Here is a 171,830-nt window from a genome sequence, read left to right on the forward strand (position 1 = left end):
GTCTCAGGAACGGACGGGGCGTACGCCTACCGCATGGGGCCGCCGCCCTCGAACGCGAAGGACGTTTTCCGCACAGCGATCCGGACGCCGCTCGCGGCCGACGCTCACGCAGTCGACGCCTCCACGGTCGAGCCCGAACGTCCTCGCTGACCCACACCGGCATGGCGCCATGGAGGCGCCATGCCGGACGGCCTTATGTCGACCGTCTCGCGCAGCAGGAGCGGGCGCGGGCGGCCCGATCTGCGCCTTCGTGCAAGGCTCCCTTAAGGTCGCGCGGTCCATGTTACCGAAACGAAACTTGCCCCAACTCGGAGCGTGGCCTAGGTCTGTCGTGTCATGTGGAACCTGATCCGCTGTCTTGTCGCTGCGCTCGCCCTGGTCGGCTTTGTCGGCCAGACGACGGCGCGCGCCATGCCGATGGCGATGGCCGACACCGCGCCGGCAGCCACCCAGACGGCGCCCGCGATGATGAACTGCGCGGACATGCCCGGCATGTCGGACATGACCAATGCCGCCCCGCCACAGTCCCCGGTCAAAGGCCCGTGCATGGGCATGACGGCCGACTGCATCGGCAAGATGGGCTGCGCGACGGTGGCGATTCCTCTGCCAGCTTCGTTCGGAGTATCGGGGTCCGTGGCCTATGAGAGCGTGACCTTCGCCGACAGCAACCAGATGCGCGAGGGCGTGACCACGCCCCGTCTCTACCACCCTCCCAGACCGCTGGCCTGACCGCAGGCGCCAGCGTTGGCGCGGGCTCTCCTTGAGCGCTCGCCGACGTGCGAACGACGCCGTCAGCCCAGAATTGCCCGTCCGGACGCCGTCCGACGGACGCTCAATCGGTATGGAGGATGGTCCCATGACCTCCCGCAATCTCATTGCGATCGGCGCCGCGGCGCTGACGCTCGGCCTTTCGGCCGCAACCCTGGCCGTCGCGGCTCCCGCTGAGTCCCCAAGCGAAATCACCTATCGCGCCTCCCCGCGGTCTTCGAACCCGCACGACGTGTTCCGCGCCGTGATCAAGGTCCCGCGCGCGGGCTCCGAGCACGCGCGGATGGCCAACTGCGACTGCCCGATGATGACGGGCGACGCCGCCACGCGTGACATGTGCATGACCACGATGGGCGACCATCACGGCGCGGCCACGTCGCCCAAGGCCTAGCCGGCTCCAAACCCCGCGCCCGATTTATCCCCTGGCGCGGGGCGGAGGGGCGTCGGCGGCTCACGACGCCGCCGACGCTTCCGGCTCGCACCTGAGTCGCGACATGCACCCCAGCGGGAAACCATCATGCGTCTTGTCTTGACACTTGCCTGGGCGACCCTGTTCACCGGCGCCGCCCAGGCCGCGCCGTTGACTTTCGAGGCGGCGCTCAAGCTCGCCGACCACACCGCCCCCAGCCTCCAGGCCACGGGCGCCGATATCACGGCGGCCAGATCGTCGGCGATCGCCGCGGGCCGGCTTCCCGACCCAAGGCTCGCCGTCGGCCTCGGCAACTTCCCGATCTCGGGTCCACCAGCCGGAACCTTCAACGGCGACAGCATGACCATGGCGACCGTTGGCGTGACACAAGACGTCCCCAACGCCGCCAAGCGCCGCGCCGACCGCGAGCGTGCGGCGGCAGACATCGGCGCCGCGGAAAACGCGCAGGCCGTGGAGTCCCGCAACGTCCGCCTGAACACGGCGTTGGCCTGGATCGATCTCTACTATGCGAAGAAACGGCTCGCCGCCTTGGATGAGGTCGACAAGGCGCTGGCGCCGCTTAGATCCAGCGCCCCGTCGCAACTGGCCTCGGGCTCGGCGCGTCCGAGCCAGACCCTGGAGCCGGAGCAACTGACCGCCGCGCTGGGCGACCGGCGCGCCGACATGGTCGCCGCCGTCGGCAAGGCTCGAGCCGAGCTGGTCCGCTGGACCGGCGAGGCCACCGCAGACGTCACCGGCGACCTGCCCAGCTACAGCATCGATCCCGCTCGCCTGCGCGCCAACCTCGACGCCCATCCCTCGCTCCAGACCTATGAGGCCATGGGCCGCCAGGCCGACGCCGATGTAGCGCTGGCCAAGGCCGACAAGCGTCCCGATTGGAGCTGGGACCTGACCTACCAGCGTCGAGATCCGATGTACGGCGACATGGTCTCGGTCGGCGCGGCGGTCAGCCTACCGCTGTTCGGCCGCACCCGGCAGGATCCGGTGATCGCCGCCCGAGCCTCGACCGCCACCCGCGTGCGCTACGAGCGCGAGGCGGCGCGGCGCGGCTTGGCCGCCTCGCTTGAGGCCGACCTCGCCGACCACGCCATGCATCATGACCGGTTGATCCGCGCCCGGACCACGCTGGAGCCGCTGGCCGCGCGGCGCGCCGACCTGGAGACCGCGAGCTACGCCGCCGGGACCGCCGGCCTGTCCGAGGTGCTGGGCGCATTCCTGGCGCTGGCCGAAACCAAGATCGACCTCCTCGACCGCGAAGCCGACGTCCAGCGCGACGTCGTACGCATCGTCCTGACCTACGAAAGCGACGCCCCATGACCCGCGCCCAACTCGTCCTGTCGGCCGCCGCCATCGCCGTCCTCGCCGCCGCCGGCGGCTATGGCCTGGCCCAACTCGACAGGCCGTCGCCGCAGACCGCCGCGCCCGCCGCGTCGAGCGAGCGCAAGGTGCTCTACTGGTACGACCCGATGGTCCCGGCCCAACACTTCGACAAGCCGGGCAAGTCGCCGTTCATGGATATGCAGATGATCCCCCGCTACGCCGACGAAGGTCCGGCGGGTGGGGGCGGTGTGCGGATCGATCCCGCCGCCGTCCAGAACCTCGGTGTGCGGCTGGCCAGTGTCCAGCGCGGTGACTTCGCCCAGGGCCTCGCCGCCGTTGGCGTCCTCGACTTCAACCAGCGCGACGTCGCCGTCATCCAGGCAAGGGCCGCCGGCTTCGTGCAGCGGGTCTATGCCCGGGCGCCCGGCGACGTGGTCGCCGCCGGCGCACCGATCGCCGATCTGCTGATCCCCTCCTGGGGCGGGGCCCAGGCGGAATACCTGGCGGTGCGCCGATCCGGCGATGCAGCCCTGGAGGCGGCGGCCCGGCAGCGGCTGATGCTGCTCGGCATGCCCGCGGGCCTAATCGACCAAGTCGCGCGGACGGGGCGGACCCGCAACGTCATCACCGTCACGACGCCGGTGGGCGGCGCCATCCAGACCCTGGACGTGCGCCAGGGCATGACCGTGGGCATGGGCCAGACCCTGGCTCAGGTCGCCGGCCTGTCGACCGTTTGGCTCAACGCCGCCGTGCCCGAGGTGCAGGGCGGCCAGGTCCGTGTCGGCCAGCCTGTTCGCGCTGAACTCGCCGCCTTTCCGGGCGAGAGCTTCAACGGCCGGGTGACCGCGATCCTGCCGACCACCCAGGCCGACAGCCGCACGCTCACCGTGCGTGTGGAGCTTGCCAATTCCGGCGGCCGGCTCAAGCCCGGCATGTTCGCCACGGTTCATCTCGGCGGCCCGGCGCGGACGGCTCTGTTCGTGCCGTCGGAGGCGGTGATCCGCACCGGCAAGCGGGCCCTGGTCATGGTCGCCGCCGAGGGCGGCCGCTACCAGCCGGTCGAGGTCCAGCCAGGGCGCGACGATGCCGGACGGACTGAGATCCTCGCGGGCCTGAGCGAAGGCCAGAAGATCGTCGCCTCCGGGCAGTTCCTGATCGACTCGGAAGCCAGCCTCGCCGGCGTCCAGGCCAGGCCGCTCGCCGCCGGCGCGTCCGCATCGACGGCCGGGGCCGCGCCAGCCCTCTACGAGACGCGAGGCCGGATCGAGGCGCTGTCGGCCGGCTCGATCACCCTCTCCCACGAGCCCGTACCCGCCATCGGCTGGCCCGCCATGACCATGACCTTCAAGCTTGGCTCCCCGTCCCTGGCCGAGGGGCTGAAGGTCGGCGACCGGATCGCCTTCGGTTTCGAGCAGCGGCCGGGCGGGCCGGTCGTGCGTCGAGTCAGCCCGGCGGGATCGGCCCGATGATCGCCAAACTGATCCGCGGGTCGGTCAAGAACCGCTTCTTCGTCATCATCGCCGCCTTGGCCCTGCTGGCCGCTGGCCTGGTCGCCCTGCGCTCCACGCCGGTCGACGCCCTGCCGGACCTCTCCGACGTCCAGGTGATCATCCGCACGCCTTATCCGGGCCAGGCGCCGCAGATCGTCGAGAACCAGGTCACCTATCCGCTGACCACCACCATGCTGTCAGTGCCGGGCGCCAAGACGGTGCGCGGCTACTCGTTCTTCGGCGATAGCTTCGTCTATGTGATCTTCGAGGACGGGACCGACCTCTACTGGGCCCGCTCGCGGGTCCTGGAATATCTGAACCAGGTTCAGAGCCGCCTGCCGGACACCGCCAAGCCGGCGCTCGGGCCGGACGCCACGGGCGTCGGCTGGATCTATGAGTACGCCCTGGTCGACAGGACCGGCCGCCACGACCTGTCGGAGCTCCGATCCCTGCAGGACTGGTTCCTGCGCTACGAACTGAAGAGCCTGCCGGGGGTGGCCGAGGTCGCCTCGATCGGCGGGATGGTCAAGCAGTACCAGGTGGTGCTCGATCCGGTGAAGCTCGCCGCCTACGGCGTCACGCACCGACAAGTCGTGGACGCGATCCAGCAGGCCAATTCGGAGACCGGAGGCTCGGTGCTGGAGCTGGCCGAGGCGGAGTACATGGTCCGCGCCTCGGGCTATCTAAAGAGCCTCGACGAATTCCGCGCCATCCCGTTGAAGACGGCGCCCGGCGGCGTTCCGGTGCGGTTGGGAGATGTGGCGACCCTCCAGCTCGGCCCGGAGATGCGCCGCGGCGTCGCCGAACTGGACGGCCAGGGCGAGGTCGCCGGCGGCGTGGTCATCCTGCGTTCCGGCAAGAACGCGCGCGAGACCATCGCCGCGGTGAAGGACAAGCTCGTTGAACTGAAGAAGAGCCTGCCGCCCGGCGTCGAGGTGGTGACGACCTATGACCGCTCCCAACTCATCGACCGGGCCATCGGCAACCTGCGCCAAAAGCTCATCGAGGAGTTCATCGTCGTCGCCCTGGTCTGCGCGCTGTTCCTCTGGCACGTGCGCTCGGCCCTGGTGGCGATCCTCACCCTGCCGCTGGGGGTGCTGTTCGCGCTGATCGTGATGCGCATCCAGGGGGTCAACGCCAACGTCATGTCGCTGGGCGGCATAGCCATCGCCATCGGCGCCATGGTCGACGCCGCCGTGGTGATGATCGAGAACGCCCACAAGAAGATCGAGCGCTGGGAACAGGATCATCCGGGCCAGCGATTGGAGGGCGAGACCCGCTGGCGGGTCATCACCGACGCCGCCGCCGAGGTCGGGCCGGCCCTGTTCTTCAGCCTGGTGATCATCACCCTGTCGTTCGTACCGGTCTTGACCCTGCAGGCCCAGGAGGGCCGGCTGTTCGCCCCTCTGGCCTTCACCAAGACCTACGCGATGGCCGGGGCGGCGATCCTGTCTGTGACCCTGGTCCCGGTGTTGATGGGCTACCTCATTCGCGGACGCATCCCACGCGAGGACAGCAACATCCTGAACCGCTGGCTGACCGCGGCCTACAAGCCAGTGCTGGACTGGGTGATGCGCAAGCCGAGGGCGACCCTGCTCATCGCCGTCCTGGCCTTCGCCACCACCGCCTGGCCGCTTAGCCAACTCGGCGGCGAGTTCATCCCGAGCATGGACGAGGGCGACCTACTCTACATGCCCTCGGCCCTACCTGGCTTGTCGGTGCAAAAGGCCGGCGAACTGCTGCAGCAGACCGACCGGCTGATCAAGACGGTGCCGGAGGTAAAGAGCGTGTTCGGCAAGGCCGGCCGGGCCGAAAGCGCCACCGACCCGGCGCCGCTGGAGATGTTCGAGACCACCATCCAGTTCAAGCCGCGAGCTGAGTGGCGGCCCGGCATGACGCCCGACAAGCTGGTGGAGGAGCTGGACCGGACGGTGAAGGTCCCGGGCCTCGCCAATGTCTGGGCGCCGCCGATCCGCAACCGCATCGACATGCTGGCGACCGGCGTCAAGAGCCCGATCGGGGTGAAGGTGTCGGGCGCCGATCTCGCCCAGCTCGACCGCATCGCCCGTGATGTGGAAACCGTCGCGAAGACCGTGCCAGGCGTCAGCTCGGCGCTCGCGGAACGCCTGACGGGCGGGCGCTATGTCGACATCGACATCGACCGCGCCGCCGCCGCCCGCTTTGGGCTCAACATCGCCGACGTGCAGCAGGTCGTCTCCGGCGCGATCGGCGGCGAGACGGTGAGCCAGACCGTCGAGGGGCTGGCCCGTTATCCGATCAATGTGCGCTATCCGCGCGAGATCCGCGACAGCCTGGAAGGCCTGCGAAGCCTGCCGGTGCTGACGCCCGCGGGCCAGCAGATCACGCTGGGCACGGTGGCGAAGATCGAGATCGCCGATGGCCCGCCAATGCTGAAGACCGAGAACGCCCGGCCCTCGACCTGGGTCTATATCGACGTGCGCGGGCGCGACCTGAGCGCCGTCGTCAACGACCTGCGGCGCGTCGTCGCCAAGGACGTGAAGCTCTCGCCGGGCGTTTCGATCGCCTATTCGGGCCAGTTCGAATATCTGCAGCGCGCCGTCGAACGCCTGAAGATCGTCGTCCCGGCGACGCTGCTGATCATCTTCGTCCTGCTCTACGTGATCTTCCGCCGCCTGGACGAGGCGGTCCTGGTCATGGCGACGCTACCCTTCGCGCTGACCGGCGGGATCTGGGCGCTCTACCTCCTGGGCTACCACCAGTCCGTCGCCACCGGCGTCGGCTTCATCGCCCTGGCCGGGGTCTCGGCCGAGTTCGGGGTGGTGATGCTGATCTACCTGAAGCACGCCCTAGTGGATCGCGGGCCTGGTCCTTCGGGCGATCAGGTCGAGGACGCCGTTCGTGAAGGCGCCCTGCTGCGCGTGCGCCCCAAGGCCATGACCGTGGCGGTGATCCTCGCGGGCCTGGCGCCTATCCTGATCGGACACGGCGCGGGCTCCGAGGTGATGAGCCGCATCGCCGCGCCGATGATCGGCGGCATGCTGACGGCGCCCCTGCTCTCGATGTTGGTCATCCCGGCCGCCTTCTTCCTCATGCGCCGCCCGAGACGGGTCGGCACCGACTTCGCCCCACCCTCTCAAACCCAAAGGAGATCATCATGAGAGCTCTTCCCTACGCCACGGTCGGCGCGCTCGCCCTGACCCTGGCCCTCGCCGCTTGCGGACCAAAGCAGGAGGTGGCGACGGCTCCCGCCGAAGCCACGCCGGCGTCCGCAGCCCCGCCCTCGGGTGACGCCATGTCGGCCGACGCGGCGAAGTCGGGCGACATGTCGAAGATGGACATGTCCGCCGACGCTAAGATGGCCACGGGGACCGGTACGGTCACCGCCGTCGATCCCAAGGCCGGCACGATCACGCTGGATCACGGGCCGATCCCAGAGGCCAACTGGCCGGCCATGACCATGGCGTTCAAGGCGACACCGCCCACCCTGCTCGACACCGTCAAGGTCGGCGACAAGGTCGCGTTCGATCTCAAGCTCGGCGGCGGCGGCAGCGGCGGCGAAGTGACGGCGGTGCGGCCTCAGTAAGCCTGTTGTCCCTGGGACGATTGTTGTTCGTCTCAGGGATGCGGCTCTACGCCGCGAGGTGTCCGCTTCCAACTGAGCGGACCCCTTTGCCCGCATTCACCCCGATGGCGGACCCACTTTTTGTGTGGACCTCGGTCTCATCGCGTTGACGGGTGCAGATCAGCGCTGAAGCCGGGTACGGCGACGACCACACGTGGGATCGACAGCCGCCTTTGGACAATCACGGCAGCTTTCCTATCATCGTTTCGGCTGCTCCACCTGCCGCGGGGTATAGGTGTTCCCGGTGATCGCTTGGCCCACAGAGACACGCGCCGTAGCGTCTTGGACCCTAGCGGCGATCATGGTCGTGATCGTCGTCGCCGTAATCGCGTTGGGCGTCGTGGCCATCCTCATGGGCGGCGTGCATCACGTCGTGCAGGCGCTGCAGCCGACGGTCCAGATCCTGTCGCTCCCAGCCATTGAGGCGGCCGTCCCGCTGGTAGTAAGCGAGCCGGCGGCGCAGTTCCCGGACGTGCTCAAAGAAGCCTCGGGCTTCCCAGCGGGTGAATGACCCGTCCTCCAACCCGTGCTGGATGCCTTGATAGGCGTGGTCGAACTGTTGGGAGAGGCGATAGCTCGAGCCCCGCTCCCAATCGCTTTGTCCACGACCATAGTCGCGCTGATCGCGGCCATCGTAGTTTTGCGAACTGGCCGGAACCGCGGCGGACAGCGCGGTCGTGGCCACCAAAGCCGCCAGTAGCACTTTCATCGGAAGTCTCCTTCATGGGCCTGCATCGGCTTAGGAGAAGTAGAGCAGCCTTGCCCTGATTGTTGGCTGAGGCTTGACGTCATCTGCCGTTCACGTCCGCAGGCTGGGGCCTGGCATACTTGCGATCACAAGATCGCTTCAACGCGACGCGGTGTCGGGCCACCTCCGAAGTTAAGGCGGCGAATCCGCGGAGCGCTGGTAGCGCCTTCTCTTCTTAGGCGGAATTGTTGCGCACCGCTCCAGGGCGACAGCACTATCCAAGTTCGTCCCGGAAGACCGCGCCCAACTCGGATGCGGAAGCGCACTTCACGATGCATCCAAGAAGTGGGCCCAGAGCAAGACGCCAGCTCGGGAGGGAGCGCAACTCGTCGTCGGAAGGACGCGACTTACAGCGCGACGATGTGAGCTATCTGGTGCTCGCCCGTCGGCGGGGGGGTCTCAACCAGCCGGCTGATTTCCCGCAGTAGCCTCGCGGGCGATATTGGCTTTCCGACGACACCGTCCATACCGGCGGCGAGGTAGCTTTCGCACTGGTGCGCCAGCACATTGGCCGTCAGCGCGATGATCGGTGTGGAGGCCGCGGAACTGGCGGACGCACGGATGCGTCTCGTCGCTTCCATTCCGTCGAGCCGCGGCATCTGGATGTCCATCAGAATGAGATCGAAGTCGCCGCCCAGGGCGGCTTCGACGCCCTGCTCGCCGTCCTCCGCCATGGAGGCAATCGCGCCGAAGCTCTCCAGCATCTTGGTGGCGATCATGCGATTGGTGGGATTGTCTTCGACCACCAGCACCCGACAGCCATCGAGCACGGCGGCTTCGGCCGCCTCTTCCGGGACGGGCGGCTCGATCTCCTCAACTGGAAGCTCGAACCAGAACGTCGCGCCCTGTCCGCTCGCGGAAATGACGCCGACTTCCCCGCCCATCATTTCCACCAGCTTGCGGGTGATAGCCAGCCCGAGACCCGAGCCGCCGAACCGGCGGGTGGTCGAGGTGTCAGCCTGCTGGAAGCGCTCGAAGAGGACGGCCTGGACCTCGGCGGAAATGCCGATGCCGGTATCCTCGACCTCAAAGCGCAGGCGCGTCCCGTCCAGGGCGGTCCGCGTCATGGTCCGAACCGCCACCGACCCCTCGCGCGTGAATTTCACGGCGTTGCCGATCAGGTTGAACAGGCACTGGCGCAGCCGGAGCGCATCGCCTGCGATCCACGGGGGCAAGGCGCCCATCTCCAAAGTTAGCGCCAAGCCCTTCTCCTCGGCCTTCTGGCGCAGCATCGCTGCGACGCCTCCCAGCACCGCGTGAGCATCGACCGGTTCGCTTGTCAACGCCAGACGGCCGGCTTCCAGTCGTGAGAAGTCGACGATGTCGTCGAGCAACGCCTGGAGCATGCCGCCGCAGGACAACGCCTCATCGATCATGGATCGGGCCTGGGACGGAAGCGCCTGGCCCTTGAGAAGATGCAGGACGCCGAGGACGCCATTCATCGGCGTTCGAAGCTCGTGGCTCATATTGGCCAGGAACTGGGACTTGGCCTCGGTCGCCGCCTGGGCGGCCTTCTCGGCTTCGACCAACGCCAGCTCCTGGCGTTTACGTTGATCGACGTCTTTGATGAGGTGGATGCTGCGCCGCCAGCGGCCGGTGACATCCTTCTGGATCTCGCTGAAGATCCGCACCCAACGCTCGGATCCGTCGGGCAGCAGAACGCGTGCATCCAGGGGTTCGACCGGGCCGCCGTCGAGCCACGATCCGACCGCCGTTCTGACCGTCGTGGTGTCGTCGGGATGGACGAAGGGCCACACCGTCGCGCGTGCTTGTGCGTAGGTCATCGACTGGCCGACTAGGTCGTCGAAGCCTGACGAAGTCCACAAGAACGGCTCGTCGTAGCCGATCTCGACCACGGCGGCGTTGGCGGCTTGCAGGGCGATCTTCAACCGCTGGAACTGGGCCTCGGCATCGCCCCGCGCCTCGGCGAGCTCCGTCACATCCTGCGAGATTCCATGCACCACGTGCACGCCCTCAGCCGCGGACTCGGCGTGGACGTGGGCCCGAACCCAAATCCAGCGGCCGTCGGCGGCGCGCATGCGGTGGTTGAAGGCGCCAGCATGGCCCTGCTCCACCGCCGCGGTGATCGTGGCCAACACGTGCTCGTAGTCGTCGGGATGACAGACTTGAACAAACTCCTCCGGCGTCTTCATGCTGATCCCGGCGGCGGCGAGCATCGCGGTCCACTCCGCCGACCACAGGATTTCTTCCGTCCGGGGATCGTAGCGCCAGAGACCGACGCCCGCAGTTTGGGAGAGTAGCTTCTCCACTTGGCTCGCATGCTGCAGCGCTTCGGCGCGCCGGTATTCCTCCGTCACATCGCGCAGCATGCCCATCATCTCGCCCTGGGGACCGCGGCGAGCACTACCCTCAAGCCAGACCCAGCGGTCGTCCGCGCAACGCATCTGCATGCGCGACGGGACGTCGCCGTCGCGGGTCAATTTTCGCCCCATCTCGACGACGGGGCCGCGGCTGTCGGTGTGTAAAAGCGACAGAAGGTTACGCCCAAGCAGCTCTTCGGGCATCCAGCCGGTGAGCGCCGTCCAGGCTGGGTTGATCTCAAGGATGAGCCCCTCGGGCGAGACCACGCCGAACAGCTCACGTGCGTTTTCGAAGAACCAACTAGCGGTCAGGCGGCTAGAGGCATCATAGACGTCCGACACTCATGCGCTCCCGACCATGCAGGATTGATCCACGGAGCCAAACTTACGCGCCGCTGGTTAACGCCCTATGGTTGAGCACCGGGCGCTGACAATTTGCCGCATGGGTTTGGGGCCGGCGTCGCTCACTGCGGCCACGCAGTGTCAAGGCGTCTGTCGGCGGCTACTGAGCCTACGCAACTCCTTGGGGACTTCGTCGGTGTCAGCGACCAGGCCAGCCCGCGGCTGCGTTGCCATCTATCGCGCATAGGTCGTGAAGCTCGACGGACGAGCCGAGGAATTTCTGTGCCCCGACGCCGACAAGGCGGGCGCACGCTTCGGCTTCCTGGTCGAGGGCGCTGCGAAGGGAGAGCTCCGGCAGAGCGGACGATTGAATGAACTGATTGACCGAGAGAGATCGTGGGGAGCCTGCCGACGAATGTGCCGCGATCTCCGGCAAACCACTTGCCTCCAGCGCCAAACCGCGATGCGTGGGGCGAAGGACGTCGGTGGCCACGATCTTCTGGGGGTTGTACCGCCGCAGTCCAGACGTCACACATAGGCCTCTAATCTCGTAGCCGCGCCGTGACTTCGGCGCGCGGGGTGGTCGCCTATGTCACCGCAATCGATCAAATCTCGTCGCTACTACGTGACGGCGCTAATGTTTGTGCTCGCCGTCTTCGTGATTAGGCTCGCGATGGCTTCGAGTGTCGGCTCGGCCTATGCGTATTCCAGCTTCTATCCGGCCATCGTTCTGTCAGCCTTCTTGCTAGGTCTCGGGCCGGCGGTGTTCGCGACTAGCTTGTCGGCGTTGATCGCCTTCTGGTGCTTTGCCTATGCGACGCCGGACGTCGACCTTCGCACCGCGACGCTGCCCGCCGGGATGTTTTTGCTAGTTTCACTTGCCCTAAGCGTCCTTCTCTCAGGTTCGTATTGGAGGAGGTCGCAGTCTCGGTTAGGGCCGGGCACTTGTCGGCCTGACCTTAGTCACGTCGCACAAACTCAGCGAGGACACCCACCACTTCAAGGCGATGCGATTCGCCCTAGCAAGATTGGAACGAGCGAACAGCAAACGGTTCATCGCGCCCTACGGCGTTCCGCATAGCGCCCGAATGCGGGACTCTAGATTCGCCAATTCCGGAGGCGGGCATCGTTCGCAACGCGCGAATCGGTCACTCGATATGCAGCTAAGGAGCTCCGATGCCACCAAGAGCGTTTGGGGCAAGGGGACGGCTTTGCCTTCCTTCCCGGGAGGCGCATGGTCATTCGGGTCACGCGAGCCCGCGCTGGCAGGTTAGCGGGTCCATATCGGCAAGTGGGGTGTGGGCCCGCTAACCACTTCTGGCCCGCCACCGCGCCTAGCGCACCTGACATTCCGGGGCAGAGCGGCTGCCGGTAAGTCGCCTGCGAACCGTGCCGATCCGTCACGAACGAAGACGCGCCCGTTGCTCGTCAAACTCGCCTCCACCCTATCGAGACAGCTCGACGCGGGGCTCGTGGCCGAGCGCAGCCACCGGTCCCAATGGCTCGGGCTCGCCCGCGACACGTAGATTCGTCAATCGGCCGACATAGCCGAGCGGCGTCTCCGTCTCCGGGCAATAGACCGCGGCCGTCACCGCGAAACTGCCGGGCGCGAGCCAGTTCTCGAAACGGGCCGTCAATTCGACGGCTTGGCCGGCGGCAAATGGCCCCAAACCAAGCTGGGTGAGGCTGGCATGCAGGACGCTCACGGCGACGCCCCTGCCGTCGACAATTCCAATCCTGAGTTGGAGGTCGCCGACCGGCCGGCGAGCCGCAAGTTTGAGCCGAATCCGGCACGCCTCGCCCCTTCGACGCAGGACCTTGGGGGTCGCTTCCAAAAGCGTGATGGTCACCTCATCGACGCTGTCGTCAGCCGGCTCGCCTAGATCGCTATCGGAGCGGACGCGCAGCTCCTTATAGGCGATGACGGCGTCCTGCGGCTTGCCGTCGAAGAGCTTGCGTCCGCTGTCCAACACGATGATGCGGTCGCTAAACGAGGCCAGGGTGTCCGGACTGTGACTGACGATCAGGAAGCTCTGCCCGCTGGCCCGCATGTCCCGAATCCGGCCGTAGCACTTCATCCGGAAGGACAGGTCGCCCACGGACAAGGTTTCGTCGAGTATGATCAGATCACCGGGGCAATGAATGGCGCTGGCGAAGGCAAGCCGGCTGCGCATACCCGACGAATAGGTGCGCATGGCCTGGTCGTAAGCGCCTTCCAGTTCGGAAAAGCCGAGGATCGGCCCCATCTCGGCGTCCGCCTCGCGCGCCTTCAGCCCCATCGAACGCAGGATCAAGTGGGCGTTCTGGCGGCCCGTGAGGTTCGGATTGAGGCCTCCACCCACCGATAGGACCGGAACGATCCGGCCGTACCGACGCACCTCGCCCTCGTCCGGCGAGATCACGCCGGCCAGGATCTTCATGAGCGTCGTTTTGCCGGCGCCGTTTCGCCCGAGCACCCCCACGCTCTCGCCGCGCGCGACGGTGAGGTCCACGCGATCAAGCGCAGTCATCCAGGGCTCGGCGCTCCGCCGACCGCGAACTGCCGCGACCAACCGCGCCCATTTGGCGCGCGGATTGGCGAAGGTCTTCGTGACGCCCGTTGCGCGCACGAGCGGGAGGTCGTTGCAAGGGCGCACGGGCTCCGGCGTCAAATCCGCCCCGCTTCCCGTTCTCGCCGCGCCCAGTCCGCCAAGGCCCTCATCCCGTCATCGAGCGAAACCTCCGGCCGCCATCCCAGCACGTCGTCGGCCAGCCTGATGTCGGCCACGGCGTGCCGGATGTCGCCGGCCCGGAACTGCCCCGTGATCACATAGTCGTCCGCAGGGCGGCCAAGAGCCTGGAGCAGGATCGACGCGACGCGGGGCATGAATGCCGTCTTTCCGCTGCCGATGTTGATGGGAAGATCGCCCGCAACTTCCGCAACGCCGGCGCGAACCAGGGCGCGAACCACGTCGTCGACAAAGACGAAATCGCGCGCGATGTCTCCGTCCTCATAGATCTGCAAGGTGCGCCCATCGAGAACCTGCCGCGCGAAGATCGACAACACGCCGGTATAGGGGTTGCGCAGGCTTTGGCCGGGCCCATAGACGTTTTGAAGGCGTAAGACGCAGACGGTCGTCGGCGAGTCCACGAGGCCCTGCCGCAAAACGTACTCTTGCATCAGCTTGGTCGAGGCATAGATCGAGACGGGGGTCGGCGGCAGCCGCTCGTCCGTCGCCATCGGGGTCAGCGGTAGGCCCGCAGCGTCCAGCGGCGCGAACTGGCCGCGCGCCATGTCCTCCGCCCGCCGGGGATCGGGCGTCACCAGCGCGCCGGTTGTCGAGCGATATGCCCCTTCGCCATAGACGGCGCGTGAACCGGCGAGGACCACCCGCCGCGGGCGCGTCGAAAGCGCCCGGAGGCCCTCCACCAGCAGGGCAGTCCCGTTCACATTCACCTCGCAATACCGCATCGGCAGCTCATGCGACTGCCCTGTGCCGGTCTCCGAGGCCAAGTGGAAGACCGTGTCGGGATCGAACTGCCGGATTGTGTCCTCAAGCCTGCTGCGGTCCCGGATGTCGCCCTGAATGAATCGGCAATCGGCCAATGCAGGCGCCAGCGTCGGCGCGGGTCCATGCACTTGGTCGAGCAGGCTGTCATAGACCACGACCTCATCGCCCGCCGACACAAGGGTCTGCACCAAGCGGCTACCGATGAAGCCCGCGCCGCCGGTGATGAGAACCCGGGCCATCGGCGTTAGCGCACGGCCCGGCGGCCAAGCATCCGATCAAGCGGAGACTGCGCTAGCTGCCGCTCGAAGGCCCGAATCTCCTCCTTGAAGAGCTGGCGCCTGCGCATCAGTTCCGCGTGCTTCACGAACCCCGCCTGCCTGTCCACCTCCGCCAGCTCCCGCTTGAAGAGGCTCGTCGTCGAGTCGTCGACTCGACGAAGCTCCACCAGGAAGGAAGGACGCATAAAACCGAGGCCCACCTCCTCCTCCAACTCTTCGTAAGACAGGGTTCCGTCCGACAGCATCCGGCGAACCTCGCTCGTCCAGAGATGTCCATTGGGGTTGTCCACACAGACCCAGGGCTGGGTTGGCATGTCGGTATAGTGGATGAGGCAGGTCGTCTTGTCGTAGTGCTCGAGGCTGTTCCAGCGCAGCGGAAGGCTGTAGCTGATCCGGTCTTCGGGAACGATGCAAAGTTGCTGCATGAGTTGGGCGTAGTCGTATTCGCCGTCCAAGCCGCGCACGACGGCGTCCAGGTCCCAGTCGAGAGCCCCGCAGTCCAGCAGCATGACCGAACACTGCTTCGTGCGCGTCTGTGGAGCCGCCAACTTGGCGCTGCGGGCCACATGGGTCGGCAGCTCCTCCTGACATACGATGTGGGCCCCGTTCGCCGGCAGCGTCCAAAGCTCGCGGATGTCCCGGAACACCTGCATGTCGGCGTCCATATAGATCGCGCGGCCCGAGTAGCCGGCAAGCTTCGGAATGGCGAAGCGCGAAAAGGAAAAACCGGTCCTTTGTCGGTTGCGCGGATCGCGGGGGACCCGAGCCTGGACCTCCTCGAGGGATCGGACCTCCACATCGAGATCGGTGAAGCGCCGTATCGAATACTCCAGAACCCGCAGTCCGATCCGTTGCGAGCGGTCGGTGCCCACATAGATGCGAACCGTCTCGTCGCTTCCGCCCATAACCGAATTCTCCCCGCCAAAGACGTCCCCGACCTAGGTCGAGGGCGCGACACCCCGAACCAAGCTGACGCCCAGCCGCCGGGCGTCCACGAGCCTGGCGCGGCCCTTGCGCCAAAGGCGCGCGCCCTGCATGAGCCAGCGCGGGCCGCGCTCGGCAAATTCGGGAATGGCCTTGAGCTTCACCACGTCCAGGTCGATGTCCGCATAGTCGGCGAGGTCGACATGCCGCTCGCAGAAGCGCACCAGGAGGGCCGCCGTCTTCTCCTTGGTGCGGGCCTCGCTCTGGCCCGGTTCATGCCGACAGGAAACCGACCCGACATAGATATTGCTGAATCCAAGCCGCAGCCCACGCAGCCAGAAGTCCGCGTCGTTATACTGCGACTTGAAGACCTGCTCGTCGAACGGCCCGATCCGCTCGAAGGTCGCCTTGGCGACGGCCGCGCAGCAGAAGCTGACGCCGGCGCTCAGCCGTATCGTCTCCTGCAGCGGTTTGGCCTCATTTTCGCGAATGAGCGGCGTTGCGCCCCCAACCGCGCGCCGGATGAAGACACCGTTGGAGACAAGGCGGTCGCCGTCGCCCAGAACGCGGGGACCGGCGGCCAGGGCGTCCGGCTCGAGCGCCCAATCGCTGATTGTCTGCAGGCAGCCGACGTCCAGCATCTCGGCATCATTGTTGAGGAAGACGATCACCTCGCCCGACGCTTCGCGCGCGCCGAGATTGTCCTGAGCGCTCTTGTTGAAGGGCTCCGCGTAGGTGAAATGACGCACGCTTGCGCGGCCCTTCAACGACTTGCAGGCCGCGCGGACGGCCGCGACGCTTTCGGCGGTCGACTGGTTGTCGATCAGAAGAACCTCGAGTTCGGACCGCAGGGCCTGTCGCATGAGGCCGCGAATGCACTCCTGCATCAGGTCGGGGCGATCACGATAGTTGATCACGACACTGATCCTGGTCGCCGTCCTTGAAGGCGTCGGAGCCGCGCCCGTGCGGCGATAGGCCGGCGATCCCTCGGCCCAGGTCAGGCGGAGGATTTCGGGAACTTGGCGAATGCGATCGGGCATCCTGTCGGCCAAGATCCGCAGCGCGCCCGCCGTATCGGTCGCGCTGGCGATCCTCCCCTCCTGATGGAGTCCCTGCAGCACGCTTTTCGCGATGGCGCATCGCCCTCGGCAATCCACCTGCGCCAACAGGAGAGGATGAGGCCGCGGCCAAGCCAAACGAAAGGGATCCAGCCGCAAGCCGCGCGTTCGGCGCAGGAAAGCGTCGTCCCAGGTGAAGGCGACGGCGGCCTCGTCCTTTCCGGCGGCCTCCCGCAGGCGCCGGTCCCACTTCGCCGTCAAGGGATATTTCGGGTTCCATTCGACGACGACAGGCTCGCCACCCGGGAGTTGGACCTCGATGATGTTCATAGGCGGCGGACCGAAGACTGCGGAGTCAGGGACGTCATCCCCGACCTCTCACTGAGCATAGTAGGCGATACGAACCCGGCTGACCTCGACGCCGCGCCCCTTGCCTTCGGGATCGCCCCACACGGCGATGAAGTCGCGCGGCGCGGTGGTCGATGGTTCGGCGGGGACGTCGTAGGTGAAGCTATAGTCGGCGAACTCAGGCTTCAGCGCCACCTCCTGCCAGCCGCTTGAGGCGACGCCCGCGCGGGAATAGGCCATCCTCATGCTGGGCGAACCGTTTTCGGCGGCGCTGCGCGCCGTGACGACGACGGTGGCGGTCTTGCCGGAAATCGCCGGCATATCTTCCGGCGTCATCCGCACGATGGCCGTGTTGGTGTCGCCTTCCGGCGACGTCTGGGCCACCGTCGACCGGATCAGGTTCGCCACCACCGAGCCGCTCGGGTCGGTGACGATGTCCACGGTGTTGGCCGGCGGATTCACGGGCTGAAAATCGTTTCCGACCAAACCGGCTTGGAATATCACCACGGACTTCGGGGGAGCCGGAGCCGTCGCGCCCTGCCCCTTGTCGGCCTTATCCCCGCAGCCAGCGAGCGTCCCCATCACCAGGGCCAATGCGGTGACGAACGCGTATCTGGAGCTTTTCATTGGTCTCTTCATGATTGGAGTTGCCATGAGGCGTTGCGGAGCCGTCGATCTTAGCGTCTGCACACATAGAGGACGCGGAACGCGCCCGCCGGATCGCCAAACGGATTGGGATGGATTTGCCGGGCGACGTAGCTGAAGCCGGCGTCCCTCAGCCCGTCCACCAGGCTTCGCTCGCGCGCCCAGAAGCCGAAGTCGTTGTTCAGGGAGTTGCGAACGCGCCGCTCCTTCTGGGCGTCCGAAATGCCCTCGGGATGCTCTATATATAAGCGCCCCCGCCGGTTGGTTGCCGTCTCGATCTCCTCGCTCAGCCGATCTCCGAACTTTACCTCGCAGCCGGTCTCCGAGGTGTGCGTATAGATGACGCAGGTGTCGGCCGTAAGGTCGTAGAGCCGCCGCAGCATGGGATCGAAGTCCTCGGCCGCCAGGTGATGCAGTATTCCGAGGAACAGGACAAGGTCAAACTGGCCCACCTCGGCGACATCGACCGTGCGAACGTCGCCCTGCCGGAATTCGGCCGTGTCGAGGGACAGGCATTCCTTCACGAACTGGCAGCGATCGACATAGAGCTTTCGGCCCTCTATCCCCAGGACTCGCCGCGCCCCGGCCTGGGCTGCGGCCACGGCGTGGGCGCCCTCGCCGCACGCCAGATCGAGAACGGAGAGTTCGCCGATGTCGCGCTTGGAGGTGATGAACGGCACGGACTCGATGATCTGACGGCCGATCTTCTTCAGGCCGAGCGCCTTCTCGTAGTACATCTTGTGGTCGATGGTGACGGTCTCGACGCCATGGCCGAGGTCGAAGTGATGACACCAGACAATGCGCGGCTGAAGCGCTCTGAGGCCCTCTTGGAGTCGTGTTCTGGGCGAGGCCTCCCCCTGCTCGATCGCGATTGTCACCGTATGCCTCAGACCTCTCCCGCGCGCCTGCGTTGTGGGCAAGGTACAGCGGAACGCAGGCTTGAATTCAAGCGAAATTTCAGCCACTCGACGGCGCTCAAACGCGCACCGCGAGGATGAGCGCCGCGACCTTCGGAACAGGTCATTCATGAGTTCGCGGCGCTTAGGCGTCGGGGAGGGGGTGCGCCTATGCTCTTCAATTCGCCCGAGTTCTTGGTGCTGCTCGGGACGGCGCTTGCGCTCTATTGGTCTGTCGGCGACCAGCGGGTCCGTTTTGGAACCTTACTTGTCGCAAGCCTCGTCTTCTATGCGTTCTGGTACCCGCCCTACCTGATCATACTGTTCGTTCTTTGCGCCGCAGCCTATCCGGCCGCGCTCTACATAGAGCGAGCGGATGACAGGCGGGCGAATCTGGCCACCGCGGGATTTGTAAGCTTCATCATCGCGGTGCTCGCCTATTTCAAGTACACGGGTTATTTCGCGAGTCTTGCCGAACCGGTCTTCCGCAGGCTTGGAATCCAGATTCAGCCGGACGCGATGGCCATCGCCCTGCCGCTCGGCATCTCCTTCTTCACCTTCCAGCTCATCGCCTATGTCGTCGACGTGCGGATGAAACGCGCGCCGGCCGAGCGCAACCCGCTCATGGTGCTGTTGTTCATCTGCTTCTTCCCCCACCTGATCGCCGGACCGATCTGCCGCCCCAATCAGCTCATCCCGCAATTGGCCGCGCGGGCGCGCTTCGACGCCAGGGGGTTCTTCTGCGGCGGCGCGGTGCTCGCCGCCGGTCTGTTCCTGAAGGCCGGGTTCGCCGACAATCTCGCCCCCTTCGTGGGCGGCGTCTTCCGCACTGCGGGGGAGGCGACGGGGGGGCAGGCCGTCTCGGCGACGATCAGCTTCGGAATCCAGATCCTGGCCGATTTCTGGGGCTATTCAACCATGGCGCTGGGCATGGCGATGATGTTCGGCGTCTATCTGCCCATAAACTTCAACCTGCCCTATCTGGCCACCAGCCTGCGGGATTTCTGGCGCCGCTGGCACATGACGCTGTCGTTCTGGCTGCGGGACTATCTGTATATCCCGCTCGGCGGCTCCAGGGAGGGTCGGTTCCGCACCAACCTCAATCTCTTCATCACCATGGCCCTCGGCGGCCTGTGGCATGGGGCGGCGAACACCTTCATCATCTGGGGCCTGATCCATGGTGCCTATCTGGTGTTTGAGCGCGGTGTGACCTGGGCGCTGGGCAAGGTCCTTCCCGCGTCCGGCCTTCCGCCCGTCGTCCAGGGCTGGTTCGCGCGGCCCGCCGGCTGGCTGGCGACGATGGGCGTGGTCTTCGTCGCCTGGGTGTTCTTTCGGGCATCCTCGGTCAGCGAGGCGTTTCAGATCCTCGATGCGGCGAGCACGCCGCTCACCGGATGGGATCAGGTCCCACGCCGCACGATCGCGCTCATCCTGGCGTTCGCCGTGCTGATGGTTCCGGTCCATCGCCTTATCACCGCCGGACTTAATCGGCAGCTCGCCATCCCGTGGGCCCTGGCGGCGACCTTTTGGCTTTGCGTGTTGGCGGTGGTGCTTCAGGCTCCCGAGCCGATCCCGTTCATCTACTTCCAGTTCTGAGGGAACCCGGAGATGCGTATGCACTGGGCGCTGGCGATCCTCATCATCCTCGCGCCGTCCGTGACGCTGGAGTGGTTCGCGCGCACCCACCTCTTCGATTTCGCCAGCTATACGCAGAGCGAGAAATTCGACGTGTCCTGGAAGCGCCTGGCCGAGACGCCGGGCGTCAATGTCGCGATCTTTGGCAGCTCCGAGGCGCTCTATGGGCTCGACCCGGCCGTCATCGAGCGATCCACGCGGACGCTCGGCTGCGATGCCAAGGTCTTCAACCTTGGCATCGAGGGGTTTTCCACCGGCCACTATGAGCTGTTGCTCAACCACCTGGAAATCCGCGACGTCATGCCCGAGCTCAAGGTCGCGCTGATCGTCGTGAACATGATCGAACCTCAGGAGAGTCTTCCGCGCACCCGGCAGACGGGATTCGATTGCAAAACCATGGTGGGAGACCTCCAGCGAAGCGTGTTCGGCTCCGCCTTCGGGGCGGACCACGGCATGGGAGATCTATGCAAGGACGACACGGCGGACCAGGCCTGGCGGCGCCCGGTCGACACCGCCCTCGGCCGCGTCAGCGCCGCCTATCGGCATCGCGCGGTCCTGCGCACCCTACTCCTCGACCAATCGGCCGGCCGGCGCGAGGAGGCTGACAGGCGCATGGCCAAGGTGACCGACCGCGGCTTCTACCAGGCCGGCGACATGACCGGCGGCAATTACGGATTCACCGTCAACCGTTGGAAAACGCAGATCAGACCGGACTGGGGGACGCCTCCGCCCATGGACTTGTGGAACGGCTATATGCAGGTCGGCGGCATTCTCGACCGCCTGGCGGCCTATTTCCGCGTACGTGGCGTCGTGCCGATATTCGTCTCGGCGCCGACAAACCCGATCATGATCAACGACACCGGGCGGCGGCCATTCTACAACAACAACGCCAAGCTGTTGTCCGACTGGGCGCAGCGCCAGGGGATCGGCTATGTCGACACGGGGCCTCTCGACGGCTTTGATCCAAAAGCCGACTTCGAGGATCACCGCCACACGAGCGCGCAGGGCGCCCGCAAATTCTCGGCGATCGTGGCCCAGTCCCTGGCCAACGGCTCCGAACTCTATCGCGGCGCGGTCTGTCGTGGAGCCTAGACCTTGGCCGAGACGGGCGGGCGCGTGATGCGACCGCCCAAGATCCACCCCACCGCCGAGATCGTCGGCAAGGAGCGCCTGCTGCTCGGATCAGCGGCTCAGGTCCGACGCCACGCGACCATCGACTGTTCACGGGGCGGCCAGGTGACCCTCGGCCCGCGGACCGTCCTGTTCCCCTTCGCCATGCTGCTTACCCATGGCGGAAACATCAGCATCGGCCGCGACTGCACGATAAATCCCTTCAGCGTGCTCTACGGCCACGGCGGCCTCGAGATCGGCGACTATGTGCGGATCGCGACCCATGTGGTGATCATTCCGGCGAACCATGTGTTCGACGACCCGGATGTTCCGATCACGAGACAGGGCCTTACGATGCAAGGGATTCGGATCGAGGACGATGTATGGATCGGCGCCGGGGCCCGGATCCTAGACGGCGTCACCATCGGGGCGGGCGCTGTCATCGCCGCGGGGGCCGTGGTGACGGCCAGCGTGGCGCCGCGACAGATCGTCGGCGGCGTCCCGGCCGTGGTCATCGGAGAGCGCTCGAAGACCTCCCCAGAAGCCGGCTAGGCCCCAAACGGGGGCGAAGACGTCACCGAGCGAGGCTCCGGCTGGATCATCGCCGCATCGGCCTCGACCCTGTGGGCTACGGCGGCCGGTCGCGCGACCGCCAGTTCACCCGTCCCGCCCGCCAGATCATCGGCCACCGCCCGCAACTCGGGACGGCCGGCGTGGAGCACCTCCAGGACGATGCGATGGGCCGCGTCCCCTTCAAGGCAAACCCGCCTCGTGAATATCTCGCCCGCCGATAGGTCGGGCGCAGACTTGGCGCAGTCGTCGCAGAAGGCGAGCCAATCCGTCAGCTTTTCGAGGATCGGCAACGGCTCGTAGGCGCTGAGCTCGGCGACGTCGTAGCCCGCGACCGCGACGGGCCTATTGGCCTCGGCCGCATCGAGCGCGACCGTTGAAGGCGTCGTAATGACGCCGGCAAGATGCGGGGCGAGCGCCGGTGCGTGCCAAGGCTCCCACTGAGGATCCCAAGGCTCCGCCATAAGCAGGTTTTCGGGGCGATCCGGCAGGGCGGCGGGATTCTTCGCGAGCCACTGTCCGGCCGGGTGCGGCCGGACGAGGAACACCATGGATGGGCGCGCTCGTGCCGCTGCGGCCAGGTCGGCGAGAAACCGCTGCCGAAACCCGTTGGAATATCGATCCCAGTGGAGGTTCTCGAAGACGCCGATCACCGGCCGCCCGTCGAAGAGGCTGGGGAGCTGCGCGCGGTGAGGCGTTCGCCGCGACTGCACCCGGCCGACGCCCACCGTCCGTACAAGGATTTCCGGCGCGACCCATTCAGGCAGCCGGTCGGGTGGACCCCAGGTGAAGATGGACTGGGAGGCGATGGTGAGGTCCGGATAGGCCGGATCGCGATAGGTCAGGCCGAGGTTCTCCAAGCCGTGCTGCAGGGTGTAGGTGCGGACGCCTGCCGCATTCGCCAGTTCGGTGAGGCCCCGTGCGATCTTCTGGGGCCCAGCGCTCGTCTCGGAGGCGGTGATGAGGGCCTCGGCGCCCCGCAGCCAACGGGCGTCGAGGTTTGGGACATCCCTTCCGGTGATCATCGTCGGCGAGATGCGCCGTTCGATCAGGGCTTCGACCACCCGCGGAGAGGTCCGAGCGGCGCGCTCGCTCACCGTGACGGCGGCGTAGACGCCGGCCCTGCGGGCCTCATCAATCAGCGGCAGAATCAAGTCCAGGTCCTGCACCAGGTCAATGAGGAACAGGATACGGCGGGAATCGGAAGCCAGGAGTTCCCGCGACGGGCCCGCATCGGCGCAGACATCGCCCAGCAGCTGTTCCCACTGCGCGCCTAGCGCCTCGATCGAATACTTTCTGGCGATCACCCCTCGGGCTTTCAACACGTGAGCGCGCCGAGCGGCAGGGTCCTTCAGATAGCGCGCCAGACCTGCGCCAAGTTCGCCGACTTCGACGCAATCCTTGAAGTCATCAAGCGACTCGATGGCCTCGGCGACCACGGGCACGCCGCAGGAGAGCGCCATGAGGGCTCGATTCGCGGACTTTGATCTGGAAAACGGATCGTCGCCGGCCGGCATGACAAAAGCGCTGGCGCTGTCCAGGAGGTCGTAGGTCCGCTCCTGCGTCCATTCCACGTACTGGGTCGGTACGCCCAAATGGCGAAGAAACGCCTTGTACTTGCGTTCGCTGTTGCTGACGACCACCAGGGTGTACGGGTGCTCCTGGTAAGCTCTGCGGAGCTCGGCGGCGATCGAGAGCAGGGTCAGCATTCCAAAATCGCTATGGGGTCCGCCGTGATTGCCGAACCACACTACCGTCGGGCCCTTGACCCCGGACGGGTCTGCGCTTGAGCTGGCCGCGCGGGCGCGGCTGACCTTCTTCGCCGATTCCGCCGCGTAGCGGTATTCCCGCCAGATGGCGTGCGCGACCTTGGCGCTATGGACCGGTCGTCCGATGGCGCGTACGGCCCGGCGCAGCAGGGATCCCGCGCCCGGCGCGGCCGGGGCCATGTTCGCTCCGGCGGAGCCTGTCGCCTCCGCCCCCTCGGCCTCCCGACGTCGGGCGTCTTGCTTCCGCACGAATGTCTGAGCTGCGGCGTAGATCTTGCGGCTCTCCGCGCAGTCCGGGATCACGAAGGGGGCATGCCCGCTCGTCCCATAGGCCTGCAACCTGCGCGCAAGATAGGGCCCGGTTGTCGTAATGGCGGCGAGGCGGGGCTCCATTGCGGCGAAGACGGACCTGTGGAGCGTCTTGAGCCGAGGCCGGTAGTCCAGTTCCAGGATATCGTCGCAGAGGTCGAGGACGACGGGCACCGCCGCATCGTCGGCTGCGGCCAACAGGCTTACCATGCCTGCATCCAGGCGTTTTACAATGACCAAGGCGTCGAGCCGCCCAAGCGACTCCATGGCCTCGTCGGCCGATTCAAACATCTCGTTGACGTGGCCCAGCCGACCCAGGGCCAGGGCCGGATAGATGACGCGATGCCGTACGCTGGCGATATCGAGCCGGAGTTTCGGGATACACCACCCGATTCGCATGACCACTGGCCACCCTTTTCGTTGTAATACGCGGCCGACCCGACACGTTAAGCAGTCGTCGGGCACCTTGTTAGCGGCCGCGGTCGGCTGCTATTCGGATCATCCCGCCCAGCTCGCCCACGACATTACTCGTCCTTAGCTCTAGGCGAGCTCGTCAACTCCCCGATCGAACCTGTGTCCGCAATCCCGGGTTTGCCGTCAAGACCGATCGCCCTGTGGCGACCCTCCTCCTGCACAACCTGGGCGGACGGCGACAAGTTTCCTGGCGACCGCGACCATGAGGGGGGTTCTTCCGGCCCGCTGGGACGTCTCGCGTCGATCCTCCACCGGCGCCGGGCGGCGGGCCTAGCCGGTCGCCTTGACAATGAACCCCTTGCGTAGAGCATGAGGCGCCTCGCCATAGCGCAACGAGAACACCAGTTCTGGCTTGTCGATCATAAACGCGTCGACGGCGGACTTCGCCATGGGATATTCTTTGGAGAAATAGTCATCCAGAAATATGATCCCACCCTGCAGCATCCTTGGATAGAAATATTCCAAGGTCTCTATGTGCCCGTCGTATAGATCGCAGTCTATATTTACAAAGACGTATCGTTGATCATTCAGCGAGGCCAGGGTATCCTTGAAGAACCCCTTGATGAGCGTAACGTTATTGTTCGCGTCGGCGTCCGACAGGTAGGCGAGGACCTCGCGCTCAGTGGTGTCTGAAAACAGGTGCTCGCGGACGTATTTGGCGTTCGGGGTCGCCTGCTCGAGATCCTGTTCGCCGAGGCGGGGGAAGCCTTCGAAGCTGTCGAGGCCAAGAAATTTGACCTTCGCCTTTAGGGCCGCAGCAGTCTGAACCAAGGCGCGGAGGGAGCGGCCCCGGTAGACGCCGGCTTCGGCGACGTGCCAGACCCCCTCGGCCTCGAACACGTCGCGATGGAACGCCATCGCATTCGCCATGGCGTGCCTGAAGGTCTGCAGCAGGGGCACGCGTTCGGCGAATTCGGGATCGTAGGGCAATCCAGCCGGGATCTCGGTGCTGGCGGTCAGTCTTGGGCGCGTGGCCTGGGCGACGACGCTCGACTTTCCCGTCGGGCGTGTCGCCTGGTGCCTGTCCGGCTGAGCCCTGGGCGGCGGCGGATCCTCCAGGACAGGCGCGTCTTCGAGGGGCTCGCTGAGTTCAGGTATGTCGGACAAGTTACTCTCCAAGCGCTTACTCGAATTCGGTATTGGCCGGGCTCTGTTCGCGAGGCGCAAGGCGTGCAGTCATCGCGGCGGCGACCTTCTACGATCTGTGTCTTCAATCAGTGGTTGGACGTCAAGGCCGAGGTCGATCATACCCTTCGCGGAGCTTCCGGTCGCCACGTCTATTCGAATCCCGCCCGAAACGCGCGCCGAGGCATGGCCGGAGGCGATCAGAAGCTCAGCGCTGTAGGCCCCGTCGACGAGGCGGTTCGCCAGCCGAAAGACCAGCTCGGCGCGCCCGTCGGATCGCATCTCGCCGACGGCGTGGACGCGGGTCACCAGCACGCCCCGGGCGTGGCTGACGTTCAGGACGGCCTCGATGCGATCAGCGGCGCGGCCGCCGGCGACGGTCACCGCGATCTCCATCGCCCCGGCGGCGCCGGTCCCCACCGTGCCGTGATCGACCTGCTCTATATGAAGCCCGTCGGCCGACGGTGTCCGCGCGGGCCCGAGCGCCATGGCGCCATGACGTCGTCCGGCCTCCCATTGCGCCCGAATTTGCGCATAGGCTTCCGCCGCGCCGATCATATCGCCGTCATAGGCGAGGCGCCCCTTGTCGAGCACCATGCCACGGCCACAGGACCGCAAGAGGCTGGCTGGATTTTGGCTCACCAGGAGGAATGATCGGCCCTGCTCGCGGAGTCGCTGGAAGGCCTGCGCGGACTTGCGTCGAAAGGCCAGGTCACCGACCGACAGCACCTCGTCGATGATCATGAGATCGGAATGAAGGCTGATCGCGCCCGCGAAGGCGGCGCGCGCCAGCATGCCGGACGAATAGCTGAACACCGGCATGTCGAAATATTTCCCGATCTCGGCGAACGCCTCGGCCTCATCGAGCGCGGCCCTGGCTTGGCGGCCCCAGAGGCCGGACGCGGCGAAGTAGACGCTCAGGTTCTCGCGCGCGCTCAGATCGCTGCGGAAGGTCCCGCTCAATTGCAGGACCGCCGCGACGGTTCCGTTGACATGCACTCTGCCCGCCGTCGGCCTGTACGCCCCCGACAGGCAACCCAGCAGGGTCGACTTGCCGGCGCCGTTTCGGCCGAGCACCCCCACCGACTCCCCGCGGCTTACGGCGAGGCTGATGTCGCGCAGCGCCCATTCGCCCAGGGGTTCGGGTCGCCCCAATACGCCGCGAACCAGGGCGTCCCACGGTTGCGACGGTCGCGCATAGCGCTTCCCGACGCCTTCGGCCCGCAGAAGGACGTCAGACGACATCGGGAATGGCGCGTGCGGCGGCTCGAAGCAGCCAGGCGCCCATACCAGACAGCACCGCGGCGCAAGCCACCGCGATTCCGAGCTCGGGCAGGTGCGCCCCCGAGTTGAACACCATGGCCTCCCGCATCGCCACGACGAACGGCGTAAGCGGGTTGAGCCACAGGAAGGGCCGGACGATTTCGGGGGCGAGGGTCAGCGGATAGGCGATCGGCGCGGCGTAGAACAGGGCGCGCAGCAGGATCTGAACAATATTGGCCGCGTCGCCGAAGAAGGGTCCGATGCTGGCCAGGATCAAGGAAACCGCCGCGGCGAACCAGAGCGCGCCCAGGCCGGCGACCACCCCCAGGAGCAGACCGTAGGGCCGCGCGAAGCCGAGGGCGAGGCAGATCACCGTCAGCAAGGCGAACGAGACGCCAAAATAGTACGCCGCCCTAAGCAGGTTGGACAGCCAGATAGCCTCCAGGGAGATGGCGCTCCTTTGAACGAGCGTCCTCTGCGCTATGAACAGATTCAAGGACGAGGGAATCACGTCCGCAGCCAAGAGATAGACGATGAGGCCGGCGAAGAACGGTGCGACATAGCCGACCGGGCGCTCGGCCGGCCCGGTCCAACTGACGCCGAAGCCCTGACCGAACACCATCCAGTACAGCAGCAACATAAGGACCGGCGTGGCGACCATCCAGAAGGCGCCGAGGTAAGATCGGGCGTACCGCTGCCTGAGTTCGCGCACCGCCAGGACGTGGGCCAGCGGCGCCGCCTGGCCCAGGGCGCGGAGGAACGATACGGTTCGCCCTTCGCTGGCGGCCTCCGTCACGGCCGTGCTCCAGGAGATTGCATTTGGCGAAGGACCTGAGGAAGACACCGACATCGCTGCGATAGCGGCAGACCGCCAGCGGCGCAATGGCGGCGAGGCAAAGGCCGAGACCTGCGCTGTCCGCAGGAAGCCAGGACTCTCCCGGAGAGTCCTGCGGCGCATTGACTTGCCCGGCCGTACGACAATCTTAGCCCATTGATGTCAGCAAGCTGATCCGCGATGCCCCGACGCCTCCTAGGCACATCCCTACCCAAGTCCGGCACTCACCTCCTCGCCGGCATCTTCGCGCAACTGGGTTTCACCACCAGGGCGGTCCGCAAGGCGGGCTTAAGCGAAGTCGTCGATGTCAGCGTCTTCAACGTGGACACGCCCGCTGACCTTTACCTTTACGGCCACCTTCGCGAGCGACAGGCCGACGTGTTGGAGGCCGTGCAGCGCCAGGGCTATCAGGTGATCGTCATGGTGCGGGACCCGAGGGACGTGTGCCTGTCGATGGTTGATTTCCTGGCCTCGGGCCGACCATCCCACGTTCATCGTAGCGAGCCCGCCCTCATCAGACTTTCGCGTCACGACCTATTGCAGGGCGTGATCTGCGGCTTCGATTTGCCGGACTACAAAACGCCGCCGATCCGCGATCTCGTCATGGGATGGCTGGAATGGCGAAGGCACGGCGGGATCGTCATAAGGTTCGAAGAGATCGTCGAGGCGGTCCTCGCCGGTATTTCGCCCCCAGGCCTCAGACACATCGATGTCGATTGCGAGGCCTTTGTCGCAGCGGCGGCCGCAACCTTTGGGGACCAGGCTGGCAAGACCTTCAACCGCGGCCTGATACGCCGCTGGGAGACGGAGTTCGAGCCGCGAACGATGGACCTATGGCAAGCTCATGCGCTGGGGGTAGCTTCCTACCTGGGCTATGCCGAAGTCGGCGAGCCGGTGCGTCATGGATCGAAAGCGCAGGCCTCGGCCGCCTTGTCGACTGACGTTGGACCGTGAGCTCGGACCCGGCGCCAGTCGACAAGCCCTGCACCAAGTATCACGACCAGCTAGGTGGACGGCTCTGGCACTGCGGATGTGACGCAATAGGCGAAGGCACGTCGGGATGTGCTGGCGCGCATCGTGGCAAAGTCCCTTGACCGGCAGGGCGACTAGCCGGCCGTGTGAGACGCCTGGCCGCGCCGATCAGGTGCCGCTCGAATTCTGAAAGATCGAGAACGCCACGGACCTCTCCGAAGAGACAAAGTCGTTGATGCCATCAGTCGGGCGATCAGGCTCCTAGACGTCGTATCTCGGAAGGAATCAAGTTGCGGATTTTGACGACGATACGCCGACGACAGTACCCGTACATTTACGGACTTACCTGCCTACGCTGCCTACGTCGTATGAGCGTGATTGTTCGGACAGACGTTATCGCCGGTCCGCCGCCAACTCCCGCAGGATCATGATGAGCAGATCGGGGTCGAATGGCTTGGCCACGTGGGCTGCGCCGGGGACGCCGAACTTCTCGACCGAGTCATGATGAGCGTTGGAGAGGAAGATCACCGGGACTGCCGGGTTCAGTCGCCTCGCATAGCGGGCGACTTCGAAACCGGTGATTCCGCCGCCGTCGCTGTCGACGATGAGAGCGCCGAGCGTCGGAGCCTCGTGATCCAAGGCTTCATAGGCCGCCACACTGGAGAGGCACAGCACGTCGAATCCTCGATCGCCAAGGATTTCAATCAACAGAATGCGCGTCACATGGTCGGCATCCACGACATGCACCCGAAACTCGGACACCGCACCACCGACCTGCGACATTTCCCACCCCCGCTGCACCCACCCGAGCGCAGGGTTTTGTGTCGGATACCCGCCATTGCCCACGGCATTCTCCCGTCAGTTGTGTCCGGCGTGCCGACCGGGCGAACGAGCGCGCCCGTCGTGAGGCGCGGATCCCAATGCACCTCTCGCGACACGAGCTGGTGACGCCCGACGAGCTCATGCGCTCGGAGACCTCGCCGGAGATTCCGCTACGCCAAGGTCAGGAGCCGGTGATCACCGCAACGGTTGGCCATTTCGCCGACAGGGAGTTCCTGTACCTCTTCAACGCCGGTTGAATTATCCCATGCTCATATCAATCCTGCGCGGCCCGTGCTGGCCGGGCTGGACGCGCCGGAAGCGTCTCAATCGCGCCGCGGAGCTGTTCAACCCCGCCATGAGCGCCAAGGCCTGTCCCGATCGACAACGCCTGCAGCAGGTCGCGCAGGCCATCGAGGACCTCTTCCGGCGACAGCCCCGCGAGTCGCTCGGCGCTGAAACAATAGTTCCAAAAGCTGACCACCTGCTCCATCTGTCCGATTCGGGCGCCGATCTCCATGAACAGGCCCGAGCCGCGCACCAGGAAGGACCGGAAACCGTCCGGGTGTTCCTGGTCGGTCAGGGACGCAAACGCCTGATCATACAGTCTCAGCCGCTGTCCGACCTCGCGCCATGCGGCGGTGACGGTCTGTTGCACTTGTTCGCTGGCGCTGACGACGAACGCCGACTCAGTCCGCCCATAGCGCCCGGCCCGGATCGCCAAGAGCGACCTCAAGGTGGACCTGAGCATCGGCGCCAACGTTCGGCTCCGCCAGCGGTAGTAGAGGAAGCCCTTCCAGGAGAACATCGCCTCGGCGAACTCGGACGCATCCATCCTGAAGATGTCGCGCAGCGGCTGGAGTTCCGCATTGTCCTGCTCGGCCAACAACAGCTGCGATAGCCGCCGCGTGCGCCGGTCGTTCGACTTCGCTTCGCCGAAGCACTGCCGGATCAGGGCCTCGACCTCGCCGGCCACAAAGGCGAGCATTTCGGCCTGGTCGGCGCTGTTGAGCCGGGAATAGCATCGGCCGACGTCGATCCGCAGCTGGTTCAGGGTCTCGCGGACCAGGAACGGGTCGAGCGTCGGCAGCCTGTCCAAGGTCCGCAGCACCCTCACGTCCCGCCCGAGCGGCAGGTCGGTGTAGTCCAAGACTCGGGCGAGCACGTTGGGGAAATCGACCTGGTCGACAAACAGCCCCTGACCACCAAGGTCCAGATCGTCCTGGTCGAAGGGAAAGACGATCTTGGTCGAGTTGAAGCGCCGCGGCGCGAGGTTGTCCTCCTCCCCCGAAGGTACATTGTATTTCATGATGATCGACCGGTTCAGCACCGGATGGATGAACAGCGGTCGCTGGCTGTAGTCTGGATCGTCTAAGGCCTCGGCGGCCAGCGCGTGCAGGTTCAACACCCGCGCGGCGCCGGCCGTCGCGACGATACCTTTCAGGCTGCGCACGCCGCCGCCAGCCTTGGGCGCCTGCATGTGGCGTACTCCGACGCATTGGTAGGAGACTGATATAGGGATAGGCTTGCCATAAGCTTTATGGGTACGGCCAACCTGCATTGACCGTGGCGGGCGGCGCTACGGTGAGGATATAGGAAACCGGACCGTCGGCGCTCCGGCGTCCTTGGAGCGCGACGAGCTGACCAGCACCCAAGCCTGACGGTTGCCTCGAGCTTGCGTCGGCGCGCTCCCCCAACTGGGGCGGGACCTGTTGTGCAGAGATCGTCATCCCGCAAGGCGTGGCCTACGGAGCCTTCTTCGGTCGATGGTCCCGCGTATCGAAGCAGGCGTCGCAGGTCGCGTGATCGATCTTGATCCAATCGGTTTTGTCGATTGCGCGAACATGCTCCCCGGCGGGGCTATAGGGATAGGCTGACGCCATCCTGATGCAGCACCCCTTGTCCGCAGCGATCTGGCGCAATTCCGTTGCGCCTTCGGTCAGATGCGGGTCGCGGCAAAGACGAGGGCCGCGTCGAAATCATCGCTCCGCGCCCGCCGGATGATGTCGAGCGCAAGGCCCAGGTCGATGGGGACTGCGCCGCCTCAGGCTCTGCTAGCCTCTGTCGCCGTCAGGCTTCGCATCAGGTCGAGCAGGGAGGCGCGGGCCTCCTTCGGTAGGCGTTCAAAGGCGTCGAGCAACTCCAGGGCCCCCGCCGTGCGCGTCTGACGAAGCACGTCATTATAGCTCGCGGCCTCGACGCCCGATGTGTCGAGCACGTCTATCAGGTCCGCGACCCGGCAGCCCAACGCGCGTGCGATCTGCACCAACCGCGAGAACGAGATACGATTGAGTCCGTTTTCGTACTTTTGAATCTGCTGAAAACTGATGCCGCACTGTTCGGCCAGGCTTTCCTGGGACATGCCGATGGCCCGACGACGTACTCGCACCGTAGCGCCAAGCGCCAGATCCAACCGATCAGGGCTCTTACGCGAAACCTCAACGCTCATCGTCATGTCCTCAATGATACAAGCGGCAGCATGGGCCAGGCCGCCAAAGGCACATAGGGGGCAATCGGACGCAGCCGTGGCAGCCTTGCGATGTCGCCCCAACATTTGATGCAAACCGTCAAGCCGGAGCTCCCATCAACGTCAATATGCCCCGCCCGGCTGGTCCCGCCCTCCGGCGAATAAATCCCCATCGTCTCCATCTCGCCGCCGCCGCCTGGGGCAATCGCCCAACCACTCCCTGAACCGACCAGTCTAGCTCAGGTGACGTGGGCCTGGGATCGATGTCATTGATTTAAGCCGCCTCGATGAGCGAAGCGCGGGTCGCCCAGCGGTCGCCGCCGGCGAATTGGCGGTTCCTTCGGGGCTGCGCCAGAGGCAGAGTGGAGCGCCCGACGATGTTGTTGTCGATCGCGATGCGGCCGTCCTCCAGCAAGTGGGTGAGCCCGGCCCATCGGAGTTCGCAGGTGGGCGGGCCCCCTGATCGGGTAGTGAGCCCGAATCGTGGACATATCGTTTACCGGTCGGGTCGTAGGCTCCGTGGACCTCAACCGTGGAAACTTCCACCGTTCCAGCCTGTTAGGCATGAATGGGCCGCCCACCGCAATTCCTGGTCTTGCTCGTCGATGATGAACCGGTTGTGCGGATGGTCACAACCGCCGGGGCCGAGGAGGCTGGCTGCGAGTTCGTGGGCGCGGCAAGCGTGGACGATGCGCTCGATGTCCTCCACCGGCGTTCCGATATAGGCGATGCGGCCGTACCGAGCCGGTTCGGGAAGGCGGACCTCGCGCGCCTTGTGCGTGAGTGGTGGCTTGAGGTTCGCCTTGCCGTAACCTCAGGACTACCGATCTCGAGCGACCAAGTTCCCACCGAAAGTCGCTCAATGCGCAAGATACACCGCGTCGGTCCGGTCACTCAGGCGATCAACAGGCTTTGCGGATGGGTCGGCTCACTCGGGCCGCGGTTTCCCTGATAAGCTCCCCGGAGATTTAGGACTTGGGCCACCGGCGGCTGGCGAGCTTGACCGTGCCGACGCCCCTCTTGAACGACAACCGACGCCGATCGCCGACCTCCGCTCCAGGCAAAAACCGTGCTGGTCTATCGCGTCTATATCGTAAGGCCTGATGGGCGAGCCGAACTCCCCGAGGAATTCATGTGCCCTGAAGATGACGCGGCGCGACAACGCTTCGCGGTGCTGGCCGAGGGCGTCGGCGAGGCTGAGCTTTGGCAAGACGGCCGGCCGGTCGAGCTCAGTGACAGGAAGATGTGAGCTGGTCGTCGTGACTCGGCGCGTTCGGCGTCGGTCACCCGAATACCATGCGACAGACCTGCCGGCAGACATCGATCCACGACCCGATAGCAGGCCTACGGACGAATGCCCGTTTCAGGCGGCTGAGGTCTGCCGGCTGGGTTCCGCCGCGGCGGCGTCGGCCTGCACCAGAGCCTGCTCCATCACCTTGAACAGGTTGGCGATCTCGAGGGGCTTGGCCACCACCCCATCCATTCCGGCCGCCTCGTACTCCGCCACCTGGTGGGTCATGGCGTTGGCGGTCACGGCAACGATAGGCGTGCGGGTTCGACCGGTTTCCAGCTCGCGCAACCGGATGGCCCGCGTGGCGTCGACGCCGTTCATCTCGGGCATCTGGATATCCATCAGGACGATGTCCCAGGCCTGGTCCTCCCAGGCGGCGAGGGCCTCGCGGCCATTGACCACCATGGTCGGCGCAATGCCCGCCGGCGCAAGGAGGGTCTTGAGGACCAGCTGATTGGTGGCGTTGTCCTCGGCCGCCAGGACCCGAAGCTCCGCTGGCCGTCCCGCTTGGGCTGGAAGCGCCTCGGTAGCTTTCGATTCCACCGAGGCCGCGGCCGGCGGCAGCGGTAGCATGAGGGTGAATGCGGACCCCCGGCCGAGCTCGCTAGAGGCTTCGATAACGCCCCCCATCAGTCTGGTGAGGTCGCCGCAGATCGCGAGCCCGATGCCCGCGCCGCCATATCGGCGCGTGAGCGTCGAGTCGGCCTGGAAAAAACCTTCGAAGAGATGCGCGAGGTCCTTGTCGGCGATACCGATGCCCGTGTCGATCACGCGGAAGACAACCTGCTCGGCGTCGCGATCAACCCGGAGCGTCACGCCGCCGGTCTGGGTGAACTTCACCGCATTTTCGGAGAGGCTGTAGAGGATCCGCCGGATGCGCGCCGAGTCGCCTCGATAGCGCCCGCAGGCCAGCTCGGCGATCTCGAACTCGAACGCCAGCCCCTTCTTCGCGGCCAGTGGCCCATAGGCGGCGACCACACCGCGCACCAGGTGCTCCAAGTCGAACTCGACCACCTCAAGCTCCAGGGCGCTGGCTTCGATCTTGGAGAGATCCAGCAGGTCGTTGAGCACCGCGAGCAGGCTCTGGCTCGAGCGGCGGATGACATTGACGCGCTCGTGCTGCACCCGGGTGAGCCGGTCGGCGGACAGCGCCTGGGCCATGCCGAGCACCCCGTTCAAGGGCGTCCGCAGCTCATGGCTCATATTGGTGAGGAACTCCGACTTCGCCCGATTTGCGGCCTCCGCGGCGCGCTCCCGCTCCTCGGCCTCCTGGCGCGCGGTCATGAGTTCGGTCCAGGCGCCCGCGAGCTGCGCGCGCGCCGACCAAAACTGGACTGCGAACATCGCGATCGTGAAGCTGGGCGCGAGGGCGCCGAGCGTGTGGCCTTGCTGCAGCGCCGTGCGCGTCAGCCCGAATCCGACCAACCCCAGGATGACGAGGTAGGGCGAGAGACTCGCTGCGAGGATCAAGGGCGATCGGTAGTGGCGCATGAGCACGTGGACCATCGAGGCGCTCATCAGGGCGAAGGCGAACATGCGCAAGCCCGGTCCGCCTTTCACGATCAGGGCCAAGGCCGCGAAGGCGTAGACCGTGGTTGCGAAAACCCGAAGCGCCGGCGCCCAGGCGCCAGCAGCCCGTGCGGAGCGGCCTCCCCTGCCTATAAGTCGCAGGCACTGGGCCTCCGCGGCGACGACAGAGATTGCGACCAGCGTCCAGGCCAGGACGGCGGGCCACGGGAGGATGGTCAGACCCATCAGGCAGACCATGCCCATGCCGAGCCCCTGCACGACCAGATTTCGCTGGCGCTGGATGGAGAAGGCGACCGAGTGCGGATTTGCGATGTTGGTCGCTGGCTGGCGAGGTGTTCGGGGTGACGTCGGCATCTTGCGCTCCATCAGGCCAGAGCTTGAGGTCGATACGCCTGACGCACCATTAACAACCGCAGATTGGCGCTCGCTGTGTGAAATTCGCACCTTTCCCGCCATGCGAGACGACTGCACGGAGCCATACCCGTGATCTTCATCACCAGCGCCCGTCATGCTTCGATTGAGACGCTCGGCGTCCCGGGCGCGGCCCATGTGGCCAGGCCGTTCGCCCCCCACCTCCTGATCATGATCCGGCGCGCGCTTGCAGCGGAGCGGGCGTGGCGGTTGCCCGACAATCAGGCGGGCGCTTCGCAGGCGGTCTGCCGGCGAGGCGTCAATCAAGCAATCGTCGCCGGGCGCCCAGTCGCGTTGACCGCAGGGAGGGCCGATCCAGGGTGACATAGCTGACCGCCCCGACGGCCTACACCTTCGCTCACCTTGGTGTTATGGTAGTTCGCCTTGAAGTCACGACCTTCAGGCGCCGCGGCCGGCTCGCATCCCCCTACCCCCCGCCCGAGCCGGCCGCGCCCCAGGAGGCCGCGCCGTGCTGGCCACCCGGTATGACGCGACCGCGCCTTATCGCCGCAGCGCGCCCCTAGCACCACCTCCGGTTGGCATAGGTCCAGTCGGGGTGTCGTGAGGTGGGCCTGGGCTCGCAACGCCGTTCGAAGGCGACGATGAAATGCTGACGAATTGCGCCGCAGAAGGTCACGACCTGATCGGGTCAGCGGCTCCGTCCGTGCTGCGGATGCTCATTGTGGAGGATCACGAGGTGCGCCGGCGGCTCATGCGCTCGATCTTCGCGGCGATCGGTTGCGAGGTTCGCCTCGCCGCCAATGGCGTCGAGGCCATCGAGTTGCAACCGCGACAGCGTTCGACCTGGTGGTGATGGATCGCCACATGCCGCGATACGATGGCGACGTCCGTGTCGGCTTCATCCGGCGGTCGCCTGGCAACAGGAGCAGAGCCCCTGAACCGATAGCGGGCTACAAGTCCCAAGCGCTCCCGTCCCCCCAGGGGTCATGCGGCGACGGGCAGGTGGTCCATCGGGCGGACACGACCGCCGACCGGCTGGAGCCCCAGGGGACAGACGGCGGGGCCGGTCACGATCTGCACCTGCAAGGCCGCGCAGGCCTCCAGCTCCATACGGGTGCGGACATTCGTGATGGAGGCCCAAATCTGCTTACGCCTGTAGAAATCCCGTCGCTCGACGAACCGACGAAGCGCTTTCAGACGGAAGCGCGTGTCACCTTCGGGCAGCACATAGTTGACGCCGCTCACGATTCCCGGCGGCAACTTCTCCACCTGGAATTCCGGGTCGGTGACGCCAAGCTGGATCGACCCGAAATAGGCCGACAGCGTGCGTTTGAGCTGGGTCATGGCGCTGAATCCCGGGTCGCGGGGCACGTCATAAACCGCGGCGGCCAGTTGCCTTCTCCGGTCGGCCGGAAGCTTCGCGAACATGCCCTCATAGAGCGCGCGCGTGCTGGGCCGCGCCATACTAGAATACGATACCGGGAAGTAGAGAACGCCCTTGAACTCCGCGATCGAGAGCATCGCCAGGCCGCCTTCCAGGCAGTCTGAGTCGAACGCGACATGATCGATCGGCAGGTGGGCTGGCCCATCGAGCAGGCTCAGACCCATACGCGACGAAGCTGGCGTCGCTGAGATCACGTCGCCGACGAACACCTGGTTAGAGATCAGGTAGACCCCCTGGAAACGGATCAAAGGGGGTTCCGAAACCGCCGCGCTTGGCGCTGCGGCCTCGACCGGCCTGGCGGAGACGATCAACTCCCAGTCGCTGGTCCTGATCTGCGTCAGCCGCCCGCCGGCCGGGAGCAGCGAAATGTCGTCCAAGGCGCGGGCCACGGCGCTCGCATCGAGCGCCGCGAAGGCCGTGACCGCCTCCAGCGGGCCTTCAAACAACAGTAGCGTGACTTCCCCAAAGCCCCGCTCGCCGAAAAGTTTGATCTGCAATTCATCGGAGAGGCGGGCAAGCTCCGCCGGGTCCATTTCGTCGGCGCCCGGATCGGTCAGGAGGAACGAATACGAGGTCAATGGTTCGAAGCGCCGCGGCCAGGTCCACCGGGTCTCCAGGTAGGCGCTCGAGAATTTCGCCACCAGCCGGCTGACGGTGTCGGCGTCGAGCCCGGTTCGATCGTCATCCAATGCGACCCTCAGGCATGCGACCGCCGGCAAGATTTAGTCCTTTCTCGACACTCTTGTTCCCAACCTGGTCGCACATTGCGGTAAACAGGCCGTGCTCATGACGATAAATTGCTGCAGCGCAGCACTGGGTCCCGGCACCCTGTCAACGCGCCCGCCGCACGCTGGTTCACCAACAAGTTGGCGGACCTGCCGCCGAAACCGTTTCCAAACAAGCGTTTAAGGGGCTCAGTCTAACCCGTGCGGCGACAAGCCAGGCAATGCATCGCGCGCCAACCGTCTATGAAGTCGGCGGATGCGCTCTATTGTCGCATCAGTCCATGCTGAAACGGGGCGGTGGCGTTTCTCATCGACGGCTCGGAAGTCTTCGAGTTTCCGCACAAATCGGCGCGCCCAGCCTCGCCGGTTGCGGCGAATTCTTTTTGCGCATTAACCCCTCTGCTTAAAGCGCGATTCAATACGATGGTCCCACAGTGTTTTAGGACTTTTCGTCCTGGGGGTGGGCGACGATGATGCGGTTCCGGTCGTTCGCGGCTGAGCAGGGCGGAAACGTCGCGGTGCTGTTTGCCCTCGCGCTGCCGCTGGTGATCGGCGGTGGGGCCTTGGGGGTCGAAACCACCCTCTGGTACGCCAAGCGCACGGAGATGCAGGCTGCGGCGGACGCGGCCGCCTTCGCCGCGGCGATCGAAGACCGCTCCGGCTCCACGGAAGAGGAGGTCGTCGCGGTCGCCAAGCTCACGGCTGAGGACAACGGCTTCAACGCGACGAGAGGTTCGATCGAGGTCCTTCCGCAAGACATCGCGGGCGGCGGACAGGTTGAAGTGATCCTGCGCGCTGAAGCGCCGCGGCTCTTCAGCGCCTTTTTCCTCAAGGAGAACGTCAAATTCTCAACACGGGCTGTGGCGACGTTCAACTCCGCCGCCGACGCCTGCATTCTCGCGCTCGATCCGACCGCGGGCAGTGCGGCCCGGTTTTCCGGGAGCTCACAACTGACCCTGGACGGCTGCAGCGTCATGGCGAATTCCGTCGCCGCAGACGCTGTCAACGTCCAGGGCGCGGCCAAGCTCAAGGCCGATTGCGTCATCTCCGCGGGCGGCGTCACGGCCACGGCCGGGCTGACCCTGTCGAAATGCGAGGCGCCGACGACCCGGGCTCCTCCGGTCGCCGACCCGTTCAAGGCCCTGCCGGCCCCCTCCCCCACCGGCGGATGCCGGTCCGTCCCGGCGAACGGAAGCCTGAGCCCTGGGCGCTACTGCAGCGGGATGACCCTCAAGGGCGAAATAACCCTGCAGCCGGGTGTCTACTACGTGGCGGGCGACCTGACGGTGAACGCGACGGCGAGCGTCACCGGCTCGGGGGTCACGATCTACATAACCGACGGCGGCCACGTGAAGATGAACGGCTCCGCCCATATCGACCTCACCGCGCCGACGAGCGGCATCTACTCCGGCGTCCTCTTCTTCGGCGACCGCAGCAACATTGGCGGCACGAACAAGTTCCTTGGCGACGCCGGCTCGCGAATGACAGGCGCCATCTATTTCGCGTCGCAGGAAGTCGACTACCAGGGCAATTTTTCGGGCGTCAACGGGTGTTTGCAGGTCGTTGCGCGGACAATTCAGTGGACGGGGAACACCACCGTCGCCGCCGATTGCTCGGCCCAAGGCATGACGGCCATCCCCCTGCCAAACCTGGTGAGGCTCACCGCATGATCAAGCAAATCCTCCTTCGCGGATTACGGGACGAGCGCGGCGTGGCGGCCGTGGAATTCGCGATCATCACGCCGGTAATCGCGCTGCTCGCGGCGACCTCGTTCATGGTCTGGGAGTTCGCCGACCGTCATCAGGACATGCGAAGCGCCCTGAAGGTCGGCGCCGAGTATTATCAGAACGGGGGAACGGACGACGCGGTCGCCGCGTCGCTCGTTCAGAACGGCTGGCGAAATCGGCCGGCGACCAGCGCTATGACCGTCTCGCGCGCGTGCCGCTGCGGGACGACTGCGATCGCCTGCACCGACCTCTGTCCGGCCAGCCGGCCGCCCGCCGTCTATGTAACGCTCACCGCGAGCGCGCCGGGATTGGATGTCAATTCCGCGGATGTCATGCTCGACACGACCACCGTCCGTGTTCGGTAGCTCCCGCAAAGCCCCCAGGCTCGCGGGCGACGAACGCGGCGCGACCGTCGTGGAGTTCGCGGTCGTCGCCCCGGTCATGCTGATGATGCTGTTTGGTATCTTCCAGTTTGGCTGGACGCAGCACAGCCTGTCTAACGTGCGTCACGCTGTGGATCGCGCTTCCCGCGCCCTGGTGATCGACCCCGAGTTGACGCAACCCGCCCTCCAGGCGATCGTGACCTCGAATCTGGCCGGCTCGGCAAACCCCGATGTTACCGTGACCCTGACAAAGGCCGAGGTCGATGGGGGTGAAATCGCTAATCTGAGCACGGCCTATGTCGTCGAGTTTGGTGTGCCAGGGCTTGCGACATTCAGCGTCCCCTACAAGGTCAACGTCACCACGGTGCTGCGCGTCGCCCCGTAGAACACCGGGTGTCAGGCTTGGCGCCCGATCCGCCGGGCGTCGGTTAAAATCGAGCGAAGCGGCAACCACCCTCTCACATTGTCTGCCCTATTTCGCGTAAGCGCCCGCGCAACCAGGCGAGCGGCTCATTGGGGGTCGGTGCGCTCTATCGCGCGTAGGAGCGCCGAGCCGACGACCGGCTTGGACAAGACAAGAGCATGCGGAATGGTGGATTGGATGCGATCGAGGACCTCGCCGCTCCCGTAGGCGGTCACGAAGACGATCCGCGCGTCGATGGTTTCGCGAATCTGTCGCGCCGCCTCGACGCCGTCCATGTCGCCGATCAGGTTCACGTCCATGAGAATGAGGTCCGGACGGAGCGCCCGGGCGAGGGTAACGGCCTCGGGCCCCGTCGCAGCCATGGCGCAGACCTCGAAGCCGAAGTCTTCGACCAGGGATTCCAGGCTCATGGCGACGATCATTTCGTCCTCCACGATCAGGACACGCAGGCGTCCGGTCTTCACGACCGGGGAAAGGGCGCCTTTTGGCGCAGCCGCCCTTGGCGAGACGCCAGCGCACGAGAGGTGAGCGGTCGCGGGCTCGAGTAGAGCCGCCGTGAATTCGGATCTGTGGAAGTGTCTCATGCTGCAGCTTGAGTATCAGGTTCTGGGAAATTGAAGCGATAGCGCACCCCCTCTGGGGCGAACTCGGTTGTAACGTCTCCGCCGAGTTCTCGACTTGCGGTGGCCTCAATGAGCTTCGCGCCGAACCCGCGCCGCGTGGGACGCCGCAGCCCGCTCATGCCGGTCTCCCGCCACTCCAATTCGACCCTGCGCCGGGCGCCCGCCAGGACCGCCCACCTGAGGTTTATCCGCCCCGTCGGCTTGGAGAGCGCCCCGTACTTCGTGGCGTTGGAGACCAGTTCGTGCAGGATCATGGTCACCGCCAGGGCTGCCTTCGGCGACAGGACCACGGCGTCACCGCTCATCTCCATCTGCGCCTGACCCTCGGCGACATAGGGCTCGACGATCTCGCGAACGATCGCCTCAAGCGAGGTCGTCCGCCAGCGGCTGGCGGTGATCAGGGTGTAGCCCCGAGCCAGGGCGCCCACGCGCGCCGAGAATGTCTCGCGAAAGCTCTCCAGCGAGTCCGACCGCCGGGCGGTCTGATCGGCCATGCCCATCACGACCGCCAGCATGTTCTTGGCGCGATGGTCGAGTTCGGCCAGCAGGAGCGCTTGGCGCTCCTGCACGACACGGCGCTCCAACACTCGGCCGACCTGCTGGCCAAGCACGCGGACGATATGCAGAAGGCGAAGATCGAGCTCCGCCGCCTCATGACTGAAAAACTCGAGGATCGCGGTCACTTCGCCGCCGCTCATGATGGGAAAACCAAAGGCGGAGCGCACGCCCACCCCCCCGGCAGGCCATGCGCGGTGAAAGGGGTCGCTATGGTCGACATCCAAGATCCAGAAAGGCTCCCGCGTGCTCCAGATGCGGCCAGGCAAGCCTTCGCCCGGGCGGAAGATGGTGGCCTCGGTGATCGCCTTGAGCGCACCGAATCGACTGGGATCGCCATGCCAAACCATGCTCGAGGCTAGCCGCGGCGAGGCGCCCATCTGTGGTAGATAGGCATGGCCCGCTGGCCACCCGGTCAGTTCGCAGACCGAGGCTAGGCAAAGACGCAGGATGTCATCGAGCGACTCGGTTTCAGCGGCGAGCGTGGTGACATGGTTCAACACCTCGGCTTCGCGCGCCTGCCGCATAAGCAATTCCTCATGGCGACGGCGCTCGGAGATGTCCCGGACAAAGCCCAGGAAGAAGATCGAACCGTCCCTGTTCACGGGCGAGATGGATAGCTCGATGGGGAATTCCGCACCCGACTTGCGGATAGCGGAGACCTCGATGCGGCGGCCGAGGAGCGGCCCTTCACCGGTGTTGAGGAACCGTTCGAGACCTTCCCGATGCGCCTGGCGAAGCGGTTCTGGGATGATGAGTTCGGCCAGGGGCCGACCGACGGCCTCGTACCGCGACCACCCGAAGATGGCTTCGGCTTGCCGGTTCCAGTCCCGCACGACCCCGTCGACGCCCATGACGACGACACCGTCCAAGGCCGTCTCAAGCACGAGCGGCAGCACCGCGAGGCTTTCGGTAGTCGGAGGGGTGCGCAACGACGGTGACGTCATGAGGTCGGCCTTTCCGACGCGCCTGTGCCCCAGGTTGTAGCACCAACAGTGGTTTCGAAGGATTGAATTCACTGAGCGCGGCCGACTGACGAGCGTGCAAGAACTCGGCGGCCAAGATCACCGATCTCTTCCTCCGAAGACGCCCTGGTCGCGGTGACGCCAAGGAAAGCGCCTATCCCGGCGACGGTGACGCCGATTGGCTCCCGTTCGCGAGCTCTCGATGCCAATCGAAATCGCGGCGACCTCAGTTAGGTTGACCGTATCGGGACATAGGAGGCGGAGGCCGCTCCCTTGTCGCACATCCTGGGTCATTTCGCCCCCAGGTTGGGTGACAAGGAACGGCGTTGCGAATAGTCGGGTAGCCGACCACTCGAGAAGAATTGAGACCCGCATGATCGACGCGCTTCTGGTCGAATCCTATCGTCGAAAGGCTGACGAGCTATTGGGCCAGGCGCGGGCGGCGAACATGACCGAGCGCGGACGCCTGATCGATGAAGCGGCAAGTTGGCATCTGAAGGCTGTGGCCGTTGCGGGCGGCGGCGGCCGGCCCGAAGCCGCACCGATAGCTCCTGATCTGGGCGATGAACCGGAGGCGGCCTGGGCTTAGAGGCGACCTTCTTGCGGGCCCCGTAAAGCCCGCCTCAAGCTTTCAACTCCATCCTGATCTCATGGTCGAGCGTCCGCCCCCTCCTTCCCAAGCCGTCGGCGCGGAACGCCGTGAGGAACTCCGGCGAAGGGTTCTCTTGACCGGCATCTTGATTCACGGCCCCGCCGACCTGACCGTCGACTGCACGATCCGTGACCTGACCGATTCTGGCGCGCGTGTTCGGCTAGGCGCGCCGGATGATCTTTCGCAGCCATTGATGTTGCTGGTCTGTCGTTCGGGCGATGCCTTCGAGGGCGAAATCGCGTGGCGACGGGGCAGTGAGATCGGCCTTTCATTCTCGCGCCAATGCGATCTGGGCGCACCTCTGACGGGCCGAGAGAAGACCGCGCGCCGGCTTTGGATCGAACGAAGCGCGCGCTAGACAGCAAGGAAGCCGATATTCTGGCGTGGAACACCACCGCGCCGTGAGTTCGCCCTGTGCATCTCATCGTGAACCAACGGCAACGAAGCGCAGACTTGACCCATTGACACGCTTCGCCGCCATCCAGTCGGCGGACTTAGACTGAGGCTCGGGTCTTCAGCCTCGCGTCACGTACGCCTCCTGCGGCGACCGCCCGGCCGCCATGGATCGCACCGCGCGTTCGAGAGCCGATAGGTCATAGGGCTTTGGAACCACCGCAATGCCTTGGCGTTGCGCCTCCGCGGCCGTGTCGCTGTAGCCGGACACCAGCAGCACCGGCAGGGATGGCCAACGCCGCAGAATGACCCGCGCCAGGGCCGCGCCGTCCATGCTCCCGGGCATCACGATGTCCGAGACGACGGCGTCGAACGGCTCCTGCTGAAGCACCTCCAGCGCCTCGGCGGCGTCGCGGGCCTCGCGCACGGTCAGGCCGGACTCCCTGAGATAGGCGCCGGTGGTCGCCCGCACCTCCTCGTCGTCCTCGACGACGAGGACCCGGGCCTGGGGATTTTCGTCTGGGTCCGGGACAGCGACGTCTTGAGCCTCGACCGGCGCCGCCTGCGCTCTTGGCAACCTCAAGGTCACGACGCCGCCTCCCCCCGCGGCATTCGAGACCGCCACGCGCCCGCCGAGCGCATTGGCGAAGCCGTAGACCTGTGTAAGGCCCAGCCCCGTGCCTTTTCCGTGCGCCTTGGTGGTGAAAAACGGCTCGAAGACCCGGGGCGCGATGTTGCGCGCGAAACCCGGACCCGTGTCCCGTACCTCCAGTTCAATGTCCGCGCCCGCCGCGCGGGTCGATATCTCGACGCGCCCGCCGTCCGGCATGGCGTCGCGGGCGTTGGCGCAGAGATTGAGCAGCGCCGCCTCGAGCTGTAGCTCATCGATCTCTACGGGTAACGGTCCTTGCCCCAATCGAAGCGTCAGGATCACCGACGGCCCGAGGAGTTGCTGCATGGCCATGGTCGTCGCCTTCACCGCCTGGCTCAGGTCCACTACCCGTGCGTCGCTCGGCCCGCCGCGCGCGAAGCTCAGGAGTTGGCGGGTGAGCCGGGTCGCCCGCTCGGTCGCCGTGCGCATGGCGCTCAGCGGACGCTGCGCGCCCTCGTGGTCCGCCAGCCGCCGGGTCAGGGTGTCGACATTGCCCTGGATGATCATGAGCAGGTTGTTGAAGTCGTGCGCGACCCCGCCCGTCAGCCGACCGAGGGCGTCCATGCGGGTGGCTTGTTCGACCACCGCCGCCTGCGCCGACCTGGCCGCCAGATCGCGCAGCAACAGCCAGACGAACAGCATGGTGAGGCCAAGGCCCAGTCCAAGGCCCGCGGCCATCAGCTGGAAGGTGCGGCGTAGCGGGGCGTCGAAGGCCGCGCGCGGGACGCCGATGTGAACCGACCATCCCGTCGCCGGCGAGCGCCAGTAGGCCGACATGGTAGGCGTGTTCTCCAGGGTTCGTCCTTCATAGGTCCCGCCGACGGCGGCGCGGGCTCGCGACCGCAAGGCCGCGGGGCTGGCCGGCCGGCCGACGAACTCCGCCTGGCTCCTTGATCGGGCGACGACCTGCCCGTTCTGATTGACGACGGTGATGATCCAGCCGGGGGGCGACTGCAGGGCGGCGATCAGGCCGTGAAAATTGTCCGGCCGGCTGACGATGGTCGCGACGGAAGTCAGTTTCCCGTCGCGAATCACCGGCGCGCGCACGGGCATACCCCAGGTCCCGCGGGCTCCCCGGGCCATTTCCCCGACCGCCGGGGAGTGCGACCTGAGCACCTTGTCGAGGCTCGCCGAATCCACCGCCCGCCGGCCGGTGGGATCCATCTCCGTATGGGCGATCCATTCGCCGCTGGGGTCGAGAAGGATCACCGCCACCCATAGGGGATGCCGGCGCCGCTCGCGTCGCGCGATCTCGCTGAAAAGGGCCAGGTCGGCCGGGGAATCCAGGGCGGGAGAGGCCGCCAGCGCCTCCGCCTGGTCTAACTGGCTCTCGATCTCCCGATCGATGCTGCGAGACAGGATCTGCGCATTGGCCACGGCCTTGTTCTGGAGCTCGGAGCGCTGCGCCGACAGGGCGAAATAGCCGCCTGCGACGGCGAGCAACAGGGATGGAACAAGCGCGGCGATCGCCAACAACAGAGCGGAGCGCGTAACGCCCGAAGGTCTCCAGTGAAACACGAGCCGGCAGCCTGCGTCTGGCGTGCTGCATTAAGCAACCACACCACAGGTTGCGCTGCTCCGCGGCGCCATGGCAAGACCCCGCCGCTATTGGCCGAAACTGCGGCTCGCCGCGACAAAGAGTTCGCGCGGCCGGGCGAGGACGCCATAGGCCGATCCCGCCGCCGGTGAGAGCGCCTTGGCCGTGAAATACCGCGCATCAAGGATGTTGCGGGCGCCGAGCGAGAAATCCCAACCGTCGGGCGCGACAAGGGTCAGGCTCGCATCGGCCACGGCATAGGGCTCGCGGACGCTGATCGGGTAGTTGGCGACGGCGCCGGCGTCCTCCGACTCATACCGGACATCCAGCCGTGACCTCAGCCGTCCGCCATTGGCCAACGGCCGCTCATATCCAAGGGCGGCGCTGGCCTGCCAATCGGGGCCCGGAAGCCGGCTGCGGCTTGTGATCGGGACGGCCACGTTCGTGCCTCCGCCGGAGGTGGTTCCCGGCGCGACCTCGGTGAGCTGCTTGGCCGTGCGGCCCACCGAGACCTCAAGCTTCAGCCGTTCCGATAGCTGCAGCCGCGCCTCTGCCTCGAAGCCGGTGATTTCCGCGCTGGCCAGGTTGAGCGTGAAGCCCGGCAGGTTCGGGACGGCCGCGCTCACCTGGATGTCGTCATAGTCGCTCCTGAACGCCGCCAGGTTGAGCACGAGACGACGGCCGAACCAGGCCGATTTCAACCCCAGCTCATAGGCCGCGACGAACTCGGGATCGTAGGTCGGCAACGGCGTCGGAAGGCCGCCCGGGAACCTCGAGGCGAACCCGCCCGCCCGATAGCCCTCGGCGTAGCTGACGTAGACGAGGCTGTCGGGCGTCAGTTCGTAGGCGAGATTGACGGACGGGGTCCAGATGCGGGACCTCTGCGATCCTGCGGCGCGTTGCGGCGGGCCGGCGGCCCGAACCTGCTCCACGCGATAGTCCTTGGCCTCGTCCGTCCAGCGTAGGCCGCCCGTGAGATGAAGGCGCGCCGTCGGGTTGAGGGTGAGTTGGCCGAAGATCGCCGTGGACCGGTTGTCGATGATCCGGCCGGTGGTCTGAAAATAGGGAAGCGCCGGGGCCAGGGCGTTCGCCAGCGCGACCGGCACGTCGCCTGGCGTAAGCTGGTCGACGTACTCCGCCCCGCGCTCTTCGAAGAGATAGCCGCCGATCACATAGTCGACCGCGCCGTTCCAGCCGCCGCCGACCAGTTGGATTTCATGGGACCACTGCTCCTGCTTGTAGGGCGCGTTGTTGTTGTGGAAGACCACATGCGGCGTGAAGTCGAAGTCGTTGTAGAAGGTGCTGCTGAACTGCCGATGCGAGGAGATCAGCTTGAGTCGCCCGACCGGAGACTCCCACCGGCCGGTCAGGCTTTGGCCGGACGTCCGCAGGGTGTTGCTGGGCGTGATCGGCGCGCCCGCCCGGTCGGTCCAGACCGAATGGCTGCCCCGGCCGTCGGTCAGCCAGGCGTCGCCGTAGCAGGTCCGGCTGGCGGCCCTGAACTGGACGTCGAGCGCGCAGCGCGGCGCGTCGGGTGAGATGAATGGGACTCTGGCGATCCCGACCGGCCCCCGGCCTGAGTTGAAGAAGGTCGCATTGGCTCCGGTGGGCGCGGGGCTCGAGTCCGATAGCCCGCCCAGCCGCAGCGCGACCACAGGCGCCGGCGGGTCGCGGCGTTCGGTGAGGTCCGCCGTCAGGTCGAACCTCGCGTTCCGCGCGGGTTCGAACCTGAGGGCCGCGCGCAGGCCCCAGACCTCCTCGCCGCCCAGCTTCAGGTCGCGGTACTGTAGGGCGTCCACATAGCCGTCCCGGCGCCGGTGGAAGGCCGATAGGCGCAGAGCCGCACGGTCGGCGAGCGGAAGGTTTACGCTCGCCTGGGCCTTGGCGAACGCGCGCTCGCCCACCGCCAGCGAAAGCCGCCCTGAGGGCCGTTCTCCGAACGCAGGCGCGCGCGCGATCACGCTCACCGCACCGCCGATGGTGTTGCGGCCGAACAGCGTACCCTGCGGACCGCGCAGCACCTCCACCCGCTCGATATCGACCAAGTCCAGGGCGGCGCCCAGGGACCGGCCCAGATAGACCTCGTCCAGATAGACGCCGACCGCCGGATCGGTGTTGATCGTGAAGTCCACCTGGCCGATGCCGCGGATGGCGATCGCCGGCGTGAATCCCGCGCCCGACGCGCCGCCGCCGGCGCGGAGCGCCAGGTTGGGAACAGTGGCGCTCAGGTCGGCCAGGTCGCTTACGGCCCGCTGTTCGAGCGCTTCGCCTCCCAGGGCGGTCACCGCCACCGGAGTCTGTTGGAGCCGCTCCTCGCGCTTGCGCGCCGTCACGACGATCTCGTCCACAGCACTCCGCGGCCAGGATTGCGCACGAGCTTCGCCCGCCAAACCCGCGGCCACGAGCAACAGACCCGCCAAGGTCTGGCTCTGTCCTCTGCCTCCGCCAAGGACCGGCCAGTCTATCTGAAATAGGGTCATGCGCGCGCGGCTCCAAAGGCGCGACCGGCGAATGCTAGCACGCCAACTACCGCTATGGTAGAATCAGACCTGACGTTTCCATCGCCATCGAATTCACGGCCATGGCGAGCGCCTACGCCTTTGCGCGGGTGCTCGCGGTCACCGACGCCGGCGTTCTTGGCGCGCCAATTGGCGCCGGCGATCTAACCGAACCTGCTACGGCGACATCGTCGTCCATCAAGGCGGTCTCCAAGGCGCGGAACAGTGCGGCGGCCTCTATGGGCTTGGCGACGACATCGTCCATGCCGGCCGCGCGGTAGGCGGAAATCTGGTGGGCCATCACATTGGCGGTAAGCGCGATGATCGGCGTTCGCCTGCGCCCGGTTTCCGCTTCACGCTGACGAATCGCGCACGTCGCCGCTGGGCCGTCCATCACCGGCATCTGGATATCCATGATCACCAAATCCCAGTCTTGCGCCTCCCAGGCGGCCACGGCCTCTTGGCCGTTGCCGACGACGACCGGCTGGACGCCGACCTGCTGCAGCAGGGTCGTGAGCACCATTTGATTGACCAGGTTGTCCTCGGCCGCCAGCACGCGAAGGTCGTTCAACTGACCTTCGGATGGACGCCGATCGTCCTCGTCCGGCCTCTCGTTGTCGACCTTCGCCCGGAGCAATCGCAACGGCAGTCTCACCGTAAAGGTGGAGCCACGGCCCGGCGCGGTCTGCACGTCTATGGCGCCGCCCATTCGTCTGGCGAGTTCCTCGGTGATCGCAAGGCCAAGCCCGGTTCCGCCATAGCGGCGCGTCGTCGACCGATCGGCCTGGACGAACTTTTCGAACAGGGCGGCCTTTTGGGCGGCGTCCATGCCGATGCCCGTATCGACGACCGCGATCGCGAGCAGATCGTCCGCCCGGGCCACGCTCATCTCGACGGCGCCCTGCTCGGTGAACTTCACCGCGTTCGACAGGAGATTGAAGAGGATCTGCTTCACGCGAGTCGGGTCGCCCCGATAGATTCCGCGCGCCTCGGGCGCGAGATCGAACCTGAGCGCCAGGTCCTTTCCGCTGGACAACGCCGAGAAGGTGGTCTGCGCCTCGCGCACGATCTCGACGATGTCGACCTCGCCGTCCTCCAGGTCGAGCTTGCCGGCCTCGATCTTGGCCAGGTCGAGCAGATCGTTCAGCAGCGTGAGCAAGGTCTCTCCGGACTTGCGTATGACCATCAGGCGTTCGCGTTGCGGGGCGGCGAGTTCGCCGGCGGCCATCACCTGCGCCATGCCGAGCACGCCGTTGAGGGGCGTGCGGATCTCGTGGCTCATGGTGGCGAGGAAATCGCTCTTGGCGCGGCTGGCCGCCTCCGCCGCATCGCGCGCATGGATCAGGTCGAGTTCTGTCCGCTTCCTTTGGGTGATGTCCTGCAAGGCGCCGACAAGATTGAGCGGGCGGCCATCCTCGTCGCGCGTCATCTCGCCGACGGCGAAGGCCCAGACTTCCTCGCCGTCGGAACGGCATACACGGTATTCGGTGCGGTACGGTTCAACTCCCGCCTCGTAGCGCGACCAGGCCTCCATCGCCTTCGCGCGATCCTCCGGATGCACGCCGTGATAGGCGTCACGCCACATCTGCTCGTAGGTGAGCGGCTGCTCGAAGAATGTCGATTCCCGGCCTTGGCTCACCAGGGTGCGTCGCGAGAAGTCGACTTCGTAGACATGGAGGTCGGCGTTTTCGACCGCGACGCGCAGGCGCCGTTCGGCGGCCTCGGATCGGTCCAGCGCATCCTTCAGGTCATCGATCAGGCGCGTGGTCCGAACGGCGGCCTGGCTCCATTCCCGGACCGCCTGACCGGTGCCCAGGGCGATCAGGGTCAGGATCACGCTGAGCGAGCCTAGCCCGACGAACACGCCGATCCGCGGCGGGCCTTCCAGGAGGCTCGCGGCCTCCAGCGCCACGGCGATTGGAGCCGGCGCCACCATCGCAGCGTAAACGGTTCGGGATATCCAGCCGGACGACACACCGGCGGCCACCAGGACGATCCCCACGACGCCTGTGTAGAGCAGGCCCGCTTGGCTATGCGTCATCAGGGTGAACGCCACCGGCGCGGAGAACAGCAAGACCGACCGCGCTGCGCTGATCATCGCCAAGCGTCTCAAGCCGGTGTCGGTATCGGTGTCCGAAGCCGTCGATCGCCATTGGATGAAGCGGCGCTGTGTAGTCCAATCGAAGACGCAGCAGGCCAGAGCCCACACCACGCCCAGGATCGGAGCGCCCATGAGCGCGAGCGACAGGGCGGCCACGGCGTGAAAGGCGCAATGGGCGGGGACCGGGAACAGCAGCGCCGAGAGCGTGAGCTGATAGGGCGTCTGAGACGAATCCATGCTGCTCCGTCGATCGACGGGCGATTTGGCTTTGTCGACCTGTCCCATGCGCACCCTTTCACAGGTCTGCTTTGCTTCTAAAGCGCCCGTGTTGTTTTCCCACGGGTGGATTAAATTTCCGCCAAGTCCGAGGTCGCCGACGAGCTGCCAAACAGGCGGCCCGGCTCGCGGACGAGGCGGCGCGATTCGCGGCAGCCCGGTTATGGAACTCGCGGCCGGACACGGTCTGAAGCTAGCCGGACGCTCCAACTCGCCATGGTAGGATGACCATGCGGCGCTCTCGCCGGCTCATTGGCTCGATCGTCGCTGTGATCGCGGTTCCAGTCGCCCAGGCCGGGTGCCGGGCGCAGTGGCGCCGGATGCTCTGAGCGCGCGCGCGACATCGATTTCAGGAGCAGGCCAGGGCTTAGGTCGGAGCAGCGTTCCGAGTCCGCCCAACGCCAGGTCACGGAACGCCTGGTCGATCTCTTCCGGCGTTTCCCGGGCGTCGCGGTCGAGCCACCATGTCACCACCGACATATAGGCGCCGACCACGAACCGCACGTCGATCTCAGGGGGCGCGGCCTGGGCAGCGGACCCGCTTTCCGGCGACGCCAACTCGGTCCGCACGAGCTCGGAGAGCAGCTCCTTCATTTTGTCGATGATGATCGGCCCGGCCCGGCCCGGCCCGGTCCGGCCGTGGCGTGAGTGCGCCAGCTTCGACAACGGGCGCAATTCCGCAAAAAAACGCCGAGCTCGGCGGCTGGTCGGGGTTCGCCGAGAGCGACCGGCCCGACTCCGCGACGCGTTGTCTCGTCCCGGCTTCCGACCTAAACATGGTGGTTCGGGCGCCGACCATAGGAGCCGACCTGGAGCCGGGGGGCGATGGCTCGCCATCGCGCGGCAGCGGTCGGACCTCCGAAATCACGGGCCTCATCTGCCGAGGATTCCAACGCCCGACCCCATCTTCCGCGATGACTTGCGCGGTTTCTCCGAATGATTCAGTCTTCCCCTGCCGCCGCGAGAGCGACGGTAGGGGCTTGGAATCCCCTGTGCAGCGTTCACGTGATGGTCCGGCATGCTTGGCCGGCATCTGCCTTGCGACGTCGAGAGGCGGCGCGGGCGTTTGCGTGGAATTGTCTGGTCGCCGCAGGATGTTCCAGTGACGGCGCGCCGCTCGCCCCTCCACAGTGACGAGGGAGTGGGCGATGACACCTCCGGACCGACCGGACGCGGAGCCCCCGCAGGACGAACGCCCGACGCTGGACGAGCTTTACCGCCGCTACTCCGGTTGGCTGACCGCGGTGTTGCGCAGGCGCTTCGATCCGAACCAGGCCGAGGATCTCATGCACGAGGCCTATGTGCGGCTTGGCCCCTACCAGGCGAAGGGCGAGCTTCGTCATCCACAAGGCCTCTTGCTTCGGATCGCCGAAAACCTAGCCTATAATCAAGCAAGAGGCGCCCGCCGGGACCGACGCCGGATGGGACGCCTCGCCGAGGTGAGCCGCTGTCATGAGCCTTGCACGCAAGCCGAGCAACTTCAGGCCCTGCTGTTCAAGCAGGTCGTCGAAGGCTTGCCGCAGCCTCTGCGGGACACCTTCATGCTGAGCCGATACGCTGGAATGACCTATGCCGAGATCGCCGAGCATTGCGGCTTGCCGGTCAAGACGGTGGAATGGCGGATGTCCAAGGCGCTGGCCCTGATCGCCGCGCGGATGCGGGACTGAAGGCCCCATGGCGACCTTGCCAGCAGAGGACGAGCGCGCCGAACGCGAAGCGGCCGACTGGTTCGCGCAGCTCAACACCCTGTCGATCACCTCCCGCGCCCTCGAAGACTTCCAGGCCTGGCGCCGGGTGCCGGCCAATGACGCCGCCTATGAGCGCATGGAGGCCTTATGGGAGGTCGGCGGACGGTTGCGGGGCGATCCTGACATCGCCCGCGGCGTCGCCAAGGCCCTCAACCGCGGCGCCTGGATCAGCCGGCTCACAGGGCTTTGGCGCGATGCGCCCGGCTTTCGGCGCGCGGCGACCGCCCTGGCGGCCGGCGCGATCCTGATCCTGACCTTCACCGTGTTGCAAGGCGAACAGTACGGCACAGGCGTCGGCGAGCAGCGCCTGGTCAGCCTGGACGATGGGACCCGGTTGCGGCTCGACACCGACACCCAGGTCAAGGTCAGCTTCAGCCGTGACGGACGTGATGTCCGGCTGATCAAGGGCCAGGCGTTCTTCGACGTCGCCCATGATGCTGCCCGTCCGTTCGTAGTGCATGCGGACGGCGCCCAGGTTCGCGCGCTCGGCACGCGCTTCGATGTGCGGTTGGCGGGCGAGGCGGTGAAGGTGACCTTGGTCGAAGGCTCGGTGGAAGTCACCGATGGCAAGGCGTCGAAGGCCTGGCGCCTGGCGCCGGGCGAGACCCTGATCACCAACGAGGTCAAGCCGCGGCCGCGCCGGGTCGATGTGGCCGCCGCCACCAGCTGGACCTCCGGCCGGTTGATCTTCCGCGAGACGCCCTTGGCCCAGGCCGTGGCCGAGGTGAACCGCTATAGCCGCCACAAGGTGGTGGTGGACGTGGCGCGGCTCCAGAGCGTGCCGGTCAGCGGCGTCTTCGAGGTGGGCGACACCCAGGCCTTTGTCGCCGCGGTCAGCGACCTCTTCGAACTCGAACCGGAAGAAGCCGACGGCGAAGTGCGGCTGACGCCCAGAACCTGACGCTACTCGCTTGCCGCGTGATCGCTTTCCCAGAGACACGCCAAGGATGTTTTTGTTAGCCTCGTCAGGGTGCCCCCTCCCCCTGCGGTGCTTCTTCCTCAATCGCGGCCGTTCGAGCGCCTGGAGCGCCGGCCGCATGGTTGAGGGGGAAGACGCGATGAGATCCAACCACAGTCGGCGACGGGCGACCTGGGGCACGGCGAGCCTTCTGGCGATGCTGGCCGCAGCACCCGCCGCCATCGCCGCCCCGGCCGAGCCGGTGCTGAGCTTCGCCATCGCCGGCGGCACGCTGGAAAGCGTGCTGACCGCCTATGCCGCGCGGGCCAGCGTCCAGATCCTCTATACGCCGGAGGTGGTGCGGGGCCGGCGCAGCGGCGGCCTCTCCGGCGACTTCACCGCCAAGGCGGCGCTTGAGCGGCTGATCGCCGGGACCGGGATCGTCGCCCAGCAGAGCCGCCCCGGCGTGATCGTCCTGCGCATCGGCGTCGTCGCCGGCGCCGAGCAGACCATCGCGAGCGAGGTCGCCCAGGCGCCGCCCTCGATCCTCGACGAGGTCATTGTCACCGGCTCCCACATCCGCGGCGTCGGCGCCGGCCCCTCGCCCATTGTCAGTTTCGACCGCGACGAGATCGACCGCCAGGGCTACGCCACCGTGGCCGACGCGCTGACCGCCCTACCGCAGAACTTCTCGGGCGTGGCCACGCCCGACGTGGTCTCCACCGCCGCCGACACCAGCTCGCAGAACAACGGCCGCGCCACGACCATCAACCTGCGGGGCCTGGGCCCGGACGCGACCCTGGTGCTGATCAACGGCCGGCGGATGGCGGGCAGCGGCGGCAAGGGCGATCTCGCCGATGTCTCGGCGATCCCCACCGCGGCGGTGGCGCGGATCGACGTGCTGCTCGACGGCGCCTCGGCGCTCTATGGCGCCGACGCGGTCGGCGGCGTGGTCAATATCGTCCTCAGGCGCGACTTCGACGGCGCCGAGACCCGCGCGCGGTACGGCGTGGCCGACGGTGGGGCCGAGGAGGTCCAGTTCGCCCAGACGCTGGGCGCGACCTGGGCGAGCGGCCGGGTGCTGGCCAGTTACGAGTATTACGACCGCGCCGCCCTGCCCTTCGCCGCGCGACCCTATACAGCCAGCGCCGACCTGCGGCCCTTCGGCGGAACCGACCGGCGGGCCTTCAACGCCAGCCCCGGCAATATCCTGTTGGCCAATCCGGCGACCGGCGTGCTGGTCCCCACCTGGGCGATCCCGGCCGGGGCGACCACCTTTCCGCTCCGGCCCGGCGACTTCCAATTTGGCGTCGTCAACCGCGACAGCCCGCGCGAGGGGATGGACCTTCTTCCGCATCAACGCCGCCACAGCATCTATGCGGCCCTTGGGCAGTCGCTGGGCGAGCGGATCGAGGCGAGCGCCGACCTCCGCTTCAGCCGCAGGATCTCCTACAGCGCCTCGCTTGCGCCCACCGCCACGGTGGTCATCGCCGACAACAATCCGTTCTTCGCCTCGCCGAACGGATCGCGCAGCCACCAGATCGCCTATTCGTTCATCGACGCCCTGGGGAACTCGCAGGCCTTCAGCACCTCGGAAAGCCTTGGTGTCTCGCTGGGGGCGGAAGTCCGTCTGTGGGGCGACTGGCGGCTCGACGCCTATGGCGCCCATGCGCGGGAAGACATTCGGTCCGGCACCAACGGAAACCTGCACGCGCTCTTCCTGCGCGAGGCGGTTGGCTCCACGGCCGACAATCCGGCGACGAGCTTTCGCGCCGCCGTGGACGGCTACTTCAATCCCTATGGGCCGAGCAGCCGCGCGGTGCTGGACTTCATCGGCGCAGGCTATGGCCGCCAGCACTTCGAAAGCCAGGTCACCTCGTTCAATCTGCAGGCCGACGGCAAGCTCTGGACGCTTCCCGGCGGCGACCTGCGCCTGGCGGTGGGCGCACACGGGCGACGCGAGGCGTTCGAGCAAGCGACCGAGAGCTTCGCCGCGGCGGCGACCCCAATCTTCACCGCGCCGCCGGCCAATCGGCGCGAGGTGCTGGCGGGCTTCGCCGAGCTGCGCGCGCCGCTGGTGGGTCCGGAGAACGCGGTCCCCGGCGTGCGGCGGCTGGAACTGTCGCTGGCGGCGCGGATCGAGCGCTATGACGATGTGGGGACCACCACCAATCCGAAGATCGGCCTCACCTGGGAGCCTGCGGAGGGACTTCGGGTGCGGGGCACCTACGGCACCTCGTTCCGCGCCCCGGTGCTCAGCGAGATCTATCTGACGCCGGCCACCACGGCGATCTTCTTCACCCAGGGCGGCGGGCGGGTCCTGGCGCTCAACCTCACCGGCGGCAACCGCGACCTGGAGCCGGAGACGGCGACCTCCTGGACGGTGGGTCTCGACTATTCGCCGGCGGCCCTGCCCGGCCTGAAGCTCGGGGCCACCCTGTTCGACACCGATTTCGAGAACCAGATCGATCGTCCGGTGAGCCGCTTCATCCAGACCGGGATCGGCCATCCGGCCATCGCGCCCTTCGTGCGCTTCGTCGACCCGCGCAGCCCGGCGGACCTGGCGCTGGTCCAGTCGCTCCTGGACAGCCCGGCCTACGCCACGCCGGGCCTGCATCCGGCCACCGCCTTCGGGGTGATCGTCGACGCGCGCTATGTGAACACCGGCCGGGTCCATGTGCGCGGCGTCGATCTTTCGGGAAGCTACGGCTTCGACAGGGGCCGCGACCGCTTCGACGTCTCGGCCAACGCCTCCTACCTGATCGACTACGCGCTGCAGGTGACCCCGACCGCGCCCACCACCAACTATGTCGGGATCGCCGGCCAGCCTGTCGATCTGCGGGCCCGGGTCGCGTTCGCCTGGCGGCGCGAGGCCTTGGGCGCCACCCTCGGCCTCAACTATGTGGACGCCTACCGTTCCGAGGCCGGCGCGCGGATCGACGCCTGGACCACGGCCGATCTGCAATTGCGCTGGACGCCTGAGAGTCCGCCGCTAGAGGGCCTGAGCGTGGCGGTCTCGGTGCAGAACCTGTTCGACACCGACCCGCCCTTCTACGACGCGGCGACCGGCGTCGGCTACGACGCCACCAACGCCGAGCCGCTCGGCCGCTACGCCGCGATCCAGCTCACCAAGCGCTGGTAGCGCCGCCCGCGCACCCACCAAGACACCGAGGCTTCCATGCGTCCGATCCTGGCGCTCTGCGCCCTGCTGCTTGTCGTCTGGCCGATGACGGCGGGCGCACGGCCCTACACCGTCGAAGACCTGCTGGCGACCGAGGCGCTGGGCCAGGTGAGCATCGACCCGACCGGGCGCTGGTTGGTGATCGAGCATCAGCGGCCTTGGAACCAGGCCGCTCGCTACGACTACAACTACCACACCTCCACCCTGCTCACCGAGCTTCAGGCGGTCGATCTCGAAGCGCCCGGCAAGGCCAAGCCGCTTTTCGAGCAGGGCCCGGACGCCGGCTACATGGCCGGCCCGATAGCCCCCGACGGGGCGCGGATGCTGGTCTATCGGCTGCGAGACCATAGCTTCGAGGCTGGGATTGTCACCCTGGCAAGCGGCCAGGTCCGCTGGCTCGGGATCACCCCGGAGCTGCCGGTCTATGGCCGCGCCGCGCAATGGCGCTCGGCGCGGCAGCTCCTGCTCATCGCCCGCCCCGACGGCGACCTGCCGCGGCAGCTTTCCATCGGCTGGCAGGCGGGGCAACGGCTCGTCGACTATTGGGCCGACACGGCGGCCGGCAAGGTCGCCGCGCGCACGCGGTTCGGCAGCGGCGCCTTCCTGGATGTGCGCGTCCGGGGCGAGACGCCGCGCCTGCTCACCATCGACGCGGTGACCGGCGCAGCCAGCACGCTCGCCGTTGGAGAGTTCGTCGATCTGGAGGTGTCGAGGACCGGGCGCCATGTGGCGCTGATCACCCAGCTGGCGGATGTCCAGCCAAACGCCGAAGACCGCGTCTATTCGGCCTATCCCACCCGCCGCAGGGGCCTGACGATCGTCGACCTCAAGACGGCCAAGGTCTCCCGACCCAGCCTCGACGGCGACCTGGCACTCGGCTTGCTGGCCTGGTCGCCTAAGGCGGACGAGCTGCTGGTGGCCCGCCGGCGGCCGGACCTCGCCTGGGACGCCCGCGAGCTGGTCCGGATCGACGCCGGCAGGGGAAAGGTGACCCGCCCGGCGATGACCGGCTTGATGCCTAGGCTCAGCTACAATGGCGAAGGGGCGCATTTCCCACGCGCCGACTGGCTGGGCGGCGATCCGATCGTCTACGCCGAACCTGAGGCCGGCGGCCGGGCCGACTGGTATCGCCTCGCCGCCAAAGGGCCCGTCAAACTGACCGCCGCGCTCAGGACGCCATCGCGCTGGCCCTCGGCGATTGGCCAGCACGACCTGCAGATGGTCGACGACGGCGGGCTCTGGCGGATCGACACCCTCGGCCGGGCCAGCCGGCTTGGCGACGCCCGCGACCCCGCCCCATCGGGCAAGGTCCGCGGGACGCGCCTGCGCGAGAACCCCGATCTGCCGGGCGATCCGGCGCCCAACACGTCTCCAGGAAACAGAGCCAAGCCGCCTCTCCCGGACCGTGCACAGGTGGTCGCGATGAGCGCTCAGCGCACCGTCATCTTGACGCGCGACCCCAACGGCGTGCGTCGCCTCTCGATCGACGCGCCGGACGGAGCCTGGCGCCCGGTCCTCGAAATCAACGCCGGCCTCGCCGAGGTGACGCCGGCCGATGTCGTGGCGGTCAAGCACCTCGGAGCGGACGGAAGGGCCCTGACCAGCTGGCTCTACCTGCCGCCGGACCGGGCGAAGGATGCGCGTCTGCCCCTAGTCGTCGTCCCCTATCGTGGTTTCGTCTACCCGGCGCCGGCGCCCCGCTTCGAGGTCGGCGAGTTCAACGCCTATATGAACATCCAGGTCCTGGTCGGCGCCGGCTACGGCGTGCTGACGCCGAGCCTCCCCTATGACGAGGCCTCGGGCGAGCCCGCGCCCGGCGTGGCCGCCGAGATCCTGCCCATTGTCGATGCGGCCCTGGCGCAAGGCGGCCTCGACCCGGACCGGATCGGCCTGTTCGGCCATAGCTTCGGCGCGCTGGGCGTGGTCGCCGCCGCGGCGCAGACGACACGGTTCAAGACGGTGATCGGCCATGCCGGGGTGCATGACCAGTTCACCAACTGGGGGATCTTTCCCTTCCACCAGTGGCTCGTGCCCGAGGACGGCTACGCCCCGGTCCTGACCGCGGGCCATACCGAACAGGCCCAGTCCAACATGCTGGCGCCGCCCTGGAATGATCCGCAGCGCTACCTGCGCAACAGCAACATCCTGGCCGCTGACAGGATCACCGCGCCGGTGCTGTTGCTGCATGGGGAACTCGACGAAATCCGCGTCTTCCAATCCCAGGAGCTGTTCTCGGCGCTCTATCGGCAAGGCAAGGACGCGATGCTGGTGACCTATTGGGGCGAGGGCCATGCGTTCGCGAGCCCCGCCAATATTCGCGACATGTACCAGACCATGCTGGGCTGGCTGGCGAGGACCCTGCCTAGCCCTGGGACCGCCGGCCCGCCGCGACCGCCTCCCAGTGACGGACCCAGGCCTCGATCGTCGCCGCGGTGATGATCGCCGCATAGTCGCCGCGCCAGATCAGCTGTTCGCGGGTCAGCATGACCGCGAACCGCTCGCGGTCCAGGAGTCCTTCGCCAGCCAGGCGGCCCTCCAGCAGGTAGGGGCGCAGGAAGGCGAGGCTGGCGGCGACCATGCGGCCATAATAGGCGGTGAGCTCGCCCTTGGCGCGGCGCTCGCGGATCGAGGCCGGCAGGCGCTCGGCGAAGGCCGTCCGCGCCAGGCCCCGGTCGCGGCCTCCGACGGTGAGGTCGGCCGCGCTGACCGCCAGGCAGTGCTCGACGACGGGCTGGGCGAGCAACGGATGGAGGATCTCGGCCTGACGGGCCCGCAGGTTTTCGATGTTGAGGGTCAGCTTCTGCGCCAGGACGGCGATCTGGGAGCGCTTGCCGGGCGGCAGATCGCCGGCGTCGGCCATCCACGGGTGATCGGCCACGGTGCGCTCCCCCGGCCAGGCCGCCTTCGAATCCAGCGCCGTCGCCATCGTGCGCCAGACCGACTGGCGGGTCCAGCGCGACACCTCCAGCAAATAGGACGAGGCCAGGCCGCGCAGGCCGGCCCGCCGCAGATGGTCGACGGCCACCACCGGCGTCGGGGTCTGGAAGAACACCATGTCGCCGCCCTGGCCCGTGACCACCCGGTCGACCCCGAGCTCGGCGACGCGATTTGCCACGTCGCGGTCGCGCAGGAGGTCGAGCGCGCTGAAGCCCGGCCGAAACCCGCCTGCCGCCGCCTCCAACAGGTCAGCGTCGAGCGCGAAGGGGGGTTTGATCGCTTCGGTCAGGGGAAAATCCCAAAGCGTCGCGACATCTTGCGCGAACGCACGCTCGTCCCCCTGCCCCTCCGCGGCCCGGTAGTTGAGCCATTGGCGGACCTTGCCGTGGGAGGTCCTGGCCAGGCTCGCGGCGACGATCGCGGAATCCAGGCCACCCGAGACCTCCGCCAGGATGGCGCCGGCCTCGCCGGCGAAGGCGCCCACGCAGGCGTCGACCAAGGGCGGCAAGGAGGCGGCGGCCTCAGCCGCCGGGCGGGCGGTGCGACCGGCCGCCGCGGCGGGCGTCCAGACCTGGCGTTCCGGGCCGCCGCATCGCCGCCAGGCGCCCGGGGTGACCGACGCCAGGCCGATCAGTCCGGAGGCCAGGGCCACCGCGCTCGGGGAGATCGTCCATCGGCGGACCTGGTCCCAATCGATGGCGAGGTCTGGCCAGGCGACGTCTGGAAGCCAGTCGGGCAGGTGCGAGCCGACCACGGTCAGGCCCCCCGCTGCCCAGGTCATCGCCTCGACCGCGCCGGAAGGGTCGCGGAACACCGAGAGGCCATAGGGATCGAGGTCCTCGATGATCGCCACATAGCGCCCCCAGTAGTGGTCGCTGAGCTCGCGGGCGGTCGCCTCGGCGCTGAACCGCCGCGACATCACCGCGCTCTCGATCTCGTCGCCGATCCCGCCGCGGAAACTTCGGCGGAACAGGTCGCCGATCACCCAGCCGCGGCCGCAGGGCAGACGGCGCACCCGTGGGACCACCGGTCCGCGCACCGCGAGCAGCCGGCCCGCCTCCTCCAGCGCGACCTTCCAATCGCCGGCCTCCGCCAGCGCCGTGCGCGCGGCCACGACCGCCGCCGGCGGCTCACCGTTCCAGGTCAGGGCGACATAGGCGACCACGCGCGTCAGACCACCAGGATCGGGCGATAGGCCGAGACCCGCTCGACGCTGTCGTTGAGCACCAGCGGCCCGGCCTGCAGCCAGCAGTGGGCGGAGAACGGCCAGGTCCTGACCCCGAACACCCAGTCGGCGGCCAGTCCCGCCTGCCCGAGGAATTCCAGGAGCAGGAAGGCCTGGAAGAGGCAGGCGCCTTGGACCGGCGACCAGGGCAGCAGGGCGCGATACGCCAGCGCCCGGCGCTCCAGGATCGCCGAAGCCGGCGCATCGCGGGCCCCAAGCCGGCCGCGCCTAGCCAAGGCCGAGGCCAGCAGCCGGGCGAACGGCCTGCGATAGTAGGTCCAGGTCATGGCGGCGAGCGCCCCGGCGAAGTCGGCGGCCTCGGTCCAATCCGTCTTGGGAAGGGAGCCTGACATCAGGTCCAGGATCGGCGCCGCGACGCTGAGTGGCGCCCGGGTCGGCGCCTCGCCTGCGCGAAGCAGATCCATCGCCGCCAGCTCGGCGATCAGGTCGGGATCGAGGCCCTCCAGGGCATGGCCGGCAAATTCTAGACGGAGACCCGCGCCAGCGTCTGGAAGGCAGAAATAGGCGTCGCGGGCGGTGTCGAGCAGCACGAGATCGTCGCCGTAGACGGCGGCGTAGACCGCCGGCGGCAACTGCCAGTTCGGATGGGACATGGGATGACGCTCGCGGCCGACGCGGAAGGAGGCGTGCCGGCGCCGGCCATGAAGCCGACGCCGGCCAGACGGTCGCGCCTTACGGATAGGGCGTGAACTCGTCCTCGGCGGGCTGGCCGACCTCGCCGCCTTGGGTCAGGCGCCGGGCTTGGCCCAGGCAGATCAGCCGGGAGAGACGGGTCTTCAACATGGTAGCCTCCATCAGGTGGTTCACCGCAACCTTGCGGCGACCCTCAGGAGGCGCCCACGCCCAAGTGCATTCAATCTATATTTAGTCTATAGATTCAACATATTATATAGATATTTCAACAGGCTAGCCACCGCTCCGGACCATCGCCGCCACGAGCGGCTCAGCCTCGGCGAGGCGACGGCGATGATAGGTCCGCACCGCCTGGGCCAGCAGCACGCCGCCCGCCTCCAAGGCGGCGAGCCCGTGGAGCTCCTCGGCGAGATGATCCAAGACGGCGGGCTCGCGCAGACGCGCCAGATGCAGGCGATCGGCGACGGCCCTATGAGCGCGGCGCGCCACGCCATTGCCGCCGGCCAGCAGCAGGGCGTCGAAGAGCCCCTCGGCGGCGCGGGCCAGGGCGCCGGCGTCCGAGCCCCGGTCGAGAACGCCGTCCAGGGCGTCCCGCAGACCGAGCCTGGCGCCCCGCCGTCCGGCCTCGGCGAGCGCGAACAGCACATTGCTCGAATGGAGCCGGTAGAGATCGGCCAGGTCGGCGGCGCTCAGTCGCCAGGTCGCATAGCCGCGAACCCGTCCCCGCCGCCCGTCGATCAGTCCCTCGCCCGCCAGATAGGCCAGGCCCTCGCGCACGGGCGTGGCGCTGATGCCGAGGGCGCGGGCCAGGTCCATGACGATGAGCGGCTCGCCAGGCGGTAACTGGCCGCCTCGAATCTGGCCGCGCAGCGCCTCGAGAACTGCGCCAAAGGGGTCCCGGCTTCGCAACGCCACCACCTGCACTCAAAGACGACATGGCAGTCTGGTCGCTCGCGCGGAACGTTGTCCAGGCCAGATCACAACCATTCCGATGAATAGTTACGACCATCCGATGGTCATGACGCAGATATGCGACCAACTGCGAAGTCGTACGCCACTCTATTGCAGATAAGACGCAACTTTCTTGCGCCCGACCATAAGAACACTTCTCGCCCAGGCTCCCGCTCCGCGTCAAATTGGACGCAGACGCTTGGTTTTCTCTTCAGGCCTTGCCTTGAATCATTGATCCGGCGGCGCGAGCGGACAAGACTGTCACGCCCTTGAGTTGTTCGAACCGAGCTTGCGTTCCCATGTCCGCGTCGCGCGCACCTTCCGCTGAAAGCGCGATCCTCTCGGAGGCCTTGCGCATGATCCGCCGCCACCGGGGTCTCAGACAGATCGACGTCGCCGCGACCATGGGCCTGCCGCTGCGCACCTATCAGCACTTCGAAGCCGGCCGGACCTATCTCGACTTCGAAAGGATCAAGGCCTTCGCCGTGGCCACCGACAGCGACCCCCATGCGATCCTCGCCGCCGTGATGATCGGCTCGCCCGCCTTCGCCCTGCGCAGCACCGACAACAAGCTGACCAGCGTGCTGATGACCGCGCTGCGCCGCTTCGACGAACGGCTGGGCGACGGCGTCGCACGCTTCGAGGTCGGCCGGCTGATCGCCGCCTTCCGGCGCACCTTCGCCGACCTGGAAGCCGATCTCGCCGCCCGGGACGCCCAGGCGCAAGTCTGGTTCGGCGACGATGACACCTGAGCGCTCTCGCCCTTCCCTGGCGCGACCGAGGCTTTGCAACCGCCCGCCAATCACCGATCATGGCGCCAGATGAGAACCGACCTGAAACACCTTCCCGGCGGCAAGCAGCGCGAGCTGGCCTATCTGGTCGAGATCCTGCTGGAGGAGTTCGGCAAGATCATCGCCACGCGCAAGGCGCCGCGCCTGAAGGGCGGCCAGGTGCTGAAGATCGTCTTGTTCGGATCCTACGCCCGCGGCGACTGGGTGGAGGACCCGATCGGCCGTTATTTCTCCGACTATGACCTGCTGATCGTCGTCGACCACGAGGACCTGGCCGACACGGTGGAGTTCTGGGAGACCGCCGAGGCCCGCATCCTGAAGGAACTCTCCGCCGGACAGCACCTGCGCACCCCGGTGAACTTCATCGTCCACAGCCTGCAGGACGTGAACCACCAACTCGAGCGCGGGCGCTACTTCTTCGTCGACATCGTCCGCGACGGCATCCTGCTCCACAACCTGCGTGGCCATGCGCTGGCGAACCCCGCGGCGCTTGCGCCGGAGACAGCGCTGGATGAAGCGCGGGGCTATTTCGAGGACGGTAAAGGCAGCGCCGAGCGTCGGCTCGAGTTGGCCGGTTTCGCGATGGATAAGGAGTACAACAAAGAAGCCGCCTTCGAACTGCATCAGGCGGCCGAGTGGCTCTACAACACGCTCCTGCTGACGCTTACTCTCTACACGCCGAAGTCCCACAACCTTGTGCGACTGCGCAATCTCACCGAACCGCTTGACCCCCGGCTCGCTTCGATCTGGCCGACAGAGACCAAGTTCGAGAAGCGCTGCTTCGAATTGCTTCGGGCCGCCTACATCAAGGCTCGGTACTCACGGCACTACAAAGTCAGTCAAGAAGAACTGGCGTGGCTCCGCGAGCGCGTCATCCTCCTCCAGACCCGCGTCGGCGAAATTTGCGAAGAGCGGATCGCCACGCTGGAAGCGGCAGTCCTAGCCGCGGAGTGAGACGCCTGCGTCGCGAGTGACACTCAGCCTATGAGGGTGGACTCGGGGACATGACGCCGCGACGCTATCAGGCTGATTCCCCAAGGAGCCAAGAATGAACACCTCCGACCTCGCCGACCGCCTTGCCGCCGGCGATGACAAGCTCACCAAGGCCCAGGCCAAGCAATTGGTCGACGCCGTCCTCGACGCCATGCGCGACGCGCTGACCGCGGGCGACGAAGTGAACCTGCCGGGGTTCGGCAAGTTCAAGGTTCAGGACAAGCCCGCCCGGACCGGCCGCAATCCCTCGACCGGGGCAACCATCCAGATCGCCGCGAGCAAGAAGATCGCGTTCTCCGCCGCCAAGGCCCTCAAGGACGCCGTCGCCAAGTAGATCGCGACCACGTCCCTAGCGTTGGTCGTCGGCGGGGCTCGAGCTTTCCGGCGTCAGGAGCCGCAGATAACCGCCGTCCATCAGCCTGCGCCCGGCTCGCACCAGGCGGATGGCGGCGTCCCTGACCGTCGACGTTTTCCAGGCCTCGCGACCGACTCTCGCCGGCCCGAACACCTGGTTGGCGATGTCGCGGTAGCTCTTCTGCGAGGCCGCTCCGTCGAGGGCGGTCAACATGCGCTCGAGGCGAAGCTGTTGTTGCGGCGTCAGGTCATCGATCGGCGCCGGCGCGCCGGCCATGGCGCGATGCAGGCTCCGGGCGGCGCGCAGGCTTGCGGAGAACTGGCCGGAGATGGGCAACACGACGGCCAGCGGCGTTGAGAGATCGCCTTCTCGGACCACCGCCTGGATGCCTGAACGCAATTTCAAGTGCAGGCCATCGGAGCCCCGTCGCTGAAGGGCGACATTGCCGCCAAATCTCAGCGGCGCGGCCGCGGGCGAAAGCGACGGCTCCAGGGTCACGACTAGGGCCGGCGCGACCTCCGGACGCCAGAAGACGTCGGCGATCTGGGCCGGCAGACTTGGGTCGGCGATGAACTGGAGACCCCAGGGCCGGGCGACCTCCTCGCCATGCACGTCATCAAACGCGCGCGTGGATGATCGAGCCCTGGCGGCCGCCCGATAGCGGGGATTACGCCTCAGGAACTCCCACGCGAAGTCAGAGCGACTGAGCTGTGATTGCGGCGGCGCCATCATGGCGACCATCACGGCGCGGAACGAGGTCAGCGGCCAGGAAAACTGGCCCGAATCCCAGCCCCACACCCGACCACCGCCGCGATGCGCGCGGCCAGCGGCGGAATCCGGCGGACTATCGGCGGTTTCTGGCGGGCCCCCAGTCAACCCTCGCCTTGAAGGCGGCCGCGGACATCCCGGGCGCTGCTCTGGTGCTTCACATGTTGATCGACGCCCTCTCCGTTCCTACAACCGCTGCTGGCGGGCGCCGCGAACAAGGCCCGGTCCATGAGCCAGGGGGTGTGTCGGAGACGGCGCATCGGCGGCGGGCCGCGCTCAATAAGCGGGCCTTTGCACAAGGTTTCCAACGCCCGCCCCCTTGCACCTCCGGAGCGGGTAGCCAGATGCAAGACACAACCTTAAAACGTGTACGGACGTGCCGCGACTTCGGAGACGCGCTCAAACTCCGGGAGGCGCAGCGTCGCTGGTCGGCTCCGGAGTTCGATGTCGAGTCACGAGGAAAGCGGAGATGCGGGCCAGGCAGAGCTGCTTTCCATTGCTCTGAGGTCGATCCGGAAGGCGCGTCGACTTACGGCCAGCGAGGTCGCCGCCGCCATGGGTCTGGCGCTGCGGACCTATGAGCGCTTTGAGGCCGGCCAGGACCGGATCGATCTCGAACGGGTCATGCGGTTCGCCGAGGCCACCGACAGCGACCCGTTCGCGATCATAGCCAGCGTCTGGCTGAAGACCCCGGAGTTCGCGGTTCAGACAGCTGACAACAAGCCCATGGTGGTGATGATGCTGGCGCTGCGAAACTTCCACGACGACATAGGCGACGACATCACCCTGATCGAGCCGCGGGTGTTCTGGGGCGGCTTTCGCCGCTTGTTCCAGGATCTGACCGAGCACGTCCGCAAGCGCGACCTCTCGGCGGAGACCTGGCTGGACGACCAAGCCCGTCGCATGGGCCTCGACGTGTCGTTCTCGCCGCGGCGGCGACGACCGCGGGATTCGGGAAAGTAGAGGCTGCGGCCAGGGCGCGCGAAGTCCGCGCCCAAAAGCACCAGACCCTCAAGTTCGTCGAGGCAGCTCGGACGCTACGCCGCTTGGGCGCAAGCCCAGTCACACGCGGTTGCCAGCGCCCGTGCGGTGATGGGCTTCTCGACAAGCACGAACGGGTCTTGGTTCATCAGCTCATCGACGTTGCCCATGACGAAGACGACGGGAACGGGCCCGAGCGTGGCGCGGATCGCCCTGACCGCCTCCACGCCGGTCCCGCCGATGATCCGGACGTCGGCGGTGATCAGGTCAGGACGATGGGCCACCGCCGAGGCCAAGGCGCTTGCAGGGTTGTCGGCGATGTCGAAGGTTTCGAACCCCAGGTCCCCGAGCAGGCTCTCGATTTCGAGCGCAATGAGCATCTCATCTTCGATGATGAGAACGTGTCCTCGTATTCCGCTCACGCTTGTCACTCCACCAGCACCTCTCCGGACTGAAGCCTCAATTCGTCCCCCGCGCTAGCCGCTTCAACCAGCTGGGGTGCGCCGACTGCCCGTAGCTAGTTCAGCCCGTGACGGGCCTTGAGCGCATGCTCGCGCAGCGACGCCACGATTAGCAGCGCGACCGCTGCGGCTTCCATGTCGTGGTGGATTTGCGCCCGGTCTTGGAACACGTCGGCCGCGGCATCGATGCGGTCGGCGTCGGTGCGGTCGACCTCGTCGAGAATTTCCTCGACCGTGATTTCAAGCTTGGCCCGCCCGTCCTCATCCAGGCCGTCGAGCAGGAGTGCGTAGCGTGGGTCGTATGCTGTCATACGCCTCAGCCTCACCGCCAAAGGCGCAACGGGCAATACCGTAAATCTACGGTAGTACGCGGAACGCGGGTGCGATCACGTCGGGCTCGCGTCATTTGCGGCCGTTGGCACGCTTCCGCGAAGCAAATCTTCAATACAGTATACTGCGTTTCGGTATCGATTTCAGGGCGTCGCGTCCGCCACATTCGGCGGCCGACGCGACCGACGTCTACCCTGGGGCCCACGATGATCAGTTTGGAACGATCCGAAGACATTGAAGCAGTAGCTCCACCACGTTCGACGGTCGTCTATCTGGATCAAAACAAGTGGATCGACCTCATGCGCGCGGCTCAAACTCCCGCTGATCATGCGCGCGACCACCAAGTTTTGGAGCGGTTGTGCGCAGCGGTCGAGGCCGGTCGGGTCCGCCTTCCGCTTACTTCGTCGAACCTATACGAGACTCACAAGGTCAACGACGCGCCGCTGCGCGCGGCCATCGCTTACACCCAGGTTACTCTGAGCCGCGCCCAAGTCTTCCGGGGCCGAAAACGCCGTCTGGAAGTCGAGGTCGGCCGCATCCTGGCGGACATCTACGGCGTGCCGTGGACTGAACCGAACCCTGACTGGGTGTTCTCAAGACTGTTCATCGAGGCCCAGGCCGAAGTTGATGATCCACGGCTGAGTTTGGACATTTCCGAGAGAGTGCTTCGTCTCTTCCGCGAGGATCCGGAAGCCGCACTTTTCGATTACCTCGCGGACAGCGATGATGATGTTCGACGGCAGGCCGTCGCAACCTTCGAGCAGGGAGCGGAACGGCTAAGGGCCGATATCGAGGTACGGCGAGCCAAGCATCGCAATGAGTCCCTCTCGATGCGGCGCAGGATCTACAGCGTGCTTCTAGCGCTCGGCGACCAGGAGTTCATGATCGACACGGCCGTCAAGCTTGGACTGCCGTGGCGCTGCTTCATGGACAACAAAGGAGCCACGATGCGGCGCGTCGTCAAGGACACGCCGACCTTCCTGATCGAGCGCGAGGTAAGCTTGAAGCTGGAAGGACAGCGCGGGAATATTCATATCAACGACATGCGCGACATGCAGAATTTTACGACCGTGCTGCCCTACTCCAACATCGTGGTAGCGGAAAACAAGTTCATCAACTTGGCGCGCCAAGCAGGCCTCGCGGAGTGCTTCGACGTCCGGCTTGAGACCGATCTGGGCGTCCTGCTCGAATCGATCTGACGAGTGTGGCCAGCGTGAAGACGCGCCCCACGCTGTTTGCAACGCGCTGAAGCGCCTCGGGCAAGCCCCCGCCACCTTCGGCTACCATCGGTTGTCCAAAGGGGACCTCTATGCCAAATGGTAGAGCTTGTGGGCGGACGTCCTACTTCGGGAGGGGAGTAGATGAGGCTGGCCAAGGTTACCGTTGAGACCTTCCGGTTGCTTGCCGATGTCGCCGTGACGCTGGAGGGCGACAAGGCGACCACTGTGCTGGTCGGGCCGAATAACAGTGGCAAAACGTCGATGGCAGAGGCGCTTGCTGTGTTCGTCGCCGGCTCCGGCAAGGACTTTTCGATCAGCGACTTTTCGGTTGTCGCCCACACGGCGTTTAGTGCCTTCGGAGATTGGGCGCTGAAGGAGAAGGACGAGGAGGCCGCCGAAGCCGGCGAAGCTGATCCCGCCCCGGCGCTGCCGGTCATCGCGATGAGCCTGGACTTCACCTACCAGGAGACGCCCGAAGACCTGGCTGTGGTCGGTGAGCTGCTCATGGACCTGGATGATCAGGCTTTCGCCATCGCCCTCCGGATCGATTTCGGCGCAAAGGACCCGGTTCAGCTTGCCGCAGACTATCGTGAGCAGCACGCCAAGGATCCCGTCGCCTTTCTCGACTTCCTGGCCCCGCGCCTCGGCCAAGCTTACAGCCTCGCCTACTACAAGATTCATCCCGAGACGCGGGTGCGGGAGCTACTGCCTGACGGCGGCCTGCTGAAACGTCTTCTCAAGATCGACTTCCTGCCGGCCCAACGCCACATGGAAGATCAGGAGGGCGCACAGGCGACCCGCTTGTCCCGATTGCTGAACGTCCACTACGAGCGCCGCTATAAGGTGGCGGAGCCGGCGGGATACGAGGAGCTAGAGAAAGCGGTGAAGGCGCAGTCCGTCGATCTGACGGGCAAGTACGGCGCCGCCTTTAAGGACCTGAAGGACAGCCTCGGCCAGTTTGGCTATCCGCGCACGCCCAAGCTCACCATCAAGGCCGAGCTGTCGGCGAGCGCCATCTTCAAGGACAACACTCGCGTCTACTACGAGGCGGAGATCGAGGCCGTCGCGGCCGGCGAACTGCCGCTCCCGGCCTATGAGTTGCCCGAGCGGTACAATGGGCTCGGTTTCAAGAACCTGATCTATATGGTTCTGCAGTTGAAGGCCTATCGCGACGAGGTCGAGAGCGGTGACGGCCCGCGCCCGCGTGTTCATCTCATCATCGTCGAGGAGCCAGAGGCGCATCTGCATCCGCAGATGCAGGCGGTCTTCATCGACAAGGCTGACAAGTTCATTAATCCCGGCGGCAACGGCGGCGCGCAGCTCATCCTGACCACCCACTCGCCGCACATCGTAGCGAACTGCGGCTTCTCGCCCGTGCGCTATTTCCGGCGCCGCGGACCGAAGGTGGTCGTGAAGGATCTGCTGGCCTTTCAGGCGACGCAGACGGCGCCGGAGCAGCGGGCCGCCTTGGAGTTCCTGGGGCAGTACCTGACGCTGACTCGGTGCGATCTGTTCTTCTGCGACAAGGCCATTTTGATCGAGGGCGCTGTCGAACGCCTGCTCCTGCCCAAGATGATCGCCAAGGCGGCGATGGATGGGATCGGCGATCTGACCAGCACCTATCTCGCCACTATCGAGGTCGGCGGCGCCTACGCCCACACTTTCAGGGACCTCATGCGGTTCATCGAGGTGCCGACGCTGATTGTCACTGACCTGGACGCCGTTGACGGCGATCGTAAGAAATGCCCGGTGGCCGGTGGCGTATCGACCAGCAACGCCACGCTCAAGAAGTGGCTGCCGGGCAAGTCGGTGCTTGGCGACCTGCTCGGAGCCACGGCGGCGGACAAGACCGAGGATCGAATCCAGGTCGCCTATCAGGTCGCGGAGGCCCGCCATCTGCCTTGCGCCCGAAGCTTCGAGGAGTCGTTCATCTACGCCAACGCCGATTGGCTCCTCGCTGAGAAGGCGAGCCTGATTGGCACGGGCGAACTGCTGCCGGGCGCCGACGCGGACGAGCTGCGCGCGGCGGCTTTCACCACCAACTTGCCGAAGGTGGATTTCGCGCTCGACCTTCTTGTCCACGGCGGATGGTCGACGCCCAAATACATTGCCGATGGCTTGGCTTGGCTGGCGGCCCAACCATCATGACAAAGGCCGACGAAGAGATCACCGAGTGCCTAAAAGCCCGAACGAGCTTCTTGCTCGACGCGGGGGCCGGGGCGGGCAAGACCTACTCCTTGGTGCAGGCTCTTCGCGTCGTGCTCAAGGACCATCGACGCCAGCTCGCCGCCGACGGCCAGACGATTGCCTGCATCACCTTCACCAACGTCGCGAAGGACCAGATCCTCGAGCGGATCGGTCATGACCCGGTGGTGAGGGTCTCGACGATCCACGATTTCCTCTGGGAGGTGATCGCGCCGCACCAGAAGGCGCTCAAGGCCGCGCTAGTGAAGTTGAACGCCGGCCTGCCGGATCGAAGCAATCGCAAGAAGGACGGTGGCGAGCTTGCAGCGGCGTTGGCCGAGGTTGCGGTGACCTACTCGGACACGGGCTCGAATTTCATCAAGGGGCGTCTTTTCCACGACGACCTCCTAGGCGTGGCGCGCATCATGTTCGCGGATAGCCCGCTGCTTTGCCGCCTGACGACGGCGCGCCATCCGTTCCTTTTCGTGGACGAGTATCAGGACACCAGCCCGGCGGTGATCGACATCGTGCTGGGCTACATGCTGCCGGGCGCGACCGCCGGCTTCGTGGTCGGCCTGTTCGGCGACAAGCTGCAAAACATCTATCACGGCGGGGAGCACCCCGGCGTGGGCGAGATTTCCGCCGCGCTGGCTGGCCAGCTTAGGCCCATCGTGAAGGCCGAAAACCGACGCTGCTCAGAAGCCGTCATCCGGGTCCTCAACCGGATACGGACCGACATCGAGCAGTTCCCCGCCGCAGACAATGCGCCAGGCGCCGCAGTCTACATCCACCCTGGTCAAGACGGTGACACCGGTTTGGCCGCGGCGCACGCATTCGTTGACGGCACGCTCGCCTGGTCCCGAACGGCGCCGGCCTGCCGCGAACTGTTCCTCACGCACCGCCTCATTGCGGGCAAGGCGGGGTATCGCGACCTACTGGCGCTGTACGCCGAGCGGGGCAGCTTCGCGCGTGACCGGCTAATGGACGGCGAGGACGAGACCATCGCGTACTTCCTCAAACGTGTGGAACCACTCGCCGCGGCGTGGATGCGCGGTGATCAGGGGCGGACGTTGTCCCTGTTGCGCGCCAACGGCCACAAGCTGGCGAGCAACGCCGACAAGCGCAGAGCACGCCAGGCGCTTGACGAGCTTGTCCGACTGTCCGGCGACGGGACGGTCGGCGAGCTGACAGGCCACATCGGCGCCAGCGGCCTCTTCCCGTTGCTCGACGACCTGGCCTTTCGCTTAGGTGGCGGTAAGCGCGAGGTTGCTGGTGAGGACGCGCCGGCCGCCGAACGGGAGGCGCGCGAGCAGGCCTTCTACGCTGGACTGTTCGCGCTGCCGTATCGGCAGGTTCGGGCGTTTGCGGACTTCTTCGCGGCGCACACGCCGTTCGCCACCAAGCATGGGGTAAAGGGCGACGAGTTCGATACGGTGCTCGTCGTGCTCGATGATGGCGGGGCCAACTGGAACCTCTACTCCTTCTCGAAGTATCTCAGCGGCGAGGACGCCGCCGCCAACGAGAAGCGTTGGAACCGCAGCCGCAATGTCTTCTATGTCTGCTGCTCCCGCGCGAAGACCAACTTGGCTGTCATCGATCTGACGGCCAGGTCTGGGGCCAAGGATCAAAGGGTGCGCGAGCTGTTTGGCGCTGACAACGCGCACTTCCTCGGCTGATCGCAGATGGCTTCCTTCAAGCTGGCGCCGTTGTCGACCTATCCAACCTCCCAGGCATGGTTGGCGCAATTCGACCAAAGCGAGGCTGACAGGACGGCGGCCGAAGCGATGCTCGACACGATGCTTCTGCTCAACGAGGAGCAGGTCAGCGCAGCCATCCGCAGTCAGCTTTACAGGTTCGCCGATGGACGGAGGGGCCGGCACCGGCGCGTGGCGCTCTATGCGGAGCGCGAGTTTCCCCAGAAGGAGTTCTTCCAGAGCGAGACGATCATTGACCCGCGTGGTCGCGCCCATCGCCGCGCTGTTGGACGTGTGGGGCCGCCCGCCGTCAAACCTGTCCGCGGCGGGATGCGCGTGGGCAGCGAAGGCCTGGTCGCTCTGGCCGTTTCCACCGTCGTCGAGACCCAACCGGAAATCTTCCTGAACCACCCGGGACCGGACCGAATCCGGGGCAAGACGGCGCCGGTTGGGGCGATTGTCATCGTCACAGACTTCATCGGTTCCGGTCAGCGAGTGCGCGACATACTTGACGCCATGTGGGCCGTGCCGACCGTGAAAGCCTGGCGGTCCCGACGCCTCGTCACTTTTCATGTCGTCGCGGCGGCCGGAACCGCTGCGGGCATGACCCGTGTCCGACGCCACAGGCTCCAGCCGAACGTGATGGCCGAACACATCGCGCCCAGCCTGGGTGGGACGGGGTGGCGGCAGGAGTGGGACTGGCACGACCTGGTGTCGAAATACGGTCCGGAATCTGGACGAGGCGCAAGCCGATGGGGCTTCGGAAATTCCGGGGCGCTGATCGCTTTCAGCTATCGCCTCCCCAACAACACCCCCGCGCTGTTGCACAAATCGGAAGGCGGCTGGCGCGCGCTCTACATCGGCGCGGCGCCGAACGATCTTCGGCCCGCCTTCGGGCTGCGCTCGGATGAAGAGGCCGTCGCCGCCGCCGCGTCGGCGACTGGCGTCGCGCTCTCCCCGGCGCTCTCGCCCGCCGACGCCACGACGGTCCTACTGCTGTCGATCCTGCGTGGTCGCTGGCGTCCGGGGAAGGAAGTGGCATTGGCGGAGAGAACGGGTCTTCCGGTGCCAACTGTCATGGAGGTGCTGAGGCGAGCGCTGAGGAATGGCTTGTTGCGCGGGGATGGCCGCCTAACCGACGCAGGGTACGCCATGGTTGAGGCGGGCCGGCGATCCGAGCGCGAACGACCCACCATTCCCACCGCAGCGGAACCGTACTATCCAATGCAACTGAGGGCTCCACGGCTCTTGTTTAGCGCCCGCCGCTCCTCGGAGCGGCCGTGATGGTCGGTACGAACCGTCTGTCGTGGGTGATCGGGTTTCCGGTCGCCGTTGTTAGAGCTGCCGATCGCAGGTCCACGTCGCTTCCTCCTTCGTTCCTTTCAGGAACCTCCTCGTGAGGCTCGGTTCGAAGGACGAAGCGACGCCGCCGGGCCTGGGTTCAAGTAGATGAGACACCCGTGGAGCTCTCAGCAGTTTCGCTTGGGCGCCTTGGAAGCCGGTCGCTCCGAAGCGGTCATCGCCGCGGCGGAATCTATCGCGCGGGACATCAAGCGGCGAAACGAGAACGTGCCGGTCGTCCTGACGCTGCACCATCTCGCCCACTTGGCTGACGTTCCAGTCGAGCCGCTGCAGAAGATCATCTACCGGCAGGTCGATCCGTATCGCGTCTATCGGATCAAGAAGCGCGGCACGCCGAACGGCGCTTCCGCCCCACCTCGTAAATATCGAACGATCTGTGTCCCAAACCCGCAGCTAATGCGGTTGCAGCGGTGGATTGCGCAGAACATCCTCAACGAGGTCACGCCTCACGCGGCCAGCTTCGCTTTCACGCCCAAACGCGACCTCGTCGGCGCAGCTTGGCGACACACGGAAGCCAAGTGGCTTCTCAAGATGGATGTCCGCCACTTCTTCGAGTCGATCTCGGAACGACAGACCTATTGGGTGTTCAGGACGCTCGGCTACACGGCGCTGGTCAGCTTCCAGTTGGCCCGGCTGTGCACGCGATTGACGCAACACGGCGCTGCCGATCCGAGGCGCCCCGCCGGCCGTGGCCGCGCTGGCCTGCCTTACTGGCAACATCCGCAAGGCCACCTGCCGCAGGGCGCTCCTACCAGCCCCATGCTCGCCAACCTGGTGATGAGGCCCTTCGATCGTCGCGTCGAGGCATTGGCCCAAACCGGGGGGTGGGGGTACTCCCGCTATGCGGACGACCTGGCGTTCTCGCGCCGCGACAGCTCGAACCGCGGCGCTGCGATGGACCTGGCCAAGGCGGTCGAGCATGAGCTGGCCCAGTTCGGCCTGGTGAGCCATAGAGCCAAGACGTCGGTGGTCCCGCCAGGCGCCCGGAAGGTCTTATTGGGGGTGTTGATCGACAGCGCTCGACCTGCGCTCACCCGAGCTTTCCGCAACAACGTCGAGACGCATCTCTATGCGCTGACCTCGCCCAAGATCGGCGCGACGGCGCACCGAGCGAAACGAGGGTTCGCTTCGAGCATCGGCATGAGGCGGCATATTGAGGGACTGATCGCGTTTGCGCATCAGGTCGACCGCGACTACGGGGCGAAGCTCTATGCGCAGTTCAACGAGATAGACTGGACGAGATAGGCGCGGTGGAGAAGATCGATGATGGACGCCGTCGAGCCAAGGCCGGACCATGATGTGTGGCGCGATGCTTTCGATCGCTACGTCGAGGCCTTCCGCGCGGCCGACCCGCGAACGGTTGCGGTCCTGGCGGTCCATTTCGCCGTGGAGCAGGAGCTGGACGTTTGCCTGAGCCACTTCCTTGCCCGCCCCGATAAACTTGGCGCGCTCAAGTTTGGCCACAAGGTCCAGGTGCTTCAGGCTGCCTGTCCTGATGCGTACGTGGACTACTTCGCGTCGTCCTGCATCGCGCTAGACCATCTGCGAAACTCGCTCGCCCACAACAACCGGCCAGAGATCGAGGGCTGTATGCGGCGGTTTCTAACGACAACGGGATCGGCCGACTTCAAACCTGAGCCGACAGCAGCCGGGATCGAGGCGGCAGGAAAGTCGCTGGTGACTGGTCTGACCTTCATTCGGGTTGAGAACTTCACCTACCTGGAACTCAAGAAGCCGATCAGTGACAGCATCGATCAACGGGGCGATGGCTAGCTAGTCCGCAGTCGTCGGCGCAGGCCACACCAGTCGCATGTGCGACAAGAGGGAAGTAAGATGGTCAGCGGCTTCGTTTTCGTAGGCGTCGAGCATCGCGCCGAGATCCACCTGCGGGAAGGTGGTGCGATCCGCCGCTGCGTCCCACAGCTCATACGTCAGTTCACGGTAGGACTTCTGTTGCCGCCCCATGAAGGCTCGGAGTGGAGTCTTGTTAGGCGACCGCTTGTTGATTGGATGGCCGGCTAGCAGATTCCTGAAATCGCGGATCGTCTCCCAGGCCGTGCCGGTTACAGGCTTCGGCGCGCCGAGGGCTGCGGCTAACTCCAGGAGCGAGTCCTGCTGAATGAACACCGCCTGCATGACACCCCAAACCTCGATGTAGCCCACCATCGAGGTCGAGAAGTCGCGACGCCGATGCTCGCGCAGAGCGGCGCCGGTGTCCTGCATCAGCAGCATGGCGGTCTCGTACTGCGCAAAGCGGTCACGGTTGCCGGGGACGAGGAACAGGTCTTCCCGGATCGTCGAGGCGTGGAAGTGGTCGTGAACCTCACGGCGGAGACTTAGTAGCTGGTCCATGGTGGTGAAGGTATGACCTAACTCCCTTACGGGGCGCGAGACGTGTTCGCGGCTTCGGGTGGGTGAGCGTGGTGTGACAGGCCTACCGCCAATCAACCCAGCTCGCTTCCTTTCGCTATCGCTTCGTGCAGCTCCGCTCCGTTCGGGCGCGCTGCGTGCCGGGCATGACCGCCGGCTCATGGCCTGTTGCCAGGGCTCCCATGAAGTCGCGGGATAGTCCCGCAGCCAACATGAAGCAAGTCGATGATGCCAGCACCAGCCCCAGACCTCCGAAGAATCAGACGGGAAGCCGACGTACCGCCTCCATCGGGTGGTGGCGGAAGGAAGGGTCGCGACCTAGACCCCATCGGCGCGGCTTGGCCGAACCGGGATGGCGAGGGCTTCAGCCTCCGGTGCGAATCCGACTGCAAGGACGGCTGGTGTCGCCGCTCATGACAGAGCGGGAGGAGCAGGCCGAGGCGTCTTGAGGCGGACCGCCGGCCGCGTATGCGCCGGCGGCTAAGCTCCCCCTTGGCACCCAGTCGTCATGCCTCCGGCGTCAGGCCTGCTTCGGCGCGAATGCGGGCTGCGATGTTGGTGGCGCTGTGCGCGTAGTTCTGGGCGGCGATGAACGAGAAGCCCTCCGCCTTGCCGTGGACGACGGCGTTCCTGAGTCGCCGGGCCTCCTCAATGAGGCCCGCCGTCTCTTCCGTGAGCGCTTCGGCCTGTTGAAGCGCGAACAGAAGCTCCAGTGGTTTAGAAGACGGCCCGATGTCGTGCTCGGTGGCCGCTTCCCGCAGTGCGGCTTCGATCATCAGCCAACCGGCCACGACCTTGCCTTCTGACGAACCCATGCCCGCGGTGACTTGTGCGCCGCGAGATTTTGGGCGTCGGGGTGGCTTGGCATCCGCACCCGCCGTTGTGTCAGGAACTGGCACGGGCGGTGTCGTTGGCTCACTTGAAGCCACCGACAATTCTGCGGCGCGCTCGGCAAAGTTCACCTTCACGCCGAAGCCTTCGAAGGATGCGATCTTGCCCGCAAGGGCGGTCAACTGGCGGCGGAAGACCCAAAGCACCGCCAGGCCAGTGATAGGCCCGGCCAACGAGCCGGTCATCGAAGCAATGAATTCCAGTACTGACATCTGAGTTCCAGCGTCTGCCGCTGGCGGTGCGATTGCTGCGGCCGAGACCGGAAGTGCGGTGTTCATGCGGCGCTCCCGTCAGTCCTGCTCCAACCTTCGCTGATTTTGCCACCCAAGCCTACTGCCCAGCTTGGTCCTCTCCGGCGCCTGACCTAGCTAGTCGCCGAACATCTCGGGGTGGAGCTTGGTGGTGACCGTGCCGTAGAGGTCGCGGCTGTAGTAATCGGGCGCGCGTGGATCGGCTGGTCGTCCGGCCCATGCTAGCCTTCTGCAGCGTTTAGCAATGCCTCCAACGGGTCACTCTTTCGCGGCTAATGACGGCCGAGATCTTCCAGCACGGCGAGGAAGTCGCCGAGATCACCGGCCGCCAGCGCTCGTTCCGCTTCGATGACCAAACGCAGTTTTCGCGCCAGGGTGCGCAATTCGACCTCCTCGGCCTCGGCACGGGTCTTCGCAGCATTAGCCTTGGATGCTTCCGCCTCCGCCAACAGCTTCGCCGCCCGGGCTGCGATCTCGTCATTCTCCAAACCGGGCCGGTTCAATCGGTCCTTCAGGTGCCGGATCGAGCTGGCGAGTATCTCCTGGGCTTCTTCCCGCAGGGTCGCTTGGCTGCGGTGATCGATGACGCTGTCGAGCAATCCCTCCAACGCTTGTTGTAGACGCGGAATGAGCGCTTGGTTGGCGGCGATCAGTAGGGGCTTATCGCCCGAGGCCGGTAGCGCGGATCCTGCCCGGTCGGCCGAGATGGCGAGTTGCGACCCTGTCCGACGCTCCTGAACAAACACCTCCACCACGAGCCTCATCGCCGCAATCGCCGGATCGGAGTTGAGAACCGTCGCGGCCATGACCACTCCGTGTTCGGTGAAGACCCAGGGCGGACGTCGTCGGCCGCCGTGTCCGAGTCTTGAGGTCGCAATTTGCGACCTCAAGACGGCGAACTCCTCAGGACCCAGTTGCATGGCATAGCCGTCGAACCGACTGCTGTTGCGCCGAACCTGCTCGTTCAACCTTTTGGTCTCGACGCCGAAGAGGGCCGCGAGATCCTCGTCCAAGACGACCCGCGCCCCTCGCACCATGTGGGTTTTGACGACCATGCACACCGGGAAATCAAGGGCTGGAGGTAAGGTCGGAAGCTACGGCGTCACCCGCCGCCACATCCAATCGACGTTTCGTCGCCACACCGCGAATTCCTACGATGCTTGGGCGCGCCCCTCCCCTGATCGAGCTTCCGCGGCGCTAGATCCGCCTCGGCATGGGTTCGTCCGATCTCCACGCCATGAGCCGCGATCGCGCTACGCCGGGGCGGAAGGCCTTCCCATCGCGACGCTGATGAAAGTCCAATCCAAGCGAGCCGCTGATCGGAGCCGAAAGACCATGACCCACCTGTCCAGCGACGACCGCCATGCCGAACCTCCACGCGATGGGGGTGGATCGAGCGTCAACCGCACAACGACCCTGCAGCGCACGATCCGGCGAACGGAGCTGCGCCGCATCGTTCCCCTGGCGGACACGACGATTTACGAACTCGAACAGCGCGGCGAGTTTCCCCGCCGATTTCATCTGACCCCGCGGTGCGTGGTCTGGAGCCTGGCGGAGGTCGAGGCCTGGCTCGTGGAGCGGCGTCAGGCCTCCGACGCCGCGCTCATCAAGCGCGCGCCTGGCCCCGACGTGCGGCTGCGCAAGACCCGCCCGGTCAGACGCTAGGGTCTGGCCCGATCACCGCGGTCTGCGGCGGCGACAAGGACGGCGTGTACTTGCGACCAGCGATCCAGGCGTCGACGGTGTCGGCCCACTCCTGCATCATGTGCCGGCGCTGATGCTCATACTCGGCCTTGTTGTAGACCCCGCGCGACGAACGGCCGTCTTCGTGAGCCAGGCACTTCTCGATCCAGTCGCTGTTGAACCCGAGCTCGTTGAGCAGCGTCGATCCCGTCCGGCGGAGATCGTGGACGGTGAACGGCTCGAGCGGCAGCCCCTGTTCCTTCGCGCGGTCGGCGACGGCGCTGGTGATGCGATTGAAGGTAGCCCGCGACATGGGAGCGTCCGCCTCGTAGCGAGACGGCAGCACGTAGGGGGAATTCCCCGCGCAGGTCTTCAGCGCGATGAAGATGTCGAGCGTCTGCTGAGCCAGATAGACGTTGTGCGCCTTGGACCGCTTCATGCGCTCCTTCGGGATCGTCCAGACGGCGTTTTCGAAATCGACCTCGTCCCAGGTCGCGTCCTGCAGCTCGCTCTTTCGAACCATCGTCAGCAAGATCAGCTTCAGCCCTAGCCGGATGGTCGGCAGGGTCGCCACGTGTTCGAGCAGACCGAACATGATCCTGATTTCGGTAGGCGAGAGGGACCGGTCGCGAGGCACAAAGGTCGCGATCGACGCGGGTCCCACCTCCTCGGCCGGATTGGGAACCTTCTCCCCGTGCAGGATCGCAAAGGCGTAGATGAGCTTGATGATGTCGCGCACGTGGATGGCCGTCGCCGGCGCCCCGCGGTCCTTCACCTTCGCGCAAAGCGCTCTGATGTCGTTCGGTGTGATCTCCTTCAGAAGTCGCGACTTGAATGTCGGCAGGACGTCCCGTTCGAAGATGGCGCGGCGCATGGCGCGGGTGCTGTCGGCCATGCGGGCCTCCTTCATCCACTTTTCGCCGAAGGCGCCGAAGCTCTTGGCTTCCTGAAGCCGGCGCTTCTCGCGCTGCTTCTCCTGCGCGGGCGAATGCCCGTCAGCGATCGCGCGCCGAGCCTCCAGGCACTTCTCCCGCGCCCTGGCGAGCGAGAGGCCGGCTAGGCCATAGCGCCCGATGGTCAGGGTCTCTCGACGCCCGTTCAGCCGGTAGTCGTAGCGGAAGGTCAGGGCGCCCGAGGTCGAGACCACGACGTACATACCGTCACGGTCGCTCACCTTGTACGAATTCTTCTTTGATTTCAGATTCTTAAGCGCAGTGTCCGTCAGCACGAGCCGCCTCCGACAGCCGGAAAAATGCGCCCCTTCTGCTTGGAAATACCGTCAGGCGAAAATCGACTTTTCGACGCGGCACTTTCCTTATATTTTTCCGAGAGATGACTGTCGCAAAAATACCGTCAGAGCGCTCTATTCATCTGACGGTATCGACACACGCGGCTCAGGACAAGACGACGGCGCACCGTCAAATCTACCGACACGGGCTCTCGACGCCCAGCGATAGAGGGCGATAGCAAAAAACCATAATATTGTTATTTATCTGGCGCTTAAGTCCATTTCGCGATAGCCTGAGAAGGACCCTGAAAGCACCGGAATCATTCCCACTCAATCGTCCCAGGCGGCTTGCTCGTCACGTCGTAGACCACGCGGTTGACCCCCCTCACCTCGTTGATGATCCGGGTGGCGCAGCGGCCGAGGACCTCCCAGGGGAACTCGAAGAAGTCGGCGGTCATGCCGTCGGTGGAGGTGACGGCACGGAGTGCGAGCACGTCCTCGTAGGTGCGGGCGTCGCCCATGACGCCCACCGTCTTCACAGGAAGCAGCACGGCGAAGGCCTGCCAGATGCTGTCATAGAGGCCGGCCTTGCGGATCTCGTCCAGGTAGATGGCGTCGGCCTGCTGCAGGACGGCGACCTTTTCGCGGGTGATCTCGCCGGGGATGCGGATGGCCAGGCCCGGGCCCGGGAACGGGTGGCGGCCGACGAAGGCCGGCGGCAGGCCCAACTCCACGCCCAGCAGGCGCACCTCGTCCTTGAACAGCTCGCGCAGGGGCTCGACCAGCTTGAGCTTCATATAGTCCGGCAGGCCGCCGACATTGTGGTGGCTCTTGATCACCGCCGAGGGGCCGCCGCTGGCCGAAACGCTCTCGATGACGTCCGGATAGAGGGTGCCCTGGGCCAGGAAGGCCGCGCCCTCGATCTTGGCTGACTCCCTGTCGAAGACCTCGATGAACAGGCGCCCGATGGTCTTGCGCTTGGTTTCGGGGTCCGAGACCCCGGCCAGCTCGCCCAGGAACAGGTCGCCGGCGTCCACATGGACCAGGGGGATGTTGTAGTGGTCGCGGAACATGGTCACGACCTGCTCAGCCTCGTTGTGGCGCAGCAGGCCGGTGTCGACGAAGACGCAGGTGAGCTGGTCGCCGATCGCCTCGTGGATCAGCACCGCCGCCACCGAGGAATCCACCCCGCCGGACAGGCCGCAGATCACCTTGCCGTCGCCCACCTGGTCGCGGATCTTCTGCACCATCTCACCGCGGAAGGCGGCCATGGTCCAGTCGCCCTTCAGGCCCGCGATGCCGTGGACGAAGTTGCGCAGCATGAGCGCGCCGCGCGGGGTGTGCGCCACCTCCGGATGGAACTGGATGCCATAGAAGCGACGGGCCTCGTCGGCGATCACGGCATAGGGCGAACCCTCGGACGAGGCCACCACGTGGAAGCCCTGAGGGATGGCGGTGATCTTGTCGCCGTGGCTCATCCAGACGGTCTCTTTCGAGCCGACCTCGCCCAGGCCCGCCAGCAGCGGGCTCTCCTGGTGGATCAGGATTTCGGCGCGGCCGAACTCGCGGGTGTGGCCGCCCTCGACCCTGCCGCCCAGCTGGTCGCACATGGTCATCTCGCCGTAGCAGATGCCCAGCACCGGGACGTCCAGCCCGAAGACCCGCGGGGTGACCGCCGGGCTCGCGTCCTCGTGGACGCTGGCCGGCCCGCCGGAGAGGATCACCGCCTTCGGCGCGAAGCCGTCCAGCATCGCCTCGACCTTGTCGAAGGGATGGATCTCGCAATAGACCCCGCTCTCGCGCAGGCGCCGGGCGATGAGCTGGGTGACCTGGCTGCCGAAATCGACGATCAGGACGCGTTCGTGGGTGGGGGTCATTGGGCTGTCACCGAGAAGAGGTCGTGGCGATCGTTCCCTTCTCCCCTTGCGGGAGAAGGTGTCGGGCGAGGAGCCCGACGGATGAGGGGTCGCGCCACCCCATCCGTCGAGACCCGCGCCGGGCTAGTCGGAGAGTTCTGAGAGACCCCTCATCCGCCCCCGCTCTCGCGGGGCCACCTCCTCCCGCAAGGGGAGAAGGAACGATGGATCGTCCGCTCATTTGGTTTTCTCCAACACCGCGACGAAGAAGCCGTCGGTGCCGGAGGCGCGGGGCGAGAGGCGCAGATAGCCCTCGTCCGTCAGGTGTCGGGTCAGGTCGGGGTGGTCGGTGGCGGGGCGCACGACGAAGCCCTTCGTACGGGCCAGGAACGCGGCGACGCGATCCTCGTCCTCCTCGGGCAGGACCGAGCAGGTCACATAGACCATGCGGCCGCCGGGCTTCACGAAGCCTGTCCCCAGATCGAGCACGGCGTCCTGGTCGCTCATGCGTTGGCTAAGCGCCTCGGGCTTTAGCCGCCACTTGGTGTCGGGGTGGCGGCGCCAGGCGCCCGAGCCCGAGCAGGGCGCGTCGATGAAGACCACGTCCATCCTGCCGTCCAGGCCCTTCAGCGGGTCGGGATAGACCGGCGAGCGGATCTGCAGGTTGCGGATGCCGGCGCGCTCGGAGCGGCGCACGGTGTCGGCCAGCCGGCGAGCCTCGCTGTCATAGGCGTAGATCTGGCCCGTATTGCCCATGGCGGCGGCGAGCGCGAGGGTCTTGCCCCCGCCCCCGGCGCAGAGGTCGAGCACCTGGGCGCCCTTGATGTCGCCGGCCGCCTGGGCCGCGATCTGCGAGGCCAGGTCCTGCACCTCGAACCAGCCCCGGGAGAAGGCCGGTATGGTCTCCAGCGAACCGCCGCGCTGGGACGGGTCGGGGGCCGCCATCCGCACGGCGTTGGGCAGGACGCCGGTCGGCTCGGCGTTCAGCGGGGCGAGCGCCTTCAGGGCCTGCTCGGGATCGGTCTTCAGCGTGTTGATACGCAGGTCGACCGGCGCCCTCTCGGAAAGCATAACGCCTTCCAGCGGCGCCTCGTCGCCGAAGGCGCGGGCGAGCGAGGGTTCCAGCCAGTCCGGATAGTCGCCGCGCACGGCGGGCGGGGCGTTGGCCAGGTCCCGGGGCTGGACGAGTGCGGCGCGCTCGGCCTCCGTCAGGGGGCCGGGGCCGTGCGGCTCGTCGCCGGCGGCTTCGGCGATGCGCTCGACTGGCCAATTCCAGAACACATGCAGGGCGGCCAGGGCCGCGGCGCGGGGGCTGTCGTCGCCCATGCGCCAGCCTAGCGAGCGGCGGCGGCGCAGCATGTCCAGAACCAGGCCCGAGACCCAGGCGCGGTCCTTCGACCCCGCATAGCGCGAGGCGTCCCCCCACGTCTTGAGCGCCAGCCTCACAGGCCGGTGGCGCGTCTCGACGTCGGTGAGGATCTCGATGGCCGCGGAAAGGCGTCCGCCGTCACGCAAGGGCTTGGCTCACAGAAAGATCGCCGTCGTCACCATCACCGTGCCCGCGAAGGCCACGAACCAGGCGAACGTCCGCAGATAGGGGATGGCGACCAGATAGAAGATCGGATGGAAGGCCCGGCCGACCACATAGAGCGCGCCGCCCCAAAGGGTCAGGTCGCTCAGCTTGGCCGCCAGATAGGCGACGATCACCACCGCGGCGTGCAGCGGGAAGGTCTCCATGAAGTTGCGGAACGACCGTTCCAGCCGAGCGGCCCCGCCGGTGACGGGCATCGGCTCGTCGCGCGGACCGGCCGCCCATTTCATGCCTCCCTGCGCCCGCGCGGCCACCGTGGCCCAGACCAACTGGACCACGCCGACGACCACCGCCGCGGCGAGCAGCCGAAGTTCGGGCGCGGGACCGTGCATCAGACGGGGCTCGTATAGTTCGGGGCCTCACGGGTCATCATCACGTCGTGGACGTGGCTTTCGCGCAGGCCGGCCCCGGTGATGCGGATGAACCGGGCTTTCTGGCGGAAGTCCTCGAGGGTCGCCGCGCCCGTATAGCCCATGGCCGCCCGCAGGCCGCCGACCATCTGGTGCAGGATGGCGTTGATCGGGCCCTTATAGGCGACCTGGCCCTCGATACCCTCTGGCACCAGCTTCAGCGCCGAGACCTCCTTCTGGAAGTAGCGGTCGGCCGAGCCGTTGGCCGTGGACATGGCGCCCAGGGAGCCCATGCCGCGATAGGCCTTGTAGGACCGGCCCTGGTACAGGAACACCTCGCCCGGCGCCTCGTCGGTGCCGGCGAAGGCCGAACCCATCATGGCCACCTGAGCGCCCATGGCGAGCGCCTTGGCCAGGTCGCCGGAATACTTGATGCCGCCGTCGGCGATCACCGGGACGTCGGTGCCGGTCGCGGCGCGGACGGCGTCGGCGATGGCGGTGAGCTGGGGCACGCCCACCCCCGCCACGATGCGGGTGGTGCAGATGGAGCCCGGACCGATGCCCACCTTCACTGCGTCGGCGCCGGCGTCGATCAGGGCGCGGGCGCCTTCATAGGTGGCGACATTGCCGGCGACGATCTGGACGCGGTTGGTCTCGCGCTTTAGTCGGCCCACAGCCTTGGACACGTCGGCGTTGTGGCCGTGGGCGGTGTCGATCACCACCACATCGACCCCGGCGTCCACCAGCGCCATCGAGCGCTCGTAGCCCGCGTCGCCGACGGTGGAAGCCGCACCGACCAGCAGGCGGCCCTGGGCGTCCTTGGCGGCGATGGGGTGGGCCTGGGCCTTCTCCATGTCCTTGACGGTGATCAGGCCCACGGCGCGAAAGGCCTCGTCGACGACGATCAGTCGCTCGATCTTGTGCTGGCGCAGCAGGGCCCTGGCCTCGTCCTGGGTGCAGCCCTCGCGGACGGTGATCAGGTTGTCCTTGGTCATCAGGACCTTGGCCGGGACCTCGCTGGAGCCCTCGAACCGCATGTCGCGGTTGGTCAGGATGCCCACCAGCTTGCCGGTGCCGGGCTCGACCACCGGGAAGCCCGAGATCTTGCGCCGCGCCTTGATCTCGAGAACTTCCCGCAGGGGCGTGTCCGGATTGATGGTCAGCGGGTTGATGACCATGCCGCTCTCGTAGCGCTTCACCTCGCGCACCTGATCGGCCTGCTCCTCCGCCGTCATGTTGCGGTGAAGCACGCCCAGGCCGCCGGCCTGGGCCATGGCGATAGCCAGACGGCTCTCGGTCACGGTGTCCATGGCCGAGGACACGAGCGGGATGTTCAGACTGATTTCGCGCGTAAACTTGGTGGTCGTGTCCACCTGGGTGGGCATCACATCGGACGCACCCGGTTCGAGCAAAACGTCGTCGAAGGTAAGACCTTCGCGAATCTCCATTGGAGTCTCCATTTTGCGAGCCGCGTATAGCGGTACGGCCCCTGCGGCGGCAAGCGGAGTCTGGAGGGTCATGCGGTCGCGGGCTCCTGAATCGGGGTTTGGGCGGCGGCCGCCGCGAGGATCAGCGCCAGTAGCGCGACGAGGCAGCTGGCCAGGGCGCGGACCAGCAGGGCGACGCTCATCAGCTGAAGGAGGAGGACGGCCACCAAGCCTGTCACCTGGGCCAAGGCCCCGCCGGAGCGGCCGAGCGCTTCGACGGTGGCGACCAAGACAGCGGCCCATCCCAGGTTCAGGGCCAGCGAGATCGCCGGTCGCCTGAGTTTCGGGACATTGGGATGATCCGCCATGGCGAGCTTGTGCGCCGATTGCGGAATGGAGGAAATCGACATATTGGATGCGAGATGTTCGAAAATCTCACATCAGCCCCCCTGCCCTCGCTGAACGCCCTGCGCGCCTTCGAGGCCATGGCGCGGACCGGCCGGGCAACCCTGGCCGCCGAGGAGCTGAACGTCACCCACAGCGCGGTCAGCCGGCAGGTGAAGGCCCTGGAGGAGACCCTGGGCGTGCGCCTCTTCACCGGGCCCAAACACCGCCTGGAGCTGACCGAAGCCGGGCGCAGCCTGCTGCCGGCCCTGACCGCCGCCTTCGACCAGATCGCCACGGCGGTGCGCCAGACCCGAGGTGGGGGCGAGGACCTGCATATCGCGGTCAACGCCAGCGTCTCGGTGAAATGGCTGATCCCACGGATGAGCGGCTTCGCCGCGGCCCATCCCAAGGTCCGGCTGCACCTGGCCGAACTGCCGTCCCACGCCACGTCGTACCGGGGCGCCCACGCGGTGGTGCGGATGGTGCCGACCAGCCGCCTGGCCGATCCCGACGCCACAGCCTTCATGCCCAGCCACCTTGGGCCGGTGATGTCTCCAGCCCTGGCGGAACGCTTCGCCGGCGACCTGCTGAAGGCGCCGCGCCTGGCGGCCCAGACCCATCCGCAGGGCTGGGCGATCTGGGCGGCCCTGGTGGGGATGGAGCTGCCACCCGGCCCCGAGCAACCCTTCGCCCACCTGCACTTCGCCGTGGATGCGGCCATCGCCGGCCTGGGCGTTGCGGTCATGCCGTGGCCGCTGGTGGCCGACTATGTGGCCAGTGGACGCCTGGTCGCCCCGTTCGGCTTCCGCAAGGCCGAGAGCGCCTTCGCCCTGCTGGCCGCGCCGGGCGCCTCGAGCCGGGCCCTGGATCAGTTCCGGAAATGGCTGGTGGCGGAGGGGGCGAAAACGCCTGAACCATCCAACGGTCGTCATCCTCCGGTCGTCTGAAAGACGATCCGGGGGACCCAAGCCGTGTTGCAGAACTGGCGAAGCCGCTTGGGTCCCCCGGATCAGCCTGCGGCTGACCGGAGGATGACGAGGTTGGGAGTCAGCGCCCCTTGAACCCCGTCGCCACCAGATAGACCTCGGAGCTGCCCGCGCGGCTGGCCTTGGGCTTGATGTGCTTCACCTCGGCGAAGTGGCGCTTCAGGCGATTGACCACTTCCCAGCTCTCACCGCCCTGGAAGGCCTTGGAGATGAAGGCGCCGCCGGGCTTCAGAACGCTGATGGCGAAATCGGCGGCGGCCTCGATCAGGCCGACGATCCGCAGGTGGTCGGTCTGCTTGTGGCCGACAGTGTTGGGGGCCATGTCCGAAAGCACCGCGTCGGGCGGCCCGCCCAGCAGGTCGATCAGCATCGGGCCGCAGGCCGGGTCGGTGAAGTCCATCTCCAGGATATGGGCCGGAGAGATCGGATCGACCGGCAGCAGGTCGACGCCGACGATGTTGGTCACCCCGCGCTCGACCGCCACCTGGGTCCAGCCGCCTGGCGCCAGGCCCAGGTCGATGATCCGGGCGCCGGGCTTCAAGAGCTTCAGCTTGTCGTCGAGCTCGGTCAGCTTGTAGGCCGCCCGCGAACGATAGCCGTGGGCGCGGGCCTTGGCGGCGAAGGGGTCGTTGATCTGGCGCGACAGCCAGGCCTGGGACGAGGGCGTGCGATCCCGGGCGGTCTTCAGGCGCTCGGGCGTGGCCCGGCCTTCCTCGGTTCCGCCCGTCGGGCGTTTCACCATCCGCTTGCGGGGGGGCTCGTCGGTCATTCCGGAGCGTTTACAGGGGAAGCCCCGGCCGATCTACGGCCGCGACGCCGACGGCGGCGCTTGCGGCCGGTCCCGGCGTCCGACATCAGCGACATCAGGATGCCCTCGCGCAGGCCGCGGTCGGCCACCCGCACCCGCGTGCAGGGCCAGAGCTCTTGCACGGCCTGCAGGATCGCCGCCCCCGCCAGCACCAGATCGGCGCGGTCGGGCCCTATGCAGGGCTGCTCGGCCCGCTCCCGGGCGTTGAGGCCCAGCAGCAGGTTCGCCGCGGCGTCGCACTGGTCGCGGGTCATCCAGATGCCGTCCACCTGGCTGCGGTCATATCGACGCAGGCCAAGATGCATACCGGCCAGGCTGGTGATCGCCCCGGAGGTTCCCACCAGATGGGCGCGGTCAGCGTCGAACACCTCGCGCATGGAATCGGCGTTGCGGAAGGCGGCCAACTCGGCCTTCACCGTCTCGACCATCTCGCGGAACCAGCCCTGGGTGACCGTCTCCCCCTCGGGAAAGCGTTCGGCCAGGGTCACCACCCCGATGGGGATGGAGAGCCAGGCCTTGATCGGCAGGCGCCCGGCCGCAAACTTGGAGATCTCGGTCTCCAGGCCGCCGACCTGCAGGTCGACCCAGGAGAGCTCGGTCGAGCCGCCGCCCACATCCACCACCAGGGCCGCGTCGGCCCGGCGATCCAGCAGGTTGAGGCAGCCGGCCACGGAGAGCTGGGCCTCCTCTCGCGGGCTGATGATCTGCAGCTGCAGGCCCGTCTCGGCCACCACCCGCGCCACGAACTCCGGACCGTTGATCGCCGAGCGGCAGGCCTGGGTGGCTATGGCTTTCAGCTTCACCACCTTGCGGCGGCGGACCTTCTCGGCGCTGACCCGCAGGGCGGCGAGCGCGCGCTCCATGGCCGCGTCGGAAAGCCGTCCCGACTGGCCGAGCCCCTCGCCCAGCCGAACGATGCGGGAATAGGCCTCGACCACCCGGAAGCCGCGGCCGGCGGGCGTGGCGATCAGCAGCCGGCAATTGTTGGTGCCAAGGTCGAGCGCGCCATAGCAGGGCGTCTCGGCGCCGTTGCGCGGCGCGGCGGACTCCGGTTCGGATGTCACCGGCCAGTCGCCTCGGACGCGTATAGATATAGGGTCTGGAATCCGTTCAAAGCGAACGGACTCGAGGGCGCCTGAGGCATGGACCGCCACCCGTCCTTGTGCAGGCGCTAAGATCGGCGCCTCGTTTCAGGAGAGACTGTAGCAACATGGCTCGCCTCTCGGAAGGCGCAGCCTTGCACACGGGGCCGTGAGCGTTACGTTCACCTTCCGGTTAGGTGACGTGGTTTAGATTCTCCTTCATGGACGCTCGAATCGAAAAAGTTGGCAGCGACCTTGTCACCCGGCCCCGGGTCCTGGCGGAGCCACGCCTGGCCAAGTACGCCATCGGGCAGGTCGTGCGGCACCGTCACTTCCCGTTCCGCGGGGTGATCTTCGACGTCGATCCCACCTTCTCGAACACCGAGCAGTGGTGGCAGTCGATCCCCGAGGACATCCGGCCGCGCAAGGACCAGCCGTTCTACCACCTGCTGGCCGAGAACGAGGAAAACGCCTACGTCGCCTACGTCTCCGAGCAGAACCTGCTGCCGGACGAGAGCGGCGAGCCGATCGGCCACCCGCAGGCTTCGTTGATCTTCGAGAGCTTCAGCGAAGGCCACTACAATCTTCGGCCGCGCATCAGCCACTAAAACCTCGGGCACGGGCGTTCGACGCCGGGCCGGTCTCACGCAATCTTTCTCCGCGACCTGGCGGTTTTGACGCGCAGTTCGAACGGAACTTTCGCGGATTCGCGGTCATTCTCTCGCCATGAGCGCAGATGGCAACCCTCCCCCCGACGCACGCGCCGACTGGACCATCGACCAGGACTGGGCCGCCTATACACCGGCCGAGCACGCGGTCTGGACAACCCTCTACGAGCGCCAGACGAAGCTGCTGCCCGGCCGGGCCTGCGACGCCTTCCTGAACGGTCTGCACGCGCTGGACCTGCATCGCGGCGGCATCCCGGATTTCTCGCGGATCAACGAGGAACTGACCAGGCTCACCGGCTGGAGCGTGGTGGCCGTGCCAGGCTTGGTGCCGGACGAGGTCTTCTTCGAGCACCTGGCCAATCGCCGTTTCCCGGCCGGCCAGTTCATCCGCAAGCCGGACGAGCTGGATTATCTGGAAGAACCCGACGTCTTCCATGACGTTTTCGGCCACGTGCCGATGCTCACCGACCCCACGTTCGCCGACTATATGCAGGCCTATGGCGAGGGCGGCCTGCGCGCGCTCGGCCGCGGACAGCTGCACAATCTGGCACGGCTCTATTGGTACACGGTGGAATTCGGCCTGCTGCAGACCCCGGAGGGCCTGCGGATCTACGGCGCCGGCATCGTCTCCAGCCGGGCGGAATCGATTTTCGCCCTGGACGACCCCTCCCCCAACCGCCTGGGCTTCGACCTGGAACGGGTGATGCGCGCGCCCTACCGGATCGATGACTTCCAGCAGGTCTATTTCGTGATCCCGTCGCTACAGGCCCTGCTGGACGCGACCCTGCAGGACTTCGGCGCGCTCTATGAACGCCTGACCCGCCTGCCCGACATCCCCATCGAGGCGATTGAGCCTGGAGATGAAGTCTTCACCGTCGGAACCCAGGCCTATGCAAGGAACGGTGGACGCTTAGCGCAGTATTAGGGATTGTTAGAGAATATATCGGCTAACATCTCATAACCATCAATTCAACTTAACTTCGTTGTTTTCGCGTTTGTTCATGCGGAAATCGGGACTCTCGATCCATCGTCAGATCCGAGAAGGACCCCCCCATGGCTCCCAGAATCAAACCCACGCAGAGTGAGACCGTCACGTTCGGCCAGCGCGGCGAACACCTGCCGCTCAACGGCGGCGGCAATGGAGGCTGGCGGGTGGACCCGCCGGGCCAGACCGACAATGTGCACAGCCATCGCCCCGACCTGCCGCCGGGCCTGGCCAAACGACTCGATCCTCCCGGCGAGGAGACCGTTCCCGGCGGGGCCGGGAGCGAAAGCCTGAGCGGCGACGACGGAAACAACACCCTCGTGGGCGGCGGCGGGGCCGACAGCCTGGCCGGCGGCGCGGGCGCCGATGATTTCGTCGTCGAAGGGATCTCCGACACGACCGATGGCCTCGACCAGATCTTCGACTTCACCTCCGGAGAAGACCGGCTCGTGATGGGCGCGGGGCCGGGCGCGGAGGACACCGTCGGCTTCGGGATCGCCGACGACTTCGCCTCGGCGATGGATGCGGCCCTGCAAGCCGTGGCCGGCGGCGCGGACTATGTCGCCATGCAGATCGGCTCGGACCTGGTGGTCTTCGCCAACACCGACGACGATCCGGCGACCCTGGACGTGGCCGTCGTGCTGGTCGGCAGAAGCCTTTCGGACATCGCCATCGGCGACTTCGCCTAGCCGGGAACGCGAGCGCCCGGCCGCGAGGCCAAGGCGCTCGCCTACCCCGCGTCGATCAGGGTCTGCAGACCATGCCGGATCTTGGCGAGCTGGTCGGGCGTGAAGAGCCGATAGCGTTGGGCCTTCGGCCCACTGGCCGCGGTGACCTCCCGGTCCGACGCGTAGATATAGCGCCCCTGGAAACCGCCGGTCATGGGCCCGCCGTTGCGCATGCGTATTCCGTCGAGGCGGACAGCGCAGGCCTCCAGGCTCGGCACCTCGGGCGCGATCGGACGAAACTCGGGCTTGCCGTTGGGACCGTTCTCGGCCAGCCGCCAGCAGACACCCGGCGCGTCCGGAACGGTCAGGGGCTTGTCGCAGGCCGCCAGGCTCCCGGCGGCGGCCAGTCCGATCAGGAACCCACGCATTCGACCCTCAATAGTCCCGCCGCCAGCGGACGGCGAGCTTGCCGTCCCCCTGGCTGGCCAGCTTGGAGATGATGGACAGGTTTCGGCCGATCCGCCACTCGACCTGGGCCGAGGAGCCCTCGCGTCCGCCGCCGGTCAGCTCGAGATAGACGTCCTCGGTGAGGTACTTGCCGCCGGACACGCTGACCCCCGTCTCGTCGCCGCCGGCCAGGGCCAGGCGATCGAGGCCCGCGAAGGTGCGCAGGTTGCCGATCACGTCGAAGCCGCCGCCGCCCGCCAGGGACGACAGCGCCGAGGCCAGCTGCGCGGCCTCCAGCGGCGAGAGCTGCGAGGCCGAGCGGCCGAACAGCACCTGGGACAGCACCTCGTCATTGGGCAGGACCGGCGACGAGGTCAGGGTGATCTCGGGCTTGGCCGCCGTGCCGCGGATGCGCACCACCGCCGTCAGCGACGGGTCATCCCGAGTGGCCGAGAGATCGAGGCGGATGGCCTGCGGCGAGGTCGCCAGATAGACCACCCCACGCTCGTCGAACTCGAACCGCTTGCCGGCGAAATCGTACTCCCCGCGCACGACGCGCGCCGTGCCGGACAGGGCCGGCCGCGCCGTCGAGCCGCCCACATGAGCGTCCAGCGACAGCTCCACATCCAGGCCTCGGCCGCGCAAGAAGATGCGCCGCGGGGCCTTCAGGCTCACATCGAGGGCCACCGCCAGGCCTTTTCGCGCCGGCGACGCCAGGACGCTGGCGAGATCGGCGGGCTTGTTGCGCTCAACGACGTCCATGGCCACCACCCCCGAGGGGGTGGAGAGCTTGGCCGCCACGTCGGCCCGATCGATGGTCAGAGCGCCGCTCAGCCTGACCTTGCCGTCGGCGGCGCGGTCGATGGTGGCCTGGCCTGTGGCCGAAGCCTGGGCCTGGTCGTTGTCGATCAGCCGGAAACCTTTGAGATCCAGCCGCAGGGTCGAGGTCCCCTCGCGGAACAGGCTGATCCGGCCCGACCCCGCCACCGTGCCGCCATGGCCGTCGGCGCCGGTGGCCTCCGTCACATTGACCGCATTGTCGGCGAATGTGGTCCGCAGGGTCACGTCGCGCAGGGCCAGGCCCGTGGCGCCGTCGGAGAACTGGCCCTTGACCATCTGGCCGGAGCCCACGGCGTTCGGGTCAGCGAGCGTGCCGCCCAGCGTTCCCTCCAGCCGCACCTGGCCGGCCAACTCGCGCTCGCCGCTCATCAGCAGATCCCACAGGGGCTTGACCTCGCCCTCGGCGAAGAACCGGCCGCGTATCGGCCGGGTGCGCACGATGGCCACCCGGAAGGGACTGGCGCTCGCCGCGGCAGGCAGGACCACATTGGCCTCGGCGCGCAGGCCCTGGGCGTTGGAGCTCTTCAGGTCGAGGGTCATGACGTCACCCTCCAGGCGGCCCTTCAGCGTTCCATCGACCCCCTGGTCGGCGGGTGATCCCCGCCCGCGCGCACCGTCCAGCTTGGCGTCAAGGGTTCCATCCAGCCGTCCGCCGCGGCCGGTCAGGACGATCATGGCGTCGGTCTTGCCGATTAGATCCTCGTTCAGCAGGCCCAGGCCCAGGCGCTGGACCTGAGCGCGGATGTCGGCGCTGTCTCGGCCGAGCTTGGCGTCGAGATCGATCCGGCCGCCGTCGGAGGCGGCCAACCGCAGGCGCGCCGTGCGGTCCGGACCGCCGAAGCCGATCAGGGCGGTCTCGGTGGTCTTCAGGTCGCGACGGCCGACCCGTCCCATGCCGTCGAAGGCTAGTTGGTAGCCCGGATCGACGTCGGAGAGGACGCCGCCGCCGTCCAGGGTCCAACGGCCGGCGTTGGCGACCCCGCGGAGCTGGGCCTTATAGGGCAACCTCGCCATGGGGCCGTCAGCGGTGACCGATCCGTCGCGCACGGCGAACCTGCCGCCCGGCAGGACAGCGTTCTTGGCGGTCAGGTCGAGGCTCGCGCGCGGACCGCCGGCGGCGTCGACGATCCGCACCGCGCCGGTGACCTGGCCGCTCTCGAGGAAGGCGCCCTTGGCGACGGCCACCCGCAGATCGGCCGCCGAGGGCGCCCGGCGGCGCAGGGTCAGCGATCCCTGGGCGGTCAGACCCGCTGCGTTGACCGAGAGATCGGTGAGGTCGACTCCGCCCGGCGGAAAGCGGAAGGCCGAGCGCGCCGCGGCCGGTCCGTAGTCGCTGGCGGCGTTGAGAGTCACCACCCCGCTGGCTCCATCGGCCCGGCGCATGAAGCTCAGCGTGACCTTCGCGTCCTTCAGCGGCAGGCGAGGCACGTCGATGGCGTCGAAATCGGCGATCAGGTCGGCGCGCGGATCGCTGAGTGATCCGGTGACGGCGCCCGAGCCCTTGGCCTTGCCGGTGATCTCCACGGGGCCGGCGCGGAACGGGCCGGCGGCCGACCAGTCGAGCTTGAAGCGCAGGGCCCCGTCGGCATCCAGCACGCCGGCCGCCCCGGCCTTCAGCATGGCGCCCTCCAGGTCGGCCTGAGAGATCGACACCTTGCGGCCCTCGATATTTGCGGCGGCCGACAGGCGCGGCGCGGCGCCCAGCAGACGGTCCAGTTCACCGAATCCGCTGGCGAACTTCGAGCCCTTGGCGTCGAGCGACACGGTCCAGGGCTTGCCCGCCCCACCCTGGGTCGCGCTCCAGTCGGCGGCCAGCGCGCCCGAGGCGCCGGCTCGCGCCGCCGCCAGGTTGGAGAACTGGGCCTGGCCCTTGAAATTGAGGCCGCCGATCAAGCCCCGCCCACCGCTGGCCTGGACCTTCAACCCGACACCGGTCGCGTCCAGGCTGCGCAGCAGCAGCCGGCCGTCCGACAGCCGCGCACCGTCGAAGGCCGCTGTCGGCCTGGCGCCCAGCAGGGCCGCGGCCAGGCCGCTACCGCGTCCCCCCGCCCCCGCGATCCGGCCCTTCGCCGCCAGGACGCCGGCGCGGCGGGTCAGTTCGATAGGTCCGGATATCCGGTCCAGGCCGTACGCGCCCAGCTTCAGCCGCGCCACGTCGGCGACGCCGACGAAGCGAAGGTCGTCCAGGCGGCCCGTCAGCCGGCCGGAGACTCGCGTCGCCCCCATGGCCGGACCGCCGGTGATCTTGGAGAGCTCGCCGGCCGTGGCGACAACGGCCAGGCCCTGCGGCCCCAGCCGGCGTTCGCCCAGATTGCCGAGGCCGCGTGCGTTGAGCGTCAGATTGGCCGAGGTCGCGCGCGCGGTAAGGTCGTAGAGCGAGCCTGGAGCCCTGGCGCCGGTGATCGAGAAAGCTGCTTCCGGCCCGAGGCGCGCCACAAGGGGCTGGGTCAGGCGCGAAGCGTCCAGCCGCACCCGGCCCTGGGCCGAGCCGCCCTGGGCGTTCCAGGCGCCTTGGGTTTCCAGGGGCTTGGCGTCGCCCGAGGTGGCGACAGCGGAGAACCTGCCCGCCGCGCCCTTGCCGTCAGCCCGGGCCTTCAGGGCGAACGGGCGGTCGGCGGGCAGGCCCAGGCTGCCCGCCAGGGCGCCGCCGCGGGCCTCCTCGGCGTCGGCGAGCAGCAGCAACGGCCTGCCGCCACCGAAATCGAACTGGGCGTTCAGGTGGTCGCCCGCGTGCAGAAGGCTGGCGGCGGCGATCTCGCCCTTCTGGCCGCCGTTGCGGCGTTGGACGTCCAGGCTCATGACCACGTCGTAGACGCCGCGCCGATAGCTGAAGGCCGGCGTCATCTCGACCCGGGTCCGCACCTCGTCCAGCACGATGGAGACCGGCAGGCCGCGGGACTTCGACTTGGGCTCCAAGGTGGGGCGGCGCAGGAGGGTCAACTTCTCGGCGACGACCCGATCTGCGTCCAGCCTGCGCATGAGCAGTTGGCTGTAACGCCACTTGATGGAGACGTTTTTCGCCTCCAGCCAGACGCCCTTCTCGTCGCTGACGGTCAGCCGCCGGATGGTGAAGTCGCGCCAGACGTCGCCGCCCAGGCCCTCGATCTTCAGCTTGCCGAACCGCCCCAGCTTCAGCCCGCTGGCGCGGGCCTCGATCAGCAGCCGGCCCTGGGGCAGCAGCACGCCGAAGCGCGTGGTCAACGCCGCGGCGGTCACCAGCAGGAAGATCGCCGCGCAGATCCCGATAATGATCTTGGGCAGCAGTGAGGTCTTGGCCGCCTTGACCACCTCGTCCGCCACCTCGTGGGCGATCGCCTCGACCACTTCGCCCGGCGTTTCCGGAGGTTTTTCGGACGGCGGGCTCAAAAGCTTTGTCCGATGCTGAGATAGATCTGGAAGGCCGCGTCGCCCTCACGCTTGTCCAGCGGAATGGCGATATCGGCGCGGATCGGGCCGAAGCCCAGGTCGTAACGCACGCCCAAGCCGACGCCGGCGCTGAAATCGTCCCCGGCCGGGAACTGGCGGTCGCCCACCGCCCCGCCGTCGATGAAGGCCACCACCCCCCAGCGCTGCCCGATCCGCTGGCGCACTTCGAACGAGGCCTCCAGCACCGAAGCGCCGCCTTGGGGGGTATTGTCGGCCAGGCGCGGGCCGATGGCCTGATAGGCGTAGCCGCGCACCGATCCCCCGCCGCCGGCATAGAAGCGCCGCGAGGCCGGGACCTCGGGAACCGATCCGCCGATCATCGCCCCGACCTTGCCCCGGGCGGCCAGCACCGTGCGAGCGCGGGGGCCGAAGGGCATGTAGATCGAGCCCTGGGTCTGGACCTTCAGATAGGCCAGGCTGTCGTCGCCGGTGATGTAGGTGGGCTCGGCCCGCACCTCCAGCCGCCAGCCGCGCTTGGGATCCAGCGGATCGTCGGAGCGGTCCAGGGAGGCCGCGGCCAGCACCGCGGCGGTCCACAGGTCGCGGCCGAGCGGGGTCAGCAATTTGGTCTGTTTCTCAGCGGTCTCGCTGTAATCCAGCGACCCGCCGAGCGTGATGTAGGAGGTCTTGAAAAACCGCCGCTGGACGTCGGCGCGGACGCCGAAGCCCGTCTCGTCATAGGCGTCGGTCTTGACGTCGTAGATCGCCGCGGCGGACTTCAGGGTCTGTTGGGCGCGCCGCCAGTGCGGCAGGGTCGCCTCCGCCACCAGGCGGCTGTCGATGTCCGAGGCCCGGACGGCGAACGAGAGCGTGTCTGCCCGTCCGAAGGTGTTGTAGCGCGTCCAGCGGGCGTCGGCGCCCACGCCTTCGCTGGTCGAGTAGCTGGCCCCCAGCTCGATGGTGCGCGGCGCGCGGTCCACCAGGCTGACCACCACCGGCCGCAGGCCTTCCGGCGTGGTCCGCTCCGGGGGCGCCAGGGACACGGTCACCGAGTCATAGACCCCCGTGTCCAGCAGCCGCCGTTCCAGCTCGCCGACATCCTCGGGATCGTAGACCTCGCCGGGGCGCCATGGCGCCATCTGGTTCAGCCAGGGCCGCTTGGTCCGCTCGCCGCCGATCACCTCCATGCCGTTCAGCCGCACCAGCGGGCCTGAATCGATCCGGAAGGTCGGCCGCACCGTCTTGTCGGCATGGTCGACGATCACCTGGCGGGGAACCGGCGCCACGTCGGCATAGCCGCGCTTCTGGGCGGCGGCGACGATCCGGCCCTCGGCGCCGATCACGTCGGCCGCCCGGCCCGGCTGGCCGGTGGCCAGGCCCATGACCGCCTCACCCGAGGCCTGGACCTCCGGCGAGGGTGGGGTCGCCACCCATTCGATCGTCGGTTCGGCGATGGTGAACCTCGGACCCGGGGTCACCTTGACCACCGCGGCCGGCGGCTCGGCCTCCCCCACGTCGGGCTCGACCTCGTAGGCGTAGTAGCCCTCGGACCGCAGGACCGCGATGGCGTTCTCCGCCGCCTCGCGGGCGCGACGCCTAGCCTCGAAACGGCTGCTGATCGGTTTGTCGGACTCGCCGACGGCGCGCGCGATCGCCGCGCGCAGATCACCCGTCAGTTCCCCCTCGACGGCCGCGCGAGGCGTCTCGGCGCGAGCCGCGCCGTGCGCACACAGGGCCGCCGAGGCGGCGAATGCGACGACCAATCGCGCCACGCCAAAACTTTCCTCTCGCGCCCCTCCCGCCGATCTACCTCGCGTCGCAGGCAGATGTCACCCACGCCGGACGCTCAAGGCGCTTTCCTGCACGGCCGAAACTTGCCCAAATGCTGAGCAGCCGCGCCGCTGAGGTTCGCCGATTCCGAAAAGCCGCCCCAAATCCGGGCGCGCTTCCTAAGGTCGGAGAGGGACGCGGAGGACCAGGTGGTGGAGTACGGCGTGGCGACGGCCCACAGTTCTGAAGACACGGCGGCGGGGCCGAACGTGGGGCCACAGGCTTCATTGAACGTCCCGTACGACGAGATGCTGACCTCCCGCGGTCTGGTGCGGCCGCACTACGCGGCCCTCGACGCCCGGATCGCGACCCTGGCGGCGGCCGACATGGCCGAGCGCCAGCGGGTGCTGGAACGCTACTTCCTGCTGCAGGGCATCACCTTCACCGTCTATGGCGGCGAGAGCTCCACCGAGCGGATCATCCCCACCGACCTGCTGCCGCGGATCATCCCGGCCGAGGAATGGTCGAAGATCGAGGCCGGCCTCACCCAGCGCCTGAAGGCGCTGAACATGTTCCTGGCCGATATCTATGGCGAGCAGCAAATCCTGATGGACGGGGTGGTGCCGCGCGAGCTGGTGCTGAGCGCGCCGTCCTATCGCCGGGAGATGCAGAACCTGTTCGTGCCGCACCAGGCCTACGCCAATGTCTGCGGCTCGGACCTGATCCGCCAGACCGACGGCGCCTTTGCGGTGTTGGAGGACAATCTGCGGGTGCCGTCCGGGGTCTCGTACATGCTGGCAAACCGGGAGGCTTCGCGGCGGACCTTCCCGGGCACGTTCCGGGCGGCCAACGTGCGGGCCATCGACCGCTATCCCGACCTGCTGCTGGCGACCCTCAAGAGCATGGCCGCCGACTGGCGACCCAATCCCCAGGTCGCGGTCCTGACCCCCGGGGTCTACAACTCCGCTTACTACGAGCACGCCTATCTGGCCCGGTTGATGGGCTGCCCGCTGGTCGAGGGCCGCGATCTCGTGGTCCACGACAACATGGTCTACATGCGGACCACCACCGGCCTGCGTCGGATCGATGTGATCTATCGTCGGGTCGACGACGACTTCATCGACCCCCTCACCTTCCGCCGGGACTCAGGCCTCGGCGTCGCGGGCCTGTTCAACGCCTACCGGGCCGGCAATGTGGTGATCTGCAACGCGCCCGGCACCGGCGTGGCCGACGACAAGGCCGTCTACGCCTATGTCCCGGAGATCATCCGCTACTATCTGGGCGAAGAAGCCATCCTGCCCAATATCGAGACCTATCTCTGCCGCGAGCCGGCCCAGCTCAGCCACGTCCTGGCCAATCTGGACAAGCTGGTGGTCAAGGCGGTCGGCGCCTCGGGCGGCTACGGCATGCTGATCGGCCCGCACGCCAGCAAGCAGGAGCGCGCCGACTTCGCCCAGGCGATCAAGGCCGACCCAGACAACTACATCGCCCAGCCGACCATCCAGCTCTCCACCGCCCCCTGCCTGGTCGATGGGGCCATCGAACCGCGCCACGTGGACCTTCGGCCCTTCATCCTGTCGGGCGAGAAGATCGTGGTGACCCCGGGCGCCCTGACCCGCGTGGCCCTGCGCAAGGGCTCCCTGGTGGTCAATTCCAGCCAGGGCGGCGGCTCCAAGGACACCTGGGTGCTCACCGAGGGCAAGGAGACCCTGCCATGATGCTCGCCAATCTTCGTCGCAAAGGATCGCGAGCATGATGCTCGCGAGGGTCGCCGACAGTCTCTACTGGATCGGCCGCTATGTGGAACGGGCCGAGCATATGTGCCGGCTCTCGGACGTGATGCTGAACGCCACCCTCGACCGGACCGAGGGGGCGGCCCAGGTGGCTCGCATCGCGCTGGCGGCCGTCGGCGACTCCGACCGCGCCCACCTGACCAATCCCTATGAGGCGACGCTGGCCATGGCGCTGGACCGCGAGGACCAGGGCTCGATCGTCTCCTCCCTGGCGCTTGCCCGCGAGAACGCCCGCCAGGTGCGAGACCAGATCACCACCGAGACCTGGGAACGGCTCAACCTCATCTACCTGAAGATGACCGGACCAGACGCCGCCAAGTCCTTCGCCGACGGATCCTCGGCCTTCCTGCATGACGTGATCGCCGACCTGCACCTGTTCCGCGGCGCGGCCGACGCCACCATGAGCCACGGCGAGGGCTGGCGGTTCTTGCTGCTGGGCATGTACCTGGAGCGCGCCCAGCTCATCGGCCGGCTGCTGGAGGTCTGTTTCGGCGACCGGCGCCGGGGCGCCTTCGACGAGCACTTCGCCCTGGTCAGCGTCCTGCGGATGAGCTGCGCGCTGGAGCCCTATCTGCGGCGCTACACCGCCGACATCCAGCCGCGGAAGGTGTTGGAGTTCCTACTGCTGGACGAGGACTTCCCACGCTCCATCCGCTTCGCCACCGCCCGGATCGAGGAACACACCACCGCGGCCAGCCGCTATGTGGAAGCCGGCCACGCAGGGCCCGAGCGCCTGGCCGGCCGGCTGAAGGCGCGCCTGCAATATGCCGACATGGACGAGCTGCAGGTGGCCGGGGCCAGCGCGCTCATCTCCACCGTGCTGGACGAGTGCGTGGCGATCCACCAGTCGATCTACGAGACCTTCGTCCACTATTCCCTTGAAATGCGACTGCCCGCCTGAGGCGCTGACCGATGCTCTTGGAAGTCCGCCACGTCACCCAGTACCACTACGCCGAGCCGGTGCGCGAAAGCGTCATGGAGCTCTGGATGCAGCCGCAAAAGAGCGTGCGCCAGCGGCTGGTCAGCTTCGACCTGGACCTGGATCCGGCCGCGCAGCTGTTCTCCTACGCCGATCCGTTCGGCAATGCGGTCTATCACTTCGACGTGCCCCAACCGCACGACCGCCTTAACATCGTCGCGCGCTCGGCGGTGGAGACCCAGCCGCCGACCGCCCTGCCCGAGGCGCTGGACATGGGCGAATGGGACCGGCTGCGCAGCGACTTCGTCCGCGGAGAGAACTTCGATTTCCTGCGTCATCACGGCTTCGCGGTGGAAACCGAGGGGCTGAAGGCCTTCGTCGCCGAGCACAAGATCGACGAACTGAAGGCCCTCGACCCCCTGCGCGCCGTGCGCGAGCTGTCGAAGATCATCTACGAGTCGTTCGACTACGAGGCCGGCGTCACCCATGCCGACAGCCCCATCGACCTGGCCCTGAAGGCTCGCCGGGGGGTCTGCCAGGACTTCAGCCACATCATGCTGGCCATCTGCCGGTCCTGGGGCGTGCCGGCGCGCTACGTCTCGGGCTATCTGTTCACCGACCGCAAGGCCGGCGACCGCTCCGATCCGGACGCCACCCACGCCTGGGTGGAAATCTTCCTGCCCTCGACCCGCTGGATCGGCCTGGATCCCACCAACAATGTCGTCGCCGGCGAGCGCCACATCGCCGCCGCCTTGGGCCGCGACTACAACGACGTCCCGCCTTCGCGCGGAGTCTACAAGGGCGAGGCGGAGAGCCAGCTCGCGGTGGGCGTCTCGGTCCGCCGAGCGCGCGCGGCGATCACCGAGCCGGAGTTCATCCGCGTGGCCCAGCCTGCCTTCGCCCAAGGCGGCCGCAGGCGCGGACCGGCCGGCGGCCTCGCCTACGACCAGCAGCAGCAACAGCAGCAGCAATAGGGCTTAGCGGCCCATCCGGAAGAAGGCGACGCCCAGCAGCAAACCGCCAAGGACGATGAGACCGACCTCAAGCGCGACAGCGCGGTGGGGAGACGTCCGGAGACTCGCCAGAAACCGAAAGATCCAAGTCATCACCGCCCCATTTTTCGCGGGGCAACCTAGCGACGGCGCCTTACGGTTGCAAGATATCGACTACGCGCTGAAGATGTACGACCGTTGCGCGGCGAGCCCAAAGCGGACGCCGGATTGGAACCGGCCGGCGAGTTCGCGCGAGAAGGCCGCCTCGATCCGCTGACCGCCGGGGGTCAGGCCGTCCACGCGCACCACCGGACCGCTAGGCGCCACGCGCTCGGTGATCAGGAACAGCTGCTCCTGGCCGGCCGGGGCCAGGGTGAACTCGTGAGGACGCACGAAGGCCACCGCGGCGCCGTCGGCCACGCCCTGGGCCGGCAACTCAATCTCCGCGGCGCGGAATCGGCCGCCCTTCACCGCCCCCTCGAACCGGTTGACCTCGCCGACGAAGCCACAGACGAAGGCGCCAGCGGGCTGGTCGTGGACCTCGTGTGGCATGCCGACCTGCTCGATGGCGCCATTGTTGAGGATCGCCACCCGGTCGGCCAGCTCCAGGGCTTCCTCCTGGTCATGGGTGACGAAGATGGTGGTGACGCCGGTGGCGTCATGGATGCGGCGCAGCTCCTTGCGCAGCGACTTGCGCACCGTGGCGTCCAGGGCGCCGAACGGCTCGTCCAGCAGTAGGACGCTGGGATTGACCGCCAGGGCGCGGGCGAGCGCTACGCGCTGGCGCTGGCCGCCGGAGAGCTGGGCCGGATAGCGCTTGCCCAGGTCGCCCAGTTCCACGAGCTCCAGCAGTTCGCCGACGCGGGCGGCGATCTCGCTCTTGGAGGGCTTGTCCGCGCCCCTGCGCACCTCCAGGCCGAAGGCGACGTTGCGGGCCACGGTCATGTGACGGAAGAGGGCGTACTGCTGGAACACGAAGCCCACCCGCCGCGCCGCGGCGCTGGCATAGGTCATGTCCTGCTCGCCATAGAGCACCTGACCCTTCTCGGGGAACTCCAGGCCGGCGATGACCCGCAGCAGGGTGGTCTTGCCCGAGCCCGACGGGCCGAGCAGGGCGAGCAGTTCGCCGTCGGCGATCTCCAGGCTCACCCCGTTCAGCGCCGGATAGCGCCCGAAGGTCTTCTCCACCGATCGGATGGAAATGGTCATGCGGCGGGTCTCACGATCAATGACGGCCGGGCCGCGACTGCGGCTGGATGAGTTCGAGACCGGCCTTCAGCACCAGGGTGACGATGGCCAGGAAGCACAACAGGGCGGCGACGGCGAAGGCGCCGACGAAATCGTACTCGTTGTAGAGTATCTCCACATGCAGCGGCATGGTGTTGGTCAGGCCGCGGATGTGGCCCGAGACCACCGAGACAGCGCCGAACTCCCCCATCGCCCGGGCGTTGCACAGCAGGACGCCGTAGAGCAGCCCCCAGCGGATATTGGGCGCGGTCACGCTCCAGAAGGTGCGCAGGCCCGAGGCCCCCATGGAGACCGCGGCCTCCTCCTCGTCGGCCCCCTGCTCCTGCATCAGCGGGATCAGCTCGCGGGCGATGAAGGGGAAGGTGACGAAGATGGTCGCCAGCACGATGCCCGGAATGGCGAAGATCACCTTGATGTCGTGCTCGATCAGCCAGGGCCCGAACCAGCCCTGGGCCCCGAACACCAGCACATAGATCAGTCCCGCCACCACCGGCGACACCGAGAACGGCAGGTCGATCAAGGTGATCAGGAAGGGCTTGAAGGGGAAATTGTGCTTGGCGATCGCCCAGGCGGCGCAGACGCCGAACACGGCGTTGAACGGCACGGTGATCGCCGCGGTGATCAGGGTCAGCTTGATCGCGGCGCGGGCGTCCTCCTGCCCGATCGCTTCCAGCGCCGGTCCCAGGCCCTTGCGCAGGGCCTCGAAGAACACCGTGACCATCGGCAAAATCAGGACGCTGACCAGGAACACCGCCACCAGGGCCAGGACGAGCGCCTTGGCCCAGGCGGGATCCTCGGTGGGGTGGCGCGGGCGGCGGCTCATGAGAAACGCCTCGCCCAGGCCTGGATGGCGTTGATGAAGAACAGCATCAGGAACGAGACGCCCAGCATCACCACGGCCACGGTGGCCGCTCCGGCATAGTCGTACTGCTCCAACTCGATGACGATCAGCAGCGGCGCGATCTCGGACTTGTAGGGCATGTTGCCGGCGATGAAGATCACCGAGCCGTATTCCCCCACGCCGCGGGCGAAGGCGAGCGCGAAGCCGGTCAACCATGCGGGGCCAAGCGCCGGCAGGATCACGCGCAGGACGGTGTCCAGCCGGCTGGCGCCCAGGCTGGCGGCGGCCTCCTCAACGTCGTGGGCTAGGTCGCGCATCACCGGCTCCAGGGTCCGCACCACGAACGGCAGGCCGATGAAGGTGAGCGCGATGACCACGCCCAGCGGCGTATAGGCGATCTTGATCCCGGATGGCGCGAACAGGGCTCCGACCCAGCCGTTGGGCGCGTAGAGGGTGGCGAGCGCGATGCCGGCCACCGCGGTCGGCAGGGCGAAGGGCAGGTCGATGATGCCGTTGACCAGGCTCTTTAGAGGAAACTCATAACGGACCAGGGCCCAGCAGGTCAGGACCCCGAACACCCCATTGACCAGGGCCGCGACCAGCGCCGCCCCAAAGGACAGCCGGTAGGCGGTGAGCGCCCGCGCGTTGAAGGCGGCCTCCAGCAGCTCCGGGAAGGTCTGCTGCGAGGCCTTCAGCGCCACGGCGACCAGCGGAACCAGGACGACGAGCGACAGGATCGACAGCGTCACGCCCATGGTCAGCGAGAATCCAGGGATCGCCGAGCGACGCCGGAACATCGGTCTGCGCGCCGCGGCGGCCGGGGCGGTCTCTGGCGGATGGGTCGCCGTCATGCGGTGGTGCTTCGCCCCGGTTGAAACGCCTAAACGCCGACAAACGCGGTTTCGCTGCGTCTCGGTGCGCAGCCTGGCTAATTCCTACTCATCCCATGGACAATATAGATTTTCTGGGAGCACGGCGGGAAACCCTCACGCCGTGGCCTACCAGACGCCTGGAACCAGACGATAACGCACCCGCGCGGCGTAGTCCTCATAGCCCGCGAGCTCGCGCCGCAGCACCTGCTCCTCGCCCACCGCGCGGACCGCGACCAGCAGGGTCAGCAACAGGCCGCCGGCCAGGCCCCACCAGGATCCGAGCATCAAGGCGGTGCCGGCGAAGAACAGCATGACGCCGAAATAGAGCGGGTGGCGCACCAGGCGGTAGGGACCAGTGTCGATCACCGTCTGGCCGGCCTGGACCTTCACCACCGCGGCGGCATAGCCATTCTCGCGGAAGGTCGCCCAGGCCACGGCGAAGGCCGCCGCGAGGCCCGCGGCGCCCGCAACCTGAGCCCAGGTTGGGACCCGCGACCACTGGAACCGCGCGTCCAGGCCCATCAAGACCAGCCAGCCGACGAAGCCTAAACCCACGCAGATGATGAACAGTCGGTCCCAGGCTTTCTGATTCGCCTGAATCGGCGAGCTCAGCCGCTCGGCCAGCAGGGCCGGATCATAACGGGCCATCCAGGCGGCCACCGCCAGGCTGAGAACCGCGAACTCTCCGAGGAACAACCACGCGGCCGGCCAGTCGAACGTCCCGGCCGACGCGAACAGGGCCGCGGCCATGACGACCATCAGAACGGTTTCCTCGAAGACGAGCTTCGTGATCATTCCACCATCTCCGAGCCAGTGTCGGGACGGGGAATGGTAGGCCGGGTGAGGTTCGAACTCACGACCATTCGATTAAAAGTCGAATGCTCTACCACTGAGCTACCGGCCCTTGGCGCGGCGCGTTTAGGGCGCCGGGCGAAGCGGCGCGGACCTTAGGCGGGCGTCCGCGCCGGGGCAAGGCCGGGCGGGACCTTTCCATCCGCGGAGGGCTGGGGCTAGACTTTCGCCATGCGCGCCGCGTTCCGAATCCTGCCCCTCCTCGTCCTGCTGGGCGGCTGCATGACCACGCGCGCCGACGGTTCGCCGGAGGTCCAGACGACCTCGGAGGCCAAGCGCGAAAGCATGGGCGCCGCGGTCGCGGCCCCGCTGCGAGACGTCAACCTGCTGCGGACCAAGATCCCGCCGGTGCTGCTGGAGGCCCTGGCCGATCCCTATCAGCGGCCGGTTCCGCCGACCTGCGCGCGGCTCGCAGAGCTGATCCGCCCCCTGAACGCCGCCATGGGGGACGACCTGGACGAGCCCGATATCGACAACCAGAGCGTCCAGGTCCGCGGCAAGGACGCCGCCCTGGGCGCGGTGGCGAGCGTCGCCTCCGACATCATCCCGTTCCGTGGCTGGGTGCGGAAACTCACCGGGGCCGAACGGCACGACACCCTGGTGGCCGCGGCGATCACCGCCGGCGGCGTGCGGCGGGCCTATCTGAAGGGCCTGGGCGAGGCGCGTGGCTGCCCGCCGCCGGCGACGCCTTCGCACATCCTGACCGGGACCACCGAGGTCCGCACCCAGGAGCTGAAGCCCCGCTATCCGATCCGCTGACGGGCCTTGAACTCGCGGCGGAAGGCCTCGAACCGGCCTTCGGCGATAGCGCTGCGCATGGCGGCGGTCAGGGCCTGGAAGTGGGCGATGTTGTGCCAGGAGAGCAGCACCTGACCCAGGATCTCCTGCGACTTCACCAGGTGGTGCAGATAGGCCTTGGAATAGTGGCTGGAGGCCGGGCAATCGCTGGTCTCATCCAGGGGGCTGTCGTCCTCCGCGAACCGGGCGTTCTTCAGGTTGACCGAGCCCTCCCAGGTCCAGGCCTGGCCGTGGCGCCCCGAGCGGGTGGGCAGGACGCAGTCGAACATGTCGATCCCGCGCGCCACGGCCTCAACCAGGTCGATGGGCTTGCCGACCCCCATCAGGTAGCGCGGCCGGTCGGCGGGCAGCATGGCCGGCGCATAGTCCAGCACCTCGCACATGGCCTCGTGCCCCTCGCCCACCGCCAGGCCGCCCAGGGCGTAGCCATCGTAGCCGGTCTCGACGAGGCGGTCGGCCGACTCCTTGCGCAGGTGCTCGAAGGTCGAGCCCTGCTGGATGCCGAACAGGGCCTGGCCCTCACGCTCACCGAAGGCCACCTTGGACCGCGCCCCCCAGCGGGCCGAGAGGCGCATCGCGTCGGCGGCGCGCGTCTCCTCGGCCGGCCAGGCGACGCACTCGTCCAGCTGCATGACGATGTCGGAACCCAGCAGGTCGGCCTGAATCTCGATGGAGCGTTCGGGGGTGAGGACGTGGCGCGAGCCGTCGATATGGCTCTGGAAGGCCACCGACTCCTCGGTGACCTTGGCGATCTTGGAGAGGCTCATCACCTGGAAGCCGCCGGAATCCGTCAGGATCGGCCGCTCCCAGCGCATGAAGCGATGCAGCCCGCCCAGCCGCGCCACCCGCTCGGCGGTTGGCCGCAGCATCAGGTGATAGGTGTTGCCCAGGATGATGTCGGCGCCGGTTTGGGCGACCTGGTCGACGGTCATGGCCTTGACCGTGGCCGCCGTGCCCACCGGCATGAAGGCCGGGGTGCGGATGTCGCCGCGCGGGGTCTTTAGGGTCCCGGTCCGGGCCGCGCCTTCGGTGGCGGCGATCTCGAAGGGAAAGGCGGCCATCAGGCGGCGCTCCAGAGCAGGCTCGCATCGCCATAGGAGTAGAAACGATAGCCGTCCGCGATGGCGTGGGCGTAGGCGCGTTTCATGGCCTCCTGGCCGGCGAAGGCGCTGACCAGCATGAACAGGGTCGACTTGGGCAGGTGGAAGTTGGTCATCAGCCCGTCGACGGCTCGGAACCGGTAGCCCGGCGTGATGAAGATGGCGGTCTCCGCGGCGAAGGGCCGAACCATCCCGTCCTCCCCCGTGGCGCTCTCGATCAGCCGCAGGGAGGTGGTGCCGACGCAGACGATGCGGCCGCCCGCGGCCTTGGCGGCGTTGAGCGCGTCGGCGGTGCCGGCGTCGACCTCGCCATATTCGGCATGCATCCGGTGGTCGGCCAGGTTCTCGGTCTTCACCGGCAGGAAGGTGCCCGCCCCCACGTGCAGGGTCACGAACCGCAGGCCCACGCCCATCTCGGCCAGCCGCGCCATCAGCTCCGGCGTGAAATGCAGGCCGGCCGTGGGGGCGGCGACCGACCCTTCCTCGTCGGCGTAGACGGTCTGGTAGTCGGCGCGGTCGCGGTCGTCCTCGCCCCGCTTGGCGGCGATATAGGGCGGCAGCGGCATAGACCCGCGCTCGGCGATGACGGCGTCCAGGTCGGGGCCCATGAGGTCGAAGCTGAGCGTCACCTCGCCGCCCTCGCCTTTCTCCGTGAGGGTGGCGTCCAGGGCTCCGAGATAGCAGGCGCGATCATGCATGGCGCCGAAATGCACCCGGTCGCCGGGCGAAAGTCGTTTGCCGGGCCGCATGAAGGCCGTCCAGCGCGACGGCGACAACCGCCGGTGCAGGGTGGCCTCCACGGCGATATCCGAACCCTCGCGGGTGCGCCGACCCTTGAGGCGCGCGGGGATCACCTTGGTGTCGTTGAACACCAGGACATCGCCTGCGCGCAGCTCGCCCGGCAGGTCGCTGACCTTGAGGTCCTGCATCGGCGCGCCGGGCGCCACCAGCAGCAGACGAGCGGAATCGCGCGGGTTCGCCGGCCGCAGGGCGATGCGGTCCTCGGGCAGGTCGAAATCGAAATCAGCAAGCTGCATGGGCCGGCCTCAAGGCCATGGGCCGGCTCACGCGTCAAGCGCGGCTCTATGCTAGGTGGGCGCATGGGCTTCCTTCGAATCGTCGCGACCGGCCTCGGCGCCCTTTGCGCCCTGGCCGCGGTCCTGGCCCAGGGCGGGCGCTGGAGCGGCGTACTGGACGCCCTCACCCACCTGGCCCCGCTCTATCTGGCCGGCGGCGTCCTGGTGCTGGGCGTCGCCCTCTTCACGCCGCAACGGCTGGGCGGAACGCGGCTGGCGGTCCTGGGCGGGATCGCCGCCATCGCCTCGTTGGTCCTCGTGGTCCCGGAACTTGCGGCGGCGGTTCCGGCCAGAGCGCCGTCCGACGCGCCCAGGCAGCTAAAGCTCATCCAGTTCAACGCCGAGCGAGATCCGGCCCGCTACGCAAGCCAGGTCCGGTGGCTGGTTGAGCAGGACCCCGACGTCCTGGTGCTGGAGGGCTCCGGCCCCCAGCTTCGCGCGGCGATCCTGCGGCGCATGCCTCGCCACCTGACCTGCTCGCCGACCTGCGACGTCGCCATCTACAGCCGCGCCCGCCCGGCCTCGGTCGGGCGTTTCGGTGGCGGCAGCTACGGCCTGGGCCCTGAGATGGCGGTGGTGGGATTCTCGCCCGGCGACGGCGGCCACGCCATCGTGGGCCTGCATTATGCGCGCCCGGGCGGCGTGGCCAAGAAATCCAAGACGGCCAAGGCCGTCGTCCAGTCCGAAAACAGCCGCCGGATGCTGAAGGTCGTCGCCCCCCTAGCCAAGCCCCGCTTGATCGTCGCCGGGGACTTCAACTCCGCCCCCTGGTCATTCGTGCGCCGCCGCGAGGACGCGGCCCTGGGGATCGAGCGTCGCACACGGGCGCTGTTCTCATGGCCGGCCCAGGGCCCGACCCCACCGTTCCTGCCCATCGACCATGTCTATGCCGGCCCCGACTGGAGGACGGTGAGCGTCCAGCGCGGCCCACGCATCGGGTCGGACCACTATCCGGTGGTGGCGGTCCTGGCCCGAGTCCCGTAGCGCCATGGAGTTCCTCCGCGCCTTCTTCAACGCCCAGATGCTTGTCGTCGGGCTGGTCTGCGCCAGCGCGGCCCTGGCGGCCCAGGGCGGTCGCTGGAGTCCGCAGCTCGACGTCCTCAGCCACTTCGCCCCGTTCTGGTTGGTCGGCGCCCTGGCGGCGGGCCTCTACGGCCTGACGCTTGGCGAACCCGGCTCGCGGCGCGGCCTGGTCGCCCTGGGCGTCGCCGGCGTGGCGCTGGCCGCCCTGCTGATCGCCCCGGAATATCTGCGCCCGGCCACGCCCAAGGCGGCGGCTGACGCGCCCGACCAGATCAAGCTGATCCAGTTCAACGCCTGGCGCGGCAACCGCGACATAGGTCCGGCCCTCGACTGGCTGGCCGCCCAGGACGCCGACATCATCGTGCTGGAGGAAGGCGAACGCCTGCGCGGACCCCTGGCGCGCCGCACCGGCTACCACCTGACCGAGGGCTCCGAGAGTCTGGCCATCCTCAGCAAGGCCAAGCCGATCGCGGAGGGGGTGCGGCTGCCGCCGGGACGCTGGGCGCAGCCTCCGTTGGCGCGCGCCACCTTCGCCGGGCCCCACGGCGCCTTCACGCTGATCGGCGCCCACTATGTCTGGCCGGTCTATGGCGGGTTCCAGCTCGCCCAGGGTCGGATCGTCGGCGAGCTGTTGGAGCAATTCCCAAAGGAGCGCGTGATCCTGGCCGGCGATTTCAACTCCACGCCCTGGTCATTCGCCCGCCGCGGGGAGGATCGCCGTTTCGGCCTGGAGCGGCGTACCCGGGGCCTGTTCACCTGGCCCGCCACGGCGCCCATTCCGTTGCTGCCCATCGACCAAGTCTATGCCGGTTCAGGGTGGCGCACGGTGAGCATCGCCCGCGGGCCACGCCTGGGCTCAGACCACTATCCGGTGGTGGTGATCCTGGCCCCGATCCGTTCGCCGAACAGATCGGGGACTTGACCGACGGAAACGCGAAGCGTTGCGTCAGGCGTCGGCGGCGACCTTCATCGAAACGATCTTGCCGGGGCTGCGCGGCGGCTCGCCCTTGGGCAGGCCGTCGACCAGGTCCATGCCCTCGGTCACCTCGCCCCAGACGGTGTACTGGCCGTCCAGGAAGGTGGCGTCGTCGAAGCAGATGAAGAACTGGCTGTTGGCGGAGTTCGGCTGGTTGGTCCGCGCCATCGAGCAGACGCCGCGCACGTGCGGTTCGCGGGAGAACTCGGCCTGCAGGTTCGGCTTGTCCGAGCCGGAGGTCCCGGTCCCGGTCGGATCGCCACCCTGGGCCATGAAGCCCGGGATCACCCGGTGGAAAACCACGCCGTCATAGAAGCCCTCGCGGGCCAGTTCCTTGATGCGGGCCACGTGGCCGGGCGCCAGGTCGGGACGAAGCTTGATCGTCACCGGACCGCTTTCCAGCGCCATGATTATCGTGTTTTCCGGGTCCATCACTTCACCTCCGAGGGAATTCTGATCGCGCACGCCGTGAAATCGGCTCCCTTTGCGGCGCGGACGCTCTCGATCTCGGCCTTGAACCAGGCGCTGTTGGGATCGATCACACGCACCGAGGGGCGCTCGGCGGCCGGGATATCGGCCAGGACGCGCACCTTGTCCATGGTGTCTTGCGGTTGGGCCACCGGTTCGCCCACCTTGATGGCGCGAACGGCCTCGAGGCCGGCGATCACCCGACCAAAGGCCGTGTACCGCTTTTCCAGCGACGGATAGGCCTGGCGCATCAGGAAGAACTGGCTGTTGGCGCTGTCGGTCTCTTCGCCGCGCGCCATGCCGGCCACGCCCGGGCAATAGAGCGCCCAGGCCGAGATCTTGCCGTCGGCCGTCATCGCCATGAGCATCGCGCTCTGGCTCATGATCGGCAGGGATTTCAGGAATCCGACCTGGCTGACCGTCTGGTCGGCGGCGAGCACGAACGGCGTCTCGGGTCCGCGCCGGAACAGGAATTCCTGGGCGATGTCGGGCTTGTCCGAGCCTCCCGAGCCGGTGTCCAGCGGGTCGCCGGTCTGGGCCATGAAGGCGTCGATCACCCGGAAGAACTTGCGCCCGTCATAGAGCCCCGCGCGGGTCAGCTCGCGGATGCGGACCACATGGTTGGGCGCGACCTCGGGGATCAGCTCGACGAAGACACGGCCCTTGTTGGTATCGATGACCAGCACGTCCTCGGGATTGGGCGTGCGCCAGTCCGAGGCCTTGGGATCGCCGGGAGCGGCTGGGGCGGCGGGGACCGGGGCGCCCTTGGCGGGCGCGGCGGCGGCGGGCGCGGCCATCGCAAGGACGGCGGCGGCGAGAAGAGCGGTTCGGATCATGATTTCACTCGTAATGGGCGGCGGCCTCGACCGCCAGCCCGACAACACTCAGCCGGCCGCGACCTTGGCCATGAGCGCGTCCTTGACCCGCGGGCTGGTGAAGCGCGTGACGTCGCCGCCAAGCTGGGCGATCTCCTTGACCAGCTTGGACGAGATCGCCTGGTGGCGGGGATCGGCCATCAGGAACACGGTCTCGATCTCACGCTCGAGTTGCTGGTTCATGGCGGTCATCTGGAATTCGTATTCGAAATCGGCCACGGCGCGCAGGCCGCGCACGATGACCGCGGCGCCGATCTCGCGAGCGAAGTGGATCAGCAAGCCCTCGAAGGGCTGGACGATGATCTCGGCGCGGTCGCCGAGGTGCTCGGTCTCGCTGCGAAGGATCGCGACGCGCTCCTCTAGGGTGAACAGCGGGCCCTTACCGGCGTTGATCGCCACGCCGATGACCAGCTTGTCCACCAGCTTCACGGCCCGCCCGATGATGTCGGTGTGGCCATTGTGGATCGGGTCGAAGGTCCCCGGATAAAGCCCCACACGCGTCATTCGACGTCCCCCCTTTTTTGCGGTGCAGCAGGGATTTCACCGGCGGGAGGAATGAAAGCAAGCCATAACTTGGAGGAGGGGCGTCTAGGACAGGACGAGACAGGCCGCCTGATGCGGCGGCGGGGTGTCCGCCGCAGATTCTAAGCGTGACCTCAGGTTGTCGGTGCGAACCCGACCGCCGATGGCGACTTGCGACCCTTGGTAGGCCAATTGCAGCGAAGCCTGCGCTACTGCATCTCGACTGGATGAAGACCCCCGCCCCCTTCGTGGCGAGCCTTATGTTCGCTGGCGCTGCGGCGGCCCATTGCAGCGGTCAGGGACCAACACGCCAGGCGGCGCGCGCCATAGATAGTCCTTGGCGAGCGCGTTCTCCGTCCGGTCTCCAATGTGGCGTGTAAGCACGGCTTCGTGTTACGCTTGGACTTCGATCTTTAGAGTGGCGGCCTGTAGCAGACGCTGGCTCAACTGGCGGACATCCTGCGCAAACCGCACCCCTAGAAGGCGGGAGGTAAGCGATGGCGAGCCGCGAGCATGTTGTAAATCCGTTTGAGTATCTGCTGAAGGGGCTGAGCCGGCCCTTTACCGAGGCGCATTGGCGCAGCGATCCCGCCGCCCGCGCGGCCGCCCGGGTGGCGCCGCAGGTCCGCCGCATCGAGGCGGCCGACCTTTGGGACTCGTTGCGTAGAGGGTTCGACGACTTCGCCGCCGCGCGCGACGACGTGATCTTCATCGTCATCCTCTATCCGCTGGCTGGGCTGCTGCTGGCGGTCGCGGCCGCCCGCTATGACCTGCTGCCGATGATCTTCCCGCTGCTCTCGGGCTTCGCATTGATCGGACCGGTCGCGGCGGTCGGCCTCTACGAGGTCAGCCGCCGCCGCGAGCGCGGCGACACGGTGAGCTGGCTGGATGCGGTCGGCGTGTTCCGCTCACCTGCCATCGGGTCGATCATGGGGATGGGCCTGGTCCTGGTCACCCTCTTCGTCCTGTGGCTGCTCACGGCCTACGAGATCAGCCTGCTGGCGTTCGCCGACGGTGCGCCCGCGACGGTGGAGGGCTTCCTCAAGGAGGTGTTCGCCACCAGCGCGGGATTGTGGATGGCCGCCGTGGGGATCGGCGTGGGCTTCCTCTACGCGGCGGTGGCGCTCGCCATCAGCGCGGTTTCCTTTCCGCTGCTCCTCGACAAGCACGTGGATATGGACGTGGCGATCAGGACCTCGCTGAAGGTCGTGGCCCGCAACCCGGTGACGATGGCGCTGTGGGGCCTGGTCGTCGCCGCCGCCCTGGCGATCGGCTCGCTCCCGGCGCTGATGGGGCTCATCGTGGTCCTGCCGGTGCTGGGCCACGCCACCTGGCATCTCTACCGCAAGGCCGTGGAGCCCTGAACCTAAGCGGCCGCGCCCTATTCCGCGGCGGTATCGTCGCCTTCGGGCTCTGAGTCGTCGCCGCCCTGGTCCGCCAGCCGCTCGACCGACACCACGTGCTCGTCCGCCGCGGTGCGGAAGATGGTGACGCCCGAGGTGTTGCGTCCGACCATGCGGACCTGGCTGACCGGGGTGCGGATCAGTTGACCCTGGTCGGTGACCAGCAGGATCTCGTCGAATTCTTCCACCGGGAAGGAGGCCGCGAGCCGGCCGCCCTTCTTGGTCAGGTCCTGGGCCAGGAGCCCCTGCCCGCCCCGTCCGGTGCGGCGGAACTCGTAGGCCGAGGTGCGCTTGCCGAAGCCCTCGGTGGAGACGGTGAGGATCACCTCCTCCGCCGCGCCCAGGGCGGCGATGCGGTCGGGGCTCAGCGCCGCCAGATCGCCGTCCGCCTCGTCGTCGTCCGGCGTGGGCGCCTCCTCGACCTCGACCCCGTCCTCGCCCGCGGCCCGGCGCATGGCGTTGGCGTGCTTCACATAGGCGGCCCGTTCGGCCGGGGTGGCGTCCACCGAGCGCAGGATGGCCATGGAGATGACGCTGTCGCCCTCCGCCAGGCGGATGCCGCGCACGCCGGTGGAATCACGGCCAGCGAAGACGCGGACCTCCTCGGTGGCGAAGCGGATGCAGCGGCCGAGCGCCGTGGTCAGCAGGATGTCATTCTGGGTGGCGTTGCACAGGCCGACCCCGATGATGGAGTCCCCGTCGTCCAGTTTCATGGCGATCTTGCCGTTGCGCCGGATGCCCTGGAAATCGCTGAGCTTGTTGCGCCGCACGCCACCCGACTTGGTGGAGAACATGACGTCGTACTGATCCCAGGTCGCTTCGTCCTCGGGCAGGGGCAGGATCGAGGTGATGCTCTCGCCGGGCTCGATGGGCAGCAGGTTGACGAAGGCCTTGCCGCGCGAGGTCGGAGTCCCGACCGGCAAGCGCCAGACCTTGAGCTGATAGACCTTGCCGCCGGAGGAGAAGAACAACATCGGCGTATGGGTCGAGGCGGAGAACACGCGGGTGACCGCGTCCTCGTCCTTGGTCGACATGCCCGAGCGGCCCTTGCCGCCGCGATGCTGGGTCCGGTAGGTGGTCAGCGGCGTGCGCTTCACATAGCCGCCGTGGGTGACGGTGATCACCATCTCCTCGCGGACGATCAGGTCCTCGTCCTCGACGTCGGCGTCGCCGTCGACGATCTCGGTGCGGCGCGGCACGGCGAAGGCGTCGCGCACGGCGACCAGCTCCTCGCGGACGATGGCCATGACGTTCTCGCGCGACGACAGGGTGGTCAGGTGGCCCTGGATGGCGTCGGCCAGTTCACGGGCCTCGCCGAAGATCTCGTCGCGGCCGAGTCCGGTCAGGCGCGACAGGGTGAGCGCCAGGATGGCGCGGGCCTGCTCTTCGGTCAGCCGGATCTTGTTGGCGTCGATGACCAGGGTGCGCGGATCGGCGATCAGTTCGACCAGGGGCAGCATATCGCCCGCCGGCCAGTCCTTGGCCACCAGGCGCTCGCGCGCCTCGGCCGGGTCCTTGGACGAGCGGATGATGTGGATGAACTCGTCGATATTGGCCACGGCGATGGCCAGGCCCACCAAGACGTGACCGCGATCACGGGCCTTGGAGAGTTCGAACTTCACACGCCGGACGACCACTTCCTCGCGGAAGTCGACGAAGGCCACGACCAGGTCGCGCAGGTGCATCTCGCGCGGGCGCCCGCGATCAAGCGCCAGCATGTTGACGGCGAAGGAGCTCTGCAGCGGGGTGTAGCGATAGAGCTGGTTCAGCACCACGTCCGGTGAGGCGTCGCGCTTCATCTCGATGACCACGCGCATGCCGTCGCGATCACTCTCGTCGCGCAGGTCGGCCACGCCCTCGATGCGCTTCTCGCGCACCAGCTCGGCGATCCGCTCGACCATGGCGGCCTTGTTCACCTGATACGGGATCTGGGTGATGACGATGGCTTCGCGATCCTTGCGGACAGTCTCGATGGCCGCCTTGCCGCGCATGATCACCGAGCCACGGCCGGTGGCCAGCGCGGTGCGCGCGCCCGTGCGCCCGATGATCTCGCCGCCGGTAGGGAAATCGGGGCCCGGCACGATGTCCAGCAGCGCGTCGAGGGTGACGGCCGGATCGTCCACATAGGCCAGGCAGGCGTCGACGACCTCGCCCAGGTTATGCGGCGGGATGTTGGTGGCCATGCCGACGGCGATGCCGCCCGCGCCGTTGACCAGCAGGTTGGGGATGCGCGACGGCAAGACCACGGGCTCGCTTTCCGAGCCGTCGTAGTTCTCCTTGAAGTCGACCGTGTCCTTGTCCAGGTCGGCCACGATCATCATCGCGGCCTTGGTCATGCGGCTTTCTGTATAGCGCATGGCCGCCGGCGGATCGTTGTCCACCGAGCCGAAATTGCCCTGGCCGTCGATCAGCAGCAGTCCCATGGAGAACGGCTGGGCCATCCGCACCATGGTGAAGTAGATCGAGGCGTCGCCGTGCGGGTGATACTTACCCATCACGTCCCCGACCACGCGCGCGGATTTCACATAGGCCCGGTCGGGCGTATGTCCCTGCTCGTTCATCGAGAACAGGATGCGACGGTGGACAGGCTTCAAACCGTCGCGCGCGTCTGGCAGGGCGCGGCTGACGATCACGCTCATGGCGTAGTCGAGGTACGAGCGCTTCAGCTCATCTTCGATGGCGATAGGGGCGATGCCCCCGCGCCGCCCGTCATCCGGCGGGGTTTGGGTTTCGTCGGTCAAGGAGAGGATTTAGCCGGTTAGAATCGGACACAAAACAGGGTTCAGTAGTTACCATCCGCAGGCCTTGAAGGCCAACTTCCGTCAACGCCCCAACCCAGGTCGAACGCCCCATGAGATATGCCCTCGCCGCCACGATTGCCACCCTTTTCGCAACTGCGGCATGGGCGGACGACGCTCCGGCCAACCTGCGGATCGAATTGAAGAATTCCGCCGGCGCCGCGGTCGGGACCGCCAGCCTGACCCAGGCCCCCAACGGTCTGCTGGCGCGGATCGAGCTCAAGGGCGTCGCGCCCGGCTGGCACGGTCTGCATTTCCACGAGAAAGGCGACTGTTCGAAGGCCGACTTCACCTCGGCTGGCGGCCACGTGCACGGCAAGCCGACCATGGTCCACGGCCTGCTGAACCCCGACGCCAACGAGGCCGGCGACCTGCCCAACATCTTCGTCGCCGCCGACGGGACCGGCCAGGCCGAGGTCTTCTCGACCTATGTGTCGTTGGGGTCGACGGCGGCCCGGGAGGCCCTGGCCGACAAGGATGGCTCGGCCCTGGTGATCCACGCCAATCCCGACGACCACAAGGCCCAGCCGATCGGCGGCGCCGGACCGCGCATCGCCTGCGCGGTCATCCCGGCCGGGTGAGGTCACCTGAGGCTGAGAACGTAGTCCGCGACAGCTTCGGCTTCCTTCGTGTCCTCAAGGCCCGGATAGAGCATGCGCGTTCCCGGAAGGGTCTTGTGCGGGTCGTGAAGGAACGCAGCCAGACGCTGGCGGTCCCAGGTGAAACCTGCGCCGCTCAAGGCTGGCGAGAAGCTGTAACCCAGCGCTGAGCCGGCCCTACGCGCGGACAGGCCCCATAGACTCGGGCCGACGTCGTGGACGCCCGGCTCGACCTGATGGCAGCGCGCGCAGTCCGCGAAGGCCGTAGGTTGCGGCAGGGGCTTCGTCGCGGCCCCGTCACCCCCCGATTTCGAGCACCCGGTGGTCAAGCCAAGCGCGACGACGACCGCCACCTTTGCTGCGATGAAACGGGTCGGTGATCGCCTAGGCATTGGTGTCCATGGGTTGGTTATAGTGGACGGCGGCATAGACGAGCGCCTCGCTACGCGCGAGCTGCCATCCATCGACCGAGGTTATCGCCCCTTGGGCGAAGTCGTCGGCGATCCGGGCATTCAGCGCCGCTTGGCCGACCGCTTGGATTTGAGCCCATTCGGCCGCCACCAACGACTCGCTGAAGTCCGGATTGCACGCGACGCAGGCGCGACCGAGACGCGCCAGGCCAACCTGTTGATACTCTCGGGTCTGGCCGCTGCAAACGAGTTCACGGGCCGCCGGAGTGTTGAGCGCGAGCCCCCCGACGACCAGGGCGCCGCCGCCAAGCACCCAGGCTCGTCGGTTCATCCTCATGCGAATTGCCCATCGATATGATCGGCCAGCCGTAGGGCCAGCGCCGTGATCATCATGGTCGTCGAGCCGCCGCCCACCGTGGGAAACACCGAACTGCCGGCGACATAGAGGTTGGACACCCCATGTACACGGCAGTTCCGGTCGACCACGCCCGTCTTGGGATCGTCGCTCATCCGTGTGGTGCCGGTGTGGTGGTTGCCGCAGACAAAGCCCTGCGCTTCCGACCACGGCTTCTTTGGATCGAAGGTCAGGCGCACACGACCGGTGTTGGTGCGCCCCGCCTCCTGAGCGAAAAGTTGCAGCGCGCGGTGCAGCGAATGCTTCGCGGTGTCCGGCAGCACCCAGTGAAGGTTCAGGATCGGCATGCCCAGGGCGTCGAGCTCAGGCGTCAAGGTTACGCGGCTCTCGGCCACCGGGGGCGGGTCGACAGTGGCGGAGAGCAAGTACCTTATCGGCTTGGACCGGCAGTAGTAGCGATCCACGCCGCGCTCCGCCACGTCGCCGAAGTTCTGCATCGCCAATGCAAGGTCGTCCGCGCTGACCTGCGACAGGTCGCGAGCCCCCAAGGCGTCCGTCAGCCGACCTGCGGCGGCGGTTCCAGGCGTTGACTCATAGACCGGGCGGAACCGGAACAGGATGCTGTCCAGACGCTCGCTATCCAGGATGTGGTCTGACAGGAGGTAGTGGTTGAAGACGAAGATATCTCCCGGCGCCTCGGTGAAGACCACCCGGTCGTCGGGTTCGCGATCCGGGTTCCTCACGAAATCCTGGAGAATTCGGGCATGGTCGGCGAAATAACGGCCAACCTGATCGTGATTGTTCCCCACCCCGTGAGGACTGGATCGCCGAGACGCCAGCATGAGGCGGGGGTTCTCGAGGCCTCCGGTCGCCAGGATGAAGATGCGAGCCCGGACCCTGAACTCGGCGCCGGCCAGGGTCTTGACGACGACTTCCTCGATCTTGGTGCGATCGGGGCCCTCGATCAGTTCGGTCGCGTTGGCATACTGGATGACACGGATATTCTTCGCCGAATCCAACGGCCGCCTATAGGCCGCGTAGGTCCGATTGCCGGTATCGGCGTGTGGGCGTGCGAAGATTTCGGTACGAACCGGGAAGATCGCTTCATCGATGGGCCAGGCGGGGGAACCGAACCTATTGCGCCAATAGTCCGTTGACCAGTTGACGTCCTGCGTCTGGAACATCGCGATCCGTTGGGCCTGCTGGTAGTAGGGCGCGACATCCTTCAAGGAGATCGGCCAACCAACGACTTTCGGTCCTCCGACCGACAGGAAATCGTGATCCCGGAACAGGAAGCACCGGCCTGACCAATGATTGGTCGTGCCGCCGAAGAAGCGAAGACGGCTCGACTCGATTGTATAGGGATCACCCGTCACCGTGGCGTTGGTGTTGAGCTTCTCCGTTTCCCGATCCATCGAGTCGCCGCCGCTCTCGAGCAGGACGATCTTCAATTTAGAGTCGACGAATTTATTGGCGAGCGTAATTCCAGCGGCTCCACCGCCAATTATGCACAGGTCTGCGGCGACAATCTTTTCCGCGATCTTGTTTGCATCGACAAACATCGCGGACCCCGAATCAAAAACTCGCCTTCGAGATTTGACCTAGCCAAACGCCGTTATTCAAGGTCATTGATAGCTTGTCTGCGCCGGACGCTCAGCCGGCGCACCGCCCGCCCCTAGAACGGGATCTCGTCGTCCAGGTCGGCCGAGAAGTCCTCGCGCGGGCCCGAGGCCGGACGGCGCTGGCCGCCGCCGCTGAACCCGCCGCCGCCACTGCTCGCCCCGCCGTAGTCTCCGCCGCCGGAGCTCGCGCCCTCGCTGTCGCCGCGGCCGTCCAGCATGGTCAGCTCGCCGCGGAACTTCTGCAGCACGACCTCGGTGGAGAACTTCTCCACGCCCGACTGGTCGGTCCATTTGCGGGTCTGGATCGAGCCCTCGAGATAGACCTTCGAACCCTTGCGCAGGTACTGCTCAGCCACCTTCACGAGGTTGTCGTTGAAGATCACCACCCGGTGCCATTCGGTCTTTTCCTTGCGCTCGCCCGAAGACTTGTCGCGCCAGGTTTCCGACGTGGCGACGCGTAGGTTGGCGACGCGATCCCCCGAGGTGAGACTGCGGATTTCGGGATCGGCGCCCAGATTGCCGACCAGAATGACCTTGTTGACGCTGCCCGCCATGTGAGTGTCCCTTGCTTTCCGTGCTTGCGCGCTCGCGCTCAGCCCCGACGCTAGCGGACGGCGATCAGCGGATCAAGTTAATGTTCCGCCTTTGTTCCCGCCTTGCAGAGCTTCGTCCACAGATGTCTGCTGCGCTGGACCGCCGCGCCTACTGGCCCGGGGCCTGCTGGGGCATGGCGCCGGGAATGACCAGGCGGCCGTCGCCCGTGCGCACCAGCGCCAGATAGCGGTGCGATTCCATCGTCGGCGCGGTGAAGATCCCGTTCCGTTCGACGAAGATGAAATTGCCCTTGAAGGCGCCGGCGACCTCGCGGTTCGAGCCGCCCATGCGCAGGAATTTCAGCCGCATGGTCTCCAGAGCCGCGGCGCAGTGCTCGAGGTCGGCCACGCCGGTCGCCAGCTTGTTGTATTTGAGCTCGCCGTCCTTCCCCTGGCCCACATGCCAGCAGACGCCTTCTCCGCCGGGCGGCAAGGTTTTCTTGGCGCAGGCGGCGAGGGCCAGGACGGAGAGGCCGGCGATCAGGGCGGTGCGAAGCATGGTGAAGCCTATGGCGGCGATTGCGGCGACCCGAAGGCGTCAGCCCACGGGGGAGATCGAACAGTTCTCGGCCTGGCTGGCCAGGGCCCGGAAGCTGCGGTTGTCGCCCGACACCTCCACCCGTCCGGGGACCAGGCGCAGGGTCTGCTGCATCCAGCGGCCGTAGATGGCGCCGCCCGAACGCTCGCAGCGTCCAGCGAACAGGGACTGCACGCAGGCGTTCAGGGTCATGTCGGCCGGTTGCTTGCGCCAGCCGCCGTCGGCATAGCGCCAGCAGGCGCCGGCCGGGGCTGGCGCGGCGGGCGTCGCGGCGGGGGCCGGCGCGGCGGGAGTCGCGGTCGGGGCCTCGACCTGCGCCTCCTCCACCGGCGGCAGCGGCGTCAGCATGGTGCCGGCCTGGTCGGCGGCCGCCAGGTTGCCGGCCTCGTCGACACCCACGTCCAGGGCCCCTGTGGCCACGCCATTGCGCTTGGCGCAGTCGGCCAGGGTCACCTCGCCCACATACTGGCCGGCGACGTAGCAGCGCAGCGGCCGGGCGGGATCGAGACGTCCGTCGTCGGCCGCGCCCGTCTCCACCACCAAGCCGCCTTGCGAGGCCGGCGGCGGCGGGGCGTTCTCGCCCTTGCCGCCGGAGATCAGGGCCGCGGCGATGCCGATGCCGGCCACGAGGGCGAGAGCGCCGCCCGCCAGGACGAGTCGACTCCGCCGGTCGTTCAGGAATTCCATGGACCTTCGCTAGACCGCGCCTGCGAAGGATTCAAGGCGCCTAACCACCGCTCAGGCGGTTCAGGGCGGCCTGGTAGTTGGCGATCTGGTTGGTCAGATAGGTCGGGACCTTGCCGCCCGACGCCGCGGCGGCGGCCTTCTGGGCGTCGAGCACGGCCTGCGGCGTCGAGGCGGTCTGCAGGTGCTTATAGGCCGCGCGAACCTGGTTCATGGCCGCGGTCAGCTCGGCCAGGGTGTGGTTGACCTGTTCCGAGTCCTTGAGATTGAGGTCCGTGGGCAGGCCCAGGCCGAACATCATCGCCTTGCCGTCGGACGGGACGGTCTTGCCGTCCTCGGTGATGGTGTTGCGGATGATGCCCTCGGTCAGGCCCAGCAGGCTGAGCGCGTCCTTGCCGGTCTTGCCTTCGAACAGCTCGATGGTGGACCGGTCGTTCATCGGCTTGATCTGCAGGCGGCGCACGCCCTCGACCGTCACGGTCTCGACCTTGGCCTGGAAGCCCAGCGCGCGCTTCAGCTTGGTGGCCAGCGTCGTGAAAGTCTCGCCGGTCTCGATGGTGATGGTCTTCTTGGCGCCACTGCCGGACAGGACCTGGAACTGGTCGCCCGTGCGCACCGAGCTGAAGGCGCTGACCTGGGCGGAATCGGTGAAGTCCAGCGTGCCCTTCGGCAGGCCCAGCCGGTCCAGGACCGTTGAGCCCTGGGTGTCGATGGCGATGGCGCTGGGGGCGGCATAGCCCTCCTTGCCGGTGAACCGCCGCGACCAGTCGATGGCGCCGGTGTCGAGGTCGAGCCGGGTGAGAAAGCCGTCCTTCTTGCCGACCGCCGGCTGGCCCGGCAGGTCGGTCCCAGCCGAGCCCGCGATCCAGACCTGGCCGCCGGCCACGGCCACGGAGGTCGCCTTGTCGTCGCCGGTCCCGCCGTAATAGGCCAGCCGATCGGCGCCGCTGGCGCCGAGGCCGGCGTCCAGCCGCGCGGCGAAGGCGTCCGTGCCGCCCGCCAGGGCCCGCGTGATGGTTCCGGCCGAGAGCGCGCCGTTCTTGGTGGTGCCGGCCACGACGACCTGGCCGCCGTCGATGCCGAGCCCCGTCAGCTCCCCGCCCTGCAGATCGCCCAGATCGCGGGTGGCGGTGAGCGACGGCGTGGCCGTCGAGACGTCGAAGCGGCGCAGCACGGCGCGGCCGTTCTCGTTGGAAGCCACCACCAGCGACGTACCGTCGACCACCAGGCCCGCGGGCTTGTCGGCGCCGGTGGAGCCGAAGGCCTGGGTGAACACGGTCGAGACCTTGCCGGCGGCGTCGGCCTTGAAGGCTTCGACATACCCGTCCCAGTCGCCGATCGCCGTCGTCCCCGGCATGGTCGACTTGGACCGCCCGGCGACATAGACCGTGCCGTCGGCGGCGAAGGCGAGATTGGTCGCCTCGTCCGCCTGACGAGCGCCGCGACGCTGGGTCCACACCTCCTGGCCGTCGGCGTCGAACAGGGTGACGAAGCTGTCGGAATTGGTGGCGAAACTGCCGGTGGCGCCGGAATTGAGCGGGCCGTCGGTCGCCCCCTCCAGGCCGCCGGTCACCGAGCCGGCGATGGCGATCTTGCCGTCCGCCGAGACGGCCAGCGCCATGCCAGTGGCCTGGTCGGCCGCGCCGAGGGTGCGAGTGTAGAGCAGCTTGCCCGCCGAATCGTACTTCATCAGGGCGACGTCCTTGGCGCCCTTGATCTCCTGACCCGAGACCGCGGCGTCGACATCGGCCAGGACATAGACCGCGCCGTCAGGCCCGACCGTCGTGGCGCGCACGTTCTGCACCGACTTGGCGAGATCCTCCGCCCAGGCTCGGCCGTCGACCCAATTGGCCCCGTCGTCCTGCGGCGGGGTCGGGACGGAGGTGGTGTCGGTCTGGAATTTCAGCAGCTGGCGGTTGGTGACGCCGTCATTGGTGGTGGTCTTGCCGTCGGGATTGGGGTCGCCGACGCTCTGGGCCACATAGACCGAACCCGCGGTGCTCGGCGCGCCGAAGGTGACGGTTTCGCCGGAGTCGACCTTGACCTTCAGCGCCCAGGAATCCTGGGTGGCCGGAAGGGTGACGGGCTTGCCGCCCACGGTGATGGTGCGCGGCTCGCCGGGGACCCGCTGGCTGGCGAAGCGGGTCTCGAGGCCGTCAGCGGCCAGCTTGCCGTTGATGTGCGCCAGGACGTTGGTCAGGGTCCGTGGCGTCGCGCCCATGTCGTTGAGGTCGATCGCCACATTATGAGTCACGTTCACGCGCTTGATAGACATCGTGAATTTGACATCGCCAGCGAAGGCCGGAACGACGGTGGAGCTGTCGCCCTTCAGCAGAGCCACGCCGCCGAGATACTCTTCCTTGGCGACCGGGGCGCCGATCTTGGTCTTCGCCACCGTCATCAGCTCGCCGCGGTTCAAGCGGATCTGGTCGAACTCCGCGCTGTCGGCATAGGCGGTGATCTCGGCCAGACCCTTGGTGAAGATCTGCTGGATGCGGTTCTTCTCGGTCGAGGTCAGGTTCTTGCCGTTCATCCGCTCGGCCACGCCGTTCAGAGTGCTTAGTCCCTGATAGAGCGCGAAGAGCTTGCGGTAGTCGGCGCTCGCGCCCGGCAGGTCGAGCTTGGCGGCGCTCTCGTCCACCAGCTTCTTGCCGAGCATGGCGCTCTTCACCGCCTCGGAGACCTGCTCGTCGATCTTGGTGTTGGTGATCGACCAGGGGGCGGTCGGCGCATACTTCTTGCCCAGCAGCGCGGACGTGCTCGAGGCCCCCGTCCCGCCGTAGCGCGACTGGTAGTAGCTGGTCAGCAGATTGGTGTCGAAGCTGATCGCCATGGTTCGCCGTCCGCGGGCGCAGTCCCGCCACCCGACCTTGGCCTCGGAAGCCCTGCCAAGGCGTTAAGACCTAAGGTGAATCCCTTGAATCAAAAGGCCTGGGCGATCCGCCCAGGCCCTTCGACGCCCCAACGAAACGGGTCTTAGCCCTTGAAGAGCTGCAGCACGATCTGCGGGGCCTGATTGGCGATGGAGAGCGCCTGGGCGCCCAGCTGCTGCTGCACCTGCAGCGCCTGGAGCCGCGCGCTTTCCTTGGCCAGATCGGCGTCCACCAGGTTGCCGACCCCGGCCTGCAGCACGTCCTGCAGCTTGCCGACGAACTTGTTGTGCGCCTCGATCTGCTTGGCCTGGGCGCCCAGATTGCCCAGGGCCTGGTTGACGTTGGTCATCGAAGCGGTGAGATCGACCAGAGCCGCCGCGGCCAGGGTCACCGTGCCGATCGACGCCGTCGAGGCGATGGTTATGATGCCGCCGCCCAAGGTCATGTTCTGGGTCGAGAGCGTGATGTAGGCGTTGGCGTCGGCGTTAGCCAGGAAGCGGATGCTGCCGGCGATCGAGCCGTTCATGATATTGGCGCCGTCGAACTCCGAATTGGAGACGACCTGGCCGATCTGACGCAGGATGGACTTGAAGTCGGCGTTCAGCGCGCCGCGCGAGGTGGCGTCCAGGGAGGTGTCCTGGGCGGCGACCACCTTCTCCTTGAGCTGCACCAGCAGGTCGGAGACCGACTCGCCGGCCGACATGGAGACCTCGGCGATGGACTGGGCGCGGTTAAGACTCATGGTCACCGCGGAGAGCGCGCCGATGTCGGCGCGCTGGCCCTGGGCGATGGACCAGACCGAGGCGTTGTCCTTGGCGTTGCCGATCTTCAGACCGGTGTTGATGCGGTTCTGGGTGTCCGCCAGTTGATCGTTGGTTTTGTTGAGGTTCTGGAGGGCTGTCAGGGCCGACTTATTGGTGTGCACGCTGATCGACATGACCTGCTCTCCTCTAGAACGGTCCCCCAATCGGCGTTTTGCGACTCGCCGGGGACAGCTCTTTCCGGGGCAGAAGCTATGGAATCATGGTGTCCAGAAAGTTAACGACCCAAATGGCCGCAGCCGCCGACCGGTCTGCCCGGGGCGGTTGGAAAGCTTGGCGGACCGGCGCGAAGGGCCGGTCGGGGATCAGGCGCTGGCGCTGATGACCGCGCCTGCCTCGTAGTCGGTCTCCTCGCGCATCCTCAGGATCTCCTCGCGGGGAAATTGCGCGACGACTTCGCCGGTGCGCCGGTCGATCGTCTTGTAGACGTACGAGCCGCCGCCCTCTTCGATGACCAGCCGCAGATCGGCCGCGTCTGGGGTCATCTCGACGGGCTCCTTGGCCGCGACGCCCGGATCTGGCGTGGGGCGACGGGCCGCCGCTTGGTTGAGCGTCGGGTCGGTTACCGAGGTGATTGCGGCAAGTTTGTTTTCCATTTCTCCGTGCGCCGGCGCCGGTCAGGCGTTCGACGTCCCTGTTGAACCGTGAAGCGGCGGGAAGGTCCCCCTCCCCGCCGCCCACAGTCACCGCGGGGCGAAGGCCCCGCGGCCGTGCGTCCTATCGGAAGAGACCGAGAAGCTGCGACGAACCCTGGTTGGCGATGGACAGGGCCTGGATCCCCAGCTGCTGCTTGGTTTGCAGCGACTGCAGACGGGCGCTTTCCTTGGCCAGGTCGGCGTCGACGAGGTTACCCACGCCGGCGTCGATCGAGTCCTGGAGCTTGTTGGTGAAGTCCAGGTGGGCGCCAATCGACTTGGAGCCGGTGCCGAACTTCGACAGAGCGGTCGACACGTTGGTGATCGAAGTCTTGATGGTCGCGATCATGGCCGTGGCCGTGGTCACGGTGCCGATCGTGGCCGCCGCGCCGACGGTGACATTGCTGCCGCCGAGGGCCAGGCTCTGCGCCGCGACCGTGATCTTCGAGGTGCCGTCGGCGTTGGCGAGAGCCGCCATCGTCGCGCCACCGGTCTTGATCATGTTCGCGCCGTTGAACTCGGCGTTGTTCACGGCCTTGGAGATCTGGTCGCGCAGGGCCTTGAAGTCTTCGTTCAGGGCCGTCCGCGACGAGGCGTCGAGGGTCGTGTCAGAAGCCGCCAGGGCCTTCTCTTTCATTTGAACGAGCAGGTCGGAGACGGATTCACCCGCCGACATGGCGACGTCGATCGTCGAAGCAGTACGCTGCAGCGAGTCACGGACGGCGTTCAGCGAGCTGGAAGTCGCGCGTTGGTTTTGCGCGATGGCCCAGATAGCGCCGTTGTCCTTGGCGGAGGAGACTTTCTTGCCGGTGTTGATCCGGCCTTGAACCTGCTGCAGCTCGGAATTGGTGCTGTTCAGGTTCTGCAGCGCAACCATGGCGCCGACATTGGTATTGACGGAATTGCCCATCAATTCGTTCCTTTTTCTCAGGTCGCCGACGTCATTTTGACTGCCGGGAGCTTTTTGCTCAGGAACGACCGCTGCAATGAACAAGCCAATAGGCGTGCGTCATCGCAACGATTCAAGTTATTGATTTATCGAAGTTATACCCTTGTTAGGGACGTTTTCGGCCGGCAAGATTTGCCTAGCCTGGCGTTGCGCGGGCAGAAATTGCCGACCTCATGCGGCAAACGGCGCCCAGCGATTCAAAGAGCTCGCCGGGCGGGTCCGAAGACCCGCCCGGCGCCGCGACATTAGCGGAAGAGCGAAAGAACTTGCGACGAACCCTGGTTGGCGATGGACAGCGCCTGGATGCCGAGTTGCTGCTTGGTCTGCAGCGACTGGAGCTTGGCGCTTTCCTTGGCCAGGTCGGCGTCGACGAGGTTACCCACGCCGGCGTCGATCGAGTCCTGGAGCTTGTTGGTGAAGTCCAGGTGCGCGGCGATCGACTTGGAGCCGGTGCCGAACTTCGACAGAGCGGTAGACACGTTGGTGATCGACGTCTTGATCGTCGCGATCATGGCCGTGGCCGTGGTCACGGTGCCGATCGAGGTCGCCGCGCCGACAGTGACGTTGGCGCCGCCGAGAGCCAGGCTCTGCGCCGCGACCGTGATCTTCGAGGTGCCGTCGGCGTTGGCGAGAGCCGCCATCGTCGCGCCACCGGTCTTGATCATGTTCGCGCCGTTGAACTCGGCGTTGTTCACCGCCTTGGCGATCTGGTCGCGCAGGGCCTTGAAGTCTTCGTTCAGGGCCGTCCGCGACGAGGCGTCGAGGGTCGTGTCAGAAGCCGCTAGTGCTTTCTCCTTCATCTGGACGAGCAGGTCCGAAACCGATTCCCCCGCCGACATGGCCACGTCGATCGTCGAAGCAGTACGCTGCAGCGAGTCACGGACGGCGTTCAGCGAACTGGAAGTCGCGCGTTGGTTTTGCGCGATGGCCCAGATGGCTCCGTTTTCTTTCGCGGACGAGACTTTCTTGCCCGTATTGATCCGCGTTTGGACCTGCGACAGCTCCGCATTCGTCGCGTTGAGGTTTTGCAGGGCGACCATCGCGCCCACGTTGGTGTTGACGGAATTCATAGCCATTTTAGTACCCTTCCATTCTGGTCGGAGGTGTTGCGGCCGTTTTGGCCGTGGAGCGCATTTTCGCTCTCCGTTAACCGTAGCAAGGCGCGGGCCAGCCCGGCCACTTTTCGGACCAACGAACCTATTGATTTAGCTATCTATTCCGAGCCCGCCGGCGGCGCGATCGGCAGGCTTGACCATGCGAACTTGCCGATGGGCAGCGCCTGCCGAACAGCCTCGGCAGTATCTGCCGCCGCAAACGAAAACGCCGGATCGAGGCCCGATCCGGCGGTCAGACTATCTCGATGTGAAGGGGCCTCAGGCGGCTTCGGCGACCGCGCCGCTCAGGCCCTGCATGATCGCGCGATTGACGTCGATCAGGGCCTGGATGTCGTCGTCCTCGCGACGGATCACCATGCTAGTGTACTTCCCCACCCAGATACTGATCGAGATGATCTGGGCCTTCAGGGCGGCCGGAAGCGCGTTCTCGGGCTCGGCCACGATGCCGGCCAGGGTCGCCCATAGCCGACGATTCCAGTCCAGGGCGTCGGCGCGGGCCGACACCTCGCTGGGGTCGAGGGCCGCGGCCTCCATCAGGGCGCGCGTCACCTGGCCGAACAGCCGGTACTCCAGCTCGCGGCCGGACTCGCCCCTAGCCGCGGTCTGCTGGTACGCCCGAAGCGACATTCCCCAACCTTTCGTCTTCGTATTCGATCAGCTTCCGGCAAAGCATGAGCGCCTTGTAGTACTCGCGCGCCATGCATTGCTTGGAGATGTTCACGCAGTCGGCCAGCACCGGAGGGTTCTTGATGACCCCCATGAACTCGGTGAGCCGCCGCACGAATTCGTCATAGTAGCGCTCGGCCCCGGCCTCATCGAGGTACATCATCATCACCGGAAAATAGATCCGGCGGGCCGGCGAGGTGACCTCGTCTTCCTGCATGATGTCCTTCTCACGAAGGACCGAAGCCTTGTTCTGGAGAATCAGCACGCCGCGCCGGTCGCCGTTCTGGACGACCGCGCCGTTGAGCACGAACTTTTCGCCCGGCTTCAGCGACAGTTTAAGCGGCAAGGCCCGTCCCCCCGAATTGACCTGCGTCGGACCGACGCGAGCTACCCGTTCCGATCCTGTCCCGGATCGATTCCAACCCCGGACCCGTCACGCTTACCGAGCGCGAGTTAACGACCTCTTGCGGGGGGCGTGACGCAATGCCGCATCATACCCCAGGCCCAGGTCAAAGGTTAGCGCCGCGGCTGAACCCGGGAACGCCGGGCGCCGTGGAACGGTTAGTCCTGTCGAGGGGCGTCACCCGGCGCCCGTGGCGAGGAGCGACCCGATGCCCGGACCCGAGATCGGCGACGGCTATGACGAACAGGACGGCGCCGAGACCTATGACGAGAGCAATCTCGACGACCACGAGGGGCTCAATGAGATGCGCACCTTCGAGGAACTACCCGACCTGCTCGATGTCACCAGCGCCCGGGGTGATCGCGACGAGGACGAGGCCCTGGCCCTCGACGCCGACGAATTCGACGAGGACGCCTTCACGGACTCCGACCTCGAGGATGACGACGAACTCCACTACCGCGCGGTCGCCGGCGACGAGGACGAAGACGAGGACGCCTTCGACGAGGATCAGGTCGATCCTGACTCCATCGACGGCCTTGAGGAGGTCGGTGACGCCGCGCTGGTCAGCGGGGGCGAGGATGACTTCACCAACTTCCAGTCCAAGGGCCTAAGCGACGAGGATCTCGACCACATGGGCTATGCCCGCCAGCCCGCCTCGACGCAGGATTCAGCGCGCAAGGACTAGGCGTCGACCGAGCGTTTTACGCCCACAGAACGGCCCGCGACGCTCAAGCCGCTTGAATGTCGCGCGACTGGCTTTAGTTTGTCCCCAGTTGAAACATTTGTTCGAAAGCGGGCGCATTCTACGCTCGCCCCTGGGGACCCCGCATGAGCCAGCGTTTTGAAGGCACCAAAGATTACGTCGCCACCGAGGATTTGAAGGTCGCCGTCAACGCCGCCGTGGCGCTGGAACGGCCGTTGCTGATCAAGGGCGAACCGGGCACGGGCAAGACCGTGTTGGCCTATGAGATCGCCAAGGCGCTGAACGCCGAGCTGATCACCTGGCACATCAAGTCGACCACCAAGGCCCACCAGGGCCTCTACGAATATGACGCCGTCACCCGCCTGCGCGACAGTCAGCTGGGCGACGAGCGGGTCAAGGACGTTAAGAACTACATCAAGAAGGGCAAGCTCTGGGAGGCCTTCACCTCCGACAAGCGCCCCGTCCTGCTGATCGACGAGATCGACAAGGCCGACATCGAGTTCCCGAACGACCTCCTGCAGGAGCTCGATCGGATGGAATTCTACGTCTATGAGACCAATGAGACGATCAAGGCCGAGGTTCGGCCGATCGTGATCATCACCTCCAACAATGAGAAGGAGCTGCCGGACGCCTTCCTGCGCCGCTGCTTCTTCCACTACATCCGCTTCCCGGAAGCCGAGACGATGAACGAGATCGTCGAGGTCCACTATCCGGGCATCAAGCAGAAGCTGGTCGCCGAGGCGCTGCGCATCTTCTACGACATGCGCAAGGTGCCGGGCCTGAAGAAGAAGCCCTCCACCTCCGAGCTTCTCGACTGGTTGAAGCTGCTGATGGTCGAGGATATCGACGAGAACGCGCTGAAGGAACGCGATCCCACCAAGTTGATCCCGCCCCTGCACGGCGCCCTGCTCAAGAACGAGCAGGACGTTCACCTGTTCGAGCGCCTCGCCTTCCTGGCGCGACGCGAGGGCGCAGGCTCGCGGCCGGGCCAACAGTAGCCGTTACGGCGAATTCACTCGACCAATCAAGGCGCTCCGGTCAGGTTCCCTGGCGAACGGACCGGAGTGAGACGTCCATGAAGACCACCCTGCTGATCGCGGCTTCCGCCCTGGCTCTGAGCGCCTGCGGCCAGGACGGACCTCGCACGATCGCCAAGCTCACCTGCCCGACAACTGAGGGCGACCTGACTCGCGTAAGCGTCAGCGCCGATGGCAAGACCTGCGCCTATCGCTCGTCGGACGGAGCTGAGGTCACCCTGGAACTGGTCGCGGTGAAGGGCGACGTCAACGCCACCCTGGACGCCATCGAGAAGGAACTGCGCAGCACGCCTGGCCCGCTTTCGCTCGAGGCTAAGCAGACCCAGGCCGAAGTCGGAGCCCTCGTGGCCGACGCCCAGGCCGCGAAGGCCCGGCTCGGCAGCGTCGCGGCCGAGGTCGCCCGGGTTCAGGCCGAAGCCGCAGCCGACGCCGGCGTCACCGTCCGCGCGGGCGGCATGGGCGTCGGGACGGTCGACACCGAGGACGGCGAGGTGACCCGCGTCGACTTGCCGGGCATCCACATCAACACCCGCGGCGAAGAGGCCAATGTCCGGGTCGGCCCGATCCACGTCGACGCCAACGACGACGACACCACGGTCAGGATGTTCCGCGACGTGCGCCTGCGCGGCCAGGCCCTGTCGCGTGAGAAGCGCGGCGTCCGCGCCACCTTCATCTACACCGGCAAGGACCTGCCCTCCGGCTACCGCTACGTCGGCTACGAAGCCGGCGGCCCGAAGACCGGGCCGATCACCGTCGCCAAGGTGAAGTCGAAGGTCGACACTGAGTCCGGCGACAACATCTATCACGACGTCCAGGACCTCGTGCGCCGCAACGGCGGCGTCTAGCCCGCGGGCTGGACCTCGACGACCTTGTAGGTCAGGGGCCGGCCGTCCTCGTCGGTGACGGTCACGTACTCGCCCACCGCGAAGCGATGCTCGCCCAGCCGATGGACGGGCTCGTCGTCGGCCTCTTCGGCGTCGTCATAGTCGAAGAACCAGCGCGCGCCCTTGCGGGCCAGGCGGCCGTCGATGGCTTCCTCGTCCGGCGCGAACCGCCGCACCACGCAATTGGCTTTCGATTTCGCATAGGCCGCGGCGTCCAGGAGCCCGTCGGCCGTCAGAGGCGCCGTCAGGGCGTAACCCCTATGATCGTCTCCGCCGGCGAACTCGGTGCCGGGATTGCGGGCGAGACGCATCACAATGCGCGACAGGGACAGTGGCATAGTCGGACCTCGTACTAGTGAGACAGGAAGAGCGACGGCTGATCGGACGCCAGCAGAGTGCGCGTCGTGCCGCCGAAAATAAACTCCTGCAATCGCGGATGGCCGAAGGCGCCGGCGACCAGGATCTGGGCCTCGGCCTTGCGCGCAGCGTAGAGCAGCAGCGGGGCGGCGTCCCCGCTGTCGGGCAGGATGTCGATGTCGGCCTTCACCCCCCGCGCGGCGTAGTAGGCCTGTAGCCGGGCGGGCTCGAAGCTGCGCGAGGTCGCCTTGGGCGCGGCCAGGATCACGACGCGCGGCGCCTTTTCCAACATCGGAAGCGCCAGGCGCGCGGCGCGGGAAGCTTCCTTGCCGCCGTCCCAAGCCACCGCCACAGGGCCGCCGACCGCGAAGCCCTCGCGGGCGATCAGGACCGGCCGCTGCTCGTCGGCCACCATCTGCTGGAAGGCCTCGGCCAGGGGGCCGCGCCCACGGGCCGGGTCGTTGTTGAACACCACCACGTCCGACAGCCGGCTCTCGGCCGACAGTCCGGCCCAGACCGGGGTCTGCAGGGCGATGAAGCGGCGCTTCTCGTAGGTGATGGTGTCCATGGCCGCGCGCGCGTTGCGTTCGCCGGCGGCGGCGGCCTCCTTCAGGGACTCCAGCGCGGTGGTCTGGACCCCGCCCAGGAACCCCTCGCCCATCCAGGGCATGACGTCGGCCACGTCGGCCGGGGTGTAGACGCAGGCGAGTTCAGCGCCGAACGGCTCTGCAAGCTTGGCGCCCGCGGCGATCGCCGTCTTGTCGCCTTCCCCGCCCGAAAGCGGAACCATGATCCTCGCCCAGCTCATGCTCTGTCCCCTATTGACGCCTGTCTGGACCTTAACCCCGTTCCACGCCTTGATATGGCGCAACTCCTGGGTCAGTTCAGACCTTCACTGTGAAAGGAACGCGTCGGTGAGGAAAGGGCTGCGTAAAACCGTGCAACAACCGCGCGCCTGGCAGCGAATGCTGTCGGGACGGCGGCTGGACCTGCTGGATCCCTCGCCGATGGATATCGAGATCGAGGACATCGCCCACGGCCTGGCCCGGGTGGCCCGCTGGAACGGCCAGACGGTGGGCGAGCACGCCTTCTCCGTCGCCCAACATTCGGTGGTGGTCGAGGAGATCTGCGCCCATATCCAGCCGGACCTCGAGCCGAAATGGCGGCTGGCGGCCTTGCTGCATGACGCTTCGGAGTACGTCATCGGCGACATGATCAGTCCGTTCAAGGCGGCGCTGGGGGTGGACTACAAGACCTTCGAGGAGCGGCTGGAGACGGCGATCCACGTGCGGTTCGGAATTCCGGCCAAGGCCCCGATTCATATCAAGAAATTGATCAAGACAGCGGACCGGGCCTGCGCGTTCTTCGAGGCGACGCAACTGGCGGGTTTCACGGCCGCCGAGGCGCTGGAGTTCTTCGACGCCCCGCCGGACGGCTACCTTCTGCACATCGAGCCGCAGAGCGCCGCCGTCGCGCAATCGCGTTACATTCAGCGCTACAATGTGCTGTCGCAGGCGGCCGGATTCGCCACCTCCCCCGCCGCGGCCTTCGAGACGGAGTAGGACGCGCGTGACCCTCATCGTATGCGGATTGGCCGAGCTCCCGGGGATCATCGCCGCGCGCCACCCCTCGCACCTGGTCACCCTGCTCGACCCCGCCAGCATGATCGAGACCCCGGCGGGCTTCGCCGACCGGCACCTGAAGCTGGGGGTCAACGACATCGCCGAGCCGATGGAGGGCATGGTCCTGCCGCACGCGGGCCTTGTGGCCGACCTGCTGGCCTTCGGCAGAACCTGGGACGAGAGCGCGCCGATGATCGTCCACTGCTGGGCCGGGATCAGCCGCTCCAGCGCCAGCGCCTTCGTCCTGGCCTGCGAGCGCAATCCCGACGTCTCGGAAAAGGCCATCGCGCTCGCCATGCGCAAGGCCGCCCGCCACGCCTATCCCAACCGCCGCATCGTGGCGCTGGCCGACGACATGCTGTCGCGCAAGGGCCGGATGGTCGACGCGGTGGAGGCCATGGGCGACTACGAATATTCCGGGATCGGCCAGCCGTTCGACTTCCCGGTCCGCTACCCGTGGTAGTCATCGGGCTCTCGGCGGTGGTGGTGGCCATCCAGGACGGCGACGCCGTGGTCCTGACCGTGCGCCCGCCCGGCCAGCTGCCCGGCCTGCCCTTCGGTCCCTTCGATCCCAACGGCCATCGGACCTTCGAACTGGCCCTGCGCGCCTTCGTGACCGCCCAGACCCGGTTCGACCTGGGCTATGTGGAGCAGCTCTACACCTTCGGCGACCGGGGCCGCGACGCGCCCCTCGCCGACATGGGCCCCAGAAATGGGGGCGACGGCGCCCAGACCGGGGCGGCGCGGGTGCTGTCGGTGGGCTATCTGGCGCTCACCCCCAAGGCGGTGGACACCGCCGCGCCCGACACCGCCTGGGCCAGCTGGGCGCGGTTCTTTCCCTATGAGGACTGGCGCGACGGCCGCCCCGACGCGCTCGGCGCCATCGAGCCGGCCCTGCGCCAGTGGGCGCACGGCGCCACGGAACGGCTCTCCCGCGCGCGGCTGCTGTTCGCGCTGGACGGCGCGCCCTGGAACGAGGAGCGGGTGCTGGAGCGCTACGAGTTGCTCTATGAGGCGGGCCTTGCGCCCGAGGCCGCCCGCGACCGCGGCGAGGCCGCGGCCCTACCCGCCCCCGACCTGGCCGCGGCGCTGGGTGAACCGATGATCAGCGACCACCGTCGCATCCTGGCCACCGCCCTGTCGCGCCTAAGGGGCAAGCTGAAATACCGCCCGGTGGCGTTCGAGCTGATGCCCGAGGCCTTCACGCTGTCGGCCCTGCAGCGGGCCGTCGAGGCCGTGGCCGGGGTTCCGCTGCACAAGCAGAACTTCCGCCGCGCCCTGGAGCGCGCCGACCTGGTGGAGGGCCTGGGCCGCGTCGATTCCGACACCGGCGGCCGGCCGGCCGAGCTGTTCCGCTTCCGCCGCGAGATCCTCGGCGCCCGGCCGGTGTCGGGCTTGAGCCTGCCCCTGCTGCGGGAGTAGGCGCTGGGGTCCTTGGAGCATGTGGAGCCGATCTTGGCGCCCTTCTCCCCCTGCGGGAGAAGGTGGCCGTTCGGAGAACGGTCGGATGAGGGGTCTCTCAGAACTCGCCGGTTAGCCTCGGCGCGCTCTTCAACTCAGCTGGCAGACCGATAGGGCTTTCGACCCCTCATCCGACCCCGCTCTCGCGGGGCCACCTTCTCCCGCAAGGGGAGAAGGATCATGAGGCCCTAGCCGCGGCGACCAGGGCGCGGATGGCCCAGCGGGTGACCTTGCGCGACTGGCGGTCGTCGAGGCGCAGGACGTCCTTGAACACCACCATGGCCTCCGTGCCGATGATCAGCGCCAGGGCCGGGCCGAGCAGCTCCAGGGCCTTGGGGTCGAATTCGCCGCGCGCGGGCGCCAGGGCGGCCTCGATCAGCGGGGTGCGGCGGTTCTGGCGGGCGGGCAGGTCCGGGGCGGCGTCGCCCTTGAGGCCGGCCTGCAGGGTGTTGGCCAGCATCATCCGCAGCGGCGCCTCGTTGGCCGCCATCATCTCGTGCATGGCGGCCTCGACGCGGTCGAGCCGCGCCACCGGGTCGGCGGGCGGGCCGTCGGCGAACAGTTCGGCGGGCGTCGGCAGGGCCACGTGCAGGGCGGCCTCCAACAGCAGCGCCTCGACGCTGGGGAAATAGCGGTAGGCGGTGGCGCGCGAGACCAGGGCCTCCTCGGCGATCTCCTCCAGGCCCGCCTTGCGGCCCTGTTTCATCAGCCGGGCGGCGGCGTCCAGCAGGTCCTTGCGGGTGCGCTGCTTCTGGTTCGGGCGGCCCGGCTTTTCGGCGAGGCTCATCTCAGTCCTGCGGCAGCTGGCGCATGATGGCCGCCAGGTCGAGCCAGACGTTCTCGCGGCTGATGTCGCCGTCCGGCGCGAACTCGACCACATGCAGCAACCTGAACTCCAGCGGACGGTCGCGACCCTCCAGGCCGAAGGGCATACCGGTCGCCCTGCCCCGCCAGAAGGAATCGTCGACCATGAAGCCGTCGCCATAGAGCCGCTTCCGGGTCTCGATCCTGCCGTCGGCCAGATCGCCGAACAGGATCTCGTAGAACGGCCGCGCGCCTTCCCGCCCGTGGGTCGGCCCGGTGGGCCAGCCGACGATGTCGTGCTCGACGTCGTGGGTGAGGGTCGCCAGCACGCCCTCCACGTCGTCGCGGGCCTCGAACCCGAAATGCTCGTCCATCTTGGCGTCCATCTGCTCGCGGGTCAGCGCCACGGTCGTCCCTCCCAGTGAATGATTTGATACCGAGTGCTCTTAATGAGATTTTGATCTCATTGCAAGACCCACATATCGCCGGCCTGTCACTGTCCGGGTGATTTCCATTTGCTTGCGCGGCGACGAGATGCCGAACTGGCGAGCAGCCGAGGCCGCCTTCGCCTCAAGCCAGGAGATCCCATGACCATCCAGCTCACCGCGTTCCGCTGGGTTCCGCCGTTCGCACAGGGCTATGTCCGCGACCTGCGGATTCGCTGGGCGCTGGAGGAGGCTGGCCTGCCCTATGAGGTGGTGCTGGTCGACGGCGAGGCCCTGGCCTCGGATCACCATCGCCAATGGCAGCCCTTCGGCCAGGTTCCCGCCTATCGCGACGGCGAGGTGGAGATGTTCGAGTCCGGCGCCATCGTGCTGCATATCGCCGCCAAGTCGGAGGCGCTTTCGCCGCGCGACCCGGCCGGGGCGGCGCGGGTCGCCACCTGGGTGCTGGCGGCGCTGAACTCCATCGAGCCCCACGCCCAGAACCTGATCGAACTCGACGACTCCGGCGAGGCCTGGGCCGCGGAACGCCGGCCTCAGGTCCGGGCCAAGCTCGACCGGCGGCTGGAGGGGCTCAGCGTCTGGCTTGGGGAGAAGGATTATCTGGAGGGCGACGCCTTCACGGCGGGAGACCTGATGATGACGGCGGTGCTGCGCGAGCTAGTGGACAGCGGGACGCTGAAGCGGTTTCCCAAGCTCGACGCCTACCGGGTCAGGTGCGAGGCGCGGCCGGCCTTCGCGCGGGCCATGGAGGGGCAGATGGCGGCGTTCCGGGCGAACGCGCCGGGGTGAGGTGGGGGCGGTTAATTAGTATAGTGTCCCCGAAATTTCCGCCTTCAGCTGGCCTGAGATCAGCGATGTATAATCCACCTTACGCCCCTAGATGCCGCTTCAATGGTTCACTGTAATATCAGTTCACCTGAAACGTAAAATTCAGCACACCTTGACTAAGAGCTTCTGATCCCGCGACGAATTTCAGCGGTTTCGATATCTCGATACCACTGCCAGGACGCTTTCTAGAAGATAGCGCGTCGCTTTCGTGGCGGGCTAGTGATCAGTTTCTCACTCCAACCCGGCACCAGTTGCTCCATCGTCCGATAAACCATTCGCGCATCTTGAATCGACTGGATTATTTCTTCCTCTGTAACCTCCTCACCATGGATGGCGCGGCTCGCTACGCGATAGAAGCGCCGGAAAAAGCGCTCGGCGTCTATTGGCACGGGCACCTTATGCATCGGCATGCGCGAGGCCACGGGATCTACTTCCATCAGTTCAGCTCGAAACCTCGCCTCCAGGTCTCGACGTAGCCGAGCAAGCGCGTTCCAGCTTTCACCAGTCCGCGCGCTGTCAATCGCGGTCACTATCTGAGGCGGATCATCTGGATCGTGCTGCCAATAGGAAGTGAGATGCTGCGCCAGTCCCGCGACAGGGGCTTCCACCTCAGGGGCCACCCGATCTCGCCCCGGCTCTGGGGTTGCCGCTTCAGCCGGTGGAGCAGCCACATAGTCAGTCAGACGAGCGAGATACCTATCCAACCGGGCCCGCAGCTTCACGTCGCGAAGATATATGGCCAGTGGCACCTCGCCGAATTCGTCACGAAGGTATCCGGAGAGCTTGCTCAGATCGTCACTGGCAATTGCACTGTTGAAGGCCTCCTCAGCGGCCAATTTCTGCGCCTGGCGAGACAGAAGCCTTGCGCGAACCGCCGTGAAAACTAGCGGAACAAGCGCTCCGATTGCTACCGGCAGGGCGCTACCTGCAAGCCACCCAATGCCACGCGCCGTTGCTTCCAAAAGGTCGGGGACGCTCACTCCGATGTCGCCCGGTCATCCGCTGCGCGCTTCAGAAATGGGCGGATTTCAACCATCTTAGCGACTAGGGCCAGCGTGAGGACGAAGCGGCGTTCAATCTGAGATGCGAGGATCAGAGACCCCGCACCCACGACGAGCAACACACCCGCGATCCCGAGCGAAGCAACGGTCCAGAAGCCCATGTCTGCCAGGGGAAATGCCGACGCACTTTTAGCTACCTGTTGGCTCGCGTCTGCCTGGCGCAAGATGCCGGTAGCCACGGCGGCGAGAAGCGCAGTCGCACCAGCTAGCGACCACTTACCCACTTCTAGAGCCCTGGCATGCTCCCATTCATAGCTCTTCTCCACGGCCTTATGCGGATCAACCGCATCGTTAGCGACGAGCCGGAATAGATCGGCGATCCTTGTTGACGCTGCCATCGATTGCACCCCCGTCTTCAAACCTGCGCCAAACTCAGGGTTGTTTCAATATTGGAACCTACCCAGCGTGTAGACGGGCAGCGGTCCAAGGAGACTTCGACTGCAGTTGGATTTGCGGAAGACGACATTTGCGCCTCCTACCGAGGACGGCGCCTGCCGCGCGCGATCACGGTGTCGGCGTCGAGCGGCTGGTAGCTGTCGTCAGGGGCGGCGAAGGCGTGCTGCAGTTCGGCCTTCAGGCGCTGGAGGGTCTCGCCCTCGGCGCGCTCCATGTCCCGCCGGATCAGGTCGCGGACATATTCGCTGACATTCTCGTAGACGCCGTCGTCGCCGACATTGGCCGCCACGAATTCGCCGAGCACGCCGCTGACCCGCACATTGAGCGTCATCGTCCTGGACATGGGGCCTCCGTTCACGATGTCCACATGATCAGGGATATTGTGGACACATCAAGCGCCGGCCTCCCCTTTCAAAGTAGGGCTATCGCCCATGCGAGAGACTGAAGATGCTCCCCCTCTGGGGGAGCTGGCCCGAAGGGCCTGAGGGGGACTTTGACTCCTGCTCAGACCCATCGAATCGCTGCGGAAGACCATCAAAGTCCCCCTCACCCGGCCATTCGGCCGGGAGCTCCCCCAGGAGGGGAGCATCTGATCACCGTGTTGTTCCGACCATCGGGCGATAGCGCCTCGCCCGATGGCATTTGTTCCCTTTTTGTTCTTTACATTTCGCCGTTATTCGGCATACTCCAGGGTCGCCCTCGGCCTTTCACGGAGTCGCCCATGACCGCCCTGCCCGCTCGTATCTGCGGTTATACGCCTGAGCTGGGGGCGGAGATCGTGCGGCGGGTGGGGGTTGGTGAGAGCATCCGCTCCATCGGGCGCGATCCGGCCATGCCGGCGGCGGCGACCATCCATAAGTGGCTGAGCGAGAACCCCGACTTCGCCGAACAGCGGCGGGAGGCGCGTAGCGCGGCGCGGCGGGCGGCGGCCAGCGCCCATTTGGAGTTGATCGAGGCGCGCAAGGCGCGGCGCAAGCACGACTGGGGGCGCCGCGACCTCTATGCCGTGGAGATCGGCGAGGCGATCTGCCGGCGGATCGCGGCCGGCGAGAGCATGGTCGATATCTGCGCGGGGCCCGACATGCCGGTGACGGGCACGGTCTATGAGTGGCTGCGGGTGCATCCCGACTTCAGCGACATGTATGTGCTGGCGCGCGGCGTGCAGGCCGAGCTGCTGGCCGACGAGGCCTGGTCCATCGCCAAGGCCGCGGCGCCCACGACCGTGCCGGTGGCGCGGCTGCAGTTCGACGTGATCCGCTGGCGGGCCGCGCGGCTGGCGCCCAAGGTCTGGGGCGAGGGCGACAAGGCGTCCGGGCCGACCAAGATCAACGTGTTCGTGCAGAATTTCGGGGATGGCGAGGTGATCAGCGGGCCCGGGGTTGGGGAGCGGTAGGGTGGCTCATCCACTCGTGTCATCCCGGTTTGCGAAGCAAGACCGGGATGACAGGCGTTGGGGGATGACAGGCGTTGGGGTGATGGGCGTTGGGGGGTGACAGGCGTTGGGGATGATGGGCGTTGATCAGCCCGCGCCCCCTACTCCGCCGGGGTCTCGGCCGGCCGGCCGGCTTCCCACTGGGCCCTGAGCTTGGCGGAGGTGTCGCGGCTGCCGTCGGGGCTCCAGCCCGGCGGGCCGAAGAGGTAGCCGAGCGCGTGGCGCGGGTCCCGGGCGATGTCGGCTCCGATGCCGGCCCATTCGTGGAAGGCCACCCGCAGGATGTTGAAGTCGCCGAGGTTGTGGACGATGCCGTAGCGGCATTTCTCCTCGTCCAGCTCGGGCTGGAAGGTGCCGAAGAGCCTGTCCCAGACGATCAGGATGCCGGCATAGTTGCGGTCCAGGTAGCGCGGGTTGCGGGCATGGTGGACGCGGTGGTGGGAGGGGGTGTTGAACACCGCCTCGAACCAGCGGGGCATGCGCCCGATGGCCTCGGTGTGGATCCAGAACTGGTAGACCAGGCTGATCCCCTTCTGGATGGCGATCATGGCCGGGGGGAAGCCCAGGAAGGCCAGCGGCAGCCAGAGCGCCCAGGTTCCGGCCAGGCCGCCGGTCCAGGTCTGGCGCAGCGCCGTCGACAGATTGTAGTGCTGCGAGGAGTGGTGGTTGATGTGGGCCGCCCACCAGAACCGCCGCTCATGACTAAGGCGGTGGAACCCGTAATAGGTGAGGTCCTCCAGCAGGAAGACGGCGGCCCAGGCCCAGATCGCGGTCATGGGGATGTCGAACAGCCGGTGCTGATAGACCCAGAGGCTGGCGGCGAAGGCCGCGCCGCCGGTGATCAGGCCGGCCACGTTGCTGCCCAGGCCCATGCTGAGCGAGGCCAGGGTGTCGCGGGTCTCGTAATGGGCGTGGGCCAGCTTGAGGCGGGCGAGCGCGATCTCCAGCACCACGGCCAGGACGAAGAATGGAATCGCCAGGGTGACGGGGTCGAAGCTCGGCTTGATCGGGTCCATCAGGCGGCCTCGCGCGGGGTCGGGGGCCAGCGGTCCAGGGCGATGCGGGCCATGGGCGCGGCGACGTCGGAGAGGTCGATCTTGACCACCCCGTCGCGGAACGAGGACGACACCGCCTGGGCCCAGGGGACGTGGCGAGCCACATAGGCGTCGCCCAACTCGAACAGCACCAGGGCCGAGGCGCCGGAGCGAGCCACCGCGCCGCGGCCGTCCGTAGCCACCCAGATGCGCTCCAGGGGCTTGCCGGGGAACTCCTGCGCCAGCAGGCGGCGCGCGCGGGCGTCGTCGAGCGGGGTGAGCGGCTTGGCGATCTTGGCCCAGGCGGCCAGGGCCACCAGGGCCATGACCGCGGCGGCCGAGCCGGCCAGTTGAATCAGAAAGGCCTTGTCCAATTTGGCGTCACTCCCCTGCCCCGCAGGGTCGGCCGTAGGGGGCGGAGCGTCAAGGCGCCGGAAAGTCGCTGAGCTTCGGCACCCTGGAGAAGGCCAGCAGGCCCGCCACGATCAGCAGCATCAGGGCGCCGGGGAAGATCACCGCGGCGTGGGGGCCGATGGCCTGGGCCAGGAAGCCGTCGGCCACCGCCCCCAGCGGCCCGCCGCCCATCAGGCCCAGGGTGAAGATCGACAGCACCCGGGCGCGGACCGCCTCCGGGGCGTGCTGCTGGACGAAGCTGCGGCCGAGCGTCATGGCCACCCCGCCGCCCAGGCCCCAGGCGAAGTTCAGCCCGCAGAGCAGCCAGAAGGGCATGTGGAAGCCGCAGAGGATCAGGATGACGCCCCCTGCCCCCAGCGCCGTGAGATAGATCAGGCCCTTGCGGCGCAGGGGGCCGATGCGCACCAGGGCGAGCGCCGAGACCATGCTGCCGATCCAGAAGCACATGCTGAACAGGCCGAGCGCCGCGGCGATCTCGGTCTTGCCGGGACTGAGGACCTGGCCGTCGAAATAGCTCTCCACGATCAGCGGCAGCAGGACGAAGAAGCTGCCCATGAAGCAGACGCCCATGGCCACGCCGCACAGCATGACCGGGGCGATGACCGGCGAGGCCAGGACCGCGGCGAAGCCCTCGCGGATGTCGCGGCCGATACCGATCAGCAGGCCGCCCTCGCGGCGCGGGCGCACATGGGCCGGGCGCGGGCGGATGCGCAGGGCCGCGAGCGTCGCCACGGCCATGAGCCCCGCCTGGCCCAGCAGCAGGGGTCCGACCCCCACCAGCGGGGCGGCGGCGGCGCAGGCCATGCCCAGGATCTGGCCGCCGAACTGGGCGAGCGAGGCGTAGGCCACCGCGCCCTGGATCCCGCCCTTGGCCGGGGCCACCAGGCTGAGCAGGCTGTCGCGGGCCGGGGTGGCGAAGGCCTGGGCGGTCCCCACGGTCAGGGCGTAGGTGATGATCAGGCCGTAGGTCAGCACGCCCAGGCTCACCGTTGCGCCGAGGCTCGCGAAGGTCAGCACCGCGAAGGCGCAGGCGGCCACGACGATGGACCTGACCGGGACCCGGTCGGCCAGCGCCCCGCCCAGCAGGATGAACAGGGTGGTGGGCAGCTGCAGCGCCATCTGGGCCAGGCCGAAGCGGACCTCGCTCTCCTGCAGCACCACCCGCACCAGATAGGGGAACAGCACCACCTGCACCCCGAAGGCCAGGAACCAGGCCGCGTGGGCGAACAGATAGGGCGCGAACCCCGTGGGCGTCTCGCCCGACGGGCTGGATTGCGATGTCACGAAGGCCTCCCCTTGCGGGCCAGCGTCTAGGAGCTAGATGGAAAGCGCAAGCTAGCGGGGTTCGACATGCGCAGGGCCGCCTCCAAGACCGGCAAGGCCTCGGCCGTCCAGGCGGCGGGCGCCTGCGTCTGCGGCGCGGTGGCGCTGGAGATAGACGTCCCCGCCCGCTGGGCCTGGCACGACCATTCCCCCGCCAGCCGCCATGCCCAGGGGGCCGCCTATGCGACCTATGTGGGCAGCTACCGCAGCCGGTTCCGGATCCTGAAGGGCGCGGCGAGCATCAGCCGGTTCGAGGACGCCAAGGCCGGGACCGCGCGGAGCTTCTGCGCCAGGTGCGGGACGCCGCTGTTCTACGAACGCGCCCGCTCGCCGACCATGGTCAACATCCCCCGCGCCCTCTTCGCCACCCGCACCGGGCGCGAGCCGCGCTACCACATGTCGCTGCAGGAAAAGGCCGACTGGACCTATGCCGGCGAGCCCCTGGCGCCGCTGAAGGGCTATCCCGGCGTGATGTGGGCTCGGCCCCGGCGCAAGAAGCCCGGAGAGGGTCTCTGAGACCAAGTTGGCGGCGCCGTCGCCCCTCAATTCCTAATGCATCATAATGATATTGCATCAGTTGTTGCCAAGTGTCTGACACGGGCGTCAGGTATCGACTGGACGACGGTCAGCAAGATAGGGCTCGGGGGAGTTCCACCGTCTTGTCCCGATAGCGAGAAGCGTCATGAAGACTATCATTCGCGCCGCAACGCTTGCCGCAACCATCGCTTGCGGTTGCGTCGGTATTGCCCAGGCTCAGACGGCCGAACGCGTTTACGCTCAAGGTACGGTCTGGTCGGTCGGCTATATCGAGACCAAACCCGGCATGTTCGACGACTACATGGCCTATCTGAACGGCCCCTGGAAGGCGATCCAGGAAGCCGCCAAGAAGCGCGGCGACGTCATCAGCTACAAGATCCTCAGCGTGAACGACGTGCGCGACAATGAACCGGATCTGGTCCTGATGGTCGAGTACAAGAACATGGCCGTCTTCGATCAGTCGGACGAGGAACTGGACAAGCAGACCTCGGCGGCCTTCGGCTCGCCGGTGAAGGCCAACCAGGCCGCGGTGTCGCGCGAGAGCCTGCGGACCACCCGGGGCGGCTTCCTCAGCCGCGAGCTGAAGTTCATCAAGTAGGCTCTACAGATTCACCTCGAGCGGGTCGCCCTTCTCGCGATTGAGGGCGACCATGCCGTCCCTCGGCGCTCTCGGCTCTCGCGCTGGTTGGTTGCGGCGGAACCTGGATCATGTGCTTCGTTTTCATGCAGAACATCGGTGAAACGTGGGCCAGCCAGACCATCCGGGCGATGATGCGGCCTTCCTCCGCGACGGCGGCGCGACAGGCGCCCTGATCGCGACGTTCGACTGGGCCTCGACCTCTCTCGGCCCCCTGAGCGCCTGGCCCCAGAGCCTGAGGACCGCCACGGCGATCGTGCTGCGCTCGCGGACGCCCATGGCGCTGCTGTGGGGCGAGGAAGGCGTGATGATCTACAATGACGGCTATGCCGAGATCGCCGGGTCTCGTCACCCGGACCTGCTCGGCAGCAAGGTGGCCGAAGCCTGGCCCGAGGGGGTCGAGTTCAACGAGCAGGTGCTCAGGACCGTGCTTACGGGCGCGACCCTGAACTACCGCGACCAGCCGCTGGAGCTGCGCCGTTCGGGCGTGCTGGAAACGCTCTGGTTCGACCTCGACTACTCTCCCGTCCCCGACGAGGCGGGGCGGCCCGCCGGCGTGCTGGCCGTCGTGGTGGAGACCACCCAGCGGGTGCTCGCCGAGCGGCGGGACGCGGCCAACGCGGAGCGGCAGCGGCAGATGCTGGAACAGGCGCCGGGGTTCATCTGCCTCCTGAGCGGCCCAGACCACGTCTTCGAGTTTCGAAACGAAGCCCACAAGCGCCTGTTCGGGGAGCGGGAGCCGATTGCAAGATCCCACAGCGAGGTCTTCGCCGACCTCCCGGATCCGGGGTTCGTCGAGCTGTTGGACCACGTCTACGCGACCGGAAAGCGCCATGTCGCCCGGGCCCGGCCGGTGAACCTGAGAGATCGGCCGGACGGCCCCTTGGAGCAGCACCTTCTCGATTTCGTCCTGCAGCCGGTGAGCAATGAGCAGGGCGAGGTTTCCGGCATCTTCGTCGAGGGCTTCGACGTCACCGAGCAGGCGCGCGCCCAGGCGGCGGCCGAGGAGAGCGGTCAGCGGCTGAGCGCAGCCATCGCGATCGCACGCCTGGGCGCCATCTGCTGGGATCGCGAGACCCGCGAAGCCACCCTTGACGAGCGCGCGCGCGAGATCTTCGGCTTCGAACCCGACGCGATCGTGACCATCGACGACGTGATCCTCCGGATCGCTCCCAAGGACCTCGCCCGCATCGGCGTCGGGACGACGCCCGATTGGTCGGAGAGTCCGAGGCAGGAGCGTGAGTTCCGGATCCACCTGCCCAACGGCGTCGAGCGCGACATCGTCAGCGTCAGCGTCCTGTCGCCGGGTCCGCACGGCCCGAACACGCGGGCGGTGGGGCTCTTCAGGGACGTCACCGAAATGCGCGCCGCCGAGCAGCGGCAGCGGATGCTGATCAACGAGTTGAACCACCGGGTGAAGAACAGCCTGGCCACGGTGCAGTCGATCGCCGCCCAGACGCTGCGCTCCGCCCCCGACCTGCTGAGCGCACGCATCGCGTTGGAAGCGCGCCTGGTGGCGCTCGCGGCCGCGCACGATATCCTCACGGCCGAGAGCTGGCACGGCGCGCGCCTGATCGAGGTGATCGCCGCGGCCATGGGCCCCTTCGAAACCCTGCAGCGGCCGCAGATCAGCCGCTCCGGCCCGCCCGTCTGGCTGGCCGCTCAACCCGCCTTGGCGCTGAGCCTGGCGCTGCACGAACTCGCCACCAACGCGGTGAAGTACGGCGCGCTGTCCAGGCCCGAGGGGCGCGTCACGATCCGCTGGAACCTGGTCGGGGACATGTTGACGATCACCTGGCGCGAGGACGGCGGGCCGCCAGTCCGAGCGCCGGTCCGCTCGGGCTTCGGCTCCCGCCTCCTGCAACGGAGCCTCGCCCGCGACCTGCACGGCGAGGTCGTGGTCGCCTTTGCGCCCGAAGGCGTCGTCTGCGAGATCCGCTGCCGTCCGAGCGCGCTCCAGGCCGCGCGTGGGTTCATTGACGCCTGACGGAAGATCTGAGGTCCCATTCCGGCAGGTTCGCGCCCTGCCAGCCAGCGTGGCCGGTCACGCATTTATCGACGCTCTCGGCCATGGTCAGGCGCGGCCCTCGGCGGCGGCCTTGAGGTCGGCCAGGCCGCTTTCGAACTGGCCGCCGACGAACTTGTCCATGTTGAAGATGAGACCCATCAGCTTGGAGATCAGGGTCTTGGTCCCGGTCATGGCCCAGGTCACCCGCGTGCCGTCGCCCAGCGGCGTCAGGGTGAACTCCGCCAGGTTGCTGGCCTGGAACGGCTTGATCATGTTGAGGTCGATCTGCACCAGGGACGGGGTGGCGCGGGTGATCCGCATGTTACCCGAGCCGGTCTTCTTGCCTTCCCACGCATAGGTCGCCCCCTCGCCCTTGGCCGCGCCGCCATAGGTGCGCTTGAGGTCGGCGTCCATGCGCTCGTAGGGCGACCAATGGATCCATTTCTGGAAGTCTTCGATCAGGGCGAGGACGGTTTCCGGCGCGGCGGCGATCTGGATCGCGCGTTCGACGCGGAAGGTGTCGGGGCGGGTCTTGAGGTCGGTGGTCACGGCGGGCTCCTTTCCGAGCGATATGGCGGCGCCTGGGCGCTTTCATACCCAGGACGAACCGAACCACACGCCCCCGACACCCGCTTTCAAAAAACTCGTGTGAAAGGGCTTGTGTTTCAGCCGTTGATCGATGGTGGAGAGGCGGGGCTGTCCGGGGGAGCCTGACGGGCGCTTTGCGCCACTAGCAGACTCTCGACTGTCGACAGAATCCGGACATGGCGAACGAGCGAGGGCTGCGGCGCCGCAGGGACTTGGAAGAGGCCCTATGGATCGAGCCGGTAGACCGCCCGGCTGATCCGTCGCCACTCGCGCGCGATGTGGCCGAACCAGCGCACGCGCGCCTCGTCGTCGAGCCCGTCCCGATCCTCGATCCAGTTGATCAGCGTCTCGGTGACGATGCCGATCAGGGTGTGCGCGGCCCGCCGCGCCCGGTCCTCCGCGCCGGGGGGCGCGCCTTCGGCCGGCTTCAGGAAGGTGAGGAAGGGCTCGATCTGCCGCGCCTCGTAGATCGCGTACCAGCGGCGCGCCTCTGGGTCCGATCGGCTGTCGCGCAGCAACAGCAGGTACGCCGCCCGGTTGCCCCGCGCGCGTCGCAGCACCTCGATGACCGCGCCGCCGTAGCCAGGCCAGGGGCTGTCGTAGACCGCGCGGATCTCGCTCAACACCTCCTCGAAGATGGCCGCCAGCAGCGCGTCCTTCGACGGGAATTGTCGGTAGATCAGGATCTTGGCGACCCCCGCCGCATCCGCGACGTCCTGCATCGATGCGCGCTGCAGGCCCCGTTCGTAGAACACCTGCGCCGCGACGCGCACGTACTGCGCCTGCCGCGCAGAGCGGTCCACCCGCGGCATGCGCCGCCGGGCGGCCCGCCGCCCCTCCGCCTTCTCATTCATGATTATCATTAGCACGAAAATGTTGCGTCTGCCGCGGCCGCGGCCTAATGAAACTCATCGGTTTCAAATGGACCCTCGATCATGATCGGGCAATGCGCCGTCTCGGCTTTGGCGATGCTGGCGCTGGCTGGCGCCGCCCAGGCGCAGGCCCGCGCCTATCCCTGGCAACCGGCGCCGAGCTACCCGCTGCAGGCGGTGGATCAGTTCGCGCCGACGCCCGCCGGCGACGTGTTGCCGAAGGATCCGGCGGCGCGCACGGCGCTGGCGAGGTCCATCGCCATGGACGCGGTGATCTATGGCTTGCCAGCCGTCTATCAGTACCGCGAGCTGTTCCAGCAGGCGCTCGATCCGAAGAGCCCGCGCTACACCGGCTTCAACCGGTTCGCCCACGACCGGGACCTCGCCGGCCCCGACTACAGGGCGTTCAAGAGCCCCAACTCCGACACGCTCTATTCCAACGCCTGGCTGGACCTGACGGCGGGGCCGGTGCTGATCGAAACGCCGGACGTGCCGCTGAAGTACCACACGCTGAACTTCCTCGACATGTTCAGCAACGCCAGCAACATCGGCACACGCACCTTCGGGTCGAAGGCTGGCCGCTATCTCATCGCCCCCGCCGGCTGGGCGGGCGATGTCCCCGTCGGCGCGAGGCTATTCCGCGTCGCCACGCCCCACGCCTGGATCCTGATGCGCGTCTTCGCCCAGAAGCCGTCGGAGCTGGCTGAGGCCCGCGCCGTCCAGGACGCGGTGAAGATCACGCCGCTGACGCGTCCCAACGCTGCCGAGGGCTATCCGCCGCCGGAGATCGACACCGCCGGCGGCTTCCTCAAGGTGCTGGACCACGTCCTGCGCACCGACGGTCATCCCGACCAGGAGGACGCCCTCGTCTACCGCTTCCGCACGATCGGCCTCGGCGGTCGCGAGCCCTTCGACCTCGCCCACCTCGACCCCGAGACCCGCGCCGGCGTCGCCGCCGGCTTCGACGACGCCATGAAGATCATCGTCGCCTCGCGCGCCCAACTGGGCATGCCCACCGGCACGGGCTGGAGCCGAGTGGAAAAGGCCCGCTACGGCTTCAATTACCTCAGCCGGGCCACGATCAACTATGTGGGCCTGGGGGCCAACGTCGACGCCGAGAACCTCTCCTTCAACACCTTCGTGGACGGCGCCGGCGCCCCGCTCGACGGCGCCAAGGCCGACTATGCCTTCACGCTGAAGCCGCCGCCCCCAGTGAACGCCTTCTGGTCGGTGACGCTCTATGACGCCCGCACCCTGGCGCTATATCCCAACGCGCAGAACCGCTACCTCATCAACGACCGCGCGCCTGGCCTGAAGGTGGAGCCCGACGGCGCCGTGCGGCTGCACATCCAGCACGCCAAACCCAGGTCCGCCACCAACTGGCTGCCGGCGCCCGACGGTCCCTTCTACCTCGTCGTGCGCTCCTACCTGCCCAAGCCCGAGATGATCTCCGGCGGCTGGCGGCCAGAGCCCGTCGCCGCAACCCCGCACCCCGCACCTCGCTGACAGCGGCATCTTTGCTGGGAGGGCTTGGAGGACCGGTCTGCGCGTCGTCCAAGCCCGCGATCCAGACGACTGGGATGCGCCAGGAGCTGACGTTCGGACCAGGCCGCGAAGCGGGCCACCGAGACAGGTGTTGGTGACCAGAAAGTCCGGGAATGACAGGCAGGGAGAGGGATCGTCAGGCCGTCACGATCGCCTCGAAGTCACCCCGGGACAGCGCATCGTCCGGGACAAGGCCCTGATGGCCCGCCACGTAGGGCTGGACGCGCGACATCACCATCGGATCGCCGAACAGCTTGGCGGGCGGATCGAGCAAGTGGTTGAGGCGGGCCCACCGGCGCGCAAGATCCGGGTCATTGATGGCCAGGGCCCACATGGCGTTGCCGACCGCGGCCATGGGACCCGCCGGTGCGTCCTCGCCCCGGCAGGACCGCGCCATCTGCGCGGCCTTGCTGAGGTCGGCCTGGACCGAGCCCGGATACCAGACGTTGATATGCTCGCGAGTCCAGGCTTCAAAGGCGACCGCGTAGCCCAAAGGATCGGCCGGCTGTTGCTCGATCGTCGCAGCCAGCTGCCGGGCTTGCGCATAGGCCAGCGAGACGCCGCGCGCGAACACCGGGTTGGTGTGCATCGCCGCGTCGCCCAGCAACACATAGCCGCTCGCCACCGGGCCCTCGCCGTCGACCAGGCTCCGCAAACGATTGTCGATGCGCCCCAGCGCCAGGGGCTCGTTGATCGGCGTCGCGATCGACGTCCAGGCCGCCATGGCCGGGATGGCCTCCATCACCGCGTGGAAGCGGTCGGCTTTGGTCAGCGCGCCGCGATACGGGTCGAAGGTCGAGGTGAGGAAGGCCATGGCGAACGCGCCGTCGTCGCCCTTGAAGGTCGTTGCGCCGCCGTAGGAGAGGTCGACGCTGGAGGCGACCAGCGGGACCGGGAACACTTCGCCCGCCTTCAGCCTGTAGTGGCGGGTCACATAGACGAACGGGGTTTCGCTAACGTCGTCGCGCCACGGCCGCGCCCCCACAGCCGCCAGCCATTCCGCGCCCTTGGTCCAGCGTCCGGAGGCGTCGATAACCAGATCGCCCCGGCAGTCCTGTCCCGCGGCGGTGCGCAGGCCGATGACGCGCGGCGGGGAGCTTCCGGGCTCAGCGATCAGGCCGTCCACCGTGGCGCCGCGATGGATCCGGACGCGGGTCTCGGCGGCGACCGCCTGTCGAAGCACGGCCTCATAGACGAGCCGCCGGACCGCGAGCAGCTTCACCTGCGGCAGGGGGTGGTTCGTCATGTCGATCACCGACGCGCCCGCCTCGACAAGGCGATCGAGCACATCCGGCGCTTCGGTCTTGAGCACTTCGCTCGAGAGGCCCAGGAAGCCGTGGCCCTGCCGCGCCTGGGGCAGGCCGCGCCGAGTCCAGGACGCGAACGCCGATGGTGGGTCGGCAGGCGGGTCATCGCCGTCGCGCTCGAACAGATCGACCTCATGGCCGCGCCGCGCCAGGAAGAGCGCGCACGCCAACCCCCCAAGCCCTGCGCCGATGATCACCGCGTGCGTCATGCAAACCCCCACCCGCCGCCGCGCCGAGGGGCCACGGGGTCATTTCAGAACTGGCTTTGTCAGATGAGGCGCCGCGTCAGCGATGAGCAGGAGGCCGCGCCTGAAGACCTGTCGTCGATGGCGCCCCGGGCCTAGCTGCTGTCGGTGCGGGCCAACTGCACGGTCGCGATGCGCTCCGCGAGCGGCGAGCGGCTGAGTTCTCCGGAGGCTTCCAGCACCTTGGCCGCGAGGTCGCAGCCGAGCTTGTCGAACATGTCCTCGTAGGCCACCTCGATCAGGTCGAGGATCTCCTTGAGCTTGACCAGCTGGGTATAGCCCTTCGGAGTGATCTTCAGGAGCTTGCGCCGCGCATCGTGCGGGTCGCTTACGCGCGCGACGATCTTGAGAGACACGAGGGCATCGACATGGTGGGTCACCAGCTGGTGCGCCTGGTTCAGCGCCTTGGCCACGTCCGCCGCAGTCATCGGCCCATGCTTCATCAGCATGAGGATGATAGGTGCGGCCCGGGTGGAAAGCTCGACCCCCGCTTCGCGCAAGACTTGTTGGGCCTGCTCGACGATCTGCGCCGACAGCTGATCGATCGAATTGCCCAGAAACACCCTGCGAAGGGGGGCCTCACTTAAACTCGCCATGTCGCCCTCGCAATTCTACGCACATTTGTACAAATATCCGTATATATCCGGCCGTCAAGGGCGGCGGAAGCAGAAGGAGGCCTGAGCGCGGGTCTAGTGGACCTTTGTCGCCTGCTGGTTTTGCGACGCTTGACCACGAAGCGGACCTTCCGAACTTCGCCTTGGAGTCAGGTTCCGTCATTGGGCGGCGCCTGGCTCTCGAACCCGAGCTCGCTGTGCAAGGTGCCCAGAGTGGACATCCCGAACGACCGCAACGAGCCCGAAGCGGTTGAGGCGCCGATGGATGTTGGTGGCGGCGAGTTCTGGGCCGACCCCGTCAGGCGCCCTGAGCGTCCGGACCCACGCCGCCTTCGTCGAGCTGGCGCGGGTGGACCGCGCCAAGGCCCTACTGGAGACCTCGGACTGGCCCCTGGCGCGGGCGGCGGAGCGGGCCGGATTCGGCAGCTTGGACGCCCTGCACCGAGCCTTCCTGCGACGCCTGAACGCGACGCCGGGCGAGTACCGGCAGCGGTTCAACGCCGTGTCGCGGAGGGTCTAGGCTATCAGCCGCTCGAGGCGGCGATGAAGACCGCGTATTGCGCGTCGAACGCGCGCTTGTAGGCGGGCCGCGCTTCGGCGCGGGTAATATAGGCGGCGAGGTTCGGATATTCGTCCACAAGGCCCGATCCGCCCAACCTCTGCAGCACCGACACCATCATCAGGTCGCCGGCGCTGAACGCACCGTCGAGCCAGTCGGCGTCGCCAAGGCGATTGGAAAGTTCGCCCAGTCGGGCGCGCACGCGACCATCGAGAATAGGCAGGCGTTCCTCGTACCAGCTCTTGCCGCGGTCCACGAGCGTCGCCATTGACCGATCCACGATCGGCGGCTCCACCGTGCTGAGCGCGGCGAACATCCATGTGATGGCGCGCGCCCGGGCGTTCGCCTCGTCCGGCAGCAGGCCCGCATGGCGCTCGGCGATATGGAACACGATGGCGCCGGACTCGAAGAGCGCGAGGCCGCCGTCTTCATAGGTTGGGATCTGCCCGAAGGGATGAAGCGCCAGATGCGCGGGCTCCTTCATCTCAGCGAATGTGACCAGGCGAACGTCGTAGGCCTGGCCGGCTTCTTCGAACGCCCAGCGAACGCGCATGTCACGCGCCAGTCCCCTGCCGCGATCGGGTGAGCTTTTGAAGGCGGTGATGGTGGGGCTCATATTCTCTCTCCGGGCTCTTCGTATCCCCAGGACGAACGACCGGTCGGCCTCACGACATGCGCTCGAGTCTTTTCTCGCGGACCCGCCCGCCTAAACCCGATCCGCGCCCTCGGTGAGCTGGTCCAGGTGCAGGCGGATGTGGGCGGCTTCGGCGGCGGTGTGGGCGAGCGAGATGGCCTGGTCGAAGGCGGTGCGGGCCTCGCCGTTGCGGCCGAGCTGCTTGAGCAGCGCGCCCTTGAGGCCGAAATAGTGGAAATAGCCCGACAGCCGCGTGGCCAGGGGCTCGATCATCTCCAGGGCCGCCTGCGGCCCGGCCACCTTGGAGACCGCCACGGCGCGGTTGAGGGTGACCACCGGCGAGGGCGTCAGCACTTCCAGGGTGGCGTACAGCAGGTCGATCTGAGCCCAGTCGGTGTCTTCGGCCTTGGCGGCGCGGGCGTGCAAGGCGGCGATGGCGGCCTGGACCTGGTAGGGGCCGGGGGTGCGGTGGCGGATGGCCTTGTCGATCAAGGCCAGGCCCTCGGCGATATGGCGGGAATTCCACCGGGAGCGATCCTGATCGGCCAGCAGGACCGCCATGCCCTCGGCGTCGAAGCGGGCGGCGACGCGGGCGTGCTGCAGCAACATCAGCGCCGTCAGCCCCATGATCTCCGGGTCCGAGGGGAAGAGCCGCAGCAGCAGGCGGGCCAGGCGGATCGCCTCGTCGCAGAGCGGGGCGCGGCGTTCGGCCTCGTCGCCGCCAGCGGCCGAATAGCCCTCGTTGAACACCAAGTAGATCATCGCCGCCACCGCTGTCAGCCGCGCGGCGCGCTCGTCCGGCGTCGGGTTCTCGAAGGCTACCCCGGCCTTGGCGATGCGGCCCTTGGCGCGGGTGATCCGCTGCTCCATGGCGCTCTCGCTCACGAGGAAGGCGCGGGCGACCTGGCGCACCGACAGGCCCGAGACGATGCGCAGGGCCACGGCGATCTGCTGGGTGGCCGGCAGGTCCGGATGGCAGCAGATGAACAGCAGCCGCAGGATGTCGTCGCGATAATGGGCGCCGTCCAGGCGCTCGGCCATGTCCGCCTCGGCGTCCTCGAGGTCGGAAATCGCCGCCTCGTCGGGCAGCTCGGTCTGCTTGTTGCGGCGACGCGCGGCGTCGATGCCGGAGTTGCGCCCCACCAGGATCAGCCAGGCGGCCGGGTCGCGGGGCGGTCCGTTCCCCGGCCAGGACTTCAGCGCCCGCAGGCAGGCGTCCTGGAATGCCTCCTCGGCGGTGTCCAGGTCGCGGAAATAGCGCAGCAGGGCGCCCATGGCCTGGGGCCGGGCGGAGGTCAGCGCCGCGTCGATCCAGCCGATATCGCTCATGGGAGGGGCTTCTGAAGCAGAAGCGTCTGGGGCAGGTTCAGGCTCATGGTGTCGATCGGCCGGATCTCATAGGCGCCGCCGGATGGGTTGGCCCCGGCGAGCTCCAGGGCGGTCTCGATGGCCTGTTCGAGGTCGACGCAGTCGACCACGTAGAAGCCGAGCAACTGTTCCTTGGTCTCGGCGAAGGGGCCGTCCAGCACGACGTTCTTACGGCTCTTGCGCAGGGTGGTGGCCGAGGTCGTGGGCAACAGGCGCGCGGTGGGACCGAGCCGCCCTTCCCTCATGAGCCTGCCCTCAACGACGGCCAGTCTTCCCATGACAGCCCTTTCCTCTTCCAGGGTCCAGGCCCCGACGGCGTCCTCGCAACTGTAGCAAAGTATCGCGTAGCGCATCCGACCGCCTCGTTTCCCGAAGGACGGCCGAGGATGGCTGGCGCCGACAAGGACGCTCCAAGAAAAAGCGAGGCGGCGGAAGGGTCGCCCCCTCCGCCGCCCCGCTCCCCACGAAAGTCGCCGACTATTGGCGGTAGCTGAGCCGCATGTAGAAGAAGCGGCCCGGGGCGTCATAGGCGTTGGGATCGTAGTTGTTCAGGCCGCAGCTGACGCAGCCCGGCGGGTCCTTCTCGAACAGGTTGTTGACCCCGGCCGCCAGGGTGACCCGCTCGTCGAGGAAGGCCGGCTCCCAGCGCACCTGGGCGTCGACATAGGTCCGGGCGCCGAGCTTGTTGACCACGGTGGTCTCGTCGATCGAGGAGATGTGGCGCAGGGCCGCCGTCGCGCCCCATTCGCCGCGGTCCCAGTCCAGCATCAGGGTCGACTTGGTCTTGGGATAGGCCTGGTCCGGGCTGCCCTTCTCCGTGCCCTCGCGCTCGACCGGCGCCAGGCCGGTGGAGGTCGGGACGAACTCGGTGAACTCCAGCAGGAAGGTGGTGTACCAGCGCAGGCCGAAGGTCCCGACGCTGGTCTCCGGCGAGGTGTAGTTGAGGTTCACGTCGACGGCGCGGGTCTTGATGCCGCCGATATTGATCAGCGGGTTGGAGATCGCGGCCACCTGGCCCGAGGCGGTGCGGGTGATGGTGGCGCAGGCCACCGCGTCGGCCGTCTGGGCGCAGCGGTCCAGCAGGCTCTGGCCGTTCTGGGCCTGGATCGCCTGGTCGAGCTCGATCTTGGAATAGACCACCTCGATCGAGCCGCCATTGGCCCAGCTGGCGCCCTTCAGCGCGCTGGGCTCCCAGACGAAGCTGTAGTTTTCGCTCTCGCTGGTCTCCGGAGCCAGGTTGCGGTTGCCGCTGGTGATCACCGAGACCTGCGGGTTGAGCTGCACGTAGCTGCCGTTGGCCGGTACGCCGCGGGCGATGCAGTTGGCCTGCACCGTGGCGCTGGCGGCGGGCGGGCCGCCGGGCTGCAGGTTGAGCATGTCCGAACAGGGGTCGACCACCTCCTGGTCGAACCGCGAGGCGGTGCCGAACAGCTCGCCGATGGCCGGGGCCCGGAAGCCCTCGCCCCAGGACGCGCGCAGCAGCACGTCTTCGACCGGCTTCCAGGTGAGGCCCGCCTTGTAGGTGGCGTCCTTGCCCGAGGTCGAATAGTCGAACCAGCGGCCGGCCAGGGAGACGTCCAGCTTGTGGAACATGGGCATGTCCGCCAGCAGCGGCACGCGCACCTCGCCGTAGAACTCGTCGATGGTGATCGAGCCCCGGGCCGGCTGGGCCGGTATGTCGGAGGAGAGCCCGGCGACCACCAGGGGGTCGGGCTGGAAGAAGCCCTCGGTCTCGCGGTGCTCATATCCGGCGGCGAAGGCCAGGGCCCCCGCCGGCAGGTCGAACAGGTCGCCGGTCAGGTTGGCGCTGAAGTCCCGCAGTTCCTGCTGCGAGACGTCCTGCTGGGTGAAGGCGATGAAGTTCAGCATCGCCGGGGTGATGGTCCCCGCCCCCCCGAAGATGTTGAGCGGCACGCAGGAGCCGGTGCAGCCGGCGAGCGGACCTAGCGCCTGCTGCACGCGCTGGGCGTTGACGTTGCCGGTGAAGGTCTGCTCGGCGCGGTTGCGCGACCAGACATAGTTGGCGTCCCAGAACCAGGTCCTGGATCCCAGCGGAATCTCGCCGGCCAGGGTGGTGGTGATGTTCCAGGTGTTGACGGTCTGCTCATAGTGGCGCGGCCCGTTCTCCACCAGGCGGCGGCCGATGAAGGCGTAGGTGCCCGGCTGCAAGGAGAAACCGAACGGATTGAAGGGATTGGTGGCGTCGACCGCGATGGTGTCGAGCAGGTTGCCGTTGCCGGCGTCCGGGCCGACGAACAGCGGCAGGGGCGCGGCCTGGTTGGCGGACTTGCGTTCCACATAGCTGCCGCGCACCCGCAGGCGAAGGCTGTCGCTGAACTCCTGGGTCAGGTTTCCGAACAGGCTGAGGCGCTCGGACGGGGTGACGATGTAGTTGTAGGGCTGGAAGTTGAAGCGATCGATGGTGGCGAAGGGCTTGTAGCTGCCGGCGGCCCCGGTGGGGTCGCCGGGGATGTAGGTCGGCCGAACCCCCGGCGACAGCGCCGCCTTCAGGGTCATGTCGAGATCCTGGCCGGTGTTCGGGTCGCTGATGATGAAGCGGCCGAGCGGGGTGCCGGAGCTGCATCCGCCGCCCAGGCAGGAGGTGGCGAACGGGCTGGGGAACCGCGAGATGTCGCGGTCGGCGGCATAGACCGGGTCCTGCTTGAAATAGCCGCCTCCGACGACCACCCGCAGGTTGTCCTGATTGACGCCCCAGGAGACCGTGTAGTCCTGGCTGAAGCCGTCGCCGTCGCCATAGCCGCCGAAATTGGCCGTGGCCTGCAGACCCTCCTGGCGATCCTTGGTGATGATGTTGACCACCCCGGCGATGGCGTCGGAGCCGTAGATCGGCGAGGCGCCTTCCTGCAGCACCTCGACCCGCCCGATCATGCCGGTCGGGATGGTGTTGAGGTCGACGGAGCCCGGCACGCCGGAAGCCGCCGCGCCGCTGACCCAGCGCAGGCCGTCGACCAGCACCAGGACCCGGCGCGAGCTCAGATAGCGCAGGTCGATTTCGGCCGACCCGGCGCCGACCCCGCCGCCATCCGGCGGATTGCCGAAGTTGCCGGAGTTGTTGAACTTGGAATTGAGACCGCCGCCCGCCGAGGGGATCCGCTGCAGGACGTCGGCGGTGGAGGTGAGGCCCGTCTTGGCGATGGCCTCCTGGTCGATCTGGACGATCGGCTGGGCCTGGTCCAGCGGACTGGTCCGGATCCGCGAGCCGGTGACGACGATTTCCTCGACGGCCGTGCCCTGGTCCCTGGCCTGGGCTGCCGCCGCCTGCGGCGTTGCGGCCATAGCTGTGACGGCTAGAGAGGCCAAGCCTCCCGTTAGGCGCTTCATGATCACCTCCCCAGGTGCGAGGCGCAGTCCTAACGGCGAGCGCTAGTGAGAGCGCCTTCTTTGATTGATTTGGTAATGCCGTAGTTACTCGCCGGAGGATGGGGGGCGCGTCGCAAAACTGTCAAGTTGTTCGACGGATATGGCCCGCGAGCGCATAAAATTGCACTCGTCCAGCAGTCTCGGGGAAGGTTTTGGTGGTTTCGCAACCCAAGCGATCCCCTCTCCCGTCGCGGGAGAGGGGCGCTCCAGAGTCTTAGAATTTGCGGACGTAGCCCACCGACCAGACGTCGGCGTCGCCGTCGCCGTCACGGAAATCGTAACGGGTGTAGTCGGCGCGGACGCCGTTCTTTTCGTCCAGGAAGTACTGGCCGCCGACGCCATAGTTCCAGCTGTCGCCGTCGGCGCTGGCCGAGGCGCCCGGCGCGGACGCCTTGATCTCGGTCGTGCCGTAGCCGACGCGAGCATAGAGGTCGGCGTTGGGGGCGACCGGCAGGAAGCCGACGCCGTAGACGGCGAAGCTGTTCTTCAGCTCGACGTCGACATTGGTGGCGCCGACGCGGACGGTGTCGTCCTTCACGCCGAAGCCGGCTTCACCTTCGACGCCCAGATACTGGCCGAAGCGGGCGCCGACCCGGCCGGTGATGGCGCCGAGCTTCACGTCGTCGAGGTCGGCGTGGCTGTAGCCAGCCGAACCGTAGAAGGTGGTCGGGCCGAGGTCCTGGGCCTGGGCCGCCATGGGGAGGGCGGCTGCGGCGATCGCGGCGAAGGCCGCGGCGGTTGCGAGAGACTTCATATTGTTACTCCGTACTTACTACACTCAAGCTCCCCAGCCGGGTCGTTAGGTGGGGTGCAAACGCGGCCGGAAAAGGCCGGTTCGCCGGTTTTGCCAAGACCATTCGCGGTTGTGACCTTATGGCCACAAGGCCGCTGACCTAGCGTGAAGGCGTGCTATCACTTGCCCCGCAAGCGCCCGCCGGCATACCGGCGACAAGGAGCGCGACGTCGGAGAAGACCATTTTGCATCACGCCGTGATCGCGGCCACCGGGCTCTACACCCCGCCGCACAGCCTCTCGAACACCGAGCTGGTCGAGACCTTCAACGCCTATGTGGACCGCTTCAACGCGGCCAACGCCGCCGCCATCGCCGCCGGCGAGACCCCGGCCCTGACCCATTCCTCGCCCGAATTCATCGAGAAGGCCTCGGGCATCAAGTCGCGGTTCGTGATCGACAAGTCCGGCCTGGTCGACCCCGACGTCATGCGTCCGGTGATCCCTGAGCGGCCGAACGACGAGATCTCGGTGCTGGCGGAAATCGCCGTGGCCGCGGCCCGTGAGGCCCTCGCGCGCTGGGGAAAGGACCCTTCCCAGATCGACGCGGTGATCTGCGCGGCGTCCAACATGCAGCGGGCCTATCCGGCCATGGCCATCGAGGTGCAGCAGGCGCTCGGGATCGAGGGCTTCGCCTTCGATATGAACGTCGCCTGCTCCTCGGCCACCTTCGGGATCAAGACGGCGGCCGACTTCGTGGCCTCCGGCTCGGCCCGCGCGGTGCTGATGGTCAATCCGGAGATCTGCTCGGGCCACCTGAACTTCCGCGACCGCGACAGCCACTTCATCTTCGGCGACGTGGCCACGGCGGTGATCGTGGAGCGGGCCGAGGACGCCACGGATGGGTGGGAGATCCTGGGCACGCGCCTGAAGACGGTGTTCTCCAACAACATCCGCAACAATTTCGGCTTCCTCAACCGCGCGGCGCCCGAGGGGATCGGCGCGACCGACAAGCTGTTCGTGCAGGAGGGCCGCAAGGTGTTCCGCGAGGTGGTGCCGATGGTGGCCGAGATGATCCTCCAGCACGCCGCGGACCTGGGCGTCGACCCCAAGGGGCTGAAGCGCCTCTGGCTGCACCAGGCCAACATCAACATGAACGAGATGATCGGCAAACGCGTCCTGGGCCGCGAGCCCGCGCCCGGCGAGAACGTCATCATCCTGGACGAATACGCCAACACCTCCTCGGCCGGCTCGATCATCGCCTTTCACAAGGCCAGCGAGGACTTCGCCAGTGGCGAGACCGGGCTGATCTGCTCGTTCGGGGCGGGCTATTCGGCGGGGACCGTGTTCGTGCGCAAGCGGTAGATGGCGCCGCCCCTCGCCGTTCCGACGCTGCGGTCGCAACGCCTGATCCTGGAGCCGCTGTCGAGCGCCCATTCGGCCGGCATGTTCGCCCTGTGGTCGCGCCCCGAGGTCTGCGAATACTCGGGCGGGGCCCGCGACCTCGAGGGCCGTCCGATCCGCCTGCCGGCCCAGGCGCCGGAAGACAGCGACAAGATCATCGCCTTCTTCGCGCACGGCGCGGCGCGCGGCGCGCGGTTCCGCTGGGCGATGCTGACGCGCGACGACCGCAGCTTCGTGGGCGCCATCGGCTTCAACGCCCTGGGCGCCTGCTCCGAGCTCGCCTACCACGTGCGCCCGGAATACTGGGGCCAGGGCCTGATGACCGAGGCGGCGGTCCTGGCGGTCAACTGGCTGCGTCAACGCCCGGGCGCGGTTGAGGTCGAGGCCTTCGTCGAACCGGCCAACCTCGCCTCCGTCCGGCTGGCGGAACGCCTGGGCCTGAGCGCCACCGGCGAGGCCGAGGACGGCGCCGATCGCTACGTCATGGCTCTCGACGCCTAGCGCACGGCGTCGGTCGTCGCCTGGGCGGCTTTCCAGTCCATGGCCATGCGCACGCGATTGCCCACCGCCGGGTGGTCGTAGAACAGGATCTCCTCCAGCTTGGAGGGGCTGGCGGCGCGGTACTCGATGGTCTTGACCAGGGCCTTGGCCAGCCCATCCGGCTCGTTGACGTGCTCCAGGGAGTAGCGGTCAGCGTCAACCTCCGCCTGGCGGATGACCGTGACGAACAGCGGCGTGGAGACCAGGCTCAGTCCCGCCAGGATGATCCCGATCACCGGGAACCCGGCCGGGTCGGAGAGGCCTTGGATCCCCTTGGCGCCGGTGAGCCGCAGGACCCGCGGGAACAGCCGGTCGACCAGGAAGAAGCCCATGAGAGCCAACAGGCCGTAGGTCCCGGCGATCCAGAGGGCGTGGAAGTGGACATAGTGGCCCATCTCGTGGCCGACCACGCCGCGCACCTCGGCGATGTCCGCGCCCTTGTTGAACATAACGTCGCTCATGGCGATCCGGGCCGTGCCGAACATGCCCGAGACATTGGCCGTGTAGCGGTTGGACTGCTTGGAGCCGTCATAGATGTAGATCTTGTCGGACGGCACGCCATTGGCCTGCGCCATCGCCACCACCGTGTCGCGGACCGGTCCGGGCGGGGCCTCCTGGTAATCGTTGAGCAGCGGCTGGATGAACACCGGGGCCAGCACCATGACGATCACGAAGAACACCGCCACCAGGCCGCCGCCCCAGGCCCACCAGGTCCTGGGAGCCCGGCGCATCAGGGCGTAGAGGCCGGCGACCAGCAGGACCACGAGCACGGTGGAGATCACCGCCATCAGCACGAATTCGGCCAACCATCCCCCGAAGGCCTGGCTGGTGAGGCCGTAGGCGGTCTCCCGCCACCAGTCGCTGTAGACACTCCAGGGCAGGCTGAGCAGGGTCTCGATCAGAGAGTCCGCGGCCACCACGGCAAAGACGGCGAGCCAGGGCCGCGCCCTGCGGCTCTCAACCTTCTCGCGGATGCGCACCAGGACGCCCGACTTCAGCACCAGCCAGGCCACCAGGATGGCGACCAGGGCGCCCCAGAGCAGCAGCCAGTGGCCGCCCTGGGTATAGGCCGTGGCCTTGGCGTGCGCCTCGGGCGACAGCTGCGCCAGATAGGCCGCGGTCGCGGCGGCCGGATCGAATCCCTGGGCCATGCGCCCCTCCCCCAAACTACCCGAGCGGAGGAGGTCAGAGATGGCGCCGCTTGTCAGGTGAAAACTCGGTTAGGTCGCCACACGACGGGGCTGAACGCGAAAACGCCGCCGGCATTGTGGCCGGCGGCGTTTTGTCTAGAGGTCGCTGGTTTGGATCAAGCCGCGACAAACCTCCGCCGCTGGCTGCGAAGCATCGTCCCAATCGCCCCGAAGCCGATGATCATCATCGCCCAGGTCGCCGGTTCCGGGATCGGCGTGCCCGGCGGCACGCCAGTGCCCGAACCGCCGTTGATCCCGGGCGCGTCGATCGACTGGTAGCGCACGAACAGGTTTTCGAGCGACAGGTCGGTCTGCGCCGAGGCGAAGGTCAGGGTGAAGGTGCCGAACAGGGTCTGACCGAGGAGCGCCCCTGCGCCGGCGCCGCCCGCGCAGTTCACCTGCGAGAAGCAGGCCTCGCGGAAGCCGATCTGCGGCACGTTGCCGTCGGCGGTGAAGTTGTCATACACGCCTGTCGAGCTTCCCCCCGAAATGTCAGGGGTGACGTCGAAGCCGAAGATCGAGACGCGTGACGCCGTGACCGGCGCGCTGGACGTGTTCTCCACGGCATAGCCGAACGTCCAGTCATTGCCGGAAACCGACTGCAGTGTGTAGTCCACATGGGCGGTCAGGCCGGCGAGCACCGAGCCACCCACAATACCGTTGAAGTCGGAGCCCTGGGTGACGCCGGTGTCGGCGCTGTTCCACGACAAGACGACGGCCGCCGAGGCCGGCATGGCCACGAGGCAGGCGGCCCCAATGATCGCCGACGCTAGATGCCTTTTCATCCGATAGCCCTCTCTTTGCGGGCTGACTGGTCCCCCACAGTTAGCCCATGTGAGAAAATAAGTAACCAGCGTTTTGCTGGCCGCATTCATCCATCAGACACCGACCACGGCGGGTTGCAAGTGAATTTCCAAGGCAACCATTTGTTCTATTCGCACAAAATGGTGAGGCGCGATTACTCTCAATTCAGGGTTTAGATGCCACGTCTGAAGACCACAAAAGCGTGCTTGAAAATCTAATTACTCATAATTGCGGCCAACTGCTTGCGACCCCCCGCGTCGATAGATCCACCTAAAATCGCATACAGCCAGTCGCACAACCTCACACCCTGTAGGTGTCATTCGAATTGCTTGGAATTGACCGCCGACAGATCACCACGATCAACAGCGCGGCCGGTCGCTTGATCGCGATTGCTGGAGACCGGGCACGTGTGTGGGAAATCCCGTCGCCCGTCGCTCACTATAACTCTTGAGACGAAACGCCGCTTCGCCGCTAAGGAACGGCAAAAATTAACCTTCAAAATCCTAATTATTCATAACAACCCCTTGAAATGACACGCATTTGGGGAATTTCGTTGCGGGCACTACCCGGTAAATTTTATATGAACCCAATGGAGCGAATGCCGAATGGGCGGGGCGTGGGGACTCTCGGCTCGACAGGTCGCTCGGGGCACTTGAGATTTAGGGGTTAGTGACAATGAAGCTTAACGTGATGATGGCGGCCGCGGCCGCGACGATGGCCTTCGGGATGGCCGCCGCGGCTCCGGCGAGCGCAATGACCATTTCCGGCGCCTGCGACGTCGGCGACATCGATCCGGTCGCCGATCTCTGCAGCGGCTGGTTCACCGGCACCGACGGAAACTCGAATCTCCTGAGCGGCACCGCCAGCGATATCCAGGACCAAAAAGACGCCCTGGCCCTCATCGGCTTCGTCTGGGATGGCGACTGGGCCTCTGTCGAGGCGACCAAGCTCCTGACTCCCGGCCCGGACGGGCATACCTACGACTTCGCCTCCCTGCTGAACGGCACGACCTATATCGGCATCCACAAGGGCGGCGGCGGCAGCTTCGCGGGCACGGGCTTCTTCAAGCTGACCGCGAACAACCTGGACACCTTCAAGCTCGACCTGAACGGCGGCTCCTCGGCCGTTCTGTATCAGACGGGCGGCGTGGTTCCGGAACCGGCGACTTGGGCGATGATGATCATCGGCTTCGGCGCGGCCGGCTCCATGCTCCGCAGCAACCGCCGCAAGATGGCCCTCGCCGCCATCTAAGCGCGCGAACCGAACAACATTACGCCGCCGACCCCTGGTCGGCGGCGTTTTGCTGTCTGGAACCTGGCGCTGCCGTCAGGCCTCCGGGCGCGGTTTGACCTGAAGCGGATCGTCCTCGTCCTGCTCGGCGCCGCGCACCAGGTCTTCGGCCGCATCGTTCACCGAGGCATGGACCTCCGGCAAGGCCTCCCCGAGGCCGTCGGCCTGCAGGCCCAGGGTGCGGCGGGCCGCCTCTCCCTGCTCGCCGAACAGGGCGCGGACGCGGAGTTCCTGCTGCGGCAGCGGAATCTCGAATCCGCCGCCACGCAGGGCGTCCTCGATGGCCCAGGTATAGGCGGCATGGGCGGCGTTGGGGCGCTTCACCGCCTCGACGGTGGGCCAGACCACCAGCTCGAAATTGAGACCGCTCGGCCCAAAACCCACCAGCCAGACCTGCGTCTTGCGCGCCCCGGTGTCCTTGAGGGTGAAGGGCACCTCGTGGGCGGCCTTCAACACGGCCTCACGCACGGCCTCCTTGTCGGTCCCGTAGGCAACGACGAAGGGGACATGCATCCGGCGGGTGCCGTTCTGGTGCGTCCAGTTGGTCACCGGCTGTTCGATGAGCCGCGAATTGGGGATCAGAACGTCCAGATCGTCATTGTTGCGGATGCGCGTGGCGCGGGGCCCGATCTCGGCCACCACCCCGCGCTCTCCGGTCTGCAACTCGATATAGTCACCGATGCGCACCAGGCGGTCGAACAGCAGGACCAGGCCGGAGATCAACTCCTTGACCACCCCCTGCATGCCGAAGCCCAAGCCGACGCCGAGCGCGCCCGCGAACAGGGCGAAGGACGACAGGTCGAGGCCCAGCGTCGAGAAGGCGGCGATCACCCCGAACACCACCACCCCGTAGGCGGCCAGCTTCTCGAAGATGTAGATCGAGGGCGCGGCCTCGCTCACCCGCCCGCGCACTCGCCGGAAGAAGGCCGAGACCAGCCGCGCGGCGATCAAGGCCGCGATGACGATCACCACGGCGGCGGCCAGGCTGCCCACCGTGATCGCCGTCTTGCCCAGCCGCACCAGTTCGAAGCTGGTCAGCCGGTAGAAGTCCGCGGCCAGGTCCCCGCCCATCGCCCCTACCCCACGCCCAGTTGAGCCCGGACGTCCCGCCGGTCGAAATAGGGGCGCTCGCGGACGGTCTTTTCGGGGGCGGCGCGCAGCGTATCGGTCATGGACATCTCTTCCTGGCTCGGGCTTCCTTGGTGGCCTCAACGGAGGATGTCGGCAAGTGCGAACCCGAGCGATCGACCCGACGCAGACCTCCTACGCCCAGGCCTTCGAGGTCGAGGGCGCCACGCGCTGGCTGTTCGTCAGCGGCCAGGTCCCGGCCGATCGCGACGGCGGCGTGCCGCAGACCTTCGGCGACCAGTGCCGGCTGGCTTGGGCCAATGTGGAGCGCCAGCTGGCGGCGGGCGGCATGACCCTCGACAACCTGGTCAAGGTCACGATCTTCCTGTCCGACCGGCTCTATCGCGACGAGAACATGCGCATCCGCCATGAGGTGCTGCAGGACCGCACCCCGGCGCTGACGGTGATCATCACCGGGATATACGACGAGGCCTGGCTGCTGGAGATCGAGGCCGTGGCGGCGGCTTAGACGCCGCAGGCGGCATTTGGACACGAAGACCACAAAGACCACGAAGAAGCGGGCTCGTCTGGCTCCCTTCGTGGTCTTTGTGGTCTTCGTGTTGAATAGGTACGCTGACGCGTCTCCTCCGGGCAAAGGCTCGCGCGACCTTTCACGCGACCCGGCTGATGCTATCCCTAGAACCGCTTGGGTTCGCCGTCGTCGAGGACCGTCAGGCGGCGCACGGTCAGTTCGTCGATCTCGAGCTTCTTGATCTTGGCCCGCCCGATCCCGACCTTGCCGATGGCCAGGGTGCCGATGGCGATGGCGCCGACCGCCAGGGCGCCGAAGGCCATGGCCCCCAGCATCAGGCTGCCCATGGCGCCGAGACCGATCGCCCCAGCGGGCGTGGCCCGCGGCGAGACGAGGACGCGCGTCCGTTCGGGGATGACCGTGACCCGGTTCATCTGTCCTTCTCCATCCCGCCGACCGCCGCCTGGGCCGCCGCGAGCCTGGCGATCGGAACGCGGAAGGGCGAGCAGCTCACATAGTCGAGGCCGACCTTCTCGCAGAACTCGATGGAGGCCGGATCGCCGCCGTGCTCGCCGCAGATGCCGAGCTTGACGTCGGGACGCGCGGCGCGGCCGCGCTCCACGGCGATGCGGATCAGGTCGCCAACGCCTTCCTGGTCGATGCTGACGAAGGGGTCCTTTTCGAAGATCCCCTTCTCCAGATAGGCGTTGAGGAACCGGCCCGAGTCATCGCGGCTGATGCCGAAGGTGGTCTGGGTCAGGTCGTTGGTGCCGAAGGAGAAGAACTCGGCGTTCTCCGCCAGGTCCCCGGCGCGGATGGCGGCGCGCGGCAGCTCGATCATGGTGCCGACCTGGTAGGCGACCTCGCGGCCGCGTTCCTTCATCACCGCCTGGGCGGTCTTGTCGGTAAGGATGCGGAGGAACTTCATCTCCTCGCCCTTGGCGACCAGGGGATGCATGATCTCCGGGATCGGCGCGGTCTTGCCGCTCTCGGCGATCTCGCAGGCCGCCTCGAAAATGGCCCGGACCTGCATCTCGTAGATCTCGGGATAGGAGACGCCCAGGCGGCAGCCGCGGTGGCCCAGCATGGGGTTGGTCTCGTGCAGCTCCTTGGCGCGGCGCATCAGCTTGACGGCGTCGATGCCGCTGGCCTTGGCCAGGCTCTCGAGGTCGGCCTCGGTGTGGGGCAGGAACTCGTGCAGCGGCGGGTCGAGCAGCCGGATGGTGACCGGCAAGCCCTCCATGATCGTGAACAGCTCGACGAAGTCGTTACGCTGCATGGGCAGGATCTTGGCCAGGGCCACGCGGCGGCCCTTCTCGTCGTCGGCCAGGATCATCTCGCGCACGGCGGCGATGCGGTCCTCGTCGAAGAACATGTGCTCGGTGCGGCAGAGGCCGATGCCCTCGGCGCCGAACTGGCGGGCGGTGCGGGCGTCCAGCGGGGTCTCGGCGTTGGCGCGGACCTTCAGGCGCCGGGCCTTGTCGGCCCAGACCATCAGGGTGGCGAAGTCGCCGGTCAGCTCGGGCTCGATCATCTGCACGGCGCCGGCCAGGATCTCGCCCCGGGAGCCGTCGACGGTGATGATCTCGCCGGCCTTGAAGGTGCGGCCGCGGACGCGGAACTCGCCGGCCTTGCCGTCGATCTGCAGTTCGCCGGCGCCGGACACGCAGGGCCGGCCCATGCCGCGGGCGACCACGGCGGCGTGGCTGGTCATGCCGCCGCGGGCGGTGACGATACCCTTGGCCGCGTGCATGCCGTGGATGTCCTCAGGGCTGGTCTCGTCGCGGACCAGGATGACCGCCTCGCCCGCCGAGCCGAGACGCTCAGCCTCGTCGGAGTTGAACACGATCTTGCCGGTGGCCGCGCCCGGCGAGGCCGGCAGGCCGGTGGTGATCACATCGCGCGGGCTGGCCGGGTCGATGGTCGGGTGCAGCAGCTGGTCGAGGCTGGCGGGCTCGACCCGCATGATCGCCTCTTCCTGGGTGATCAGGCCCTCGCTGGCGAGATCGACCGCAACCTTCAGCGCCGCCTTGGCGGTGCGCTTGCCGTTGCGGGTCTGGAGCATGTAGAGGCGCCCCTTCTCCACCGTGAACTCGATGTCCTGCATGTCGCGATAGTGGTGTTCCAGCTTCTCGACGACCGCCTTGAACTGGACGAAGACCTCGGGCAGCGCCTCTTCCATGGAGAGCGACTTCTCGCCCATCTCCTCGCGGGCGATCTTGGTGAGCGCCTGGGGGGTGCGGATGCCGGCCACCACGTCCTCGCCCTGGGCGTTGATCAGGAACTCGCCATAGAGGCGGGCCTCGCCGGTGGACGGGTTGCGGGTGAAGGCGACGCCCGTGGCGGAGCTGTCGCCCATATTGCCGAACACCATCGACTGGACATTGACCGCCGTGCCCCAGCTCTCCGGGATGTCGTGCATGCGGCGATAGAACTTGGCCCGGTCGTTCATCCAGCTGGCGAACACGGCGCCGACCGCGCCCCAGAGCTGGGCGTGGGGGTCCTGCGGGAAGGGCTCGCCCCGCTCCTGCTCGACGGCGGCCTTGTAGTCGGCGACGACCTTTTCCCAGTCCTCGGCGGTGAGCGCCGTGTCGACGGTGACGTCGAGGCGCTCCTTATGCTCGTCGAGGATCTCCTCGAACATGTGGTGGTCCAGGTCGAGGACCACATTGGAATACATCTGGATGAAGCGGCGATAGCTGTCGAAGGCGAAGCGCTTGTCGCCCGACAGCTTGGCCAGGCCCGCCACGGTCTCGTCGTTGAGGCCGAGGTTCAGCACCGTGTCCATCATGCCCGGCATCGAGGCGCGGGCGCCCGAGCGCACCGACACGAGCAGCGGGTTGGAAGGATCGCCGAACACCTTGCCGGTCAGCTTCTCGACCGTCGCCAGGCCGATGGCGACCTGGTCCTTCAGGTCGGCGGGATACTGGCGCTCATTGGCGTAGTAATGGACGCAGGCCTCGGTGGTGATGGTGAAGCCCGGCGGGACCGGCAGGCCCAGGGAAGACATCTCGGCGAGGTTCGCCCCCTTGCCCCCCAGCAGGTTCTTCATGGAGGCGTCGCCGTCGGCCCCGCCTCCGCCAAAGGAATAGACCCAGCGCGACTTGGTCAGCGTTTCGGTCGACATCCTTGTAGTCCTCCTTAGCCGTTGATTTGGCTGAAATCCGCGACCCGTCCCATCAGGTCTCGAACTTGAGCCAGAAGCCGCAAGCGGTTCTCGCGTTCCGCTGCTATCTCAGAATTCACTAATACACCCTCGAAGAAGGCGTCCACCGGTCCGCGCAGTCCCGAGAGGGCCCGCATGGCGGCGGAAAAGTCCTCGTCGTGCAACGCGCGGGCCACCAGGGGTTCGACCTGGTCGAGCGCCTTGATCAGGCCGCCCTCCTGGGCTGGAGCCGTGGCGACGGGGATGGCCGGACCCGCGGGCAGCGGCCCCTTCTTCTCCTCGGCGCGCAGGATGTTGCCGGCCCGCTTGTAGCCGGCCAGCAGGTTCGCGCCGTCCTCGGTCGTCAGGAAGGAATCCAGGGCCTGGACCTTGGCGACGATGCGCACCAGGTCGTCGTCGCCGAGCGCGAAGACCGCGTCCACGAGATCGTGGCGCTTGCCCTGGTCGCGCAGCACCACCTTCAGGCGGTCGGCCAGGAATTCCAGCACCTCGTCGGCCACCACCGGATAGGGGCGGAACTCATAGGCCACCACGCCCTCGGGCGGATCGCCGGCCGGGGCCGAGCGGTCGAAGCGGATGTCGAAGTCCTCGGCCGCGGCCACCACATAGGGCTTGCCCTCGAGCAGGGCGTCCTCGAACTCGTCGACATAGACCTCGAACACCCGCGAGGGCGAGCGAGCGAGCGCGCCCAGATAGCCGGTGGTGCGGCGGGTGGAGACGTAGAGGGCCCGCCCGGGATCCACGAAGCACTTCAGCGCGTGATACCAGTCGCCGACCAGTTGGCGGATCGGCGCGCGGACCTCGGACTGCAGCAGGATGCGGATCACGCCGAGCGCCGCGCGGCGCAGGGCGTAGGGGTCGCGCGAGCCGGTGGGCTTCTCGTCGATGGCGAAGAAGGCCGTGAGGGTGTCGAGCTTCTCGGCCAGGGCCACGGCCATGGTCACCGGGGTGTCAGGCGCCTCATCGGTGGCGCCGATCGGCCGGTAGTGATCGCGGATGGCGTCGGCGACGATGGCGCTGAGCTTCTCCTCGCGGGCGTAGTAGGCGCCCATCAGGCCCTGCAGTTCGGGGAACTCACCGACCATGGCGGTGGTCAGGTCGGCCTTGCTGAGCCGCGCGGCCAGCACCGCCTTGCCGACGTCGGCGCCGACGCGCGGGGCGATGTCCCTGGCCAGCATCTCCAGCCGCTCGACCCGTTCGCCCAGCGTGCCCAGCTTGGCGTGGAAGGTGACGCCGTTCAGCTTGGGCAGACGATCTTCCAGCCCGGTCTTGCGATCCTCATCCCAGAAGAAGCGGGCGTCGTTCAGCCGGGCCGACAGAACCTTGCCGTTGCCGCGCGCGATCTCCTTGCCGCCGTCGGCCGCCTCGATATTGGCCACGGTCAGGAAGTGCGGCGCGAGCTTGCCCGACCGCGGGTCGCGCACGGCGAAGTACTTCTGGTGGGTGCGCATGGAGGTGCGGATCACCTCGGGCGGCAGGTCCAGGAAGGCGGGGTCCATGTCGCCCAGGATCGGGGTCGGCCATTCGGCCAGGCCCGCCACCTCGGCCAGCAGGCCCTCGTCCTCGACAAGTTCCAGGTTGCGCGCGAAGCAGACGGTGCGCGCGCCGTCCATGATCCTGTCCTTGCGCTCCTCGGGATCGAGGATGACGAAGTGGGCCGCCAGCTTGTCGCGGTAGGAGTCGAAGTCCTTCACCTTGAAGGGCTTGCCCGAGCCCATGAAGCGGTGGCCCTCGGTGACGTCGCCGCTGGCGATCCCGTCGATGGTGAAGGAAACCACCTCGCCGTCGAACAGGCAGACGATCCGCTTCAGCGGCCGCACCCAGCGCAGGGTCCCACGGCCCCATGTCATCGACTTGGGCCAGGGGAAATTGCGAACGATCTTGTCGACCATCTCGCCGACGATCTCGGAGGTCGGGCGCCCGGCGCGGTGGATGTGGGCGAACCACAGGCCGTCCTTCTCCACCAGCTTGTCGCGGCTGATCCCCGCCTTGCGCAGGAAGCCCTCGATGGCCTGGTCGGGGGAGCCGACGCGGGGGCCCTTCAGGTCCTCGTGGCGGTCGCCCTGGGCGGCCGGCAGGCCCTCGGCCACCAGGGTCAGACGGCGCGCGCCGGCGAAGGTCTTCAGGCCTTCCGGCAGCAGGCCCTCGGCGGCCAGGTGCTCGCGGGCCATGCGTTCGAAGTCGCGCGCGGCCTGGGCCTGCATGCGCGCGGGAATCTCTTCCGAGAACAGTTCGATCAGAAGCTGGGGCATCAGGCGTTCCCACCTTCATTGGCCACCCAGGCCTCGGCGCACATCTTCGTCAGGTCGCGAATGCGGCCGATATAGCTCTGGCGCTCGGCCACCGCGATGGCGCCCCGCGCGTCCATCAGGTTGAACAGGTGGCTGGCCTTCAGCACATGGTCATAGGCCGGCAGCACGGTGCGCTGGCCCTGGGGCCCCCTGCCCTCCAGCAGCCGCGGCACCTGGGTCTCCATGTCCTCGAACTGACGCTTCAGGGTCTCGACGTCATAGAGGTGGAAGTTGGCCTCCGACTGCTGGCGCTCGTTCTCCAGGAAGACATCACCATAGGTCATCGGCTCGGGGCCGTCCGGATCGTTGAACGCCAGCTGGGTGAAGTGGTCGACGTTCTGGATGTACATGGCCAGGCGCTCCAGGCCGTAGGTCAGCTCGCCGGCCACCGGCCAGACGTCGAGCCCGCCCACCTGCTGGAAGTAGGTGTACTGGGTGACTTCCATCCCATCGCACCAGACTTCCCAGCCCAGGCCCCAGGCCCCGACAGTGGGGTTCTCCCAGTCGTCCTCGACGAAGCGGATATCGTGCAGGCGGGTGTCGAGGCCGATGGCCTCCAGGCTGCCCAGATAGAGCTCCTGCAGATTGTCCGGGTTCGGCTTCAGGATCACCTGGTACTGGTAGTAGTGCTGCAGCCGGTTGGGGTTCTCGCCATAGCGGCCGTCGCCCGGCCGCCGCGAGGGCTGGACATAGGCCGCCCGCCACGGCTTGGGGCCGAGAGCGCGCAGCACCGTGGCCGGGTGCAGGGTGCCGGCCCCCACCTCGACGTCATGCGGTTGCAGAATCACGCAGCCCTGACGGCTCCAATAATCATGCAGTTTCAGGATAAGCCCCTGAAACGAAAGCGGCTTTTGGGTGGGCATCGAATGGACTTCGCAGGCGCAAAAAAAGTCGGCGGACCATAGGGCCCGCCGACCGTCGCCACAAGGCTTTGAAGCGTCTCTCTAGTTACCGCGCGCGGCCGTGCGCCTGCCGGCCCGGGAGAGCGGTTGGCCGTACTTGGCGCGGTTCTCCGGCGTGTCGGCGACCGGGCCGTTGGTGACCACCGAGGTGGTGACCGTGGCCGAGACGTCGACAGCAGCGGCCGTGGCCGGGGTGGCCTCCGTCGTCTTGGTCCCTGGATCGACCATCGTGCCCGCCGGCGGATTGACGGCGGTGTCCTTCATGGCCGACGGCATGGCGTCGGCCGAGATCGGAGGGTTCGCGGTGTCGGTCGGCGGCGTCTGGGCCTGGGCCGCGCCAGCGAGAAACGCCGTCGCGGCGGCCGCGGTAAGCAAGGTCCTGAGATACATGGTCTTCACTCCTGGGTCCTGAATGAAGCCCGGTCCCCCGCATTCCGGGCCGCCCGACGAATTAGCGCGCCGGGTCGGGCTTAGTTCCCCTTCGCCTTGCTGCGCTTGCCGGCGTTGGAGAGCGGCTTGTACTTGGCGCGGTTCTCCGGCGTGTCGGCCACCGGCTGCATGGTGACGGTGGTGGTGCTCGCGGTGACCGCGGCCGAGGCGTCGGCGCCTGGTGTTGCGGCCGGCGCCGTGACGGCGTCGGTGGCCGGAGGCGTCGTCGCGTCGGCGGTCGGAGGGACCGCCTCGGGGGCCGGCGACGGTTCGGCGGCGGGCGGCGGAGCCTGCTCCTGGGTCGCGGCGTCGGCGCCGGCCTTGTCGGCGGAGGGCGGCGGCGTGGCGGCCTCGTCCTTCACCGCGGCCTTGGCGTCGGCTTCCGGTTCGGTGGCCGGGAGCGGCGACGGCGCCATCTCCTTGTTGTCCTGCGCCAGGCACTGAACGGCCTCCAACGCGGCGAGCTTGTCCTTCGGCGGCGCGGCCTTGGGCTTGGCGGCGGCGGCCGGCGGGGTCGCGGGCGTCTCCGGGGCGGTGGTTGAGGCCGCGGCGCCGCTGGCGGTCGCGGAGACTGCGCCCGGCGTCAGCACCTTGTCGACCACGTGGAGGATGCCGTTGCTGGCGGCGATGTCGGCCTGGACGATGGTGGCGTCGTTGACCATCGGCTTTTCGCCGCCGGAAAGCTCGACGGAGGGGCCGGCGACGGTGGCGGCCTTCCGCGTCGCGCCCTTGAAGTCGGCCGAGGTCACCGGCGCGTTGACGATGTGATAGATCATCAGCTTCTGAAGCTGGGCCTTGTTCTCGGGCAGCATCAGCTTTTCCAGCTCACCGGCCGGCAGGGCCGCGAAGGCCGCGTCGGTGGGGGCGAACACCGTCAGGTTCTTGTTGCTCTTCAAGAGGCCCGTGAGATTGGTCGCCTCGGCCGCCTTCAGGAAGGTGGTGAACTGGCCCGACGCCTTGGCCGTTTCGACGATATCGCCGGCCGCCGTGACCTTCGCTGCGGCCGTGGCGCCCGGCGCGGCGGCGTCAGGCGCCGGCGTGCTGGCGGCGGGCGGCTGGGCTGGCGCCTTGGTCGCCGGAGCGGCGGGGGCCTGGGCCTGCGCGGCGCCGGCCAGCAGCGCCGCGACCGCGGCTGTCGTCAGGAATCGGGTCAGATGCATCGGGTCCTCTGGGGGTTGGAGAGATCACGCCCTGGGCCAGGGGGAACCCGGCCGTCGCGGCTCACTACGCGTGGGGCGTCCAGGAGTTTCCGGGATCACGGCTTCGTGAGAGCGCGCCGCGGCGTCGCCTTCATTCGAACGGTCGAGGGTCGCAAACCGGGCGCCTGGAAGCCCAATACGCCTGACTTTTAGGCAAACACCTTGGCCGGCGCCTAACAAATAGGCTCGCGCGGCCTTTTCCTTGACCAGAGGTTACCAAGCGCCCTCGCCGCCCCTCGCCATCGATAGCGTCGCCTTGCTGTCGGAGGGGGAGTGCAAGCCGCGTTTCGCCGACGGCGCGGGAAAACAACCCACTGGCGCGTCTCGGCTTGGGCCGCGCGGGAGCAGGCGATGAAATTGATCATAGCGATCGTCAAACCCTTCAAGCTGGACGACGTGCGCGAAGCGCTCGTCGGCGCCGGCATCGAGGGGCTGACGGTCTCCGAAGTTAAGGGCTACGGCCGCCAGAAGGGGCAGACGGAGATCTACCGGGGCGCCGAGTACCAGGTGAACTTCGTGCCCAAGGTGAAGCTGGAGGCGGTCGTCGACGACGCCGCGGCCGGCAAGGCCGTCGAGGCCATCAAGGCCGCGGCCGCCACCGGCAAGATCGGCGACGGCAAGATCTTCGTCCTCAACGTCGAGGACGCAGTGCGTATTCGGACCGGAGAGTCCGGCACGGCCGCCCTCTAGGGCGCGTCGAACTCATCGGGACATGGGGATCACCACAATGAAATCATCGGGACTGCACAAGCTGACGGGCCTGGCGCTCGCAGCCATTATCGCCGGGGGCGTGCTCGCGCCCGCGGCCTTCGCCCAGGACGCCG

At 67.2% G+C, this 171,830-nt stretch carries 158 protein-coding genes, 1 tRNA gene and 3 pseudogenes; 63 read left to right on the plus strand and 99 right to left on the minus strand.

The window, feature by feature from the left end:
- Window positions 1-336 precede the first annotated feature (336 nt).
- From V6M51_RS16225 to V6M51_RS16250, 6 genes are all read left to right on the plus strand, one after another.
- Window positions 337-729: a hypothetical protein gene (locus V6M51_RS16225; RefSeq protein ID WP_332768822.1), complete on the plus strand. Its 393-nt coding sequence runs from the start codon at window positions 337-339 to the stop codon at window positions 727-729.
- A gap of 127 nt (window positions 730-856) precedes the next feature.
- Window positions 857-1,159 carry a hypothetical protein gene (locus tag V6M51_RS16230; protein WP_332768824.1) on the plus strand — a complete coding sequence of 101 codons (303 nt, stop codon included), beginning with the start codon at window positions 857-859 and terminating at the stop codon, window positions 1,157-1,159.
- A gap of 126 nt (window positions 1,160-1,285) precedes the next feature.
- Window positions 1,286-2,515 (plus strand): TolC family protein, encoded by a 1,230-nt coding sequence (locus V6M51_RS16235; protein ID WP_332768826.1) that lies wholly within the window; start codon window positions 1,286-1,288, stop codon window positions 2,513-2,515.
- Entirely contained in the window at window positions 2,512-3,987 is a 1,476-nt protein-coding gene (locus V6M51_RS16240; protein WP_332768828.1) for an efflux RND transporter periplasmic adaptor subunit, read from the plus strand. The genes V6M51_RS16235 and V6M51_RS16240 overlap by 4 nt, the downstream gene beginning before the upstream one ends.
- Window positions 3,984-7,148, plus strand: a complete 3,165-nt coding sequence (locus tag V6M51_RS16245; RefSeq protein WP_332768830.1) for an efflux RND transporter permease subunit — start codon at window positions 3,984-3,986, stop codon at window positions 7,146-7,148. The genes V6M51_RS16240 and V6M51_RS16245 overlap by 4 nt, the downstream gene beginning before the upstream one ends.
- Window positions 7,145-7,573: a copper-binding protein gene (locus V6M51_RS16250; RefSeq protein WP_332768832.1), complete on the plus strand. Its 429-nt coding sequence runs from the start codon at window positions 7,145-7,147 to the stop codon at window positions 7,571-7,573. The genes V6M51_RS16245 and V6M51_RS16250 overlap by 4 nt, the downstream gene beginning before the upstream one ends.
- A 328-nt stretch (window positions 7,574-7,901) precedes the next feature.
- Here the strand turns inward: V6M51_RS16250 and V6M51_RS16255 are convergent, their stop codons facing one another.
- The 10 genes and pseudogenes from V6M51_RS16255 to V6M51_RS16295 all read right to left on the minus strand — a co-directional run bounded on the left by V6M51_RS16255 (window position 7,902) and on the right by V6M51_RS16295 (window position 18,645).
- Entirely contained in the window at window positions 7,902-8,321 is a 420-nt protein-coding gene (locus V6M51_RS16255) for a hypothetical protein (RefSeq protein ID WP_332768834.1), read from the minus strand.
- A 386-nt stretch (window positions 8,322-8,707) separates the two neighbouring features.
- Complete coding sequence (locus tag V6M51_RS16260; RefSeq protein ID WP_332768836.1) at window positions 8,708-11,023, minus strand: ATP-binding protein; 2,316 nt, start codon at window positions 11,021-11,023, stop codon at window positions 8,708-8,710.
- Window positions 11,024-11,222: 199 nt separating this feature from the next.
- Window positions 11,223-11,516 carry a hypothetical protein gene (locus V6M51_RS16265; RefSeq protein ID WP_332768838.1) on the minus strand — a complete coding sequence of 98 codons (294 nt, stop codon included), beginning with the start codon at window positions 11,514-11,516 and terminating at the stop codon, window positions 11,223-11,225.
- Window positions 11,517-12,468: 952 nt separating this feature from the next.
- Complete coding sequence (locus tag V6M51_RS23910; protein ID WP_442957864.1) at window positions 12,469-13,197, minus strand: Wzt carbohydrate-binding domain-containing protein; 729 nt, start codon at window positions 13,195-13,197, stop codon at window positions 12,469-12,471.
- Window positions 13,186-13,494: pseudogene (locus V6M51_RS23915) on the minus strand (ATP-binding cassette domain-containing protein); the annotation flags it as partial. The gene V6M51_RS23910 and the pseudogene V6M51_RS23915, both read right to left, overlap by 12 nt.
- A 176-nt stretch (window positions 13,495-13,670) precedes the next feature.
- The gene (locus tag V6M51_RS16275; protein WP_332768841.1) at window positions 13,671-14,753 is read right to left on the minus strand and encodes an SDR family NAD(P)-dependent oxidoreductase; all 1,083 of its coding nucleotides are present in this window, start codon (window positions 14,751-14,753) and stop codon (window positions 13,671-13,673) included.
- Between the two features lie 5 nt (window positions 14,754-14,758).
- On the minus strand, window positions 14,759-15,697 hold the full coding sequence (locus V6M51_RS16280) for a glycosyltransferase (RefSeq protein WP_332768843.1): 939 nt from the start codon (window positions 15,695-15,697) through the stop codon (window positions 14,759-14,761).
- 33 nt (window positions 15,698-15,730) lie between these two features.
- Window positions 15,731-17,104 carry a glycosyltransferase family 2 protein gene (locus tag V6M51_RS16285; RefSeq protein ID WP_332768845.1) on the minus strand — a complete coding sequence of 458 codons (1,374 nt, stop codon included), beginning with the start codon at window positions 17,102-17,104 and terminating at the stop codon, window positions 15,731-15,733.
- 48 nt (window positions 17,105-17,152) lie between these two features.
- On the minus strand, window positions 17,153-17,749 hold the full coding sequence (locus V6M51_RS16290; protein ID WP_332768847.1) for a hypothetical protein: 597 nt from the start codon (window positions 17,747-17,749) through the stop codon (window positions 17,153-17,155).
- Between the two features lie 50 nt (window positions 17,750-17,799).
- Window positions 17,800-18,645: a class I SAM-dependent methyltransferase gene (locus tag V6M51_RS16295; RefSeq protein ID WP_332768848.1), complete on the minus strand. Its 846-nt coding sequence runs from the start codon at window positions 18,643-18,645 to the stop codon at window positions 17,800-17,802.
- 189 nt (window positions 18,646-18,834) lie between these two features.
- On the opposite strand from V6M51_RS16295, the gene V6M51_RS16300 reads away from it, so the two are divergent.
- Genes V6M51_RS16300 through V6M51_RS16310 form a run of 3 tightly spaced genes read left to right on the plus strand, consistent with a single transcriptional unit; the run spans window position 18,835 to window position 21,960 of the window.
- On the plus strand, window positions 18,835-20,259 hold the full coding sequence (locus V6M51_RS16300) for an MBOAT family O-acyltransferase (protein ID WP_332768850.1): 1,425 nt from the start codon (window positions 18,835-18,837) through the stop codon (window positions 20,257-20,259).
- Between the two features lie 12 nt (window positions 20,260-20,271).
- Window positions 20,272-21,390 (plus strand): hypothetical protein, encoded by a 1,119-nt coding sequence (locus tag V6M51_RS16305; protein ID WP_332768852.1) that lies wholly within the window; start codon window positions 20,272-20,274, stop codon window positions 21,388-21,390.
- Window positions 21,391-21,393: 3 nt separating this feature from the next.
- Window positions 21,394-21,960, plus strand: a complete 567-nt coding sequence (locus V6M51_RS16310) for an acyltransferase (protein WP_332768854.1) — start codon at window positions 21,394-21,396, stop codon at window positions 21,958-21,960.
- Here V6M51_RS16310 and V6M51_RS16315 read toward each other — a convergent pair.
- From V6M51_RS16315 to V6M51_RS16330, 4 genes are all read right to left on the minus strand, one after another.
- Window positions 21,957-24,455: a glycosyltransferase gene (locus V6M51_RS16315; protein WP_332769061.1), complete on the minus strand. Its 2,499-nt coding sequence runs from the start codon at window positions 24,453-24,455 to the stop codon at window positions 21,957-21,959. The two genes, V6M51_RS16310 and V6M51_RS16315, sit on opposite strands and share 4 nt — an antisense overlap.
- 345 nt (window positions 24,456-24,800) lie before the next feature.
- Window positions 24,801-25,637 carry a TylF/MycF/NovP-related O-methyltransferase gene (locus V6M51_RS16320; RefSeq protein WP_332768856.1) on the minus strand — a complete coding sequence of 279 codons (837 nt, stop codon included), beginning with the start codon at window positions 25,635-25,637 and terminating at the stop codon, window positions 24,801-24,803.
- A 69-nt stretch (window positions 25,638-25,706) separates the two neighbouring features.
- Window positions 25,707-26,900 carry an ABC transporter ATP-binding protein gene (locus tag V6M51_RS16325; protein ID WP_332768858.1) on the minus strand — a complete coding sequence of 398 codons (1,194 nt, stop codon included), beginning with the start codon at window positions 26,898-26,900 and terminating at the stop codon, window positions 25,707-25,709.
- Window positions 26,890-27,714 (minus strand): ABC transporter permease, encoded by an 825-nt coding sequence (locus V6M51_RS16330; protein ID WP_332768860.1) that lies wholly within the window; start codon window positions 27,712-27,714, stop codon window positions 26,890-26,892. The genes V6M51_RS16325 and V6M51_RS16330 overlap by 11 nt, the downstream gene beginning before the upstream one ends.
- Window positions 27,715-27,933: 219 nt before the next feature.
- Here V6M51_RS16330 and V6M51_RS16335 point away from each other — a divergent pair, with 219 nt between their 5' ends.
- The gene (locus V6M51_RS16335) at window positions 27,934-28,707 is read left to right on the plus strand and encodes a hypothetical protein (RefSeq protein WP_332768862.1); all 774 of its coding nucleotides are present in this window, start codon (window positions 27,934-27,936) and stop codon (window positions 28,705-28,707) included.
- 411 nt (window positions 28,708-29,118) lie between these two features.
- Here V6M51_RS16335 and V6M51_RS16340 read toward each other — a convergent pair whose 3' ends face one another.
- Window positions 29,119-29,508, minus strand: a complete 390-nt coding sequence (locus V6M51_RS16340) for a response regulator (RefSeq protein WP_332768864.1) — start codon at window positions 29,506-29,508, stop codon at window positions 29,119-29,121.
- 137 nt (window positions 29,509-29,645) lie between these two features.
- Between V6M51_RS16340 and V6M51_RS16345 the strand changes: the two genes are divergently transcribed.
- On the plus strand, window positions 29,646-29,804 hold the full coding sequence (locus V6M51_RS16345; RefSeq protein WP_332768866.1) for a hypothetical protein: 159 nt from the start codon (window positions 29,646-29,648) through the stop codon (window positions 29,802-29,804).
- A 17-nt stretch (window positions 29,805-29,821) separates the two neighbouring features.
- On the opposite strand, the gene V6M51_RS16350 is transcribed toward V6M51_RS16345, so the two are convergent.
- The 3 genes from V6M51_RS16350 to V6M51_RS16360 all read right to left on the minus strand — a co-directional run bounded on the left by V6M51_RS16350 (window position 29,822) and on the right by V6M51_RS16360 (window position 32,504).
- Window positions 29,822-31,024, minus strand: a complete 1,203-nt coding sequence (locus V6M51_RS16350) for a hypothetical protein (protein WP_332768867.1) — start codon at window positions 31,022-31,024, stop codon at window positions 29,822-29,824.
- 564 nt (window positions 31,025-31,588) lie between these two features.
- Window positions 31,589-31,993, minus strand: coding sequence for a helix-turn-helix domain-containing protein (locus V6M51_RS16355; protein WP_332768869.1), 405 nt, complete (start codon window positions 31,991-31,993; stop codon window positions 31,589-31,591).
- A 292-nt stretch (window positions 31,994-32,285) separates the two neighbouring features.
- A complete protein-coding gene (locus V6M51_RS16360) occupies window positions 32,286-32,504 on the minus strand; it encodes an IS66 family transposase (RefSeq protein WP_442957865.1) in 219 nt (72 codons plus the stop codon).
- 576 nt (window positions 32,505-33,080) lie between these two features.
- On the opposite strand from V6M51_RS16360, the gene V6M51_RS16365 reads away from it, so the two are divergent.
- Entirely contained in the window at window positions 33,081-33,260 is a 180-nt protein-coding gene (locus V6M51_RS16365) for a hypothetical protein (protein WP_332768871.1), read from the plus strand.
- A gap of 114 nt (window positions 33,261-33,374) precedes the next feature.
- Here the strand turns inward: V6M51_RS16365 and V6M51_RS16370 are convergent, their stop codons facing one another.
- The gene (locus V6M51_RS16370) at window positions 33,375-35,510 is read right to left on the minus strand and encodes an ATP-binding protein (protein WP_332768873.1); all 2,136 of its coding nucleotides are present in this window, start codon (window positions 35,508-35,510) and stop codon (window positions 33,375-33,377) included.
- A gap of 340 nt (window positions 35,511-35,850) precedes the next feature.
- Here V6M51_RS16370 and V6M51_RS16375 point away from each other — a divergent pair, with 340 nt between their 5' ends.
- Complete coding sequence (locus tag V6M51_RS16375) at window positions 35,851-36,057, plus strand: hypothetical protein (protein ID WP_332768875.1); 207 nt, start codon at window positions 35,851-35,853, stop codon at window positions 36,055-36,057.
- Between the two features lie 131 nt (window positions 36,058-36,188).
- Here V6M51_RS16375 and V6M51_RS16380 read toward each other — a convergent pair whose 3' ends face one another.
- Window positions 36,189-37,337, minus strand: coding sequence for a hypothetical protein (locus tag V6M51_RS16380; protein WP_332768877.1), 1,149 nt, complete (start codon window positions 37,335-37,337; stop codon window positions 36,189-36,191).
- A gap of 509 nt (window positions 37,338-37,846) precedes the next feature.
- Here V6M51_RS16380 and V6M51_RS16385 point away from each other — a divergent pair.
- The 3 genes from V6M51_RS16385 to V6M51_RS16395 are packed head-to-tail and all read left to right on the plus strand — an operon-like array spanning window position 37,847 to window position 39,868.
- A complete protein-coding gene (locus tag V6M51_RS16385) occupies window positions 37,847-39,043 on the plus strand; it encodes a pilus assembly protein TadG-related protein (RefSeq protein WP_332768879.1) in 1,197 nt (398 codons plus the stop codon).
- Window positions 39,040-39,465 carry a TadE/TadG family type IV pilus assembly protein gene (locus tag V6M51_RS16390; protein ID WP_332768881.1) on the plus strand — a complete coding sequence of 142 codons (426 nt, stop codon included), beginning with the start codon at window positions 39,040-39,042 and terminating at the stop codon, window positions 39,463-39,465. Before V6M51_RS16385 ends, V6M51_RS16390 begins: the two co-directional genes overlap by 4 nt.
- A gap of 49 nt (window positions 39,466-39,514) precedes the next feature.
- Window positions 39,515-39,868 carry a TadE/TadG family type IV pilus assembly protein gene (locus V6M51_RS16395; RefSeq protein ID WP_332768882.1) on the plus strand — a complete coding sequence of 118 codons (354 nt, stop codon included), beginning with the start codon at window positions 39,515-39,517 and terminating at the stop codon, window positions 39,866-39,868.
- A gap of 125 nt (window positions 39,869-39,993) precedes the next feature.
- Here the strand turns inward: V6M51_RS16395 and V6M51_RS16400 are convergent, their stop codons facing one another.
- Window positions 39,994-40,491 carry a response regulator gene (locus V6M51_RS16400; RefSeq protein WP_332768883.1) on the minus strand — a complete coding sequence of 166 codons (498 nt, stop codon included), beginning with the start codon at window positions 40,489-40,491 and terminating at the stop codon, window positions 39,994-39,996.
- Window positions 40,488-42,032 carry a sensor histidine kinase gene (locus V6M51_RS16405; RefSeq protein ID WP_332768884.1) on the minus strand — a complete coding sequence of 515 codons (1,545 nt, stop codon included), beginning with the start codon at window positions 42,030-42,032 and terminating at the stop codon, window positions 40,488-40,490. The genes V6M51_RS16400 and V6M51_RS16405 overlap by 4 nt, the downstream gene beginning before the upstream one ends.
- A gap of 391 nt (window positions 42,033-42,423) precedes the next feature.
- On the opposite strand from V6M51_RS16405, the gene V6M51_RS16410 reads away from it, so the two are divergent.
- Entirely contained in the window at window positions 42,424-42,639 is a 216-nt protein-coding gene (locus V6M51_RS16410; RefSeq protein ID WP_332768885.1) for a hypothetical protein, read from the plus strand.
- Window positions 42,640-42,700: 61 nt separating this feature from the next.
- Complete coding sequence (locus V6M51_RS16415) at window positions 42,701-43,060, plus strand: PilZ domain-containing protein (RefSeq protein ID WP_332768886.1); 360 nt, start codon at window positions 42,701-42,703, stop codon at window positions 43,058-43,060.
- Window positions 43,061-43,216: 156 nt separating this feature from the next.
- Here the strand turns inward: V6M51_RS16415 and V6M51_RS16420 are convergent, their stop codons facing one another.
- From V6M51_RS16420 to V6M51_RS16435, 4 genes are all read right to left on the minus strand, one after another.
- The gene (locus V6M51_RS16420) at window positions 43,217-45,223 is read right to left on the minus strand and encodes an ATP-binding protein (protein ID WP_332768887.1); all 2,007 of its coding nucleotides are present in this window, start codon (window positions 45,221-45,223) and stop codon (window positions 43,217-43,219) included.
- Window positions 45,224-45,352: 129 nt separating this feature from the next.
- The gene (locus V6M51_RS16425) at window positions 45,353-47,632 is read right to left on the minus strand and encodes a TonB-dependent receptor (RefSeq protein ID WP_332768889.1); all 2,280 of its coding nucleotides are present in this window, start codon (window positions 47,630-47,632) and stop codon (window positions 45,353-45,355) included.
- A 244-nt stretch (window positions 47,633-47,876) separates the two neighbouring features.
- Window positions 47,877-50,168, minus strand: coding sequence for a hybrid sensor histidine kinase/response regulator (locus tag V6M51_RS16430; RefSeq protein WP_332768891.1), 2,292 nt, complete (start codon window positions 50,166-50,168; stop codon window positions 47,877-47,879).
- A 240-nt stretch (window positions 50,169-50,408) separates the two neighbouring features.
- On the minus strand, window positions 50,409-50,825 hold the full coding sequence (locus V6M51_RS16435) for a TetR-like C-terminal domain-containing protein (RefSeq protein ID WP_332768893.1): 417 nt from the start codon (window positions 50,823-50,825) through the stop codon (window positions 50,409-50,411).
- 482 nt (window positions 50,826-51,307) lie between these two features.
- On the opposite strand from V6M51_RS16435, the gene V6M51_RS16440 reads away from it, so the two are divergent.
- The 4 genes from V6M51_RS16440 to V6M51_RS16455 all read left to right on the plus strand — a co-directional run bounded on the left by V6M51_RS16440 (window position 51,308) and on the right by V6M51_RS16455 (window position 58,422).
- Window positions 51,308-51,826, plus strand: coding sequence for an RNA polymerase sigma factor (locus V6M51_RS16440; RefSeq protein ID WP_332768894.1), 519 nt, complete (start codon window positions 51,308-51,310; stop codon window positions 51,824-51,826).
- 7 nt (window positions 51,827-51,833) lie between these two features.
- Window positions 51,834-52,808, plus strand: coding sequence for a FecR family protein (locus V6M51_RS16445; RefSeq protein WP_332768896.1), 975 nt, complete (start codon window positions 51,834-51,836; stop codon window positions 52,806-52,808).
- Window positions 52,809-52,965: 157 nt separating this feature from the next.
- Window positions 52,966-55,947 (plus strand): TonB-dependent receptor, encoded by a 2,982-nt coding sequence (locus tag V6M51_RS16450; protein WP_332768898.1) that lies wholly within the window; start codon window positions 52,966-52,968, stop codon window positions 55,945-55,947.
- Window positions 55,948-55,983: 36 nt separating this feature from the next.
- A complete protein-coding gene (locus V6M51_RS16455; protein ID WP_332768900.1) occupies window positions 55,984-58,422 on the plus strand; it encodes an alpha/beta hydrolase family protein in 2,439 nt (812 codons plus the stop codon).
- Here the strand turns inward: V6M51_RS16455 and V6M51_RS16460 are convergent.
- From V6M51_RS16460 to V6M51_RS16475, 4 genes are all read right to left on the minus strand, one after another.
- Window positions 58,349-60,088, minus strand: a complete 1,740-nt coding sequence (locus V6M51_RS16460) for an asparagine synthase C-terminal domain-containing protein (protein ID WP_332768902.1) — start codon at window positions 60,086-60,088, stop codon at window positions 58,349-58,351. The genes V6M51_RS16455 and V6M51_RS16460 overlap by 74 nt on opposite strands.
- 5 nt (window positions 60,089-60,093) lie before the next feature.
- Window positions 60,094-60,762 carry a lasso peptide biosynthesis B2 protein gene (locus V6M51_RS16465; RefSeq protein ID WP_332768904.1) on the minus strand — a complete coding sequence of 223 codons (669 nt, stop codon included), beginning with the start codon at window positions 60,760-60,762 and terminating at the stop codon, window positions 60,094-60,096.
- 313 nt (window positions 60,763-61,075) lie between these two features.
- Window positions 61,076-61,726 (minus strand): GntR family transcriptional regulator, encoded by a 651-nt coding sequence (locus V6M51_RS16470; RefSeq protein WP_332768906.1) that lies wholly within the window; start codon window positions 61,724-61,726, stop codon window positions 61,076-61,078.
- Between the two features lie 238 nt (window positions 61,727-61,964).
- Window positions 61,965-62,111 (minus strand): hypothetical protein, encoded by a 147-nt coding sequence (locus V6M51_RS16475; protein WP_332768907.1) that lies wholly within the window; start codon window positions 62,109-62,111, stop codon window positions 61,965-61,967.
- On the opposite strand from V6M51_RS16475, the gene V6M51_RS16480 reads away from it, so the two are divergent.
- The 3 genes from V6M51_RS16480 to V6M51_RS16490 all read left to right on the plus strand — a co-directional run bounded on the left by V6M51_RS16480 (window position 62,110) and on the right by V6M51_RS16490 (window position 63,871).
- A complete protein-coding gene (locus V6M51_RS16480; protein WP_332768908.1) occupies window positions 62,110-62,505 on the plus strand; it encodes a helix-turn-helix domain-containing protein in 396 nt (131 codons plus the stop codon). The genes V6M51_RS16475 and V6M51_RS16480 overlap by 2 nt on opposite strands.
- A gap of 69 nt (window positions 62,506-62,574) precedes the next feature.
- Window positions 62,575-63,498 (plus strand): HEPN domain-containing protein, encoded by a 924-nt coding sequence (locus V6M51_RS16485; protein WP_332768909.1) that lies wholly within the window; start codon window positions 62,575-62,577, stop codon window positions 63,496-63,498.
- Window positions 63,499-63,592: 94 nt separating this feature from the next.
- Window positions 63,593-63,871 carry an HU family DNA-binding protein gene (locus V6M51_RS16490; protein ID WP_332768911.1) on the plus strand — a complete coding sequence of 93 codons (279 nt, stop codon included), beginning with the start codon at window positions 63,593-63,595 and terminating at the stop codon, window positions 63,869-63,871.
- 15 nt (window positions 63,872-63,886) lie between these two features.
- Here V6M51_RS16490 and V6M51_RS16495 read toward each other — a convergent pair whose 3' ends face one another.
- The gene (locus V6M51_RS16495) at window positions 63,887-64,690 is read right to left on the minus strand and encodes a DUF2285 domain-containing protein (protein WP_332768913.1); all 804 of its coding nucleotides are present in this window, start codon (window positions 64,688-64,690) and stop codon (window positions 63,887-63,889) included.
- 414 nt (window positions 64,691-65,104) lie between these two features.
- Between V6M51_RS16495 and V6M51_RS16500 the strand changes: the two genes are divergently transcribed.
- A complete protein-coding gene (locus tag V6M51_RS16500) occupies window positions 65,105-65,623 on the plus strand; it encodes a helix-turn-helix domain-containing protein (protein ID WP_332768915.1) in 519 nt (172 codons plus the stop codon).
- A gap of 74 nt (window positions 65,624-65,697) precedes the next feature.
- Here V6M51_RS16500 and V6M51_RS16505 read toward each other — a convergent pair whose 3' ends face one another.
- Complete coding sequence (locus tag V6M51_RS16505; RefSeq protein WP_332768917.1) at window positions 65,698-66,063, minus strand: response regulator; 366 nt, start codon at window positions 66,061-66,063, stop codon at window positions 65,698-65,700.
- A gap of 95 nt (window positions 66,064-66,158) precedes the next feature.
- The gene (locus V6M51_RS16510) at window positions 66,159-66,413 is read right to left on the minus strand and encodes a hypothetical protein (RefSeq protein WP_332768919.1); all 255 of its coding nucleotides are present in this window, start codon (window positions 66,411-66,413) and stop codon (window positions 66,159-66,161) included.
- Between the two features lie 225 nt (window positions 66,414-66,638).
- Here V6M51_RS16510 and V6M51_RS16515 point away from each other — a divergent pair, with 225 nt between their 5' ends.
- The 6 genes from V6M51_RS16515 (at window position 66,639) to V6M51_RS16540 (ending at window position 74,665) form a co-directional block, all read left to right on the plus strand.
- Window positions 66,639-67,631: a hypothetical protein gene (locus tag V6M51_RS16515; RefSeq protein WP_332768921.1), complete on the plus strand. Its 993-nt coding sequence runs from the start codon at window positions 66,639-66,641 to the stop codon at window positions 67,629-67,631.
- A 162-nt stretch (window positions 67,632-67,793) separates the two neighbouring features.
- Window positions 67,794-69,800: an ATP-dependent nuclease gene (locus V6M51_RS16520; RefSeq protein ID WP_332768923.1), complete on the plus strand. Its 2,007-nt coding sequence runs from the start codon at window positions 67,794-67,796 to the stop codon at window positions 69,798-69,800.
- The gene (locus V6M51_RS16525) at window positions 69,797-71,512 is read left to right on the plus strand and encodes a UvrD-helicase domain-containing protein (RefSeq protein WP_332768925.1); all 1,716 of its coding nucleotides are present in this window, start codon (window positions 69,797-69,799) and stop codon (window positions 71,510-71,512) included. The genes V6M51_RS16520 and V6M51_RS16525 overlap by 4 nt, the downstream gene beginning before the upstream one ends.
- Window positions 71,513-71,518: 6 nt before the next feature.
- On the plus strand, window positions 71,519-72,814 hold the full coding sequence (locus tag V6M51_RS16530) for a phosphoribosyltransferase-like protein (RefSeq protein WP_332768927.1): 1,296 nt from the start codon (window positions 71,519-71,521) through the stop codon (window positions 72,812-72,814).
- Window positions 72,815-73,012: 198 nt separating this feature from the next.
- Entirely contained in the window at window positions 73,013-74,137 is a 1,125-nt protein-coding gene (locus tag V6M51_RS16535) for a reverse transcriptase family protein (protein WP_332768929.1), read from the plus strand.
- Window positions 74,138-74,155: 18 nt separating this feature from the next.
- A complete protein-coding gene (locus V6M51_RS16540) occupies window positions 74,156-74,665 on the plus strand; it encodes a hypothetical protein (RefSeq protein WP_332768930.1) in 510 nt (169 codons plus the stop codon).
- On the opposite strand, the gene V6M51_RS16545 is transcribed toward V6M51_RS16540, so the two are convergent.
- The 3 genes from V6M51_RS16545 to V6M51_RS16555 all read right to left on the minus strand — a co-directional run bounded on the left by V6M51_RS16545 (window position 74,666) and on the right by V6M51_RS16555 (window position 77,459).
- Window positions 74,666-75,244, minus strand: coding sequence for a hypothetical protein (locus tag V6M51_RS16545; RefSeq protein WP_332768931.1), 579 nt, complete (start codon window positions 75,242-75,244; stop codon window positions 74,666-74,668).
- A 524-nt stretch (window positions 75,245-75,768) separates the two neighbouring features.
- On the minus strand, window positions 75,769-76,431 hold the full coding sequence (locus V6M51_RS16550) for a hypothetical protein (protein WP_332768933.1): 663 nt from the start codon (window positions 76,429-76,431) through the stop codon (window positions 75,769-75,771).
- A 245-nt stretch (window positions 76,432-76,676) separates the two neighbouring features.
- Window positions 76,677-77,459 carry an ORF6N domain-containing protein gene (locus tag V6M51_RS16555; protein ID WP_332768935.1) on the minus strand — a complete coding sequence of 261 codons (783 nt, stop codon included), beginning with the start codon at window positions 77,457-77,459 and terminating at the stop codon, window positions 76,677-76,679.
- 280 nt (window positions 77,460-77,739) lie between these two features.
- On the opposite strand from V6M51_RS16555, the gene V6M51_RS16560 reads away from it, so the two are divergent.
- Window positions 77,740-78,069, plus strand: coding sequence for a helix-turn-helix transcriptional regulator (locus tag V6M51_RS16560; RefSeq protein ID WP_332768937.1), 330 nt, complete (start codon window positions 77,740-77,742; stop codon window positions 78,067-78,069).
- On the opposite strand, the gene V6M51_RS16565 is transcribed toward V6M51_RS16560, so the two are convergent.
- From V6M51_RS16565 to V6M51_RS16590, 6 genes are all read right to left on the minus strand, one after another.
- Window positions 78,059-79,315 carry a tyrosine-type recombinase/integrase gene (locus V6M51_RS16565; RefSeq protein WP_332768938.1) on the minus strand — a complete coding sequence of 419 codons (1,257 nt, stop codon included), beginning with the start codon at window positions 79,313-79,315 and terminating at the stop codon, window positions 78,059-78,061. The two genes, V6M51_RS16560 and V6M51_RS16565, sit on opposite strands and share 11 nt — an antisense overlap.
- 320 nt (window positions 79,316-79,635) lie before the next feature.
- Window positions 79,636-81,192: a glutamine-hydrolyzing GMP synthase gene (gene guaA, locus V6M51_RS16570; protein ID WP_332768939.1), complete on the minus strand. Its 1,557-nt coding sequence runs from the start codon at window positions 81,190-81,192 to the stop codon at window positions 79,636-79,638.
- Between the two features lie 216 nt (window positions 81,193-81,408).
- Window positions 81,409-82,686: an RsmB/NOP family class I SAM-dependent RNA methyltransferase gene (locus V6M51_RS16575; protein WP_332768940.1), complete on the minus strand. Its 1,278-nt coding sequence runs from the start codon at window positions 82,684-82,686 to the stop codon at window positions 81,409-81,411.
- A gap of 9 nt (window positions 82,687-82,695) precedes the next feature.
- The gene (locus V6M51_RS16580; protein WP_332768942.1) at window positions 82,696-83,094 is read right to left on the minus strand and encodes an MAPEG family protein; all 399 of its coding nucleotides are present in this window, start codon (window positions 83,092-83,094) and stop codon (window positions 82,696-82,698) included.
- Entirely contained in the window at window positions 83,094-84,560 is a 1,467-nt protein-coding gene (guaB, locus tag V6M51_RS16585) for an IMP dehydrogenase (protein ID WP_332768944.1), read from the minus strand. The genes V6M51_RS16580 and guaB overlap by 1 nt, the downstream gene beginning before the upstream one ends.
- A gap of 68 nt (window positions 84,561-84,628) precedes the next feature.
- Window positions 84,629-84,907, minus strand: a complete 279-nt coding sequence (locus V6M51_RS16590; protein ID WP_332768946.1) for a hypothetical protein — start codon at window positions 84,905-84,907, stop codon at window positions 84,629-84,631.
- A gap of 54 nt (window positions 84,908-84,961) precedes the next feature.
- On the opposite strand from V6M51_RS16590, the gene V6M51_RS16595 reads away from it, so the two are divergent.
- Window positions 84,962-85,873, plus strand: a complete 912-nt coding sequence (locus V6M51_RS16595; protein WP_332768948.1) for a LysR family transcriptional regulator — start codon at window positions 84,962-84,964, stop codon at window positions 85,871-85,873.
- Between the two features lie 100 nt (window positions 85,874-85,973).
- Here V6M51_RS16595 and V6M51_RS16600 read toward each other — a convergent pair whose 3' ends face one another.
- On the minus strand, window positions 85,974-86,681 hold the full coding sequence (locus tag V6M51_RS16600) for an RlmE family RNA methyltransferase (RefSeq protein ID WP_332768950.1): 708 nt from the start codon (window positions 86,679-86,681) through the stop codon (window positions 85,974-85,976).
- Window positions 86,678-87,784 carry a Ppx/GppA phosphatase family protein gene (locus tag V6M51_RS16605; RefSeq protein WP_332768952.1) on the minus strand — a complete coding sequence of 369 codons (1,107 nt, stop codon included), beginning with the start codon at window positions 87,782-87,784 and terminating at the stop codon, window positions 86,678-86,680. Before V6M51_RS16605 ends, V6M51_RS16600 begins: the two co-directional genes overlap by 4 nt.
- 239 nt (window positions 87,785-88,023) lie before the next feature.
- Here V6M51_RS16605 and hspQ point away from each other — a divergent pair, with 239 nt between their 5' ends.
- The 3 genes from hspQ to V6M51_RS16620 all read left to right on the plus strand — a co-directional run bounded on the left by hspQ (window position 88,024) and on the right by V6M51_RS16620 (window position 90,144).
- Window positions 88,024-88,410, plus strand: coding sequence for a heat shock protein HspQ (gene hspQ / locus V6M51_RS16610; RefSeq protein ID WP_254833474.1), 387 nt, complete (start codon window positions 88,024-88,026; stop codon window positions 88,408-88,410).
- Window positions 88,411-88,528: 118 nt separating this feature from the next.
- Window positions 88,529-89,395, plus strand: coding sequence for a phenylalanine 4-monooxygenase (gene phhA / locus V6M51_RS16615; RefSeq protein WP_332768954.1), 867 nt, complete (start codon window positions 88,529-88,531; stop codon window positions 89,393-89,395).
- A 128-nt stretch (window positions 89,396-89,523) separates the two neighbouring features.
- Entirely contained in the window at window positions 89,524-90,144 is a 621-nt protein-coding gene (locus tag V6M51_RS16620; RefSeq protein WP_332768955.1) for a hypothetical protein, read from the plus strand.
- A 41-nt stretch (window positions 90,145-90,185) separates the two neighbouring features.
- On the opposite strand, the gene V6M51_RS16625 is transcribed toward V6M51_RS16620, so the two are convergent.
- From V6M51_RS16625 to V6M51_RS16635, 3 genes are read right to left on the minus strand one after another with little or no spacing between them, the layout of a single operon-like run.
- Entirely contained in the window at window positions 90,186-90,551 is a 366-nt protein-coding gene (locus V6M51_RS16625) for a hypothetical protein (RefSeq protein ID WP_332768956.1), read from the minus strand.
- A gap of 7 nt (window positions 90,552-90,558) precedes the next feature.
- Entirely contained in the window at window positions 90,559-94,776 is a 4,218-nt protein-coding gene (locus V6M51_RS16630) for a translocation/assembly module TamB domain-containing protein (protein ID WP_332768957.1), read from the minus strand.
- Window positions 94,773-96,548 (minus strand): autotransporter assembly complex protein TamA, encoded by a 1,776-nt coding sequence (locus V6M51_RS16635; RefSeq protein WP_332768959.1) that lies wholly within the window; start codon window positions 96,546-96,548, stop codon window positions 94,773-94,775. Before V6M51_RS16635 ends, V6M51_RS16630 begins: the two co-directional genes overlap by 4 nt.
- Window positions 96,549-96,854: 306 nt before the next feature.
- On the opposite strand from V6M51_RS16635, the gene V6M51_RS16640 reads away from it, so the two are divergent.
- From V6M51_RS16640 to V6M51_RS16650, 3 genes are read left to right on the plus strand one after another with little or no spacing between them, the layout of a single operon-like run.
- Entirely contained in the window at window positions 96,855-98,264 is a 1,410-nt protein-coding gene (locus V6M51_RS16640) for a circularly permuted type 2 ATP-grasp protein (RefSeq protein WP_332769062.1), read from the plus strand.
- A 34-nt stretch (window positions 98,265-98,298) separates the two neighbouring features.
- Complete coding sequence (locus V6M51_RS16645; RefSeq protein ID WP_332768961.1) at window positions 98,299-99,240, plus strand: alpha-E domain-containing protein; 942 nt, start codon at window positions 98,299-98,301, stop codon at window positions 99,238-99,240.
- 11 nt (window positions 99,241-99,251) lie between these two features.
- Window positions 99,252-100,232 carry a transglutaminase family protein gene (locus tag V6M51_RS16650; RefSeq protein WP_332768962.1) on the plus strand — a complete coding sequence of 327 codons (981 nt, stop codon included), beginning with the start codon at window positions 99,252-99,254 and terminating at the stop codon, window positions 100,230-100,232.
- A 192-nt stretch (window positions 100,233-100,424) separates the two neighbouring features.
- Here the strand turns inward: V6M51_RS16650 and V6M51_RS16655 are convergent, their stop codons facing one another.
- The 5 genes from V6M51_RS16655 to V6M51_RS16675 form a co-directional block, all read right to left on the minus strand.
- Window positions 100,425-101,459 (minus strand): sulfate/molybdate ABC transporter ATP-binding protein, encoded by a 1,035-nt coding sequence (locus tag V6M51_RS16655; RefSeq protein WP_332768963.1) that lies wholly within the window; start codon window positions 101,457-101,459, stop codon window positions 100,425-100,427.
- 16 nt (window positions 101,460-101,475) lie between these two features.
- Entirely contained in the window at window positions 101,476-102,321 is an 846-nt protein-coding gene (gene cysW / locus V6M51_RS16660; RefSeq protein WP_332768965.1) for a sulfate ABC transporter permease subunit CysW, read from the minus strand.
- Complete coding sequence (cysT, locus tag V6M51_RS16665; RefSeq protein WP_332768967.1) at window positions 102,318-103,190, minus strand: sulfate ABC transporter permease subunit CysT; 873 nt, start codon at window positions 103,188-103,190, stop codon at window positions 102,318-102,320. Before cysT ends, cysW begins: the two co-directional genes overlap by 4 nt.
- 147 nt (window positions 103,191-103,337) lie before the next feature.
- Window positions 103,338-104,006 carry a methyltransferase family protein gene (locus tag V6M51_RS16670; protein WP_332768969.1) on the minus strand — a complete coding sequence of 223 codons (669 nt, stop codon included), beginning with the start codon at window positions 104,004-104,006 and terminating at the stop codon, window positions 103,338-103,340.
- A gap of 34 nt (window positions 104,007-104,040) precedes the next feature.
- A tRNA-Lys gene (locus tag V6M51_RS16675) sits at window positions 104,041-104,115 on the minus strand.
- 119 nt (window positions 104,116-104,234) lie between these two features.
- Between V6M51_RS16675 and V6M51_RS16680 the strand changes: the two genes are divergently transcribed.
- Window positions 104,235-104,822 carry a hypothetical protein gene (locus tag V6M51_RS16680; protein WP_332768971.1) on the plus strand — a complete coding sequence of 196 codons (588 nt, stop codon included), beginning with the start codon at window positions 104,235-104,237 and terminating at the stop codon, window positions 104,820-104,822.
- Here the strand turns inward: V6M51_RS16680 and tgt are convergent.
- Together tgt and queA are read right to left on the minus strand one after the other, a co-directional pair.
- Entirely contained in the window at window positions 104,807-105,922 is a 1,116-nt protein-coding gene (gene tgt, locus V6M51_RS16685) for a tRNA guanosine(34) transglycosylase Tgt (RefSeq protein WP_332768973.1), read from the minus strand. The two genes, V6M51_RS16680 and tgt, sit on opposite strands and share 16 nt — an antisense overlap.
- The gene (gene queA, locus V6M51_RS16690) at window positions 105,922-106,998 is read right to left on the minus strand and encodes a tRNA preQ1(34) S-adenosylmethionine ribosyltransferase-isomerase QueA (RefSeq protein ID WP_332768975.1); all 1,077 of its coding nucleotides are present in this window, start codon (window positions 106,996-106,998) and stop codon (window positions 105,922-105,924) included. Before queA ends, tgt begins: the two co-directional genes overlap by 1 nt.
- Before the next feature lie 63 nt (window positions 106,999-107,061).
- On the opposite strand from queA, the gene V6M51_RS16695 reads away from it, so the two are divergent.
- Both V6M51_RS16695 and V6M51_RS16700 read left to right on the plus strand, forming a co-directional pair.
- Window positions 107,062-108,021 (plus strand): endonuclease/exonuclease/phosphatase family protein, encoded by a 960-nt coding sequence (locus V6M51_RS16695; RefSeq protein ID WP_332768976.1) that lies wholly within the window; start codon window positions 107,062-107,064, stop codon window positions 108,019-108,021.
- Between the two features lie 4 nt (window positions 108,022-108,025).
- Window positions 108,026-108,982 carry an endonuclease/exonuclease/phosphatase family protein gene (locus V6M51_RS16700; protein WP_332768977.1) on the plus strand — a complete coding sequence of 319 codons (957 nt, stop codon included), beginning with the start codon at window positions 108,026-108,028 and terminating at the stop codon, window positions 108,980-108,982.
- Window positions 108,983-109,006: 24 nt separating this feature from the next.
- Here the strand turns inward: V6M51_RS16700 and V6M51_RS16705 are convergent, their stop codons facing one another.
- The 3 genes from V6M51_RS16705 to coaD are packed head-to-tail and all read right to left on the minus strand — an operon-like array spanning window position 109,007 to window position 110,883.
- On the minus strand, window positions 109,007-109,468 hold the full coding sequence (locus V6M51_RS16705) for a peptidylprolyl isomerase (RefSeq protein WP_332768978.1): 462 nt from the start codon (window positions 109,466-109,468) through the stop codon (window positions 109,007-109,009).
- Window positions 109,468-110,340, minus strand: coding sequence for a peptidylprolyl isomerase (locus V6M51_RS16710; RefSeq protein WP_332768979.1), 873 nt, complete (start codon window positions 110,338-110,340; stop codon window positions 109,468-109,470). The genes V6M51_RS16705 and V6M51_RS16710 overlap by 1 nt, the downstream gene beginning before the upstream one ends.
- Before the next feature lie 48 nt (window positions 110,341-110,388).
- Window positions 110,389-110,883, minus strand: a complete 495-nt coding sequence (gene coaD, locus V6M51_RS16715; protein ID WP_332768980.1) for a pantetheine-phosphate adenylyltransferase — start codon at window positions 110,881-110,883, stop codon at window positions 110,389-110,391.
- 515 nt (window positions 110,884-111,398) lie between these two features.
- On the opposite strand from coaD, the gene V6M51_RS16720 reads away from it, so the two are divergent.
- Window positions 111,399-112,265: a DUF2189 domain-containing protein gene (locus tag V6M51_RS16720; protein ID WP_332768982.1), complete on the plus strand. Its 867-nt coding sequence runs from the start codon at window positions 111,399-111,401 to the stop codon at window positions 112,263-112,265.
- A gap of 17 nt (window positions 112,266-112,282) precedes the next feature.
- Here V6M51_RS16720 and gyrA read toward each other — a convergent pair whose 3' ends face one another.
- A complete protein-coding gene (gyrA, locus tag V6M51_RS16725) occupies window positions 112,283-115,045 on the minus strand; it encodes a DNA gyrase subunit A (RefSeq protein WP_332768983.1) in 2,763 nt (920 codons plus the stop codon).
- Between the two features lie 110 nt (window positions 115,046-115,155).
- On the opposite strand from gyrA, the gene V6M51_RS16730 reads away from it, so the two are divergent.
- A complete protein-coding gene (locus V6M51_RS16730) occupies window positions 115,156-115,683 on the plus strand; it encodes a superoxide dismutase family protein (protein ID WP_332768984.1) in 528 nt (175 codons plus the stop codon).
- Between the two features lie 2 nt (window positions 115,684-115,685).
- On the opposite strand, the gene V6M51_RS23920 is transcribed toward V6M51_RS16730, so the two are convergent.
- From V6M51_RS23920 to flbT, 13 genes are all read right to left on the minus strand, one after another.
- Window positions 115,686-116,165, minus strand: coding sequence for a c-type cytochrome (locus V6M51_RS23920; protein ID WP_442957862.1), 480 nt, complete (start codon window positions 116,163-116,165; stop codon window positions 115,686-115,688).
- Window positions 116,086-116,448, minus strand: a complete 363-nt coding sequence (locus V6M51_RS16735; RefSeq protein ID WP_332768986.1) for a hypothetical protein — start codon at window positions 116,446-116,448, stop codon at window positions 116,086-116,088. The genes V6M51_RS23920 and V6M51_RS16735 overlap by 80 nt, the downstream gene beginning before the upstream one ends.
- On the minus strand, window positions 116,445-118,028 hold the full coding sequence (locus V6M51_RS16740) for a GMC family oxidoreductase (RefSeq protein ID WP_332768988.1): 1,584 nt from the start codon (window positions 118,026-118,028) through the stop codon (window positions 116,445-116,447). The genes V6M51_RS16735 and V6M51_RS16740 overlap by 4 nt, the downstream gene beginning before the upstream one ends.
- A 113-nt stretch (window positions 118,029-118,141) precedes the next feature.
- Window positions 118,142-118,642, minus strand: coding sequence for a single-stranded DNA-binding protein (locus V6M51_RS16745; RefSeq protein WP_332768990.1), 501 nt, complete (start codon window positions 118,640-118,642; stop codon window positions 118,142-118,144).
- Between the two features lie 148 nt (window positions 118,643-118,790).
- A complete protein-coding gene (locus tag V6M51_RS16750) occupies window positions 118,791-119,180 on the minus strand; it encodes a hypothetical protein (protein ID WP_332768991.1) in 390 nt (129 codons plus the stop codon).
- A 39-nt stretch (window positions 119,181-119,219) separates the two neighbouring features.
- Entirely contained in the window at window positions 119,220-119,906 is a 687-nt protein-coding gene (locus V6M51_RS16755; RefSeq protein ID WP_332768993.1) for a hypothetical protein, read from the minus strand.
- Between the two features lie 40 nt (window positions 119,907-119,946).
- Window positions 119,947-122,736, minus strand: coding sequence for a hypothetical protein (locus tag V6M51_RS16760; protein ID WP_332768995.1), 2,790 nt, complete (start codon window positions 122,734-122,736; stop codon window positions 119,947-119,949).
- Window positions 122,737-122,879: 143 nt separating this feature from the next.
- A complete protein-coding gene (locus V6M51_RS16765; protein WP_332768997.1) occupies window positions 122,880-123,713 on the minus strand; it encodes a flagellin in 834 nt (277 codons plus the stop codon).
- A 189-nt stretch (window positions 123,714-123,902) separates the two neighbouring features.
- A complete protein-coding gene (locus V6M51_RS16770) occupies window positions 123,903-124,082 on the minus strand; it encodes a flagellar protein FlaG (RefSeq protein WP_332768998.1) in 180 nt (59 codons plus the stop codon).
- Between the two features lie 232 nt (window positions 124,083-124,314).
- Window positions 124,315-125,142 (minus strand): flagellin, encoded by an 828-nt coding sequence (locus V6M51_RS16775; protein ID WP_442957660.1) that lies wholly within the window; start codon window positions 125,140-125,142, stop codon window positions 124,315-124,317.
- A gap of 284 nt (window positions 125,143-125,426) precedes the next feature.
- Complete coding sequence (locus V6M51_RS16780; RefSeq protein WP_332768999.1) at window positions 125,427-126,257, minus strand: flagellin; 831 nt, start codon at window positions 126,255-126,257, stop codon at window positions 125,427-125,429.
- A 297-nt stretch (window positions 126,258-126,554) separates the two neighbouring features.
- Window positions 126,555-126,923: a flagellar biosynthesis regulator FlaF gene (flaF, locus tag V6M51_RS16785; protein WP_305676972.1), complete on the minus strand. Its 369-nt coding sequence runs from the start codon at window positions 126,921-126,923 to the stop codon at window positions 126,555-126,557.
- Window positions 126,889-127,308 (minus strand): flagellar biosynthesis repressor FlbT, encoded by a 420-nt coding sequence (flbT, locus tag V6M51_RS16790; protein ID WP_254833503.1) that lies wholly within the window; start codon window positions 127,306-127,308, stop codon window positions 126,889-126,891. Before flbT ends, flaF begins: the two co-directional genes overlap by 35 nt.
- Before the next feature lie 265 nt (window positions 127,309-127,573).
- On the opposite strand from flbT, the gene V6M51_RS16795 reads away from it, so the two are divergent.
- The 3 genes from V6M51_RS16795 to V6M51_RS16805 all read left to right on the plus strand — a co-directional run bounded on the left by V6M51_RS16795 (window position 127,574) and on the right by V6M51_RS16805 (window position 129,950).
- Complete coding sequence (locus V6M51_RS16795) at window positions 127,574-128,050, plus strand: hypothetical protein (protein WP_332769002.1); 477 nt, start codon at window positions 127,574-127,576, stop codon at window positions 128,048-128,050.
- Between the two features lie 143 nt (window positions 128,051-128,193).
- Complete coding sequence (locus tag V6M51_RS16800) at window positions 128,194-129,066, plus strand: AAA family ATPase (RefSeq protein ID WP_332769004.1); 873 nt, start codon at window positions 128,194-128,196, stop codon at window positions 129,064-129,066.
- A gap of 77 nt (window positions 129,067-129,143) precedes the next feature.
- Window positions 129,144-129,950, plus strand: coding sequence for a hypothetical protein (locus V6M51_RS16805; RefSeq protein ID WP_332769006.1), 807 nt, complete (start codon window positions 129,144-129,146; stop codon window positions 129,948-129,950).
- Here the strand turns inward: V6M51_RS16805 and V6M51_RS16810 are convergent.
- Window positions 129,947-130,321 carry a hypothetical protein gene (locus V6M51_RS16810; RefSeq protein ID WP_332769065.1) on the minus strand — a complete coding sequence of 125 codons (375 nt, stop codon included), beginning with the start codon at window positions 130,319-130,321 and terminating at the stop codon, window positions 129,947-129,949. The genes V6M51_RS16805 and V6M51_RS16810 overlap by 4 nt on opposite strands.
- A gap of 20 nt (window positions 130,322-130,341) precedes the next feature.
- A complete protein-coding gene (locus V6M51_RS16815) occupies window positions 130,342-131,154 on the minus strand; it encodes a universal stress protein (protein WP_332769008.1) in 813 nt (270 codons plus the stop codon).
- A 106-nt stretch (window positions 131,155-131,260) separates the two neighbouring features.
- On the opposite strand from V6M51_RS16815, the gene V6M51_RS16820 reads away from it, so the two are divergent.
- From V6M51_RS16820 to V6M51_RS16830, 3 genes are read left to right on the plus strand one after another with little or no spacing between them, the layout of a single operon-like run.
- Complete coding sequence (locus tag V6M51_RS16820) at window positions 131,261-131,908, plus strand: YfbR-like 5'-deoxynucleotidase (RefSeq protein WP_442957863.1); 648 nt, start codon at window positions 131,261-131,263, stop codon at window positions 131,906-131,908.
- A 7-nt stretch (window positions 131,909-131,915) separates the two neighbouring features.
- A complete protein-coding gene (locus V6M51_RS16825; RefSeq protein ID WP_332769071.1) occupies window positions 131,916-132,431 on the plus strand; it encodes a tyrosine phosphatase family protein in 516 nt (171 codons plus the stop codon).
- On the plus strand, window positions 132,380-133,390 hold the full coding sequence (locus tag V6M51_RS16830; RefSeq protein ID WP_332769069.1) for an NUDIX hydrolase: 1,011 nt from the start codon (window positions 132,380-132,382) through the stop codon (window positions 133,388-133,390). The genes V6M51_RS16825 and V6M51_RS16830 overlap by 52 nt, the downstream gene beginning before the upstream one ends.
- A gap of 217 nt (window positions 133,391-133,607) precedes the next feature.
- Here V6M51_RS16830 and V6M51_RS16835 read toward each other — a convergent pair whose 3' ends face one another.
- Together V6M51_RS16835 and V6M51_RS16840 are read right to left on the minus strand one after the other, a co-directional pair.
- Window positions 133,608-134,216, minus strand: coding sequence for a TetR/AcrR family transcriptional regulator (locus V6M51_RS16835; protein ID WP_332769009.1), 609 nt, complete (start codon window positions 134,214-134,216; stop codon window positions 133,608-133,610).
- Window position 134,217: 1 nt separating this feature from the next.
- On the minus strand, window positions 134,218-134,640 hold the full coding sequence (locus tag V6M51_RS16840; RefSeq protein ID WP_332769010.1) for an ester cyclase: 423 nt from the start codon (window positions 134,638-134,640) through the stop codon (window positions 134,218-134,220).
- A 180-nt stretch (window positions 134,641-134,820) separates the two neighbouring features.
- Here V6M51_RS16840 and V6M51_RS16845 point away from each other — a divergent pair, with 180 nt between their 5' ends.
- Window positions 134,821-135,468: a glutathione S-transferase family protein gene (locus V6M51_RS16845; protein ID WP_332769012.1), complete on the plus strand. Its 648-nt coding sequence runs from the start codon at window positions 134,821-134,823 to the stop codon at window positions 135,466-135,468.
- 224 nt (window positions 135,469-135,692) lie between these two features.
- Here the strand turns inward: V6M51_RS16845 and V6M51_RS16850 are convergent, their stop codons facing one another.
- The 3 genes from V6M51_RS16850 to V6M51_RS16860 all read right to left on the minus strand — a co-directional run bounded on the left by V6M51_RS16850 (window position 135,693) and on the right by V6M51_RS16860 (window position 137,307).
- On the minus strand, window positions 135,693-136,343 hold the full coding sequence (locus V6M51_RS16850) for a hypothetical protein (RefSeq protein WP_332769014.1): 651 nt from the start codon (window positions 136,341-136,343) through the stop codon (window positions 135,693-135,695).
- A 140-nt stretch (window positions 136,344-136,483) separates the two neighbouring features.
- Window positions 136,484-136,915, minus strand: a complete 432-nt coding sequence (locus tag V6M51_RS16855) for a hypothetical protein (protein WP_332769016.1) — start codon at window positions 136,913-136,915, stop codon at window positions 136,484-136,486.
- A 128-nt stretch (window positions 136,916-137,043) separates the two neighbouring features.
- Window positions 137,044-137,307 carry a ribbon-helix-helix domain-containing protein gene (locus tag V6M51_RS16860; RefSeq protein WP_332769018.1) on the minus strand — a complete coding sequence of 88 codons (264 nt, stop codon included), beginning with the start codon at window positions 137,305-137,307 and terminating at the stop codon, window positions 137,044-137,046.
- Between the two features lie 378 nt (window positions 137,308-137,685).
- Here V6M51_RS16860 and V6M51_RS16865 point away from each other — a divergent pair, with 378 nt between their 5' ends.
- Complete coding sequence (locus tag V6M51_RS16865) at window positions 137,686-138,357, plus strand: hypothetical protein (RefSeq protein ID WP_332769019.1); 672 nt, start codon at window positions 137,686-137,688, stop codon at window positions 138,355-138,357.
- Window positions 138,358-138,497: 140 nt separating this feature from the next.
- Here the strand turns inward: V6M51_RS16865 and V6M51_RS16870 are convergent, their stop codons facing one another.
- From V6M51_RS16870 to V6M51_RS16880, 3 genes are read right to left on the minus strand one after another with little or no spacing between them, the layout of a single operon-like run.
- On the minus strand, window positions 138,498-139,412 hold the full coding sequence (locus tag V6M51_RS16870; RefSeq protein WP_332769021.1) for a sterol desaturase family protein: 915 nt from the start codon (window positions 139,410-139,412) through the stop codon (window positions 138,498-138,500).
- Window positions 139,412-139,804, minus strand: coding sequence for a hypothetical protein (locus V6M51_RS16875; RefSeq protein WP_332769023.1), 393 nt, complete (start codon window positions 139,802-139,804; stop codon window positions 139,412-139,414). The genes V6M51_RS16870 and V6M51_RS16875 overlap by 1 nt, the downstream gene beginning before the upstream one ends.
- Window positions 139,805-139,853: 49 nt before the next feature.
- Window positions 139,854-141,128 (minus strand): MFS transporter, encoded by a 1,275-nt coding sequence (locus V6M51_RS16880; RefSeq protein ID WP_332769025.1) that lies wholly within the window; start codon window positions 141,126-141,128, stop codon window positions 139,854-139,856.
- Window positions 141,129-141,194: 66 nt separating this feature from the next.
- Between V6M51_RS16880 and V6M51_RS16885 the strand changes: the two genes are divergently transcribed.
- From V6M51_RS16885 to V6M51_RS16895, 3 genes are all read left to right on the plus strand, one after another.
- Complete coding sequence (locus tag V6M51_RS16885) at window positions 141,195-141,683, plus strand: GFA family protein (RefSeq protein ID WP_332769026.1); 489 nt, start codon at window positions 141,195-141,197, stop codon at window positions 141,681-141,683.
- Window positions 141,684-141,849: 166 nt separating this feature from the next.
- Window positions 141,850-142,302, plus strand: a complete 453-nt coding sequence (locus V6M51_RS16890; protein WP_332769027.1) for a hypothetical protein — start codon at window positions 141,850-141,852, stop codon at window positions 142,300-142,302.
- A 145-nt stretch (window positions 142,303-142,447) separates the two neighbouring features.
- Entirely contained in the window at window positions 142,448-144,328 is a 1,881-nt protein-coding gene (locus V6M51_RS16895) for a PAS domain-containing sensor histidine kinase (RefSeq protein ID WP_332769028.1), read from the plus strand.
- Window positions 144,329-144,415: 87 nt separating this feature from the next.
- Here the strand turns inward: V6M51_RS16895 and V6M51_RS16900 are convergent, their stop codons facing one another.
- Together V6M51_RS16900 and V6M51_RS16905 are read right to left on the minus strand one after the other, a co-directional pair.
- Window positions 144,416-144,898 carry an SRPBCC family protein gene (locus tag V6M51_RS16900; protein WP_332769029.1) on the minus strand — a complete coding sequence of 161 codons (483 nt, stop codon included), beginning with the start codon at window positions 144,896-144,898 and terminating at the stop codon, window positions 144,416-144,418.
- 263 nt (window positions 144,899-145,161) lie between these two features.
- The gene (locus V6M51_RS16905) at window positions 145,162-145,791 is read right to left on the minus strand and encodes a TetR/AcrR family transcriptional regulator (protein ID WP_332769030.1); all 630 of its coding nucleotides are present in this window, start codon (window positions 145,789-145,791) and stop codon (window positions 145,162-145,164) included.
- A gap of 81 nt (window positions 145,792-145,872) precedes the next feature.
- Between V6M51_RS16905 and V6M51_RS16910 the strand changes: the two genes are divergently transcribed.
- Window positions 145,873-147,315 (plus strand): DUF1254 domain-containing protein, encoded by a 1,443-nt coding sequence (locus V6M51_RS16910; RefSeq protein ID WP_332769031.1) that lies wholly within the window; start codon window positions 145,873-145,875, stop codon window positions 147,313-147,315.
- Window positions 147,316-147,490: 175 nt separating this feature from the next.
- Here V6M51_RS16910 and V6M51_RS16915 read toward each other — a convergent pair whose 3' ends face one another.
- Both V6M51_RS16915 and V6M51_RS16920 read right to left on the minus strand, forming a co-directional pair.
- Window positions 147,491-148,870, minus strand: coding sequence for an NAD(P)/FAD-dependent oxidoreductase (locus tag V6M51_RS16915; protein WP_332769032.1), 1,380 nt, complete (start codon window positions 148,868-148,870; stop codon window positions 147,491-147,493).
- A 131-nt stretch (window positions 148,871-149,001) separates the two neighbouring features.
- Window positions 149,002-149,469, minus strand: coding sequence for a MarR family winged helix-turn-helix transcriptional regulator (locus V6M51_RS16920; RefSeq protein WP_332769033.1), 468 nt, complete (start codon window positions 149,467-149,469; stop codon window positions 149,002-149,004).
- Between the two features lie 316 nt (window positions 149,470-149,785).
- Here V6M51_RS16920 and V6M51_RS16925 point away from each other — a divergent pair, with 316 nt between their 5' ends.
- The gene (locus tag V6M51_RS16925; RefSeq protein WP_332769034.1) at window positions 149,786-150,040 is read left to right on the plus strand and encodes a helix-turn-helix domain-containing protein; all 255 of its coding nucleotides are present in this window, start codon (window positions 149,786-149,788) and stop codon (window positions 150,038-150,040) included.
- Window positions 150,041-150,044: 4 nt separating this feature from the next.
- On the opposite strand, the gene V6M51_RS16930 is transcribed toward V6M51_RS16925, so the two are convergent.
- The 5 genes from V6M51_RS16930 to V6M51_RS16950 all read right to left on the minus strand — a co-directional run bounded on the left by V6M51_RS16930 (window position 150,045) and on the right by V6M51_RS16950 (window position 156,216).
- Entirely contained in the window at window positions 150,045-150,695 is a 651-nt protein-coding gene (locus V6M51_RS16930; protein ID WP_332769035.1) for a glutathione S-transferase family protein, read from the minus strand.
- A gap of 90 nt (window positions 150,696-150,785) precedes the next feature.
- On the minus strand, window positions 150,786-152,042 hold the full coding sequence (locus tag V6M51_RS16935) for an RNA polymerase sigma factor (protein WP_332769036.1): 1,257 nt from the start codon (window positions 152,040-152,042) through the stop codon (window positions 150,786-150,788).
- Window positions 152,039-152,434: a YciI family protein gene (locus V6M51_RS16940; protein WP_332769037.1), complete on the minus strand. Its 396-nt coding sequence runs from the start codon at window positions 152,432-152,434 to the stop codon at window positions 152,039-152,041. Before V6M51_RS16940 ends, V6M51_RS16935 begins: the two co-directional genes overlap by 4 nt.
- Window positions 152,435-152,558: 124 nt before the next feature.
- A complete protein-coding gene (locus V6M51_RS16945) occupies window positions 152,559-155,378 on the minus strand; it encodes a TonB-dependent receptor domain-containing protein (RefSeq protein WP_332769038.1) in 2,820 nt (939 codons plus the stop codon).
- Between the two features lie 298 nt (window positions 155,379-155,676).
- Window positions 155,677-156,216 carry a porin family protein gene (locus tag V6M51_RS16950; protein WP_332769039.1) on the minus strand — a complete coding sequence of 180 codons (540 nt, stop codon included), beginning with the start codon at window positions 156,214-156,216 and terminating at the stop codon, window positions 155,677-155,679.
- Window positions 156,217-156,440: 224 nt separating this feature from the next.
- Here V6M51_RS16950 and V6M51_RS16955 point away from each other — a divergent pair, with 224 nt between their 5' ends.
- Both V6M51_RS16955 and V6M51_RS16960 read left to right on the plus strand, forming a co-directional pair.
- On the plus strand, window positions 156,441-157,556 hold the full coding sequence (locus tag V6M51_RS16955; RefSeq protein ID WP_332769040.1) for a beta-ketoacyl-ACP synthase III: 1,116 nt from the start codon (window positions 156,441-156,443) through the stop codon (window positions 157,554-157,556).
- On the plus strand, window positions 157,557-158,096 hold the full coding sequence (locus V6M51_RS16960) for a GNAT family N-acetyltransferase (protein ID WP_332769041.1): 540 nt from the start codon (window positions 157,557-157,559) through the stop codon (window positions 158,094-158,096).
- Here the strand turns inward: V6M51_RS16960 and V6M51_RS16965 are convergent.
- Both V6M51_RS16965 and V6M51_RS16970 read right to left on the minus strand, forming a co-directional pair.
- Entirely contained in the window at window positions 158,093-159,286 is a 1,194-nt protein-coding gene (locus V6M51_RS16965) for a M48 family metallopeptidase (RefSeq protein ID WP_332769042.1), read from the minus strand. The genes V6M51_RS16960 and V6M51_RS16965 overlap by 4 nt on opposite strands.
- A 155-nt stretch (window positions 159,287-159,441) precedes the next feature.
- Window positions 159,442-160,020, minus strand: a pseudogene (locus tag V6M51_RS16970) (cistern family PEP-CTERM protein); the annotation flags it as partial.
- Between the two features lie 1,255 nt (window positions 160,021-161,275).
- Here V6M51_RS16970 and V6M51_RS23925 point away from each other — a divergent pair.
- Window positions 161,276-161,380: pseudogene (locus tag V6M51_RS23925) on the plus strand (PEPxxWA-CTERM sorting domain-containing protein); the annotation flags it as partial.
- A gap of 75 nt (window positions 161,381-161,455) precedes the next feature.
- Here the strand turns inward: V6M51_RS23925 and V6M51_RS16980 are convergent.
- Window positions 161,456-162,490 (minus strand): mechanosensitive ion channel family protein, encoded by a 1,035-nt coding sequence (locus V6M51_RS16980; RefSeq protein ID WP_332769045.1) that lies wholly within the window; start codon window positions 162,488-162,490, stop codon window positions 161,456-161,458.
- Between the two features lie 157 nt (window positions 162,491-162,647).
- Here V6M51_RS16980 and V6M51_RS16985 point away from each other — a divergent pair, with 157 nt between their 5' ends.
- Window positions 162,648-163,016 carry a RidA family protein gene (locus V6M51_RS16985; RefSeq protein WP_332769047.1) on the plus strand — a complete coding sequence of 123 codons (369 nt, stop codon included), beginning with the start codon at window positions 162,648-162,650 and terminating at the stop codon, window positions 163,014-163,016.
- 167 nt (window positions 163,017-163,183) lie between these two features.
- On the opposite strand, the gene V6M51_RS16990 is transcribed toward V6M51_RS16985, so the two are convergent.
- The 6 genes from V6M51_RS16990 to V6M51_RS17015 all read right to left on the minus strand — a co-directional run bounded on the left by V6M51_RS16990 (window position 163,184) and on the right by V6M51_RS17015 (window position 170,967).
- Complete coding sequence (locus tag V6M51_RS16990) at window positions 163,184-163,453, minus strand: hypothetical protein (RefSeq protein ID WP_332769048.1); 270 nt, start codon at window positions 163,451-163,453, stop codon at window positions 163,184-163,186.
- On the minus strand, window positions 163,450-166,146 hold the full coding sequence (gene ppdK, locus V6M51_RS16995; protein ID WP_332769050.1) for a pyruvate, phosphate dikinase: 2,697 nt from the start codon (window positions 166,144-166,146) through the stop codon (window positions 163,450-163,452). The genes V6M51_RS16990 and ppdK overlap by 4 nt, the downstream gene beginning before the upstream one ends.
- A gap of 14 nt (window positions 166,147-166,160) precedes the next feature.
- Window positions 166,161-168,437 carry a glycine--tRNA ligase subunit beta gene (glyS, locus tag V6M51_RS17000; protein WP_332769052.1) on the minus strand — a complete coding sequence of 759 codons (2,277 nt, stop codon included), beginning with the start codon at window positions 168,435-168,437 and terminating at the stop codon, window positions 166,161-166,163.
- Complete coding sequence (locus V6M51_RS17005) at window positions 168,437-169,339, minus strand: glycine--tRNA ligase subunit alpha (protein WP_332769053.1); 903 nt, start codon at window positions 169,337-169,339, stop codon at window positions 168,437-168,439. Before V6M51_RS17005 ends, glyS begins: the two co-directional genes overlap by 1 nt.
- A gap of 81 nt (window positions 169,340-169,420) precedes the next feature.
- Entirely contained in the window at window positions 169,421-169,768 is a 348-nt protein-coding gene (locus tag V6M51_RS17010) for a hypothetical protein (protein ID WP_332769055.1), read from the minus strand.
- 80 nt (window positions 169,769-169,848) lie between these two features.
- Window positions 169,849-170,967 carry a fasciclin domain-containing protein gene (locus V6M51_RS17015; protein WP_332769057.1) on the minus strand — a complete coding sequence of 373 codons (1,119 nt, stop codon included), beginning with the start codon at window positions 170,965-170,967 and terminating at the stop codon, window positions 169,849-169,851.
- 390 nt (window positions 170,968-171,357) lie between these two features.
- Here V6M51_RS17015 and V6M51_RS17020 point away from each other — a divergent pair, with 390 nt between their 5' ends.
- Window positions 171,358-171,696, plus strand: a complete 339-nt coding sequence (locus V6M51_RS17020) for a P-II family nitrogen regulator (protein ID WP_305584673.1) — start codon at window positions 171,358-171,360, stop codon at window positions 171,694-171,696.
- The last annotated feature ends 134 nt before the right edge of the window (window positions 171,697-171,830 follow it).

This window comes from Phenylobacterium sp. (assembly GCF_036677185.1).
Lineage (GTDB): Bacteria > Pseudomonadota > Alphaproteobacteria > Caulobacterales > Caulobacteraceae > Phenylobacterium.

Bases quoted from the DNA above. Each gene is read 5' to 3' on its own strand.
- V6M51_RS16225 (WP_332768822.1), top strand. From the start codon at position 337: ATGTGGAACCTGATCCGCTGTCTTGTCGCTGCGCTCGCCCTGGTCGGC.
- V6M51_RS16230 (WP_332768824.1), top strand. From the start codon at position 857: ATGACCTCCCGCAATCTCATTGCGATCGGCGCCGCGGCGCTGACGCTC.
- V6M51_RS16235 (WP_332768826.1), top strand. From the start codon at position 1,286: ATGCGTCTTGTCTTGACACTTGCCTGGGCGACCCTGTTCACCGGCGCC.
- V6M51_RS16240 (WP_332768828.1), top strand. From the start codon at position 2,512: ATGACCCGCGCCCAACTCGTCCTGTCGGCCGCCGCCATCGCCGTCCTC.
- V6M51_RS16245 (WP_332768830.1), top strand. From the start codon at position 3,984: ATGATCGCCAAACTGATCCGCGGGTCGGTCAAGAACCGCTTCTTCGTC.
- V6M51_RS16250 (WP_332768832.1), top strand. From the start codon at position 7,145: ATGAGAGCTCTTCCCTACGCCACGGTCGGCGCGCTCGCCCTGACCCTG.
- V6M51_RS16255 (WP_332768834.1), bottom strand. From the start codon at position 8,321: ATGAAAGTGCTACTGGCGGCTTTGGTGGCCACGACCGCGCTGTCCGCC.
- V6M51_RS23910 (WP_442957864.1), bottom strand. From the start codon at position 13,197: ATGCGCAGCCGGCTTGCCTTCGCCAGCGCCATTCATTGCCCCGGTGAT.
- V6M51_RS16275 (WP_332768841.1), bottom strand. From the start codon at position 14,753: ATGGCCCGGGTTCTCATCACCGGCGGCGCGGGCTTCATCGGTAGCCGC.
- V6M51_RS16280 (WP_332768843.1), bottom strand. From the start codon at position 15,697: ATGGGCGGAAGCGACGAGACGGTTCGCATCTATGTGGGCACCGACCGC.
- V6M51_RS16285 (WP_332768845.1), bottom strand. From the start codon at position 17,104: ATGAACATCATCGAGGTCCAACTCCCGGGTGGCGAGCCTGTCGTCGTC.
- V6M51_RS16290 (WP_332768847.1), bottom strand. From the start codon at position 17,749: ATGAAAAGCTCCAGATACGCGTTCGTCACCGCATTGGCCCTGGTGATG.
- V6M51_RS16300 (WP_332768850.1), top strand. From the start codon at position 18,835: ATGCTCTTCAATTCGCCCGAGTTCTTGGTGCTGCTCGGGACGGCGCTT.
- V6M51_RS16305 (WP_332768852.1), top strand. From the start codon at position 20,272: ATGCGTATGCACTGGGCGCTGGCGATCCTCATCATCCTCGCGCCGTCC.
- V6M51_RS16315 (WP_332769061.1), bottom strand. From the start codon at position 24,455: ATGCGAATCGGGTGGTGTATCCCGAAACTCCGGCTCGATATCGCCAGC.
- V6M51_RS16325 (WP_332768858.1), bottom strand. From the start codon at position 26,900: ATGTCGTCTGACGTCCTTCTGCGGGCCGAAGGCGTCGGGAAGCGCTAT.
- V6M51_RS16335 (WP_332768862.1), top strand. From the start codon at position 27,934: ATGCCCCGACGCCTCCTAGGCACATCCCTACCCAAGTCCGGCACTCAC.
- V6M51_RS16340 (WP_332768864.1), bottom strand. From the start codon at position 29,508: ATGTCGCAGGTCGGTGGTGCGGTGTCCGAGTTTCGGGTGCATGTCGTG.
- V6M51_RS16345 (WP_332768866.1), top strand. From the start codon at position 29,646: ATGCACCTCTCGCGACACGAGCTGGTGACGCCCGACGAGCTCATGCGC.
- V6M51_RS16350 (WP_332768867.1), bottom strand. From the start codon at position 31,024: ATGCAGGCGCCCAAGGCTGGCGGCGGCGTGCGCAGCCTGAAAGGTATC.
- V6M51_RS16355 (WP_332768869.1), bottom strand. From the start codon at position 31,993: ATGAGCGTTGAGGTTTCGCGTAAGAGCCCTGATCGGTTGGATCTGGCG.
- V6M51_RS16375 (WP_332768875.1), top strand. From the start codon at position 35,851: ATGCTGACGAATTGCGCCGCAGAAGGTCACGACCTGATCGGGTCAGCG.
- V6M51_RS16385 (WP_332768879.1), top strand. From the start codon at position 37,847: ATGCGGTTCCGGTCGTTCGCGGCTGAGCAGGGCGGAAACGTCGCGGTG.
- V6M51_RS16390 (WP_332768881.1), top strand. From the start codon at position 39,040: ATGATCAAGCAAATCCTCCTTCGCGGATTACGGGACGAGCGCGGCGTG.
- V6M51_RS16400 (WP_332768883.1), bottom strand. From the start codon at position 40,491: ATGAGACACTTCCACAGATCCGAATTCACGGCGGCTCTACTCGAGCCC.
- V6M51_RS16405 (WP_332768884.1), bottom strand. From the start codon at position 42,032: ATGACGTCACCGTCGTTGCGCACCCCTCCGACTACCGAAAGCCTCGCG.
- V6M51_RS16410 (WP_332768885.1), top strand. From the start codon at position 42,424: ATGATCGACGCGCTTCTGGTCGAATCCTATCGTCGAAAGGCTGACGAG.
- V6M51_RS16415 (WP_332768886.1), top strand. From the start codon at position 42,701: ATGGTCGAGCGTCCGCCCCCTCCTTCCCAAGCCGTCGGCGCGGAACGC.
- V6M51_RS16430 (WP_332768891.1), bottom strand. From the start codon at position 50,168: ATGGGACAGGTCGACAAAGCCAAATCGCCCGTCGATCGACGGAGCAGC.
- V6M51_RS16440 (WP_332768894.1), top strand. From the start codon at position 51,308: ATGACACCTCCGGACCGACCGGACGCGGAGCCCCCGCAGGACGAACGC.
- V6M51_RS16445 (WP_332768896.1), top strand. From the start codon at position 51,834: ATGGCGACCTTGCCAGCAGAGGACGAGCGCGCCGAACGCGAAGCGGCC.
- V6M51_RS16450 (WP_332768898.1), top strand. From the start codon at position 52,966: ATGAGATCCAACCACAGTCGGCGACGGGCGACCTGGGGCACGGCGAGC.
- V6M51_RS16455 (WP_332768900.1), top strand. From the start codon at position 55,984: ATGCGTCCGATCCTGGCGCTCTGCGCCCTGCTGCTTGTCGTCTGGCCG.
- V6M51_RS16465 (WP_332768904.1), bottom strand. From the start codon at position 60,762: ATGTCCCATCCGAACTGGCAGTTGCCGCCGGCGGTCTACGCCGCCGTC.
- V6M51_RS16480 (WP_332768908.1), top strand. From the start codon at position 62,110: ATGATCCGCCGCCACCGGGGTCTCAGACAGATCGACGTCGCCGCGACC.
- V6M51_RS16475 (WP_332768907.1), bottom strand. From the start codon at position 62,111: ATGCGCAAGGCCTCCGAGAGGATCGCGCTTTCAGCGGAAGGTGCGCGC.
- V6M51_RS16485 (WP_332768909.1), top strand. From the start codon at position 62,575: ATGAGAACCGACCTGAAACACCTTCCCGGCGGCAAGCAGCGCGAGCTG.
- V6M51_RS16490 (WP_332768911.1), top strand. From the start codon at position 63,593: ATGAACACCTCCGACCTCGCCGACCGCCTTGCCGCCGGCGATGACAAG.
- V6M51_RS16500 (WP_332768915.1), top strand. From the start codon at position 65,105: ATGTCGAGTCACGAGGAAAGCGGAGATGCGGGCCAGGCAGAGCTGCTT.
- V6M51_RS16510 (WP_332768919.1), bottom strand. From the start codon at position 66,413: ATGACAGCATACGACCCACGCTACGCACTCCTGCTCGACGGCCTGGAT.
- V6M51_RS16515 (WP_332768921.1), top strand. From the start codon at position 66,639: ATGATCAGTTTGGAACGATCCGAAGACATTGAAGCAGTAGCTCCACCA.
- V6M51_RS16520 (WP_332768923.1), top strand. From the start codon at position 67,794: ATGAGGCTGGCCAAGGTTACCGTTGAGACCTTCCGGTTGCTTGCCGAT.
- V6M51_RS16525 (WP_332768925.1), top strand. From the start codon at position 69,797: ATGACAAAGGCCGACGAAGAGATCACCGAGTGCCTAAAAGCCCGAACG.
- V6M51_RS16530 (WP_332768927.1), top strand. From the start codon at position 71,519: ATGGCTTCCTTCAAGCTGGCGCCGTTGTCGACCTATCCAACCTCCCAG.
- V6M51_RS16540 (WP_332768930.1), top strand. From the start codon at position 74,156: ATGATGGACGCCGTCGAGCCAAGGCCGGACCATGATGTGTGGCGCGAT.
- V6M51_RS16545 (WP_332768931.1), bottom strand. From the start codon at position 75,244: ATGGACCAGCTACTAAGTCTCCGCCGTGAGGTTCACGACCACTTCCAC.
- V6M51_RS16550 (WP_332768933.1), bottom strand. From the start codon at position 76,431: ATGAACACCGCACTTCCGGTCTCGGCCGCAGCAATCGCACCGCCAGCG.
- V6M51_RS16555 (WP_332768935.1), bottom strand. From the start codon at position 77,459: ATGGTCGTCAAAACCCACATGGTGCGAGGGGCGCGGGTCGTCTTGGAC.
- V6M51_RS16560 (WP_332768937.1), top strand. From the start codon at position 77,740: ATGACCCACCTGTCCAGCGACGACCGCCATGCCGAACCTCCACGCGAT.
- guaA (WP_332768939.1), bottom strand. From the start codon at position 81,192: ATGACCCCCACCCACGAACGCGTCCTGATCGTCGATTTCGGCAGCCAG.
- V6M51_RS16580 (WP_332768942.1), bottom strand. From the start codon at position 83,094: ATGCACGGTCCCGCGCCCGAACTTCGGCTGCTCGCCGCGGCGGTGGTC.
- guaB (WP_332768944.1), bottom strand. From the start codon at position 84,560: ATGGAGATTCGCGAAGGTCTTACCTTCGACGACGTTTTGCTCGAACCG.
- V6M51_RS16590 (WP_332768946.1), bottom strand. From the start codon at position 84,907: ATGGCGGATCATCCCAATGTCCCGAAACTCAGGCGACCGGCGATCTCG.
- V6M51_RS16595 (WP_332768948.1), top strand. From the start codon at position 84,962: ATGTTCGAAAATCTCACATCAGCCCCCCTGCCCTCGCTGAACGCCCTG.
- V6M51_RS16600 (WP_332768950.1), bottom strand. From the start codon at position 86,681: ATGACCGACGAGCCCCCCCGCAAGCGGATGGTGAAACGCCCGACGGGC.
- hspQ (WP_254833474.1), top strand. From the start codon at position 88,024: ATGGACGCTCGAATCGAAAAAGTTGGCAGCGACCTTGTCACCCGGCCC.
- phhA (WP_332768954.1), top strand. From the start codon at position 88,529: ATGAGCGCAGATGGCAACCCTCCCCCCGACGCACGCGCCGACTGGACC.
- V6M51_RS16620 (WP_332768955.1), top strand. From the start codon at position 89,524: ATGGCTCCCAGAATCAAACCCACGCAGAGTGAGACCGTCACGTTCGGC.
- V6M51_RS16625 (WP_332768956.1), bottom strand. From the start codon at position 90,551: ATGCGTGGGTTCCTGATCGGACTGGCCGCCGCCGGGAGCCTGGCGGCC.
- V6M51_RS16640 (WP_332769062.1), top strand. From the start codon at position 96,855: ATGCTGACCTCCCGCGGTCTGGTGCGGCCGCACTACGCGGCCCTCGAC.
- V6M51_RS16645 (WP_332768961.1), top strand. From the start codon at position 98,299: ATGATGCTCGCGAGGGTCGCCGACAGTCTCTACTGGATCGGCCGCTAT.
- V6M51_RS16650 (WP_332768962.1), top strand. From the start codon at position 99,252: ATGCTCTTGGAAGTCCGCCACGTCACCCAGTACCACTACGCCGAGCCG.
- V6M51_RS16655 (WP_332768963.1), bottom strand. From the start codon at position 101,459: ATGACCATTTCCATCCGATCGGTGGAGAAGACCTTCGGGCGCTATCCG.
- cysW (WP_332768965.1), bottom strand. From the start codon at position 102,321: ATGAGCCGCCGCCCGCGCCACCCCACCGAGGATCCCGCCTGGGCCAAG.
- cysT (WP_332768967.1), bottom strand. From the start codon at position 103,190: ATGACGGCGACCCATCCGCCAGAGACCGCCCCGGCCGCCGCGGCGCGC.
- V6M51_RS16670 (WP_332768969.1), bottom strand. From the start codon at position 104,006: ATGATCACGAAGCTCGTCTTCGAGGAAACCGTTCTGATGGTCGTCATG.
- V6M51_RS16680 (WP_332768971.1), top strand. From the start codon at position 104,235: ATGCGCGCCGCGTTCCGAATCCTGCCCCTCCTCGTCCTGCTGGGCGGC.
- tgt (WP_332768973.1), bottom strand. From the start codon at position 105,922: ATGGCCGCCTTTCCCTTCGAGATCGCCGCCACCGAAGGCGCGGCCCGG.
- queA (WP_332768975.1), bottom strand. From the start codon at position 106,998: ATGCAGCTTGCTGATTTCGATTTCGACCTGCCCGAGGACCGCATCGCC.
- V6M51_RS16695 (WP_332768976.1), top strand. From the start codon at position 107,062: ATGGGCTTCCTTCGAATCGTCGCGACCGGCCTCGGCGCCCTTTGCGCC.
- V6M51_RS16700 (WP_332768977.1), top strand. From the start codon at position 108,026: ATGGAGTTCCTCCGCGCCTTCTTCAACGCCCAGATGCTTGTCGTCGGG.
- V6M51_RS16705 (WP_332768978.1), bottom strand. From the start codon at position 109,468: ATGGACCCGGAAAACACGATAATCATGGCGCTGGAAAGCGGTCCGGTG.
- V6M51_RS16710 (WP_332768979.1), bottom strand. From the start codon at position 110,340: ATGATCCGAACCGCTCTTCTCGCCGCCGCCGTCCTTGCGATGGCCGCG.
- coaD (WP_332768980.1), bottom strand. From the start codon at position 110,883: ATGACGCGTGTGGGGCTTTATCCGGGGACCTTCGACCCGATCCACAAT.
- V6M51_RS16720 (WP_332768982.1), top strand. From the start codon at position 111,399: ATGGCGAGCCGCGAGCATGTTGTAAATCCGTTTGAGTATCTGCTGAAG.
- V6M51_RS16730 (WP_332768984.1), top strand. From the start codon at position 115,156: ATGAGATATGCCCTCGCCGCCACGATTGCCACCCTTTTCGCAACTGCG.
- V6M51_RS23920 (WP_442957862.1), bottom strand. From the start codon at position 116,165: ATGGATGGCAGCTCGCGCGTAGCGAGGCGCTCGTCTATGCCGCCGTCC.
- V6M51_RS16735 (WP_332768986.1), bottom strand. From the start codon at position 116,448: ATGAGGATGAACCGACGAGCCTGGGTGCTTGGCGGCGGCGCCCTGGTC.
- V6M51_RS16740 (WP_332768988.1), bottom strand. From the start codon at position 118,028: ATGTTTGTCGATGCAAACAAGATCGCGGAAAAGATTGTCGCCGCAGAC.
- V6M51_RS16745 (WP_332768990.1), bottom strand. From the start codon at position 118,642: ATGGCGGGCAGCGTCAACAAGGTCATTCTGGTCGGCAATCTGGGCGCC.
- V6M51_RS16750 (WP_332768991.1), bottom strand. From the start codon at position 119,180: ATGCTTCGCACCGCCCTGATCGCCGGCCTCTCCGTCCTGGCCCTCGCC.
- V6M51_RS16755 (WP_332768993.1), bottom strand. From the start codon at position 119,906: ATGGAATTCCTGAACGACCGGCGGAGTCGACTCGTCCTGGCGGGCGGC.
- V6M51_RS16760 (WP_332768995.1), bottom strand. From the start codon at position 122,736: ATGGCGATCAGCTTCGACACCAATCTGCTGACCAGCTACTACCAGTCG.
- V6M51_RS16765 (WP_332768997.1), bottom strand. From the start codon at position 123,713: ATGTCGATCAGCGTGCACACCAATAAGTCGGCCCTGACAGCCCTCCAG.
- V6M51_RS16770 (WP_332768998.1), bottom strand. From the start codon at position 124,082: ATGACCCCAGACGCGGCCGATCTGCGGCTGGTCATCGAAGAGGGCGGC.
- V6M51_RS16775 (WP_442957660.1), bottom strand. From the start codon at position 125,142: ATGGGCAATTCCGTCAATACCAATGTCGGCGCCATGGTTGCGCTGCAG.
- V6M51_RS16780 (WP_332768999.1), bottom strand. From the start codon at position 126,257: ATGGCTATGAATTCCGTCAACACCAACGTGGGCGCGATGGTCGCCCTG.
- flaF (WP_305676972.1), bottom strand. From the start codon at position 126,923: ATGTCGCTTCGGGCGTACCAGCAGACCGCGGCTAGGGGCGAGTCCGGC.
- V6M51_RS16795 (WP_332769002.1), top strand. From the start codon at position 127,574: ATGCCCGGACCCGAGATCGGCGACGGCTATGACGAACAGGACGGCGCC.
- V6M51_RS16800 (WP_332769004.1), top strand. From the start codon at position 128,194: ATGAGCCAGCGTTTTGAAGGCACCAAAGATTACGTCGCCACCGAGGAT.
- V6M51_RS16805 (WP_332769006.1), top strand. From the start codon at position 129,144: ATGAAGACCACCCTGCTGATCGCGGCTTCCGCCCTGGCTCTGAGCGCC.
- V6M51_RS16815 (WP_332769008.1), bottom strand. From the start codon at position 131,154: ATGAGCTGGGCGAGGATCATGGTTCCGCTTTCGGGCGGGGAAGGCGAC.
- V6M51_RS16835 (WP_332769009.1), bottom strand. From the start codon at position 134,216: ATGAGCCTCGCCGAAAAGCCGGGCCGCCCGAACCAGAAGCAGCGCACC.
- V6M51_RS16845 (WP_332769012.1), top strand. From the start codon at position 134,821: ATGACCATCCAGCTCACCGCGTTCCGCTGGGTTCCGCCGTTCGCACAG.
- V6M51_RS16860 (WP_332769018.1), bottom strand. From the start codon at position 137,307: ATGTCCAGGACGATGACGCTCAATGTGCGGGTCAGCGGCGTGCTCGGC.
- V6M51_RS16865 (WP_332769019.1), top strand. From the start codon at position 137,686: ATGACCGCCCTGCCCGCTCGTATCTGCGGTTATACGCCTGAGCTGGGG.
- V6M51_RS16870 (WP_332769021.1), bottom strand. From the start codon at position 139,412: ATGGACCCGATCAAGCCGAGCTTCGACCCCGTCACCCTGGCGATTCCA.
- V6M51_RS16885 (WP_332769026.1), top strand. From the start codon at position 141,195: ATGCGCAGGGCCGCCTCCAAGACCGGCAAGGCCTCGGCCGTCCAGGCG.
- V6M51_RS16890 (WP_332769027.1), top strand. From the start codon at position 141,850: ATGAAGACTATCATTCGCGCCGCAACGCTTGCCGCAACCATCGCTTGC.
- V6M51_RS16905 (WP_332769030.1), bottom strand. From the start codon at position 145,791: ATGAATGAGAAGGCGGAGGGGCGGCGGGCCGCCCGGCGGCGCATGCCG.
- V6M51_RS16910 (WP_332769031.1), top strand. From the start codon at position 145,873: ATGATCGGGCAATGCGCCGTCTCGGCTTTGGCGATGCTGGCGCTGGCT.
- V6M51_RS16915 (WP_332769032.1), bottom strand. From the start codon at position 148,870: ATGACGCACGCGGTGATCATCGGCGCAGGGCTTGGGGGGTTGGCGTGC.
- V6M51_RS16925 (WP_332769034.1), top strand. From the start codon at position 149,786: ATGTTGGTGGCGGCGAGTTCTGGGCCGACCCCGTCAGGCGCCCTGAGC.
- V6M51_RS16930 (WP_332769035.1), bottom strand. From the start codon at position 150,695: ATGAGCCCCACCATCACCGCCTTCAAAAGCTCACCCGATCGCGGCAGG.
- V6M51_RS16935 (WP_332769036.1), bottom strand. From the start codon at position 152,042: ATGAGCGATATCGGCTGGATCGACGCGGCGCTGACCTCCGCCCGGCCC.
- V6M51_RS16940 (WP_332769037.1), bottom strand. From the start codon at position 152,434: ATGCGCTACGCGATACTTTGCTACAGTTGCGAGGACGCCGTCGGGGCC.
- V6M51_RS16945 (WP_332769038.1), bottom strand. From the start codon at position 155,378: ATGGCCGCAACGCCGCAGGCGGCGGCAGCCCAGGCCAGGGACCAGGGC.
- V6M51_RS16950 (WP_332769039.1), bottom strand. From the start codon at position 156,216: ATGAAGTCTCTCGCAACCGCCGCGGCCTTCGCCGCGATCGCCGCAGCC.
- V6M51_RS16960 (WP_332769041.1), top strand. From the start codon at position 157,557: ATGGCGCCGCCCCTCGCCGTTCCGACGCTGCGGTCGCAACGCCTGATC.
- V6M51_RS16965 (WP_332769042.1), bottom strand. From the start codon at position 159,286: ATGGCCCAGGGATTCGATCCGGCCGCCGCGACCGCGGCCTATCTGGCG.
- V6M51_RS16980 (WP_332769045.1), bottom strand. From the start codon at position 162,490: ATGGGCGGGGACCTGGCCGCGGACTTCTACCGGCTGACCAGCTTCGAA.
- V6M51_RS16990 (WP_332769048.1), bottom strand. From the start codon at position 163,453: ATGAACCGGGTCACGGTCATCCCCGAACGGACGCGCGTCCTCGTCTCG.
- ppdK (WP_332769050.1), bottom strand. From the start codon at position 166,146: ATGTCGACCGAAACGCTGACCAAGTCGCGCTGGGTCTATTCCTTTGGC.
- glyS (WP_332769052.1), bottom strand. From the start codon at position 168,437: ATGCCCCAGCTTCTGATCGAACTGTTCTCGGAAGAGATTCCCGCGCGC.
- V6M51_RS17005 (WP_332769053.1), bottom strand. From the start codon at position 169,339: ATGCCCACCCAAAAGCCGCTTTCGTTTCAGGGGCTTATCCTGAAACTG.
- V6M51_RS17010 (WP_332769055.1), bottom strand. From the start codon at position 169,768: ATGTATCTCAGGACCTTGCTTACCGCGGCCGCCGCGACGGCGTTTCTC.
- V6M51_RS17015 (WP_332769057.1), bottom strand. From the start codon at position 170,967: ATGCATCTGACCCGATTCCTGACGACAGCCGCGGTCGCGGCGCTGCTG.
- V6M51_RS17020 (WP_305584673.1), top strand. From the start codon at position 171,358: ATGAAATTGATCATAGCGATCGTCAAACCCTTCAAGCTGGACGACGTG.